This is a genomic window from Sphingomonas sp. TDK1 (assembly GCF_001650735.1).
Classification (GTDB): Bacteria; Pseudomonadota; Alphaproteobacteria; order Sphingomonadales; family Sphingomonadaceae; genus Sphingomonas.
In genome coordinates this window covers 1-230,686 of sequence record NZ_LXVY01000027.1, presented here as the reverse complement: position 1 = coordinate 230,686, position 230,686 = coordinate 1, and the positions used below count along the sequence as shown (strand labels likewise).

Here is a 230,686-nt window from a genome sequence, read left to right as displayed (position 1 = left end):
CGGCTTCGTTGCCGAATACACGTCGGAGCTGGAGGAGGTCGATTTCGACGCGCACCAGCACCAGGTCTACACGCCCGCGCCGCTGGTGATGGACCAGTGGGGCATCGGCACCGGCGGCCCGCAGACGCTGCCGCACCCGGCGCCCAATCCCGGTCTGTTCGTGGCGGTGGAGGCCTGAGCGGTGGCGTTGTTCGAATATTTCCCGAACTATATCTGGAACCTGTCGGTCGCGATCGCGATGGAGAGCGGGGGGCAGATCGGCGAGCTGGTCGACATGTGCCAGCCGATCAAGGATGCGGCGGCGAGCGGCGCGGATGCCGGCACGCCGCAGTTCATGGCGCAGTGGGTCGCGATGGCCGACAAGCTGATCGGGCTCGCCGCAGAGGACGAAGCCAAGGGCCGCGCCTTCTCGGCGTCTACCAAGCTGGAGCGCGCCGCGCTTTATCTGTTCACCGGCGAGCGGATGCAGGGCCATGGCCATCCCGGCCGCAAGGAAACCTATGCCAAGGCGCGCGCGACCTTCGATCGTTCGACCGCGCTGGGCAAGATCAACCGCGAGCGGGTGGAGATCCCGCTGGCGCAGGGCACGATGCCGGCGCTCTACACGCGCGCGGCCGGCGAGGGCCCCAAGCCGGTGGTGGTCTATTGCAACGGCCTCGATAGCTGCAAGGAGCTGCTCTACTGGTCGCGGCTGCCCGAGGCGCTGGCCCGGCGCGGCGTCTCCACCCTGTGCGTCGACCAGCCCGGCTCGGGCGAGGCGCTGCGGCTGCAGGGCCTGCCGGTCGATCCGCATTCGGAGCACTGGGCATCCAAGGCGGTGGACTGGCTGGAGCAGCAGCCGGACGTCGACCCCAAGCGCATCGGCATGACCGGCATTTCGCTGGGCGGCCATTTCGCGCCGCGCGCGGTGGCGTACGAACCCCGCTTCGCCTCGGGCGCCTGCTGGGGCGCCAACCACAACTGGGCCGAGGTCCAGCAGAAGCGCCTCAAGCGCGAGGGCGAGAACCCGGTGCCGCATTACTGGGCGCATGTGATGTGGGCGTTCGGCGCCAAGGACATGGACGACTTCTTCGTCCGCGCCGAGGCGATGAACCTCAACGGCCATATGGACGGGGTGAAGGTGCCGTTCCTCGTCACCCACGGCGCCGAGGATCGCCAGATCAGCGTCCAGTACGCGCACGACTGCTACGACCAGCTGGTCAACAGCCCGAAGCGCGAGCTGAAGATCTTCACCGCGCGCGAGGGCGGGGTCGAGCATGTCGGCGCCGACAACATGTCCTATGGCCGCGACTATATCGCCGACTGGTTCGCCGAAACCCTCAGCGGCCACACGGCCTGATTTCCCGGAGACCGCCCATGGCCCGCCGCTTCATCGACCTGTCCATCACCCTGGAAAATGAGGTGATTACCGACCCGCCGTTCATGCGGCCCAAGATCACCTATCAGAGCCATGCCGAGACGGTGGGCGAACTGGGCCATTTCTTTCCCGGTGTCACCCAGGAGCAGACGCCCGACGGCGCCGGGTTCGCGGCCGCCGAATGGGTGACGCTGACCACTCATAACGGCACGCATCTCGATGCGCCCTGGCATTTTCACCCGACGATGGACGGCGGCAAACGTGCGATCACGATCGACGAGGTGCCGCTCGAATGGTGCTTCCAGCGCGGGGTGAAGCTCGACTTCCGCCATTTCCCCGACGGCTATGTGGTGACCGCCGAGGATGTCGCGGCGGAGCTGGCGCGGATCGGCCATGACCTGCAGCCGCTCGATATCGTGCTGGTCAACACCGCCGCCGGCGGCGCGGTGGGCAACCCGAACTTCGTCAATATCGGCTGCGGCATGGGCTATGCGGCGACCATGTACCTCACCGAGCGCGGCGTACGGGTGACTGGCACCGATGCGTGGAGCTGGGATGCGCCCTTCGCTTACACCGCGGAAAAGGTGAAGGAAACCGGCGATACCTCGCTGATCTGGGAAGGCCACAAGGCCGGCCGCGACATCGGCTATTGCCACCTGGAGAAGCTGCACAACCTTGAGGCGCTGCCGCCGCACGGCTTCACCGTCAGCTGCTTCCCGCACAAGATCAAGGGCGCCTCGGCCGGATGGACCCGTGCCGTCGCGATCCTCGAGGACTGACGTCGATCCGACACGGGGTGCCGAGCCCCGGGTGTCCCGAACGGGTGCCCATCTTCGGCGACGAGGGCCGTAGCGAGTCGCATCAGAACGACCGGCCGGCCGGTGAACCAAACAGCCACCAAGGGTGGGGAGGAGAGATGATGAAAGCACACAAGATCCTGCTGGCGACGACTGCGCTGGCCGGCATGACCCCGATCGCCGCGCTGGCCCAGACCGCTGCGCCGCAGGTCCAGACGCCGGCCGCGCAGGACGACAGCAGCGTCGGCGAGATCATCGTTACCGCGCAGCGCCGCAGCGAAAACGTGCTCAAGGTGCCGCTTAGCGTTACCGTGGTGGGCGCCGACGAGCTGCTCCAGCGCGGCGCCAACGATCTGACCGCGGTGACCAAGCTCGCCCCCAGCCTCCAAGTCGCGCAGGACAACACCTTTGCGGTGCGCGGCGTGGGCACCGGCACCTTCGCGACCACCGTCGAGGCGAGCGTGTCGCAGGTGCTGGACGATGTGGTGATCGGCAACAAGGAGTTTGCCGCCAACGCCTTTTACGACGTGTCGCGCGTCGAGGTGCTGAACGGGCCGCAGGGGCTGCTGTTTGGCAAGAATGCCTCGGCCGGCCTCGTCAACATCACCACCAATCGACCGGTGCTGGGCCAAGCCAGCGTGTCGGGCGACGTGGAAGCGGTGCAGCGCGATCGTCCGGTGAAGAACGGGCAGGGCATCCAGGTTCGCTCGACCCTGAACCTGCCGATCGGCGCCAACAGCGCATTGCGCCTCAACGCTATTTATAGCGGCCAGGATTCGGTCACCTATCCGACGGTCAACAGTGCCGTGCGCAACGATTTCGGCCTGCGCAATCTCGGCCTGCGCGGCAAATATCTGTACGAGCCTACCGATGCGCTCTCCATCTATGTGATCGGCGAATATAATCGCCAGCGCGGCATCTCGGGTCGCTACGATATCACCTTCCGGCAGATCGGCGCGGGGAGCGCCTATACCGGCCTGGGATATGCGTCGGGTATCGATAACCTTCGATACAGCAGCGATGCACCCAATTATCGCGACGCGGATACGGGCGGACTACAGGCCAATATCAACTATGCGCTGTCCAACGGCATGGAGCTTTCCAGCATTACCGCCTGGAAAAATGCGGTCGTGTCGTATCAGTTCGATTCGGATAACACGCCGATCAATTTCTTCAACACGAACAGCAGTCGGCAGGTTTACAACCAGCTGTCCCAGGAGCTGCGGCTCGCGCTGCCCGAGGGCAACAAGGTTTCGGGCCAATTCGGCCTCTATTATTATCGCTCGGTCGGTTCGGTGGTGGGCGCACGCGGTGGCAATAACGGCTTCCCCGGCTTCCTCCTGCCGACCTTCCCCTTCTGCGTGGGGGCTACCCAGCTCGGCGCGCCGCCCGCCGCCTGCCCGGTGAGCAACACCAGCTTTCTCGGCCAGGACTATAAGTACAATCTGAAGCAGAACAGCTATGCCGGCTTCGGCCAGCTCAGCTACCATGTCACCGACACGCTGAAGATCAATGCCGGCGGCCGTGTGACCTATGACAAGGGTTCGATCGATCTGCTGGAGAATGTCGGCAAATACTTCGTCACGCTGGGTGTTCCGAACAATCGTACCGTCGAGTCTACCGACGCGACCAACTTCAGCTTCAAGGTGGGTGCCGATTGGCAGGTGACGCCGTCTACGATGCTCTACGGCTTTTATGGCCAAGGCTATAAGGGGCCGGGCTTTTCCAATACCTCGCCCGCGCCCGGCGCCAAGCTGGCGGTGAAACCCGAAATATCGCGCGGCGGCGAGATCGGCATCAAGGGCAGGGTCGCAGATGGCCGGATCACCTATTCGGTTTCGGCCTTCTACACCCGGTTCAGCGATCTCCAGGTCCAGTCGTGGATCACGTCGCTGCGCACCTTCGTCCTGAGCAATGCGGCAACCGCGACGACCCAAGGCGTCGATGTCTCCTTCCAGGCGCGACCGACCACGCGGCTGACCTTGTCGGGCTCCGCATCCTATGTCGACGCCAAGTTCGATGATTTCCCGGGTGCGCAATGCTATACCGGCCAGACCAGCAATGGCTGCCGTGCCGATCTGCGCTCGGACGCGCCGGGCTATGTCGGTACGTTCAATGCCGCCGGTTACCAGCTGCCGCTTTCGGCCAAATTCACGGCCACGCTGGGCGCGGACTATAGCCAGCCGCTGACCGACACGCTCGATGCGCAGTTCGGCATCGGCTATTATCATCGCTCGCCGCAGTCCTCGGCTATCGGAGCGCCCTTCTTTATTCCGACCTGGGATACGTTCGACCTGCGCGTGGGGCTCAAGTCCAAGCACTGGTCTGCCAGCCTGTTCTGCAAGAACTGCACGAACGAGATCCGGCCGATCTCGATCGGTTCGGACGGCGGCGACGCCAACCCGGTCCAGGGGCCGCCCGTTCTAACGCTCAACCAGCGCTTCAGCTATGACTCGGTCCGGACGATCGGCTTGCGGCTCGGCTTCGACTTCTGACGCACGACAGGAGGGGGCGGCGGTGCCGCTCCCTCTCCATCAAGGGGATCGCCATGCGCCTTTCCACGCTCCTGACAGCGCTGCTTGCAACCGTCACGCTCACGCCGGCTGCCTATGCGCAATCGGAAATCTCGCCCGTCGCCGAAGCCGCGCCCGCGCAGCCCAACGCGATCGCGCTTCCGGCGCCGGATCAGCCCGAGCGGGAGGTGTGGCATCGCAGCGCCGGTGTGCTGGCGGTCCGCAACGTCACGCACCCGACGCTCACCGTTTTCCGCGCGAGCGGCAAGACCAATGGCGCGGCGGTGATCGTGGCACCCGGCGGCGCATTTCTCGGGCTCGAGATGGACAAGGAAGGCTGGGACGTCGCCAAGCGCCTTGCCAGCCACGGCATCACCGCCTTCGTGCTGAAGTATCGCACGCTGCCCACGCCCGCCGACCAGAAGGTGTTCGTGGCCGAGTTAACCAAGATGCTGCAGGGACAGCCAGCGACCTTCGCGCCGCCCGGGGACACGCCGCCCGACGCACTGGCGGACGGCATGGCGGCGCTGCGCTACGTACGCCAGCACGCCGGCACCTATGGCATCGATCCGCACCGCGTGGGGTTCATGGGCTTCTCGGCCGGCGGGTTCCTCGTCCGCAGCCTGGTGGAGAAGGGCGGCGCCGAACGCCCTGATTTCATCGCCCCGATCTATCCCAATATGGGGCCGATGCAGGTGCCGGCCGATGCGCCGCCGATGTTCCTTGCCGTCGCTGCGGACGACTTCCTGCTCAATCGCGAAAAGGGGTTCCCGCTCGTGGATGCCTATCGCGCGGCGAAGCGCCCGGTGGAGTTTCATCTGTTCGGCGACGGCGGACACGGCTTCGGTGCGGGCAAGCCCGGCACCACGACGGCGCATTGGCTCGACCAGTTCCTTCTGTGGCTGGACGTCATGGGCCTGACGAAATCGGCGAAGGGATGATGGGAGATTTCCACATCGCGGTCGCGGGCGATCGGCATGTCGTCTTTAGAACGTTTCAAGGAACAAGCGCATGATCAATCGTCGAAGCCTTATCACGTCTGCGCTTGCCACCGGGGCTGCGGGAGCATTGCTTCCCGGCCATGCACTGGCGGACGCCGTTCAGGAGGCCACCGGTGCCTCATTTCCCGACGGGTTTCTTTGGGGCGCGGCGACGGCGGCGCATCAGGTAGAGGGGAACAACCTGAATGCCGACCTTTGGGTGATCGAGAACGTCCCGAACACGATCTTTGCCGAGCGATCGGGCGACGCGACCAACAGCTTCGACCTTTGGCCAGTCGATCTGGATCTGGTGAAGTCCATGGGTCTGAACACCTATCGCTTTAGCCTCGAATGGGCGCGGATTGAGCCGGACAAGGGACATTTCTCACGCGCAATGCTCGATCATTACAGGGCAATGATCGAGGGGTGCCGGGCGCGGGGGCTGAAGCCCGTCGTAACCTTCAACCACTTCACTACCCCACGCTGGTTCGCGGCGCAGGGGGGGTGGCACAATCCGGAGTCGCCCGCGCTGTTCGCGCGCTTCTGTGATCGGGCGGCGAAACACCTCGCAAGCGGTATCGCGCTGGCACTCACCCTCAACGAGCCGAACCTGGCGGGCCTGATCGGCGAGATCCTGCCGCCGCAACTGCTGGCGGGCGACCGCGCGACGCAAGAGGCGGCGGCGAAGCAACTGGGCGTCCCGAAATATTCGCCTGGCGTCGCACTCTATGTGCCCGAAGCAAAAACCTATCGCGCGAACATGATGGAAGCGCACCGCCGCGGCGTCGCCGCGATCAAGGCGGTGCGCAGCGACCTGGAGGTCGGGGTCAGCCTGGCCCTGCTCGACGATCAGGCGGCCGGCAAGAATTCAATCCGAGATCGCATGCGCGAGCGGTATTATGGTGAATGGCTGCGCCTCGCTGCCGAAACCTGTGATTTTATCGGCGTCCAGAATTACGAACGCAAGATTTGGGACGACAAAGGCCCGCTACCGCCGGCCGCAGGCGCAAGATTGAATACCGCCGGTGACGAAGTTTGGGCAGGATCGCTCGCCGGTGCGGTTCGCTATGCTTGGGAAGCGACCAGATTGCCGGTCTATGTGACGGAACATGGCGTCAATTCAGATGACGACACGCTCCGCCAATGGCTGATCCCGGCCGCGCTTGCCGACCTCAAGCGCGTGATGGACGAAGGCGTGCCGGTGCGCGGCTATATCCATTGGTCGCTGATCGACAACTTCGAGTGGGGCTTTGGCTATCGCTACCGCTTTGGCCTGCATTCATTCGATCGGGAAACCTTCAAGCGAACGGCCAAGCCAAGTGCCCGCGTGCTGGGGGCGATTGCGCGGCGAAACGCGGTTTGAGCGGCTGACCTCCCAACCCCCGTGTCTTATTCCGGAGCCAGGCATGAACAGTCGCCGCGATCTTCTGAAGGCGTCCGCTCTCTCCATGGTCCTGGGGGGCGTGGGAGCCCATGCGCAGGACGCCCCGCGCGCATCGGGCGCCGGGCCGGCGCGGGAGGAAGCGTGCGGACAGCCGGTCGCGCAATGGGCACGGGGCATCGAAGGGCAGCGCAAGGCCGATCTGGGCGATGGGCGCTATCTCAACCCCGTGCTTTCGGGCGACTATCCGGACCCGTCCGTCCTGAAGGACGGCGACGACTATTACCTCACGCACTCGTCGTTCGATTCCGCGCCGGGATTGCTGATCTGGCATTCCCGCGATCTGGTGAACTGGCGCCCGCTCGCCCCGGCGCTCGCCAAGCCCCTCGGCACGGGCTTTGCCGTCGACATCGCCAAGCATGACGGCCGCTATTACATCTACATCCCGTTCATGCGGGCGCCCTGGTCGAAGGATCTCAAGAGCTTCGCCAATATCTTCGTTATCCATGCCGCCTCGATGGCGGGGCCGTGGAGCGCGCCGATCGACATGGGGATCGGCGGGCTGATCGACCCCGGCCATGTGGTCGGTGAGGACGGGCATCGCTACCTGTTCTTCAACGGCGGGAAGCGCGTGCGGCTCTCGCCGGACGGCCTTTCCACGGCCGGGCCGATCGAGGACGCCTACACCGCCTGGCGCTATCCGGACGACTGGATCACCGAGGCCTATTCGCCGGAAGGGCCCAAGCTCTTCCGCCGCGGGGACTATTTCTACCTGGTCAACGCCGTGGGTGGCACCGCCGGCCCCGCCACCGGGCACATGGTGGTCGCGGCGCGCGCCAGATCCATCCACGGGCCGTGGGAGAGTTGCCCGCACAACCCGATCGTCCGCACCCGCTCCGAGGCCGAGCGCTGGTGGTCGCGCGGACACGCCAGCTGTGTCGAGGGACCGGACGGGCGCTGGTTCATGGTCTATCACGGCTTCGAGAAAGGCTATCTGACGCTGGGCCGCCAGACCTTGCTCGAACCGATCGAATGGACCGCGGACGGCTGGTTCCGCGCTACCGGCGGGGACCTGTCGCAGCCGCTGCGCAAACCCGGCGGAACCGCGGTGCCGCATGGCATCGCCCGCTCCTCCGACTTCGCGAAGGCAGACATGGGGCGCCTCTGGAGCCTCTATGCGAGCGCGCCGGGCGCACCCGATCGGCTGCGGTTCGAGCCCGGCGCGCTCATCCTGAAAGCGCAAGGCAAGGGGCCGCAGGACGGATCGGTGCTGACGCAACAGGTGGGTGACCGGGCGTTCGAGGTCAGCGTGGCGCTGGAACTGCGGGGGGCAAGCGAGGGCGGTCTGCTGCTCTTCTTCAACAACCGGCTCTTCCTGGGTATGGGGATCGATGGCAGCCGGATGGTCAGCTACCGAGGGGGCAAGGCATCCTATTGGCAGGAGCCTGCACCGCAGGCACGCAAGATGCATCTGCGGATTGTCAATGATCACCAGATCGTGACCCTCTACTATGGCGTCGACGGCAAGAACTGGACTCGGCACGAGGTACGGAGCCAGGTCGAAGGCTATACGGCCAACACCATCGATGACCTCTTTAGTCTGCGGCCTGCCTTGTTCGCCTCTGGGGACGGTGAGGTTGTCTTCCGGCAGTTTCGCTACAGAGCCTTGTAAGATATTGGGATGACCGTCCGCGAGGATCGGGATCTCCGTTAAAAATTCTTCCGTGAGTAGGGTGGCGGAGAGTCAAGGTCGCTGCCGATGCAGGCAGGCAAGCGACGATGGCATTCGACCCTGGACGGGGGGCGGCGAGGAGATGTCCCGCCGCTGGGGCGCAGCATCCCGATCTCCGCCCTCACAGATGGTGCGGACGGTGGGGTGCAGGTGATCTGATGAGAACCGTCGACGCGCGGGAGCGGGCTGCTGCCGCATGATCGTGATGCGCCGAGGCCCGGAGCCTCGGCGCGCGCCCGAACTCAGGCGATCGGGTCGGCTTTCACGCGCGGCTTGCGAGCAGGCTTGGGGGCGGGGGCTTCGGCGGGTGCGTTGCGCGCTGCCCGACCCTTGGCACCCAGACCAATCTTGTGCGCCATCGCGCGGCGCTGTTCCGAATAGGTCGGTGCCACCATCGGATAATCGGCCTTCAGATTATAGCGCGCGCGATATTCCTCGGGCGTCAGGCCGTGCGTGCTCAGATGCCGGCGCAGCGTCCGGTACGGCTTGCCATCGATCAGCGAGATGATGTGGTCCTTTGAAGCCAGCGATTTGCGTACCGAGACGGCCGGCGTGAACTCTTCCGACGCCGCTTCTTCGCTCGCAACTTCTGCGGTGACGGTGCCACCGGAAAGCTGAATCACATCTGCATGCATCTTCCGCAGAAACGTGGAGACATCGTCCATTGTCGCGCGATTGTTCGGGTTTGATAACCAGGCAATGGTGAGGTCGCTTGCGAGTTCAACGGGATCGGTATTGCTCTGCTCAGACATTTTGCGTCCCTGTTCCTTGTTCTTCGGCACGGTGCCGACAGTATGATTATAGGAGCGCGTGCAATCCGTCTGCTAAAATATTTTAGAAGATGTCGGGGCAATACTCATTTTGCGGATGCACGAACGCCCGAAACCCACTTATTCGATCTAGGTTCCGTGCCCCGATCCCCATGTTTGCATTCCGCATGGTAGCGGTTTGATCGCCACCGTGAACTATACCGCGCGATCATCAGCTGTCGTTCTGACCGGGGCTATTTTCGCGACAGGGCAGGCGCTTCCCCCTGCGGACGAGGCATGGAACAGGTCACAACGCGCAGCGGCGTAGACATGCGGAGGCCTATTCGCCCGCGTCTGTCGCACCGGCGTGGTGCCGGAGTCGTTCGCGCAACCAAATCAGTCCACGATCGCTGGCCCGCGCGCGGCTGAACTGGATCATCTCGTGCATCTTTGGCAGCGGGAATGGCGGGGGGGCCATCGCAAGCGGGAGCTTGTCCATGAACAGGCGTGCGAGCCGGGCATGTACCAGCGCGATGCGCTGCGTGCCCGGCAGCAGCCACGGCACCAGGGTGAACGAGGTCACGGTCACCTCGATCCGCCGGGTGTCGCCGCGGGCGCGAACGAACTGCTCGACAAAGGCCGGGGTATTAGAGAGCTCCACCACCACATGGCCGGCCGCTTGATACTCGGCCTCCGTGATCGGCTTGCCGAACAACGGGTTCTCCGACCAGCCGAGCAGAACATGCTCCTCCTCGAACAGCAGTTCCGTCGGGTGCCCGTGCGCCTGGAACTGCTCCGGCGAGATGATGCAATCTACCTCACCGCGTTCCATCTGCTCGGTCGCGCCGGGATGGGGCGGGATCACCGAACAGCGAATGCCGGGCGCCTGCACCGCCATTTCGGCGAGCAGCGGCTGGACGGCGATCGAGGTTACATAGTCCGAGGCCGCGATCCGGAAGCTCCGCCGCGAGGTGCGCGGATCAAACAATGTGGAACTGGAGATCAGCGCCTGCGCGGTTGCGACAATCTCCGCAACGCGCGGTGCGAGTTCCTGCGCATGGGGGCTTGGCACCATCTGCTTGCCATTTGCGACCAGCAGCGGATCGTTGAACGAGTCGCGTAGCCGCCGCAACGCCGCGCTCATTGCCGGCTGGGTGAGGTGGAGCCGCTCCGCCGCCCGAGTGACGCTGCGTTCCTCCATCAGCGTATGGAAGGCGACGAGGAGGTTGAGGTCGAAGCGATCCAGCCGCATGCATCAATCCTATGATTGGATAAGCATAAAATATTAGAATTTTGATTAATGTCAAAGGCGTCCCATTTTTCCCCGCAGCGGACGCTCAAAGATCCGCACATCAGGAGAATGGATGTGAACCGGGCATGGAGGCGGACCAGTTCGATACTGGCGCTCACGATCGCAGGCTTCGCCACGCAGGCGCGCGCGCAGAGCGAGGCGCAGGCAGTCGGAGAGACGCAGCAGCAAGCGGGCAGCGCCGCAGACCAGCAGGGGCTGCAGGAAATCATCGTCACCGCGCAGCGCAAGGCCGAAAATCTGCAGCGCGCGGGCATTCCGGTCGCTGTGGTCACCGGCGATCAGCTGGTCAGCCGCGGCCTCACCAGCTCGAACGAGCTGGGCACCTCGGTTCCGTCGCTGAGCCCGCAACCGCAGGGCGGCGCCAACACCACCTTCTTCCTGCGCGGCGTCGGCAACTTTACTGTCAACGGCTATAGCGACCCGGCAGTCGCCTTCAATTACGACGGTGTGTACCTTGGCCGTGCGACGTCCACCTCGGGGATCTTCTATGATCTCGAACGGGTGGAAGTACTCAAGGGGCCGCAGGGGACCCTCTACGGCCGCAACGCCACCGCCGGCGCGATCAACGTGCTGCCGACCCGCCCCAGGATCGGGGAGAATAGCGGCTTCGTCACGGCCAGCTACGGCAATTACGACGCCGTTAACGTCCAGGGAGCGGTGAACGTCGCGATGGGCGAGCATGGCGCGCTACGCATCGCCGGGAACGTGGTACGCCGTGACGGCTACCAGGATGACGGCACCAGCGACGAAAAGACCCAGGCACTGCGTGTCCAGCTGCTCAGCGAGCTGACGCCGAACCTCACCGTGCGCGTCGGCGGCGATTTCTCGCATAGCGGCGGCAAGGGTCCGGGCTCGACCTATTCCGGCCGGATCGTGTTCAACGGGACGACCAACCTGTTCGTTCCCTCCGGCTTCCGGCCGGACAGCGGGCTGTTCTCGGCCGATGCCCAGGCCTATCGCCAGACGCTGTTCAGCGGGCTTGTCGGTCGGACGCTCGCGCCGCTCGACGTGCAGCCGTATCTCGACAACAACTATTACGGCGCCAATGCCGAGATCAGCCTGCGTACCGGCGCCGGCACGCTGACCGTGATCCCGTCCTGGCGCTATTCCAAGCTCGACAATCGCTTTGCGGTGCCGGCCTTCTACGGCGATGTGGCGGAGACCGACGAGCAGAAGAGCCTGGAAGTGCGCTTCGCCGGCAATCGCATCGGCATCTTCGACTATATGCTCGGCGCCTATTATTTCGACGAGTCCGTCGCCGCAACCTATCTGTACGCCCAGCAGGCGCTGAATGCCTATCAGCAGTTCACCTCGGGCACCAAGTCCTATGCCGGGTTCGGGCGGCTCACCGCCAATTTGAGCGATCGCCTTCGTCTGATCGGCGGCCTGCGCTACACCAAGGATGACAAGGACTTCAACGGCCGCGCCGACGTCTTCCTCGTCCGTTGCACCGTCGTCGTGCAGGGCCGGCCGAGCTGCCCCGGCGCGCCGCTGCTGCCTTCGGCCGGCCGCTATCAGGACCTGCCCACTTCGATCTATCCGAGCGTGCCGGACAACCAGGCGCGGCCGATCGGCGCGACCGGTGCGCTGCTGATCCACGCGGTGACGCCGGTCAACACCACGCTGTCGAACGATCGCCTCACCTATCACCTGGGTGCCGAGTTCGACCTCGGCCCGCACTCGTTGCTCTATGCCAGTTACGAGACGGGCTATCGCTCGGGCGGCTTTGCGCTGTCGGCTGGATATGAGACGTTCCAGCCAGAATATATCGATGCCTACACTGTCGGCATGAAGAACCGGTTCTTCGACAACCGGCTGCAGCTGAACGTCGAGGCGTTCCTGTGGAAGTATCGCAACCAGCAGGTCAACCACACCGGTATCGACAAGAACGGCAACCAGGGCCAGTTCACCGAGAATGTCGGCAAGTCGACCAACAAGGGTGTCGAGGTAGAGGCCCAGTTGCTCGCCACGCGGACGACGCTGCTCAGTGCGAACGTGCAGTATCTCGACGCAAAATATGACAGCTTCGTCTATCGCGAGCCGATCGGTGCGACGCCGCCGGTGACAGGCTGTCCCTATCGTCCCAGCGCGACGCCGGGAACCTACGACATCAATTGCTCGGGCCGGGCCGCCTATCTTTCGCCCAAATGGACGATGAACCTCGGCGCGCAGCAGACCGTACCGCTGGGAGACTATAAGGCAGTGCTATCGGCCGACACCCAATATCGCTCCAGCCGGGTGGTGGGTTTCGAATATATGCCCAACCAGCTGGTTGGCGCGACCTGGGTTAGCAACGCCCAGATCGCCTTCGGCTCGGCCGACGACCGCTGGTCGATTGCGGCCTTCGTCCGCAATATCGAGGACGAACGCTATCAGGCGAGCGCGCAGATCTACAGCGTGGGCTCGGCCGCCCTCGCCGTCTATTCGCCGCCGCGGACCTATGGCGTGCGGGTTACATCGAAATTCTGAGGAACACCGGCATGCAGTCTCTCAAGATCCTCGTCATTGGCGGCGGCATCGGTGGGCTTACCGCCGCCATTGCGCTCCGCCAGAAGGGCTTCGCGGTCGAGGTGATCGAGCGCGATCCCGACTGGTCGGTGTACGGTGTCGGCATCATCCAGCAGGCCAATGTGCTGCGCGCGATGAAGGCGCTCGACCTGCTCGACGACTATCTTGGCGCGGGTGTCGGGTTCGACGCGGTGGAGATCTTCCATCCGGACGGGGTCAAGCTTGCCCGGGTGCCCGCACCGCGCCTGCTCGAGGGCTATCCCGCCAATGTCGGCATCGGCCGGCCGGCACTCCACAAGGTGCTGGGCGACCGCACGATCGCGTTGGGGGCCGAGGTGCGCTTGGGCATCACCGCCGAGACGATCGTCGACGATGGCGAGCAGGTGGCGGTCACCTTCTCGGACGGCAGCAGCGGGATCTACGATGTCGTGATCGGGGCCGATGGCGTCTATTCGCAGACTCGGGCGGCCCTGTTCCCGGATGCCGAACGCCCGCACTTCACCGGGCAGGCGGTGTGGCGCTACAACTTCCCCCGTTTCCCCGACCTCGATGCGCTACACGTCTATAACGGGCCGACCGGCGTCGGCTTCGTGCCGATCAGCGACACCTTGATGTACATGTATGTAACGACGCCGGAGCCGGACAATCCGCGCTATCCGCGCGTAGGGCTGGCCGCGACGATGCGCGGCAAGCTCGCCGGCTGTGCGCCGGCGATCCGCGACCTGGCGGCGCAGATCGTAGACGATGACGGCGTGGTCTATCGCCCCCTCGAAGGCATGCTGGTTGAGGGAGCATGGCATCGTGGCCGCGTCGTGCTGCTCGGCGATGCCGTGCACGCGACCACCCCCCATCTCGGCCAGGGCGCCGGGATGGCGATCGAGGACAGCATCGTGCTCGCGGAGGAACTCGCCAAGGGCGAGACGGTGGACGACGCCTTCACCGCCTATCGTGCCCGCCGCTTCGATCGCTGCACCTATATCGTCCGCCAGAGCCTGGCGATCTGCCATGGCCAGCTCGGCAAGGGCCCGCCGGTCGATAATGCCAAGGCGACGGCCGAGATGTTTGCCGTCACCGCCCAACCCATCTGACCCCTCCGCAGGAAGACCATCATGACCCGCGTTACCGAGATCCGCTATGTCGGCTATGCCGTCACCGACTTCGACGCCGAAAGACGCTTTTACGAAGAGATATGGGGCCTGGAGCCCGTGCCGAGCGACGATGGCCTCGCCTGGTTCAAGGCCCAGGGGCATGACGAGCATCACGTCGTCCGCCTCCGCCCCGCCGAGGAGAACCGGATCGACGTGATCGCCTTGTCGGCAGACAGCCGCGGCGATGTCGATGCGCTGCACGCGCGGGTGACAGAGGCCGGCTGCACGATTGCACGGGCGCCGGCCGAGCTGACCAGCCCCGGCGGCGGCTATGGCTTCCGGTTCTTCTCGCCCGACGGACTGCTGTTCGAAGTCTCCAGCGATGTCGCGCGCGGCCAGCGCCGCGAGATCGCCCGCTGGGACGGCGTGCCGGTCAAGATCAGCCACATCGTGCTGCACTCGCCGGACCACCAGGCGGCAGTGCGATTCTTCACCGAGGTGCTCGGCTTCAAGGTGTCCGACTGGCTGGGCGACTTCATGTGCTTCCTGCGCTGCAACTCGGCGCACCACCGCATCGCGCTGCTGCCCGGCCCCGCCTGCCTCAACCATGTCGCCTATGACATGGAGGGGATCGACGGGATGATGCGGGGCGCGCACCGGCTGAAGCTCAACGGCATCAATATCGGCTGGGGTCCCGGCCGCCACACCGCCGGCAACAACACCTTCAGCTATTTCGTGACGCCAAGCGGCTTCGTTGCGGAATACACGTCGGAGCTGGAGGAGGTCGATTTCGACGCGCACCAGCACCAGGTCTACACGCCCGCGCCGCTGGTCATGGACCAGTGGGGCATCGGCACCGGCGGCCCGCAGACGCTGCCGCACCCCGCGCCCAATCCCGGTCTGTTCGTGGCGGTGGAGGCCTGAGCGGTGGCGCTGTTCGAATATTTCCCGAACTATATCTGGAACCTGTCGGTCGCGATCGCGATGGAGAGCGGCGGGCAGATCGGCGAGCTGGTCGACATGTGCCAGCCGATCAAGGATGCGGCGGCGAGCGGCGCGGATGCCGGCACGCCGCAGTTCATGGCGCAGTGGGTCGCGATGGCCGACAAGCTGATCGGGCTCGCCGCAGAGGACGAAGCCAAGGGCCGCGCCTTCTCGGCGTCTACCAAGCTGGAGCGCGCCGCGCTCTATCTGTTCACCGGCGAGCGGATGCAGGGCCATGGCCATCCCGGCCGCAAGGAAACCTATGCCAAGGCGCGCGCGACCTTCGATCGTTCGACCGCGCTGGGCAAGATCAACCGCGAGCGGGTGGAGATCCCGCTGGCGCAGGGCACGATGCCGGCGCTCTACACCCGCGCGGCCGGCGAGGGCCCCAAGCCGGTGGTGGTCTATTGCAACGGCCTCGATAGCTGCAAGGAGCTGCTCTACTGGTCGCGCCTGCCCGAGGCGCTGGCCCGGCGCGGCGTCTCCACCCTGTGCGTCGACCAGCCCGGCTCGGGCGAGGCGCTGCGGCTGCAGGGCCTGCCGGTCGATCCGCATTCGGAGCACTGGGCATCCAAGGCGGTGGACTGGCTGGAGCAGCAGCCGGACGTCGACCCCAAGCGCATCGGCATGACCGGCATTTCGCTGGGCGGCCATTTCGCGCCGCGCGCGGTGGCGTACGAACCCCGCTTCGCCTCGGGCGCGTGCTGGGGCGCCAACCACAACTGGGCCGAGGTCCAGCAGAAGCGCCTCAAGCGCGAGGGCGAGAACCCGGTGCCGCATTACTGGGCGCATGTGATGTGGGCGTTCGGCGCCAAGGACATGGACGACTTCTTCGCGCGCGCCGAGGCGATGAACCTCAACGGCCATATGGACGGGGTGAAGGTGCCGTTCCTCGTCACCCACGGCGCCGAGGACCGCCAGATCAGCATCCAGTACGCGCACGACTGCTACGACCAGCTGGTCAACAGCCCGAAGCGCGAACTGAAGATCTTCACCGCGCGCGAGGGCGGGGTCGAGCATGTCGGCGCCGACAACATGTCCTATGGCCGCGACTATATCGCCGACTGGTTCGCCGAAACCCTCAGCGGCCACATCGCATGAGCGCGGCGGCGGCAGCGGCAGCGCCGGTAGCGTCGCGCCGGCACGCGATTCTCCTTATCGTCACGGCGGTCATGCCGACGATGGGTATCGTCGCGCTGGTGCCGGTGCTGCCGCTGCTGCTGCGCGAGTTTGCCGCCGTCCCGTCATCGGCGGTGCTGGTGCGGGTGGCGCTGACCATCCCGGCGCTGTGCATCGCGCTGCCGTTCCTGCTGAAGGACCTGCCGGCGATCATCGTCGCGCGGGCCGTAATGGGGTGTGCCGAAGCCGCGATCCTGACGATCTCGACCGCGGTGCTCGCCTGCATCGGCAGCGGGCTGATGCAGCCCAACATGCTCGCCTGGCTGATGCGCCGCCTGCCCGCCGCCGCGCGCGGATCGGGCACCGGTACCCGGACAGGCGCCTTCTTCCTCGGCCGGTTCGCCGCCCCGCTGATCACCACGCTGCTGATGCCTGCCACGGGCGGGCTCTCGCAGACGCTGCTTCTGTACACCGCGCTCGCGCTGGCCGGGGCGGTTGCCGCGCTGCTTGCCAGCGGTCGAGTGCCGGATCCCATCCCTGCCTGAAGGAAACACGCCCATGGAAAAGCCCGTTCGCCGCATCGTCACCGGCCATGATGTCCAGGGGCGCGCGATCATTCAGGAAGACGGCACCGTGCCGCGCGTCCAGCGGGTCGGCGGCGCGATCGGCCCGCTGTTCCATGAAGTATGGAACACCCCGGCGACGCCGGCGCCGATCGATGCCGCCTCGGGCGAGCCGCACGAAGACGGCATCGTCCTGGCGCCGCCCAGGAACGGCACCCGTATCCGTGTGCTCGACATCCCGCCCGAGGGCGAGGGTATCCGCAACATGACGCCGGAAGAAGCCCGCGCCCACTTTGCCGAGGTCGGCGCCGGCAGCGCCTCGGCGCATGGCGAAGGGGCGCGCCACGCGCTGATGCACCGCACCGAGACGATCGATTACGGCATCGTTCTCGAAGGCGAGCTGGTGCTGATCATGGACGAAGGCGAGACGACGGTGCGTGCCGGCGACATCGTCATCCAGCGCGGGACCAACCATGGCTGGTCGAACCGGTGGGACAAGAACTGCCGCATCGCCTTCATCCTGATCGATGGCGCGTTCGACGCGCAACTGAAGCGCTGACGACGCGGCTGGCGATCATCGGCGTCGACGGCTTCACCGACGAAACCGATGTCGATGCGCCGATCGATGCGGTTCTGGCCGATCTCTTCCCAATAATGATACAAGGATGCCCCCCATGCGCCTAGCCACCCGCGACAATGGCACGCCCGATGGCGAACTGATCCTCGTCTCCGCCGACGGCGCGCGCTGCATGCCTGCCGGGCCCGGTGCTTCGAATCTTCTGTCCGCGATCGAAGGCTGGGACGCCGTCCTTCCGGTATTGCACGCGGTCGCGGCGCGTCTGCTTGCCGGGGAGGGTGAAGCGCTCGATCCCGCGACGCTCCGAGCGCCGTTGCCGCGTACCTGGCAGTGGCTCGACGGATCGGCGTTTCCGACGCATGGCGAACTGATGCAGCAGGCGTTCAACCTGCCGCCGATCGAGACCGACAAGCCGTTGATGTACCAGGGCATGAGCCACCAGTTCCTCGCACCGACCGAGGATGCACCGTTTCCGTCCGCTGCCGATGGCATCGATTTTGAGGGTGAGTTCGGCGTGATCACCGGCGCGGTGCCGATGGGCTGCTCGGCGGAGGCGGCGCTGGCGCATGTGCGGCTAATAGTTCTGATCAACGACTGGTCGCTGCGGACCATCGCGCCGATCGAGATGAAAACCGGCTTTGGCTGGATCCAGGCCAAGCCGGCATGCAGCATCGCCCCGTTCGCCGTGACGCCGGACGCGCTTGGTGACGCCTGGCGGGACGGCCGGGTATGCCTCCCCCTCACCGTAACGCTCAATGGCGCCTGGTTTGGCAGTCCCAACGGCAGCGCCATGGCGTATGGCTTTCACGAGCTGATCGCCCACGCCGCCCGTACGCGGTGCCTTCCGGCGGGCACGATCCTTGGATCGGGAACGGTTTCCAATGCCGATCATGCCGCCGTCGGATCAACCTGCATCTCCGAACGCCGCGCTATCGAGAAGATCGCGCATGGCGAGTTCCGCACGAGCTTTCTCGGGCAGGGGGATCGGGTGGAGATGCAAGTAGGTGCGGACGCGGCCCATTTCGGTCGGATCGATCAGAGGGTGCGGCTGACCGGTTGAGCCCATTGGGCTGAATCGAGATTGAGCGCCCGCAAGGTGTGCGTGATGCTACCGGGCGCTTTACCGTGGCGGCTTCTCGGCGCCAGCACCGTCCGGTCGTGCCTGCGACCCCGGACGTGGCCGGGCTTCGCTCGCCGAGCCGCGCGATCCCATCGGTTCACCCGGCTTCTCCGCGGCAAACCGCGCCGATGTTCATTTTCGCTTTCGGCCGGACGTCATGAGATCGGGTTTGGGCGGCGGCTTCCATCCGGGCGGAGGAACGGGCCGTTGCCGGCTCGTCCCGAGCCCCATCGACCCGGGCTGTTGGCGAACCAAGCCCGACGTGTCGGCGTGCTCGACTTCTGCAGCGCTAGCCCCGCCCCGCATCAGATTGATGCGGTCACGAATGCGCCGTGCTTCCTCGAAGTCGAGTGCGCGCGCCGCAGCTTCCATCTGTTGTTGCAGGTTCTCGATGGTGTCTGTCATCATGCCTCAACGCGCGGTCGGGGCTTTGGGAGCATCGCGGTTCATTTCGGACATGTGAAACGAGCCACGTGCCGCCGGAAACGGCGGTTGCCGGTTCGGGTCCCAGATCAAACTCGACATGCCGCGATTGTTTGTCGAACCTCGCCGCGGCACCAATCGTCGCGCCTGTCGTTACCGCTGTGCAAAGACCTGGCACTGGAGGATCGGGATGTCGCTCGTCGTGAATGGGGCGAAGGTATCGGCACCCGCCGATCCTCGCATGTCGTTACTCGATCTGCTGCGGGAAGAATTGCATCTCACCGGCACCAAGAAGGGCTGCAACCAGGGAGCGTGCGGCGCATGCACGGTGCTGGTGGACGGCGAGCGCATCCTCGCGTGCCTGACGTTGGCGGTCCAGGTACAAGGCCGGGAAGTGACGACGATCGAGGGGCTGGCAGGGGCCGACGCCCTTCACCCGTTGCAGATCGCGTTCATCGAGCATGACGGGTTCCAGTGCGGCTATTGCACGCCGGGCCAGATCTGTTCGGCGATGGGGATGATAGCCGAGGCCGGGCGGGGCGTGCCCAGCCATGTGACGGGCGATCTCGCCGCCGCGGTGACGCTGACCCGCGACGAAATCCAGGAGCGCATGAGCGGCAATCTCTGTCGCTGCGGCGCGCATAACGGGATCATCGACGCGATCCGTGCCACCCTTGCATCGGAGGTTACGCCATGACGCCGTTCCTCTATCTGCGCGCAACCGATGCATCCGAGGCGCTACGCCTGGGCGCAGAGACCGGCAGCGCCTTTCTAGGGGGCGGTACCAATCTGGTCGATCTCCTGCGCGAGACCGTGGTCCAACCCCAACGGCTGGTCGACGTAAGTGCGCTCCCCGCGACGATCGAAGAAACGGAAGACGGCGGTCTGATGATCGGTGCGGCGGTTCGCAACACCGCGCTTGCCGAGCATCGCGTGGTGCGGACACACTACCCGGTGTTGGCGCGGGCGATCCTCGCGGGCGCATCGGCGCAGATCCGCAACATGGCGACGCTGGGCGGCAATTTGCTCCAGCGGACCCGCTGCACCTATTTCTACGACACCGACGGATCCCGCTGCAACAAGCGGCTCCCCGGATCAGGATGCGACGCTCGCGACGGCTTCAACCGGATCCATGCGGTTCTCGGTGCATCGGAAGCGTGCGTGGCCACGCATCCGTCCGATATGTGCGTCGCGTTGGCGGCACTGGATGCGATCGTCCACGTAACAGGCCCCGGGGGGGCGCGCCGCATCGCTTTCGGCGATCTCCATCGTCTTCCCGGCGATGCGCCCGATCGCGATACCAATCTTGCGCATGGCGAATTGATCCAAGCCGTCGAACTGCCGCCGCTCGCTTTCGGGGGCAGCTCGACGTACCGCAAGGTACGGGATCGGGCGAGCTATGCCTTCGCGCTGGTGTCTGTCGCAGCCGCGCTGAAGCTGGATGGGGATCGCGTATCGGACGTACGGATCGCCTTTGGTGGAATCGCCCACAAGCCTTGGCGTGCGAACCGGGCAGAGGCGGCGCTGCGCGGCGCGCCGGCGACGCATCAGGCCTTTATCGATGCTGCAGCGCTGGAATTCGAGGACGCCCAGCTGCTCCGCGACAATGCATTCAAGCCGGCGCTGGCCGGACGATTGCTGGCGGCAGTCCTCCAAGCGCTTGCAACAGGAGAAACGGCGTGAGCATCGTCGAGAACGCCAAGCAGGCGGCGCAGGGCCTGGTGCAGAGCGCGATGGAGCGGCTGGTGCCGCTCGCACCCGACAGCTGGATCCCCGGTGGCGTGCCCGACCCGCTGATCGCCCGCAAACATGGTGCGATCGGCAAGCCCGTATCGCGACTGGACGGGGCGCTCAAGGTGACGGGGACGGCGGCCTTCGCGGCCGAGCATCGCTTCGACGGCATGGTCTATGCCGCGCTCGCCTATGCCACTATCGCGCGGGGCCGCATTGCGGCGATCGACAGCGCCGCGGCGGAGTTGGCCCAGGGCGTCGTGCTGGTGATGACGCATCGCAACGCACCCCGCATGGCGACCCCGCCCGCCTTTGGCGCCTCGCCCACAGGCGTGGGGCCCTCGGATCTGGCGGTTATGCAAGACGATCGCGTCCATTGGAACGGCCAGCCGATCGCCTGCGTGCTCGCGGAAACCCAGGAGCAGGCCGATCACGCGGCAACCTTGTTACAGATCACCTACGAGGTGGAAGAATCGATCACCTCGCTCGCCGACGCCAAGGCGAACGGAATCGAGCAGGGGCTGTTCATGGGCAACCCGCTGCTGAACGCGGTAGGGGATGCGGAGTCGGCCTTTGCGGCGGCGCCGCACAAGGTGGACCAGGTCTATTGCACGGCCAGGCACAATCATAACGCGATCGAGCCGCACGCAGCGACGATGGCGTGGAACGGCGATACGCTGACCATCCACGATGCCAGCCAAATGGTGACGCAGCAGGCGCAGACGCTGGCCGACGTCTTCGGGCTGGAGACGGAGCAGGTGCGGCTCACCTCGCCCTATGTCGGCGGCGGCTTCGGCGGCAAGGGACTATGGGACCACCAGATCATCGGTGCCGCGGCAGCGCGGCTTTCCGGCCGGCCGGTACGCATCGCGCTTTCGCGCGCGGGCGTCTACCGGGTGGTCGGCGGGCGGTCTTTGACCGAGCAGCGGGTGGCGATCGGCGCGCGCGCCGACGGACGCTTCGACGCGCTGATCCATACCGGCTTGTCGGTCATGACGCCGCACAACAACATGCCGGAGCCGTTCATCCTCGGCAGCCAGGCCGCCTATGCCGTGCCCAACCTTCTGTTCAAGGTGGAGGTTACGCGGATGCACATGCTCGCCAACACCTTCATGCGCGCGCCCGGCGAGGCCGTGGGTACCTTCGCGCTCGAATCGGCGGTCGACGAGCTGGCCGTCCAGCTCGGCATCGATCCCGTGGAACTGCGCCTCCGCAACGAGCCGGAAAAGGATCCCGTCAACGGCCGCGCCTTCTCCTCGCGTCATATCGCCGAGGCCTGGCGCAGCGGCGCCGAACGGTTCGGCTGGGCCGATCGTCCGGCGGTCGGTACGCGCCAGGAGGGCGAGTGGCGCATCGGGCTGGGCTGCGCTACCGGAACCTATCCCTATTACCGGATGCCGGGTGCCGAAGCACGGATCACCCTGTCGCGCGATGGGGACGGCGTACGGGCCAAGGTGGAGGTTGCCGCCGCCGAGATGGGCATGGGGACGGCAACGACGACCGCGCTGGTCGCGGCCGAGCGGCTCGGTCTCGCCATCGAGCAGATCGAAGTTGTCTATGGCGATTCCGCCATTCCCGGCGCGATCATGGCGGGCGGGTCGCAGCAGACCGCGGCGATCGGTGCCGCGGTCATCGCCGCGCACGGCGAGCTCGTCGGCGAACTGCTCAAGCTCGCGGGCAATGACTCGCCGCTCGCGGGATTGTCGCCCCAGGAGGTCGGTTGCGAGGGCGGGGGGCTTGCAGCGTTGGCGGATCCCACCCGCCACGAGCGCTATGCTTCGATCCTTGCGCGGTCGCAGCGGGACGGCATCACCGTCACCAAAGCGGGATCGATGCCGCTGGAGACCATGCATTGGTCGATGCACTCGCACAGCGCGCTGTTCTGCGAAGTGGCGGTGAACATTGTCACCGGCGAAACGAGGGTGCGGCGCTTCCTCGGTTCGTTCGACTGCGGCCGCATTCTCAACCCGAAGACCGCAGCCAGCCAGTTCCGCGGCGGCATCATCATGGGTCTGGGCATGGCGCTGATGGAGGAAACCCAGTTCGACGAGCGCAACGGCCGCATCATGAATCCCAGCCTCGCGGAATATCACATGCCGGTGCATCTCGATGTGCCCGACATCGACGTGATCTGGACGGATATCCCCGACCCGCACACACCGATGGGCGCACATGGCGTCGGCGAGATCGGGATCACCGGTGTCGCCGCCGCGGTGGCGAACGCGATTTACAATGCGACGGGAAAACGGATTCGGGATCTGCCGATCACGCTCGACAAGTTGCTCTAACAAGGCCGGTGCCGCGTAGAGCGACGGCGCTTCCTGTCAGGCTGCCCGGGGCCGGGTTGAGGCGATGGGCGGTTTCCCATGGCGTACGGGTCGCTTGATCGGCCAACGAGTGCGTTCCAGGAAGCGCGCCCTGGGCCTCTGTCCGCAAGGGCTCTTGCTCTCCTTTCGCGGGACGGTATGCGGATCGCGGGGCTTTTTCGGGATCAAGTGCATGAAGCGTCGGAATTTGTTGCGAGACTCCGGCGGCCGCTCCGCCTGGATGACGCTCGGGCTGATCGTCGGCCTGGCGTTCTTCCTGGTCAGTGGCGCGCTCGCCTACCGCAACGTCCTGGCGCTGGGGGAGAGTGACGCCGCGATCCGCCACAGCCATACGGTGCTGATCGCGCTCGACGAGCTGCTTTCCACCGTCCAGGATGCCGAAACCGGTCAGCGCGGCTATCTGCTTACCGGTGCCGGCAGCTATCTAGAACCCTATGACCGCGCCACGGAAACGCTGGAACCCCGTCTGGATCATCTCCAGGACCTGGTGAGTGACAATGACGTGCAGCAGGGGAACGTCGCGCAGCTGCGGCGCAGTGTCGCTGCCAAGCGCGCCGAACTGCGCGAGACGATCGAGGCGCGGCGAACCAAAGGGCTGGCGGCAGCGCTGGCGATTGTCGGAACGGATCGTGGCAAGACGAGCATGGACGCGATCCGCGCCCAGCTCGCGCTCATGGCGCGAGAGGAGGGTCGCCTCCGCAAGGAGCGTCTCGACGACATGGCCAATGCATCGCGTGCGGCAATCGCGAGCGGATTGGTTTCCAGCCTGATCGGTGCCGCGCTGTCGGTGTTGATCTTCGTCCTGGTACGCCGCAATCAGCGGGCGCGCGCCAGGGAGAATTGGTTGCAAAACGGCCTGCTCGGCATTTCGGCGGCGGTGCGGGGCGATCGCTCGGTAGAGGAAATTGCCGATGCGGTGCTCGGCTATCTCGCGGACAAGCTCGGCTTCCAGGCGGGTGCGCTGTTCAAGGGCGAGGAAGGCCGGTTCGAGCGTGTCGCCACGCTGGGCGTCCCCGGCGACGCCGATATGCCGGCAACGTTCGGGCTGCGGGAGGGCCTGTTGGGGCGCGTCGCCGCGGAAGGGACGCCGATCCTGCTGGACGACGTGCCGGATCATTATCTGGAGATCGGCTCCGCGTTCGGCAGCGACAAGCCGCGCCATCTGCTGATCGTGCCCGCCAAGGCCGACGATGTCGTCAACGCGGTGATGGAGCTCGGCTTCTTTTACCCTACCGATCCGATCATGGTGGAGCTGCTGGAACGGGCGTCTCCGGTGATCGGCGTGGCGCTGCGCTCCGCCCGGTTCCGCGCCCGGCTGCAGGATGCGCTGGAGGAAACCCAGCGCCAGGCCGCCGAACTGCAGACGCAGAGCGAGGAGCTCCAGGTCAACAACGAGGAGCTGGAGGAACAGGGCCGGGCACTGCGCGAATCCCAGGCGATGCTGGAGCAGCAGCAGGTGGAGTTGGAGCAGACCAACAGCCAGCTGGAGGAACAGGCTCAGGCACTGGAAAACCAACGCGACGAACTGGAGCGCGGCAGTGCGGCGTTGCTCGTCAAGACGCGCGAGCTCGAACAGGCCAGCCAGTACAAGAGCGATTTCCTCGCCAATATGAGCCACGAGCTGCGCACGCCGCTCAATTCGCTGCTGATCCTCGCCAAGCTCCTCGGGGACAACGGGCCCGCCACGCTCACCGCCGAGCAGGTGAAGTTCGCGCGAACCATCGAATCCTCCGGCAATGACCTGCTCACGCTGATCAACGACATTCTTGATCTGTCGAAGATCGAGGCAGGCCATGTCGACATCCGCCCCGAGCCGGTGAGTCTCGTGCGGTTGGGTACCGATCTGCGCCAGGTCTTCCAGCCGGTGGCGGAACAACGGGGGCTCGATCTGGAGATCGTGCTCGACGAAACCATGCCGAAGGGTATCGAGACCGACCGCATGCGGCTGGAGCAGATCCTCAAGAACCTCCTGTCGAACGCGCTCAAGTTCACCGAGAAGGGCTCGGTGCAGTTGCACGTCCGCGCGGTCGGCGAGCGGATCGCCTTTGCCGTGCGTGACACCGGCATCGGCATCTCGGCCGAACAGCAGAAGATGATTTTCGAAGCCTTCCACCAGGCCGATGGCACGATCAACCGCCGCTATGGCGGCACCGGGCTCGGCCTGTCGATCTCGCGCGAGCTGGCGCGGCTGCTCGGCGGCGGCATCACGCTGGAGAGCCGGGCGGGCGAGGGCAGCATCTTCACGCTGACGCTGCCCGCGCGCTACGATGCCACGGCGGTTTCCCCGCGCGCGCGCTCAACTGCCCCGGCCGCTCCGGCCAAGCCGATCGCTATGCCGGCCCCCGTCGCCGTGCCGGTCGCGCCGCGCCGCGCTGCGGCCGACTGGGTGCTGGAAGACGATCGCGATGCGCTGGTCCCGGGCGGCCGGCAGCTGCTGGTGATCGAGGACGATGCGGTCTTCGCCTCGATCGTCTGCGACTTGTCGCGCGAGCTCGGTTTCCAGTGTCTCGTCGCGAGCACGGCGGACGAGGCGCTGCAGCTGGCCCGCACCTATCGGCCGAGCGCCGTCGTGCTCGACCTCGGTCTGCCGGACCAATCGGGGCTGATCGTGCTCGATCGCCTCAAGCAGGAAGACGCCACGCGGCACATCCCGATCCACGTCATCTCGGCCGCCGACCAGAGCCAGACCGCGCTGTCGCTCGGCGCGGTCGGCTATCACATCAAGCCGATCAAGCGCGAGCTGCTGGCGGAAGTGCTGCAGAACCTGCAGGAGCGCACCGCCAGCCGCGTGCGCCGCGTGCTGATCGTCGAGGACGATCCTGTCCAGCGCGATGCGGTCGCCAGGCTGCTGCAGAAGGACGATGTCGAGACGGTGGGCGTCAGCACCGCCGCCGAGTGCCTGGAGATGCTGCGCAGCCAGACCTTCGACTGCATGGTCCTCGACCTGTCGCTGCCCGATGCCTCGGGCTATTCGCTGCTCGAGACGTTGAGCCAGGAAGATGGCGCGCACAGCTTCCCGCCGGTGATCGTCTATACCGGCCACGACCTCAGCGCGGATGACGAGCAGAAGCTGCGACGCTATTCGAGCTCGATCATCATCAAGGGCGCCAAGTCGCCCGAGCGGCTGCTCGACGAGGTTTCGCTGTTCCTCCACCAGATCGTGTCCGAACTGCCGAGCGAGCAGCAGGAAATGATCCAGGCCGCTCGCCGCCGCGACGCGGTGCTGGAAGGGCGGCGGGTGCTGATCGTCGAGGACGATGTCCGCAACGTCTATTCGCTGACCAGCGTGCTGGAGCCGCGCGGCGTTCTCGTCCGCATCGCCCGCAACGGCCAGGAAGCGCTCGACGCGCTGGCCGAGGCGGCGGCCGATCCCGAGAAGGGCGTCGACCTCGCGTTGATGGACGTGATGATGCCGGTGATGGACGGCCTCGCCGCCACCCGCGCAATCCGCCAGGATCCCCGCTGGGCCAAGCTTCCGATCATCATGCTCACCGCCAAGGCGATGCCGGACGATCAGGAACGCTGCATCGAAGCGGGCGCGAGCGATTACATGGCCAAGCCGATCGATGTGGACAAGCTCCTCTCGCTGGTCCGCGTATGGATGCCGCGATGAGCGACGAGGTCCCCGAGCCCGATATCGACGATATCGAGATAGAGCTGCTGCTCGAGGCGCTGTATCGGCGCTATCACTACGACTTCCGGCACTATGCCCGCGCGTCGATCAAGCGACGGTTGATCCAGGCGCGCGCACGGCTGGGGGTGGAGAGCTTCTCGGCCCTGCAGGAGCGGCTGCTGCGTGATCCCGACATGCTGGCCAAGCTGCTCAACTATCTCACCGTCCAGGTGAGCGAGATGTTCCGCGACCCCAGCTATTTCCGCGCGCTGCGCGAGAAGGTCGTGCCGCATCTGCGCACCTATCCCTCGCTCAAGATCTGGATCGCCGGATGCAGCAACGGCGAGGAAGTCTATTCGCTGGCGATCCTGTTCCGGGAAGAGGGGCTGGAGCAGCGCACGATCTTCTACGCCACCGACATCAATCCGAAAGCGTTGCGCGCGGCCGAGGCGGGCGTGTATCCGCTCGACCAGATCCGCAAGTTCACCGAAAACCACCAGAAGTCCGGCGCGCGTACGTCGCTCTCCGATTATTATGTCGCCGATTACGACCGGGCCATTTTCGACAGCAGCCTGCGCGCCAACGTCGTCTTTTCCGATCACAGTCTGGCAACGGATTCGGTCTTTGCCGAAATGCATTTGATTTCATGCCGCAACGTGCTGATCTACTTCGATCGCAATTTGCAGGAGCGCGCCGTGGGGCTGTTCGACGAATCGCTCGTCCGCCGCGGCTTCCTTGGCCTTGGCCGCAAGGAAAGCCTGCGCTTTTCCGACCATGCGGCGGGCTTTGCCGACTTCGTCCGCGAGGAGAAGATCTACCAGCGGCGCGAGCGATGACCGACTTGATCGTCATCGGCGCCTCGGCCGGCGGGGTGCAGGCGCTCCTCACGCTGCTACCCGCGCTTCCGGCTGATTTCCGCCGTGCCGTTCTGATCGTGGTCCATGTCCCGCCCGATCATGACCACGGCCTTGTGACGCTGTTCCAGGCACGGTGCCGGATGCAGGTATGCGAGGCGGAGGACAAGCAGATGCCCGAGCCCGGTACCATCTATTTCGCGCCCGCCAATTATCATCTCCTCGTCGAAGCGGATGGCAGCATGGCGCTCTCGGCCGACGAACCGGTCAACCACAGCCGTCCGGCGATCGACCTGCTGATGGAGAGCGCTGCCGACGCGCTGCGGAGCCGGCTGATCGCGGTGCTGCTCACCGGCGCGAACCAGGACGGTGCCGAGGGACTGCGCGCAGTAGCCCGCGCCGGCGGCATCGCGATCGTCGAGGATCCGGATACGGCGCAGGTGCGCACCATGCCCGCCGCCGGCCTCGCCCTCTGCCCCGATGCTACCCGACTGGCGATCGACGCCATTGCCCCATACCTCCTGCGATTGGCCTGAGCCCCATGTCCCCCCCGGTTCCCGTGAAGTTCCTGCTCGTCGATGATCTCGACGAAAACCTGCTGGCGCTGGAGGCGTTGCTGCGACGCGACGGGCTGGAATGCCTGAAGGCGCGCTCGGGCGATGAGGCGTTGGAACTGCTGCTGGTCCATGACGTCGCGCTGGCGCTGCTCGACGTGCAGATGCCCGGCATGGATGGGTTCGAGCTTGCCGAATTCCTGCGCGCCAATGAGCGGACCCGGCATGTCCCGATCATCTTCCTCACGGCTGGCAGCGCCGATGCGCAGCGTCGTTTCCGCGGCTATGAGGCGGGAGCGGTGGATTTCCTCCAGAAGCCGATCGATGCCGCCATCCTCCGGTCGAAGAGCAACGTCTTCTTCGATCTCTACGAGCAGCGTCGGCAGATTGTGGCGCAACGCGACGAGCTGGAGCGGATGACACGGAGCCTGCAGCTGGCCGACCGGCGCAAGAATGCATTTCTCGGCATGGTCGGGCACGAGCTGCGCAATCCGATCATGGCGCTGGGCGCCGGCCTGCACCTTCTTGCCCGCAGCCGGTCCGTCGAGGCGTCCGAGCAGATACGCAGCCAGATGGACCGTCAGATCGGCCACATGACGCGGCTGATCGAGGATCTGCTGGACGTCGCCCGGATCGACCAGGGCAAGATCGTGCTGCGCGTCGATCGCATGCAGCTTGCCGATGCGGTGACCCTGGCGGTGGAAATCAGCCGGCCGCAGATCGAGGCACGCGGGCATCGCTTCACGATCGACATGCCGGAGGCACCGATCTGGCTGCGTGCCGATCAGGCGCGCATCGCCCAGGTGGTGAGCAACCTGCTGGCCAATGCCGCCAAATATACCCCGCCGGGCGGGACGATCGCCCTTGCCGTACGTCGCGAAGGGACGCGGGTTGCGATCGAGGTCGCCGACACCGGTGTCGGCATTCCGCCGGAGATGCAGGCACAGGTTTTCGAGTTGTTCGCGCAGGTGGACCGCGGCGAGGAGCAGCCCGAAGGTCTCGGCATCGGTCTGGCGCTGGTACGGCAGCTCGTCGTCCTGCACGGAGGCGTCATCGAGCTCGCGAGCAGCGTCGTGGGCGCGGGGTCTACCTTTGTCGTGCTGCTCCCTTGCGACGACACGGGGCCTGCCGGAGGTTCGCGTTCCGCATCAGCCTGATCGCCCCGCTCGAGTGCGGAAAATGATCGCGGGCGCACCGACCGGCATTATTTCAGCGGGGTGGTTCCAGCGGCACGACCTTTCCGCCCTGCATCACGAAGCGCACGGCGCGAACCGCCTGGATGTCTCGCGCGGGGTCGCCCGCCACGGCGACGAGATCGGCGATGAGCCCAGGCTTGATCGCACCCAGCCGTGCCGCCTGTCCGGACCAGCGGGCATTGCCCGACGTGGCTGCCATCAACACGTCGGCGGACCGCATGCCGGCAGCGGCGAGCAGCACCATCTCGCGCGCATTCTCGCCATGTGCGTAGACGCCGACATCGCCGCCCATGCAGATGGGAACGCCGGCGCGGAGCGCGCGCCGGAAGCTTTCGCGATTGGCCAGCACGGCTGCCGGTGCGGGTTCCTGCCCGTTCCAACCGCGATAGCGGGACGTGGCGTCCGAGGCGGCGAGGGTCGGGCAGAGCGCAATCTTCCTGGCGGCCATGGCGGCGAAGATCGCGGGCGTGCCCCCATAGCCATGCTCGATCGTGTCGACGCCTGCTTCGATCGCGCGGCGCATCCCCTCCGCGGTGGCGGCATGTACCGCGACGGGTCGTCCGGCATCATGGGCGGCGGCGACCGCCGCCTTGATCTCCTCCAGGCTTAGCGTCGCGCGGCTCTCCTCGCCGGGGCGCCAGCGATAATCGGCATAGAGCTTGATCCAGTCGGCGCCCGCGGCAATCTGGCGCCGGACCGCCGCGACCATCTGCTCGGCGCCGGAGACTTCCTCGGCACCCTGCGGCACCGCGATGCCGGGTTCGAAGCCCTTGGGACCATAGGCGCCGAGCGCGACGATCGCGCGGGTCGCCACCTGCAGGCGCGGCCCTTCGACGATACCCTGGTCGATCGCCGCCTTCAGCCCGACATCGGCATAGCCGGCGCCTTCGGTGCCGAGATCGCGCAGGCTGGTGAAGCCGGCGTGGAGCGTCGCCCGGGCCTGCGCCACCGCCCGTGCGGTGCGGAGCGCCACCGGCTCATGCAGCACCTGATCGTCCCAGCTGGCTTCGTTATAGGGATGCAGGAAGAGATGGGCATGGCCCTCGATCATGCCCGGCATCAGCGTATCGCCTTCAAGCGGGATCACGATCGTATCGGCGGGCGCGGCGAGGTTCGGTCCGACTGCGACGATCCGTTCGCCCCGCACCAGCACCTGCCAGCCGGGATGAACCTCGCCGTCGACCGCGTCGAACACTCCCGCCGGCTTGAGCAACATGGCCGCAGGCTGCGGCTGCTGCGCCGTTGCAGGACCGCCCAGCGTCAGCGCGCCAAGAACCGCCAACCAACGCTTGGCCATCCGCCTTCCCCCCTCTAGTCTCGAGGCATGGATACGCTGATCCGCCGTGCGCGCAATCCGTTGCTTCTCTTGGCGTTGCTGGGCGCGACCGCCGCCGCGCCGGACCCCGAGCGCGCGCGCTGGCAGGCCGAGGCGGACCGCGTCACGATCACGCGCGACGATTGGGGCATCCCCCACATCCGGGGCAAGAGCGACGCCGATGCGGTGTTCGGCATGACCTACGCCCAGGCCGAGGATGATTTCGGGCGGATCGAGGCGAATTACCTCACCGCCTTGGGGCGTACCGCAGAGGCGGAGGGCGAGGACGCCCTATGGTCCGATCTGCGCCAGCGCCTCTTCGTCGATCCGGAGGAATTGCGACAGGACTATGCGCGCAGTCCTGCCTGGCTCCGCGCGCTGATGGACGCGTGGGCGGACGGGTTGAACTTCTATCTGGCAACGCATCCGGCGGTGAAGCCCAAGGTGCTCACCCGGTTCGAGCCTTGGATGGCGCTGAGCTTCACCGAAGGCAGCATCGGCGGCGACATCGAGCGGATCTCGCTGACCGACCTGAAGACCTTCTACGGCAATCCGACGCCACCGACGCCGGAGGAGCAGGGCAGCGTGCCGCGCGAACCTTCCGGCTCGAACGGGATCGCAATCGCGCCGAAGCGTACCGCGGACGGGCGCGCGTTGCTGCTGATCAACCCGCATACCAGCTTCTACTTTCGCTCCGAAGCGCAGGTGACGAGCGACGAGGGGCTCAACGCCTATGGGGCGAGCACCTGGGGGCAGTTCTTCGTCTATCAGGGCTTCAACGCCAAGGCAGGGTGGATGCACACGTCCGCGACGGTCGATAATGTCGACGCCTTTGCCGAACATATCGTGCGACGGGGCGATGGCTGGGCCTATCGGTACGGCGTAGAGACGCGATCGGTGCAGTCGCGGGTCGTGGCACTGCGCTATCGCAAGGCGGACGGATCCATGGCGGAGCGGCGCTTCACTATCTGGCGAACGCACCATGGGCCCATCGTCGCGGCGAAGGGCGGCCGCTGGATCGCGACGGCCTTGATGTGGCGACCTGTGCCTGCGCTCGAGCAGAGTTTCCTGCGGACCAAGGCAACCGACCTCGCCAGCTATCTGCAGGTGGCTGAGCGCAAGGCCAATTCCTCCAACGACACGCTGTTCGCAGATTCGAAGGGTGAGATCGCGTTCCTGATGCCGCAGTTCATGCCGGTGCGGGACGATCGCTTCGATTATACGCGGCCGGTCGACGGCAGCGACCCCGCGACCGACTGGAAGGGGCTGCACACGCTTCCCAGCCTGCCGAGCGTGCTCAACCCGAATACCGGGTGGGCGCATAATACCAATGACTGGCCGTGGAGTGCCGCCGGGGCGGACAGTCCCAAGGCGAAGGCGTATCCGCGCTACATGGACCAGGTCGGCGGCAATGCCCGCGGCGTTCACGCCGACCTGCTGCTGACCGGCAAAAGCGGCTGGACGCCGGAGCGGCTGCGCGCGGCGGCATTCGACCCGTATCTGCCTGCTTTCGCAAAGCTGCTGCCGGAGCTGGTGGCCGCATGGCGTGCCTTGCCCGCAACCGATCCGCGACGCGCGGCGCTGGCCGCGCCGATCGCGACGCTGGCAGCCTGGAACTATCGCTGGAGCGCGGATTCGGTAGCGACCAGTCTGGCCGTGTACTGGGGAGATCAGCTGTGGCGCGACGTCGGCAGTTTCGCACAGGCCGAGCGGATGAACGTGCCCGACTATATCGCAGCGAAGGTATCGGCGCCGGCGAAGCTGGCAGCCCTCTCTGTCGCGGTCGACCAACTGGCCCGTGATTTCGGCAGCTGGCAGACGCGCTGGGGCGATATCAACCGCTTCCAGCGCCTCGACGACGCGCTCCAGCCCCATTTCGACGATGCCAAACCCTCTGTGCCGGTGCCGTTCACCTCTGCCCAATGGGGCAGCCTCGCGTCGTTCGGCGCGAAGCGGTGGCCCGGCACCAGGCGCTATTACGGGACCAGCGGCAACAGCTTCGTGGCGGTCGTCGCCTTCGGCCCCCGGGTGGCGGCGACGGCGGTGATGGCAGGCGGGCAGAGCGGCAACCCGGCCTCGCCGCACTTTGCCGATCAGATCGATCGCTATGCCACCGGCAATCTGCGCAAGGTCTATTTCTATCCGGACGAACTCGCGGGGCATGTCGAGCGGCGATATCGCCCCGGCCATTGAGACACCGGCCGGGTCCGGCACCCGCGGCGACGGACGGGCTTTGCTATTTCGAAGCTTGTTCGGCACATCGTCCCCAAGCATTTCGCCGGCGGTTCGCGGCCAGGGCAGAAATGCAGGATCGAGCGGCCTTTGTGTCGCTGAACGGGAGAGGACATGACGGACGAAGCGCAAGCGATGGGGCAGGGCGAATCGCCCATGCTCAACCGGCGGATCTTTCTCGCGGGGGCGGCGGCACTCTCCGCGACGCCTGCCGCAGCGCGGGGCCGTGCGGCTGCCCTCGTCAATCCGGTCGTGCGGCAGCGCGCCGACGCGCAGGTCTTCCGGCATAGCGATGGCTGGTACTATCTGACCGGTTCGGTGCCGGAATATGATCGGCTGGTGCTGCGGCGCGCCCGCACCCTTGCCGGCCTTTCCAATGCGCCGGAACGCGTGCTCTGGCGGCATCGCGCGAGCGGGCCGATGTCGGGCTTTCTCTGGGCGCCCGAATTGCACCTCGTCGACGGCAGATGGATCATGTATTTCGCCGCGGGCCCGAGCGGGGGCGGCGAGGATGTGTTCCGCATCCGCACCTACGCCATCGCCTGCGACGGCGCGGACCCGATGACCGGCAACTGGACGGTGCTCGGACAACTCGAGACGCCATGGGACACGTTCAATCTCGATTCCACCAGCTTCGTCCACAAGGGGCGGCGCTATCTGGCCTGGGCGCAGCGCGAGCCGGGGATCGACACCAACTCCAACCTGTATCTTGCGCCGCTCGCCACGCCGCTGACGCTCGCGGCCAAGCCTGCGCGGCTGTCGGTGCCCACGCTGGATTGGGAAGTGCAGGGCTTCAAGGTGAATGAAGCGCCGGCCGTGCTCCTCCGCAACGGCCGGTTGTTCATGACCTATTCGGCGAGCGCCACCGATGCGCGCTATTGCCTGGGCATGCTGACTGCCCGCGCCGATGCCGACCTGATGGATCCGGCAAGCTGGACCAAGTCGCCCCTGCCCGTGTTCAAGACCTCGGCAGCGCACAAGATCTTCGGGCCCGGCCACAACAGCTTCACCGTCGACGAACAGGGGCGCGACGTGCTGGTATACCACGCCCGCGATTATGCGGAGATAAAGGGCGATCCGCTGTTCGATCCTAACCGGCACACGCGCATGCAGTATTTCCGCTACCGCGCCGACGGATCGCCGGATTTCGGTGAGCCCGTGGCCAACGGTCCGCTGCAGCGGTCATGAGCCTTCTGGCGGCCCTCGTGCTGGCGCTGCTCCCCGCGCGCGATAGTGGGGCAGCCGGCGCGCCGCCCGCTGCGTCCATCGCCTCGGAGGGGGCAATAGACGGGGTGCATGATCCCACGATCCGCAAGCTTGGCGACGCCTACTATTTGTTCAGTACCGGCCACGTCGGGAGTCCCCAGGGGCTGTTGCCGTTACGCACCTCTACCGATCTGCGCCGCTGGACGCTGCGAGGCGCAGGCTTTGCGGCCCTGCCGGACTGGGTCCGCACCGCGGTTCCGGGCGCGACCGGCATGTGGGCACCGGACCTTTCGAAAGTCGGCAACCAGTATCGCCTCTATTATGCCGTCTCCACGTTCGGGAAGAACCGGTCCGCCATCGGCCTGGCGACGGCAACGCGCATCGACCCGGCCGCGCCTGCCGTCCATTGGATCGATCGTGGACCGGTCGTGCAATCCGGACCAGCCGACGACTTCAACGCGATCGATCCCATGGCATTCAGCGATGCACAGGGGCGTGCCTGGCTGGTGTTCGGCAGTTTCTGGTCCGGCATCAAACTGGTCCGGATCGATCCTGCGACCGGGCTCCGGTTGATCGGCGATACGGCGCCACGATCGCTGGCGCGCCGGCCGTCGCCGGGCGCGGTCGAAGCGCCGTTCGTCCTCCGTCATGGCGGCCGCTACTATCTCTTCGCGTCCTTCGATTTCTGCTGTCGGGGGGCGGCGAGCAGCTATCGCACCGTGGTCGGCCGCGCGGAGGCGCCGGAAGGACCCTATCGCGATCGCGATGGGCAACCGATGCTGGAGGGCGGCGGCACCACGGTGCTTGCGAACGGTCGCGATACCGGCAGCCGCTTCGTCGGGCGAGGTGGCGCCTCGATCCTGCAGGAGCGCGGCGACGACTATATCGTCTATCACGCCTATGACACGCGGCGGAAGGGGACGCCGACGCTGCAGGTCCAGCGACTGCGCTGGACCCGCGACGGCTGGCCGGTGGCGGGCTAGCCGCGCATCATCGCGGTGCGACGGGGACGACGCCCTTCGGCGCGGCGGAAAGGCGCTGGATCAGGTCCACCTCGGCCTGGCGATAGGGCTTGCCGTTACCGTGGAAGACCTCGTGGAACCAGATCGTCGGCTCCTCATAGGTATAGGGCTTCTTCCAGCTGTCCCAGGGCAGCCGGGTCTGCGACTTGCCGTCGACGAAGCCCCAGTTGAACATGGCGATGTTCAGTCGCTTGCCGATCGGCAGCGTGCCGTCGAAGGTCGATCCATTGCCGCGCGCCATATATTCGGTGCAGAGCACCGGGCGGCCATAGCTGAGCATCTGGTTGGCGCGGCGCTCGAACGTCTCGGGCCAGCTGTAATCGTGGAAGCTCAGCACGTCCGACTGGGCGATCTGGATCTTCTCGACTGCGTCGAGCGTGCTCTGGTCGTCCCAATGGTCGCCGATCCACACGCCCGAGGTGAGCGGCTGGATCGGGTTCGCGGCGCGGGCGGCGGCGAACATGCGCGGTAGCAGCAGGGCCACATATTTGTTCTTGTCCGGGGTCGGCGCATAATTGCCGCCGCCGCCATTATTCGGCTCGTTCCAGATGTCCCAGCCGAGCACGCGCTCGTCCTTGGCGAAGGTGGTGACGATATCCTTCACATAGGCTTCGAGCTTGCCGTATTGCGACGCGTCCTTGAGCCGCGCGGCACCCGGGGACTGGGCCGAGCCGGAGTTGTGGACGCCGGGGATCGGCGGGTGCTGCGGGCCCGCATGGGGATCGGGGTCCCAGCAGCTGTCGAAGAAGATCCACAGCGTCTTGATGTGGTGCTTCGCCGCAATCGTCATGAATGCGTCCATGCGGCGTTTGAGCCCTGCCGCGTCGGTTTCCCACAACAGGTTGTGCAGGTTCACCCGCATCACGTTCATGCCGATTTTCTCGGCCCAGCCGAGTTCCAGATCGATGCGCTTGGGATCCCAGGTCTCCGCCTGGAACATCTCGAGCTGGTTGATCGCCGTCGCCGGCGTGAAGTTGGCGCCGACCATCCAGGGCTGCTCGGCATACCAGGCATTGGCCTGCGCTTTGGTCCATTGGTCACGCGCCTGGGCCGACGGAACGGTGGCGGCGATCGCCAGCGCGGCGCCGGCGAGAAGGCCAGAAGCGAGGAAGGTACGGCGGATCATCATCAGGTCTGCTCCCCAAAGGTTCGTTCAGCGCTTCTTCGGCACTGCGGCCTGGCCGGTGCTCAGGCGATAGGTCATCACGTTGCGATAGGTCTGGCCGGGATCGAGCCGGGCGTTCGGAAAGCCCTTCTGGTTCGGCGAGTCCGGGAAAATCTGCGGCTCCATCACGATCGCGTCGCCCTCGCGGTAGATGCGCTTGGACTTGCCGTGCGTGGTGCCGTCGAGGAAATTGCCCGAATAGAATTGCAGCCCAGGCTGGTTCGACCAGAGCTCGAAGCCGCGACCCGAGGCGGGATCATAGATCTTCGCCATCAGATGCTGGTCGGGCGTCACCTCGCGGCCGATCACCCAGTTATGGTCATAGCCGCGACCGAAGACGATCTGCTGATCGCGCGCGTCACGAACGCGGTCTCCGACCGCATGGGGGATGCGAAAGTCGAACACCGTGCCGGCGACGCTCTTGAACTCGCCCGTGGGGATCGCGCCGGCATCGGTCGGCAGATAGGTCTGTGCCGGGATGGCGACGCGGTGGCCCATCGCGCCGCCCGTCGAACCCTCGCCGGAGAGGTTCCAGTAGCTGTGGTTGGTGATGTTGGCGATCGTCGGCGCATCGGTGGTTGCCGTATAGGTGATCGTCAGCTGATTTTGCTCGTCCAGCGCATAGGTGGCGTCAACGGTCATCGTACCTGGATAGCCCATATCGCCATCGCGGCTGACGGCGCGCAGCGTCACCGAGGCGGTGGGACCGTCCTTCACCGACACCACCTCCCACAGTAGCTTGTCGAACCCGACGGTGCCGCCGTGCAGCGCGTTCTTACCGTCGTTAACTGGTGTCTGGAAGTTGCGGCCGTCGATGCGGAAGCGGCCCTCGGCCAGCCGGTTGGCGAAACGGCCGACAGTCGCGCCGAAATACTGTCCCTTGGCAAGATAGTCCGACATATTATCATAGCCCAGGATGACGTCCGCCTTGTGGCCCGCGCGATCCGGCATCACCAGCGACTGGAGCATCGCCCCATAGGCGACCACGGTTGCCGAGATTCCGCGCGCGTTCGTCAGCGTCACCGAAGCGACGGGCCGACCGTCCGGCATCCTGCCGAAAGTGCCGCGTTTCGCCGTCGTCGCTTCCGCCGTGCTGGCGAGCGCAACCATGGCAGCGATTCCGCCGATCGCCGTCCAAACCTTCATCGCGCCTCTCCTTCCAAGCATGACGTTTGAATCATTGCTGCATAAATATCTGTAAATACGTGTTATTGTTCGCCCTGCGGACCAGCGCGGCCGGATGCAGTCATGTTGGTGTGCATCGAGCGCGCGGTCCCGATGCCGAGCGATCCTCGCGGCCGTATTGGCGCGTGCGCGTTGGTCAAGGCGTCCTCTCCTGTCACCATTTTCGGCGATCTGTAGCTTGACCGGCGTAGCGAACTTCTATCCGGTTGGGAAGCATATCTATCATATAAATATAGCGGGTCACCCTGTCCGGAACGCTTTGACAGGCGGTGCTGTTCAAAAATATGATAATTCGTTTGCGGGCAAAGCTAGTCAGAGTATATATTGCGGCCGCGACAAGCAAACCCGCCCGACGAGGCGGGGAAAAATCAAGGGGAGGTTTGCATGAAAATGAAGCCGTTTTTGCGTGCGTCGGTTTCGGCCGTGATCGGTCTTACGCTCGCGCCCGATGCCTTTGCCCAAACCGCGATGGAAGTGCCGAAGCCGCAATCGTCGAGCGCGGACAGCATCAGCCCGGCTTCGCCGCCGCCCGCCGCTGTCCAGGAAAGCGGGACCGAAGAAGCGATCGTCGTCACGGGCTTGCGCCGCAGCCTTCAATCCGCCCAGTCGATCAAGCGCAACTCGGACGGCATTGTCGACGCGATCGTTGCCGAGGATATCGGCAAGTTGCCGGATACCTTCGCATCCTCTGCGCTCCAGCGTGTTGCGGGCGTCAACGTGACGCGCGGCGGCGGCGAATCCGCGGGGGTGACCGTGCGCGGGCTGCCCGATCTGACCACCACCTATAACGGTCGCCAGATCTTCACCGCGGAGGGGCGCTACGTCCAGATTCAGGATTTCCCTGCCGGCACCGTCGCGGCGCTGGAAGTCTACAAATCCGGCCTGGCCGACCAGATCGAGGGGGGCATCGCCGGCGAGATCAACGTGCGGGGCCGCAAGCCGTTCGACTTCCAGGGCTTCGAACTTTCCGGCTCGCTCAACGGCGTGCTCTCGCAGCAATCCGAAAAGATCGTGCCGAACGGCAATCTGCTGATCAGCGATCGCTGGAACACCGGCATCGGCGAGATGGGGCTGCTGCTCAACGCCTCCTATGTCGGCATCAACTTCATGGACTCCTCGCGCGAGCAGTCGGTGGTGATCGCCACCACCAATGCGGACAATGCGCCCGCCGGCCAGGCGGGGCTCCGCTATCCGGACGCGCAGGGCAACTTCCTAGGCTATGGCGCGCGGTATCGCCCCTCGGCCAACGCCGCCTTCCAGTGGAAGCCCAATGCCGACCTCGAGATCTACGCCGACGGACTATACCAGGGCTTCCGCTCCAAGGACTACAACCGCTGGATGTTCATTCCGAACTTCGGCGCGATCACGCTTTCGAACATCACGACCATCCCCGGCACCAACCAGATCGCCAGCGCCGTCGTCAGCGGCGCGGTGCGCCCCGATGGCTATACCGGCTCGTTCAACGGCAAGACCGACACCTATCAGGGCGGCACCGGCATCAAGTGGCGGAAGGATCGCCTCCAGCTATCGGCGGACGTCGCCTATACCGACAGCACCTACACCGCCGATCTGGTCAACGTCGATTATGCCATGCGCGGCGTGCCAACGCACTTCTCCAACTTCGATGTGTCGAAGAATCAGGATGGCGGGCCGTCCCAGACCTTTCTCAACTATTCGATCGCCGATCCCGCGAACTTCCTCGCGCGCGGTCTCTATCAGGAACTGACGGTCGTCAGCGGCAAGGACTGGCAGGCGCGCGCCGACGCCTCCTATGATCTCGATAGGGGTTTCCTGAAGCGGCTGCAGGTCGGCGTGCGCTACGATGATCGCAAGGCGTCGCGCGACTTCGGAAACATCTACAACAACGTCGCCGTCCCCGGCACCAACGGTGCCGCCGATGTCAGCTACGAGGCGCTGGGCATCCCGCTGACATCGCTTCCCGGCGCGGACGTACGGTACACGCTACCGGGCTTCACCTTCAACAATGCCCAGCCCAACGTTGCCTATGCGGCGATGACGCGCGACAGCATCCGCAACAATCTCGATGCGCTGCGCGCCTTCTTCCGGGAGCCTGCGGGTACGGTCGCGTTCGATCCGCTGCAGCGCTTTCGTGCCAATGAGAAGTCCTATGCCGGCTATGCGCAGCTGAAATATGGCTTCGAGCTTGGCGGCACCACCATCGACGGCCTCGCCGGCCTGCGGGTGGTGAAGACCAAGACACGCGTCGACGCCACCTCGAGCATTGCAGGCGTGGTAGCGCCGAGTACCGCGGAGAACGAATATACGGACTATCTGCCGAATGTCAGCGCACGGATCGCCCTGACCGACAAGCTGCAACTGCGGCTCGCCTACACCAAGACGCGCACACGTCCGAACTTCATCGACCTTCGCCCCAATCTTTCGCTCGGTACGCCGCCGACTTTCCCGGCGGGCAGCCCATGCCTCGATCCTTCCAGCGCCACCTACAACAGCCGGAATTGTGCGCGCGGTGGCTCGCAGGGCAATCCGAACCTGCTGCCGCTGACCTCGAACAATTACGACGCGAGCTTCGAATATTATTTCTCGCGCACGGGTTCGTTCACGGCCGGCATTTTCCGGCATGATGTCCAGGGCTTCCTGGCGACGGTCAACAATGTCTATCGCGACCCTACATACGGGCTGGTCTCGATCGACCAGCCGGTGAACCTCGGCCGTACCCGGCTCCAGGGCGCCGAAGTCCAGTTCACCAGCTTCCTCGATATCGACGGGCTGCCGGAATGGGCGAAGGGCTTCGGCATCCAGGCCAACGGCACGTTCATCGACGCGAAGGGCGATCTCCAGCCGAACTTCGCGGCGACCTATGCCAACCAACGGCAGCGTTTCCCGGGCGTGTCAAAATGGTCGTACAACCTTGTGGCACTGTATGAGCGGCCGCAATTCTCGGCACGCGTCGCGTATAATTATCGGTCCGACTTCGTGTCCTATTACACGCTGGAGACGTTCGACCCGATCGCCCATCCCACGATCGAAAAGGGACGTGGTCAGCTCGACTTCTCGACGACGGTGACGCCGCTGCCCAACATCACGCTCGCTTTCGACATCGTGAACGTGCTCGGCAACCCGATCCAGCGCGACCGTGCGTACGACACCGGCGACACCTATCGCCGCCAGGTCTTCTATATCGAGCGTTCTTATTCGCTCGGCGTGCGGTTCCGTTTCTGAACGCGCGACCTGATATGGGGGCATGGCCGCTGCGCCGTGCCTCCACACGGCCGAGCACTGAGGGCAAGATGGCAAAGGGGCACTTCCGCATGCGCCGGTGGATAGGCGCCGTGAAACCGCGCTGCGTGGCGATGGCGATGGCCTTCACGTTCGGTGGGGCTGCGCTTGCGGACAATCCCCAGTTCGCCGGGGCGGATCCGCATGCGCTGTTTATCGGCAGCGACCTGTGGATCTTTCCGACGGGCGGTCCGGGCGGCAGTTGGTCGGCGGACCGTTTCGGTGCCTTCTCGTCGCGCGACCTGCGGCAGTGGAAGGCGCGCGGCGAACTGATCCGCCGAGACCAGATCCGCTGGATACCCGATGACGGGGCGCCCGCGCATTTCCTCTGGGCGCCGGCGATCGCGATCCGCGGCGGCCGTTACTATCTCTATTTCTCGGTCGGTCCGCAAAATCCGACCCCTAGCCGGATCGGCGTCGCGGTGGCGGATCACCCCCAGGGGCCGTACCGCGATATCGGCCGCCCGCTGGTTCAGGATGGCGGCCATGGCTTCGAAGCCATCGATCCGATGGTATTCGTCGATCCCCGATCGGGGCGCGCCTATCTGTACGCAGGCGGCAGCGCAGGCGCCAGGCTGCGGGTTTGGGAACTGCGGGCGGACATGACCAGCATCGCGCGGGAGGTGTCGGTCGCAACGCCGCCCAACTTCACCGAAGGCGTATTCATGCACGTTCATGGCGGCCTCTATTACCTCTCCTACAGCCATGGCCGCTGGAACGGGCCCGACTATTCGGTCCACTATGCGACGGCGCCGAGTCCGACCGGCCCCTGGACCTATCGCGGCGCGATCCTGACCGGCGACGCACGGCATCAAGGGCCAGGCCACCACAGCTTCGTGCGCACGCCGTCGGGCCGATGGCTGATCGTCTATCATCGTTGGGAGCAGGCGCCCGGACCGGCGCCGTATCGCGGTGAGCGCCAGATCGCGATCGACCGGATCCGCTATGACGCGCATGGGCGGATCCGCCCGGTAGTGATGACCGACGGCGCAGCATCTCCAACCTTGGCGAGCAGATAGGGCGTCGATCCGACGCGACCCGCGTGCCGCGGTTGGTCCGTCCAAGACAGCGCCGCTGCGTCCAATCCTTTTAGGATCGAGGGCGGCAAGGCGAACTGGCAAGGTCTTGGAGGCACTATGAAAATGCGCAACGCAAGCCGATTCTCAAGCAGTGCTGCCCGGCTGCACAAGATGCTGCGCATTGCCGCCGCGATGACGACCGGCGCCGCCGCGCTCCCGGCCGCCGGGCAGGTCGCGCCTTCCACCCCGCCGGCACCGCCGCCCCAGGCCTCACCCGGCGGCATGTGGACGCCGCGCCAGGCGCCGGGCTATTACCGGTTCGAGCTCGGCGATTTCGAAATCATCGCGCTGCTCGACGGGACGCATCCATTTCCCGCGATCGAATTGGCGGTGGGGGCGAAGCCCGGAGAGGTGGCAGACCTGCTGGCGCAGAATTTCCTGACCTCGCCCGTCGAAGGCGGGTTCAGCGCCTTTCTCGTACGGATGCCGGGCAAGCTGGTGCTGATCGACACGGGGGCAGGCGATCTCTACGGCCGCGATGGCGGCTTGCTGGTCGCCAATATGCGGGCGGCGGGCGTCACGCCCGAACAGGTCGACGAGGTTTACCTTACCCATCTCCACCGCGATCATGTCGGCGGACTGCTGATGGGCGGCAAGGCCGTCTTCCCGCGGGCGACCGTCCGCGTCGCGCGCGCCGAGGCGGACTTCTGGCTGAATGATGCCAACCGCAGCACGGTGCCGGCCTTTCTCGGCTCGATGTTCGACGGCGCGGAACAGTGCCTGAAGCCCTATATCGCGGAAGGACGCTTCAAGCCCTATGCGGAGGGCGAGCCGCTCCCCCCCGGTATCACCGCCATTGCCGCGCCGGGGCACACGCCCGGCCATCATCAATATCTGGTCCAGAGCCGAGGCAAGGCACTGCTCCTCTGGGGCGATACTGTCCATGTCGCGCCCGTGCAGCTGCCCGATCCGCACGTCGCGATGAAATACGACACCGATCCGCACGCTGCGGTGCGGTCGCGCGAGACGGCGTTCGCGGCGGCGGCCGACAAGGGCTGGTGGGTCGCCGGCGCCCATATCTCCTTTCCCGGTATCGGCCATGTCCGTCGTACCGGCCCCGGAACCTATGCCTGGATCCCCGCCAACTACGCCCTCAATCGCATGCCGCAATGAGCAGGATGGAAACCCGATGACGCGACTGCCACCCATCGCCCCCGCCGAACTGACCGCCGAGCAGAAGCCGCTGTTCGACGCGATGACCGCGGGTGTTGCTGCCAAATATCAGACCTTCACCACCGTCCGCGAGGACGGGGCGCTGCTCGGCCCCTGGAATGCCTGGCTCCACGATCCGGCGATCGGCGCGGCCTATTGGGGTGTCACCCAGGCGTTGACGGCCGCCAAGCGCATTCCCGACGCAGCCCGCCAAGTGGCGATCCTGGTCGTGGGCGCGCATTTCGGGGCGGCCTATGAGATCTATGCGCACGGTGCGGTCGCGGCGAGCGCGCATGGCATGTCCTCGCGGCGGATCGCGACGTTGGCGGCCGGCCAGCGCCCCGAAGATCTGAGCGACGACGAAGCCGCCGCACACGACGTCGCCAAGGCGTTGCTCCGCGGCGGGGTACTCCCGGAGCCGCTCTACCAGCTGGCGCTCGACCGCTTCGGAGCCGCGGGAACCAGCGAACTCATTTTCCTCGTGGGCCATTATTGCTTCGTGTCGATGACGCTCAACGGCTTCGCCATCCCCGTGCCCTGAGCGACTATGTCGCGTGGGGGAGGCGGATGCGGAAGATGGATCCGCCGCTGGGTCGGGGAATATGCGCGATGGTGCCGCCATGGTCCTCGACGATCTGGCGGCAGATCTTGAGCCCTAGCCCGAGCCCGCTGGCCTTGGTGGTGAAAAAGCCCTCGAACAGCCGATCCCGCTCGGCGTTGGGAATGCCGGGTCCGCTGTCTTCGACGTCGATCTGTACGAGATCGCCCTCGCGGCGCGCGCGAACCTTCAGGGCGCGGTTCCAGCATTGCGCGTCCGCCATGGCCTGGGCGGCGTTGACCAGGAGGTTGATCACGAGCTGGCGAAGCTGCACGCCGTCGCCGCGCACAGGCGGCAGGTCGCCCGCGATGTCCAACACCAGCGACGCTTGCCGGCTGGCGAGCTCCGGACGAAGAAAGTCCGCCGTTTCCTCGATCAGCGGGCGCAGCGCGCAACGTCCGTATTCTCCGGCGCGGCCAGCGGCGAGCTGGCGAAGGCGCGCTACCGTCTCCTCGGCCTTGGCGCCGCCTAGTACGATGCTTTCAAGACGTTGCTCGATCTGCAAAAGGTCCGGCTCCGGTCGCCGCAGCCAGCGCAGCGCGGCTTGGGCGGAGGCGAGGATGACGCTGAGCGGCTGGCGTACCTCATGCGCGATGGTCGCCGTCATCACCCCCAGCGTCGAAAGACGGTCGGCATGCGTCATCTTTGCGCTGTGTTCACGTAGCGCCTGCTGCGCGGCGACCTGGTCGCTGACATCGAGCAGCCCGAAGGTCAGCTGGTCGGGTGCATCCACCGGCTCGTGCCAGCTGGTGTAGCGGACGTGGAGGCTTCCGCCCGGCACCTTTATCGCGATCTGCGCTTGGAAGCGGCTGTCGTGCTCGGCCAAGGCTTGCAGCGACTCCGCCAGAAGATCGGCCTGCGCGAAGGGCCAGACGTCCGATGCGGCGAGCGGCAGTGCCGCCTCGCCGATGCCGAGAAGCTTGCCGGCGCGGCAGTTCAGCGCGACGAGACGCACCTTCGCCAGCAGCCGCCGGAGCAGGTCGTCGCGGCGGGCATCCGCAAGGCCAGGTTCCGCCAAGGCTGCCAGCAAGGGAAGCGCCGCCGCGGCGTCGAACCGCCCCAGCGCCAGGCCCATCGCATCCACCGCTCGCGTCGCACCCTCGAAACCTACCGCCATCCGTCAGCCCGCGATGAACTGCAGCAGGTCCTGGTTCAGCTGGTCCTTGTGTGTGAACAAAATCCCGTGCGGTGCGCCTTCATAGACCTTGAGGGCAACGTCCGGGAACAAGGTCGCCGCCTGCCGTGCAGTGGCAGCGAACGGCACGAAGGCGTCGCGTTCACCGTGGATGACGAGCACCGGCACGTCGAACTTTGCGATATCGTCGCGATAGTCGGTTTCCGCGCAAGCGGTCACGGCGTCGTGCGCGGCCTTGAGCGATCCCTGCAGCGCCATTTGATGGACATGCGCAAGCCGCCCCTCGGACACCGCGTCGTCCTCGTTGCCGGTGGAGAAAAACAATCGCGCAAAGCCGCGCAGGAATTCCGCGCGATCCTCCATCAAGCCGCTGCGGACATTATCGAAGACGATCTGCGGCACGCCGTGCGGATAGTCCTCGCTCTGGCCAAGCTTCGGCGTGGTGGCGCCGATGAGCACCACCCGCGCCACCCGCGCCGAGCCGTGCCGGCCCACATAGCGCGTCACCTCGCCGCCGCCCATCGCATAGCCGACCAGCGTGACGTCGTGCAGGTCGAGCTGGTCCAGCAGCTCGCCCAGATCGTCGGCAAAGCTGTTATGGTCATAGCCCTGCCAGGGCTGGTCCGATCGGCCAAAGCCGCGGCGATCGTGCGCAATCACGCGATAGCCCTGCGAAGCGAGGAACATCATCTGATGTTCCCACATGTCGCTGTTGAGCGGCCAGCCATGGGCGAACACGACCGGCATGCCGGAGCCCCAGTCCTTGTAGTAGAGGCGCGTCCCGTCACGCAGGATCAGCATCGGCATGTTCGGTCCCCTTGCAATGCCCGAACCCTAAGCGGGATCGATGGTAGGCGCCCGCCCCGTTCGAGGGGGGCGGATCCACGCGAAAGAGGCGCCGTCGGGCATGGGCTTTCCTCCCGCGATTCCCGATTGCGCGGGCAGACGCTCTTGCCGGGCTGTGGATGGTCGGGGGCAAACGTGCAAACGCTGGCATCGATGGTCGCGCCTCAGCCCTGCCAGCCCTGAAGAAATTCGAGCAACAACGCGTTCACCGCTTCGGGGCGCTCCTCGTGCGGAAGATGCCCGCAGCGTTCGATCGGCACCGCGCGCAGATCGTCGGCCATCTCGGCCCATACCCTGGGCATGTCGAACATCTTGCCGACCGCGCCAAAGTCCGCACCCCATAGCGCCAACGTGGGGCAGGCGATCTTCACGTCCGCGTCGACCAGGTCCTGCGCCACGTCCTCGGCATTGGCGCGATAGTCGGCCATCGCGCCGCGCACGGCGCCTGGTGCGCGATAGGCGCGGACATAGGTGTCGAATGCCGCGCCGCTGATCGCCGAGGGGTCATAGGCCCAGTCGGAGAAGAACCAGCGCAGCCATTGCTCTTCCCTGCCGGCGATCAGCGTCTCCGGAAGGTCCGGAATGAGGTGGAAGAGGAAGAACCAATAGGCCTTGGCGATCTCCGCATTGAGGTCGCGGGCAACGATGCGGGTGGGGACGTTGTCCATCACGACCAGCCGGTCCACCCGCTCCGGAAAGTCTTTGGCGAAGCGGGTGGCGACGCGGGCGCCGCGATCATGGCCGACCAATGCGATGCGCGTGATGCCCAGCGCATCGAGCAGCGCCGCGAGGTCTTTCGCCATGGTGCGCTTGTCATAGCCGGTCGCGGGTTTTTCGGTCTCGCCATAGCCGCGCAGGTCCGGCGCGATGATCCGATAGAGCTCGCCGAGCACCGGTATCTGGTGCCGCCAGGCGAAATTGGTCTCGGGAAAACCGTGGAGCAGTACCACCGGCGCACCGTCGCCGGCGTCGATATAGTTCTGGCGAATGCCGTTGGCGCGGAGGGTGTGGCGGACGGAGGCAATCATAGAGCGCGAATCCTTCGGCGGGCGACGTCGCCTCTCTGGACGGTCGCGCGGTACGAGGATTGGCACGGCGTCCGGTCTTTTGTCGGATCCGGACGCCATGGCGGCGGCTGATCCCCAGCCTCCTCGGCTTTCGCTGCCTTATCCGTCTTCGAACCGTTGCCAGGTCAGCCCGTCCGCGTAGCGCCAGGCGATGCGGCCGCGCTCGTCGATTACGAGCAGGTGCAGCCAGCGATGGTCGAACAGCGCACGCACATCCTCGTGTCGCGCGAGAACATCGTCGACGGCCTCGGTCGGCGCCTCGACGATGACAGTCAGGCGCAGCGGGTCATGGACCAGCCGCGCGCCGTCATGCACCGATTGCCAGGGCAGCCCGCCGCGCAGCACGCCGCCATTGCCTTCGAGCACGCCGATTCCGCCGACGGCATTGTGCAGCAGCTTGTTGCCCGATCCGAACACGGCCGGCGCGACACTGGAGCCGTAATATTGCAGGCTGATCCAGCTTGCGACAACCACCGGTGCGGTGAGGATCAGCTCCAGCACCGAGCCATCGGCATCTGCCCGCCAGTCATAGTCGTGAAGGAAGGCGCGACCTCCCAGTGCCCGTCCTGCGGTACGGCCCCGCGGCGCGGCGATGAAGCTGCTGCACCCTGCCAAACCCCATTCAGGGCGCACCTCGGCCCAGTCGCGCCCGCGCGCCGCGATCTGCTTCGCGCCGCCGGCGCGGGGCAGCCGCGCGGCACGGGCGATCCCCGCCGCTACCGAGGCGCGGGCAAGTGCATGCTCGATCGTCGCCAGCAGCGCCGCCGGCACCGGGGCGTCCCCGGCGAACAGCTGGATCTGATCGCTGGTCGTGTCGTGCAGCGCCCCGATCGCGATGGTATCTGTGGGCAAGTGGATGCCCCGCGCCGCAAGTCCGCGCCGCACCACCGGATCGTTCAGCAGACCGGCGAGCAGTCGCGCGTTGACGTCGCCGGCATGGCCGCCGCACGCGCCGCACTGGAGCGCGCTCGCATGCAGGTTGTTGGTCACCGCGGCACCGTGTCCCACCAGGATCAGCAAAGGGGCGAAAGCGCCTGTCAACGACATGGCGCGCAGCACCCGCTCGGCCATATCAACGGCGTCCTGCTGCAACAGCGGCGGATGAAAGCGCGGCTTGGACGCGCGCTTCCGCTTCCCGGCGTGCCCCAACGCGCCCTGGAGCAGCTTGGCCGCATAAGTGAGCCCGGCCGCTTCGACGAAGGCGAAGGACGACACCGCCGCCTGCTTGAACCGGCCCCAGGCGCGGTCCCCGCGGGCATTGGCATGGTCGAGCGCTTCCAGATGCGGGTCACCGCCGTCATCGCTGGTCAGGCCGGGGCGCAGCAGCACCGGCAGCCGCGCCTCGCTGTCACGGGCGGCGTGCGGCCGATGCGCTGTCCCCAACCCGAAGAAGCCGGCAAATCCCAGCGTGCGGATACCGGGCGCCTCCCGCTCGATCGCCGCGCGGATCGGTTCCGACCGCACATCGATGCAAAAGGCCATTTGCGCGATCGGGGCGATCTCTGACGATGCGGCGGCCGGTGCGTGCAGCAGCGCCGCCAGGCGACGCTGCTCGGCGCACTCCGCGGCATGCTGGAGGATCGCGTCGATGCATTGGTCCTCGTCCGGCCGCGCCGGCGCCGCGTAGCTTGCGGCCGCCTCTGCCCAGCGCGACTGCAGCATATTGCCCCCCAATTCCCAAAGCGCCGCCTCCCAGACCAGCCGTACCGCGAGCAGATCGATCAGCGTATCGTCGGCCGCGCCCTCCAGTTCGGCCTGCCAGCGGTGGTACCGGGCGAATTGGGCCCAGCCGCCCAGGCTCATCAGCAGTCGTTCGAAATAGCGTCCGGCCGCCTCGGCGCGCAGCCCGAGCCGCGCCGCGCTGACCGCAATGGCGTCGCTTGCGGCAGCCGGTGCGGCAGCGACAAAGGCCCGGAAGCCGGCCAGCCCGAAAATTTCGGGGGTCCGGTCGAGACTGGCCTCTTGCCGCCACCCGGCATAGGCATTTCGTTCCTGCGTCGCGGACCACAATGCCTGGCCCGCGTCGAAATGGCTGCCGGCCCAGCTGCCGATCTGGTCCGCGACGATCGACGGCCAATCCGTACCGCTCGCCGCCGCGGCCGTCTCCGCTACCGTAGGGTGGACGCTCGGCGGACCGCTCTCGTTCTGGAGTTTGAGCAGGAACCGCTCGAAGGGATGCGGCCGCTCGCTTGCCGGCGCCGCTTGCCACGCCGCGTACAGGTCGCTCTCGTAGATGGCGCTGCTGGCGATACGCTCGCGGTACCAGGCGCGCGGCATCGTCCCCCGGGCGCCGCCGCTCCGCGCCAGCCAGGCGGAGGCTTGGGCGAGGCTACGGCGGGTATGACCGAGAAAGGGGTTCACGGCTACGCTGGTCGCGAGCGGCCAGAGCGGCGGGATTCCCTGCGCGGCCTGCTCAGCGGCCTCGAGGAGTAGGCCGATATAGCTGGGCTGCGGGGCATAGGCGTTGGGGTCAGCGCTGCGGTACATGGATCAAGCCTTTCCGATTACCCGGCCGCCGATCAGGCGATCGAGCAGCGCGTTGATGTAGAAACCGTGGGAGAGGTGGGCGCGCAGCCGCTGGGCGGCCGGATGGTTTCCCCAGAGCGGCAGCATCGCCTGCGCCACCGCGATCCCTCCAAAGGCGAGCAGGGCGACGGCGAGCAACGCCCATTGGAACGGTCCTGGCGCAGGCGCGGGCGGGAGCGTCCCGGCCGTGAGCCCCTCGGCGGCGCTATGCAGCAGGAAGTAGGAAGCGGTGGCAAGGATCGCGAACCCCAGCGTCCGCTGGAGCAGCGCGCGTGGCGCGGCGGGGCTCATCCCCTGGACGATCAGATAGGCGACACCGAACACCAGGATCGCGCCGAGCGCCACCGCCTGTGGCGGCTTGTGCCAGGCACCGAAGCCGATCGCGAGCGCACCGTAGAGGATCGCCGCACCAAGCATCGCCAGCCCGATGCCCATGGCGTCCGGCTTTGCCACGGGACCCAGCCGCCGCGCCGACGCGATACGTTCCACTGCGCTGCCGGAAGAGAGGAAGGCATGCGCCTTGTATAGCGCGTGCGCGACGATGTGCAGCAGCGCAAGGGAGAAGAGCCCGAGGCCGCACTGCATGATCATGAACCCCATCTGGGCGACGGTGGACCAGGCGAGCTGGGTCTTGATCGCCGGCTGGGTCGGCAGGACGAGGCTTCCGAACAATGCCGTGAAGCCTCCCAGCACCGCGAGTAATGCGAGTGCGGAAGGGGCGGCCAGCAATATGTCCGCAAAGCGGATCAGCAGAAAGCCGCCCGCATTGATGACCCCGGCATGGAGCAATGCGGAGACCGGGGTCGGCGCTTCCATCACTTCCGTCAGCCAGCCGTGCAGGGGGAATTGTGCGGACTTGAAGATCGCCGCGAGCGCTATTCCCCATGCGGCCAGCGCCATCGCATCCGGCGCTGTGTTCGCTCGCGCGCGCTCCAGCAGCGTGGCGATGTCTGTCGTTCCGGTCACCTGCCACAGCAGCAGCGCCGAGCCGATCAGCAGCATGTCGGCAAGCCCGCCGCTCAGCGCCTTTTTCCGCGCCGCGCGTCGTGCCGCGGCGCGTTCCGGATAGAAGAGCAGCAGCCTTCGCAGACCCTGTCCGACCGCAATCCAGGCGAGGACCAGCTGCGGCAGCGTTCCGGCGCTCACCAGCAGCATGACGCTCGCCAGCGTCACCGCGAGCCAGGCCATGAACCTGCCCTGCCGCGCCTCGCCGTCGAGATAGGTCGCGGCGAAGCGCACCACCACCCAGCCGACAAAGCTGACCAGCACCAGCATCGTCATGCTCACGACGTCGAGGCGTGTTGCCAGCGCTCCTTCCGCGCCCGGCAGCCCCAGCGTCTTCGGCTCTTGGACGACGATCCAGCCCGCCAGCGCCACCGCCGCGGCCAGCGCGACGAGCGCCGCCAGCGCTGCTATCCGCAAGGTCCAGTCCGGGCGATATGCCCGTCCGGCGCCAGTGATAAGCGCTGCTGCGACGAGCGCCGCCGGGCCTGCATTCGCAAACCACCACATGTCCACACCCTATCTCCCGTTAGTCTCGACTGGAGCGTTAGGGCTGCGCAACGATCCTATGAAATTCATTGTATGGCGCGTATCGTTCGCTTTAAGAGAACGATATGCGGGAGCTGAACTACAACCATCTTCGCTATTTCTGGGCAGTGGCGCACGACGGGAACCTCACCCGTACGGCGGACCGCATGGCCGTCTCGCAGTCCGCGCTTTCGACGCAGATCCGGAAGCTCGAAGAGCGGCTGGGCCACGCGCTGTTCGAGCGGGAGGGCCGCCGCCTGGTGCTTACCGAAGCCGGTCGCATCGCGCTCGACCATGCGGATTCGATCTTCGCTACCGGGGACGAATTGCTGGATGTGCTGCGCGAAACCAATCGCACGCGGCAAGCTGTGCGGATCGGCGCGCTCGCGACCCTGTCACGCAATTTCCAGATCAACTTCGTGCAGCCGTTGCTGCACCGTGCCGACGTGGAGTTGGTGCTCCGCTCCGGCAGCGCGGCGGAGCTGATGCAGGCGCTGGCCGGCCTTCAGCTGGATGTCGTGCTCGCCAATCGCCCGCCTGCGCGCGATGCGGTCACGCCCTATCTGTCGCACAAGATCGCCGAGCAGCGCGTCAGCCTGATCGGGCGGCCGGAGATCGCCGGTGACACCAGCCTCGCCGCGCTCCTCGCCACCCAGCCGCTGGTGCTCCCGACGCTGGAGAGCAGCGTGCGCGCCGCCTTCGATGCGCTGGCCGCGGTCCTGGGCGTTCGCCCGCAGATCGCGGCCGAGGTGGATGACATGGCGTTGATGCGCCTGCTCGCCCGCGATGGGGTCGGGCTGGCGGTGCTGCCGCCGATCGTCGTGCGCGACGAACTGGCGGCGGGCACGCTTGTCGAGTTCGATCAACTACCGCAGGTTACCGAGAGCTTCTACGCCGTCACGCTGCAACGGCGCTTTCCCAACCCGCTTGTCGCTGAACTTCTCCGCGCTGCCCGCCCGTGAGAGCCGTGTCAGTGTGCCTTCATCGGCACCTGCGCCAGATCCGCGTCGATCGCCTTCAGCTTGGCATCGGTAAGCAGTGCCGGGAAATAGGCTTGGACGCCCACCAGCGTCTGGCCCCGCGCCATGTCGATGCGGGGATTGCTGACCATCTCCGGCAAATGCCTGGCGAGCACGGCCCGCGCGGCGGGATCGTCGAGCATCGTGCCGATCGGCGTCGTCAGGCTGTTATAGTTGCCGGAAGCGATCGCCGCCTTGGTTCGGGCCTGCAGATCGTCGATCTCGGCTCCCCAGGGATCACGTGCCGCCACCGCCTTGCCGTCCGCGGCAAAGTCGAGGATCTCGTCGCCCGACGCCGTGAATCGCGGCCACGCCGGCAGGCCCGCGCCGTTGGGATCGCCCTTCTTGGCGAAATTGGCGAGATAGGCACTGATCGTCTTGCCGACCTGCTCGTCCTTCGCCGTGGTGGCGGGGCCATATTTGATGCGCGCATTGTCGAAGAAGAAGGGGATGTCGGTCGCATGGCCGGCACCCGGCTGGCCGACCGAATCCGCCACATAGGAGAAGCGATACTCCCATACCGGCACCTTCTGCGCGGCGACCATCGCGCTCGCTTCGCGCGCGCCGGCGATCATGAAGCCGGACTTGCCGCCCATGTCGGCACTGGTCGCACCGATCAGCATCGGCACCTTCGCGAAGTCGCCGCTCGCATAGGCCTTTTCCTGATCGACCAGCAGCTTGCCGTCGAGCATCGGGCCGCCATAGGTGCGCGGGCCCGGCTTGGGCTGGAACAATTCCATCATGCTGAGCCCGTCGGTCACCTGCGCGGCGCTCAGCGCGCTAAGCCTGGCGAGCGCGTCCGGGGCTGCGGGATCGATATTATGGGAACGTGCGAGGTTCTCGCCGATCGCCTCGGCATCCTTCAACGTCGCGTTCTTCGCCGTCTGGGCATTGCCGCCGGACATCACGATGGCCTTGTGGAACAGCCCGCGCGACAGAGGCGAAGTGACCAGCGTGTGGACCGACATGCCGCCGGCGCTCTCGCCGATGATGGTCACGTTCGCCGGATCGCCGCCGAAGGCCGTGATGTTCTGCCGCACCCATTTGAGCGCGGCGATCTGGTCCATGAAGTTGTAGTTGCCGAGCAGCCCGCCGTCGGGATTTTCCTTGCTGAGCTGCGGCAGGGCAAAGCTGCCAAAGCGCCCGACCCGATAGTTGAAGCTGACGAACAGGACGCCCTGCTTGGCCATGTTGGCACCGGCATAGGTGGGTGGCGAAGCGCCCCCGTTCACGAAGCCGCCGCCGTAGATCCACACCATCACCGGCAGCTTGGCGCCCGTGGCTGCCGCGGCCGGCTTCCAGACGTTGAGATACAGGCAGTCCTCCGCAGGCGTGGTACCGAGCGGTGCCGCATCGCTGGGGAAGGGCTTCTGCATGCAGTCATGGCTGTACTCGGTGGCAGGACGCACGCCCTGCCAGCTTGCCGCCGGCTGCGGCGCGCGCCAGCGCAGGGGACCGACCGGCGGCGCGGCGAAGGGGATGCCCTTCCAGCTGGCGATGCCGTCCTCCACCGCGCCCTGTACCTTGCCCGTAGCGGTCGCAACGACCGGGCCGCTCGTCTGCGCCAAAGCGGCGGCGGGGATCGCGCAAGCCGCCACCCCGCAGGCCAGCGCTGTCATCCATGCCTTCATGCTCGCATCTCCCGTTGAAAGTCTCATGTTCAGAAGCTCTTGGTAATCTGGAAATTGAACGTGCGCCCGAGGATATTGGCGTTCGAAGGATCATAGGCACCGAAATTGCTGCCGGCGCGGGTCAACACGATCGGCGGATCCTCGTTGGTGACGTTCTGTACGTTGAGGCCGAGCCGCAACCCGCCCAGCAGCTTGCTGCCCTTGGGCACGGCATAGCTGATGCCGAGATCGGCAGTGGTCCAGGACGGCACTTCCGACTGGGGCTGGCTGGGCAGCGGGATCGTGTTGGTGTAGCTGCCGACATAGTTGACGAACAGGTTCACCCCGAAGCCCGACTTGCTCCAGCCGATCTGCCCGCGCCCACGCAGGCTGACCGGATAATAATAGGTATCCAGCACATCCTGGGTCATCCCGCCGGCGACGGTCTGCAGGGTCTGGTTCAGGATCCGCGTCGCATTCGCGCTGACGAACCAGCGGCCGATCCCGGTCTCGACGGTGTAGCTCAGCTGCACGTCGATGCCGTCCTGGAAGGTGGTCGCGGCATTGGCGGAGCGGCCGTCCACGATGACGTTGACCGAGCAGGGGCCCAGCACGGGAACATTGTACAGCGCCGGATGCGCGGCGATGAAGCTGGCGAGCACCGGATCATAGGTGGAGGGATTGCCGCTGACGCAGCTCGCCGGATTCTTTACCGGGATGATATAGCGGCTGTAGAGCGAGGCGAAGGTCGGGTTCGAGAGGAACAAGCCGGTATTCTGGCCGACGATCTGGTTGCTGTAGTGCGTGTTGTAATAGGTCATCGACGCACGGAAGCCGGACGTCTTCGGCGCGAAGTCGACACCCGCCGACCAGGTGGTGGCGGTTTCCGGCTGGAGGTCGGGATTGGCGCCGATGATCTGGTAGGCGCTGGAATTGCCCGGGAAGACGAAGCCGATGTCCGGCCGGCCCGATCCGTTGACGATCGGCACGCCGATCACCGCCGCCGAGAAGTTGCGCGGATTGGTATCGGTCAGCGCGGGCGCGCGGAACGAGGTGCCCCAGGATCCGCGGATCGAAAGCGCGTCGTTCACGCGCCAGGTCGCGCCGACCTTGGGATTGGTGGTCGAACCGAAGTCGGAATAATTGTCATAGCGGACCGCCGCATCGAGATCGAGCGCGCGAACCAGCGGCACGCCCATTTCCGATCCGATGATCGGCACGAACAGTTCCGCGAAGACCGAGGTGGTGGTGCGGCGCGCGGTGGTGTCATTGGTGACGGCGTAGGTGTTGTTGCTGGGATTGTTCTCGAACGCGTTGTTGCTGCCGTTCACCAGATGCTGGCGGTTATAGGCGAGCTCGCCGCCAAAGGCGGTGCGGACCGACCCGGCAGGCAGCGCGAACAGCGGCCCGTCCAGCTTCAGCACGCTGTCGTAGAAGGTGTTGTACGCCAGCTGGACGTTGGATCCCATGAAGGTGGCATATTGCGCGGCGGTAAGCGGCGTGGTCGTGAAGGGGTCGATCCGCCCGGCGCGGATCTCGGCGGACAGCGCGGCGCCGTTGGCATTGTTGCCATAGTTGCAGATGCCGCAGGTGGAATCGTGCGCGTAGGTGAAATAGCCGTCGATCTTCCAGCTGCCGGGCATCTTGCCGGTGAAGCCGCCGGTTACGCTGATCGTCTCGGCCGGGTTGCTGGTGACCGAAGGACCGTTGAAGAACAGCAGGGGATCGACCGCGATCAGTTGCCCCGGCGCACCGCCGCACAGCGCGCTCGACGATGCGGCATTGGCCGGCGCCCCGCTGATATAAGTGGGGCTGCCCTGGCAGATGGTGATGTTGTTGCCGAGCCGGCTGTTGCCATAGGCGCGGCTCTGCGTGTCGCGCTTGGTGTAGAAGCCCTGCGCGAAGACCGAGATGGCGTCGTTCACGTCCTGGTTCAGGATCAGCGCTGCCTGGTGTCGCTTCTGCTTGCCGAGGAAGTCGGTGTAATCGGCGGAGTCGACCAGATTGGCGCCCGGCGTCAGCTGCCCGAAGGCAATGCCCGGGCCGGCCGCGCGCGGCAGCGTGTAATAGCTGTACGAACTGCCGTTGCCGCCGACGATCAGCGTCGGCACGGTAACCCCGAGGGTCGCGTCCACCGCGCGCGTATCCGGCCCGCCGACGCCGCGCAGGTCGCGGCGGAGGAACTTGGAGCGGCCATTGGCGAAGGGTTCGCGATAGTCATAGTCATAGGTGGCGATGACGTTGCCGCTGCCCCAGTCATAGCCGGCGGTGATCGAGCCGCCCCATTGGTTGTTGTACCGCGTCACCGTGCCACGGCCGGTGACCTCGACGCCGGTGAAGTGCTTGCGCAGCACATAATTGATCACGCCCGAGATCGCGTCCGATCCGTAAATGGCCGAGTTGCCGTCGCTTACCACTTCCACCCGTTCGATCGCGGCGATGGGCAGCTGGATCGCCTCGGTAAAGGTCGTGGCCGCACCGCTCGGCACCACCCGCCGCCCATCGACCAGCGTCAGCGTGGCGGAGGTGCCCAGGCCGCGCAGGTTGATCGCGGTGCCCTGGGTCGAGTTGCCGCCATAGCCCGCAGTGCCGCCCTGCCGGTAGACCGGACCGGAGCCGCCCGAATTGGGGTTGTTCTGCACCTGCGGCAGCGTCTGCAGCACCGATGCGACGTCCGTAAGGCCGGTGGCGAGCATCTGGTCGCGATTGACGGTGACCGTTTCCGATCCGACCGGCTTCACGCCCGAGATATTGGTACCCGTGACGATGATTTCCTGCTCCTGGGCAGGCGACACCGGGTCGGTCCCAGGTGTATCCGGCGCGGCCTGCGCGCCCGTCTCGGGCGTCGTCTCCTGCGCCCAGGCGGGTGCGGCGAGTGCCGTTGCCAGCGCCAGAATGCTCATGCCCGCTGCGGACCGAACCAGTCGTCGCGTCGCTTCCATCGTCATCCTCCCATTTGTCATGCGGGACGATGTCGATCGCTCGCCCCGTAGCGGGTGTCGGTCGGATGGGTGGGCCGAGAACGGGTGTCGAACGGGCGCGTGTCGATGATCGGCGCGGCATGGCGCGCCGGCGTGTGCGCTTCAGAAATCCCCTCTCGCGCCCGGCCTGTCTCGACCGGCTTCGCTCGCGAATAGGTATGACGTATCGCTATTCTGCGAAGAAATAGAATTAGTGGAACGATTGATTACAGGAATGGAAGGATGGCCACCGCGCTTGCTTAAATCGACATCGACGGAATACCATGGCGCGCCGGTCGAACAACAAAATCAGATCGGTTCGTGAGGAGAGGGCAGCATGCGGCGGACGCCGAACCTATCGAGCCTGCGGCTGTTCATGCAGGTCGCCCAGCATGGCAGTTTCAGCGAGACCGGCCGCGCGGCGAATGTGTCGCAGCCCGCGCTCAGCCGCACGATCCGCCTGCTCGAGGAGCAACTGGGCGTGCGGCTGTTCGATCGCAATTCGCGCAACGTCGCGCTGACCAGCGCGGGCGAGGCGCTGCTGCCGATCGTCGAGCGGCTGACTGCCGATTTCGACCATGCCTTTTCGGAACTGGCCCAGAACTTCGCCGGATCGCGCGGTCGCGTGGTGATCGGTGCCTTACCGTCGGTCGCGGCGGGTACCCTGCCGGCTGCCATCGCCAGCTTTCGCGAGCTGCACCCGCAGGTCGAGATCGTGCTGCGCGACCATCTGTCCGGCGCGCTGTTCCAGGCGATGGAGGAACGCCAGCTCGACCTGGCGGTGACCACGCCGCCCGATGCCGACAAGTTCGTGTTCGACCCGCTGATGCAGGACGCGATGGTGCTGGTCGTGCCCGCGGGCGGCGCGCTCGACACCGGCGAACCGGCGCGATGGAGCATCTTTGCCGAGCATCCCTTCATCGCCATGGCCCCGCGCAGCAGCGTCCGCGCGCTGACCGATGCGGCGATGCTCCAGGCGAATGTCGCCGCGCGTGCGCTGTACGACTGCACGCAGCTGGCGACGGTGGGCGCGCTGATCGAAGCGGGACTGGGGATCACGGCGCTTCCGGAATCGACATTGCGAATGCTGCATGGCGGCCGGATCGCAGCACGCCCGCTGGTCGATCCGGTGTTCGAGCGGACGATCGGTGTGGCACGACTGGCGGATCGCACCTTGCCCCCCGCGGCGCAACGCTTCCTCGAGCATTTCCTGAAGGTCGCCCGGTAACAAAAAAGGAGGGCGCGCAATCGCTCGCGCGCCCCTGAGGAAGGGACCGGGTCGGGACGAGCGCTAGAAGCGGGCGCTCGCCCGGATATAGGTCTGGCGGCCATAGGGATCGGCCACCGAGGAGAGATAGCCGGTGTAGATCGCGTGCGGCGGCGCCTTGTCGAACAGGTTGGTCATGCCGACGCCGAGCTCGAAGCGGCGATCCGGGCCGAAGCGGAAATTATACTGCGCGTCGAACACAGACCAGGCGCCGATCCGCGCCACTTCCGGCGCACCCACGACCTGCTGGTAGTCGTCGCGGACGCTGGAGACGTAGCGCCAGTCGATGCTCAGCGCGTGGTCGGCCAGCGAGAAATCGACACCGGCGACGTTGCGGTAGCGCGGCGCGGCGGCGGCGGTGAGCGGCGAGGTCTGGTAGTTGTTGCGCTTGCCGACGCCGTCATAGACGCGCGTGCCGGTATCGACGTCATATTTGACCAGAATGCTGAGGTTGTCGCGGAAGGTGAAGCCGACCGGGCCGATCGTACCTTCATAGCGTCCGGCAACGTCGATGCCCGACGTCGCGGTGCCGCTGGGCGCATTGTAGGACGTGACGATCACCGACTGCGCCACGCCTGCGGCGTCGCGGATCACGTTCGGACCGTTCGGATCGGCGTTGATGACCGCCTGGCCGTTCTGCAACTGGATCTGGCTGCGATAGCGATAATGCCAATAGTCTACCGAGAGGCTGGCCCCGCGCACCGGCAGCAGCGTGGTGCCGATATTGAAGACATCGGCCTTTTGCGGCTGGAGCGACGGGTTGCCATATTGCAGCACCGAGCGGAACACGAGCGAGCCGTCGCGCGGGTCGATGATGTTGGCGACGTTGGTGCCGATCAGCGCATTGCTGGAATTGGCGATGGCCGGCGCCTGGAACGCCTTGCTGGCCGAGGCGCGGATCGCGATTTCCGGGATGATCCGCCAGTTTGCCGACAGCTTGGGCGCGACGGTGTTGAAGTTGCCGTAATCCTCATAGCGGGCGGCGGCGTTCAGCGTCAGCGTGTCGAGCGGCTTGAAGTTGGCCTCCGCGAAGACGCTCTTCACCTCGCGCTTCAGGTCGGTATCGCGGAACGGGCCGTTGAAGGCGCCGAAGCCGTTCTGGAACAGGTCCGAATAGCGGCCGACCTGCCGCTCCTTGCGGAACTGGGTGCCGACCGCGATGTCCAGCGGGCGCCCGGCGATCTCCACCAGCGTGCCGTTCAGCACCGCTTCGCCGATCAGATATTCGCGGATGTTGGTCGAGGTCTCTTCGGTCTGGATGTTGTACAGCAGCGACGGGTCCTGCGTCAGATTGTCCTTGGCGAAGGGACTGAGATACAGGCAGTTGCCCGAGCCGCGCACCGCGCCCGAACCCGCACCATTGAACCGGATGTTGCAGTTCGGCCCGCCAAAGCCGTTCAGCGCGGCCTGGAACAGCCGCATGTCGGTGTCCTTGTCGACCGAATTCACTTCACCGCGCGACCAGGTGACGCTGGCGGCATAGTTCCAGCGGGTGGAAATCGCACCTTCCGCGCCGACGACGAGATGTCGCTGGTCGACCTGGTCGCGCTGAACCTTGTAGCGGGTGCCGGCAAAGCCCTGCGACCCGATCGCGCGGCCGATGAAGCCGACATCGACGCCGAAGGGGTTGAGCGGGTTGGCGGCCGGCACGATCGGCGGGGTTGGGCCGTTGCGGTTCTGCGCGAAGGAGGGGACGCCGTAGCGCTGCGCGTCCTGATGATAGAGCCCGAACTCGACGTACAGTTCATGCCCGGGCGCGAACTTGAACCGCGTGTCGTTGTGGACGAGCACCGATTGCGAGGCGGGGCGGATCGGATTCTGCGCCTGGAAGCTGAACTGGCAGGCGCCGAGGCCGAAGCCGGGGCTGTTCGCGGCGGGCACGTAGCGGCTCTGCGTCGCGGCCGATCCGCAATCCGGATCGACGACGGTCAGCGTGCCTGCGGCGTTCTTGAAGCGGTCGTACAGCGCCGAATAATTATTGCCGTTGAGGACGACGTCGCCGCCGCTCGCTGTGCGCGGGCGGGCATAGAGCACGAAGGCGCCGGGATTTGCGCCGGAGCCCGACGAGGGGTTGAAGAAGTTGGTGACGTCGCGGTCGCCATTCTGCAGCCGCTCGATGTTGCGATAGGCGAAGGAGGTGACGCTGCGGATGCGGTCATCGCCGAGGCCTACCATACCCTGCACGTTGAAGGCGGGGCTGTCCTCGATATGCGTGTACTGGCCGGTGAGCTTCACCCCCTTGAACCGCGTATCGGTGATGACGTTGAGCACGCCGGCCACGGCATCCGCGCCATAGGTGGAGGAGGCGCCGTCCAGCACGGTTTCAAGCCGCGCAATGGCGATTTCGGGCGTCAGGCTGTTGAGGTTGACGAACCCATCGGTCGGCACGACCCGGCGACCGTTGAGCAGCACCAGCGTCGCCCCGGCGCCCAGGCCGCGAAGATTGGCCGAGCGGGTGTCGCGCGAGTCCGCGCCGCCGCCCTTGGCGAGATCCTGGATGCCGCCCGCACTGCCGACATTCTGCGGGATATAGCGGGTGATGTCGGCCAGCGCGTTGACGCCGGTGCGTGCGATGTCCGCCGAGCTGACCGACAGGATCGGCGAGGCGCGATCCTCCTGCCGCACGTTGCGGAGGAACGAGCCGGTGACGACGATCTCCTGCTCGGCGGGCGGCGCGGCTTGCGTGCTGTCGGCCGCTGCCGCCGCGGGCGCGGACGTCGTCTGCGCAGAGGCGGTTCCGGCATGCAGCAGCGCGAGGCTGGCGGCCGCTAGCGAGATGCTGGCGCACAGGCGGTGCGATCGAGCGTTGGTCATGGCAATCCCCTCCATTTTTGGCAGGCGGGGACTGTGCAGCCGGCGACGTGCCGGCTTCGGCGCAGCGGGTGCGCAGAACCTCCCCTGATGTTCGGCTGGTGTCTTCCCGAGCCTGCCCCTCAGCTATGCGATGCAGGGGCGCTTTTAAAAAATAGAAAGTTTGGAAGCATTGATCCGCAAAGTTGATGGATCGCGAGCGGGCTTGAGCCATCAACAATATGCATTGATCAATAGAATGTTTGACATTGCGGTATGGGTTGCACCTCCGCATGATTGCGCTGCCCGGCATCGATCGGGTGGGGAGGATTATGCTGGCCACTATCGGCGCCCTTGCGGTCCTGGCACTGCTTGCGCTCATCTTGTCGAACCGGACATCGCCGCTTGCCGCACTGATCCTGGTGCCGGTGGCCGCGGCGCTGCTGGCGGGCCTGGGCGGGGCGATTCCGGCCTATGTGCTGGCGGGCATCGGCAAGATCGCGCCGGTCGCGGGCATGTTCATCTTCGCCATCCTGTTTTTCGGGATCATGACCGATGCCGGTCTGCTCGCGCCGCTGGTCGGGCTGGTGCTGCGGCTGGTGGGCGAACGGCCCCGCCGTATCGCCATCGGCACCGCGCTGCTCGCGTTGCTGATCCATCTCGACGGTTCGGGGGCGGTCTGCTTCCTCATCACCATCCCGGCGCTTCGTCCGCTCTACGACCGGCTCGGCATGGACCGACGGGTGCTCGCCTGCACCGCCTCGCTCGCCGCCGGCGTCAACTTCCTTCCCTGGACGGGCCCCACGCTGCGCGCTTCGGCGGCGCTGAAGGTGCCGGCGGCGCAGCTGTTCGTGCCGATGATCGGGGTGCAGGCGGCCGGGCTCGGCTTCGTCTTCGCCGCGGCCTGGTGGCTTGGGCTTCGCGAGGAGCGGCGCATTGCCGCCGGCGTGCCCCTGCCCGGAGCGGCGGGCGCCACGATTGCATCCGGCGCCCCCGCCGAACCGATGGTGGACGATCCTGGCCTGCGCCGCCCGCACCTGATGCCGCTCAACATCCTGCTCACCCTCGCCGTCGTGGGCACGATGATCGCGGGACTGGTCGAGCCGGTCGTGGCCTTCATGATCGGCACGGCGCTGGCGTTGATGATCAACTATCCCGATGCCGCCCAGCAGCGTGCCCGGATCGATGCGCATGCGCGCGCGGCGCTGCTGATGGCGGGCGTGCTGTTCGCGGCGGGCGCGTTCACCGGCATCCTCAACGGATCGGGCATGATCCGCGCGATGGCCGAGGCGGTCGCGCAGCACGTGCCCGATGGCGTCGGCGGAAGCCTGCCGGTGCTGCTCGGGGTCGCCTCGATGCCGCTCAGCCTGTTGTTCGATCCCGACTCCTTCTATTTCGGCGTGCTCCCGGTGCTGGCCGAGGTCGGCACCCGGTTCGGCCACGCGCCGGCGACCATGGCGCAGGCCGCGCTGCTCGGGCAGATGACCACCGGCTTCCCGGTCAGCCCGCTCACCCCGGCGACCTTCCTCGTCGCGGGGCTGAGCGGCATCGAGCTCGGCGCGCACCAGCGCTTCGCCATTCCCTGGCTGTTCGCCGCGACGCTGGTGATGGTCGCCGCCGCGCTGCTGATCGGAGTGCTTCCGCTGTGAGACCGGATACCCTCCGCATCGGCGCCGGCGCCGGCTTCGCAGGCGATCGGATCGAACCGGCGCTGGAGCTGGTCGAGCAGGGCGATCTCGATTTCCTCGTCTTCGAATGCCTGGCCGAACGCACCATCGCCGCCGCGCAGCAGCTGCGCCAGAGCGACCGCCAAGGCGGCTTCGATCCGCTGTTGCTGGAACGGATGCGCCGGGTGCTGCCGGCGGCGCGCGCGCGCGGCGTGCGGATCGTCACCAATGCGGGTGCCGCCAACCCGGTCGGTGCCGCCCATGCCGTCGCCGCGCTCGCGCGCGACATGGGCCTGCGGGGCCTGCGCATTGCTGCCGTCACTGGCGACGACGTGCTCGACCGGATCCGCGGCGCCGATCGTCCGCTGATCGACCGTCCGGGTACCAGCGCCGATCTCGTCCGTATCGTCTCCGCCAACGCCTATCTGGGCGCCGGGCCGATCGCCGACGCGCTGGCGCAGGGCGCCGAGGTGGTGATTACCGGGCGGGTGGGGGACCCCGCGCTGTTCGTCGGCCCGATGGTGCATGCGTTCGGCTGGTCGCTGGACGACGCGGCGTTGATGGGCCGCGCCACCGTGATCGGCCATCTGCTCGAATGCGCCGGCCAGCTGACCGGCGGCTATTTCGGCGATAACGGCCGCAAGCAGGTGCCCGGCCTCGCCCGCCTGGGCTTTCCCTTCGCCGAAGTGGCGGCGGATGCGAGCGCCGTGCTCGGCAAGGTCGCCGGATCGGGCGGCGCGCTGACGCTGGCCAGCTGCAAGGAGCAGCTCCTGTACGAGATCCTCGATCCGGGCGCCTATCCCCAGGCTGACGTGATTGCCGATTTCCGGTCGGTGCGCTTTGCCGAGCTCGGCCCCGACCGCATCGCGGTCTCCGGCGGCGACGGTCGACCACGGCCCGAGGCGCTGAAGGTCTCGATCGGCTATGACGACGGCTTTATCGGCGAAGGGCAGATTTCCTACGCGGGGCCCGGCGCCGTCGGGCGCGCCCGGCTCGCCGCCGCCATCGTCGAGGAGCGCCTGGCGATCATCAATGCCCCGGTGACCGAGCTGCAAAGCACGTTGATCGGGCTCGACTCGGTTGATCGGACCGGCCGGCCGCCGGCGGTCGACCCGCGCGAGGTGCGGCTGCGCGTCGTCGGACGCTCGGCCACGGCAGAGGCGGCGGCGCTGATCGGGCGGGAGGTCGAGGCCCTGTACACCAACGGGCCCTTCGGCGGCGGCGGCGCGACGGCGACGGTGCGCCCGGTGCTTGCCGTCGCCTCGACGCTGATCCCGGCGGCGCAGGTGCGGCCCGCCATCACGCTGGTGGAGGCCTGAATGCTGCTCGGCGACCTTGCCCATGTCCGTACCGGCGACAAGGGCGACCTCTCGCAGATCTCGGTGATCGCCTTCGATCCGGCCGACTATCCGCGGCTGTTCGCGGCGGTGACCGTACCGCGCGTGCTGGCGCATCTCGCCGGCCTCCGGGTGCGGCAGGCGACCCGCTATGCCTTGCCGGGGCTGGGCGCGCTCAACTTCGTGCTGGAGGGCGCGCTGAGCGGCGGCGTCACCCGCTCGCTGGCGCTCGATGCGCACGGCAAGTCGCTGGGCGCGCAACTGCTCGACCTGCCGATCGACGCCGACATGCCCGGAAAGGATGCGGAATGATGCGCCATCGCCTGTTGCTGGCGGCTGCCACGGCCACGCTGTTGGGGACAAGCGCTACGCAGGCGCGGGTCACCCGCTTCGTCGTCGAGCAGCGGCGCGAGGTGCCGGCGGTACGGCCCGGCGCGCCCGCCTATGTGATCCTGCGCGGCTATTATGAGGGTGCGATCGACCCGCGCGACCGTCGCAATGCGATCATCACCGATCTCGCCGCCGCGCCCCGGCAGAAGGATGGCCGGGTCGGCTACCGGGCGACCTTCGCCATCGCCTTGCCTGCCGACCCTGCGCGCGCCAGCGGCTTCCTGGTGTACGACGTGCCCAATCGCGGCAATGGCGACGTCGCCGCCGACGCCGAAGACCATGTGCGGGTGGTGAGCGGGTGGCAGGGCGACATCGCGCCGCAGCCGGGCATCCAGACGCTTGCGGTGCCCACCGCATCGGGGTTGACCGGCTGGGTGCTTCAGCGCTTCACCGGCGTCGCCACCACGACGGCCAGCCAGCCCATCGTCGGGGGCATCGGCCGCCCGACGCCGCGCCCGCTGCCGGTGTCGCTGGACACCCGCCGGGCGACGCTGTTCGCGCAGGCAGGCGAAGACGCGCCGCGCGAGGCGATCGCCGCGCGGGACTGGGCCTTCGCCGATTGCCGCACCCAGCCCTTTCCCGGCACGCCCGATCCGCACCAGCTCTGCCTGCGCGGCGGGTTCGATGCCGCCAAGGGCTATACGCTGGTCTATCGCGGCAAGGATCCCAAGGTGCTGGGCATCGGCTTCGCGGCGGTGCGCGATCTCAATGCATTCCTGCGCTTCGCCAAGGCCGACGATGCCGGGACGCCCAATCCGCTGGCGGGCGCGATCCGCTGGGCGATCGTCAGCGGCACGTCGCAGTCGGGCAATTTCGTCCGGAGCCTGATCGCCCTCGGCTTCAACCAGGCCGAGGACGGGCACCAGATATTCGACGGCGCCAACCCGAACATCGCCGCGCGGCAGGTGCCGCTCAACATCCGCTTCGGCGTTCCCGGCGGCGCGGCGGGCATGTTCGAGCCCGGCAGCGAGGGCAGCCTGTGGTGGAGCCGCTACGACGATAAAAGGCGAGGCAGGGGCGTCTCCAGCCTGCTCGACCGCTGCACCGCGACGCGCACCTGCCCGAAGATCGTCGAGACCTTCGGCTCGGCCGAGTTCTGGGGCCTGCGCATGTCGCCGGGGCTGATCGGCACCGATGCCAGGGTGGACGCGCCGCTGCCGGCCAATGTCCGCCGCTACTATTTCCCCAGCGTGACGCATGGCGGCTCCTATATCGGCGGCTTCCCGCTGGACGGCGACAAGGCCTTCCCCGGAGCGCCCGCCTGCACGCTGGCGTTCAATCCCAATCCTTCGACGGATACCCGGCGTGCCCTGCTGAAGGCGCTGGCTGATTGGGTACGGACCGGCAAGGCGCCGCCACCGAGCCGCTACCCGATGCTGGTCACGGGCGATCTGGTGGAAGCGACCGCCTCGGCAATGGGCTGGCCTGCCATCCCCGGCGCGCCGAGCCCCACCGGCATGCTCAACCAGCTGCCCGACTATGATTTCGGTCCCGGCTTTCACGCCGTTGATCTCAGCGGCGTGCTCACCCGCCAGCCGCCGGCGGTGCGGGGGACGATCCCGCAGCTGGTCCCGCGGGTGAATGCCGACGGCAACGAAATGGCGGGCGTGCCCTCCGTCCAGCTGCTGGTGCCGCTCGGCACCTATACCGGCTGGAACCAGCTGGCGCGCGGCTATGGAGCGGGCGGGAATTGCGGCTTTATCGGCGGCTTCATCCCCTTCGCCCGCACCGAGGCCGAACGTCGCGCCAAGGGCGATCCGCGCCCGTCGCTGGAGGCGCGCTACCGCGACCATGCAGGCTTCGTCGCGCGGGTCCGCGCGGTGGTGGCGGAGCAGATCGCGCAAGGCTGGCTGCTGGCGGACGACGGGGCGCGGCTGATCGACCAGGCCGAGAAGAGCGATGTCCTTCGCTAGCCTTGCCCTGGCGTTGGCGACCCCGGCCGCGCCCGAGTCCGCCTGCGCGGCGCTGGCGCGGCAGATCCCCGACATCCGCACCGAAAGGGCGGAGGTGCGGGTAGTATCCGGACGAGCCTTGCCCGCGCATTGCCGGGTGATCGGCACGCTGCATCCGGTACCGGGCTCGCGGATCGGCTATGAACTCTGGTTGCCGCATAGCTGGAGCGGCCGGTTCCAGATGTTCGGCAATGGCGGCTATGCCTCGGCCCTGCCCGAAGCCGCGATGGCGGAGGGGCTGGCGCGCGGCAGCGCGGTGGTCGCGACCGATACCGGGCACGAAGGCGATGATCCCGACTTCGCCCGCGGCCGTCCGCAAGCGATCCCCGACTGGGGGTGGCGCGCGGTCCATGCGACCGCGCTGGCCGCCAAGCAGCTGGTGGCGCGCTTCTACGGTCGCGCCGCGGCGTACAGCTATTTCAACGGCTGCTCGACGGGTGGCCATCAGGCGATGATGGAGGCGCAGCGTTTCCCGCGCGACTTCGACGGCATCGTCGCCGGTGCGCCGGGGTCCAACCGGGTGCGCCTCAACGCTGCGTTCCTGTGGCAATATCTGTCGAACCACCGAGAAGGCGACGATCAGACCCCGATCCTGGATAGGCAAGACCTGAAGCTGCTCGCCGCGCAGAGCTTCGCTTTGTGTCGCGGTGCCAATGGCAAGGCGGCCGGGGGATTGCCCGGCGATCGCTGGCTGAACGACCCGCTAGAGTGTCGCCCCGATCCGGCTGCGCTGCTGTGCCGTCCTGGGCAGACCGGCGACTGCCTCAGCGCCGAAAAGGTGGCGGCGGTGCGCGCGATGCAGGCGGGGGTGCGCGATGCGCGTGGCGCGCAGGTCACCTTCCCCTGGCTGCCCGGCAGCGAGGCGGGATGGAGCGCCTATTGGGCGGATCCGCGCCAGCCCAGCCAGCCGATGCGGGTCAATTTCTGGCGGGTCTGGGCGTTCGACGATCCAGCCTGGAACTGGTGGCGCTTCTCCTATGCGCGCGACCTGCCCGCCGCGATGCGGCGTCTGTCGCCGGTGATCGACGCCACCGACCCGGACCTGCGCGCCTATCGCGCGCGGGGCGGCAGGTTGCTCGTCTATCACGGCCTCGCCGATCCGGTGGTGTCGCCGCTCGATACGCTCGCTTATCGCCGGGCAATGCTCGCGCGGACGGGCGCGGCGGCGGACTGGTACCGGCTGTTTCTCGTGCCGGGCATGGGGCATTGCGGCGGCGGCGACGGGCCGAACCGGTTCGATGCGCAGGCGGCGATCGAGCGCTGGGTGGAGCAGGGGCGCGCACCTGCCCGTCTTACCGGCACGCTCGCCGAGGGTGCGACCCGGCCGATCTGCGCCTATCCGGCACGCGCCGTGCATCGCAGCGGGGACGGCACCAAGGAAAGCGACTTCATCTGCGCGGCACCGCGTCCGGTGCGCATCCGACGATAAAAAGGGGAGAGGGACATGAAGAAGATCAATTTGGGTTGGCTCGTCCTGGGGCTGATGAGCGGCACGGCGATGGCGCAGACGGCACCGAAGGGCGCCGATCCCGCGGATGCGCGCGCCCGCGCGACCGAGGCGAAGATGACCGACGACGAGCGGTTCCAGCTGCTCCACGGCATCATGCCGATCGCCTTTCCCGGTACGCCGCCGCTGCCGCGCGCCGACCTGAAGCCCACCGCGGGCTGGATTCCCGGCGTGCCGCGGCTCGGCATTCCCGATCTGTACGAAACCGATGCCAGCCTGGGCGTCGCCAACCCGCTCCAGCTGCGCAAGGGCGATTACTCGACTGCCTTGCCCTCGGGACTCGCGCTGGCGGCGACTTGGAGCCCGGAGCTCGCCTTCAAGGGCGGCGCGGTGGCCGGCAACGAAACGCGGCAAAAGGGCTTCAACATCCTGCTCGCCGGTGGCGTGAACCTGGCGCGCGATCCGCGCAACGGCCGCAACTTCGAATATCTGGGCGAGGATCCGCTGCTCGCCGGGCGGCTGGCGGGGGCTTCGATCCGGGGCATCCAAAGCCAGAAGGTCGTCTCGACGATCAAGCATTTCGCGCTCAACGATCAGGAGACGCTGCGCAACACGATCGACGCGCAGATCGACGAAAGGCCGTTCCGGGAAAGCGACCTGCTCGCCTTCCAGCTGGCGATTGAAGACGGCAAGCCGGGATCGGTGATGTGCGCCTATAACCGCGTCAACGGCGACTATGCCTGCGGCAACGACTTCCTGCTGAACCAGGTGCTGAAGCGCGACTGGGCCTTTCCCGGCTGGGTGATGTCCGATTGGGGCGCGGTGCACGACGTCAGCTATTTCGCCAAGGGACTCGACCAGCAATCGGGCGCGCAGCTCGACAAGCAGGTGTTCTTCGACAAGCCGCTGCGCGCCGAAGTGGCGGCCGGCCGGGTGCCGATGGAGCGGGTGCGCGAAAGCGTGCGGCGGATCCTGCGCTCGCTCTACGCCGTGGGCGCCGATGCGCCGCTGGCGGAAGGCGCGATCGACGAAGCCGCCCATGCCGCCGATGCGCGGGCGGTGGCCGCGGCGGGCATCGTGCTGCTCAAGAACGAAGGCGATGTGCTGCCGCTGGCGGGTGCCAAGTCGGTCGCGGTGATCGGCGGTCATGCCGATCTCGGCGTGCTCTCGGGCGGCGGGTCGAGCCAGGTCACGCCCAAGGGGCCGGTGACGGTGCTGCCGCTGGGCGGGCGCGGCATGATGGGGCCCTGGGCGCGCCAGCTCTACATGCCCTCCTCGCCGCTGCGTGCGCTGGCCGCGGCCATGCCGGGGGCCAAGGTGGAGTATGACAGCGGCTATGACCTCGCCGCCGCGACCGCCTTCGCCAAGCAGTCGGACGTGGTCATCGTGTTCGCAACGGCGTGGAGCAGCGAAGGCAGCGACTTCAGCATGACGCTGCCGGAAGGGCAGGACGCGCTGATCGCGGCCGTCGCCGCCGCCAATCCCAACACGATCGTGGTGCTGGAGACCGGCAATCCGGTGAAGATGCCCTGGCTGGGCAAGGTGAAGGCCGTGGTCGAGGCATGGTATCCGGGGCAGGAGGGCGGCGCGGCGATCGCCGATGTGCTGACCGGCAAGGTCAATCCCTCGGGCCGGCTGCCGATCAGCTTCCCGGCGGACGAAACCCAGCTCCCCCGCGCCGAGATCCCCGGCTGGGGCCAGCCCGAAGGCGCACCGGGGACGGTCCGCTATCCCGAAGGGGCGGAGGTCGGCTATCGCTGGTATGCCGGCAAGGGACTGAAACCGCTGTTCCCGTTCGGGCATGGCCTGAGCTATACCCGGTTCGAGCAATCGGGCCTGCAGCTACGCGGCGGAAGCCAGCCCTCCGCCACGGTCACCGTGCGCAACACGGGCAAGGTGGCCGGGGCCGAAGTCGTGCAGCTTTATCTGGTCGGCCGGGGGGCGACCGAAGTGCATCGCCTTGCCGGCTTTGCCCGGATCGCGCTCGCGCCGGGCGAACAGCGTACGGTCTCCATCCCGATCGAGCCGAAAATACTGGCGGACTGGACCGCGCAAGGCTGGCGCGTGCCGGCAGCGACCTACCGCTTCGTCAGCGCCCCCTCGGCGATGGCGGCGGGACTGGAGGCAAGCATCGCGCTGCCCGCACGCGCCTTGGGCAAATAGCCCAGGACCACAGCGGGCACGGGAACGATGTCCACCGAGATCGCGTCGCGCGTCGCTGCACGGCGCGATTCTTGGATCAGGCGCCCGCGGGAAGGCAGGAAAGCGCGGAAAGGCTGCCGGCCAGCTCCGCGCTTCGGAACGGCTTGGTCAGGCGCGGCAGGTCGGGATCCATGCCTTCCTCCTCGGCATAGCCCGAGACGATCAGCACGGGCAGCTGGGGGCGATCCGCCTTCAGCGTCCGGGCCAGCTGCACCCCGCTCATGCCCGGCATGAGGTGGTCCGTGACGACCAGATCCGGCGTCAGCCCCTCGCCGATCAGCCGCAGGGCTTCTTCCGCCGAGGCGGCTTCGACCACGTCATAGCCGAGATCGGAGAGCATGTGGGCCGTGCTCATGCGGACGAGCTCTTCGTCCTCCAGCAACAGCGCCAGGCCCATGCCCTTGTCCTTCGCTGCGGGCGGGGTTTGGACGGGATCTTCGAGCACCGCCGTCGCGCTGATCGGCAGCCAGAGCGTGATCGTGGTGCCCCGGCCCGGCGCGCTGTCGATTGCCAGCCGACCACCGAGCTGCGCGGTAAGGCCATGCACCATGGAAAGGCCCAGCCCCGTGCCCCGCCCGACGCCCTTGGTCGAGAAAAACGGCTCCGCCGCGCGCTCCATGGTATCGGCATCCATGCCGATACCGGTGTCGCCCACGCTCAGGCGGATATAATGGCCGCGCGGCAGCCCGCTGGCATGGCCGTCGCGCACGCTTTCGCGATGTGCCTTCAGCAACAGCTCGCCGCCGTCCGGCATCGCATCGCGCGCATTCACCGCCAGATTGAGCACCGCCATTTCCAGCTGGTTGAGATCCGCCTTGGCGGGCGGCATCGCGCGATCCAGGTCGACGCGCACAGCGATCGTCGGGCCCAATGTCGCCTCGATAAGACTGGCCATGCCCTCGACGAGCTGCACCACATCGACGGCGGTCGCCTGCAGCGGTTGCCGGCGCGCGAAGGCAAGCAGGCGCTGGACCAGCGTCTTGGCCCGCTCTGCAGATTGTAGTGCGCCTTCGATCAGCCGTTGCTCGCGGTCGCTGCCCAACTGCTTGCGGACGAGCAGATCGAGCGAGCCGATGATGGGCGTCAGCAGGTTGTTGAAGTCGTGCGCGACGCCGCCGGTCAGGCTGCCCATGGCTTCCATCTTCTGGCTCTGGCGCAGCGCTTCCTGTGCCAGCCGAAGTTCGGCTTCACGTGCCTTGGCTTCGCTGAGATCGCGCCCCACCGCGACGAAGTTGCGCCCATCGGGCTCGGGCGCAACCGTCCATTCGATGGACTTCCATTCGCCGTCCTTGGTGGCGATGCGATTCTCGAAGCGCGTCGGCAGTCGGCTGGCCCGCATGCCCTCGATTGCCACCAGCGTCGCGGCCATGTCGTCGGGATGCATGAAAGTGGCATAGCCGCGGGTGAGGAGCGCGTTCTCGCTCCAGCCGAGGATTGTCGTCCATGCCGGGCTTACCGCCGACATCATCCCGTCGAAGTCGGCGCGGGCCAGCATGTCCTGCGACAGGGTCCATAGCCGGTCCCGCTCGGCACGGGCGCGCTCCACGGCCACCTTCACGCGCTCCGCGGCCTCCTCGACCAGGCTCTGCTCGGAAGCGGTCCAGTCGCGCGGGGTCGCGCTCTGCACCGCGAGCAACCCCACCTGATGATCGTCCTGGAACAGCACCACGTCGATAAAAGCGCCGACCTGCCGCGAACAGAGGCCGGCACGAGCCTCCTCGTTCAGTCGCTGGTCGCCGGGCACGTCGCGCATGACGATCGGCGTACCCATACGGTAGGCGCTCAGCAGATCGGGACCGAATGCCTCCAGCGAATGTTCGCCGACGATCGACGACACACCGTCGCTGAAGTCGCGCTCCACCGTCATCCAGCCGCTGGCGATTTCGGCGTAGAAGACGCGGCTGGCCCGCAGATGGGCGCCCAGCCGATCGGCCGCAACGCGCATGATGTCGGCGGGCGTGGTAAGCGGGCGCAAGGCGTCTGCGAGCGCCAGCAGGAAGTCGGATCGCCGTTCCGCGGCGACGCGTTCGGTGGTCTCGGCCAGAAAGCAAATGACGCCGACCGGATCGCCATTGGCGTCGATCGCCGGCGAGAAGTCCATGTTCATCCAGACCTGTTCGGGCCGGCCATGCCGATCCAGCGTCAGTTCCTGGTCGCGGTAATGCAGCGTGCCGCCGGCGAGCCCGACTTCCATGACATGCGCGTTGAAGTCGACGGCCTCGGGCCAAGCGTCGCGCACCTTGGCGCCGAGCAGCATCGGATGGCGGTGCCCAGCGAAGCCGGAATAGGCGTCGTTGTACAGCAGCACCCCGTCCTCACCCCACAGCATCACGATCGGCACCGCGGAGCGCAGCATGATCGCGATCGTGGTCTTGAAACATTCCGCCCAATCTTCGACCGGGCCCAGCGGGGTATCGGTCCAGTCCTTGGCCGCGATCGCCCGTGCGCAGTCTCCTCCACCGAGAAGAAATGCCGGCATGGATGCGGCCGGAGGAGAAAGCGTGGACACGTCAGTCATGCGGGGTCGGTAATCCCATGTGCGCGGGAAGGAACAGGCGGGCGGGACGCACCAAGCTAACATAGGTGGTTATCCGCCCGATAGACCGAACGCGAGAGCAGGTCTTTGGGTTGCGGGGAGGGCTGCCCCGACCGGCGAGGCTGCCGCGTACGGCGGGCGCGCGTCGGCGCAAGGCCGGGGATCCCCGCCGGGGCATGTGTCCGGCGGCGACCTCAAACCGTGCAGGTTCGCACCGCCTGGGCCAAGGCGGTGAGCGGGTCTCCCTGCGGGACGAATTCATGGGCGAGATAGCCCTGAAAGCCGAGATCCGCGATGGCATGGGCGACGGCGTGCCAGTCGACTTCCTGGCTATCGTCCAGATTGTGGCGGCCGGGTACGCCGCCCGTGTGAAAATGGCCGATCCACGGCATGTTCTGCCGGATCGTTGCGATCAGATCGCCTTCCATGATCTGCATATGGTAGATGTCGTACAGCAGCTTGACGCGCGACGAGTTCACCTCCCGCGCGACGCGGACGCCCCAGGCGGTGTGATCGGCCATATAGTCGGCATGGTCGCGCTTGCTGTTGAGCAACTCCATGCAGATCGTCACGCCGCTGTCCTCGGCGATCCGCTTGACCCGGTTCAGGCCGATCACGGTGTTTTCGGCGCCTTCCTCGTCGGACATGCCCTTGCGATTGCCGGAGAATGCGATGACGTTGGGCACGCCCGCCTTGGCTGCCTGGGGGATGCCGATGCGGAACGCCCGCTCGATCGCGTCGTGATTCTCCCGCCGGTTCAGGCCGTTGGGGATGGTCATGATGTCCGCGGCATAGCCCATGGTGCAGCGCAGGCCATGGCGTGCCGGCGTCGCATAGTCGGCCGGCTGCAGCAGGTCGATGCCGCGCAGGCCCAGCCGGGCCGCCGCGGCACAAAGCCGGTCGAGCGGGATGTCCTGATAACACCACCGGCTGACCGATTGCTTGAGACGACCGGCCGGCGCGGCCGAGGCGGGGAGGGCGGCCGTTGCGCACGCCGCGAGCGAGGTGCGGATGGCCTGGCGGCGTGTGATCATGCCCGTCTGATACTGCAATCCGTCGCTCCGGCATAGCGACGACGGTGCGGTCGTGCACGCTATCCTTCGCCGGCACGACGCATCGGCATCGCGTCGATCACCTGCTCCAGCGTTTCGGCCGACAGCGGCTTTTTCTGTCGCAGCTTCACGCCGCCGTCCTTGCCGATCAGCAGCACCATGAACCCCGTGCGCTGCAAGCGGTAGCGCGCTCTGAGCTGCGCGGCAGCATCGCTTGCCCCCAACACTTGGTCGCCGACCACTTCGACGATCGCGATGTCGCGCTCGTCCGCCCCCTGGCGCCAGTGGTCGAGGATGTCGCGCTGCTTCCGCAGCATGGGATCTTCGGCGTCGGATGCGCTGATGAGCACCACGCGCTTGTGCCATTGCATCGTAGCGATGCTCTGGGTGGTCCCGAGCATCAGCGCCATTGCGCTCAGCAGCTTCAGCGTCGTCATCGCCGTCTAACGCTCCGTGCCTTGTCGGTGTTCACGCCGCGCGTGCGTAGCGCCGACAATGTTCGAGATAGCCGATTTCATGGCGTCCGGCGAGCGAGACGACGCTTTCCCAGAGCCAGGACGGCGTCTCCAGATCGGGCTGGCGATCGTCGCCCAGGATCCGGATCCATGCCGCGCGGGCGTCGCTGTCCATCTGCCGGGCATGGGCCTTGCCGACGACAAAGGCGAGGTAGCGCGCCGATTTCACCGCCTCGGAGCGGGTAAACTGGTCGAGCTCCAGCTTGAGGTCCTGCGGGGCGAGCTCGCGGACGAACAGCGAATGGCCGAGCATGCGGACGGCCGCCATCCGGCGGCCGAGATGCGGCGACAGGGCGCGCGCCGCCGCCACGACGCGGTCGGCATCGTCCGGGGGCAGGATCGCATCGGGCGCAGCCGGGGCGATCGCTTCCACGGCTTCCTTCAGGTCGATCAGCGCATAGTCGGGCTCGCCCTTGTGACCGGGCAGCGCGACGATGGCGGCGTAGCGCAACAGGCCCAGCGAGCTGCAGCCCTTCATCCAATAGGCGGCGTCGACGAGGCGAATCTCGTCCCCCGAAACGGCATCGTCGATCCCGAGCACGGTATTCAGCACGCCGGGGCGCCGCAGGGCGTCGGCAAGCGCGGCCCGTTCCTTGTCCGAGATCGCCCAGAAGCGCTTGCCGAGCGGGATCCGCGGCTCGACGGTATCGAACCGCTCCTTGGCGAGATGCCGCCACCGCCGGCCGAGCGCGCGGCGCTTCACGCTCTGGACCACGTCCGGCTCGACGCCGGGGTCGCCACTGGTCGGATCATGGATGGCGACGCCATAGCCTTCCATCATCTCCTCGAGCATCCGGGCGGTGACCACGCCCGGCAGATCCGCGCCGCGCGCCGCGGTGGCGAGCGAGAGGCCGAGCCGGATGAGATCGTGCGCGGGGTTACCGATCACGGCTTGGTCCATGTCGCGAATCTGCACCTCGATGCGGCCGCCGCCGTTCGACAGCGGCCCCAGATTGCCGACATGGCAGTCCCCGCAGATCCACAACGACGGCCCGGCCGGGACCTTGCCCGCGATCGCCGAACCTTCGAGCCATTGATAGAATTTCGCCGTGTTGCCGCGCACATAGGCATGCGCGGACCGCGCCATCTTGCGGGTGCGATGGGCCTCCAAGATGCTGTCGCGTTCGGCGGGGGTGAGAGGAGTGTCCGTGAATTTCCTGGGCATGCGCGGCTGAACGCACGACATCGTCAAACGTAACGAACTATTGCTCGCGCTGTCTCAATGGCCATGCCGGAGCGCGGACTCCATCTCCTCCAGGCGAATGCCCTTGGTCTCCGGGAAGCAGCGCCACACGATCACCAGCTGGAGCAGCGTCGCCGCCGCGAAGAACCAGAAGGGCAGGCTGCGATCGAAATTCTGCGCCACGACCGGGAAGCCGAAGCTCAGCACCGCGGCCCAGATCCAGTGGGTGGCGCTGCCCAGCGCCTGGCCGCGCGCGCGTACCTTGGTCGGGAAGATCTCGGAGAGATAGACCCAGATCACCGCACCCTGGGACACTGCGAAAAAGGCGATGAACAGCACCAGCAGCGGCAGCAGCAGCGTTTCCCGGCCGCTCCCCGAATACACCAGGGCCACACCCGCAAGTGCCACGCTGGTCCCCGCGGCTCCGGTCAGCAGCAGGGTGCGGCGTCCGATCCGGTCGATCAGCGCCATGCCCAGCACGGTCGCGAGCAGATTGGCGGCGCCGATCGACACGGCCTGCACATCGGCCGAGACCTGGCTGAACCCGGCAGCGGCGAAGATGTCGTTCAGATAGTAGAGGATCGCGTTGATACCGGTCAGCTGATTGAAGCTGGCCACGGCGATCGCCAGCAGGATCGGCTTGCGGTGGCGCGCCCAGGAAAGCCGTCCGTCCAGCGCGGTGCGCGCGTCGGGCGGGGTCAGCGTCCAGTCGGTCAGGCCGATGCGAGCAGCCACGTCCAGCGCTTCGCTTTCACGGCCCTGGGCGGCAAGCCAGCGCGGGCTCTGCGGAATGGTGAACATCGCGATGAGGAACACCAGCCCCGGCAGGACCAGCACGCCCAGTTTCCACCGCCAGCCCTCGCTTTCGGCAAGCAGGGCGGCGACCACGGCGTTGCTGCAATAGGCCGCCAGGATTCCGCTCACGATGCTCAGCTGGAACAGCCCGACCAGTGCCCCGCGCCGCGCCGCGGGGCTGATCTCGGCGATGAAGACCGGGGCCAGCACCGAGGCGCCGCCGATCGCGAGCCCGCCAATGAACCGAAACACCACGAAGCTCGCCAGATTCCACGAAAGCGCGCAGCCCAGCGCAGAGAGGATGAAGGCGATGCCGACCCAGCGCAGCACCGCGCGAGCGCCGTAGCGATCGCCGGGGATGCCAGCGCCCAGCGCCGCGATCAGCGTGCCGATCAGCGCCGCGGACACGGCGATGCCGGTGCCTGTGGGGCTCAGCGAGAAAGCGTGGGTAATCGGTGCGGTCACCCCGGAGACGACGGCGGTATCGAACCCGAACAACAATCCGGCAAGCGCCGCCGCGACGGCGATCCGGCTTTGCGTTGCTGCTGCCATGCCGATATCCTCTCTCAACAATACCGATCCGGCGACAACCGCGCGACCGTGGACGATGGGCGTCCGTTCGTTATACTTGCCCGATAACAATCGATTTGCGGCAGGGGTGCAAGCGCCGCAAAATTTGGACCGGCCAGCACGCGGATCGCCAAGAGCGCGGGATCGAAGCATGCGACCGGGCTATGAGGCGCGGCCGGGATGCCGGGAAACGGAATGGCCACGCATCCGGTCGATACGTCCGAGCTTGGCCTCGTCTTGTTCGCGGCGAGCATCGCGTTGCATTGGGCGGCGGCGCGGCTGCATTTTCTTCCCTCCGCGGCGCTTCTCCTCGGCGCCGTGATGCAGCTGCTGGTTCCCGCCTTGCCCTGGGCTGCCTGCTTCGCGCTGGGTGCAATCGTGTTGCCACCCGATGCCGCCGGGTTCCACCCGACCATGATAGAGATGACCCGAAAGCTACGGTGACGTCTTCTCGGAGGCGCCGCGACGCAGCCTCCGTAAAAACCCTTAATACGATCGTTTGCATCCCTCTGCAGCGCTGCACGTTCAGCTGCCGGAAACCATCTGGCAACATTGCACCGCGCGGGTTCATGAGCATCGACCATCCCTCCATCGACCTTCCCCAGCTTCGTCACATCATCTCCGGCCTTCGCGAGGGCGTGATCCTGGTCGACACCGCACAGCGCATTCGCTGGGCGAACGACGCGGCGTTGCGGATGCACGGCGTCGAGGCCGTCACCGATCTGGGCAAGGACGTCGATGCCTATCGCGAGCGTTTCCAGCTGCGCTACCGCAACAACCACCGGCTAGACCGCGGCGACTATCCGCTCGATCGCGTGTTGGCGGGCGAGGCGTTTGACGAGGTGGTGGTGGAAGTGGTTCCCGCCGGGTCGGAAGACGCGCGCTGGATCCACGAGGTGCGCAGCCTCGTGATCGGAGACGAGCAGGGTCGTCCGGACCTGCTCGTTCTCGTCATCCAGGACGTGTCGCTCCGCTTCGAGGCGGAGCAGCGCTTCGAGCGGACTTTCAACGTGAACCCTGCGCCTGCGGTGATCCTGCGACTGTCCGACCAGCGCTATGTGAAGGTCAACCAGGGCTTTCTCGACCTGACCGGCTACCAACGGGACGAGGTGCTGGGTCGTTCGCTTTACGACATCGATGTGCTGAAGGACGCGGCCGACCTGGACACCGCCAAGGAGCGCATCCGCGAGGGTCGCACCGTGCCGCAGATGCAGGCCGATCTCGACCTGCCCGATGGTGGCCGCAAGCTGGTGATCGTCGCCGGCCAGCCGGTAGAACTGGACGACGAGCCCTGCATGCTCTTCTCCTTCGCCGATCTCGAGCCCCGCCGCCAGGCCGAGAACGAGCTGCGCCACAGCGAGGAGCGTTTCGTCACTACCTTCCGCCTGGCCCCGGTCGCGATGGCGATCACCACCCGCGACGACCTTGCCGTGTGCGATACCAACGACGCCTTTCACCAGCTGAGCGGCTGGTCGAGCGACGAAACCATGGGCCAGCGCATGGCGGCGCTGCGCCTGTTCGAGGATGGCGGCTTTCTCAAGCAGGCGTGCGAAATGCTGGCGGAACGCAGCGACTTTCGCAGCCTCGATGCGCGGGTGCGCACGAAGGAAGGGGCGATCACCGATTGTCTCGTTTCCGCCGCCGCGATCCCGCTGCGCCGCGACACCTGCATCCTGTGGGTGGTGCAGGACATCCATGCGCGTCGCCACAACGAACTCGAACTGATCGGCGCGATCGAGGCGGTGATGCAGGATACCAACTGGTTCAGCCGATCGGTGGTGGAAAAGCTCGCCAATCTGCGCAACCCGCACGGCACCGCCCGCCCGGTCGAGACCAGCGAGCTCACCCGGCGCGAGAAGGAAGTGCTCAGCCTGCTGTGCGAAGGCGGCGACGATGCCACCATCGCCCGCGAGCTGGGCGTCTCGCGCAACACGCTGCGCAACCATGTCGCGCGGGTCTATGCCAAGATCGGCGTCAACCGCCGCGCCCAGGCGATCCTCTGGGCCCGCGAGCGCGGCTATCCGCTGCAGCGGCCGATAAAATGATCGGTTCTGGTCCGGAAGCACCACATGATTTGGTACTTCCGCATCTCTTTTTGCCCCCCGCCCTCTGCCATTTCCTCACCATGGCCGCGGGGCCTTCCCCGCGCCGCAGTCAGGAGGACGAACCAGTGAACGAGAACCGTATCAAGGGTGAAGCCCATGCGCTGAAGGGCTCGATCAAGGAAGCCATCGGCAAGATCACCGGCGACGCCCGCATCCAGGCCGAGGGTGCCGCCGAAAAGCTGGCGGGCAAGGCCCAGGCCGGCACCGGCGCGATGGCCGACACGGTGAAGAAGACGGTGGCGGGCAAGTGACCAACGCGTTCCCCCCAAGAGCAGGAGATGCCGCAATGGCAACCGCTATCTACGATACCCGCCTGGCCGTGCGCCCGGTCCCCCGCGTCAGCTGGTCCGCGATCCTCGCGGGCGCGGTGATCGCCCTCGCCGTCGAGCTGATGCTCGCACTGCTGGGCGCCGCGATCGGCTTTTCGACGATCGATCCCGCACAGAATAGCGGCCCCAGCGCCGGCGGTCTCGGCATCGGCGCGCTCGTCTGGTGGACGGTCAGCAGCGTGATCGCGCTGGGCCTGGGCTCCTATGGCGCCGCCCGCGTCGCCAAGCTCCGCCGCCGGTTCGACGGTGCCGCGCACGGCCTCGCCATCTGGGCGCTGACGCTGCTGCTCACCTTCTATCTGCTTACCTCGGCGATCGGCGGCCTGGTCGGCAGCGCCTTCCGCACCGTCGGGACCGTCGCCTCGACCACCGTCGCCGGCGCCGGTGCGGTGACCCCGACGCTCGCCAAGGCGGCCGGTGTCGATGAGTCCGCGGTGGACGCGCAGGTCTCCGCGCTGCTCGACAAGACGCCGACCAACCCCAAGGACATGACGCCGGAGCAGGCCCGCAAGGCGATGATCGCCGAACTGCCCGCCATGGCCCGCGGCGGTGCCGAGGGGCAGGCCGCCGAGCAGCGGATCGCGCAGATCATCGCGGTGCAGGACAGCGTGAGCGAGCAGGAAGCCATGACTCGGGTCGAAAAGGCCCGCCGCCAGGTGGTCGCGACCAAGAACGACGCGCTGCAGACCGCGAAAAATGCCGGCAGCGCAGGCGCCAGCGTCGCCGCCGGCAGTGCCTTCGCCCTGTTCCTGGTGATGCTGCTGGGTGCGGGCGCCGCGATCGGAGGCGGCATCGTCGCCACCCGCCGCTCCATCGAAGACTGAATTCAACCTCGCAAGGAGAAGAAGCATGGACACCCATCGTATCACCGGCGCCCTCAAGGAAGTCGCAGGCGGCGTCGAAGAAGGGCTCGGCAAGGCAACCGGCGACCGCGAGAGCGCGGCACGCGGTGCGGCCCGCAGGGCAGAGGGCGGGATCGAGCGCCGCTTCGGCGAGACGCTCGACCAGGTTCGCAGCGCGGTGCGCGATCATCCGCTGCTCGCCCTTGCCGCCTCGGGCTCGGTCGCGCTGCTCGTCGGCGCCGCGCTGATCGGTCGCCGCTCGGCCGACGACTGATCGACCCCTTTCCAACACAGGAGATAGACATGATCCGCAAGACCCTTCCCCTCGCCGCCGCATTGGGCCTGCTGGCCCTCGGCGCCTGCAACACAGTCAACGGCGTCGGTAAGGACGTCCGCTCGGCCGGCACCGCCGTCTCGGACGCCTCGGGCCAGAACCACAAAAAGTAATCCCCTCCGGCATCGCGGGCATCCGCCCGTGATGCCGGTCCTTCGGAGTGCCCCCGTGACCGAGATCGATCCCGACTATCTGCTCCGGCGTCTCGCCCAGTCCCGCCGCGCTGCCGAACGGGCGACCGAGAGCAGCGCCCGCGCCGCACATCTGGCGATGGCGGATCATTATGCGGCAGTGCTGCGGTCCCACGCCATCCCGGTGCCGCGATCCGTCGCGGCTGCCAGCGAAAGATGACCCCGCCCGCCGCCAGCGCCCGGAAGGATACGGAATTGAGAGGGCCCTGCCGGCCCCATAGATATCGGATCGCTTCCGCGCGCGGCGGAATGCCGTGCCGCGTGATAGGATGCCATGGACGCCAGCTTTTCGATCGACGTAGACGTACCGCGAAGCTTGGTCACCATCGTGATGACGGGCTTCTTCTCGCCGGAGGATATTGCGCGCTTCGTGGCGGCGCGTGATGCGGCCCACACCCTGCTGCGCTGCGGGCCCAACGAGCACCTCACGCTCGTCGACATCCGCGGCATGCGGATCCAGTCGCAGGAGAGCGTCGAACTCTTCCGGAGCGTGCTGAAAAACCCGCGTGTCCAATCGCGCCGGCTCGCTATTGTCGTCGCCCAGTCACTTGCCCGCATGCAGATCAAGCGCGCGGCCAGCGATCGCGATCCGGCCTATTTCACCGAGCCGGCGGAAGCCGAAGCCTGGCTCGTCGAGGACCTTGCAACCGACGCGGCAACCGACGCATCGGAAGCGCTATGGAGGACCTAGGGAACCTTGGTTCCACTGGGCGTTTCCCACCGCAGCCGGGGCTGATCCCGGTCTGAGTCTGGTTTCCCGAACCAGCATTCGGGAGCACCGCGTGAAACGCCTTATCGCCTTCGACCTGGATGGAACGCTCGCCGAGAGCAAGCAGCCGCTGGAAGCGCGGATGGCATCCAGCCTTTCGTCCCTGCTGGACATCCTCCCCGTCGCGGTGATTTCCGGAGGCGACTGCAAGCAGTTCGACGTACAGGTGATCTCCCGCCTGCCGCCCGGCACCCGGTTGGATCGCCTGTTCATCATGCCGACCACGGGTGCCAAGTTATATCGCTTCCGCGAGGGCGCCTGGCAGCAAATCTATGCCGAGTCCTTTACGCCCGAGGAGCGCGAACGGATACTCACCGCGCTGAATCGCGCGGTCGGCGAGGCCGGCCTCACCCCCGCGCATCTCTGGGGGGAGCAGATCGAGGACCGCGGCACCCAGATCACCTTCTCGGCGCTGGGCCAGGAAGCGCCGGTGGATGCGAAAAAGGCCTGGGACCCGGACCAGGCGAAGCGTGCCGCGCTGCAACGCACGCTTGCGGCCCAGCTGCCGGGCTTCTCGATCCGGATCGGCGGAACCACCTCGCTCGACATCACGCGGCAAGGCGTCGACAAGGCCTATGCGATCGCCCGCCTCGAAACCCATGCCGAGCTCCCGCGCGCGGCAATGCTGTTCCTGGGGGATGCCCTCTATCCCGGCGGCAACGATGACCCGGTCCGCGCCGCGGGCGTCGACAGTATCCGCGTACGCGATCCCGCCGAAACCGGCGCGATCATCGACGCGTTGGTCGCCTGGAACCGGTAGAGTCACGCCGCAGGAGAGCATGGATGGACGGATCGGAAACGCTTGGTCTGGGTATCCGACGATCGGTCGAGATGGCAGCGGTGTTCATGATCGGCGACGGCTTGCTCGGGATGCTGCAACCCCGGCGCCATGTCGCGCTCTGGCGATCGGAGGTGGCCGCGGTCGACGGGCTCGTCCGCCCCTTTGCGGATCGACCGGGACGGCGACGCGCCTATGGTGCGCTGCAGATCGCCGCCGGCATTGCGCTCGCCGCCGCGTTGAAGCGCCGCAATGCGCCCTGACCGTCTACCGCCCCGCGCGCCCTTTTGGCTTGAACGAAGCGGTATCGATCGCGCAGGGTGCTCCCCCGGGCAATGACCTAGGTGGGAGAGAACGGGATGCGTAAGATATTGGCGGTACTGGCGCTTTTCACCATGGCGCAAACCGTGCCGGACCCGCACCTGCCCAAGCCGACCCTGGATTCCGTCGCGCTCGCCCTGCCCGCAGGGCTGCGGCACGCCGTCCTCATCGTGTCCAAGACCAATGGCTGGCGACATATCGAGCACATTCCGCACTCGAACAGCGTGCTGGCAGAGATCGCCAGGAATCTCGGCCGCGCCAGCTTCGTCACCGAGAATGCGGCGGTGTTCAACGATGCGCAGTTGCGACACTTCTCGGTCGTCGTGCTCAACAGCGCGAGCGGCGACTTCCTGACCCCCGATCAGCGCGCGGCCTTTGCGCGGTTCGTGGCACGCGGCGGCGGCGTCGTGGCGCTGCACGCGGCGGGCGACAACAGCCATACCGATTCCTGGTATGTCCAGACCGTGATCGGCACCAGGTTCATCGGCCATCCGGGCGGCGCCGACCATCTCCAGTCCGCGCAGCTGCTGGTCGACACGCCGGACCATCCCGTCATGGCCGGCGTGAAGCTGCCCTGGTCGCTGGTCGACGAATGGTATTCGTTCGATTCCAACCCTGCCGCGAAGGGCATGACCGTGCTCGCGCGGATCGACGAGGCGAGCTATCGGCCGGGCGCCAAGCTGGCAATGGGCGTCCATCCGGTGATCTGGGTCAATCCCTCGGCCAAGGGGCGCGTCTTCTATTCGGCGCTCGGCCATTCGCCCGAAGCCTATGACGATCCCAATTATCGGCGCATCCTCACCAATGCCATCCGCTGGGCCGCGCGCTAGAGCAGGCGATTGACCTCGCGTATCATTCAACTAGTACAGCGACATAATCTTTCAGGAGAGTTTCGCTTCATGCGCCCAGCTTTGTTCGTTACCACCGCCTTGGGCACGCCGTTGCTTCTCGGCGCCGCGATCTACGGCTTGAGCCCGGCCCCCGCGCAAACCGCGGCCGCGGCGTCCGGCAAGCCTGCCTATGGCACCTATGGTTTCGACACCGCGGGCATGGATCGCTCGGTGCGCCCCGGGGACGACTTCTACGCCTATGCGAACGGCACCTGGGCCAAGAACACCGCCATCCCTGCCGACCAGTCCAACTATGGCGCGTTCAACCTGCTCGACGACCTGTCCAAGGAGCGCACCCATGCGATCCTGGAAGCGGCGAAGGGCGATGCCGGATCGAAGATCGGCACGGCCTATGCCACTTATCTCGACACCGCGACCATCGATGCCAAGGGCCTCGCCCCGATCAAGCCATGGCTCGACCAGATCAAGGGCGTGACGAGCAAGGACGCGATGAGCGCGCTCTACGCGCAGGCATCGCGCAACGGCGTGCCCGTGCCCTTCGGTGCCTTTGTCGGCCAGGACGACAAGGAGCCGGAAGTCTATGCACTGAGCATGTTCCAGAGCGGCCTCGGCCTGCCGGATCGCGACTATTATCTGTCGAGCGACGCGAAGCTTGTCGAAACCAGGGCGGCCTATGGCAAGCACCTGACCAACCTGCTGGCGCTCGCCGGTGAGCCCGATGCCGCCGCGCGCGCTGCCGCCATCGTCGCCTTCGAAACCGAGATCGCCAAGGTAAGCTGGACGCGCGCCGACAGTCGCGACGCCAACAAGACCTACAACAAGCTCAGCCTCGCGCAGCTGAAGGAGCAGGCGCCCGGTTTCGATTTCGCGAGCTTCTTCAAGGGGATCGGTGCGCCAGTCGACAGCGTGATCGTGGCTCAGCCAAGCGCGGTGACAGGTATCGCCAAGCTGATCGCGGCGACGCCGGTGGCGGTGCTGCGCGACCAGCTGATCGTCCGTTCGCTGAGCGCCTATTCGGATGTGCTGCCGAGCAACATCGACAAGGAGGTCTTCGCCTTCGAGGGGACGACGCTCTCCGGCACCCCGGAGCAGCAGGTCCGCTGGAAGCGTGCGGTCGATTTCACCACCGGCGCGCTGTCCGACGAGGTCAGCAAGATCTATGTGGCCAAATTCTTCCCGCCGGAAACCAAGGCGGCGGCCGACCGGCTGGTGAAGAACGTGATCGCCGCGATGGACGCGCGGATCGACAAGCTCGACTGGATGGCGCCCGAGACCAAGGTGAAAGCGCATGAGAAGCTCGCCGCCTTCACCCCGAAGATCGGCTATCCGGACCGGTGGCGCGACTATTCGGCGCTGAAGATCACCGCGGGCGACGCGTTCGGCAATTCCTTGCGGGCCAACCAGTGGCAGCATGACGAGAATGTCGGTCATCTCGGCAAGCCGCTGCAGCGCTGGGAATGGGGGATGACCCCGATGACGATCAACGCCTATGCCAATTTCGGCATGGTCGAGATCGTGTTCCCGGCGGCGATCCTGCAGCCGCCCTTCTTCGATCCCAAGGCCGATCCCGCGGTGAACTATGGCGGCATCGGCGCGGTGATCGGGCACGAGCTGAGCCATCACTTCGACGATCAGGGCGCCAAGTACAACAAGGAAGGCCGCCTGACCGACTGGTGGACGCCGGCCGATGTGGCGGCGTTCAAGCAGCGCACCGATGCGCTCGCCGCGCAATATGACGCCTACACGCCGCTGCCCGGCATGCATGTCAATGGCCGCCTGACCCTGGGCGAGAACACCGCCGATCTTGCCGGCCTGTCGGTCGCGCACGACGCCTATCTCAAGTCGCTCGGCGGCAAGCCGGCGCCGGTCATCGCGGGGACGACCGGCGATCAGCGCTTCTACCTTGGCTGGGCCCAGGTCTGGCGCCGCAACTATCGCGAGGCAAATCTGCGCCAGCGGTTGCTGACCGATCCGCATGCGCCGTCCGAGCAGCGCACCTGGGTCGTGCGCAACCTCGATCCCTGGTATGCCGCGTTCAAGCCGGCGCCGGCCGACAAGCTGTATCTCAGCCCGGAAAAGCGCGTGCGCATCTGGTAAACTAGGTTGCCAGGCCGGGGGGGGGGCGATGCCGCGCCTCCCCGGCAGCTTCAGGAGCGCGGCCACCGCGCGGCCGGATCACATCGCCAGTCCTTCGGGTCGGCTTCCATCAGCGTGAACCGGAACCGGCCGCCGGTCACGACGCGCTCGCCGCGCCCGATACCGCGCCAGATGGCGACGCCGTCGTCGATGCGTTTGGCGCCGGCATCCTGCCCCAGGAAGTATTACGCAGCGTTACGCTGGTATTGCGTGCCCCGCCACAACTTGATGCGCCGCTTCCACCCCGCACGATACTTCGTTTCCAGTGGACCTTGGTAGGGTGCGAGCGGCTGCCGACTTCCCGCGTTCCGCGTCGGTGGGGATGGCAAGGGAAAGACAGGCATCCTAAAGGCGGTATATGACCGAACTTCAAATGCACGGGGTCTCACGCTCCTATGGGTCCAAGCAGGTTCTGGCGGACGTAAATGCCGTCTTCGCGCCGGGCCTGACGCTGCTGGTCGGCCCCAGTGGCGCCGGCAAGTCGACGCTGCTGCGCCTTATCGCCACAGCGGAGCGGCCGAACCGGGGCGAAATTCTCTGGGACGGCACGCCGCTCTCCAAGGTGCGCACGGCCTTGCGGCGCAGCCTGGGCTACGCACCCCAGGCGGTGGATCTGCCGGAAGATCTGACCGCGCGCGAGTTCGTGCGGTACATGGCTGCGCTCAAGGGTCTGGATCAGCGCGCGGCCGACCGCCAGTTCGACGGCATCGCCGAAGCGATCGGCCTACGCGACGCAACGGATGCACGTATCGCGACCTTTTCCGGGGGCATGCGGCGCCGCCTGATCTTCGCACAAGCCGTGCTTGGTGCGCCGCGCCTGATCGCGCTGGACGAACCCACGGCCGAACTCGACGCGACGACGGCGCGCCAGGTCGGCGACCTGCTCCTCGAACGAACCCGAGACGCCATCGTCGTGATGACCACGCACCTCGCCGAGGAGCTCGCTCCCGCAGCGCGAGCGGTGCTGCGCGTCGCCGAGGGACGGGTGGCCCCGGCATGATCGCGGTTGCCCGCGCCACTTTCATCGCCAATCTGGTGCGCGCGTCGCGCGGCTGGGGTCTGTGGCTGCTGCTGCTCGCCGGACCGGTAGGCGCACGCTTCATGATCGCGCGCGACGATGGCTCTGGCGTGCAGATCGCGGTGGGCAAGCATCTGCCGGTGATCAGCTCGGCCGTGCTCGGCGTATCGCTCGGCATTGTGGTGTCGACGCTGCTGCTGCCGATCGGCTTCCTCTATCTGCGGGCCAACGCCACCCGTCGGCAGCCCTGGCAGATCGACGAGGTGACTTCGGCATCACGCGTCGCGATCGCGCTGGGGCGCTTCGCCGCCGACGTCGTCGTGCTACTCGCCATGCTGTCGACATTGACGCTGGCGGGCGGCTTCCTGGGCTGGCTGATCGTGACCGGGCCGCTGGACCTGCCACGCATCGCAGCCTTGCTCTGGCTGATCGCAGCGCCGGCGCTGATCGGCCTTGCGGCAGTTCACCGTTTCCTCGACGCGCTGCCGCTTACCCGGCGCGCGGCGGGAGAGTTGGTATTCTTCATCCTCTGGTTTGCTAGCCTCGCCATGCCGGCGGCGGTCGCCAGCCAGCCGTCGAGCTTCCTGGTCAATCTCGCGGATTTTCCGGGCTTCGTCCGCCCGCTGGCGGGGCCGGTGCCGCTGGCCGGACAGGACGTGGTGATCGGCGGCGTGGAAGGTCTGGCACCCGGCCGCGCGCCGCTTGACGTGATGGCGGGGGTGCTCGCGCCAGGCTATATCGCCTCGCGGCTGGCCTGGACTGGCATCGCACTCGTCCTGGCGGTGCTTGGCGGGCTGCTCTACCGGCCACATCGCCATCGCGCGCGGCACAAGTCCGGTGGAGTATTCGACCGCCTGCTGGCGCCGAAGCCGCGGCGAACCGCGTCTTTGGCAGAGTCGCCACCGGCACAGGGGATAGGTCTGCCCTATCTTGGGCTTGTACTGGCGGAATTCCGGCTGATCGGGGCCGGGCGACTGTTCACGCTGCTGGCGATCGCGGCGGCGCTGGCCGGGCTGGCCGCGGACTATCGCCATATCGGCGGGGCCGCCGCCGGGCTGCTGCTGGTGTTCGCGCTGTCCGCCCATGCGGGGCGGAGCGAAGCCAAGGGCCTGCTGGCGCTGACCCGCACCGCGCCGCTGCCCGCGATGATCCGCCGCGTTGCGTTCCTTGTGGCTGGGCTTGGCTGGGGTCTGCTGCTGGCGCTGCCGGCGAGCGCGATCCGGCTCTCGGCCGCACCGCTTTTTCAGGGCGGCGGTGTCGCCCTTGTCGCGGCACTCATTGCAACCATGATCGCGACGATAAGCCATAGCGGCTTCGCGGGGCGACTGGTGCTGATCCTGCTTTGGTATGTCTATATCGCTGCATAGCGCACGTCGGATCCTGCCCGCGCATAGCTGCACGTCGGTATAGCTATGGCGCGGGCCTGAACGCGGTGTAGCCGGATGCTTTGTGCCCCAGCGTAAAGTGCCGATTCATCATGAAAATCCCGCATCTTGCCCTGCTTGCCCTGCTTGCCCTCGGCGCCGCTTCGGCGGCTGCGCCGACTGCCGCCCGAGAGGAAGGCGCCGGATCGAAGCTTGCGCCAGGCAGCCACTTCGCCGACCTGCAGGGCGTGCGGATCCACTATATGATCCGCGGGCATGGCCCGCTCGTGGTCGTTCAGGCTCCGGGCTGGGGCATCGGCACCGAATATCTCGAAAAGGGGCTGGCTCCGCTCGCCAAGCGATTTACCGTCCTGACATATGATCCGCGCGGGACGGGGCTCTCCAGCCCGGTCGCGGCGACCGATCATATCGGCAATGTCGATCTGGCGGAGAACCTCGAACAGCTTCGCGCATATCTCGGCCTGCCGTCGATGAATCTGGTGGGCCATTCGAATGGCAGCGCCATTGCGATCCTCTACGCCGAGCGTCATCCGGAACGGGTGGGCAAGCTGGTGCTGATCGGCTCGCAGCTGCTGGGCTACAAGGGCGCGCCAGGCCCGGTCGAGCTGGCGGAGCGTGCGCGCCGCCGTACCGACCCGGCATTCTCCCGGCTGGACGCGCTGATGGCGGGACCGACTCCGCAAACCGACGCTGCTTTCACCAAGCAGTTCAAGGGCTATGCGGGCTTCTTCTTCTATGATCCGACGCGCGACGCGCGCGTGCTTGTCGCCGCCATGACGAAACCGATGAGCGTGCGCATGTACAAGGCGTTCGAGGAATCCCCGCCGGCCGACCGGGCGCCGCCGCTCGCGGATCTGGCGAAGATCACCGCCAGGACACTGATCGTCGAGGGGCGGCAAGATCCTGCTTGCCCGCTGACCGAATCCGAACGGATCCGGCAGGGCATTGCCAGCTCGGAACTGGTGGCGATCGACCATGCCGGGCATTTCCCCTGGATCGAGCAGCCGTCTGCCTTTTTCGCGCCGGTGATCCGCTTCCTGGCATCCTGACCACCGCGCCCGGCGGCGGGACGGTATTCAACCGCGGGGGTGATGCCCGCTCATCGCGGCGCCGGCATCGGCCGCGAAACGGCGGTTCCAGAACCAGGCCGACGCGGAGATGGCGGCCACGATGACGAAAGCCACCGAGAAGTCGCTCAGCTGGAGCTGCGTCCGGTGCGCGAGTTGCGGCCCCAGCTCCAGCGCCGTCGCCGCGGTGCAGATGCCGAGGGACAGGGTCAGCTGCTGGAAGGTTGCGTAGAAGCTGGTCGCGCTGCTCATCTCTTCCTTGTCGACATCGGCATAGGCGATCGCGTTGAAGCCGGTGAACTGGAACGAGGTGAAGAAGCCCGAGATCGCCAGCACCGCCACCATCGCGGCGATCGGCCAGTCCGGGCGGAACAGCGCGCAGCTGGCATAGCCGAGGCTGCTGATCAGGCCGGATACGAGCAGGCTGTCGCGAAAGCCCCAGCGGCGGAGCACCCGCGGCGCCAGCGCCTTCATCGCCAGCGCCCCGATCGCGCCGACCATGGTGATCGTACCCGTTGTCGCTGCGGAGAAGCCGAAGCCGAGCTGGAACATCAGCGGCAGCAGGAAGGGCTGGGCACCCTGGGTGATACGAGTCAGCGACCCGCCGATCACCGACAGGCGGAAGGTGTCGATGCGCATCAGCCGCGGATCGAGGATGGGATCGCGCGCGTGTCGGGCGTGCCAGACATAGCCGAGCGCGAATAGCGCGCCGGTGACGAGCAGCCCCATCGCTATCCGGGCGACGCCGGGATAGCTCGATAGCTCGAACCCGAACAACAGGCAGCCGAGCGCGCCGCCCGACAGGAAGAAGCCCAGGATATCGAACCGCGTCCGCGCTTCGCCGCGCACCTCCGGGACCAGCAGCAGCGCGCCGATAGCACCGGCAATGCCGATCGGCAGGTTCAGATAGAAGATACAGCGCCAGTCGAGCCAGGTGACGATGAACCCGCCCAGCGGCGGCCCGAGGATGGGGCCGATCAGTGCCGGCATTACCAGCCAGGACAGGGCTTGGACCATGTCTTCCTTGGCGACGCTGCGCAGGAGCACCAGCCGCCCCACCGGCACCATCATCGCGCCGCCGATGCCCTGGACGAACCGCGCGGCGACCAGCATCGGCAGCGTGCCCGCCTGCGCGCAGGCCATCGAGCCGGCAAGGAAGATACCGATCGCGGCGCAGAAGATGGTCCGCGATCCGAAGCGGTCGGCCAGCGTGCCGCTTGCAGGGATGAACAGCGCCAGCGCAAGCAGGTAGCTGGTCAGCGCGACACTCAGGCTGGTCGCAGAGCTGCCGAGGTCAAGCGCCATGGTCGGCAGGGCGACGGTGAGTACCGTGCCGTCCAGCTGTTGCATGAACAGCGCCGCAGCGACCACGAGCGCTATCGCGCGGTAACCGCGGCCGCTGCCCCGCGCCGGCTTGATCGGCGTGGTCACCGCCTCGACGGCAGGCGCCAGGCCGTCGCCGACATCCGCGCTCATCGAAGCCAGGTTACGCCGTCTCCACCGCATGCTGTTCCACGCATCCTTCCGCTGTCCGGCGCATCAAGAAAGCGATCCGCGCGCGACCGACGACGCTCTGGCCGTGAGCGTCAGGGATGACCCCATTGGCGCCCGGACGGACGATCGTCCAGTCGATCGCGTTCAGCCGCCGCCGAACAACATTGTTGAGATACCAATGCACATGTAACGTCGCTGCTGCGCCCCGCCGCGTCGACAACGCGCTCGCCGAGGCGCCGGGCATTGGGCTGTTGCCCGGACGGATCAAGCTTCATCTTGCGGCCGACACGCAGCGGCGCGTCCCGCTTTCGACAAAATGAAAAAGCAAACAGCGCTTGGCAAAGGTACGAGACTTGACCAATCTGGAGCAATGCATCCCCGGAACCTCAGGCTCGAAGCTTGTCGGACTTTCCAATCTCGCGCGTCTAGCTAAGGGAGCGATGGCGTGCCCGATCTTGCGGACATGTTGGCGAAGGCGAAACGTGCGGTGCTTCGTCGCGGTATCGCGGAGCAGGATGCGGACGAGCTGGTGCAGGAAGCATTCCTCAGGATCGAGCGCTATGAGCGCGCGCAACAAGCCCGATCGCGGGAGGCGTTGCTGGTAACGGCGGCGATCAACCTTTCAATCGATCGCCGCCGGCGCGACGCCCGCGCACCGTTCGCCGCCACCAATGACCTGCTCGAGATCGCCGATGCGTCCCCCGATCCCGCGCAGGTATTGGAACAACAGGGCCGGCTCGCGCGTGCCCAGGCGGGTCTTGCCCGGCTGCCGGAACGCACCCGCCGCATCCTGTTGCGCCGCCGTCTCGATGGCGCGACCTATGCCGAAATCGCGGCCGACGAGAGCATGAGCGTCGCCGCTGTCGAAAAGCAGGTTGCCCGCGCGACGCTGCAGCTGATGCAGTGGATGGACGGATGGTGAGCCGGCTTGATACCCGCGCCGCGGCCGAAGCGGCGGTGTGGCTCGCGCGGCTGCAGTCTGATTCGCGTACTCCGGAACGCGAAGCCGCATTCCGAGAATGGCTGCGTGCCGATCCCGCACACCGGGAAGCGTTCGAGCGCGCGACCGATATCTGGGCGGACCTGCCGGAGATCGCGCAATCGAAGCGTGCCCTCGCAACACCGCACCCCCGCTTGCGCGCGCCGCTCTATGCGCTTGCGGCGGTGCTGGTGGCAGCTCTTGCCATCGCGACCTTGCTCTGGATCGCCCGGCCCGCCGCCTATTCCACCGGCATCGGCGAACAGAAGGTCGCCACGCTGGAGGATGGCAGCCGCATCGCGCTCAACACCGACAGCAGCGTTGAAGTGCGCTATGGCGCGAAGGAGCGGCTGGTGCAGCTGGATCGCGGCGAGGCGATGTTCGAAGTGGCGCATAACAGCACCCGCCCGTTCCTCGTCCGCGCAGGCGACAAGCAGATTCGGGCGGTTGGGACCAGCTTCGTCGTCCGGCGAGATGGCGATACGGTGACGGTGACGTTGCTCCACGGCAGGGTTGCGGTCACGGACCTGCGGCGTTCTGGCAGCAGTGGCGCGCCGACCTATCTCAAACCAGGCGACCGCCTTCGCGCTCCGGAGATGGGCGCGGCGCATATCGATGTGCAGCCCGTAGAGGCTGCGACGGCTTGGCGCCGCGGGCAGGCGATGTTTGCCGATACGCCCCTTGCCGATGCGGTGGCCGAGATGAACCGTTATGGCGGCCCGCGCCTCGTGCTGGCCGATCCTGCGTTGGCGTCGCTGCAGGTGTCGGGCGTGTTCGCGACCAACGACACCGGCGAATTTGCCCGCGCGGTAGCGACACTGCATGGGCTTCATGTCGCGGAAGAGGGAGAAACTTTGCGGATCATGCGCTGAATTCGCAAGCCATGACATTTATGTGTCCGAAGCATGTCGGTTTCGCATTGCAGCATCGTCTAGGTGGATAGGGAGACAGCGAAAAGGGTCGCGCTCCGTGGGGGGAATACCATGCCATCCAGACCGATGCTTGCCGTTCTCGCAGCGGGTTGCTGCCTGTCCGTAATTCCCGTTGCCCAAGCCCAGACTCGGTATAGTTTCGACATGGCGGCGCAGTCGCTGGAGGGCGCGCTGCGCTCCGTCGCCGCCCGCACGACGACCAATATTGTCTTCGACGGGGCGACGCTGCGCGGTCGGGATGCACCGGCGTTGCACGGCGAATTCAGCGCGCGCGACGCCTATTATACGCTGCTTCAGGGGTCGGGCCTTACGCTCACCGTTACCAGCGGCGGTTCGTACATCGTCGCGCCTGCCGCCGGGCAAAGCCGCGGCGGAAAGGGTAGCATTTCCGGGCATCTGATGCGGGACCAGGGCGGGCGTTCGCTGGCCGGCGCGCTGGTCCGCATCGTTCAAACCGGCCAGACGACGACCGCTGACGATAACGGCGACTTCCGCTTCGACGATCTCGCGCCGGGGACCTACACGGTGGAGATTTCGTTTCTCGGCTTCGAGACGCGAACGCAAACCGTCCTTGTGGGCAGCGGTGTGAGCGCGTTCGATCTGGCGTTGAACGAAGGCATCACCGAGGAAGGGTCGCGGATCGTCGTCTACGGCACGCGGAGCGCGCGCGCCAACGCGCTCAACCTGCAACGCAGCGCCGAAAATAATTCGGAAGTCGTCTCTGCCGACGATCTCGGCAATTTCACCGGCACCACCTTTGCCGACGCGCTGCGGCGCACCGCCGGCGTGTCGTTCCAGCGCGACGGCGTGACCGGCGACGGTACCAACGTGATTGTCCGCGGGCTGGACCCGGACATGAACAACGTGAAGCTCAACGGGCTGCAGTTGCCGGTGGGTAATGGAACGGGGCGCTCCGCCAATCTTAATAACTTGCTCGCAGACTCCGTGAGCAAGATCACGATCAGCAAGAGCCTGTTGCCGAGTCAGGACAGCGCCGGCACGGGGGGCCTGATCGAGATCGAGACGCTCTCGCCGCTCAACCGCCCGCGCCGCTATGCCAGTTTCCAGCTGGAAGGCGGGCTGGGGGCCAAGGACTTCAGCCATGATCTGCTTGCGTCCGGCACGGTTGCAGGGCGGTTCGGCGCGCAGAACAATCTCGGCCTCAGCGCCTCGGTGCAGTACCGCCGCAATTCGGTGCGCAACATTGCGTACGGGACGGTCACGAACTTCGGCGCGTTCCTGCCGAACGCCGCTAACGGCAAGCCGACGCTCACCACGATCGAGGCCGTCGATCCCCGCGCGACCTTCCCGTTCGTGCCGGGCGACGATGGCGTCTATGTCTCGCAGCTGCAGACCGATTTCAACCATGTCAAGCAGTCGACGGTCGCGGCAACCCTGTCGGCCGAATGGCAGATCGGGCGCCACACCAATCTTCGCTTCGATTTCCAGCACGCCGAATCCGATCGCACCAGCTATTCGATGTCCGACGTTTTCTCAGCCGGCGGGGATTATTCGGATGTACCGGGTGGCGAGGCCATCTCGGCGCTGCATCTGAACCTCAAACCCGGCAACGGTTCGCTCTACCGCGAGCAGGTCTATGGTTATGATCCCGGCGGCAAGAGCCGAACCGACACTTACAGCTTCAACGGCAAGAGCACGCTCGGCAAGCTGACCTTCATTTACCTTGCAGGCTATGCCCATGGCAGCGAGAACCATGGCCGCAACACCGCACTGGACATGCGCACGCCTGGAACCGAGGCGACCCCGGCCCTGTTCCAGCCTGCCGCGACCGACGCCAAGCTGGGCTATATCATCTCCGCCTTCGCCCGGCGAAGCGGCGATGCCATACCGATTCCGCTGCTCAGCGAGGCCGGCTGGGCGGTGATCAACGATCCGTCGCTGTACAAGATCAGCAGCGGGACCGGCCAGATCGACACCACCACCGGCAGCAACGATCGCTATACCGGCGATCTCAGCGTGCGCTGGGACATGGACTGGGGCTTCCTGAAATATGTGCAGGTCGGCGGACGCTTCGAGCGCGCCAAATTCCGGCACGACCTGGTGCGCACCCAGTTCGGCGGCAACGCGTCGATCGCTTCGCTGGGCCTGCCGTTCACGCCGACCGATCTCCGCCGGATCGGCGTGACGGGCGCCAACTTCACCGCCATGTCGGAGAGCACGCTGATCGGGTTTCTCGACCATATCGGCGACTATATCGCCAAGAGCGGACAGCTGACGCTGAACCCGATCAAGCCGGTGGACGGACAGGACCGCCAAGGCACGCGCGAGGATAATTACGCCGCCTATGTGCAGAGCCAGCTGCAGTTCGGCAAGCTCGAGATCATCGGCGGCGTGCGGTACAACCGCACCGATCTCAGCGCATCCAATCTGCTTTTCCCGACCTATGTCGGCCCGATCCTCGCGCAGGACGGCGGCGGCTTCGGGACGGATCTGATCTTCCAGAACCAGTTCAGCAAGCTGGTGACGGAGCGCGCAAGGTCCGAGGATTTCCTGCCACGCGTCCTGTTCAACTATCGCCGGTCAGACAATCTGATCTTCCGCGGCGGCTATTTCCTGTCGGTTGCGCGACCGCAGATCGGAGACCTGTCGCAGCAGACCCGGATCAGCTTCATCAACATCCCGATTCCCGGTCCGGAGGGCGTGAAGCCGGTACTGCAGCTCAATTCGGGCAACCCGAACCTCAAACAGGCGATCACGCACAATTTCGACCTGAGCGCCGAATATTATCACAAGATCGGCATCATCAAGCTCGCCGGCTTCTACAAGCGGATCAACAATCTGCTGCAGTCCACCCAAACCAATGGGCCGGCCAACCTTGCCAATGTCACGCTGCCGAATCACCCCTATTTCCAGGGAGCGCCCTATTTCGACCCGGCGCATCCGGAGAAAGTGTTCATCAACGGCGGGTCTCCGATCAACAGCGCCCATCTGGCGACGATCTGGGGCATCGAGACACGGTTCGAACGGCAGTTCGACTTCCTGCCCGGCGCGCTGGGCGGCCTGGGCATCATCGCCAACTACACCTACACGCACAGCAAACGCTGGCAGCGCTATAGCTGGGCCTATGCCCCAACAGGCCAAAGCAACGTCTACGAATTCGCCGGGTTGCCGTTCAACCAGCAGCCCAAGCACTCCGGCACGGTTGCGCTAACCTACAACAAATATGGCTTCGACGGCACGCTGGCGTACAGCTTCCAGTCCAAGACGCTCAACAACTTCGTCCCGCGCGGCCTGTCGGTATGGGACAAGGGGGTGCATACCCTCGACCTCCACGCGGAATATTATCTTGATCCGCGCACGCGCAAATACCGGCTCTATGTCGAGGGCTCCGACCTGCTGAAGGGCACCACCACGCCCGACCTGCAACAGCTGATGGCCGGCACCTACACACGCGCCACCTATCTGGGCGGGCGCAAGTTCAAGATCGGCGGCGCCGTCATCTTCTGAGGTTCGGCCCAACTCGCGCCGGCGCTTCCAGGATTACGCCGGCGCGCATTTTTCACGAGGATTTTCGATGTTCCGCACCGCGCTGCTTCGCACGGCCGCTTCTCTCGCGCTCGCATGCGCGGCCCCCGCCTATGGCCAGGAAGCCATTCCTTTCCAGCAATTCACTCTGCCCAACGGCCTGCGGGTCGTCGTGCATGAGGACCACAGCACCCCCAAGGTGGCCGTGACCGTGTGGTACCATGTCGGTTCGATGAACGAGCCGACCGGCAAGTCGGGCTTCGCGCATCTGTTCGAACATCTGATGTTCAACGGCTCCGAGCACCACGGCAAGGAATATATGCCGCCGCTGCAGGAGATCGGCGTCTCCGGCGTCAACGGCGCGACCTCGCTCGACCAGACCTATTATTACGAGATCGTGCCCACTGGCGGGCTGGAGCGCGTGCTGTGGCTGGAATCCGATCGCATGGGCTATCTTGCCGGCGCGATCAGCCAGGCGAAGCTCGACGAGCAGCGCAAGGTCGTCCAGAACGAGAAGCGCACCCGCGAGAACACGCCCTATGCGCTGATGGACCCTCGCCAGGCGGCCGCGCTTTTCCCGGAGGGGCACCCCTATCATCATCCCACCATCGGATCGATGGAAGACCTGAACGCCGCGACCCTGGGGGACGTTAAGGCGTGGTTCGCCGATTATTACGGCGCGACCAATGCCGTCGTCTCCCTTACCGGCGACGTCACCGTGGAGCAGGCCAAGACGCTGATGCAGAAGTATTTCGGCAGCGTGCCTGCCGGTGCGCCGGTAAGTCGCACCACGGCCTGGGTGCCGGCGCTGGAGCGCGACAGGCGCGAGACGATGGAAGACAATGTTCCCCAGACGGCGATCGCATGGGCCTGGGCGGTGCCGGGCCGCGGCACCGCTGAAGCACCGGCACTGCAGGCGGCGGCACAGGCGCTGGGCCGCGGCAAAACATCCCGCTTGTTCCAGGTCCTGGTGCAGGACAAGAAGCTCGCGACCTATGCCGCGGCCAGCTATGCAGGTTTCGCGGTGGCGGGCATCTTCTCGATCGACGTCCGCCTCAAGCCCGGTGTCGATCGCGCGGCGGCAGAGACGGCGGTGAAGGCCGTGCTGGACGACTTCGTCGCGCAGGGGCCGTCCGCGCCCGAACTCGCCCGGGTAAAGGCGAGCGCCTTCGCCGACAATGCGCGAGCGATGGAATCCATCTACGTCAAAGCGATGGCGCTGGCGGACAGCACCGTCTTCGCCGGCAATCCCGGACAATATGCGGTTGAGGCGCAGCGGCTGCAGGCAGTAACGGCCCCGCAGGTGCGCAGCGTCGCGGCGGGCTGGCTGGCCCGGCCAAACTACCAGCTCACCGTGTTGCCGTTCGGTAGCCACAAGGTGCTGGCGGACGGTGCCGACCGCACCGCGCTGCCGCCGCTCGCACCCTCGCCGGCGCTGAAGCTGCCCGCCTTGCAGGAGACGCGGCTGTCCAACGGCATCCGCGTGTTGCTGGCCGAAAAACCGGGTGCGCCGACGGTCGACATGACGATGGTGTTCGATGCGGGTCAGGCCGCCGAGCAGCGCGCGAAGCCCGGCCTGGGCGGCTTCACCATGGGGCTGATGGACGAAGGAACCACCAGCCTCAGTGGCCAGCAATTCGCCGAACGCCAGGCGCTGCTCGGCGCGCGCATCTATGCCACGCTCGACGTGGACACCACCAGCTTCACACTGTCCGCGATGCCGCGGGCCCTGTCGGACACGGTCGCGCTCTGGGCCGACGAGATCCGCCATCCAGCCTTCCGTCCCTCCGACATCGAGGCCGATCGCGCACTCAACGTGTCCGGCCTGTCCCAATCCCTTGCGGAGCCGAGCGAGGTGGCGCAACGCACCTTCACCTATCTGCTCTACGGCGCGAACCATGCCTATGGCGTACCGCTCGCCGGTCGGGCCGAGACGTTGCGCGGGATCACGCGCGACGATGTGGTAGGTTTTTACGAAAGCTGGTTCCGGCCCGACAATGCGACGATCTATGCTGCCGGCGGCACCGATCTCGCGACGTTGCGCGCGACGCTGGAGCGCAGCTTCGGCGACTGGAAAGCGCCAATGCAGGCGAAGGGCACGAAACAGGTCGACCCTGTCGCCGCGGCCACGAGCCCGCGCGTGGTGCTGATCGACAAGCCCGGCGCGATCCAGTCGGTCATTCGGGTGGGCCAGATCCTCCCGCCGGGGTCCGATCCCCGGCAGTTCGAGATCGGCGCGATGAACGATGTGCTGGGCGGCAGCTTCACGGCGCGGCTGAACATGAACCTGCGCGAGGACAAGGGCTGGAGCTACGGCGCGAACTCCTTCGTGGCGGAGGCGCGGGGGCCGCAGGCCTTCGGCGTCGCGACCAGCGTACAGACCGATAAGACCGCCGAGGCGCTGCACGAGATCGACCAGGAACTGCGGGACATCCGGGGCAAGCGGCCGGCGAGCGCGCGCGAACTGGAACTGCTGACCAAGGGCGAGGTACTGGGGCTGCCGGGACGCTTCGAAACCAGCCAGGCGATGGTGGGCTATCTGCAATATGTGCAGCGCTTCGCGCGGCCCTATGATTGGATCACCACCCTGCCGGATGCCTATGCGAAGCTGACCCCGGCAACGATCACGAACGCGGCACAACTGCTGAAGCCCGATGCGATGACCTGGGTGGTGGTGGGCGACCTGTCGAAGATTGAGGGCAAGATCCGCGCTCTCGGGATCGGACCGGTGGAAGTCTGGGATGCCGAGGGGCGCAAGCTTGCCGGTGCCGCGCCGGCCGCCAAGTGAAGCGGCTTATCGCGCGGGTTCGCCCAGGTGGACCCGCGCGATAAGACCCGGGCGGGCATCATCGAAGGCGAGGGTGAAGCCGTGCAGGTGCAGGACGGCCGAGACCACCGCCAGCCCCAGGCCGGTGCCTTCGACGCCGGCCGCGCCGCTGGCGCGGTGAAAGCGCCGGAGCACTGCCTCATGCTCCTCGGGCGGAATGCCGGGGCCATCGTCGACCACTTCGATCCGCGGTACCCCGGCATCGTCGCGCAGCCGCAGCGTCACCTTGGTGCGGGCGAACTTGATCGCATTGTCGAGCACGTTGCCGATCGCTTCGAACAGCAATTCCGGATCCGCCAGGATCTCTGGCTGCCCGCTGATGTCGACGGTGAGGGTGATGCCGCGTTCCTCAGCAAGCGGGTCGTACAGCTCGGCAAGGTCGGCGAGCAGCGCGGCGAGCGCCACCGATACCATGCCCGCGCGGCGCCCGCTCGCTTCCAGCTCGGCGATCCGCAACAGCGCCGCGAAGCGATCGACGACGGCGTCGAGATCCTCGATCGCACCTTCGGTGACCGTGCGCGCAGCGTCCGGCAGGGGCACTTCCTGCTGCATGCGATGCAGGGTGGCGCGCACGCGGGTGAGCGGCGTTCGGAGGTCATGGGCGATCGCGTCGGTCGCGCTTTTCACCTGGGCGACGACATGCGCCAGCTCGTCCAGCATCCGGTTCACCGTGGTCGCGAACTGGTCGAGTTCGTCGTGGCGACCGGCGACCGGCATGCGGTTGGTGAGGCCGCCTGCCGCGATGGTCCGGCTGGCGCGCTCCAGATCCCGCACCCGTCGCAGCGGTGCCATGCTGAGCAGGGTCGCCGCGGCCATCACCAGCGCCGTGCCCGCCAGGCCGCTGACCAGCAGGATCTGGAGCAGGCGGATGCGAAGATCCTGGATCGGCGAAACGTCGCGCGCCACCAGGATGGTCTCCCCCTCGGTCGTACGGACGACAAGCGCCCGGAGCGGACCGTGCGCGCCCGGCCGGGCGCTGACGGCATAAGGCTCACCCAGCCTGGGCGGCAGCGGAAGTACGATATTGCCCATCACCTGCTCGCCGTCCTGCCCGAACAGCGCGAAATAGCTGAGGCCGGGCGTGGTGTTGGCGATTTCCGCACGGATGCGGGCGGGCAGGGCTGCGGGCGCGGTCGCAAGCAGCCCCTTGGCGCGGGCGAGCAGGATCTGGTCGCTGCGTACGGTCAGCTCGTGCGCGGTCAAGGCATAGTTGGCCGCCAGCGTCGCCCAGAGTCCGGCGAGGAACACCACGCCCAGCATCACCGTCAGCCGGAAGGCGGTGGTGGCGCGCACCTCGCGCCAGCGCAGCCGGTCAGACGGCATCGAATCGATAGCCTTCGCCCTTTACGGTGACGATCGCGGACGGTTCGCCCGGCATGTCGAGCTTGCGGCGCAGGCGCGCGATATGGACGTTGATCAGGTTGGCGCCGGGATCAAAGTGATAGTTCCAGACCTGCTCGAACAGCATCCGCCGGCTGACCGTCGCGCCCGCATGGCGCATCAGGAATTCCAGCAGCTTGAACTCCATCTGGAGGAGCCGCACCGGCTCGCCTGCCACCTGGGCCTCGCGGCGGATGCGATCGATGCGGACGCGACCGATCTGCAGCACGGTCTCCGCTTCCGGCCTGGTTCTGCGCAGCAGCACCTCGATGCGCACGGCAAGTTCGCTCGGCGCGAAAGGCTTGATGAGATAATCATCGCCGCCGGCACGCAGTCCCGCGATGCGCTGGTCGACATCGCCAAGCGCGCTCACCATCAGAACGGGCGCGTGGATGCCAACCTCGCGAAGCTTGGCAAGCAGCGCCAGCCCGTCGGTGTCCGGCAGCAGGCGGTCCAGTGTCAGGGCATCGGGCGTGGCGGCTTGGGCCAGCGCCAGCGCGTCGGCGCCGGTACCCGCGGTATCGACGGAATAACCGTGCGCGCGGAGCTCGCTCGCGATCGCCTCCGCCGTCGGGCGATCATCCTCCACTACCAGCACATGCGCCATGGTGCTTAGCATAGGGAGGGCGAAACGATCGGCAAGGCCGCCGGTCTCCATTGGCGGTTGCACACGACAGGAACGGCCACCCGAAGGCGGCCGTCGCAAAGACCGGGCGGGACGCGCGGATCAGGCGCGAGCTTCGGCCAGCTGCAGGCGCTCGACCGCAGGCGTACGCCCCAGCCAATAGTCCAGGCTCACATAACGACCGCCGCCATAGAAGAAGAGGACCGCAAGCAGGATTACATAGGTGACCGTGAACTCGATGCCGTTGTTCAGCACCACCGGATCGCCATATTGCGTGATGTAGTTGAACCGGCCGGGAAAGTTTTGCGCCAGCCATTCCATGAAGGCCTGGAGCCGGAGCGTGGACTCGGCGGTCTTTCCCGCGATCGCCGCCCAGCCATGCGACCAGTGGACCGACAGGCCGGCAACCGTCATCGTCACCATAAGGGGGATGGACACAAGACGGGTGAAGAGCCCCAGCGCCAGGCAGATGCAACCCGCGGTTTCGGTCGCGGTGGCGAGCACCGCCATCAGCAGCGGCGCGGGCATGTTCAACCCGCCCTGCGCCACGGGTGCGCCGAACCATTGCACCAGCCCTTCGAAGCCGGTCAGCTTCGCATGCGCGCCCTCGTAGAAGATCGGGAGCAGATAGAGGCGGATGGCGAGTGGCGCGACGAAGTCCAGCGCGCGAGCCTTTTCCAGCGCGGTGTCGACAAAGGCGAACAATCTCATGGCAGGTCTCCGATGGTCTTGGGGGGTGAGCAGAACAGGCCACAGGCGAAGCCGCGCGCCAGGCTGGTCTGGAGTTCGAAGCGCGAAAGATACGGATCCAGCGCTTCGAAAAGCGACGCCGAGGATACGGCCTCGACTTCGCGGACATGTTCGATCACCAGGCAGTCCGGCAGGGTCAGCGCGAGGGTGAGCACCTGATGATCGGCGGTGCGGAAAATGGCATGCGGGCGATCCACCGCGCCGCCGCTAGCCGGTTGCGCAGGATCGAACCGCAACAGGACGAGGCGCGTCGTCGGGTTGAGGGCAATGTCGTCCACGGTCGTGGCCGTGGACGGCACCGTCGCGGGATCGATCTCGGCGGCGAGCAGCGCCCATTCATATTCGAGAAGTGCGGTGAGTTCCGGTGCGGCCACGCCCTGACGCTGGGAGAACAGCACGAACTCCGTCGCGATGTGGTGGAACTGCGGGCGCGTGCCCGAATGCCGCAGGAGAAAGGCGTCGATCTCCGCCTCCAGGGCCGCGCTGCCCACCCGGTCGGTGAACAACGGAAAGCTCGACCGCAGCGCTTCGGCGACGTTCTCGCGCAGCAGCTGCCCGTAGAGGCCCGACCCGTCCGTGCGGGCGGCCATGCAGAAGCTGTTGAACTCGGCGACCATGGCGCGCGGCGCGACGGGATCAGGCAAGGACATGGCGGCCCTCGTCGATAGCAGTCGCGATCCGGCCGAGATCCTGCAGCAGCGCACCCAGTTCGGGCACGAAGTTGTCGCGTTCGAGCAACAGCGGGCGCGGGCCGTGCAGCGCCAGGGTCTCGCGGGCGAGGTCGAGCACCGCATCGGCGACCGGCGTGCCATGGATATCGAGCAGGAAGCCATCGGCAAGTTCGAGATGCCCGGCGATGTGATAATAGACGATCGCGTCGGACGGCAGCGCGCGCAGGAACGCGCCGGCATCGGTGCCGTGGTTGCACGCATTCACATAGGCGTTGTTGATATCGAGGAGGATGCCGCAGCCGGAGCGCGCGACGAGCTCGGCGAAGAACGCGCCCTCGGGCATCTCGCCGGGATAGCGATGATAGGCCGAGATATTCTCCAGGACGAGGCGGCGGCCGGTAATGTCCTGCACCTGCGCGATGCGGTCTGCCAGATAGGGCAGGTTCTCCGCGCGGCGGGGAACCGGGAGCAGATCGTAGAGATAGCCGGTGCCGTCGCGCGCAGCGCTGAGGTGATCGCTGTAGAGGGCGATGCCATAGTCGTCTAGAAACCGGGCGACATCGCGCACGAACGCGGTGTTGAGCGGCTCGGTATCGGCGATCGACAGGCTCAGACCATGCGCGATCAAGGGGTAGCGATCGGCGATGCGATCGAGCTGGTCGCGCTTGCGACCACCGATCTGCATCCAGTTTTCGGGGGCGACCTCCAGAAAGTCCAGGCCTTGTACGGCGGCCGATTCAAGGAGGGTGTCGACGAACTCGGGCCGAAGCCCGAGTCCGCGCGACGCCGCGGTCAGCGTCCGCATACGCCCTCCGCCAGCCGGCTACGGCTGGTGTCGGCGACCTTGTAGCCCTTGCCGGTCAGCCCGCACTTGCCGTCGCGGGCTCGGACGAGCACGCCATTCGGATCGTGCTGGAGCTTGGTCTGGCTGTAGATCTTCTCGGTGCCGCACTTGCCGCTGGCGCACTTGCCGCCGCCCTTGGCAGGCTGCGATGCGGTGGCCGGGGCGGGTGCCTGGGGTGCCGCATAGGCCTGGGCGGCGAGCAGCGAGGTGGCGGCGATGCCCAGGGTCAGTTCATGCTTCATGACGGTATGCTCCTTTGTCTTCAGTGGGAAAGCGGGAAGCAGGAGAGATCGCGGCCGGCATAGACGGGACCGTGATAATAGCGCTGGATGGTCGCGACGTTCTTGTCCTTGTCCTTCAGAGCGCGGCCCATGAAGTGATCAAGGACGAGCATCTTCGGATTGATTGCTGCGGCGATCTTGCCGACGACCGTCGGCGTCGCATGGAGGAAGCGGGACTGGGCGTCGGCATCGTCGTCGATCGCCGCCGGCATCATCAGCAGGTCGGCGCCCTTGGCGAAGTCGACAAATCCCTTGCGGCTGCCATTCTGGTCGGCTGAGAGCACCATCACGCCCTTGGGGGTTTCGATGCGATAGGCGAGCGCGGGCACATCGCCATGCGGAATTCCGAAGGCGGAAATGGTGACGCCGTCGCCCTGCCAGACCTTGGTCGCGACCGGGCTGGCGACGTTGACGTCGGACGGGTGGACCGAAAGCTGCAGGCCGTCGGTACCCCCCGACAGGCCGGCCAGATATTCGAAGGCGCCATGCCCGCGGCCGAACTCGCGGTCGAAGAAGGCGGTCATGCTGGGGAAGTTGGCGTTGCCGCTGGGACCGACCAGCGCCACGTCATGGCGTCCGCTCAGGAAATAGGCGCCCTTCAGGATCGCCGGCAGGTCCGCCACGTGATCGGTGTGGAAGTGCGAGATGCCGATGAAGTCGAGGTCTTCGAGCCGGGCACCGGCCTCGCCGTAGCGGAGATAGGTGCCGCCGCCCGCATCGATCAGCAGCCGCGCCTTGCCGTCGATCCACACGACCGCGCCGGAGGAAGCGCGGGCGTCATCGCTGATCGGGCCGCCGGAGCCGAGCAGCTGGAGCGTGATGCCGCTCTTGCAGGTGGTGGCAGTATCATCCGCGGCGGCGGCGGGCGCAGCGGCGTTGCCTGCGGGCGCGGAAGAAGCGGAACACCCGGCCAGTGCCAGCGCGGCGACCAGAGCAGAGAGGGGCAGGGACGGCTTCATGATGGTCTCCGTTGCGATAGAGTAGGGGCAGGGGGCGGGCCGGTTCAGGCCAGCCCCAGCAGGCGGATCAGGCCAAGGCTGATCGCCCCGAGCACGAGCAGCGAGAGGACTACGGCGGCGGTCACGCGGCCGCCGGCATGCGCCACCGTGCGGACGTCGACCCCCAGGCCCAGCGCTGCCATCGAGACGACGGTGAGCAGCGTCGCGGCCTCGTTCGCCGGGGCAAGAGCCGCATGCGGGATGAGGCCGAAGGACCGCAGGCCGACCAGGCCGAGAAAGCCGAGGATGAACCAGGGCACCAGGTGGTGCAGCGCCGGCCGCCCGGCCGCAGGGCGTTCGCCGGTGGTGACGTGCGGGGGCAGTTCGTCGGCTTCCTCGCGCAGCGTGGGCGCGATCAGCGACAGGATCAGGCAGACCGGGCCGAGCATCAGCACGCGCACCAGCTTGACCAGCGTGCCCATCTGGACGGCGGTGGCACCTCCGGGCGCAGCGGCGGCGATCACCTGCGGCACGGCATAGACGGTGAGGCCGGCAAGCGCGCCGAACTGGTGACCGCTCAGGTGGAGGCCGAAGGCGAGCAGCGGCAGCGACAGCACGACCACCACGCCGAGCACGGCCGTGAAACCGATCGAGGCCGCGACATCGTCGCCGTCCGCGCCGATTACCGGCGCCACCGCCGCGATGGCCGAATTGCCGCAGATCGAGTTGCCGCACGCGACGAGCAGCGCCATGCGTTTCGGCAGCCGCAGCATCCGGCCGATCAGATAACTGCTGGCGATCGCCGCGCAGACCACGCCCGCGATGCCGATCAACAGGCCCGGCCCGGCGGCGAGGATCGTCGCGGCGCTGACCGAGGCGCCGAGCAGGACGACGGCGAGTTCGAGCAGGAACTTTGCGCTGAAGGTGATGCCGGGGAACCACCGCTTGTCCGGTGTCCAGGCGGTGCGCACGGCCGTACCGATCAGGATGGCGAGAACCAGCGCTTCCAGCCAGGCGTGCCCGAATATCGCCTCTTCGATCCGCTGCAGGACGAACGCGCCGCCGGTGACGGTCAGGCAAAGCGCAACGCCGGGCAGCAGGGTGCTGCCGGGAAGCGACGGATGGTGGGCCAGGCTCTGCGTCGTCACATTGTGTCTCCTTGATGAGACACAGATGCGGCTGCCAAACCGATCATTCTAACGATCAATTCATATTGTTTTGATCGTCTTGAGTTATGAATTTGACGACGTACGCGCTCTTCGCGGGCGCCAATGCACAGATTTTAGGCGGTGTTCCGAGAACCGCGTTCAATCTTGATATGGTACGGCGATCGGTTCGGTCACCAACGTGATTAGATCACCCAGTCTGCCTGTGCGTCGAAGCTCGCGATGACCTCGAGCAACGCATCGGCGGCCTTGCTGCGATACCGTTCCTTCTGGCGCAGGCCATGAAACCGGCGCGGCGGCAGCGCAAAGGGCAGGGCGAACAAGGCCCGGGCTTCCAAGAGCGGCAGGACGACCAGCTGGGACAGCATCGCCGCGCCGACCCCCGCGCGGACCGCGGCAAGCACCGATTCATTGGAAGGCAGGGTTAGCACGACATTGAGGTCGCGCGGGTCCAGTCCGCGGTCCCGGATTGCGGTCTCGAAGGTGGAGCGGGTGCCGGAGCCGGGCTCACGCATCACCCAGGGCGCGGCGGATAGCCAGGCATTGGTGATCGCGTCCGCGTGCGTGCTGCTGACCAGCAGCATGCGGTCCTCGCCGACCTTCCAGTGGGCCAGCGCCGGATCGTCGACCATGCCCTCGACGAAACCCAGTTCGGCCTCGCCATCCCGGACGCTGCGCGCGGCGCCTTCGGTATTCGCGATCGCGACGGACAATTCGATATCCGGATAGCGGCGGTGAAACATGGCGAGCCGCTCCGGTAGCCAATAGGCAGCGATGGTCTGGCTGGCGACGAGCCGGAGATGGCCACGCTTCAACCCGGCATATTCGCCCAGCGCCAGCGCCGCTTCGGCCGCCCGTGCGAGGACAGCGCGCGCCTCGTCAAGAAAGAAACGACCGGCATCGGTCAGCTCGATACCGCGGCCGACGCGGTGGAACAGCTTGATGTCGTGCCGTGCCTCCAGCGTGGCGATGGCGGCCGACGCGGCGGACTGGGTAACGCCCACCGCCTCCGCCGCCCGTGTCATATGCTCGCGTTCGGCAACCGCGACGAAGATGCGTAGCTGTTCGAGGGTCATGCCGGGAGCCTAGTGGTTCCCCTGGGTTTGTCATCGTCGGCGGTCGAGGGCGTCAACGGCCGGCAGTGCCCGGTCGTCATGCTCCGCAGCACGCCGTCGCGCCGCACCAGCCCGTGCATCAGCGCCGCGGCGAGGTGGAGCAGGATCAGCGCGAAGAAGGCCAGCGCGATCGCCGTGTGCGCCGCGCGCAGCAGCGCATAGAGCGCGAGGTCGTGCGGCAGGATCGGCGGCAGCACGATGCCGCCGCCCAGTCGCACGGGATAGCCGCCGGCGGACAGCATTCCCCAGCCGATCAGCGGCAGGGCGAACAGCGTGGCGTAGAGCAGCACATGCGATCCCCAGGCGATGCGCTTCTGCAGGGGCGCAAGATCCGCCGGTAGCGCGGGTGCGCCCGTGGCGAGGCGGAGGGGCAGGCGCAGCAGCACGAGGACGAGGATGAGGATGCCGACCGGACGGTGCAGATCGAGCAGCGCCACATAGGCGGGGCCGCTGGTCGACACCATGAACACGCCGATGAACAGCATCGCCAGCACAAGGGCGGCCATCAGCCAGTGCAGCAGGCGGAGGGCGGGATGAAAATCGGGGGAACGGCGAGTCATTGCTGCGCTCCTTTGGTCAGGTCTTCCCCAATGGCGCTCGGATGCGGGCCTTCGGCGGCGCGGCGGGTGAAGGAGGAGGAATAGCCCTTGGAGCGGGCGGCGAGCAGCGGATCGTCGGACAAGGCGATGCCCTCCGGCAGGATGGTGGGGTCGAAATTGAAGTCGCGGCAGCGGCCGGTTTCCTCGGGCTGGGTGGCGCGGATCGTCAGCGTGCCGGCATCGATCGTGCGGTGCGCGCCCTGCCAGGCGACCGTCGCCTTGTCGGTCACGTCGCCCGGATTGGCCTCGACCAGCAGCAGGTGCCAGCGCGAAGGACCCTTGGCGGTGCGGGCGATCATCTCCTGGAACAGCGCGTCGCGGGGGAGCTGGTCGAGATGCTGCTTGTCGAGGCCGGCGAGCGGCGCCTCGGGCACGAACTGCCAGCGCACGAACCTTGTCGTCCCACCGGCATCGGTGAAGCGGAAGGCGTTGATGCTGTAATAGGTCGCGTTGGCGAAGCTGTTCGGCAGCACCGCCTTCGCCATATAGGCCTGGAACGCCTTCACCTCCGGATGGGCCGCCAGGAACGGCTGCAGCACCGCAGGATCGGGCTTGCCGGTCTTGGGATTCGGCGTGGTCGCACGCTGGAGCGCGAGGAAGGAAGGAACATCGGCGACGGGGAAGATCGGCGTATGGTCCAGCGCCATCCGCCACTGCTGGCCGTCCCGCGTCTGCAGCAGCAGCGCCATCGAATGGAACACGTTGCGGCCATCGGTCGCGAAAGGATTGCCGCCGCCGAGCGAGAAGCGACCCAGTACCGGTATCGTCCCGGTACGCAACGCAGCGGCGCTCGTGAGGGCACTTCCAGCACCCGTCGCGGCGAAGTCTCCGGTGAAACACAGGCCCTTGGCATGCGCGCGGCGATAACCCGGCTTCACCCCGCCGTTATTCGCCTCGAGTGCGGTCGTGATATCGCCGCCGCTGGTGCGCCGCCCGCCCAGCCAGCCTGCGGCCCAGCCGAAGCCGGCGAGCAGCGCGAGGACGATAGCGCCGATCAGCGCGAAGGCGCCGATCGCGCGCCGATTGAAGAAAGGCATGACAATTCCGATCCAAGCTGATGTCGCGGGGTTGGACGATGCTGCGCCTGCAATATTCCCTGCGGCGCCGAGAAAAAATTAGACCTTGGCATAATGGCGCGGGCAGCGGGACGTGCTGGCGCAACTGTCACTGCTGCCGGAAGACCAGCGCGCGGTGCTCTTGCACGCGGGCGTGAAGGACCTCAGCGATGCCGAGGCAGCCGCCGTGCTCGAAGTGCCGGCCGGCACGGCGCCGCCACCATCGTACGATCCCAGCGGACGGAGCTGAGCCGGTACGCCGGCGCCAGCAAGGCTTTCGCCAGCCCCTAACTTGTCCAGCAAATGGAAATTTTTCGATCCTTGCCCGCAGCGAGACAGGTTGAGGGTGGTCATCCTCGGTCGCCGCCTTATGGTGCGGCCCGCAATCGCGGCCATGGGCGCGGAACGGAATGCGTGCACACGAGGGGATGCCATGAGAATTTCGACGATTGTCGCGGCGGCGATACTGGCCGGCACGGCGGCCGTACCGGCGCTGGCACAGGCGCCCGCGCGCTTTAGCGACTTCCGCTATTCGGGCCATGCCTTGGAAGCGGCGAAGCCAGGCCCCGGCGAGTATCGCAATCCTATCTTGTCGGGCTATTATCCCGATCCTTCGGTCACGCGCGTTGGTGACGACTATTATCTCGTGCTGTCGTCCTTCGCCCATTATCCGGGGCTGCCGATCTTCCATTCCAAGGATCTGGTGCACTGGACGCAGATCGCGAACGCGATCGATCGGCCCGGCCAGCTCGACTTCACCGGCATGCGCACGTCGCAGGCCGTCTTCGCGCCGGATATCTCCTACCACGCCGGCACCTTCTACATCGTCAACACCTGCGTAAGCTGCAAAGGCAATTTCGTGATCACCGCCAAGGACCCGCGTGGCCCCTGGTCCGATCCGATCTGGCTGCCGTTCGAGGGCATCGACCCCTCGATCACCTGGGAGGGTGACAAGGCCTATATCGTCAACAATCGCGCACCCGACGAGCCCCCTCGCTACGAGGGCCACCGCGCGATCTGGATCCAGGAATATGACTGGCGCGCCGGCAAGATGGTCGGCCCCAGCACCCAGCTGATCAATGGCGGCGTCGACATCGCCAAAAAGCCGGTATGGATCGAGGGGCCGCATGTCTTCAAGAAGGACGGCTGGTATTATCTCACCGCCGCCGAGGGCGGGACGAGCGTCAACCATTCGCAGGTCGTGTTCCGGTCCAAGGAACTGCTTGGGCCCTATGTGCCCTTTGCCGGCAACCCGATCCTGACCCAGCGGGATCTCGACCCGAAGCGGCCGAACCCTGTCACCTCTACCGGCCATGCGACATTGGTACAGACGCAGAAGGGCGACTGGTGGGCGACGTTCTTGGGCGTCCGTCCCTATGCCGACGACTTCTACAATACGGGCCGCGAGACCTTCCTGCTGCCGGTCACCTGGTCGGAAGGCTGGCCGATGATCCTGCCGCACGGCAAGCCGGTGCCGCTGGTCGGCGCGGTACCGAACCTGCCGGCACAAGCCCCACCGGCGCTGCCGACCAGCGGCGACTTCGCCTATGTGGACCGCTTCGCCGGCAACAAGCTGTCGATGCAGTGGGTCGGCATCCGTACGCCCAAATCGCCCTTCTACCGGGTCGAACGCGGGGAGTTGGTGATCACCCGGCCGGCACCGCTCGGCGATCTAAACCAGGTGCCCGGTTTCGTCGGGCGTCGGCAGCAGCACGCCAACGCCACCGTCAGCGTGACGGTGCGCTATACCCCCACCAAGTCCGGCGAGCGCGCCGGGCTCGCGGCGGTGCAGAGCGACCTCAATTACCTCTTCTACGGCCTCACCAACAGCGGTGGCACGCGGACGCTGGCGCTCTACACCCGCGCCAAGGGTGACGAGCAGCTGATCGCCGCGACCCCGCTGCCCGGCACCGCGCCGGTGACGCTGACGCTGCGGATCACCGGCGGCACCATGGCGTTCGACTATGCCAGCGGGGCGGCGAAGGGCACGCTCAAGCGCGATCTCGACGCGCGCTTCCTCAGCACCCACGAGGCGGGCGGGTTCGTCGGCACGATCATCGGGCCGATGGCGCAGTGATGCGGCGCCTCCTCCTCGCGACCGTCGCTGCGGCGCTGCTCCCGGCTATCGCCTCGGCCCAGGTCTGGCGCTCGGACCAGGGCGACGGGACCTATCGCAACCCGCCGCTCAACGCCGACTATCCCGATCCGGACATCATCCGGGTGGGCAAGGACTTCTACTTCGCCAGCACCACCTTCGCCAACGTGCCGGGCCTCACCATCCTCCACTCGCGCGATCTGGTGAACTGGGACATCCTCTCCCACGTCATCCCCCGGCTCGACGGGCGCGCGGAATTCGATCTGAAGGACGGCGGCTCCTACCGCGCGGGCGTCTACGCGCCGAGCCTGCGCTACCATGCGGGCATGTTCTACCTGGCGGTGACGCCGATCCGCCAGAACACCCGCATCTACCGCGCCCGCGATCCGCGCGGTCCCTGGACCTATGTCGCACTCGACCGCGCCGCCTTCGATCCGGCACTGTTCTTCGATGATGACGGCCAGGTCTATCTCGCCACGTCGATCGGCAGCGACGGCACGATTACGCTGCACACGCTCGACAAGAACGTGTCGCGGATCACCGCCAGTCGCGTGATCTATTACAACAAGGGCGCCGAGGGATCGAAGCTGCTCCGGCGCAATGGCTTGTATTACCTGTTCAATTCGATCCCCAACAAGCTGGCGCTGACCGTCTCGCGGGCGCGCACGCTCGACGGGCCGTGGGAGACCCGGCCGCAGATCGACGACAAGACGGGCGGGCACCAGGGCGCGCTGGTCGATCTCGCCAATGGCCAGGATGTCGGCTTCGTCATGCGGGACTCCGGGCCGATCGGCCGGGTGACCAACATCAGCCCGGTGTTCTGGCGCGACGGCTGGCCGGTGTGGGGCACGCCGGCGCAGCCCGGCCAGGTCCCGGAGCGCGCGCCCAAGCCGATTCCGGGCGGCCGCTTCACCGAGCCGCCGACCTCGGACGACTTCGCCACCACGGCGCTCGGCCGGCAATGGCAGTGGAACCATAATCCGCTCGACCCCTATTGGTCGCTTACGGCGCGACGCGGCTGGCTGCGGCTGCGCGCGGTTCCGGCGGACCAGCTATGGTGGGCGCGCAATACCCTGGTGCAGAAGGGCCAGGCACCCCGCTCGCGCGGAGAAGTGGTTGTCGATCCGGCAGGGATACGGCCGGGCGATGTCTGCGGCTTCGGCACGTTCGGCAAGTACAGCGCCGCGATCGCGGTGATCGGCCAGCCGGACGGCAGCCGCGCGCTTTCGATGCGGGTCACCGAGTCCACCACCGCAGGGCCGAAGACGGAGGTGCGTGTCGCGGCAGTGCCGACCAGCGCGCCGCGCCTTTGGCTGCGCACCGACATGGACTTCATCGCCGCCACTGCCTTGCTGTCGTACAGCGAGGATGGCCGGCGCTTCACGCCGCTCGGGGGCACGGTGCCGCTGGTCTATGACTGGCGGACCGGCACCTTCCAGGGCGTCCAGTTCGCGCTTTCCTGTTTCAATCCGGGCCCGGGCGGCGGCGCGCTGGACGTGGACCGCTTCACCCTGTCGCGCTTTTGAATCCGGCACGCGGGACGCCGCGGCCCATGTTACGCCTTTGGAGAGGATCGCCATGGACTGGACCCGTCGGGAGACCATGACCGCGCTTGCCGCCGGCCCGCTCGCGCTTTCGCTGGAAGGCGCGGCGCGGGCGGATATCGCGGCAGCGCGCCCGTTGCTCTGGTATCGCCAGCCGGCGGCGAAATGGACCGAGGCGCTGCCGGTGGGCAACGGCCGGCTCGGCGCGATGGTGTTCGGCGGGACCGAAACCGAGCGGCTGCAGCTCAACGAGGGCACGCTGTGGGCGGGCGGGCCCTATGATCCGGTCAACCCATTGGCGCGGGAGGCGCTGCCAAAGGTCCGCGACCTGGTCTTTGCCGGCAAGATCGCCGAGGCGGAGGCATGGACCAACGAGGCGCTCCTGGGACGGCCGAAGACCCAGATGCCCTATCAGGCGCTCGGCAATCTGCTGCTGCGGTTCCCCGGGCTGGGTCAGGCAAGCGCCTATCGGCGCGAGCTCGATCTGGACTCCGCCGTCGCCACGACCCGGTTCGCCATCAATGGCAGCGAGCATGTTCGGCGCGTCATCGCCTCGGTGCCCGATCAGGTGATCGCGGTGCGACTGGAGGCGAGCAAGGGCAAGCTCGACCTCGACCTCGCGCTCGACAGCCCGCACAATGGGATCGTCGCACGTACGATCGGCAAGGACCAGCTGCTTCTGACCGGCCGCAACGGGGATTCTGCGGGCGTGCACGGCGCGCTCCGGTTCGCGGCGCAGGTGCTGGTTCAGCCCGAGGGCGGGCGGATCGAGGCGACGTCCGGCGGGATCGCGATACGCGGTGCCGATGCCGTCACGCTGCTGCTTGCGATGGCGACGAGCTTCCGGCGGTTCGACGACGTGTCGGGTGATCCGGAGGCACTGGTCGACAAGGCGTTGGCGGCGGCTCGGCGCAAGTCCTTCCCGCAAATCGCGGCCGATGCCAGCGCCGCGCACCGGCGGATGTTCCGGCGCGTCACGCTCGACCTCGGCGCCACCCCGGCCGCCGACGCACCGACCGATCTGCGCATCCAGCAGTCGCAGGAGCACCCGGACCCGGCGCTCGCCGCGCTCTACTTCGCCTATGCCCGCTATCTGCTCATCGCCTGCTCGCAGCCCGGCGGCCAGCCGGCGACCTTGCAGGGCCTATGGAACGACAGCCTCAATCCGCCCTGGGGCTCCAAATACACGGTCAACATCAACACCGAGATGAACTATTGGCCCGCGCATAGTGCCAATCTGAGCGAATGCGCCGCGCCGCTGGTCACGCTGGTGCGGGAGCTGGCGATCACCGGCGCGCGGACCGCGCGTGAGATGTACGGCGCGCGGGGCTGGGTATGCCACCACAACACCGATGGCTGGCGCGCGACTGCGCCCATCGACGGCGCGCCATGGGGCATGTGGCCGACCGGCGGGGCGTGGCTGTGCACGCATCTTTGGGAGCAGTACGACTATCACCGCGACCGGGCGTTCCTCGCCTCCGTGTATCCGCTGATGGCGGGATCGGCGCGCTTCTTCCTCGATACGCTGGTGCAGGATCCGCGTACCGGCAGGCTGGTGACCAACCCGTCGATCAGCCCGGAAAATCAGCATGGCCATGGCGGCGCGCTCTGTGCCGGGCCGACGATGGACATGGCGATCCTGCGCGACCTGTTCGCCCAGACCGCCGAGGCCGCGACGATCCTCGGCATCGGTGCGGGAATGGTGGCGGAGCTGCGCGCGGCGACCGCTCGGCTGGCGCCCTACCGCATCGGTCGGCAGGGCCAGTTGCAGGAATGGCAGGAGGATTGGGACGCCGACGCGCCGGAGCAGCAGCATCGGCACGTTTCGCATCTCTACGGCTTGTATCCGTCTCACCAGATCAGCGTCACGGAGACGCCCGATCTTGCCGCGGCCGCGCGACGCGCGCTCGAAATCCGCGGCGACCGGGCGACCGGCTGGGCTACCGCGTGGCGGATCAACCTCTGGGCGCGGCTGCGCGACGGCGACCGGGCGCACGGCATTCTCAACTTCCTGCTCGGGCCGGAACGCACCTACCCGAACCTGTTCGACGCGCATCCGCCTTTCCAGATCGACGGCAATTTCGGCGGCGCGGCTGGCATCGTCGAGATGCTGCTCTACAGTGCAGGGGACACGCTCGAACTGCTGCCCGCGCTGCCCAGCGCCTGGCCGGGGGGCAGCGTGACGGGCCTGCGGGGGCGCGGCGCCTGCACGATCGATCTCGCGTGGCAGGGGGGCAAGCTCGCCCGCGCCTCGCTATACCCGGAACGGAGCGGTACGCGGGTGATACGGTGCGGCGGGGCCGAGCGGACCGTGCGCCTCACCGCCGGCCGACGCGTCGTTCTGGTCGGGCCGGCGCTTACGATGCAAGCCTAGCGTCCCGGCACGCCTTCCGCGTCTGCCGAGCGTCAGCCGCGGAACAGCGCCAGCGGACCGCGGCCCGCGCTGCTCCAGGTCGACCAATTGGGGAAGACGTAGGATAGGTCCGCATCGGCGACGCCGTGCCAGCGCGCGATCGCGCCCAGATATTCCTCCTGCGCAACGCCGGGCACGAAGCGGCCTTCCTTGGTGACGTCGTCAGCGCCGCCGAGCACCGGATCGGGGTAGCTGCCGAGCACCGCGCCGGGTACGACGTCACCGCCCATCACCAGGTGATTGCTGCCCCAGGCATGGTCGGTGCCGCTCTGGCCGTTGCCGAGATAGGTCCGACCGAAGTCGCTCATCGTGAAGCTGGTGACGTTGGCAGCAAGACCCAGCGAGCCCATCGCCTTGTGAAACGCGGCCATCGCCATGGCGAGATCGCCGAGCAGCCCCGCATGCAGACCGGCGGCGGGGTTGCCGCCCTGGACCTGGCCAGAGTGGGTGTCGAACCCGCCTTGGCTCACCAGGAAGTTCTGCCGGGCATGGCCGAGCGTGCCCCGCGCGGCGATCATCCGCGCCACGACCATCAGCTGCTTGGCGAGATCGCTGGTCAGCGCCGCACCGGTGGTGGGGTTGACGAAGAAGGCATCCGTGGCCGCCGTCCCGGCCAGGATGGTGTTGGCGGTGACGGCCTGATCATAGTTGCGCGTCATTGCCTGGGCGACACCGTCCAGTAGAGCGACGCCGTCGCTGCTGGTGGCCAGCGCCGTGATCGCGGCGTTCTTGGCATTGCTGCCGGTGCTGTATCCGGAGCGACCGGGCAGGCCGCCGGTCGCCAGGATCAAGGGCGAGGTCTGGCGGCCCAGCACCGCCACCGAGGCCCCAGCCAGCGACATGGCCGCGGGCAGCGTGCCGCCCGGCATCTTGTCCGCAATGCGGCCCAGGAAGCCGTCACGGCTGCTTTCGCGGGCCCGCAGCCCCTGCCAGTGATCCTGCTCGTCCGCATGGCTCATCAGGTTGGCGGGACGCAGATCGGCGCGCGACTGGTAGGTCGCCTTGGTCAGCGGCGCGAACAGCGTGCCAGTGTTGAGCACCAATCCCAGCGAACCTTCGTCCCAGACCGGTCGTAGCGCCGCCATTGCCGGGTGCAAGGCGTAGGCGCTGTTGGTGAGCGGCGTCAGCGACGCGCGCGGGATGCCGACGCTGCCGCGCGAAGCGAGATAACCGCTGTGCCGCGCGTCGGTGGGTATCACCATGTTCCAGCCGTCATTCCCGCCGAACAGGAAGATGCCGACCATGGCCCGGTAGCTGCCGGTGGGGGCCGCCATGGCGGCGGTGCGGCCGAACTGGCCGAGCGCGGCGAGCGCGCCGGTGCCGGCGGTGAGTCGAACGAAATCGCGGCGGGAAAGGGGCATCGGAAATTCCTCAGCGATCGACCAGGAACATCGGGCTGGTGCCGGCGATGTAGAGCATCATCTGCGCACGCTTGCGCGCCTGCAGCTTCGGATCGGCATTGGTGACGGCCACGCCCGCGGCCTTCAGCGCATCCCGCTGGGCTTTGGTGAGTCCATTGGCGAACATCAGCAGGTTGACCCGATCGACCATGCCGTCGACATTGTCGGCAAGGGCCTCCCAATCCGCCCACACCGGGGCCGAGCCCGAGCTTCCCGGCACTGTCGCCACCGCAGCATATTCGGACCGGGTCGCATCACCGCTCACCGTCCAGTCATAGACGAGATTGTGCAGCCGCAGCTGGTTGGGAGCCGTCATCAGCTTCGAGGCCGGGCTGCGCAGCGTCGCGCTGCCGGGCAGCGGGAAGTCGTCCGGATAGAAGTTGAATACCGATGGCGCCCGCATCACCGGCTGGGCCAGACCCGTATCGCGCTGCTGAAAGACATAGCCGTCGGTCGTGAAGCCGATCGCACGGGCAAGGCTGGTCATCGCCAGCGCCGGCTCCTTGAGCTTGCCGGCCGTGCTTCCTTGCGGCGCGCGTGCCTCGGCATCGGTGAGAAGGGCGCGGACCACGGCCTTCATGTCGCCCCGCACGCCGCTGCCATTGTTGACGAATACCGCGGCAACCCGGCCGATATAGGCGGGCGACGGGTTGGGCGTGACGAGATGGGTAATCAGGTGCCGCGCCACGAACGGTGGCGTGGAGGGGTGATTGAATGCCGCATCCACCACCGCTGCGACGCTCGCCTGCTGGGAGGTCCCCGCTGCGACGACGGTGCCGAGGAAACGCTTTTCAGCAGAGTCATAGCGACTGGGCACCGCGATCATCGGCTGGGCATAGGCGATCGCCTGGGAATCGCTGATCGCCGCATTGTCGACCCGGGCATAGGTCCACCCCGTGAGCGCACGCGCTACCTCTCGAATCTCGTCCGACGTGTAATTGGGGATGGGACCGCCGCTCGCATCGCGCTGTATGCTGCCGTCCATCTGCAGCTTGTCAGGACCCATGGTGAACAACTGCAGGAACTCGCGGGCGTAATTCTCCGATGGCGTGCCCTTGCGGCTGTCCGCCATGTCGAGATAGTCGCCCATATAGCCGCTCATCGTCACGGCGAGCAGCAGATCGCGATAGCTGCCGAACGCATAGGTGAGGAAGAGCTGATTGAAAGCGGCGATGCCCGCGGTGGCGCGCACGCCTGCCTCCGAGGCGACGATCATCTGCGATAGCGCGAAGGCGACCCGCTGACGCAGCTGGTCCGGCGCGGAGATCGCATCGGCATAGAAGCGCATTGCGACGGGCGTGCGGGAAAAATGGAGCGCGCTGCAGGCATTGTCGCCGGACGCGCAGAAATTGGCACGCACATCGGTGGCGAGATCGGCATAGGTGCTGCCGCTGGCGGCGAACTGCTCGTCGAGCCAGCCGTTCACGCCAAGCGCGCGGATTCGCTCGACGAGCGCCATGTTCGGACCAAAGCTCGCCTGCTGGGCAAGCCGCACCGAATCGTCGAGCGCGGCACCCGCCGGAGTCTGCGTCGGCTGGGGCGGTGCGGAGACCAGACCGCCCGCCGACGTGCCGCTACCGGCACCACCGCCGCCGTCACAGGCAGCGAGTATGGCCAATGCCATGGCGGCGCCCGCCATCCTGGCCCGCTTTGTTACGCTGAACACGCCCCCGGCTCCTTCGCCTCCTTTGGGAATGCGAGGTTATTAAGGGGGTAAGGTTAAGGACGGGCTCGCGGTTATGGTTAGCGAATGGTTACCGGCGGCAATATTGCCGCCGATGCTTCACACCGCACCGGTGCCGCCGTTTGCGCCGAAGACGCTGCCATCGGTATAGCTGAATTCGTTCGAGGCGAGCGCGACGTAGAGCGGCGCCAGCTCGGCCGGCTGGCCCGCACGGCCGAGCGGCGTGTCTTGCCCGAACTTGCCCATTTCGCCGGGCAGCTGGCCGCCTGCAACCTGCAGCGGCGTCCAGATCGGTCCTGGTGCGACGGCGTTCACGCGAATGCCCTTTTTCGCCATCTGTTTGGCCAGCGCCTTGGTAAAGATCGCGATGCCGCCCTTGGTGGTTGCATAGTCGAGCAGCTCCTTCTCCGGCGCGAAGCTGTTGACCGAGGCGGTGTTGATGATCGCCGAACCCGGCTTCATGAGCGGCAGCGCGGTCTTGGTGATCCAGAACATCGCGTAGAGATTGGTCTTCATCGTGCGATCGAACTGCTCGAAGCTGATCTCGTCGATGGACGCCTTGGATTGCTGATAGGCGGCGTTGTTGACGAGAATGTCGAGCCCGCCAAGCTGGCGGTTGGCGCGGCCTGCAAGATCGACGCAGAAGCTCTGATCGGTGAGGTCGCCCGGCAGCAGCACCACCTTGCGGCCTTCCCCACGAAGCAGCTTGGCGACGTCCTGCGCGTCCGGCTCCTCCGTCGGGAAATAATTGATCGCGACGTCCGCACCCTCGCGTGCAAAGGCGATGGCGGCGGCGCGACCGATGCCGGAGTCGCCGCCGGTTACCAGCGCCTTGCGACCGACCAGCTTGCCCGAGCCGCGATAGCTACGCTCGCCGCAATCGGGTACCGGGTGCATCTCGCGCTGAAGCGCCGGCCATTTCTGGCGCTGCTCGGGGAAGGGCTTGTCGGTATATTTGGTCTGCGGATCGGGGGCCGGGCCGCTGGTCGCGGCTTGCGCGAAGGCCGGTCCGGCGGCAGTAGCGGCACCGGCGGCGGCGGCACCTTTCAGAAGATCGCGGCGGCTTGGGTCTTCGGTCATGACGCTGCTCCCTGTTGCATCGGGTTCAGCGCGCAAGACCGGCGAAGGTTCAGCGTTGACGGCAAAGAAACCGAAAGGCTTCAATAGGATATGACTATTCCTGCATTCTCGCTGACGCGCCGCGCGCTGGTCGGCGCCACCGTGGCGCTCGGCGCCTGCCCGACCGCGCTGCTGGCCCGCACAAGCGGCGGCCTGATCGCCGGCACCTATGTGAACGAGGGCGGCCCCGGGCTGGTGCCGCTGACCCATGCAGCGCAGGGCTGGCAGCTCGGCGCCCCCGTGGCGACGATCCGCAACGCCTCGTTCGGCGTCCGCTCGGCGGTGACGGGGATGCGCTACCTGCTGGACGAGCAGACCCAAGGGGCCGTCGGCGTCTACACGGCCGGCCTTGCCAAGCTGGCCACCGCCTCGACGCTGGGGGCGGATCCTTGCCACGCCGCGCTTTCGGCGGATGGCCGCCGTCTCGCGGTCGCCAATTATTCCAGCGGTTCGGTCGCCCTGTTCGATCTGGATCGAAGCGGCCGCCTGGCGGGCGAAGCACGCCGCATCCAGCATGAGGGCAGCGGCCCCAATCGCGAGCGGCAGGCCGGCCCGCACGCGCATTGGGTGGGCTTCTCCACGACCAACCAGCTGCAGTCGGTCGACCTCGGCGCCGACGCGGTGTTCCTCCACCGGCTGGGCGCGGGCGGCGCTGTCGACACCAGCATCGCCTATCGCACCGAAGCGGGCGCAGGGCCGCGGCATCTCGCGCGCCATCCGAAGCTGCCGATCGCCTATCTCGTCACGGAACTCGCCAACACGGTGACGGTGCTGCGCGCGCTGCCCGATGGCCGCTTCACCGCGCTGGCGACGCTGTCGACGCTGCCCAAGGGCTTCACCGGCGCCTCGGCCGCCGCGCATATCGCGGTGAACGCCGCGGGCACGCGGCTCTACGTCTCCAATCGCGGGCATGACAGCATCGCGGTGTTCGCGATCCAGCGCGACGGCGGGCTGACCCTGCTCCAGCACGCCGGCTGCGGCGGGCACTGGCCGCGGCTGTTCCTGCTGCGCGAAGGCGACGGCGAGATGCTCGTCGCCAACGAGCGTTCGGGCAATATCGCCCGGCTGGCGATCGGCGCCGACGGGAAACTCGGCACCGCTGCCAAGGGTGTGGCCTTACCGGGCGTGGTGTTTCTCTCCGCCTGAGCCCGGGCTGGCGAGGCGCACGGTCGCCGTGCCCTCCGCCCAGACCGGCAGATACAGCCCCTGTCCCGAGGCCTGCAGCGTGCCGGTGCGGGTGCGCTCCAGCCGGGCATCGATGCGCAGCACGCCCTCGCGCCGGCTGGAGATCGCGCGGCTGACCTTGCCGAGCAGCTCGCCATAGTCGCGCTCGAAATTCTGGCTGAGCGCGGCGGCGATGAAGCTGCTCATCCCCGGCGCGTTCATCAGCTGGAGGATCAGGTCGCCACCGGTCATGTCGGTGGTGCCGCTGACGCCCAGGTTCTGGAAGTCGACCTTGCGCGAATTGGGCAGGTTGACCGGCGTCGCGGTCAGCCACACGGTGCCGCGCGTCCGGCCGATCTTCCCGCCGACGTCCTCGGCCGCGAACAACAGGCCGACCGCCATCTGCCCGCCCTTGGTGCCGTAGATCGTCGCCTTCTCGAACTGCGCCTGCACCGGGCCGACGCCGGGGACGTCGAACGGCCGCGCCTGGCGCTTGACCAGCGCCTTCATCAGCACCGGCTCCAGCTCGCGATAATCGGCGATCACCGGCAGGAACAGCGAGACCTTGCCGATCGGCCCCTGCAACGGCTGCATCGGCGGCAGCGATGTGGGAGCGGGATCGGCGGGCTTCTGGCCGACAAAGGTTTCGGTGGTCGCCTCCATGCCGAGCCGCAGCTCCAGCCGCCTGCCGGTGATGGCATAGCCGCCATAATGCAGCTGCTTGGGCGTTACCCGCATCCATACCGGGGGGTTCTCGCGATTGAGCGACAACGTGGTGAAGGCCGAGCGCCACGCCTCCTCGATCTTCTGGCGCACGCCGAGCTTCTGCAGCTCGCCCGGCAGCTCGCGCTCCAGCTTGGCGATCATCGGCGCCAGCTTCTGGTCGGCCTTGTCGGTGAACTCGATCCGCTGGCCGAGAATGTCGACATGGGGGACGTTAGCCCAGTCATAGTCGATGTCGATCTTGCCGCGCGGGTTCCAGTCGAGCCCGAGCGACAGCGTGATCACCGCATGCGCCATCGCGTCCGCCGTTGCGGTCTCGCGCTTGAGCACACCGCCGATATCCTCGGCGCGGACCTCGGCGTGGAGCGGCATCGCCAGCCGGATCACCTGGCCCTGGCCGCCGATCGTCATCCGCCCACGCGTCACCTCGCCGACGATGCGGCACTTGATGGTCGGCGTCTTCACCTTGGCGATGCCGAGGTCGAGCTTCTTGGGGCGCACGCAGGGCTGGTCGGGCTTGTCGATCGCCCAGAGCTGGCGCGGCACGGCGCGTTCCAGCGTCGCGGCGAGGTCATCGAGGTTAGCCTCCAGCGGCAGGGTGAGGGTGGAGAGCTCGGGCTTTACCTCGATGCGGTCCTTGGCATGGGGCGGCGCGCCGCCACCGCGGTTGCCGGAACAGGCGGCAAGTGCCAGCAGCAGCACCGCCGAAGTCCACCGCCTGCGCATTCGTTTCCCCTTGTTGCCGATCCGGAACAAGGGAGCAGAACCGCCGGAACCGGCGATCCGTTCCGGGGGCGGCATCCACCGGACTTGCTGCGCGATGGCATGCGGCCGGGGTGACATCTGTCACTGAGACCGGCCCCCCCGGAGCAGTTTGAGGCCGTTCTCGGAAAGGGGTTCGATCGATGGTTGAAGATCTTGCCCGGCGTGCTGTTCGTGGTGATGACCGGCATCGGCACCATGTCGAGCTTCGCCTTTTACAAGCGCAACCAGGCGCTGCTCACCAGCCAGAAAGAGATGCGCCGCCCCGCCGGCACTGTCGTGCGCGAGCGGATCACCCGCGGCCTCCACGACCTGGTCGGCCGCACGCTGACGCTGGTCGCGCTCGAGGCGGGCCTCGCCAGCCGGCTGATCGCGCGCGGCACTGGCGGGCAATATGAATAGGTACCGCCAGTTAGAAAAGGCACAAACGCCGTTGGCAGATAGGTATCAAACCCGTCTGCCGCCGCTGCATAGCTGTTCAGAATGTTGGTAGGAAATTACGCTAGGCTGTGACGCTCCTCGGCGTCGCGCAGCAACTTTGCCGTCTTTCCGGCCCATGGCGGAAGCGCGCTGCCTGCGAAGGCGGCCCATGATATGTATGATCCGCAGTGACGAGCGCCTTTACTACGCCGTCAACTGGCGCGGTTAGCGCATAGCCCTTGGTGAGGTCAACTTGCTGAGCGCACGAGCTGGGCGGGACGCTCGCGACGGAATATAACCAGCCCGTCGAGAGCTTGGCTCCAATCGGTCGTCTGGTATTCGTGCCGGAAAGCAGCGGCGCTGATCGCTCCTGGCCTGGCAAGCGGACGGGGGCCGAGAAAGACGACATCTTCCTCTGGCGCAGCGCCTGCGATCGCCTGTGCTTCGAGGGATCCGGCTGGCGCCCGCGGTAGAATTTGCTGATTGCGCCTGCCCACCCTGTAGGCGCCTTCCAGGGCCGAGAAACCCAGAGAATAAGCTGACTTGCCATACACCGCGTGGATTCGTGAGCCGAGGTTCCCGGACGCTGGAAAGTAGGATGTCGCGCTTGCGTCCTTTGCCAGATGCATAGTCGCGCCCCAGATGATGATTTTCATCGATCGAGGCAGACGCGATTTCAGCCATTGGAAATTCTCGAACATCGAGCGGTCGCGTTCGCGGTACATTTCGGTATCGCCAAGCAGATCGCGGTCGATCCAACGACTTAAGCTACGCGCCATATGCTTGTGCTCGGCGTCGCGACTGGCACTGCTTGCCTCTGCCAGGCACAGCAGCAATGCTTCCTTTTCCTTCTTGGAATAGGGCATTTCCTTAGGATAGTGCTGGTAGATCCTGTGACGGAATGCTTCACGGCAGATGCTGCGTCTGTCCGGTTGCATATGGGCGGTCAGGTCCTCGACCAACTGCACATTCGCGAAGTTCTGACCGACCGCGCCAAGTTGGTCGTCTAGCCCGCCCAAACGCAGCGTACCATCGTTCAGCCCTTCGGTTAGCATGGGCAACAGCGGCTGGAAATCGACATCAAAGCGCCAAAGGCCGCCCACTGCCGTCGCGACCTGCTCCTGCTCCAAGCGCCGACCCGATTTGTGCGCATTCTCAATGTTCAAGAACTCGTAGTGGCTGGCTTCGAACAAGACCATCGTGAACCCACATTGGTGGATCAGCCGATCGACCAAGACGACCTTAAATTGCTCGGTATTGCCGTCGCCATGGGTGGGCCCTTCCCCCAGCAGTGCGACCTTCTTCCCGCACAAGTCCCGAAGCGCTCCGGTCAGCGCCTTTTCGTACCCAGTGAGGGCAGTTCCAGACGGCTGCGCCTGTTCAATACGGTGGACGTCGCGGACATCGTCGATGGTCAGCAAATGACGCCGCTCCGCGCGTGCTGCTGGGAGCACAATACAGAGAATCGCGGCGAATAATGCTGATTTCATTCACTGCTCGCAGCTCGGGGAATTACCTCGTCCATTAGCATTTTGTCGAAAGTCCGCCGAATTTCAATTCAAACCTCGCCGTCTGCGAAGGTAGGGGCCAGCGTCCGCGCGAGTGACGTCGCCTCCAGGATAAACATCGCCTGTTGTAGCTGAGCGCCAAGGCGCCGGTGACGGACGGCTCGGCGCGCCGGGTCAGCTCCGCCGAACCTTCCCTTGCAGGCCAAGCGGGCGATGCGCGTCCTGCACATCCGCCGGCATGCAGGCGAAGCGCGCATTGTGCTGCGCGAGGTAGGAGGGAAGGAAGCGGTTGGCTCCGGCGATGGTGGAGATGCCCTTGAGCCGCATCGCCTTCACCAGCCTGTCCTGCAGCGTGCTGTATCGGACCGCTGGACCCGTCTTGCTCCCAGCGATCACCGACATCGTGCGCACATCCTCCTTGCCAAGGACTGCATGGCACCGAGGCGCTGCAAAACGGAGGCTGTCCCGTTTCTATTTAGCGGAGATGTCCCATTTCCACGTTGCGCTTACACCCCCGCATCAAACAAGAGACCGATAATATTAGTTATGTAAATATCAAAGACAGGACAGCGGCGTGCCCGCGCTCGGCACGCCGCTGACGGCTCACCAGTTCACGCCCAGGCGGGCGTACAAATACCGCCCGTTGAAGCCGAATGGCGAGTAATAGGGAAATCCGAGCGCCCCCGACGGGTTGTTCGCCGTCAGCGTCCGGTCAGGATAGACATCGAACAGGTTGCTGGCACCGAACGCGATCTGCGCGCCGTGGCGCGGCTGGTAGCGTAGTTCGAGGTCGCTGATCAGGTGCTGGCCGGTATGCGAGTCCTTCGATCCGTCGGCCATGTTGTCCGGCTGGTTCACGTCGCCATAATATGTCGCGCGGAGCGTCACGCCGACGGGCCCCTTCGCCCAGTCGATCGTGCCGGTGACCTTTTCGCCCGGCGTTCCCTGTTCGATGGTCAACACGCGGCTGCGGGCGAACAGCACGGGCGCCGGATTCACCGTCGCGGTGTTGGTCGGCACGCTGGTGATGCGGATGTCGTTGACATTGCCCGCCAGCGTAAAGTCGAACGCACCCGCTGGGTCCGCCGCAGTGCCAAGCCGGTAGTGCACGACCGCGTCGATGCCGCGCGTGCGCGAGCGGAGGCCGTTGATGAAGAAGCGGGCCGAGGGCACGTTGAACGGCGCGAGGATCGCCGCCACCTGCGGACTGAAACTCGAGCGGATGATCTCCGAAAGGGCGAGCTGATCGCGCAGGCGGATCTCGTAGGCATCGACGCTCAGGTCGAACCCGCCGGCGCGGATCACGGTGCCGACGGAAAGGTTGGTCGATTTCTCCGGACGAAGCGGGCGGCCGCCCAGTGCTTCCGCGACCGGGGCGATCGACGGGAAGGTTCCGGTCAGCACGGGCACCCCGCCCTGCACGACCTGCGCGACGGACGTATAATATTGCTGCTGCAGGCTCGGCGCACGGAATCCTGTCGAGACCGTACCGCGAAATGCCAGCCACGGCGTCACGTCATACCGTGCCGAGAGCTTGCCGTTCGCAGTGTCGCCGAAATCGGTGAAATGCTCGCCGCGCACGGCGATGTCGACCAGGAACGACCGCGTGACCTGCGTCTCTACATCGACATAGCCGGAGATGCTGCGCCGGGACCGCTCGATTGCGTTGATCGGCGCGAAGCCCCCGAAACCCTCGGCGCCGGTGCCTATATACGAACGCTCCTCGCCCGCCGTGATCTTATAGCTCTCACGACGCCCTTCGACGCCGAAGGCCAGATTCAGCGACTGGAACAGGTCGAATTTGCGACGGATGTCGAGATTTCCGACCCACTGGTCGTAGATCAGCGCCCCGTCATAGAAGGATTTGGGCGTCGCGGCGCCGAGGCTGAAATTGGCGGTATCGCGGGTACGGAAGGCGATCTTGTTGCGGCCGTAGCCGACATGCAGGTCGACGCCCCAATCGCCGATATCGCCCCGCGCACCGACCGCGCCCACGGCGTTGGTGGACGTGGTGTTGATGATTGGCAGAAAGCCATTGGGATAGCCGACCGCGGCCGCGTTGGTCCGTTCCGCGAGGCGCGGGAAGGCCGCGCTGCGCGTATCGCGGTCCTGATAGCTGGCCCAGCCATACAGGCTCCAGCCGCCGCCAATGCCCTTGCCCGCGTTGATCGTGCCCGTGTACTGCTCGACCTGCGGGTCGCCGAAGCGGCCGGTGACGCGGCTCGGCACCACGCGCTGGTCGAAATCGGCGCGATTGGTCGGTTGGCGGTTCACATATTCGCCCGTCACCGTCACGAAGCCGTCCTCGCCAAGCCCAAAGCCCTGCCAGGCGGACGCCGTGAAGTTCGGTTCGCCCGTCGTGGTGCGGTTTCCTGCAGCGGTGTTGATGTCGGTGCGGTAGAACCCGTAGGTGGCCGATGCGGCACCGCCCGACCTCGCTTCGCGCAGTCGCAGGTTGATGACGCCGGCGATCGCATCCGATCCATATTGTGCGGAGGCACCGTCGCGCAACACCTCGATCCGCTCCAGCGCGGCAGTCGGGATCGTGTTGAGGTCGACCGCGGCTGCGCCCCGCCCGACGGCACCCGCGACGTTCAGCAACGCGGAGCTGTTCACTCGCGACCCATTGACCAGCACGAGCACCTGATCGGGCGAAAGCCCCCGCAACGTCGCTGGACGGATCGCGTCGGTGCCGTCCGTGGCGGACGGCCGCGGGAAGTCGATCGAAGGCGCTACGGCCGCCAGGGCGGCACCCAATTCGGTGGTGCCCTGGCGACCCAGCGCTTGGCCGCTCAGCACATCGACCGGCGAGGCCGTGTCGAGCCGCGAACGACCCACGCTGCGAGTACCGGTAACGACGATCTCGGCGCCAGCCTCCGACGTCGTATCCGGCTGGGAGCCCGTCTGTGCGCCGGTCTCCTGCGCCGATGCAGCACCGCATCCCAGCGCGGAAACGGAAGCCGCGACCAGCAGCGCCGTACGAAAGCTACGCATGTTCAACCCCTTACCAATCTTCTTGTGGCCGCCGCATCTCCCACCTTCGCGATAGGAAAGCAGGAAAGAAATGGTTCGGGGGGGGATAGTCGCGATAGCGCGGGGTCAGCCGAACTCGATCACCTCGTCGAACTGGGCGTTGGCGCGTCGCTGAAAGGCCTCCGCGCGCCGCCTAAAACCGGCGGCGACGACAGGATTGCCACAGGAGGCGGCACGGGCACGCTCTTCCTGGGCGCGGCGTTCGAAGAAGGAACGGGAACTGGGCATGGCACGTCTCCAGCCAAGATCGGGGGGCCCGTTCCCGCAAAAGCGGAGGGTTCAGCCTTCAACCGGTGCGGCACCGGATCGTTCCCCGCGTCCGCGCCGGTCCGCGATTGCTGCCAGCTGATCCGCCAGCGCATCGAATACCGTTCGGTAGCGCACGCCGTGCCGCAAATCCTCGTGCATCACCACCCACATGCGCAGCGGCATCGCAAAGGCGTCGGCAAGCACATGCACCAGCGCGGGATCCGGACGGGCGGCAGCGATCTGGCAGATGCCGATACCGAATCCGGCACGGATCGCCGCCAACTGCGCCGCATCGTTATCCACGCGCAGCGCGAAGGACGAGCGGTCCAACCCCGGCAGGTGCCGCATTGCCGCACGGATAAACGGCGTCTCGGTGTCGAAGCCGATCAGATCATGGGTCGCCAGCGCGGCAAGCGTGGCGGGGACACCGCGCTGCGCCAGATAGTCGCGGTGCGCGTGGAAGCCGAGCGTAAGCGTCCCGACCGGCCGCGCCACCAGCGCCTGCTGCACCGGTTCGGTCATGCGCACGGCGATGTCCGCGCGGCGCAGCAGCAGGTCGTCGACCGCATCGGAGAGGGAGAGTTCGAACGCCAGCGCCGGATAGGCCTTCCGCAAACGGGCCAGAATGGCGGGCAAATGCAGCACGCCCACCGCCTGGCTGGCACTTATCCGCACAACGCCCTCGGGCTGGTCCGGCCTTCCCTGCCCCGTGCGGCGCAGGGCCTCGGCGGCTGCGACGAGCGCCTCGGCGTGCGGCTGCAGGGCAAGCGCCCGGTCGGTTGGCGCGAGGCCGCGCTGAGAACGGATGAACAGCGCCCCGCCGACCGTTCGCTCCAGCGCGTCGATATGGCGGGCGATGCTGGGTTGGGTCATGCCGAGCCCCCGCGCCGCAGCAGAAAGCGACCCCGCACGCAGCACGGCTGCGAAGCTTCGATACACGTCCCAACTTGGCTCGCCGTTCATCCAATTCCGTATAGCAACCCGCCGGCTTTGCACAATTTATGTTTCGATACCTGGGGTCTAACCCGCTTTGGCAACGAACGGAGACGACAGCATGAGAACGGCACTGGTCCTGGGGGCCACGGGCGGCATCGGCGGCGCCATGCGGCAACGTCTGCTCGCCGGGGGCTGGCGCGTGAAGGTGTTGAGCCGCCGCCCCTCCCCGTTGCTGGAGGGCTGCATCCAGGTCCTGGGCGACGCGCTTGATCGGGAGGCGGTTCTAGCGGCGGCGCAGGGAGCCGAGGTGATCGTGCATGCGGTGAACCCGCCGGGCTACCGCAACTGGGCAGGTCTCGTGTTGCCGATGATCGACAACACGATCCGCGCCGCCGAAGCGGTCGGCGCGCGCATCCTCCTGCCTGGCACGGTGTACAATTATGGCCCCGACGCATTCCCCGCGATCGAAGAGGACGCGCCGCAGCACCCCGAGACGCGCAAAGGCGCCCTCCGTGTCGTGCTGGAGGATCGACTGCGCGCCGCGGCCGAGCGCGGCACGGCAAAGGTGCTGATCGTCCGCGCAGGGGATTATTTCGGCCCGGGCGCCGCGAACAACTGGTTCGGCCAGGCGATGGTGACGGCAGGAGCCCGCCCGCGCGTGATCCGCACACCCGGCAAGCGCGGCGTCGGCCATCAATGGGCATATCTCCCCGACGTTGCCGAGACGATGGCCCGCCTGCTCGACGCGACCCACCTGTCCGCCTTCGCGCGCTTTCACATGGACGGCCAATGGGACGCGGACGGTCGCCAGATGGCAGAGGCAATCGCACGGGCCTTGGGCGATCCGGCGGTGGCGATCCGCCCCCTACCCTGGTGGCAACTGCGCCTCGCCGCGCTTGCGATGACAACACCACGCGAGTTGATGGAAATGCGCTATCTGTGGCGGCAGCCGATCCGGCTGATCAACACGCGGCTGGTCCAGACGCTGGGTGCGGAGCCGCACACGCCGCTGGCCCAGGCCGTGACGGCGACGCTGACCGGTCTCGGCTGCCGCTGAGCGCGCGGATCAGGCGAGCGTGAGATACAGCTCGGCCTCGATCTGCCAGCTGCCGCCGATCGCACGCCATTTCGCGGTATAGCTGCCGCTGGCCTGCTCGGTGCCGTCCGCCATCGACACGCCCTGCCAACGCCCATGTTCGAAGGCGATCGGCACGACCGGAGAGACCTGCACCGACTCCGGGGTTCGCCTGTAAACCGTCCGGCCCTTCGCGGCGAATTCGCGCTTCCAGGCCTGGAGCTGTGCCTTGCGCCCCACCAGAACGGCGCTGTCGGTCCCCGCGACCAGCACCACATCCGGCGCCAGCACCGCTTCGATGGCGGCGAGATCGGCATGCGCCAGGGCTCGGTTGAACGCGGCGCGGGCCATGCGGATGGCGAGTTCGGGGGAAGCCTGCATGCCGCCGCATTATCGCCATGCGGGTCGGGGGCAAATGCCTACGTTACGACGCGTTGCCATTTTTCCGCGATGGATTGCCAGCCGCCGCGCGCCGTGTAGACTGCCATCATTCCCGGCTAAATGCCTGATATGGAGAGTTTCCTTGGCGCTGAAGCACGTCCTCCTTGCCTCTGCACTCACGATTGCGGCCATCGCTGCCCCTGCGCTCGGTAACAACCGGCAACAAGCCGCTCCGGCGGCCCCGGCCACCGAGGCTACCCGCTATGGCAGCTGGGGCTTCGATCTGTCAGGCATGGATCGCAGCGTGAAGCCGGGGGACGACTGGTACCGCTTCGTAAACGGCGCCTGGACGGACCGCACCAGGATTCCGGACGATCGCTCGTCCTTCGGCGCCTTCATCATCCTGCGCGATCTCTCCGAAATGCGGCTGCGCGGACTGATCGAAGGCTATAGCCCGACAGACACCGCCAATCCGGATCGTCGCAAGGCGGCGCTGCTGTACCAGGGCTATATGGATCAGGCGGCGATCGAGAAGCGCGATTCACAGCCGCTCCTGCAGCGGCTGCAACCCGTCAAGGCGGCGAAGACCAAGGCGCAGCTCGCCCAGTCCATGGGGGCTGCGGTCAGCGGCTTCGGGGCCAGCTTCTTCGGGGTCGGCGTGAACGACGATGCGAAGCAGCCGGACGTCTATGCGCTGTATCTGCGGCAGAGCGGCCTCGGCCTCGGCGATCGCGACCTGTATCTGGATCCGAAATTCGCGCCGCAGGTGGCGCGGTATCGCCAATATGTCGCCCAGTTGCTGGGCATGGCCGGCTGGCCCGACCCCGCCGCGGCGGCCGATAAGGTCGTCGCAATGGAGATGCGCATCGCGCAGGCGCATTGGACGCGCGCCCAGAGCCGGGATCGTGACAAGACCTACAATCCGGTCACCGTCGCCGAGCTGAAGGCGCAGGCGCCGGGCTTCGCCTGGGATCCTTTCTGGCAGGCTGCTGGCCTAACCAAGGCCAGCCGGGTGATCGTGGCGCAGAACAGCGCCGTGCCGAAGATCGCGCAGATCTTCGCCGACACGGATCTGGAGACGCTGAAAGCGTGGCAGGCCTTCCGGATCGCCGACGACATGTCGCCGTTGCTTTCGAAGCGTTTCTCCGACGCCCAGTTCGATTTCCGCTCGCGCTTCCTCAACGGGCAGCCCAAGGAGCGCGAGCGCTGGAAGCGCGCGGTCTCCTTCACCGAGCGGGCGATCGGGGAAGGCGTCGGCCGCGATTATGTCGCTCTCTATTTCCCGCCCGAGAGCAAGGCGAAGATGGACGTGCTGGTCGGCAATCTTCGCGTCGCGCTCGCGGGCCGCATCCGCAATCTCAACTGGATGAGCCCGGCTACCAAGGAGCAGGCACTCGCCAAATTGCAGGGCTTCACCGTGAAGGTCGGCTACCCGACCAAGTGGCGCGACTATTCCAAGCTGGAGGTGCGCCCCGGTGACGTCGTCGGCAATGCGGAGCGTTCGGCCAGGTTCGAATGGGACTATCGTCGCAATCGGCTGGGCGGGCCGGTCGACAAGGCCGAGTGGGGAATGACCCCGCAGACCGTCAACGCCTACTACAACTCGGTCAAGAACGAGATCGTGTTTCCGGCGGCGATCCTGCAGCCGCCCTTCTTCGATCCCAAGGCCGACGACGCGGTCAATTATGGCGGCATCGGCGGCGTGATCGGGCACGAGATCAGCCACGGCTTCGACGATCAGGGCCGAAAGTCCGACGGCAACGGCGTGCTGCGCGACTGGTGGACGGCCGAAGACGCGACCAAGTTCGAGGCGCAGGCAGTGCGGCTGGGCGCGCAGTACGAGGCGTACAGCTTCGACGGTCTGCCGGGCCTCCACATCAACGGTCGCGCCTCGATGGGCGAGAATATCGGGGATCTGGGCGGCGTGATGATCGCGCTCGATGCCTATCACGCCTCGCTCGGCGGCAAGCCTGGGCCGGTGCTCGACGGCTTCACGGGCGACCAGCGCTTCTTCCTCGGCTGGGGCCAGGTGTGGCGCACGCTGTTCCGCAACGAGGCGCTGCGCCAGCAGCTGGTCAGCGATCCGCATTCGCCCGGGCAGATCCGCGCAGTGAACCCGCTGCGCAACGTCGATGCCTGGTATGCGGCGTGGAACATCGATCCCAGCCAGAAGCAATATGTCGCGCCCGCGGATCGCGTGCGGATCTGGTAAGCCCGTAAAATCCTCCCCCGCCAGGGGGAGGTGGCCCGCGCCAGCGGGTCGGAGGGAGAGGAAGCACGCCGCTCGCGACGTTCTGGAATCCTCCCCCTCCGTCACCTTCGGTGACACCTCCCCCTGACGGGGGAGGATCAGGGGGTCAGAAGTCGATCCGTACCGAGGTGCTGATCGTGCGGCCGTTGATCGAGCGCGCCCGGACGATGCCGTTTGCCGGGATCGCGCCTTCCTCCGCTTCGGTGAAGCCGCGGACGTTGAACAGGTTGTTCGCGTTCAGGGACACCAGCAGCTTCGGGATCGGCCGGAACTGGGCGAAGGCGTTGACCTGGGTATAGCCCGGCAGTTTGAGCTGGTTGTTGTCCTGCGCGTAGCTGCTCGTCGTGCCGATCACGTTGGCGCCGATCGAGGCGCGGCCTAGCGCCACCTGCGGCGTCGCCTGGAAGATCAGGCTCGCCTGGCGCCGCGGGGTGTTGCCGACCGAAGCGGGGTTGAGCGCATCCGCGACGATCCGCGAATGCGTCCAGGTGGCGCCCGCGGTCAGGCTGAACGGCCCCTGCCGCACCGCGCCGTCGAACTCGAGGCCATAGGCGCGATAGGTGCGGTCGATGAACACCTGCCGCGTCGCCTCGTAATTCTGTTCCTCGGTGCGTGCCCAGAAGCCGGTGAGGTTGAGCGTCAGCGGACCTTCGCGATATTTCACGCCGAGCTCGGCCTGGTTGACGAAGTCCACCGCCGCCGCCGAGCTCACCAGATGGCCGTCGGTGGTGCTCACCGCCGGACCGAACAGCAGCCGATCGGCATTGGCGCGGCCGCCACGACTGTACCGGGCGAACACCGACATATAATCGACGAAGCGGTAGTTGATGCCCGCCGAATAGCTCCAATAATGGTAGCTGTAGTTGACCGGTGCCGGGCTGGTGAGCGGGATCACTGCGACGCGCGTCTCGGCATCGGAGATCACGCCGTCGCCGTTGATGTCGCGGCTGGTGGTGCCCACCCGGCCGCCGCCGAGATCCGCACCGGCGATCGAGCCGCTCGCATCGCCGAAATCATAGCGCACGCTGCCGCCGATCGACACCTTGCCGACCTGGTAGTTGAGCGAGGCGAAGGGCGCGTTGACGTTGTAGTCGACATTGTAGCTGCGCCGGCAGCATCCGCCGAAATAGGCGGCGCTATAGCCGTAGAACCCGTCCTGGGTGACCGCCGTTCCGTTGGCGCGGCGGACATTGACCAGCGCTGCGTCGCCGTCACCGCGCACATCGGTGAGGATCGAGGTCCACAGCCAGTCGGTATCGATCGTCTGGCGCGACTTGTAGAAGCCGGCGGTGGCGGTGAGCTTGCCGGTGCCGACATCAAATGCGCGGCTGGCGCGCAGGTCGTTGGTGATGTTGTCGAGGCTGTTGAGCTTGGTATCGAACACGACAATCTGTGCGAGCAGCCCATTGCCGTTCAGCCCGGCCGGGTTGGTGATCGCCTGCCCGGCTTTGGGTCCGCTGGCATAGGCCAATGTCGCGCCCGCAGCGCCCATCGAGGTGGCGATTGTTCCGGCAGAATCCACGGTCGCCGGGAAGTTGGCGATGAAGCGGCCCGAAATGTCCGAATAGCGGAAGCGGTCGGTCACCACCCAGCCCGCCAGTGTCGTCTCCGCCTCGAAGCCGAGCGACTTGACCAGCGGGTGCTGGCCGTCGCGGACATCGTCGGTCACGAGATTGTTGTTGCCGTCCAATGTCACGTTGCGGGTGAAGTTGGGCGTCAGCAGCTGGTCGCGGTTCGAGCGGAAGTTCGGCAGGTCCTGATAGGTCGGGTTGCCATTGGTGCCGGTCACCCGCACCGGCATCGGCAGATAGCCGACCGCGCGATCGTCGAGGAACTTGCCGTACAGCCGGATATGACCGCCCTCGAAGTCCTTGGTGACGTTGAACTTGAACTGGCCGCCCTTGTTGCCGTCATAGCCGATGCGACGCGGGCCGGTGCCTTGACGGTAGAAGCCGCCCATGTGGAAGCGCAGCGTATCGCTGAGCTTCGCGCCATAGTCGAAATCGAGGCGATAGTCCTTGTAGTCGAGGCCCGCGCTCGCCTGCACCGCGCCGCCCTCGATGTCGCCGGTCTTCGAGATCATGTTGATCACGCCACCGGGCGAATTGGAGGCGAAGGTGGAGGCCGATCCGCCGCGAATCGACTCCACCTGCGCAAGATTGAGGTCCGCGCGCAGGAAGATGTCGGCATTGCCGAAGGTAATGTCGCCGAACTCGAGCACCGGCAGGCCGTCCTCCTGCAGCTGCAGGAACTTGGCACCGCCCGAGGCGATCGGCAGACCGCGGATCGAGATATTGGCATTGCCCTCGCCGCCCGAACTTTCCGATCGGATGCCTGGCAGGCTGCGAAAGATCTCCGCCACCGATCGCGGTGCCGCCTTCTGAATGTCATCCGCCTTGAGCGAGCTCGTGGAAATGGCGGTATCCAGCCGGTCTCGGCCCCGGGCTACGGCGGTGACGACGATCTCGGTGTAGTTGGATGCCTCCGCCTCCTGCGGCGGCGCTGCTTCCTGCGCGAAGGCGGGGACGCTGGGGACTGCCAGCATGCTGCCGACCAGCAGCAGGCGACGAACACGGTTCGCGCGCACAGAAACGGCCATGAGCCTCTCTCCCTGATCTGGGCCCTCCTTGCCGGGGGCCCTTCACATATCGATGTATCGCGCAATGCAATCGATTGCAACAAGCTGCGTATTTGTCCGTAGCCCCGGCCCGTATTGCGGTTTGCCGCGAAGGCCGCCACACTTCCCGGCCGTGAGCCAAGATGCACCGCCTTCGGATCGGCCTGCCCGTACGCTCGCCGACATCGCTCGCCTCGCCGGTGTTTCCGCCGGTACGGTGTCGCGTGCGCTCGCCGGGAGCAGCCTGGTCAACCCGGAGACGCGGCAGCGCATTCAGGCACTTGCCGCGGCCCACGACTTCCGCGTCAACCAGATGGCACGCCGACTGCGCACGCAGAAAACCGGTGTGATCGGGGTTGTGGTGCCGCTTGGACACGAACGGCGACAGCATCTCTCCGACCCGTTCTTCATGACCATTCTAGGCCACCTCGCCGATGCGCTGACCGAGAACGGCTATGACGTGATGCTCTCGCGCGTGATCCCCGATGCCGAAGACTGGCTGGAAAGGATCGTCGATTCGGGCATGCTCGACGGCGTGCTGCTGATCGGCCAGTCGGACCAGATGGAAGCGATCGAACGGGTCGCCAGGCGCTATCGACCGCTGGTCGCTTGGGGCAGCCGGCAGCCGGGGCAAGTGCATTGCACCGTCGGCACCGAGAATGTCGCGGGCGGACGGATCGCCGCCGAGCATCTGATCGCGCGCGGCGTGCGGCGGATCGCCTTTCTGGGCGAGCTGCGCGCGCCGGAGCTGCGCGAGCGGTTCGACGGCGTCCGCGCCGCCGCCGCCGCCGCCGGGCTGCCCGCGCCGCTCCAGCTCGACACCCATCTTGCATCCGACATGATGGAACAGGAAATCGCAGCCCATCTCACGCGCCATCTCGACCGAATCGACGGAATCGCCGCGGGGTCCGACATGATCGCGATGACGACGCTGCGTGTGCTGGCCGATCAGGGTATGGCGGTGCCCAGCGACGTGCCGGTGATCGGCTATGACGATCTGCCGCTCGGCCTCCAGACCGTTCCGCGTCTCACCACCGTGCGACAGGATATCGCCCGGGGCGCGCGCGCAATGGTCGAGCGGCTGTTCGCCCGCATCGCCGGCCAGGACGCGGCGCCGCTGGTGATGCCTCCCCAGCTTGTCGTGCGCGATTCTGCCTAAGGCGCGATCGTCACGCGGTCGCCGGTGAAGCGCAGGCGAAAGAACGGCGCGGGAACGCCACCGAAGGTCCGCCGACGGTAGGCGGCGTCGCGCAGGGCCACCGCGCCGACAGCGTTGACGCCGGGATAGTCCACAAAGCTCGACACCTCGCCCTCGCCGGTCACCCACCAGCAATAGGCCTGGGTCGGCGCTTCCGCCGGATTGGCCGCGACGAGACCGGTGCCGTTCACCGGCCGCCATGGACCCGCCATCTTCGCCGCAACCATTGCGTAGAGTCCCGTCGGCGCGGCAAGCCCCTCGGCAAAGCGGCGCGCCTGGGTACTCCAGAACAGATAATAGAGTCCGTCGCGGACGACGATGTGCGGCCGCTCCAACTCGCTGTTGACGGCGACGGCAGCGAGCAGCGGTGCAGCAAGCGCCCAGGCGGAACCGTCACGCCGCGCGACCCCGATCACGCCGTTCACACGGTCAGCGCTCCAAGCGGCGTTTGCGGTGAACAACACATAGTCCGTGCCGTCGGCCGGGTCGCGGAAATAGCCAGGGTCGCGGAAGCCCTGGATCCCGTGCGCCGGGGCAACCGTCTCTTTGGCCACCGTGTAAATCACACCATCGGCGGCGACGACCTCGTCAGGCACCGTCCAGCCTTCGAGCCGCGGTGTTTCGCCGTCGATCAGGAAGCGCGCACGACTGAAGAAAAGCCGCTGTTCGAAGGTGGTCGCACTGCCGCGACGGCCGGCGGCGGTGAAATATTGGGTTAGCGTTACGCCGTCGGCCCCAAGCACCGCCGAACCCGACCATTCGCGCGAGCCGGGGGTGAAGTCGTCCGGGAAGACCTTGCCGTGATCGCGCCACCCGTCCTCTCCATGACTGAGCAGACGGATATGCGCGATATCGTGCCGGCTCTCCGGATCCTCGAGGCGCGGGGCGGCGAGGAAAAACCACCAGCTGCGTCCGCACCGTATCACCGTGCGCCCCGCCTCGTCGGCAATCGGCCACATGTCCCAAAGATCCATGCCAGGCGCGGGGGACGCCCCGGCCGACGCGAGCAGCGGGAGCGTTGCACCGGTTTGAGTCGAGATGCTTCCAACGGCTTCCCGCGTCCATGTGGCACAGGCCTTCATGCCGGCTTCCGCTCGCGCACCGTCCACACCGCAAGCGCGGCACCGAACAAGAGGATGCCGCAAAGTCGCAGCACGTTCCGCGCGTCACCGCCCAGCAGCGGACCGTACAGGAACGGCAGGCTGATCGAGAAGAGCAGCATCGGAATGACGATCATCATGTTGAATATGCCCATATAGACCCCGGTCCGAGCAGGCGGGATTGATCCAGCGAGAATGACGTAGGGATTGCCCATCATGCTCGCCCAGCCCAGGCCGAGGCCGATCGCGGGGACGAACAGCAGCGCCTTGTGCTGTACATGCGGCAGCCAGAGCATGCCGATGCCGGCACACACCAGGCAAACGGCATGCACCCGCGCAGCGCCCATTCTGCGCGCGATCGGCACCATCGCGAAGGCAGCGACGAACGCAACGGCATTATAGAAAGCGGCAATCTCGCCATTGGTCAGTACCGCAGCGCGAAAGCCGGGTGCGGTCGAATCCATGGTGTTGTAAACCGATCGGGCGATGGCAAGGATGACGTACGTCCAATATGCCATCATCGCATACCATTGGAACAAGCTCATCAGCGCAAGCTTGCGCATGGCCACCGGCATGTCACGGATCGCTGCGCCGATCTCCGCCAGCGTGGCGGACAGCGACTTCGGCTGTGCGGCAATATGCGCGCGCTCGGACGGCGTGAGCGGCAGCTCCGGCACCCGCAGGACCGACCAGGCGATGGTACCGAGCGCCAGCACCGCGCCCACCATGAACGCGACGCGTGCGGTGTAGGGAATATGGTGGGCGTCGACCCAGTCCTGGTTCATCCCCGCCCAGACGAGCAGCGACGGCGTGAGGAAGGCCAGCATCTGGGCCAGTCCCGTAAAAGCGCTCTGGGTAAGAAAGCCGAGCCCGTGCTGGCTGGAATCCAGCCGATCGGAAACATAGGCGCGATACGGCTCCATGGTGATGTTGTTGCCGGCATCGAGCAGCCAGAGCAGCGACACCGCCATGAGGATGGACGTGCTGAGCGGCATGAAGAAAAGGCCGAGTGCGCACAGAATCGCGCCTGCTAGGAAATACGGCGTGCGCCGCCCCCAGCGACTGTCCGTTCGGTCGCTAAGGGCGCCGATCAGGGGCTGGACCAGGAGACCGGTCATCGGTCCGGCGAGTTGCAGCAGTGGCAGCGACGCTTCGGAGGCACCGAGATAGGAGTAGATCGGGGCCATATTGCCCTGTTGCAGCCCGAAACTGAACTGCAGGCCCAGAAAGCCCAGATTCATCTCCAGGACTCGCCAAAGCGAAAGACGCGGTTTTCCGCCAGCAGGATCCATGTCGCGCCTCTCCACTAGGCCCTTATGTTCTATCCTGCCTTTATGAAGCGTCTAGCATCGCGACACAACAATCGATTGCAAATCACGACGCACGAACGGCCCAGACGCAAAAGGGCGCCCGCGATTGCGAGCGCCCTTCGCTAGGGCCCGCCGCCTGCGTGGGAACGGCGGGTACCCGGACCGGAAATCTTCCGGAATTACATCCCGTTGTGCAGGTTGGTGTCTGCGTCGTGGGTGCGCATGTCCTTCGCCTTGGCATCGCCCTCTGCGCGCACGGCGTCGGCCTGGTTCTGCAGATTGTCCTGCGCCGCATCGGTGGTGGCATTGCTGGCAGCGGCCTCAAGGTTGTCGGCAACGTTCTCGGCGTTCGCTTCGATGTTGTCGGCCGCCTGTTCGCGCGGGGTGTTGTTGCACGCCGAGAGTGCGATCAGGCCGGCAGCGGCGCCGAGCACGAGCATCTTCTTCATCATCATTACCCTTTTACGTTGGTACAGTCGAAAATCGTTGGCAGCGGAAATCAACGACGCGGCGCTTTGTTCCGAAACGGTAACGCGAACGCGACGAGCCGAGTGCGTGGGCGGAACCGCCAAGAAACCGCCGAATACGACAATCCGCCCTACTTCCCGTGACTTAGACCATGCGTCAACATCCTGCACGGAGGCTTTCCGCATGTCGACCAATGCTTCGCCCACCATCCTTCTCGTCCATGGCGCCTGGGCCGACGGATCGAGCTGGCAGCGCGTGATCCCGATCCTGCTGGGCGCCGGCCACAAGGTGGTCGCGGTGCAGAACCCCACCCAGTCGCTCGCCGGCGACGTCGCCGCGACCCGCCAGGCGCTCGACGCGGTCGAGGGCCCGGTGGTGCTGGTCGGCCATAGCTGGGGCGGCGCGGTGATTACCGAGGCCGGCACCGATCCCAAGGTGAAGGCGCTGGTCTATGTCGCCGCCTTCGCACCCGCCGCCGGCGAGGCGCTGGGCCCGCTGGTCGGCAAATATCCGAACCCGCCCGCGCTCGGCAAGATTCAGGACGACGGCAAGGGCAACCTCACCCTCAGCACCGAAGGCTGGGTGGAGGACGTCGCGAACGATCTGCCCGAGGCCGAGGCGCGCGTGCTGGCGGTGCTCCAGCCGCCGCTCCCCGCCAGCACGTTCGGCGACGTCATCAGCCAGGCGGCCTGGGAAAAGGTGCCGAGCTGGTACATCGTCTCCACCGAGGACCGGGTGGTGAGCGTAGAGCTGGAGCGCGAATTCGCCGCGCGGATGAAAGCGACGACGACCGAACTCGCCGCAGGTCACCTTTCGCTGCTCTCGCAGCCGGAGGCGGTGGCGAAGGTCATCCTGGAAGCAGCGGCCTCGGTCGCCTGAGGCGCGGTCAGCGACGGGCCAGCGCGTTTGCGAGCGCGTCTGCCCCGTCGAACCGCTCCTCGCCGAGGAAGATCACCGGGGTGGTGGCGACGCCGAACTCGTCCTTCACCGCCTCCACCTCGTCACGGGTGCCCAGCACCCGATCGTCGATATCATAGCCGCGCTCGAGCAGCAGCTCGCGGGCGCGGACCCCGAAGGGGCAGACATGATCGGGCAGGACCATGCGGTAAAGGGTCGCGTGCTTGTCGTCGGCCATGGCATTTCTCCTTGGCAGACAAATGCTTGGGGGCCGCACCGGTTGCAGCGCGTCAGCTGCGCAGGAACAGATTGCGGAACCAGACCGGGCCGCTGCGCGCGGCGGCGGCGCGCCAGTCGTCCACCGCGTCTTCGGGATCGTAGCGGCGCGGGTCCAACAGCTTGAACCGCACGCCGCGATAGGCGGCGGCGTCATAGGTGACCAGCGTCAGCGCATGTTCGAGCGCGGTGGCGGCGACCAGCGCATGTCGATCGCTCGACAGCGCCACCTGCCCGCGCCGCCGCGCCACCGCGGTATCGACCGGCAGCAGATGCGCGCCGAACGCGGGAACGAGCTGGTCGTCGATCCAGCGTCGCAGCGCATTTGCATCGTCGCCGCGGGGTGCGCGCGCCGCCTGCGCCTCGATCTCGGCCAGCACCAGCACCGATACGAACAGCTGCTCGCGCGGCACGGCGCCCGCCCATGCCGCCAAACGCGGATCGGCGGTGCCGGCGCGCGCGTGGCGGAGGTCAAGCAGTACCGCGGTGTCGAGCAGGTACATTCACCAGCGCCCGGGTTCGACGTCGAACGGCTCGGCCGCCGCCAGCGCGTCGACGATGCTCTCGCGCTCGCCGATAAAGGCGCGAAAGCTGGCGATGCTCATCAGCACATGGGTGGGCTTGCCGCGATCGGTGATGAAGACCGGTTCGGTGCGGGCGAATCGCTTCGCCGCACTGACGTCCTGGTTGAATTCGCGGCTGGTGATCACCTTCATCGCGCACCCTGTCCTTCGCACTGTCTAGGCGCTATTCTGTAGGTACGTACCTACCTTGTGGACCCGCGGCAACAGTCGGCCCCAGGCCGCCGGAAAAATGAAGACCATGGGCAGAACGGCTCTTGCCGAGAACCTTTGCGCGGGGTTCCTAAGGCCTCGCGCCGACGCAGGAGATGTCGGGCGCACGAGGGGATCCAGATGAACGAGCTGCTGACCGGTGCCTGGCACGCGCTGACCGACGTCCTCAACCCGCACGGCCCGGCGGTGCACGCCGCCAAGACCTATGCGCCCGGCGACTTCAGCATTCATTTCTTCCTGCAGCTGGCGATCATCCTGCTCGCCTGCCGCGTGGTGGGCTGGGCGGGGCAGAAATTCCTGAAGCAGCCGCAGGTAGTCGGCGAGATGATCGCGGGCGTGGTGCTCGGGCCGTCGCTGCTCGGGCTGGTCGCGCCCGACCTGCAGCTGGCGATCTTTTCCAAGGAGACGCGCAACGTGCTGTACGCTGGCGCGCAGCTCGGCGTCGGGCTCTACATGTTCATGGTCGGGCTGACGCTGCGGCTGGATCATTTCCAGTCCAAGGCCAAGAGCGCCGCGGGCGTCTCCGCCGCCGGGATCGCCGCCCCCTTCCTGCTCGCCGCGCTGATCACGCCGAGCCTGCTCACCGTGCCGGGGCTGTTCACGCCGGGCATCAGCCAGGCCAATGCGACGCTCTTCATGGGCGCCTGCATCGCGTTGACTGCCTTCCCGATGCTCGCGCGGATCATCAACGAGCGCGGCCTCGCCAATTCGGCGCTCGGCACGCTGTCGCTCACCGCCGGCGCGTTCGACGATGCCGCCTCCTGGTGCGTGCTGGCGCTGGTGCTGGCGACCTTCGGCGCGGGCCCCGGCGTGGCGGTCCTCGCGATCGGCGGCGCGGTGCTCTACGCCGGCTTCATGCTGGTCTTCGGCCGCCGCCTGCTCGCCCCGCTCGGCCGGATCGTCGAGGCGCGCGGCGAAATGACGAGCGGCGTGCTTGCCGTCACCATGATGCTGTTCTGCATGTCTGCCTTCTTCATGGACGCAATCGGCATCCACGCGATCTTCGGCGGCTTCCTGATGGGCGTGTGCATGCCGCGCGGGCTGTTCGTCGCCGAGCTCAAGCGCAAGGTGGAGCCGCTCGCCGTGGTGCTGCTGCTGCCGATGTTCTTCACCTATTCGGGGCTCAACACCCGGATGGACATGGTCAACTCGCCGTCGCTGCTGCTGGTTGCGCTCGGAATCCTTGCGGTGTCGGTGCTCGCCAAGTTCGGCGCCTGCTGGGCGGCGGCGCGGCTCGCCGGCGAGGACAATCGCACCGCGCTCGGCATCGGCGCGCTGATGAACTCGCGCGGGCTGATGGAGCTGATCATCATCAATATCGGCCTGCAGAAAGGCATCATCGGCCCGACGCTGTTCTCGATGCTGGTGCTGATGGCGATTGTCACCACCGTCATGGCCACCCCGCTGTTCGAGGCGGTCTATGGCCGCAAGGCGCGGGCGAGCGGCGAGCTCGACGCGATCGACGGCCAGTTGGCGACGGTCTAGCCGGCTAGCTGGCGGATCAGCTCGCGATGCGCGGGCAGGTCCGCCACCGCCTGTTCGCCGAACCCGCGGATGCGCGCGAACTGGCGCGCGGCAGCTTCGGCATGCGGGAAGCCGTCCCGCGCGCCGGACAGGTCGGTGCGGAAGTCCATCCCGTAGAGGATGTACTGATAGTTGAAGAAGGCGAAGCTCTCGACGTCGAGCAGGAAGTCGAACCGGCTCGGCGGACGGTGGCGCCACTGCTCGAGCAGCGCCTGCAGCGTCTCCGGGATCGACGCCGGATCGCGGTTGTCGCGCCAGAAGGGCTCCTCGCGGCGGCTGAGGCAGTAATGGAGCTTGAGGAAATCGACGATCCGCTCGTAGCGCGCGGTCATCAGCGCGTTGAACCGCGCGGCGGGCGCATCGACGGGCCCCGCATGCGGGAACAGCTCGGCGATCATCGCGGCAGCCGCCTCGATCAGCACCACGCCGGTCGCCTCCAGCGGCTCCAGGAACCCGCCCGATAGCCCTATCGCGACGCAGTTTTTCACCCAGGGCGTGCGACGGTATCCCGGCTCGAACTTGATCAACCGCGCCTCGTGCGGCGCCCCGCCGAGATGCGCGTCGAGGATCTCCGCCGCGCGGTCATCGCACAGATGCGCCGAGGAATAGACGCAGCCGATGCCGCGTGCGTGCTGGAGGCCGATGTCCCAGGTCCAGCCGCCTTCGTGCGCAGCGGCGACGGTGGTCGTCGCGATCGGTGCCTCGGGATCCGCATAGGGCAGCTTGCAGGCGAGCGCGCGATCGGTGAACAGCTGGTGGCGTACCGAGGTGAAGGGAGCGCCCAGCGCCTTGCCGATCAGCGCCGGCTCGAAGCCCGAGCAATCGATATAGAGGTCGGCGGTCAGGCTGACATGCTCGCGCGTCTCGATCCGATCGATCGCGCCCTCGGCATCGGTGTGGGCGGAGAAGACCTCGCCCTCCAGATGCGTCACGCCCAGCTCGATCGCCCGGTCGCGGAGCAGCTGTGCCAGCCGCACCGCATCGAAATGATAAGCATAGGTGAGCGGCCCACCGAACCCCGCCTCCTCCGCGCGCTTGGGCGCCCGGCCATTTGCGGCGACGCGGTTCTGGATCGTCATCGCCTCGGCAAAGGGCGTACGGCGCGCCTCTGGCTGGAGCAGCCAATAGGGCACCAGCCCCGCCCCTTCGGTATGAAAGGGTGCCTCGAACGGATGGAGAAAGCGGTGGCGGGTGCCGTCGGGCAGGGGCGCGTACAGCCAGTCGTCGAAGCGGATGCCTTGCTTGAAGGTGGCACGCGTCTGCCGGACGAAGCGGCGCTCGTCGATGCCGAGGAACTGCAGCGTCTCGCGGATGGTCGGGAAGCCCCCCTCGCCTACGCCGACGATCCCCAGCGCAGGGGATTCGAGCAACGTGATCGCGAAGCGCTGCTGGTGGGCGATGTCGAGATAGCGGGCGAGATAGGCGGCGGTGAGCCAGCCCGCGGTGCCGCCGCCCAGGATCAGGATCCGCCGCATGGGGTTCATCGGCCCACGCTAGGGCGCAGCGGCGGACCGGGCAATGGTCGTAGAGCGGCCAAAAGCATTTGCCTCGCCCCCGAGGCTCCGGTTAGTCGGACAAATAAACGAGGGGAGAAGCGGGATGGCGATCAAGACCTTGGCGGGCATTTCGGCGCTGCTGCTGGCATCGGCGAGCGTGCAGGCCGCGCCGCGCGACCCCCTCGCCCCCACCGGCCGCTGGTCCGCCAATACCGATGGCCGCGCCGCCACCCCGCCGATGGGCTGGAACAGCTGGAACGCCTTCGCCACCGATGTCGACGAGGAGAAGGTGCTCGCCTCGGCGCAGAAGATTGTCGACACCGGACTCGCCGCCAAGGGCTATCGCTACGTCAATCTCGACGAGGGCTGGTGGGACCATCGCCGCACCGATGGGCGGATGCTGGTCCGCGCGGACAAGTTCCCCTCGGCCCGCACGGCCGACGGCGCGACCTCGTTCAAGCCGTTTACCGATCGGCTCCACGCCATGGGGCTGAAGGCCGGCATCTATACCGATCTCGGCCGCAACACCTGCGCCCAGGCCTATGGCCCCAACGAGCCCAATCTGCCGCGCGGCAGCGTGCCCGAACGCGAAGTGGGGCTCTACGGCCATATCGATCAGGACATCGCGCTCTATTTCGGCGCATGGGGCTTCGACTATATCAAGATCGACGGCTGCGGCCTGCGCGCGTACGGCGAGGACAGCCCGCTGGTCCGCGCCGGCCGCTACCGCCCGCTGGCGCCGATCCTCGACCTCGACAGCGTCAACCGCTCGAACATCCCGGCGGTGCGGGCGATGTTCGCGCAGGTGAAGGCGGCGCTGGTCCGTGCCGATCCGGACCAGGACTATCTCCTGTCGCTATGCATCTGGGGATCGGCGGACGTGCGCAGCTGGGCCAAGGATGTCGGCAATATCTCGCGGACCAGCGACGACATCACGCCTCACTGGACGCGGCTGCTCACCAATTTCGATACCGCCGCGCGCCGCCCGCTCTATGCGCATCCGGGCTCGTGGAACGACCCCGACATGCTCTTCATCGGCAAGGGCGAGTTCGATGCCGACCACCTCACCGAGGCGCGCTCGCACTTCGCGCTCTGGGCGATGGTCTCCGCGCCGCTGCTGATCGGCGCCGACCTGCGCACCACCCCGCAAGCGCTGATGGACATCTTCGGCAATGCCGCACTGATCTCGGTCGACCAGGATCCCGCCGGCAACCAGGCGGTGCTCGCCTATGACAGCGACGACTTCCAGATCCTGGTCAAGACGCTGGCGGACGGCGACAAGGCGGTCGCGCTGTTCAACCGCACCGCCGCGCCGATGGAAGCGATCCTCACCGCGCAGCACCTCAAGCTGCGCGACGACGCGGCGATCGCGCTGACCGATCTGTGGAGCGGCGCCAGTTCCAGCTTCCGGAAAGAGGCGAAGTTCAAGCTGGCCCCGCATGAAACCCTGGTGTTCCGGGCCAGGGGCCCGCGGCTGCTTACCGACGGCCTGTATCTTTCCGAAATGCCCGGCAGCGTGAATCCGGCGGCGGACGGCATCACCGCGCCGATGGCCGATCCGACGATCCACCGCGCCGTCGTATCCTGGAGCGGCACCCGCGGCGCCGGGCAGCGGCCGCTCTACGCCGGCTGGGGCGGCGCGCAGGCGGATGCGACGCCCTATGGCCGCGAGCTCGCGGTGGCGGGCAAGCACTTCACCGCAGGCCTTGGCGTGCTCGCCAATTCGCGGCTGGAGGTGCGCAATGCCGGCTATCGCCAGCTCAGCGTCTCGGTCGGCGTCGACGATTCGGCGACCGATGCGGCGCACGCCGTCACCTTCCAGATCTATGGCGACCGGCGGCTGCTCGCCACCGCCGCGCCCGTGCGTCGCGGCGCGCCGGCCAAGCCGCTCTCCGTCAACGTCGCCGGCGTGAAGCTGGTAGAACTGGTAGCGCGGTCCGCAGGCGTGGTGAACGAACAACTGCCGATCGTGTGGGGCGACGCCGCCTTCCATCGGTGATTGGAACGCCTGCGAAATCAAACAGCTAGCGGCGCACCATCGATATAGCCGGGTTGTTTCATGTCTGAATCGTGCCTATCCTGGATCAGTTTCCGGGACAGGTCGTTCTGCTTCCCTACCGAGGCTCGAGCAGACATGACCCCGCACCTCCCCTCCGCGCTCCGCGATTATTTCGAGAGCTCGCCCGTCGCCCTTTCGCTCGGCGAGGCGGTCGGCGATCATCCATTGCTGCTCACCAACCAGCGATTTCGCGACCTTACCGGCTATGCCTCGAACGAAATCGCCGGAAAGAATTGCCGCTTCCTCCAGGGCGACAGCGACAACCGGGAAGCGCGCACCCGCATCCACGCCTTTCTCGACGACGACGCGCAGACCAGCGTTCGCACCGCCATCGTCAATTTTCGCAAGGACGGCACGCCGTTCGTCAACCTGCTCTACATGTCGAAGCTGCGCGCGCTGACCGGCGAGGTGCGCTACATCTTCGCCTCACAGTTCGACGTCAGCCGAACCCAACCCGAGCGGCTCGCGGAATATGACAATGTGCTTGGGCAAACGATTGCGCGACTCGCGCCGGTTGTCGCCGAAAGCGGGATTGCGGTAGAAGGCACGCTGATCACCATCGCCAACACCGCGGCGACGATCGCCCAGGCCAAGATGACGCTCTCTGACCTCGATACGAGCAGCTATCTGTGAACGCGCCGTTCGACGCCAAGGCCACCACGCTACCAGTCGTGGGCATCGGCGCTTCGGCTGGCGGGCTGGAAGCGCTGCGCGAGATGCTCGCGCCCGCCCGCGCGCCAACCGGCATGGCGTTCGTGATCGTCCAGCATCTCGACCCCAACCATGAGAGCATGCTGGCGCAGCTGCTCGACCGGCAGACCAATCTCGAAGTGCTCCAGTGCGAGGGCGGCGAGCGGATCGAGGCGGACAAGGTCTATATCATCCCGCCCGGCCACGGCCTCGCCATTCGCGGTGGCACGCTGGAGCTGACCGATTTCGCCCAGCCGCGCGGGCTTCGCCGCCCGATCGACGACTTCTTCCTCTCGCTCGCTGCCGACCAGCAGGGCAACGCCGCCTGCGTGATCCTCTCGGGTACCGGCGCCGACGGCACGATCGGACTGCGCGCGGTGAAGGAACATGGCGGCGTCTGCCTGGTGCAGGCGCCGGAGAGCGCGCGCTATGACGGCATGCCGCTCTCGGCGGTGGGCACGGGGCTGGTCGATTTCGTCAAGGCGCCCGGCCAGATGCTGGACTGCCTCCACGCCTTCTTCCACCGCAGCGGCGACGAGGAACAGAAGGAAGAGGCCTCGCTGGTCGCCGATCATGTCGACGAGTTGTGCAAGGTGCTGCGTACCGCCGTCGGCCACGACTTCTCGGGCTACAAGCGCACCACGCTGGTCCGACGGATCGAACGGCGGATGCACGTGCTCGGCATGACGAGCGGCCGCGCCTATCTCGCCCGCGCCAAGTCCGACGCGGACGAATGCGAGGCGCTGTTCCGCGACCTGCTGATCAACGTCACCCGCTTCTTCCGCGACGCCGACCTGTTCGATCGGCTGCGCACCCAGGTAATCGAGCCGCTGATGCGCAGCTGGACCGGCGAGGAGGATATCCGCGTCTGGATCCCCGGCTGCTCGTCTGGGGAGGAGTCCTACAGCATCGCGATGCTGTTCGCCGAGGCGGCACGCAAGCTCGCGCTGCCCTCTACCGGCGTGCAGATCTTCGCGACCGACATCGACGAGCAGATGCTCCAGATCGCCCGCAACGGCATCTATCCTGCGTCCGCGCTGGTCGACCTGCCGCCTGCGATGCGCGAGCGGTACACGCTGCCGCATAGCGACCGGTTCCAGATCGTGCCGCAGATCCGCGACATGATCCGCTTCTCCAACCACAGCCTGGTCAAGGACCCGCCCTTCTCGCGGATCGACCTGGTCTCGTGCCGCAACCTGCTGATCTATTTCGACGATCGCCTGCAGCAATCGGTGATGCCGTTGCTCCATTACGCGATCCGGCCCGAGGGCTATCTGTTCCTCGGCCCCTCGGAGACGATCGGCCGCTTCGAGCATCTGTTCCCGGCGATCGACGGCCAGGCACGCATCTTTCAACGCTCGCCGGGCGCGCCCAATTACCCGATCGACCTGCCGGGGAGCTCGCGCGCCCGCAGCCCGCGCGAAGACCGGCACGAGCGCCAGTCCGGCCGGGTCGGCGCCGAGGAGACCGCGGCGGTCCGCCGGCTGATCGATCGCTATGCGCCCGCCAGCCTGGTGCTCGACCAGGAAGGCGTGATTATTGCCGCCTATGGCCGGCTCGGCCGCTATTTCGACTTTCCCGTAACCCGCACCGGCGGATCGAGCGCGATCGGCCTTGCCCGCCCAGGCCTGCGCAACGTGCTGGGCCCGCTGCTCCGCGCCGGTCGCGATCGCCGCAAGCGGGTGGTGGCGCGCGACGTCACCGTCGAGTCCGAATATGGCAGCCAGACGATCGACGTGGTCTGCGATCCGATGCCCGATGGCACGCTGCTGTTCGTATTCCGCGAGACCGCACCGTTCCGCCCCGCGCTCGACGAGGATGTCGCCGAGCTCGATGCCGGCGACGACCATCTCGATGCGCTCGAAGACGAACTGCGCGTCACCCGCCACCGCCTGCGCACCACCGTCGAGGAACTGGAGACCGCGAACGAGGAGCTGAAGAGCTCCAACGAAGAAATGATGTCGATGAACGAGGAGCTTCAGTCAACCAACGAGGAGCTTTCCACGGTCAATGACGAGCTGAAGGGCAAGGTCGATCAGCTGACCGTCGCCAATTCGGATTTGCGCAACTTCTTCGAATCGACCGATCTCGCGGTGGTGGTGCTCGATGCCGACATGCGCATTCGCAGCTTCACCGAAGCGGCCACCGCGCTGTTCCCGCTCCAGCCGAGCGACCGCGGGCGGCCACTGGCGGACGTCGCCAGCCGACTGGCGAGCAACGACTATCTGACGGATGCCCGCGCGGTCATCGCCGGCGAAGGCCCGCTGCAACGCCGGGTGACCACCCAGGACGGTAGCCGCACGCTGTCGATGCGCACCCTGCCCTATCGCGCGCAGAACGGCACCACCGACGGCGCGACTCTGGTGCTGACCGACATCACCGATGCGCTCTCGCTCGAACGTGCGCTGGCCGCCGAGCGCGAGCGGCTCGACATGGCGATCCGCGCCGGCGGCATCGCAGTATGGGAATATCGCGTCGACACCGGTGAGACAGTCGTCGACGATTATGCCCGTGACGTGCTCGGCATCCCGGCCGGCATCGCGCTCAACGATCCGGGGGCACGGCTCGACCGGATACACCCGGAGGACCGGCCTTCCTTTGAAGCCCAGCTGGCCCGCGTGATCGCCGAAGGCGGCGACCTCGAGATCAGCTACCGTATTGTTGATGGCGACAACGTGCGCCGGATCAAGACGTTCGGGCGGCGGGTGGACGATGCGGGTCCGCGCCGGCTGGTTGGCGTATCGATCGACATTACGCCGGAATACAAGCTCGCCGAGACGCGCGAGCTGATGCTGCGCGAGATGAACCACCGGGTAAAGAACCTGTTCGCGATCGTCAGCGGCATGATCTCAGCCGGTGCCCGCAGCCATGACGACGTGATCCGCTTCGCCAACGACATGCGCGAGCGGATCGCCGCGCTGGGCCGTGCCCATTCGCTTGCCGCCCCCGCCGGCGCCTTGCAGTCGATTGACCTTGCCGAGCTGGTCGAGACGACGCTGGCGCCCTATCGCGACCATGCAACCGTCAGCATCCAGGGCCCCGCTGTCAAAATTCATCGGACCTGCTTGTCGCCGCTCGCGTTGATGCTCCACGAATGGGCGACGAATTCGGTGAAATACGGCGCGCTTGGACCGAACGACGGGGAACTTTCCGTCGCTTGGGAATTTGTCGCTGATGGTCTCCGCCTCGATTGGCGCGAGTCCGGGGATCGGCCCGTATCAGCGGCGTCGGGAACCGGTTTCGGCACGATCCTGGTGCAGACCTCGTCCCGCCAGCTCGGCGTTACGGTAACCCGGTCGGTGGAGGATCATGTCTTCGCCATCCGTATGCAACTGCCGGCGAAAGTGCTTGCGAATGACGAAGACGGTGATGCTCATCGAGGATGAGCTGTTCGTGGCACTGGACGTTCAGGACGTGGTGGAAGAAGCCGGTTTCGCGGTCGATGGGCCTTATGTCTCGGTGGCCGAAGCGCTGGAGGCAGTCGCTCAGCATCTGCCCGGTTGCGCGATCCTCGACGTGCGGCTGACGGACGGTGAAGTGTTCCCGGCCGCAGACGTGCTGCGCGACGCCGGCGTGCCAATCATCTTTCATTCCGGCCATGCCGACGCGACGTCGCTTCGTGGGCGCTATCCGCAGGCAGTCGTTTGCTCGAAGCCTTGTTCGCCGAGCGCCCTCCGTGCGGCGGTGGAGACTGTCCTGGGCGACTGACCCGTAAGGCGGGAGGCCGGCCCCTGCGCTTCAGGTGCCGCCGCGGCAGGACCCGACGCCCCTGGAATGTGCCCGCCACGCTCGCCGCGCAGGACCGACATTACGCGCACACATCCTTCTCGACCTTCCGAACGCGCCATCGAATCAGCAGCGTGGCCAAAAACCACGCGACCAACGCCACGCCGGCGCCGAGGATGAGGTCGATAAGGTAATGCGTGCCCTCTACCGGCGTGGAAAGCAGCATTGCGGATGCGATGGCGGTCAGCCACCAGCGCAGCGGGCCGCAACGCTGGGCCGCGGCAATGTAGAGCGTCGCGGAGGCGGCGTGGAAGCTCGGCGCCGAGACCAGCCCGCGCAACTGTCCGACATCGACGACCGTGAGACTATGGTCCCGCAGTGCAGGAATGATGTCCGGCTGCCACAATTCACTGACCGGCATATAGGGGATCGGCCCATGCCAGAGATAGGAAAAGGGCCCTACCGCCGGCATCTGGCTATAGATGGACAGCGTTATCACCGCAGCGATCGCGAAGGCGGCCAGGAAACGATGGGCCTCGCGGCGCTGCCCGGTCACGGCGAACCAGCCCAGCAACAATGCCGGCGTGAGAAAGATGCTCTGATAGGCGGCGATGCCGAGCAGCTGGAGCGAACGATGCGCGGCGACGGTCCGGTACCAGGCGAGCCAATCGAACTGTAGCAGCTCGTCCACCCGCTGCAGGCCTGCATCGGCGAATCCCTCGCTCATCGCCGCCACCGGGTAGGAACTCACCGCGCCGATAAGGGCCATGCCCATGAACAGCGTATAATATTCCACCACCTGGGCAAGTATGACTCCCCATCGCCGACCATCCCGCAGGCACCAGAGTCGCAGCAGGGGGGCAGTTGCGAGGATCGCATAATAGGGGATGTTGCTATGCGCGAGTGGATCGATTGTCAGTCCGGCCGTCCATAGCAGCAAGGCGCAGGCGGCGACTGCACAAAGCACCGCACCCCGAACCTGTCCACCCGAAAACCCGATCGCTGCTCGCGTGTCGGACGGCATGGCGGTGAAGGCTCTGGTAGGCGCGGTCAATGTAGCGGAGGCAGGGTTGCGGTCGGTCAAGGGCGTGGCTCGTCGAAATTGCGGGGCGACCCGCCTGCCATTGCTGTCTGCGTGCCGTGCCCGACCCTAACGCTTCGAGGCCCCCCCGCCTAGCCCGCCGCTGCCTGCCGTTCGTGGCACTTTACCACCGGGTAAAGTGCCACCAGCGGTGGTCCTCCCTGGCGCGGCAAAGTGCCATGGCTGGTCCAACTGGCCATCGCGAAAAACAAGGGATTCACAGGCGAGTCGCGACGTGCTTAGATTCCTGCTATGTTCCAGCCAGATCTCTTCGCCGCCGCCGCCCGCGTCGTGCCGGAAGCTGCTCCCCCCGCCCCTCAGCTGGATTTGCCGGCAGTGCTGAATCGGCTCAGCGAAACATGCGAGCGCCCCCGCTACAGCTTCATGGTCCTGCAGCTGATCGCCCAGGCGAGCGACCGCACCGGCTGGGCAGGCCCCTGGATCGAGCGCAACGGCCATCGCGTTTCGGTGCGGGATTGGCTGAGCGATGCACTGACGCCTGTCGCTAGGCGCGATCCCCGGCGCAAGAGTCTCGCGGCGCGCGCCCGTGCGGATCTGGAAAAGGCGGGGGCACTGCCCGTGGACCCGGAAGCAGCGGAGCGCGCGATCGAGGCCGAAGTCCAGCACCGCATCCGCCTGTCCGGCCGCACCAATGTCAGCCGGGCGGTGTCGGAGCTGGTACGCGCCGGTCTGGTTCGGCGGCATTATCAGGGGTTCCGGGTCGACCATCACAATCGTGGTGCCCAGCGCCACGCTGTCTACGCCGTCACCGAGGAAGCTAGGCTGGCGCTGCAAACCGGCGCCTGAAGGCTGTCAGGTCATGCGAGCAGCTCGGCCACCTTGCGCCCCAGTTCCGCGGGTCTGAAAGGCTTGAGCAGGATAGTGAGATTCTTCGTCTCGGAGCTGGCGAGATTGGCATAGCCGGTCACGAGCAGAACCGGCAGATCCGGCTGATGCTCCCGCATCTTAAGGGCAAGCTGCTCGCCGGTCATTCCCGGCATCATGTGATCGGTGACGAGCAGGTCGATCGCAGCGGACCCACGGATGGTTTCCAAGGCGGCGGGGCCACTATTGGCTTCGATGATCTGGTGACCGAGCTCGCGGAGCGACTCCGCAGCGGTCGATCGCACAAGGTCTTCGTCGTCGACCAGCAGGATGCGGGCGGGACGCATCTCGGCATTCTGGCCGGGGCCTTGCGGAACGGCAGCCGACGCACGGGCTTCGGTCGCCGGCAGCATCAGTTCGGCACGCGTACCGACGCCCGGCGTACTTGTGAGCAGAAAGCGTCCACCCGACTGTTCGGCAAGACCGTGGACGAGGGAAAGGCCCAGCCCCGTACCATGGCCGACGGCCTTGGTGGTGAAGAAGGGTTCGCTCGCGCGCGCAAGCGTCGCGGCATCCATGCCGAGCCCGGTATCCGTCACGCTCAGGCGGAGATATTGCCCGGGAGCCAGCTCCCCGCCGGCCTCCGCGTCGACGTGCACCAGTGCGACATCGATCGTCAGCGTACCGCCCTCCGGCATCGCATCGCGCGCGTTCACGCTGAGGTTGAGCAAGGCAAGTTCGAGCTGATTAGGGTCTACCAGGGCCGGGGGCAGACCGGATGGAATCTCTCGCAGCACCTGCACCTGCGGTCCTACCGATCGAGACAGCAGCTCAAGCATGCTGTCGATCAAGTTCCCGACGTCCACTGGCTGTGGCTGGAGATGCTGACGACGAGCGAAGCCCAGCATGCGCTGCACCAGCATCTGCACACGCTGCGCTGACGCCAAAGCACCGTCGATCAGCCGCAAGCCGCGGTCATCCGATATGCGCCTTCGCAACAGATCCAGCCCTCCGACGATCGGGGTGAGCAGATTGTTGACGTCGTGCGCGACACCCCCGGTCAGCTGCCCCAACGCTTCCATCTTCTGGGCATGGCGCAACCGGTCCTGCGCCAGCCGTTGATCGGTGATGTCACGCCCCGATCCGACGATGCGGAACACGCGGCCTTCGGCGCCCTCGGTCGGGCGATCGAACACCGGCACCAACACCGTGTCCCAGATGCGCATCCCGCCATCGACAACAAGCGCTTCCTCCAGCCGATAGGGCCTCCCGGTATCGCAGCAATGCTGAAGATTGGCGCGAACAGCGTTGAGGATAGTCGGTGGCAACCATGCCTGTAGGGGTTGGCCCACAAATTCACGCATTCTGCGGCCGGTCGTAGCCTCATAGACTGGATTGGCGCCCAAGATGCGAAACTCGCCGTCAGGATCCACGCCCACGACGAACAATGCCTCGGCGGTATTCTCAAAATAGGCTTGGTAGACGGCGTCCGCATGATGGAGCGAATCCAGAAGCGCCTGGCGGTCCGCGTCGCGTTGCGCTGCCGCGGCAATGAGATTGCCGATGGCGAGCACGAATGGCATGTCGTTCTGCGAGAAGGGCTTCCCGCTGCCATGCGGTAGGGCAATCACGCCGAAGCGCCCTTCGGCGCCGGCGATGGGGACGAGCAGGACAGGCTTGCCCGATCGATCCTCCATATGGACGGAATCGTTTGCCAGGGGCAGGTCAGCGAGCTGCAGTGACAGATCCTCCGCCTCTGCGTCGTCCAGACCGACCGCGATCATGCCCGAGCGGCCAGCGTCCTGGCGAACAAGCAGCGCCGCGTGCGCACCCAGGTTCTCCGTCAAGGCGGCCATGGCGCTCTTGGCGAACCGCTGAAAATCCGTGGCGGACAGAGCCTCGCGACCGAGGGCGGCCACCCGCTCCTGTTGTCGGCCGCGCTCGCGAAGCCCCACGGCGCTTGCCGCCTGCGCGGCCGTACGCACGCTGGTCACGGCCAGAAGCCCGGACACCAGGATCAGCAACACACCCAGCCCCAACGCCCCCCACAGCATGTGCTGCGCTCGTGCATGCATTCGCTCGGCCATATCCGCACGCTGGGAAAGCAGGCGCTCCTCTTCGCCGGCCATCCGCGCGATTACCGTTTGAACCGCGGTCATCCGGTCCCGGCCGACGCCCGTCCGCAGCAACATGACGGCCTCGTCTCGATGACCCCTTTCGGCAAGCGCGACCAGCTTTGCCATGATGGCCAACTTCGCCTCGGCGGCCTGCCGCAGAACGAGGATGTTGCTCCGCTGTGAGGCATTATCGGAGGTTAGTGCCGCCAGCCTTTCAATAAGCAGCGGCACGCGCTGGACGGCGAGGCGATACTGCTCGGCATCCTCCCGTTGCCCGGTCAACAGCAGCGCACGTTGCGCGGATTCAGCCCGCTCCATCGCGGAGGCCAGGAGTCGCGTTTGCCGGACGGTAGAAATGGTATGGCTTTGCCACTGCTCCGCTACGGCACGTTGATAGTCATCCCGCCAGGCACCGATGTACAATGCAGCAAGAACGAGCAGCAATCCCGCAAGCGCTACCACGCATGCTCGCACAAGAGCGCTCACCGTGAGGACTTCACGATCACCGCTCAATCTTCTGATCGGCTACCATCCGATTTCGCCGAGACAGTGGCAGCGCTAAAGCAGCTCGTACCATAACCCCTCCCCTATTAATATTCATTCTTGCATATGAGAGCATTTGAACTGGATAATACTACGAAACTTGTTTTCCGTTCCACTGCTTTGGTACGCACCGATCGTGAGAACGTTTCTACAAAGCTTTCTGGTTATGATTACGAAGCGTTGATTGCGGACCTGCATCAATACCGATGAACCATTCGGCAAAACGACGGCGTGAATTATCCATCTCCGACGATAGGCTCCCAAGATAGGATTAAAGGAAGTAGACTATTACCCCCGCCGCCAGCCCCAGCAGCACGGCGATCAGGAACTCAAAAAGATTCCGCGCGATGCCGCCGCCCTTTTGCCGCCGCTGGAAGGTCGAGCGCGGCGCCGGCTGCGCGTGCGCGACTTCAAGATACCCTACCGCGCCGCCTGCACCCGCCGTGAACAATATGGTGACCAGCGCGCCAGGCACCGTTTCCAGGGCGATGGCGATTGGCAGCAGCAGCCCCAGGGGCGCCGCCAGCGCCATCGCCGCCAGCAACTTCGCGAGGTCCAGCTCTTCCCTGTCAACGGGGGCGACCTTCAGCAGATCGGGCGCATCCTCGGCGGACGCCGCGAGCCATGCCAGGCTCGCAACGAGCTGCCCGGCGATCACCACACTGGTAAATGCGAGCGTCGGGGCCATCGGCAGGCCGCGATGGTCCCGGAAAGCAAGCAGCAGAATCGGCGCGAGATAGATGATTCGCAGAAGCACCTGGAAGATCAGCGCGGGATCCCGAAGCAGCAGGTGCAGTTCCTTGGCGAAGATCGCACCGAACAGGTGCGTATGAAAATGGCGGCGAATGCCACCCCGGGCCGCTTTGTTTCGCGTCGGGCGCATGCCTCCGGCACGATATCCGGCAAGAAAGCCATGCTGCATCGCCCAGACCGCGAGCGTGAACAACGACATCGCCCCCCCGAGCAGGAGCAGAATGGCGAGCGGCTCGCCGAATGCCGCGCGGCCGGGAAGGCTGCCGATCGGGCCGCTGCCGATGCCCCGCTCACGCACTGCGCGCATGAGAAACTCGACGCCGGACTCTCGCGCGCCATCGCGCTGGTTCAGAATCTGCGTCGTGAGAAAAAAGCCTGCCCCAGCCAACGCGGCGAGGATCTGCCCCACCGTGCGACCGGCTCGCGGTCCGATGACACGCGCCAGCAGCACGGTCACGCCGAGTCCCAGGCAGGCTGCAGCGAGCGCGAGCGCAACCACGAGGGCCACGGCGCCGAGAAGCTCGGGATGCCCAAGCAACGCTACCGGCAACAGCACAGGAAGCAGGAAGAGCGAAAATGTGAGAACAACACCCCCGGCGATGCCGAGCAACTTCGCCGAGACTACCGTGCGCGGATCGAGGGGGGCGGAGAAAAGCAGATCGAGGTCGCCGGCCTCGTACAAGGTCCGCTGGCTCGCCAGCAGCGCCTGAGTTGTCATGAAAGTGAAGAGCAGGCCCGAGGCGATCAAAACGGTCAGCCAGGCCAAGGGTCCGGCGCGCCAATGCACATCCGCGAGCAATATCCCGAAGAAAACGCCGAACCCCGCATAACCGAGCAGGACCAGCGCACCAAGGATCAAGCCGACGCGTCCGCGGCTCGCCGCACGAAGGCTGCCGCGAAGTTCATGCAGCGTCAGCCAAGGCAGGCTGCCCGGCGAGAGCCGCCGCATCGCCCAACCGATCACAACCGGCTCGTCAGACGGATAAAGGCATCTTCCAGCGTCATGTCGTCCGGCCCGGCCAGTGCGCGCAGATCCTCAAGTGAGCCCTCGGCGAGCAGCCTTCCCCCGGCGATAATGCCGATACGATCGGCAAGACGCTCGGCGACCTCAAGGATATGGGTGGTGACGATAACCGTCTTGCCCTGGTCCACGGCCGAGCGCAGCGCATCCTTGACCGATCGCGCCATCGTCGCATCGAGGCCGGTAAGCGGTTCGTCCAGGATCAGCAGCTGCGGATCGTGAATCAATGCGCCGGCCAGCGCCACCTTCTGCTTCATGCCGCGCGAAAAACCCTCGCATCGGGTGTCTCGCACGTCCCAAAGCTCCAACCAGCGCAGCAGTCGCTCAGCCTCGGGTGCCGCGGCATCAGGGCCGATCCGCCACAGGCCCGCGACGAAGCCCAGATACTCTGCAGGCGTCAACTTGTCGTAGAGCATCGGCTCGTCCGGCAGCCAGGCGGTGATCGCCTTGGCCGCCTGCGGATCGGTCCGCGCGTCGATTCCGAAAATCTCGATACTACCGGCATCGGGTTCCGTGAGCCCGACCGCCATGCGCAAGGTCGTGGTTTTGCCGGCGCCGTTCGGCCCGAGCAGGGCGTAGAGCTGACCCGCGCCGACGATGAGGTCGAGGCCGGCAATGACGGGCTTGCCAAATGCCTTGTGCAGGCCGGCGATACGAAGCGCGGGAGCGGACATCGACAGCGATCCTAGCGACCGCGCAGTTCGTCGCAAGCGCTCCGCTATGGACCTTTTTTCGCTCTCGTTCGTCCCCAGCTTCCGGCAGTACCGGGAGGGGTAAGGATGTTTGCAATGCCAATCACGATCGCGCCCGAAGTGATCGCCTGCATCGCCGAAGGTCGGCCGCCCACCGCGGTCGAGCTAGAACGGGTGGCGGAACGCGTGCGCGCGGATCTGGGCGGCGACCGCTCTGCCTTTGCTTGGGGCAAGTCCGGTATCGCCAATGCTGACGAGATCAGCCTGCGGGTCGCCGAGATCGCCCTCCTCGGCAGCCGCCGCTGATCGGTTTGCGAGGCCCTAGTTGCGCGGCGCAACGCCGAACAGATGCACCATATGGGATCGCTCACGCGGCGGCAGGCACCTTCGCTGCGGCATAGCGGCAGATGAACTCGGCATGGCCGGGCAGTTGTGCCAGCTGCGCCGCGATGCCCGCGCGAAGGTCAGCAAAGGCCCGCTGGAGATCCGCGTCCGGAATTTGTGAGGGCATGGGGTGGTGGTCCCGCGGTGTCACGCCCTGCCCAAGCAGTACCGCGTTCCAGCTGTCGGTGCGGAACAGGTCTGTGCCTTCCTGATAGGCTACCGCACCCTCACGGAACAGCGCGATTCGTGCCGACAGGCTGTCCGGTACCGCGCGGGCGGCATGTTCCCGCCAGAAGGGCTCCGGCCTATCGTTGAGCTTGTAGTGAAGGATGATGAAGTCACGAATATGCTCCGATTCCGCGCGAGACTGGGCGTTGAAGCGCGCGGCGAGTGCCGCCATGTCATGGCGGGTGGGGAAATTCTGCAGCAGCCGCGTGACCGCGATCATCACGAGATGGATGCTCGTCGATTCGAGCGGCTCGATAAATCCGCTCGCCAGACCCAGCGCCACGCAGTTGCGGCTCCAGGCCTTCTTGCGCATGCCGGTGGTGAAGCGGATCAGGCGCGGATCGAACAATGCCCGGCCGGGAACGGCCGCCAGCAGCTGCTCGCGCGCTTCGTCATCGGACAAATGGTCGCTGGCATAGACAAAGCCGTTGCCCATCCGATGCTGGAGCGGAATCCGCCAGCGCCAGCCCGCGCCATGCGCGATCGCGCGGGTGTAGGGTACGGGTGCTTCGGTCGTCTCGGACTGGACGGCAAATGCCCGGTTGGTCGGCAACCAGTGGCTCCAATCATCGAAGCCGGTCTTCAGCGTCTCCTCGATCAGCAGCGCGCGGAAACCGGTGCAGTCGATGAAGAGGTCACCCTCGATCCGCAGGCCACCTTCCAGCACCAGCGCGGCGATGTCACCATTATCGGCCTGCTCCACCTCGGTGATGCGGCCCTCGACGCGCCGCACCCCGGCAGGCTCGGCCAGGCTGCGAAGAAAGGCGGCATAGGCGGTGGCGTCGAGATGATAGGCGTAGGCGAGCGGCATCGGATCGCCGGTGGCGAACTTCTGCGCCAGCGCGGCTTGCGTCTCTAGCGAATAGTCGCCCAGCGCGCCGCCGAACCCTCGCCGCCGCGCCTCCAGCCAGAAATGCTGGAAGTCGCACAGCGGAAGCCCCCGGCCGATCGAGCCGAACGGGTGGAAATAGCGATCGCCCTCGCGCCGCCAGTTCTCGAACGAGATGCCGAGCTTGAACGTGGCATTCGTCTCGCGGAGGAAGACCTGCTCGTTGATGCCGAGCAGCTTGTGGAAGGTCCAGGCCGTGGGAATGGTGGACTCACCTACCCCAACCGTCCCGATCGCATCGGATTCGACCAGTGTGATGTCGAGGCTCGGCCCCAGATGGCGCACCAGCGCCGCCGCGGCCACCCAGCCCGCCGTACCACCGCCGGCGATCACCACCCGAAACTTCTGTACGTCCATTGCCCTCTCCCCTGTGAACTCTGTCCTGCCCTGCCTTCAGACCTCGCGGCGTTCCTTGCGCGCGATCAGTCGCGGCAGGTTGCCCAGCGAGGAAAGTTGCCAAACCGCGCAGCGCAGGAAATCCTGCGCATGCAGTGCTGCCAGCGCGGCTGCGCCCAGCGCGGCGAAGCGGCTGGACTCGATCACCCAGCAATCGGGAATCTTGTACCGCCGCCCGCTGGTAAGCTCGATATCGAAGGTGACGGGCTCGAGCAGCCCGGCGGCCTCGAACGCGGCGAACATCGGCTGCGAGAGCTGGTCACCGACATAGATTGCCTGCAGGACGCCCGCGACACGATCGAGATAGGGTGCATTGCCGCCCTGTTCGAGGAAGAGCGGGGCACCTTCGCCGGTCGTGACGCGGGGATGATCCGTGTCGATGTGGATCATCGGCTCGCCGGATTCGCCGGGCCGGGGCAGGCCGATCGAGAAGGGGCCGATCTCCATCAGCGCGGGTAGCTGATCGGCATCCCAGCGATCGCCGTCGAGGTAGAGATTTTCGTCGGCATCGAGCCCGAGCAGCACCGTCGAGCGCCAGCTGCCATCGTCGTCGCGGCGGAAGAGCAGGACGTATTCGCGCTGGAGCGCTTCGAATTCGGTGGGGAACACCGTCATCTGGTTCACCGCATCGCCGAACGCGGCGCCACGGTTCAGCCGGATCCGCAGATCGGCATGGTCGATATTGTTGAGCACGGCGCGGGGCATGATGTGCGGACCTTAAACGAGAAAGGCCGCCCGAAGCGAGCGGCCTTTCCCTTGTGTACAGGCGGGCTTCAGAAGCGGAAGCGCGCGCCGACCAGATACCGGGCCGAGCCCTCGGACTCGTACCAGGTGTTGATGTAATCGCGGCTGTAGCTGCGAACGCCTTCCTCGAGGAGGTTGATGCCTTCGAAACTGAGCGCGATATTCTTGGTCAGGTCATAGTTGATGCTGAGATCGACCTGGCCGTACGGATCGTTGAACACCGGGTTATGCGCCGCGCCGCGGTTGACGTCGCTCAGGAACTTGCCGCGCCAGTTGTACGAAAGGCGCGCCGAGATGCCGTGCTTGTCATAGATCAGCGTGGCGTTGGCGGTATCGCTCAGGCCGACCAGCGCGAACTGGTTGGCCGTCGGATCGGCGGTGATGTCGAAGCCGATATTGCCGCGTACCAACGTGTAGCTCGCGGCGAGACCGAAACCGGTGTTTCCGAGGAAGTACTGACCGGCGAGCTCGACGCCGTAGATCTCCGCGTCCTTGTTGTTGATCGGCGTGTTGACCGAGAAGTTCAGCAGCGGATCCGCCGCGGTCGGATTCACATTGAGCGCGGCAAGCGTGTTGCTGACATAGGCGGAGTCAAACGTGCGCGTCGTCGGAACATAGTGGCTCGCCAGCTCCGCCGTCGCCTGCGCGACATTGCCGTTGTACTTTTGCACGACCGCAGCACTGGTGAACAGGTTAACGTTGCTGATGTCGCCACCGAGCCCGGTAACGATGTTGCGACCGGCCTGGGCGATCGGGCCAGCGGTTGGGTCGCGCAGGCCAAACAGGTTCCGCTGCACCACCGTGTTGCCGATGAAGTTATGCACCCGCTTGTCGAAGAAGCCGACCGACAGATAGACGTCACGGCGCGGATACCATTCGAGCGAGATGTCGAAGTTATCCGAGTCGAGCGGCTTGAGTGCCGGATTGTTCTGGTTGCCGGTGGCGACGCCGCCGAGCGAGGTCGGGTTGTTGAGCGCACCCGCACCCGTGGACGCGAACAGGTTGCCGAACGGCGCGCGCGAGATCGTCTTGCTGTACGAAACGCGACCGATCAGGTTCTTCGCCGCCTCGATCTGGAAGTCGATCTGCGGCAGCAGATTATCGTAGCTGCCGCGGCCGGTTACCGCCTGCTGGTTCACCGAGTTGAGCACGGAGAAGTCGTTGTCGGCTTCCCACACGACCGCCAGCGGGATCGTCTGGTACGACGTCGCCTTCACCTTGGTGTGCTCGTAGCGGATGCCGGCGACGAGGGTGGCATTGCGGCCGCCCAACTCGCCCTTCCAGGTCAGCTGGCCATAGGCTGCCCAGATGTCTTCCTTCACGCGATTGTCGTTGTTGGCGTCGATGATGTTCTGATGGTTGATGCCATCATTGGTGATGCCGACATAATGATTGTACAGCGCGTTGTAGAGCTTGGTCGGGTCCTCGGCACGCCAGGCGACCTTGCCCGCTGCATCGGCGGTCGCGTTGTTGTGGTGGAACTGACAGACCAGGCAATATTGCTGGACGGTGCCGGGCGCGAACGCGGCGACGTCCGGCGGCAGGGCGTTGTTCCAGTCGCCCAGCACCTGACGCGTGTTGTACTGGGTCTGGCGGGTGTCGGTGCTGCGATAGTCGCCGCCGAAATCGAAACGGCTGCCGCCGCCCAGATCCCAGCCCGCGTCGATGCGGCCTTCCTTGATCTTCTGCGACTGGGTCGAGGCGAACTGGCGCTGCACGGCCGCCGACAGATCACCCGCATCGAACACGCCGTTGCAGTTGCCGTTCTTGAACGGAGTCCCGGTGGGCGTCGTGTTCGAGAAACAGTCGTTGATCGTCAGCGTCTGGGTCGGGAAGCCGTCATTATCCCAGTTCAAGCCATGCGACGTCACGATATTGCCGTTGAACGCCACCGTGGTCGAGGTCTGGCCATTGGGATTGTCGGGCAGGCTCTCCGCCTTGCCGAAATGGCCGTCGATATTGACGGTGAAATTGTCGGCCAGCTCCCATTTCAGGTTGCCGCCGATGTCCCACAGCCGGTTCTTCTGCGCGCGATAGGCCTGCTCGAAGCCTTCGTCCTTCACGCCCGGCAGGGTCTCGTGGAGATATTTGGTGGTCGCGATGCCGTTGCTCGAATCGTCGAAGGTGACTTCATCGAACGGCTTGGAGAACCAGTTGGACTGGGACGAGCGGCGCTCGGACGAGCGCAGCTGGGCGAACAGACCGTCGACCGTGAAGGTCATGCTGTCCGACGGACGATACTGGACCACCGCCTGGCCGTTGATGCGCTCACGGCTCGCTTCCGAGAAGTGGTGGCGATAGTCGTCGGGCACGGCGACCAGCGTGTTCGGATCGGTGGGACGGTTGTTGATCTTGGTGCCCGCGGTGACATAGCCCTTCGACGGATCCAGGAAGTCCGACAGGCGCGGCATGTTCCAATAGTTGTTCGCCTGGCTCGGGAAGCTGAAATTGCGCTTCTGATAGCTGCCGAACAGGGTGACACCGAAGCGCTGTTCCTGATCGCTCCAGCTCGCCACGCCCGAGAATTCCGGCGTCACATGGCTGCCGCAGCTGATGCAATCGTCGGCCGAGGTGTCGTAGCTGGCCTTGGCCCCGATCGAACCGGAGAAGCCGGCCGGGCGATCGAGCGGACGCACGCCGACGATGTTGATGGTGGCGCCGATGCCGCCCGAGGGAATCGCGGCGCGGCCGGTCTTGTAGACCTCCAGCGTCTTCACGCCCTCCGAGGCGAGGTTGGCGAAGTCGAACGAACGGCCGAAGCCGCCCGCGCCGTCACCGCCCTGGTCGCCGCCCACCGCGACGATGTTCGACGCCGCGAGCTGGCGCCCGTTGAGCGTCACCAGATTGTACTGCGCGCCGAAGCCGCGGACCGTCACGGTCGAGCCTTCGCCGTTGACGCGGTCGATCGACACGCCGGTGATGCGCTGCAGCGATTCCGCCAGGTTGGTGTTGGCGAACTTGCCGATGTCTTCGGCCGAGATCGCGTCGACGATGCCCGTCGAGTCACGCTTGATCGCGATCGAGCGCTCCAGCGATGCGCGAATGCCGGTAACGACGATGTCGGCGCCCTCCTGTGGGGCGCTGGTGTCGGCTGCGGGCGAGTCGGTCGCGCCGCTGGTCTGCGCCGCGGCGATGCCGGGCATGGCGAGCGCCGTCGCAACGGCGAGCATGGATACCGCGCGCAGGCGCGGCGCTTGAATCATTCGCATGGGTTTCTTCCCCTCCTGAACCGGCCGTTAGGCCACTATTATCCGCTGAATGCCGGCGAAGCCCGGCTACAGCGTTGTTTCGCTCTTCTTCAAATTCACCCCTTTCATTTTGTTTTCATTGACGAATCACCATCGACGCGACCTCTACTTCCTGCGCGATGGTCGCGGAAGCGGAATCCTGTCCGACAGCAAGTCGATAGCGCCCCGGTGCGATCGACCACTTGCCCGCTTTCCACCGGGCAAGGGCGTGTGCGTCCGCCGCAAGCGTTACTTGCGCGGCTTCGCCTGGCTTCAGCCATTGGCGCTTCCAAGCGGCCAAGCGCGGTGCGCCGCCCTCCGGCCCCGTCACGTAGAGCTGCGGCACCACCGCACCGGCGCGGCGCCCCTGGTTGCGGACGGTGAAGGTCACCGCCGGCGCCGCGCCCCCGGTGAATCGGGCCGCGCCGAAGCCGAAGCGGGTGTAGCTCAGGCCAAATCCGAACGGGAACCGTGGCCGGGTGCCTTGCGCCGCATACCAGCGATAGCCGACATTCGCGCCTTCCTGATAGGTGACGTCCCAACTCGGCAGCGCGCTCCCGTCCCCGGCGCCCGCGTCGCTCGCCGCATTGGAATTGAGCCCGGCCGGCACCACCGGCTTGGGGCGCGGCAACTGGTCGGCGCTTGTCGGGAAGCTGATCGGCAGGCGACCGGACGGGTTGACCTCCCCGAACAGGATGGCAGCGATTGCCTCGCCACCGCGCTGACCGGGATACCAGGCCTGCAGCACGGCGGGCACCTGCTCCAGCCAGGGCATCAATACCGGACCACCGGTTTCAAGGACGACCACCGTCCTGCCACTGGCCTTGGCGACCGCGGCGATCAGCGCATCCTGCTGATCCGGCAACGCCAGCGATTCCAGATCCTGCGCCTCGGTGGCCCATTGGGTGGCGAACACGATGGCGATATCCGCGTTGCGGGCCGCGGCCGCGGCGGCAGCCGGATCGCGACCGTCGACATAGGTTATCTGCGCTTGCGGCACCTTGGCGCGGATCGCACGGAGCGGCGACGAGGCATGCCAGGTCACGCGCGCAAAGGAAGCCGCCGCACCGCTGGTCAACGGAATTTCGACGGGCGCGCCGCCGACCGAGCGCACCTGGCTCGATCCTCCGCCCGACAATACGCCGACATCGGCATGGCCGCCGATCAGCACGATCTTCTTCGCCGTCCTGGCGAGCGGCAACAGATTGCCCTGGTTGCGCAGCAATACCATCCCGGCCTCGGCGACGCGCTGGGCAACCGCCGCGTGCGCGGCATAGTCGATCGGCTGCGCGACAGCCGGTGACGGATGATCGTAGAGACCGCTGGCGATCACGCCGGTGAGAATGCGCCGGACCATCTCGTCCAGCCTCGCCTCGCTGATCTGGCCCGCCTGGATGGCGGCATCGATCTTGTCCGGCGCGAAATAGATGGCGTGGTCCAGCTCCTGGCCGGATTCCTGATCGAGCCCGGAAACGGCCGCCTTGACGGTCGAATGCACGGCACCCCAGTCGCTCATCACCCAGCCGGCATAGCGCCAGTCGCCGCGCAACACATCGGTGAGCATATGGTGGCTTTCGCACGCATAGTCGCCCTCGATGCGGTTATAGGCGCACATCACCGACCCGGGCTTGCCGGTCCGGATCGCCAATTCGAAGGCGAGCAGGTCGCTTTCGCGCAGCGCCGCTTCGTCGATCCGCGCGTTCAGGACCGTGCGGCCCGTCTCCTGACTATTCAGGATGAAGTGCTTGACGGTCGAGACGATATGGTTCGACTGAACGCCCTCGATCGCCGCTCCCGCCATATAGCCGGCGAGCAGCGGATCCTCGCCCAGATACTCGAAGTTGCGGCCGTTCCACGCATCCCGGGTGAGATTCACGCCGCCCGCGAGCAGGACGTTGAAGGTTTTCGCACGCGCTTCCGCCCCGATCATTGCTCCGCCGGCTCGGGCCATCGCGACGTCGAAGGTGGCGGCGGTGGCGAGCCCAGACGGCAGCGCCGTGGCGACATCACCCTTGCGCTGCTCGACCTGGTTGGCAACGCCGAGACTGGCGTCGCTTTCGCGCAGCGTGGGAATGCCCAGGCGCGGAATGCCGGGAACGTAGCCGGCCGAAGGAATCATGTCGGTCGGTGCCGGATTGACGCGGGGCGGGAAAAAACCGTGAATGAGCTGCAGCTTCTCAGCATGGGTCATCGCCCGCACCAGCGCATCCGCCCGTATGTCTGGCGAGCGCGTCGTATCCCGCCAGGACTGCACGGCACCCGGCACTGCATCTTGCGCCAGCAACGCGCCCGGGGCGCTCACCGTCAAGAGGACGAGAGCAAAGGCACGGATTGCGATCATCGGCGCGAGACATCCTGCAGGGGCGTGGCAGTGCGTGCGGACGCAATACCGACGCCATAGACTAAAAATGCGGCCGCCGCCGTGATTCGGGACGACGACGGCCGCAGGTGATCCGCCCTTGAGGAGGGGGCCGGAACCGAAAAACAAGGATCAAAAGGGAAAGACGTCGGCGCGACAGCGCAACGAACGGCAGCAATGCCCGACATGTCCTCTCCCCCTATATGGCCCGCATCAAGGCGGGTTCCGTTCTGACAGCGATGTCTGGGAGAATCTGACATCGATGTCAAGCACAAAGCCGCAATGGCATTGCCTTGGTTCCTGCGCGCGCTAAGCTTCCGCCGTGCACGCGCAATCTCAGGAAACCGCCTCGGCAGACATGGTCGGCCGGTTGTTCCGCCGCTCCATCGGCATCTTTTTCATGGGCGGGTTCGTCACTGCCTTGGTGGGTCTCCTCGTGCCCCGCCTCACGCTGATCGACCGTCTCGACTATACCCGCGGCGCGCTGGTTCAGTTCGCGTTCCATTCGAGCTACTTGGTGTTCGCGCTGCCCATCACCGCGCTTCTGGTCCGTACCGGCTATATGCGCGCGATCGCTGCCGGGCTCGGCGTGATGACCATCGCCTGCCTCGGCTTGTGCATCGCCGCGACGATCGGCAGCTTCCCGCTGTTGCTGCTGGCGCTGCTCGGGCTCTCTACCGGCATCACCTTCCTTCAGATCGCGGCCAATGTCGTGCAGCCCTTGGTTGCGGCCGATGGACGCGGCGCGGCGCGACTCACCCTGCTGCAGGGGTTCAATTCGGTCGGCACGGTCCTCGCGCCGCTGATCGGCGCGAGTTTCCTGCTGCAGGCAAACCCGCTCGGACGATGGAGCATGGGGCTCCCCTTCCTCGCCTGCGCGGTCGCGCTCGCGATGCTGGGTCTGGTCTTCTGGCGCGCACGCGGCCTGCTTGCGGCGCATCCGGCGCCACGGCGGCTGCCGCTCGCCGATTTCGGTCGCGTATTGCGGGAACGCCGCCTCGCCTGGGGCGGTCTCGCCATGTTCGGCTATGTCGGAGCGGAAGTAACGATCGGCAGTCTGCTCGCCAATTATCTCGCTCGGCCCGATATCCTGGGCACGGATCCCGCCACCGCGGGGCGCCTGGTCAGCCTGTACTGGGGCGGGGCCATGCTGGGCCGGTTCGCAGGCGCGGTGGGTCTCGCCCGGATTGCGCCGGCACGGCTGCTCGCCATCATGGCGTCGGGAGCGGTGTTGCTCGTCGCAGGCGCGATGCACACGCACGGCGTCGCCGGTGCCGCTGCCCTGATCGCCGTCGGGCTTTGCAACGCGATCATGTACCCCACCGTCTTTGCACTGGCACTTCCGGAAGATCGCGGCCTTGCGCCCTATGCATCGATGATGCTGTGCATGGCGGTGGTCGGCGGCGCCGCGGTACCGCTCGCGACCGGCGCGCTGGCAGACCGCGTCGGTCTGGCAGCCGCGCTGGTGCTGCCGCTGCTGTGCTATCTCGGTATTGCCGCGTTCGCAGGACTGGTAGCGTTACCGGCAGCGAAACGATAGGACTGCGCTACCATGAAGCCCCTAACGCTCAAGGACGTCGCGCAACGCGCGGGCGTATCGCCGAAAACGGTATCGCGTGTGATCAACGGCGAAGCCTATGTCCGGCCGGAGCTTCGCGAGGCGGTGCAGCGCGTCGTGGACGAGCTGGGCTACCGTCCCAATGCCTTCGCCCGGGAGCTTTCCAGCTCCCGCTCGTTCCTGCTCGGGCTGTATTTCGACGACCCCGCCTCGGCCTATGCAGCCGACCTGCAGCGGGGCGCGCTCGCGCGGTGTCGCGCGCTCGGCTATCATCTCGTCGTCGAGCAAGTCACCCGCGACCGGCCCGGCTGGCTGACGCAGTGCGAGGCATCGTTGCGGTCCATGCGGCTGGGGGGCGCGATCCTCACGCCGCCGCTGTGCGACTGGCCCGAGCTTCTCGAGCTGTTCGCGCGCATCGACGTGCCCGTCGTCCGGATCTCGCCCGGCGACTTCCCTGACAGAACCGCCGCGGTGGAGATGGACGAGGTCGGTGCCGCACGGGAGCTGACGGAGGTGCTGATCGCGCTCGGCCACCGCGACATCGGCTTCATCCAGGGCAATCCCGAGCATCATGCCGCGGCCCGGCGGCTCGAAGGGTTCCGGGCCGCGATGATCGCTGCCGGACTGCACGTCCCCGAACGACGCACGCTGCAGGGCGACTTTACCTTCCGCTCGGGCCTGGCCGCCGGCGAAAAGCTGCTTACCGGGGCGGATCGGCCGAGCGCAGTCTTTGCGGCGAACGACGAGATGGCGCTTGGCGTGCTGGTCGCGGCAATGCGCAACGGAATCGCTGTCCCAGATCAGCTCTCGATCGCCGGGTTCGACGATGCCGCCATCGCCCGCATGGCTTGGCCGCCGCTCAGCACCGTGTGCCAGCCCCATATCGATATGGCGACCGCCGCCGTCGACCTGCTCACCCGGCCAACGGCCTGCGAATCGCGGAAATCGACGACGACACGCCGGCTACCCTATACACTGGCGTTGCGCGGCAGCACCGGCCCGGCAGGCTGAGCGGCCGGAGCAGGACGCCTCAGAACCCGACCGAGACCGCCAAGGTGAGGGCCTGGCGAGAGCGCTCCCGGCCGCGGTAGAAATCCTTGCCCGGCAGGCCGCCGGTCCATAACAGCTGCGCATCAAGGCGGCCGAGGCGGCGCGCCACCCCGAGGCTGTAGTCGAACTGTCCGCGGTCGCTGCTATAAGGGCCGGGCGCGCCGAGGAAGCGCATCATCCCACCATGGGCGAGCAGCCGCCAGGCGGGCAGCGGCCGGGCGACGCCGTCCAGCGTGGCGTATAGCGTCGTCGTGCCGGGCCGCAGATAGTCGGGCGAAAGATGCAGCCGCGCCGAAAGGCTACGGCCGGAGAGTCCGGCGTAGAGCTCGGTATAGCCGGATCCGCCCCAGACGGTGGCGGAGGACCGAAACTCGCGGCGGGTCACGCCCAGATCGAGCACCCGCTCGCCCGACAGGCGCAGGGCATAACCGAGATCTACACCTGCCGAGAGCAGCGCCATGCCGGTCGGCAAAGCGGCGGCCGTCGCGCTGACATCGCCGTAGAGCCCGGACCGGTCGTCATAGCCGAGGGAGGCGGTGGTGGCCGGACGCCCTTCGCTGATGCTGCGCCCGCGCCAGCGCGCGTCGTTGGTGACCGTCAGCTGCCCGCTCCATTGCGCCGCCGCGCCGGGCGCGAGCAGGCACGCGGCACAGACGAGCAGCGCATCAGGGGCGGCCAGCCGCCTGGCATCTCGCCTTCCCCACCACGCTCGCACAGGCATCGACCTCTCCGCCCCCCGGCCTAGCAGAAACCAGCGGAACACGCCTGCCGGACTTCGCTTCGCGCTGCCGTACCAATGCGACCAGCCCGCTGACCTCCGCCGCAGCATAGGAAGAACCGCTTGCCAGATACCAGCGCCCCCCGGGCTGGGTAGTGGGGATATCACGACCGGGCGCGACATAGGGCCCGCCCGCCTGCCCCACCGTGGATTCGGCGACGGCGATGACGCCCGGCACCGTGGCGGGGAAGCCACCGCCCGGCAGCCGCGGATCATAGGCGGCAACCACCGTCGCACCCCGCGCCACGCCGATCCGCAGCAGCGATTCGAGCAGACGGCTCGGCGGGCCGCTCAAGCTGAGATTGATCACATCGGCACGCTGCTCCACCGCGAAGCTGAGCGCGCGGGCGAGGCTCAGGCTGTCGCACAACGTCGCCGCACCGGCCCCTTCGCCCTGTTCGCGGCAAGCCCGCAGCGCCAGCAGCCGCGCGGCGGGCGCGATACCGACAATGCCCATGCCATTGCCCGCCCGCGCCACGATCACCCCGGCGATGCCGGTGCCATGCCGCTCGGCCGTGACGGATGCGCCCTCCACGAAATTCCGGTCCACGGCAACCTGTCCGGCAAGATCGGGATGGCGAAGATCGACCTGGCTGTCGATCACGGCGATCCGCTCGCCCCGTCCCGTCGCGGTCCGATGCAGCACCGCCAGGTGCCAGGCGCGCGCCACCGGCTGCGCGGGATAGAGCGGATCGTTCGGCAGGGGATCGCCCTCCGCCTGGAACGTCTCGATCGGTTCCGACCATTCGACCGCGGCATCGCGGGCGACTTGCGCGGCCAGGGCGGCGGGAGATTGGCCCCTGGGAACTTCCATGATGAAACAGTCGATCCCGATCATCGGCATCGGCCAGTTGCCGGCGAGACGCAGTCCGTTCCGACGCGCGACCGCCGCAGCGATACGCCGCCGCCCGGCCGCCGACTGATCCTCGCCATAGCCGCCGCCATAGCCGCTGCCGGCACGGAAGTGCGCCGGCGCCAATCGCAGCATCACCAGGATGCGCGGCGGCTGGACGTCGGCCGCGGCGACGCGCGGCGGCGACGCCATCAGCACCGTCATGGCCCCCAGCAACGCGGCACGCCACCACGTCATGGCGCGGCGTCGACGGGTTGCGCCATCGTCACACCCGCCGCCGCCCGCAACCGGGCAAGCGCGGCTTCGCGCTGCTCCGGCGCGATGGCGAGCAGATAAGCGCCGGCAGCAGTCGGTCCGTCGACCAGCCGTGCGCCAGAGGATTCGATCGCCTTGCGCAGCGCAGGTTCGCGCGTTTCGGGGGCGAACATCACCAGGATATTGCCGGACTGGCTGGGCGGCGGGGATCCGAGTGCATGGTAGGGCGCGGACGACACGGACGTCGTCGCCTGCTGCTGCAGCTGCAGTATGACGCCGAGGCCCAGCACGACGACCGCGGCCTGGGCGGCGATGATCCACCCGACCCGGCGCGAAAAACGGCGCGGCAAGCGCGGCGTGCGATCGGCACGCGACAGATCTTCAGCCATGCGATCCCATCCGCCCGCATGCGGCGGCGGCAGATCGGCGACCGCATCGCGCAGCCGTCGTTCGGCGGCGAGTTCCATGCTGCATTCCTCGCAGACGGCCAGGTGGGCGTCCACGAGCAGACGGTCGCCCAGCTCGATCTCCCCGGTCACATACCAGGGCAGCAGCAGCATCGTCGCCTCGTGCGGATCGCCACGCAGATGTAGAAGTTCGCCCATCGTCTAGATCCAGTCCGCCAATTCGCCCGCCATGGCTCGCCGCAACTGGCGGCGGGCATGGAACATCCGCGTCTTCACCGTGTCCACCGGACACCCCAGAATCTCGGCGATCTCCCGATAGCCGATCTCGTGAAAATAGGTGAGGTCCACCACCGCCCGATGGTCGGCGGACAAGGTCTGCATCGCCCGCTGCAGCCCTTCGCGCGTCCGATGCTGGGCCAGCGGGGCATCCGCCCGGCTGTCGTGCGGCAAGGCTTCCAATACCGCCGCGTCCTCGCTCGCCACCGGCTCCCGATTGCGGGCCCGGATCGCCTTGCGATAGGCGATGGCGAACAACCAAGTGGACAGTCGACTGGCACCGGTGAAGTCGCCGGCCTTTTGCCACAGCACCATCAGCGTGTCGTTCACGACTTCCTCGACCAGCGCAGGCGATCGCACCAGCGTACCCACGAAGCGGGCCAACCGGGGCTGGTAGCGGCGATAAAGCTGCTCGAAAGCACGGAGGTCACGCGCGCGAACGGCCGCGACGAGGCCCATTTCCTCGTCGTCACGGTCCCGGGCCGGTCGCCCATCCTGATGTTCGCGTTGCGCCACGCCGATCCCTTCGCTCCCACCTTAGAGACAAGGATGGAAGCGAAGGTTCAACCGGTGCGACCCGAGGTGAAAATTTTCCGGCCGGGCGGTTTTTCCGTTCCCGGCCGGGCCTGCATCAGGCGACGGCCGGGGTAACTGCGCGACGGCGGCGATAGCGGAGCATGCCGCCCGCCGCGCCCGCGCCGAGCATCAGCATCGCCCAGCTTGCCGGCTCCGGCACGGCAGCGGCAAGCGTCGCATTTTCCGGCGCGAAGTCGCTGATCTGGGCATTGCCGCCGAAGCCGGTGCGCGGCCAAAGGTTGAAACCATAGTGGGTCGGCGAGAAGCCGGTGCTCGGCAGCAGCGACAGCGGCACCTTCACGGTGAGGATGTTGCCGGCGATGGCGACCCAGTTCGAATCGAGCGCCGTGCCGCCGATCGACCCCGTGCCGTCCTTCTGGACGATGATCGCCTGGTCGAAGATGACATTGCCCTGGCCGATGCCGCCGAACGGACGGATCGCGCCCTTGCCGGTGTTGACGCCGTAGACGTAGAAACCGGGCGTGCCCGGGGTGATGCCCCCGGCGAAAGTGGTGCCGAGCGTGAACATCTTGGCGGCGGAATCATAGCTGACCGAGAAGCTGGTGACATCCAGATCGGCAAGCTTCGGCCCGGTATAGCCGGAGAGGAAATCGCCGGTCGCATCGGTGACGGTCCGGCTCTGCGCCAGTGCCGGGGCGGCGATGACGAGCGAAGCGAGCGCGGTCGCGCCCAACAGAATACGCATTGCTTTGGTTCTCCCTTGATGGCCCGACCCGGCGCACAGGGGAGCCGCCGGGCCGGACACGCACGACAGGTCCCGGCACAAGGGGGCCTGTAGCCGAAAGCCTGTCGCGCTCCGTCAGTGGCCGTGCCGGAACAATGGGTTCAAAGCGGATTAACTTTTTTCTTGGCCCTGGATCAGAGCGCCTTGATGATCGCGGAGAAGTCGAGCCCGCCCTGCCCATCGGCCGCGAAGGCTTCGTAGAGCGCCCGCGCCCGCTCGCCCATCGGCACCTTCGCGCCGACGGCGGTGGCCGCTTCCATCGCGAGACGCAGGTCCTTGAGCATCAGCGCAGCGGCGAACCCGCCCTGATAGTCGCGATCGGCCGGCGTCTCCGGGCCGACGCCGGGCACCGGGCAATAGCTCGTCATCGACCAGCTCTGGCCCGAAGAGACCGAGGCGATGTCGAAGAAGCGCTGCTGGTCGAGGCCGAGCTTTTCCGCGAGCGCAAAGGCTTCGCAGGTGGCGACCATGGTCGCGCCGAGGATCATGTTGTTGCAGATCTTCGCCGCCTGCCCCGCACCGCTGGCGCCGGCATGAATCACTGCCTTGCCCATGTCTTCCAGGAAGGGTTCGGCGCGTTCGAACGCCGCCACCGCGCCGCCGACCATGAAGGTAAGCGTGCCGGCATTGGCCGCGGCGATCCCGCCCGAGACCGGGGCATCGACCGCGAGCAGCCCGCGCTGGGTGGCGGCCTCGGCCACCCGCCGGGCGGTGGCGACGTCGATCGTGGAGCAGTCGATCAGGATCGCGCCGGCGTCCGCGCCGTCCAGCAGCGTCTCGGTGTAGAGCGTCTCCACATGGCTGCCGGCGGGCAGCATGGTGACGACCGCCTCGGCCCCGGCGATCGCCTCGGCCGCGCTGGCGGCGGGCAGGCAGCCCGCCTTCCTGGCGCGCTCCAGTGCTTCCGCCGACAAATCGAAGGCGCGGACGTCGTGGCCGGCCTTGGCGAGGTTCGCCGCCATCCCGCCGCCCATATTCCCGAGGCCGATAAATGCTACGCGTGCCATGTCTTAGCTCCCCTCCCGCTTGCCGGAGGGGTCGGGGGTGGGCCCTCCCATCCACAAGCGATGGTGTCGCAGATGCCGGGGGCCCACCCCCCAGCCCCCTCCCGCAAGCGGGAGGGGAGTAATCAACGTCCTATCCAATTCCCGGGACGCTTCTCGACGAAGGCCGCCATGCCTTCCTTCTGGTCCTCGGTGCCGAACAGCGCGTGGAACAGGCGGCGCTCGAATTGCACGCCCTGGGCCAAGCTCGTCTCGAAGGCGGCGTTGACCATTTCCTTGTTCGCCTTCACCGCCAGCGGCGGCATCGCGGCGATGGCCGCAGCGGTCTGCACCGCTTCCTCGACCAGTTCGGCAGCGGGCAGGATGCGGCTGACCAGCCCGGCGCGCTCGGCCTCGGCAGCGTCCATCATCCGGCCGGTGAGGCACATCTCCATCGCCTTGGCCTTGCCCACGGCACGGGTGAGCCGCTGCGAGCCGCCCATGCCGGGCGAGACGCCCAGCTTGATCTCGGGCTGGCCGAACTTGGCCGTGTCCGCCGCGAGGATGAAGTCGCACATCATCGCCACTTCGCAGCCGCCGCCCAGCGCATAGCCCGATACGGCCGCGATGATCGGCTTGCGGGTGCGGGTGAAGGCGTCCCAGCCGGCGAAGAAGTCGTGGCCGTACATGTCGGCAAAGCCCTGCGCCTGCATTTCCTTGATGTCGGCACCGGCGGCGAACGCCTTTTCGCTGCCGGTCAGCACCGCGCAGCCCTGGGAGGGATCGGCATCGAAGGCGCGCATGACGTCCAGCAATTCGCTCAGCACCTGGCTGTTCAACGCGTTGAGCGCCTTGGGCCGGTTGAGCGTGACGAGCGTGACGGCGCCGCTCTGCTCGACGAGGAGGGTTTCATAGGCGGACATGTTCTTCTCCGTTCAGGGCTTCCACGCCGACTCAGGCGGCAACGGCGCGAAGATGGCGTCGATCGCGGCACTGTCCACCGCTTCCGGCGTGGCAGGCGACCAGCGCGGCGCATTGTCCTTGTCGACAATCACCGCGCGCACCCCCTCCGCGAAATCGGGCAAGCGGCAGACGCGGGTGGCGACGGCATATTCCTGCGCCATCTCGGCCGCGAAATCGGGCATCTCGCGGCCCTCGCGAACGATCCGGAGGGAAACCTTGCAGGCCTGGGGCGACTTGGTGCGCAGCGTGGCGAGAGTGGCCATCGCCCAGTCGCTGCCCTCGGCCTCGAGCGCAGCGAAGATGTCTTCTACGCTGTCTCCGGCAAACAGCCGGTCGATATCTGCATAGTGGGCGAGGATCGTCGCGATCGGCGGCTCGATCGAAAGGTCGCCGAGGATCGCCAGCACCTTATCCGGCGCGGTGGCGATCTGCGCCTTGGCCGACTCCAGCGCCTCGGCCGGGAGGTAGTGGGTCGCAAGGCCGAGTGCGAGGCATTCGGCACCATCAAGCCGGTGGCCCGTCAGCGCCAGATACTCGCCCATCCGCCCGGGAACGCGCGAGAGATACCAGCCGCCGCCCACGTCCGGGAACAGGCCGATGCCCGTCTCGGGCATGGCGAACTTCGTGTTCTCGGTCGTCACCCGGTAGCGCGCCGGCTGCGAGATGCCGACGCCGCCGCCCATCACGATGCCGTCCGCAAAGGCGATGATCGGCTTGGGATAGGTGAACAGCCGATGGTTGAGCCGATATTCGGCACGGAAGAAGTCGGCCGCTTCGGCGCCGTCGCTCGCGCCGCTCGCCGCGATCATGCGGATGTCGCCGCCCGCGCAGAAGCCGCGGCCCTCGGCATGATCCAGCAGCACGATATGGACGGCGTCGTCCTGCTCCCAGGCGTCCAGCGCGTCGAGCATCGCCTGGCACATCGCGGTGTTGAGCGCATGCAGCGCCTTCGGCCGGTTCAGCCGCAGGCGGGCGACAGGGCTGTCGATCGAAGTGAGGATTTCGGTCATGCCGCTCCACCGCGAAAGTTCCGGCAAAGCGGCACTAACCCGGCGCCTTCTCCGGCCCGCGCACGGGACTGTTCAGAACAACGCATAAACCCTCGTGTGTAGAAAAGCATTTTCCGGCTCAATCGCGCAGCAGCTCGCGGCCAACAATCATCCGCATGACCTGGTTGGTGCCTTCGAGGATCGAATGCACGCGCAGGTCGCGCCAGAAACGCTCGATCGGATAGTCCATCAGATAGCCATAGCCGCCGTGCAGCTGCAGCGCACGATCGACCACCGACGAGCCGGTGTCGGTAGCGAGCCGCTTGGCCATCGCAGCGAAGCGGGTCTTGTCCCCGGTGCCCGCCGTCACCTTTGCGGCGGCGAGGTAGAGCAGCGCGCGCGCTGCCTCAAGCTCGGTCGCCATGTCGGCGAGCATGAACTGGCTATTCTGGAAATCGGCGATGGCCTTGCCGAACTGCCTGCGCTCCTGCGTGTAGCGGATCGTCTCGTCGAGGCAGCGCTGCGCGCCGCCCAGCGAGCAGGCCCCGATGTTGAGCCGGCCGCCGTCCAGCCCCATCATCGCGATGCGGAAGCCCTCGCCCTCGGCGCCGACCAGATTTTCCACCGGCACGCGGACATTGTCGAGCATCACCTGCGCCGTCGGCTGCGAGTGCCAGCCGAGCTTGCGCTCCTGCGCACCGAAGCTGACGCCCGGCATGTCTTTCTCGATCGCGAGGCAGGAAATGCCCTTGGGGCCATCCTCGCCGGTGCGGACCATGGTGAGGTAGAGGTCGTTCTCGCCGCCGCCCGAGATGAACTGCTTGGTGCCGGTGACGATATAGTGATCGCCGTCCCGCACCGCGCGCGTCTTCAGCGCCGCCGCGTCGGAGCCCGAGCCCGGTTCGGTGAGGCAGTAACTGGCCAGCCGGTCCATGGTGACCAGGCTGGGGAGATACTTGTCCTTCACGGCCTGCGCGCCGAAGCGGTCGATCATCCACGCGGCCATGTTGTGGATCGAGATGAACGCCGAGGTGGAGGGGCAGCCATAGGCCATCGCCTCGAAGATCAGCGCCGATTCGAGCCGGCCGAGCCCGATGCCGCCCGATTCCTCCGAAACATAGATCGCCGCGAAGCCGAGCTCGGCGGCGGCCTTGATCGTATCGCGGGGGAAGACGTGCTTCTCGTCCCATTCGGCCGCATGCGGGGTGATCGCATCGGCGGTGAACTTCTGCGCCATCTCCTGAATCTGGCGCTGGTCGTCGGTGAGGTCGAACTGGTGGGTCATGGGTTCACTTGTCTAGCATCGTCATCCCGACGAAAGTCGGGATCCATTGGGGTCGCCGCTACGGTTCTTGCTGCTGCCGGGTGGCGAATGGATCCCGGCTTTCGCCGGGATGACGGTGGAGGGGTAAGGTGGGCAAACTGCCCTGCGTCTACATGCTGGCGAGCGGGCGCCACGGTACGCTCTACACCGGCGTCACGTCGGACCTGATGGGGCGGATCCATCAGCACCGCAGCGGTACGGTGCCGGGCTTCACCAAACGCAACAACGTCAAGCGCCTTGTCTGGTACGAGGTCGGCGGCGACATGGCGGCGGCGATCCGGCGCGAGAAGCAGCTCAAGGAATGGAAGCGCGACTGGAAGGTGGTGCTGATCGAGCGGGAGAACCCCTTCTGGGAGGACCTCGCCATCAGCCTCGGCTTCCCGCCGTTGGACACGCCCGAGCCCTAAATCGTTATCCCCTCTTCTGTCATCCCGACGAAAGTCGGGATCTATTCGCCACTCCGTCGGGGCTGGAGCCGCGACGGTGACCCCAATGGATCCCGGCTTTCGCCGGGATGACGGAAGAGCGAGGTGCCGCGCCGCCACCACCATCACCCCATCGTCGGGATGACGAACGCGTTGGCCGCGTCGCCCACACCGCCGTCGGGCCAGCGCTGGGTGACCGTCTTCACCTTGGTCCAGAACCGGACGCCTTCCATGCCGTGCTGGTTGACGTCGCCGAAGGCCGAGCGCTTCCAGCCGCCGAAGCTGTGATACGCCACCGGCACCGGGATCGGCACGTTGATGCCGACCATGCCGACATTCACCCGCGCGGCGAACTCGCGCGCGGCGTGGCCGTTGCGGGTGAAGATCGCGACGCCGTTGCCATATTGGTGCTCGCTCGGGAGGCGCAGCGCGGTCTCGAAATCAGGGGCGCGGACGATCTGGAGGACCGGGCCGAAGATCTCCTCCTGATAGCTCTTCATGGCTGGCGTCACGCGGTCGAACAGCGAGGGGCCGATGAAGAAGCCCTGCTCATGGCCCTGCAGCTGGAAGCCGCGACCGTCGATCACCAGTTCCGCGCCTTCGTCGACGCCGGTCTGGATCCAGTTCTCGACCCGGGCCTTGTGCGCGGCGTTGACCACCGGGCCATATTGCGCCTCGGCATCGGTGGAGACGCCCACCCGCAGCGCCTCGATCGCGGGGATCAGCTTTTCGCGCAAGGCATCGGCGGTCTTGTCGCCGACCGGCACCACGACGGGCAGCGCCATGCAGCGCTCACCGGCCGAGCCGAACGCGGCGCCGGAGAGGTCGGCGACCACCTGGTCGAGATCCGCGTCGGGCATGACGATGCCGTGGTTCTTGGCGCCGCCCATCGCCTGGACGCGCTTTCCTGCTGCTACGCCGCGCTGGTAGACATAGTGCGCGATGTCGGACGAGCCGACGAAGCTGACCGCACCGATCGCCGGATGGTCGAGGATCGCGTCGACCATCTCCTTGTCGCCCTGCACCACTTGCAGGATGCCCTCGGGCGCGCCGGCCTCCAGCATCAGCTCGGCGAGGCGGACGGGAACGCTGGGATCGCGCTCGGAAGGCTTGAGGAGAAAAGCGTTGCCGCAGGCGATCGCGACCCCGAACATCCACATCGGGATCATCGCCGGGAAGTTGAACGGGGTGATGCCCGCACCGATGCCGAGCGGCATCCGCATCGAATAAACGTCGATTCCGGGGCCGGCGCCCTGCGTGTACTCGCCCTTCAGCGCATGCGGGATGCCGCAGGCGAACTCGATCACTTCCAGCCCGCGCTGGATATCGCCCTTCGAATCGGCGATCACCTTGCCATGCTCGGAGGAGAGCGTGTGCGCGAGCGCGTCCATGTTCGCCTCGACCAGTTCCTTGAAGCGGAACATCACGCGGGCGCGGCGCTGGGGGTTGGTCGCCGCCCAGCCCGGCTGCGCCGCCATCGCCGCGGCCACCGCGCGATCGAGATCCGCGGCGGTGCCGAGCGCAACCTCGGCCTGCACGGCACCGCTATTGGGGTCGAAAACCTGCGACCGACGGCCCGCGCCGCCCCCGGCGTGTCCGGGAATCACGTGCTCGATCAACCGCATTGCCTGGCTCCATCCTATCCTTGCGCCAAGCGTTGAAGTGTTTCAGCCATGCAGGCAAGAGGTAGAAAGTGCAGGTTCACCCTGCAAAACTGCAGGCCGTGGGGAGCATGGGATGGACTGGGACGATCTGCGCGTGTTCCTGGCGGTGGCGCGGGCGCAGCGCCTCAGCCGCGCCGCGGCGGCGCTGGACATGGACGCGACGACGATCGGCCGGCGGATCCGGCGGCTGGAGGGCGCGTTGGGCCGCCGGCTGTTCGAACACGCTCCCGCCGGGCATCTGCTCACCGAGGAAGGACAGCAGCTGTTCGACCAGGCGGAGCGGATCGAGGCGCATGCGCTGACCATCGCCGGCACCCCGTCCCAGGAAAGCGCGCTTGCCGGCACGCTGCGGGTCAGTGCCTCGGAGGGGTTCGGCACGCGGATCATCGCCCCGCGCCTGCACCGCTTCACCGCGCGCTTCCCCAATATCCGCATCGACCTGATCGCCTCGAGCGGGTTCCTAAGCCCTTCGCGCCGCGAAGTGGACGTGGCGGTGATGCTCGCGCGGCCGCGCACCGGCGATCTCGTCGCCCGCAAGCTGACCGACTATACGCTCGGCCTCTATGCGACCCCCGGCTATCTCGCGGCGGCGCCGCCGCTGGAGCGCAGCGAGGATCTCCAGCCCCAGACGATCACCGGCTATGTAACCGACCAGATCTATGCCCCCGAGCTGCGCTACCTCTCCGACATCGACCGGCGACTGGTGCCGCATGTCCGCAGCACCAGCATCAACGCCCAGGCGGAAATCATCGCCAGCGGCCAGGCCTGCGGCATCCTCCCCTGCTTCCTCGGCGACGCGATCCCCGGGCTGCGCCGGGTGCTGCCCGACAGCATCGCCATCCAGCGCAGCTTCTGGCTGGTGGTGCCGCGCGACCTGCGCGGGCTGCCCCGGATCGACCGCTTCCTCGCCTGGCTGACCGAAGAGATGCGCGATCTGGCCCCGCTGATGCGCGGCGACGGCAGTCCAGAAGCCTAGCGCCCGCGCGCCGCCTGATCGCGCCAGATCCAGCGGAGCGCCTCGGGCAGCAGCGCGCCGCCATCGGCGTCCGAATGGCTGCCATCGGTCCAGCGCCAACTGATGTCGTAGCGCGGGCCGGCGGCGTGCGCCGCATCGGCATGGGCGTTCGCCCATTGCAGGCTCTTCACCATCTGCTGGTTGGCCAGGAACCAGTTGCCATGTTCATTATCGAGATCGTTGCGCCCGTCCTGCAGGAAGATGCGAAGCGGGCGGATGGCGCTTTTGCGGATCAGGCCTGGATAGGTGTCGCCGCCATAGACGCGCGGCGTGCCGTCTGGCCCGAGCTGCAACCCGATCGACGTATAGCTACCGATGAAGCTCAGGACGTTGCCGAATGCGTCCGGGTGCCGCCACGCCACGGTGAAGGCGGCGATCGCGCCGCTGGAGGTGCCGGCGATCGCGCGGCGCTTCGGATCGCTGGTGAAGGGCCAGCGCTGCGCCACGGCGGGCAGCAGCTCGTCGAGCGTCATCCGGGAATAGGCGTCGGACAGCGCATCATATTCCTCGACGCGGTGGTCGGGATTATCCATGCCGAGCGTCGTGGGATAGTGCGCCGACCGATTGCCGGGGGTGACGAAGATCGCCAGCGTCGACGGGATCGCATGTGCCTGGAGCAGCCCATCGAGCACGGCGGGCACCTTGAGCGATCCCCTGGGGTTAGTCGCGCGCTGCCCATCCTGGAACAGCAGCAGGTTGGGCGGCCGCACCGGATCATAGTCGGCGGGGACATAGACCCAGTAGCGGCGAACCGTGCCAGGATAGGCGCGCGCGCGGAGCTCGAACGGTCCTTCCAGCCGGCCCTGCGCCTCGGCGGGACGGACTGACGCAGCGGGCCTGGGCGCGGGTGCAGGCGCGGCGGACAGCGTTCCTCCCGCTCCGGCCAGCACCAGCATCGCCCCAAGGATCGCCTTCCGCATCGCCCCGCCTCTCCTAACCATTTCCACAGCCTAGCAAATCGCAGCGGCGGCGAAAGCCCGCCTCGGCTTGACGGGCGTCGCTCCGGTCAACGCCCCCGCGCGCGCCGCAGATCGACCCCGAGGCGCTTGACCCGATAGTAGAAGGTCTTGCGCGGCAGGCCGAGCGCGACGATCGCGGCGTTGATCTCCCCCTTGGCGGCAGCGATGGCGTCAAGGATCGCCGTGCGTTCGAAAGCCTCCATGCGCTCGGGCAGCGAGCGGGTATCTTCCGGCGCGGACGGCGGCACGGCATCGAGCCCCAGTACGAAACGCTCGGCGGCCCGCTCGATCTCGCGGACATTGCCGGGCCAGTCGCTGCCGGCGGCCGCATGCGCCGCCTCGGTCAGCACCGGCACCGCGCGGCGATTGCGCCGCGCCGCCTGCGCGGCAAAATGGGCGAACAGCAGGGGCACGTCCTCGCGCCGCTCGGCAAGGGGCGGCAGCCGGAGCGGCACCCCGGCGAGCCGGTGGTAGAGGCCCGGCGGCAGCGCCGCGGCCCGTCCCTCCCCGATCGCGGCGATGATGCGCACGTCGACCGGATCGGGATCGCGCTGGTCGACGGCCACGGTGCGGGTTTCGGCGAAACGCACCAGCCGATGATGGAGTTCGGGCGTGGCCAGGTCGAGATGATCGAGGAACAGGGTACCCCGGTCGGCGCGGGCGATCGGACCGTCCCGGCCGAACAGTTCGCGCTCGACAAGCGCCGGCGGGACCGTCGCGCAGTCCAGCGCCTGGAACCGGTGCCGCCCCCGCCGCCCGGCGCGATGGACGAGCCGAGCATAGAGTTCCTTGCCCGTGCCGGTCGCGCCCTCCAGCACCAGGTCGAGCGCGGTGTCGGCGAGTACCGGGATCATCTCTCGCAGACGGCGGATCGGCGCGCTTTCGCCGATCAGCGCGGTATCCGCCTCGGTACCGGCGGCACGGAGGCGCCGGTTCTCCAGCACCAGCGTGCGGGCCTTGCCGGCACGTTGCAATGCCGCGGCCAGCGCGTCGCCGGGGAAGGGCTTGGTAAGGAAGTCCCAGGCGCCGGCCTTGATCGCCTCCACCGCCATGGCGACGTCGCCGTGCCCGGTCATCAGGATCACCGGCAGTTCGGGATCGATGCCGCGCAGCCGGTGAAACATGTCCACGCCCGACATACCGGGCATCCGGACATCAGTGACCACGACGCCGGGGAAATCGCGGTCGATCGCGGCAAGCGCGCCGGCGGCATCGACGAACGGCCGCACCGCATGGCCTGCAAGCGTGAGCAGCTGGGTGAGCGCCGCGCGAAAGTCGGCATCATCCTCCACCAGCGCGACGGGGACGGTCATGGCCGGCGCAGCTCCAGTTCGAAACAGGCGCCCTGCGCCTCGGGCAGCCAGCGCAACGCCCCGCCGAGATCGGTCATGATGTCGCTGGCGATCACCAGGCCGAGCCCCAGGCCGTTGCTGCGGCTGGTAGCGAAGGGGGTGAACAGCCGCGCGGCGATCTCGGGCGGGATGCCGGGGCCATTGTCGTGGATCCGTACACGCACCATCCCCGCCTCGGGCGCGATGTCGATCGCGATCCGGGGATCGGCATGCCCGGCCAGCGCCTCCGCGGCATTTTGCAGGAGATTGACGAACACCTGCTCCAGCCGCACCCGCCCCCCCAGGACCAGCAGCTGCGGATCCAGCGCCGGGCGCTCCAGCCGTAGCGGGCGCAACTGCTCCTTCAGGATCAGCAATGCGCCGTCGAGCGCGTCGGCGAGCGGCAGCGGGCGCAGCTCGCCGGGCTGGCGGCGCGAAAAACCGCGCAGCTGCGCGGTCACGGCGCCGATCCGGTCGCTGAGCCCGCGGATCGTCTCGAGATTGGTGCGCACCATGTCGGTCGCGCCGAGATCGAGCAGCTGCAGGCTGGTTTCGGCATAGGTGCGAATCGCCGCCACGGGCTGGGCGGTCTCGTGCGCAACGCTGGCGGTGACCTGGCCCAGGGTAGCGAGGCGGTTGGCCTGGCGCAGCCCCTCGCGCAGATCGGCCGCACGCGCCTCGATCGCCGCGCGCTCCTCGATCTCGCGGCGGAGCGCGGCGGTACGTTCGGCGACCGCGGCCTCCAACTCAGAGGTCCGCCGGCGGCTGAGCGTCGCGCGCTGGCGCAGTCCCCAGAGCAGCGCCGCCAGCACCAGCACGGCGAGCAGCGCGCCAAGCCCCGCGGCGCGCTGCGCGGTGGCGACGGCGGGGCCGATGCTGCGGCGGAGCGACAGGCGCCAGCCCGGCTGGCTGGTCGGCACGCTCGCCTCCACCTGATCGCCCGCCAGTGGCGGCAACAGCGCCGGCACCGATCCTTCCGGCAGCGCCGCCTCGCGTCGCAAGGCGGCAAGCACCGCCGGCAGGATGGGCCTTGCAGCAGCGAAGCGCAGCGAGGGGTCGTTCGAAACCAGCACCAACCCGGCCGGTCCCTCAACGAAGGTCTCGCCCCCGGCGCGCTGCCAGGCGGCCTCGATCGCGTCGAATTCCAGCTTCACGACGATGACCCCGTTGGTCGGCGTGCGCCGGGCGAGATACAGGCCCGAATGACGGCTGACCGTACCGAGCGCGAACTGGCTGGCCTCCCCCAGCGCGCGCGCTTCGCGAAAATAGCGGCGGAAACGATAGTCGGAACCGACAAAGCTCTGCGGGCTGCGCCAGTTGCTCGCGGCGAGCGTGCGGCCGCTGGGGGCGATGACGTAGATGGCGGCGGCATGGGTGGTACGGGCCAGCGCCTCCAGCTTCGCGTTCAGCGGAGCGGCCGGGGCGCCGGCAAGCGCCGCCGCGACATCGCGATCCTCGCCCAGCGCGAGCGGGAGCAGGCGGAAGCGGGCGATCTCGCTGTCGAGCAGGGCGGCACGCAGCTGCGCGCTGGTCCGCGCACCAGCCGCCAGCGTCTCACGGGTGCGGTTGCCCGCGAACCACCCCGCGGTCAGCGCGACCGCCGCGCCCAGAAGCGCGGCGAACACCCAATAGCGCCAACCGGAAAGCGAGTCGCGATACGTCACCGCGCCAGCTATCCGCCACCGATCAAAAATGTGCAAGTTTTGACACTTCGCATCGGCCGCGCGTGCCGATTTCTGCGCACGCGCGGACCCAAACTAGTTCCATGCAATTGATAATGCGTCGTTTTCTTTGGAAAACGATTTCGCTTTTCCCGCAGCAGGCACCGGCCGAGCATGGCGCGATCCAGGCTACCGACCAAGCAACGGAGCCGAAGGAGAGGAAGTGATGGCCCATTTTACCGCCGACCCCGCCCCGGCTGCCCTGCCAGACGCGCCGGCCAAGCCCAAACCCTGGTATGCGCACCTGTATGCGCAGGTGCTCGTCGCGATTCTCGCTGGCGTGCTGATCGGCCATTATGCGCCGGCCACGGGCGAGGCACTGAAGCCGATCGGCGACGGTTTCATCAAGCTGGTGAAGATGATCATCGCGCCGGTGATCTTCCTCACCATCGTCACCGGCATCGCCGGCATGCGCGACCTCAAGGCAGTGGGCCGGGTCGCCGCCAAGGCCTTCGGCTATTTCCTGTTCTTCTCGACGCTGGCGCTAGTCGTCGGCATGGTCGTAGCCAATGTCGTGCAGCCGGGTGCGGGGCTCAACATCGATCCCGCGACGCTCGATGCCGGCAAGGTCGCGGACTATGCCGCGAAGGCGCATGAGAGCACGCTGACCGGCTTCCTGCTCGGCATCATCCCGGACACCTTCCTCTCCGCCATCACGGGCGGCAACATCCTGCAGACGCTGTTCGTCGCCATCCTGTTCGGCATCGGCCTCGCGCTGACCGGCGATCGCGGGCAGCGCGTCGTCGATGCGCTGGAGGACATCTCGCTGGCGATGTTCAAGGTCGTCGCGATCCTGATGAAGGCGGCGCCCGTCGGCGCGTTCGGCGCGATGGCGTTCACCGTCGGCAAATATGGCGTCGGCACGCTCGCCAATCTCGCGATGCTGGTCGGCACCTTCTACTTCACCTCGGCGCTGTTCGTGATCGTCGTGCTGGGCATCGTCTCCGCGCTGGCCGGCTTCTCGATCTTCCGGCTGATTGCCTATCTCAAGGCCGAGTTGCTGCTGGTGCTCGGCACCTCCTCCTCGGAAAGCGCCCTGCCCTCGCTGATCGAGAAGATGGAGCGGGCGGGCTGCCCGAAGACGATCGTCGGCCTGGTCGTCCCGACCGGCTATTCGTTCAACCTCGACGGCACCAACATCTACATGACGCTGGCGGCGCTGTTCATCGCCCAGGCGACCAACGTCCATCTCTCCATCGAGCAGCAGCTGCTGCTGCTCGGCGTCGCGATGCTGTCGTCGAAGGGCGCGGCGGGGGTGACCGGTGCGGGCTTCATCACGCTGGCCGCGACGCTGTCGATCGTGCCCAGCGTGCCGGTGGCCGGCATGGCGCTGATTCTCGGCGTCGACCGGTTCATGTCCGAGTGCCGCAGCCTCACCAACTTCATCGGCAATGCGGTGGCGACCGTGGTCGTCTCGCGCTGGGAAGGCAGGCTCGACCACGAGGCGCTCTCGGCGGCGCTGCACGGCCAGGCGCCGCGCATCGACCAGCGCCCCGCCGACGCTGTCCCCGCCGAGTAAAGGGAAGCTCCCATGCGTAGCGTAACCCGCGTCCTGGGCGCCACCCCGGCGCTCGCCCTGAGCATGCCTGCCGCCGCGCAGGTCGTCGAAACCGCCGGCTACCCGGCCGCCGCCGCCGGCGACGGCGCGACCACCGCCGGCTACAACCTCTCCCGCTGGGCCGAAGACTGGCGCAAGCTATGCGATCCCGCCAAGCGCGACGATCCGATCGACGCCCTCAAATGCGTGAAGCTGACGCCGAACGGCGACGTATATGTCACCCTGTCCGGCGAAGCCCGGCTGCGCGTGAACCACACCACCAATCCCAATCTACGCGACAGTCGCGCGCACCGGCACGATATCGTCCGGCTGGTCGGCGGTGCGGACCTCCACATCGGCGAGCATCTGCGCGTGTACGGCGAACTGGCGCATGGCGGCATCAGCGGGGTCGAGCTCGGCGCTCCCGCGGCGACGCTGCGCAACGACGTCGCGGTGCAGCAGCTCTTCGTCGAGGCGAAGGGCGAGATCGGCGGCGTGGACATCGGCGCGCGCTACGGCCGGCAGGAGTTCACCGACGGCCCGAACCTGCTGGTATCGCAGCGCGACAACAACACGATCCGCTTCACGCTGAACGGGGTGCGCGCCTGGGCACGCGGCAAGACGATGCGGATCGACGCGTTCGATCTCAAGCCTACCCAATATGGCGATCTCGGCACCGATGACGACGTGATCGATCCCGCCCGCCGCTTCTCGGGCGTGAGCCTGGGGTTCGTGGTGCCCAAGACCTGGGTCGGCGGCGCAAAGCTCTATTTCGATCCGTTTTTCTGGCGCCGCCGTAACAAAGTGGGCACCTGGGGCGGCAGGATCGGACCGGCGACGCGCTATTATCTCGGCACGCATCTGTGGGGCGAGGCCGGGCGGATGACGCTGGACTGGTCGGTGAACCATCAATGGGGCCATTTCCGCGACCAGCGGATCGATGCCTGGCAGGGCTTCTTCGCACAGACTCTGCGGCTGGGCGCCGGGAAGTCCGCGCCGCGCATCGGCTTCCATGCGGACTATGCCAGCGGCGGCGGGGGCTATGGCAACGGCAAGCTGCGCAACGCCTATGCCCCGTTCGGCAACAACATCTATTACAGCTACGGTCTGTTCCTCACTCCCAGCAACCTGGTGGCAGTGGCGCCGACGCTGAGCCTCTCACCGACCCCGAAACTGCGGCTGAGCACGGAATATCAGCGCGCCTGGCGGGCGAATGTGCGGGACGCGGTCTATCGCGCCAATGGCCAGCCCTTCGCCGGCACGCAGAATGTCCGCGATGCGCGCATCGCCGACGTGGCGCGGATGCAGGCCGTGTGGACGATCACGCCGCGGCTCTCGGTGACCGGTCGCTACGAGCATCTGATCGCCGGCCCGTCGCTGACCAAGGCCGGCTACCGGAGTTCGGACTTCCTTGCCGGCTGGATCAGTTTCCGCTTCTAGCCCGCATCACAGGCAGCGCGGGTCCCGCACCGGCGCGTCGCTGCCGCGGGTCAGCCAGCGGCCGTCGGGCGCCCGATATTTCTCGCCCGGCGCTGTGCGCAGGATGAGGTTGCAGCCGGTGACGAACGCCATCTGCTCCACGGTCGAGCTGGCCGCCGCCTGCTGGGTATATTGGCGCTTGCGCTGGATGTTGATGTTATTGACGATCGCCTGCAGCGCGGGCGTTGCCGAACCGACGATGCCGAGATAGCCGTCCGGCTGTTCGCCGACCTGGCCCTGCTGGCGCGCGGCCTGATAGGCGGGATCGCGCTGCGCGAAGGCCGGCGCGATCACCCCCGCCGTGATCGCAGCCGCCATGCCGATAGTGGAAAGCAGGGTACGCATCAGAAAATCCCCGGATTGTCCTGGATGATGGCCTTCGCCTTGTTGTCGAGGCGATATACCACTTCCTGGGTGATCGAAATATTGAGGTTGATGACGATCGGCTTGTCCGGCGCGTTCACCGTGACGCAGCCACCGAGAAACACCAGCGGGGCCACCCCGCAGGCACCGAGCCGGGCCGACAAACGCTGTTTCATGCTTCCAAGCTCATAGCAGGGCCTTTCATGGACGGGGCGCGCTTTCGCGCGGCTGAACGGTGGGTTTGCCCGCTTCCTCTGCACGTTTCTGCTCCTCGATCAACGCGGGCAGGTTGCGCTCGATCAGGCGGCGCGGATCGTACCAGGACTGCACCGAATCCAGCAGCTGGCGGAAAGGTGCGTTGATCCGGACGTTGAAGAGCAGCGGTAGCCGGGCGAGGCGGCGGATCAGGAAATTGGACTTGGTGCCCGCGCCCTGGCTGAGGCCCGAAAAGCTGATGTCGGTGATCATCTCGCCCGCGAGCGGTCCGTTCATGCGGACGGCCAGGTTCTTGTAGTCGAGCGACTTGAGCGCCTGGAACGCCATATTGCCCCAGGTACCGAGATTCTCGCGCGAGACTTCGCCGACATAGGCGATGTGGCCGCCCGCGCGGGCGCGAAGCTCGCCGCCTTCGATCCGGCCGCCCGTCTCGTCAAAGACCATCGGCAGCGTACCGTCGAAGGTGCCGGTGGCGTCGAGATTGTCGAACGCCATTTCCTTCAGGAACAGGGCAGCGTCCACCCCCTTCACATGGAAGGTCATCCGGCGCTGGCCGGCCTCGTTGAAGTCGAGCGTCGTTGCGTCGAGGACAAGCTCGCCGCCCGCGAACGGCCAGCGCGCGCCTTCCACCCGCACGCGGCGGCTATCGAGCAGCTGGTAGCGGAACACCCCGTTGCGCACCGGCACGCCGGGATTGATGTCGGCGACCTCGGCCCGCTGCCCCGGGGCGGTGCGCACGTTGAGCAGGTCGGTGAAGTCGAGCGTGGTGGTCAGCCCCTGTACCGGGCCGAACGCCGCGGCCAGCGCCATATTGGTCGCGGAGAACCGGCCGGTACTCGTCACGGTCTCGCCCGACCAGGCGATTCGGCCGGATCCGGCGACCAGCCCGTCGACATCGGCGATGACGCCGAAGGTGAGCGGCGTCAGATCGGTGGGCTGGAGGCCGTTCACCTGGAAGCGGACCCCCGGCACGTCAAGCAGCGCCTGCCCCTCGCCCTTGCCCAGATCATGGGTGATCGTCACCCTCGCGACCGACACCGGTCGCTTGGTGCCGACCAGATCCGCCTGCGCCTCGATCCGGCCGTCGTGCAGACGCACGCGGCCTTCGGGTGCGGCGAGCGGTTCGAAACGGGGCGTCGGCTCGGCATCGGCGAGGCGGAAGCTGCCTAGCAGCGACAGGTCGCCCTCCGCCACCTGCCAACGGCCCTTGCCTTGGGAGAGGATGAGCGGCACCGCGCCGATCTGTCCGCCGAGCCCCTCGAAGCCGCCGGCCATGCCGGTGCCGAAGCCACCGTGCAGCTGCGCGATGTCGAGCCGGGTCGGGCGTTCGGCGCCCAAGCGGAGCGCGATGCCGGCAAGGTCGAAGGCGCGCGCACGCCAGTCGAGACGAAGGCCGGTCGCGGCAACGCTGAGCGGGTTGCCGCCCATCGCTCCTGCCAGCGCCACGGCGGGCGCGCGGATGCCGCCGTCGAGCGTCCGGCCCCGCAGCCGGAGCATCGCCGGCCCGAGCGGGCAGACCGGGAGCCGCTGGCGGCTCAGCACCATGCCGGCGATGGCGAGGCGCGCGAAGGCGAGCGTCTCGCAACTCGGATTGACCGCGATGGCGCTGCCGTCCCAGCGCGCCGCGATGGGGAGGGAAAGCCCATCGATCCGCCCGTTGCCCAACGGGCCCGACAGCGCGGTGACCGTCTGCACCGCGCCACTCTTCCCGCGAATGCGGACGTCGAGCCGGGCGAGGCCGAGGCTTGCACCGCCGGCAGCATAGGGCCGCACTTCGCCGGTGCCGCGGAACACATCGTCACCGGCGGCCTGCGACAGCCGCAGCGCTGCGTCGGGAAGGCCGCCGCCCTGCATCGTCAGCTGGCCGGCCAGCGCGATTGCGCCGGTGGGGAGGCCGAGCACCGCACCCTGGCCGCCATCGAAGCGCAGCCTGGCGCCGGAACGGGCGGCAATCGCCGCACGCTGCAGGCGGAGGGTCGTCCCCTTGGGCCCGGTGAGGATGTCGAGCGCGGCGTCGGCGTCGAAGCGTCGTCCCGCCTGCTCGAGCGCGGCGGTCAGCCGCGGGACCAACGGCGCGAGCGGCGTGCCGGCGCCCGTGTCGCGGTAGCGCGTGACCCGGGCGAGAAGCGGCGCCGCCAGCGCTGCGTCGCGCAACGTCAGCGTGCCGGCAAACCCGCTCGACTGGCCGAGAACGTAGCTGCCCGAGACCGAAGCCGCAGCGGCCCGGAGCGGCGCAGCAACGACCGACCCGGCCCGCAGCGCCATCTTGCCGGCGGTGCGCAGGCGGTCGCCGGCGAAGTCGAGGACGCCGATCCCGCCCGTCAGGCGCCCCCAGGGGGACGCGAGCTCGTGCAGCGCGACGCGCGCATCGCCCTTCCACCGCGCGAAAGACGGGTCGAGATCCACCCGCAGCGCAGCGCGGACCTGCGCGACACGCGCCGGTCCGCAGGCAACCTGCCCCGCTGCGATCGGGCCGGCAAGGCTCGGCGCGCCGCGACGGATGCGGAGCTGCAAGGTGGCGGTGACCCCGTCCAGCGCGCAATCGGCGGCGTGCAGCCGGGGCGCATCGACGCGCAGCGTGCCGAAGAACCCGTCGGTCAGCAGACCGCCTCCGCGCAGCGCGAGCGTCAGCGGCCCCATGTCGCTCTCCAGCCGGAGCCGGGCATCGTCGACCGCGACGCTGAGGCGCGGCAAGGCAAAGGGCTTGCCCGAGGGCGGCGGCATCAGCCGGTCGAGCGATCCGAGCGACAGCGTACCGTGGGCGAGCCGCCCCTTGATCCGCACCGTGCCCGCCTTTGCGACGAGCAGATCCGCGCGCCACGGCGTGAGGGCGGTGCGCAGCTCGATCCAGTCCGCAACCAGATCGGGATCGCGCGGATCACCGAGGACGATGTTGGTCAGGCGCTGCCGCCATGGGGAGAGTTGCTCGATCGTGTAGCGTGCCGGCACGCCGCGCCGCGCCAGCTCGCGATCGACGAAGCCGCGGGCGATCGTGCGCCGCTGCAACCAGGCGGTAGCGAGCGCAACGGCGAGCAGGACGAACAGCGCCAGCGCGAGACGACGCCAACGCCGCGCCCGCCCTGCCCGTCTGCCAGCCCTTGCCTTGTCGTCTTCGTCCACGCCCGCTCCAGCCAGCTACCGCGCATCTCGCGGCGCCGCCCTTAGCTAGAGCTTCCACATCGCGCAAAAGTTCCGGCAAGGGGCCCCGACCGACCGTGCGCCGGCCGGGGCAGGCGGGAGGCATCAGAAGACGAAATTGACCGCCAGTGCATAGGTCCGCCCGAAATAGGCAGTGTAGAGCGGGTCCTTGCGCACCGTGTCGACGGTGAGGCGATTGGTTTCGTTGGTGATGTTCTGCACCTCGGCGATCAGCTTGATATGATCGGTAAGGTTGTACGAGGCCGAGGCGTCGACGAAGATCGACCGGGCATTGGCGGTCGAATCCGCGTCGACCGATCCGCTCGGCACCGCGGTCAGGAACGACGAGCGGTAGTTGACCGTCGAGCGAATGCTGAACTTGCTGTCCTCATAATAGAGCGTACCGCTCGCCGTTTCGGGGGACAGACCGACCAGCGGCGCGGTGCGCGAAAGCGTCGGCGAGATGATGTAGCGGATGTTCGAGCGCACCCGCGTGAAGTTGCCCAGCGCACCGAAATTCCGGAGGAACCCCGGCAGGAAGGTGAAGGGCAGCTGCACGTTCACCTCGACGCCGCTCAGCGGACCGCCCGGCGTGTTGTTGCTGCGCTGAACGGTGAACTGGTCCGTCGGGCGCAGCTGGGTGCCGTTGAGCAGCGACAGCGGCAGACCGATGTCCTGGAAGGCGAGGCTCGTGCTCGTCGTCTGGATATAGGTCTCGATATTCTTGTGGAAATAGGCGACCGAGAGCAGCGAACCGGGCCGGAAATACCATTCCAGTCCCGCGTCCAGGGTATTGGCGCGGATCGGATCGAGGAACGGGTTGCTGAACGAGGCGGTCTGGATCACCAGGTTCGCCGACCCCGCCGGGATCAGCTGGCCATAGGAAGGCCGCGACATCACCCGCGCCGCCGAGAAGCGGGCGATGAGGCTCGGCGTGATGTCGAGCGCGAGGTTCATCGACGGCAGCCAATCCTCATAGGACCGGTTGACGTTGGAGATCACGAAGCGCGACGGATAGAGCGATCCGGCCGGCGCCGCGGTGGTGATCGGGCCATAGGTGTCGAGGCTGGTGCGGACATAGCGGACCCCGGCATCGCCGCGCAGCTTGAACGGCAGGATGTTCTCGGTGTCGAACTTGGCCATCACATAGCCGGACGAATATTTCTCGTAGACGCCGCCATAGGTGCCCTTGGCGCATTCGATGCTGCAATAGACATAGTTGTCGAGCCCGGTGACCCGGCGGAACTTGTCCGGATCGATCGAGACGAAGTCCTGCAGCTGGCCGCCGAGATTCTTGCCGATCCCGCTGGTGACGAAGCTGAAATCGGCGATCGACGCGCCGGCCGGCAATGCCAGCGGCGTGTTGGTGGCGAGCTGGCGTTCGCGCGCCGTATATTTGTTCGTCCGGTACTGGCCGCCGGCCTGGATCGTGAAGCCGGGCGTCACCTTCCAGTCGGCGTTCAGCTCGAAGGTCTTGCTGGTGATCGTGTTGCGGCGGATGAAGTTGGACAGCTGCCCGCGCTGGTCGCCATTGGCGAGCGGCGGCCCGTACTGGAACAGCGCGGCATTGGTGGTGTCGATACCGTAGCCGATCTTGGGGATATTGGGATTGTCGCGGAAATCGATCGACCAGTTGCGCGTGTCGTTGGAGTCGATCGCCACCTGCAGACGGTTCACGTCGAGCTGCGCTTGGTTGACGCCGGCCAGTCCGAACAGCCGGAAATTGTCCGAGAAGCGATGGTCGAAGTTGAAATTTGCCTGCTTGTATTCGGAAGTGAATCGCTCGTCCTGCATCTCGGACCGCAGGTCGACGCCGTCGAACAGGCCGTGGATCAGCGAGCCGTTGCCGTCGACCTCGATCTCGCGCACGGAGGTGAGCGGCTGGCCGTTGTTCGAGATGGCACGGCCGAACGAACGGGCGTCGAACATCGTGTCGATCCGCTTGACCTTGAAGCGCGAATAGAGGCCGTCGAGCGAGATGTCGGTATTGTCGTCGGGCTTCCACTGGAAGGTCAGCGAGCCGGCGAGACGTTCCTGGTTCTGGCTGCTCTTCACCGGGCGCGGCAGGCGCGGCAGGTACACGCCGCCGCCGGGCTTTCCGTTCACCCCGGTACGCTGCATGATATAGTCATACGTCGCCTGGTTGCCGGTCCGCGGGTTGTTGGTGCTGCAGTTGTTGGCGTCCGCACCGATCGCGGCGCCGCTCGGCTGGGTATAGCCGGGCACCGGGCTGTTCACCGGCGCGCCCTTGTAGATGTATCCGGCGGGGGTGCAGAAGGGGAAGATCACGCCGGCATTGGCCGTGCCCGCCGGCTGGGCGAGGCCGTAGACCGTCGTCGGCACGACATCGACTGCCGAATAGGCATATTCGTCGATATGGCGCTTGGAATAGGCGATGCTGCCGAGAATGCCGAAACTGTCGCCGAACTTCTTCGAGACGAGCGCGGACAGGCGCGGATCCGCGTCCTTGCGGATGTCGTTGTAGATGCCGCGCGCGGTGGCGGAGAAGACGAAGTCCTTCTTCTGGTCGAACGGCTTGGGCGCGCGCAGATCGACCGTCGCGCCGAGCGAGCCCTCCTCGACATCGGCCGAGGTCGTCTTGCGGACGGAAAGCGACGAGAAGATTTCGGTCGGGAAGGTCACGAAGTCGAACGAGCGGCCGGTCGCGACGCCGCCGCGAATGTCGCTGCCGCTGACCTGCGACACGCCTTCCATGCCGTTGATGCGCACGCGGGTGAACTGGGCGCCGAGACCGCGGACCGAGATGTTGCGCCCTTCACCGCCATCGCCGCGCGACAGCGCGACGCCCGGGATACGCTGCATCGACTCGGCGAGGTTCGAATCCGGAAACTTGCCGATGTCTTCTGCAACGATGCTGTCGATCGCGGCCGTTTCGGAGCGCTTCTGGTTGAGCGCGCTGTTGAGCGACGCGCGGAAGCCGGTGACGATGATCTCGGTAGCCTGCTGCCCGTCGCCCTCCTGCGCGGGAGCCGGTTGCTCCTGCGCGGTCTGTGCCGCGGCGGAAGTAGCGATCAATGCAGCGAGCGCGCTCGATGATACGAACAAAGCGCATTTGTGGCGACGATAGGTGCCCACATCCCCTCTCCCATTTCGCGCGCGCCCGTGTTTACGGTTTACAGTGCGCGGGTGTTGTCGCCCCGTCTTTCGGTGTACGACTGCAACAATGCGTAACAGGGTCGCTGCTGTCTGGCAACTGTGCCTTACCAATTACCCAGATAGCGTTGTCAGACCCTCAACCTGCCAGACAATGCGCTTGCAAGTGGCCCGACCACGTTTTACGCCAAGCAAATAAGGAGCTGTTCGCCGCAAGCCTTTGGTAGCGGACGATGCCCGGCAATAGGATGAGGGAAGTGATTGTGGCTCGCACGCTCGCGTTACTGGCTTTGACTGCGCTGTCTTCGGCCGCGCTTGCCCTTCCCTCCGCCCCGCCGCGGCAGGCGCGCACTGCCCCCGCGCCCTGGCGGGACCTGATGCCGAAGCCCGGCCTTGCCGGCTGGCACCGCACCGGCGGCAACGCCACCTACGAGATGGTGGGCGATGAACTGGTCGGCCGCGCCGTGATCGGCAAGGGCAATAGCTGGCTCGTCTCCGACCAGCTTTACGGCGATTTCATCGTCGAGTTCGATGCCAAGACCGACCCATCGCTCAACTCAGGCATGATGATCCGTGGTCAGAGCCGGCCCGACTACAGGAACGGCGTGGTGTTCGGCTATCAGGCGGAGATCGATCCGTCGCCGCGCGCGTGGAGCGCGGGCATCTATGACGAGCAACGTCGCCAGTGGCTGTACACGCTCGGCCGCAACGAGGCGGCGCGGAAGGCCTTCAGGCCCGGCGACTGGAACCATTACCGCGTCGAGGCGATCGGCCATCGCATCCGCACCTTCCTCAACGGCGTGCCCGCAGCCGACATCATCGACGACACAGATGCCCGCGGTTTCCTCGCCTTCCAGGTTCATGCGCTGCCCGATGCGGTCGCGGCGAAAGGCCCCGAGGTACGGTTCAAGGGCCTGCGTATCCTCACCGAGTCGCCCGCGCGCTATGCCCTGCCCGAGACGAAGCTCGAGCAACAGGGTTGGCAGCCCAACCAGTTGACCGCCGCCGAGCGCCGCGCCGGTTGGACGCTCTTGTGGGACGGCCACACGGCCAAGGGCTGGCGTTCGGCCAAGGGCGGCCCCTTCCCGGCCAAGGGTTGGAGCATCGCCGACGGCGTGCTGACGGTCGACAAGAATGGCGGGGGCGGCGATATCGCTACCGCAGCCATCTATCGCAACTTCGAGCTTTCGGTGGACTTCCGGTTGAGCGAGGGCGCCAATAGCGGCATCAAATATCTGCTGCCGCCGCTGCAGAATGGCGGCGTATCGAACGTCGGCTTCGAATATCAGCTGCTCGACGATGCGCGCCATCCCGACGCCAAGATGGGCCGCGACGGCAACCGTACCCTCGCCTCGCTCTACGACCTGATCCCGGCGCGCAACCTCTCCGACCCGTCGAGCCCCGGCAAGCGCGGCAACCCGCCGGGCGAGTGGAACCGCGCGACGATCCTGGTGCGCGGCACCCATGTCGAGCATTGGCTGAACGGCTTCAAGGTGGTCGAATATGAGCGCGGCTCGGACGCGCTCAAGGCGGCGATCGCCGAGAGCAAGTTCGCCAAGGTCACCGGATTCGGCACCACGGCCGACGGCGCGATTCTGCTGCAGGATCACGGCGACCGCGTCGACTTCCGCTCGATCAAGCTGCGCCGTTTCTGAGGAGCGCGCGCCGCGCCATTGAAATCACGACTATAAAGAACAGAGGGGAAGGCCTGCCATGTTCGACCGTCGAACGATGATGAAGGGCGCCGTCGCGACCGGCGCGATGGCGATCAGCGCGCGTAGCTATGCGCGCATCCTGGGGGCGAACGATCGGATCCGCGTCGGCATCGTCGGCGTCAACGGGCGCGGGCAGGCGCATATGAGCGCCTTCGCCAAACAGCCCAATGTCCAGGTCACCCATTTCGCCGATGTCGACTCCGCCGTGCTCGCCAAGCGCGCGGGCGAATTCGCGCAGCGCCACGGCAGCAAGGTCGAGACCACCGGCGACTATCGCCGGCTGCTCGATACCAAGGCGGTCGACGTCATCACCGTCGCCACCCCCGATCATTGGCACGCCAAGGTCGCGATCGACGCGATGAATGCGGGCCGCAACGTTTATATCGAAAAGCCGATCGGCATCGCCCCGGCCGAAGGCGAGGCGCTGATCGCCGCGCAGAAGCGCACCGGTCGCGTGCTCCAGGTCGGCAACCAGCAGCGCTCCAGCATCGAGACGCGTCAGCTGCTCGACCTGATCCGCGCCGGGGAATTGGGCGACGTCTACGAGGCACAGACCTGGTATGCGAACAACCGCAAGTCGATCGGCAAGGGCCAGATCGTGCCGCCGCCCGCCAATCTCGACTGGAATATGTGGCAGGGTCCGCGGCCGCGCGGACCGTATCGCTCGAACCTCGTCCACTACAACTGGCACTGGTTCTGGAAATACGGCACCGGCGAGATCTGCAACAACGCGATGCACGAGCTCGACATCGCCCGCTGGCTGATGGGCGTGACCTACCCGACCACCGTCACCGCGCGCGGCGCCCGCCGCTTCTACCAGGGCGACGACTGGGAGATGTACGATTCGCTCGCGCTGAACCTCGGCTTCGACGGCGGCCGAACGATCCGCTGGGACGGCGAGAGCTGCAACGGCATGCTCCGCTATGGCCGGGGCCGGGGCACGCTGCTGCTCGGTACCAAGGGGTCTGCGGTGGTCGATCGCAACGGCTTCGAGCTGTACGACCTCGCCGGCAAGCGGATCCGCGAAGTGAAGGCGCCAGCGGAATCGGAGACGACCGGCACCGTCGGCGAAGGTGCCCTGGACGTGTATCACGCCGCCAACTTCCTCGGCGTGGTCCGCGGCACCGAGACGGCGCTGCACTCGCCGATCCAGGAGGGGCATATCAGCACCACGCTCTGCCACCTCGGCAACATGGCCTATCGTACCGGCGGCGCGATCACCGTCGACCCCGCCACCGGCAAGCCCAGGGAGGCCGCCGCGCGCAAGCTCTGGGCGGTCGACTACGAACCCGGCTGGGAGGTGCGCGGCTGAGATGACCGACATGGAGGCGAGCGTGGCGCGGTTCGCCGCCATGGGCACGCGGGTCGAACTGCACCTGTTCGGCTGCGACGACCCCGCCGCACTCGCCGCCGCCAAGGCCGCGATCCTCTCGGTGGAGGACGCGCTGACGATCCACCGGCCGTCACCTGCCACGGCGTTGAACCGCGTGCTGTCGCTGGGGGCGGGTGCCGTGGTGGAGGATGCGCTGTTGTTCGAGGCGCTGCTGGCGGTGGATACGCTCTGGCGCGCGACCGGCGGTCTGTTCGATCCGAGCCTGGGCGCCTGGGCCACGCTCTCCCTTGATCGCAAAACCCGACAGGTAGCCGCCGGACGCCCGTTGACGCTCGACTTTGGCGGCTTCGGCAAGGGCTTCGCACTCGATCGAGCAACCCGCGCATTGCGGGCGATGGGGGTGCCATCGGCGTTGCTGTCGGCGGGCGAAAGTTCGATCGCGGTGATCGGGCAGCATCCGCTGGGCGGCGGCTGGCCGCTCGCGATCCCCCATCCAAACGATGCGGCGGCCTGGCTCGTCGAGATGGAGGTAGCGGATGCGTCGCTCTCCATTTCGTCGACGGCCGGTGCCGGCGTCGCCAAGCCTGGGCGCGCGGCGATGGTCCGACCGACCGACGGCGCCCTTGTCTCCGCGCCCGCCACGGCCATCGCCGTTGCCGCCACCGGCGCGGATGCCGAGGCGTGGAGCACCGCGCTGCTCGTCGCCGAGGACATCACGGCTGAGCGGCTCTGCGCCGCAGCGCCCGAGCACCGCTTCCGCTTTTCCCATGCCGCGCCCGTCGGCGCCGCGCGATCAATGGAACCTACCGCATGACCGACAACGATTTCGCGCTGTCCCGCCGCACCTTCCTCGATCGCGTACTGCTCGCCTCCGCCGGCGTGGGGATGAGCGCCGCCGCCCCCTGGGCCGCCCGTGCCGCCGAGGATATCGCCAAGGGCGCGCGCGTGCGCATCGGCGTGATCGGCACCGGCGATCGCGGCCGCACGCTGATCCAGAACCTCAACAAGACGCGCAACTGCACCGTCGCCGCGCTGTGCGACAATTTCGAGCCGCACATGGCAAAGGCGCGCGCCTATGTGCCGGCGAACACGCCGATCTATACCGATCACCGCAAGATGCTCGAGGCCCGCCAGGTCGACGCAGTGGTGATCGCCACCCCGCTCGACCTCCATGCCCGCCACACGATGGACGCGCTCGACGCCGGCTATCCGGTGTTCTGCGAAAAGGCGATGGCACGGACGATCGCCGATTGCGGCGCGATGGTCACCCGCGCCCGTGCACGCGGCAAGATCCTCCAGATCGGCCATCAGCGGCTGTTCAACCCGACCTATCTCAACGCGCTCAAGCGCGCCCAGGCCGGCGAGATCGGCCCGATCACCCAGATCCGCGCCAGCTGGCACCGCAACCGCAGCTGGCGCCGCCAGATCCCGCCCGGCGGCACCGAGCGCGAGATCAACTGGCGGCTCTATCGCGATCGCTCGGCCGGGCTGATGACCGAGCTGGCGACGCACCAGCTCCAGGTCGCCAACTGGTTCATGGGCGGGCTGCCGACCCGGGTGATGGGATCGGGCAGCATCTGTTTCTGGAAGGACGGCCGCGACGTCTACGACCAGGTCGCGCTGATCTACGATTATTCGGATGGGCGAAAGGTGATCTACACCTCGATGCTCAACAATGCCCGCTATGGCTGCGAGGAGCAGATCCAGGGCAGCAAGGGCACGATCGAGCCCGAGCTCGGTCGCATCTACCAGGAGGTCCAGCCCGGCGCGGTGCCCGCCCTCGCCCGCATGCGCGCCGATGTGCAGGCCGGCCGCAAGAACACCGTGCCGATCGGCGGCGCCACCTGGTTCCCCGAACTCCCCGTCACCACCCCCGGCGATTCGCTCGGCTGGGGCGAATATGACGAGACGATGCTCCAGTTCGAGGGCTTCGGCGAAGCGGTGCGCAGCGGCAAGGAAGTGCCGGGCCTGCTCGCCCAGGCCTATCATGCGAGCGTCGCCTCGCTGCTCGGCGAGCAGGCGATCGATCAGGGCAAGGCGCTCGCCTGGCCGACCGACCTCGTCACCTTCTGACCTTCTCCCCAAGGGACACCATCATGGACATGATCGACCGCCGCCTGCTCCTCGCCAGCGCCGGCCTTATCGGCGCCGGGCTCGCCCGCACGGCCCGCGCCCAATCGACCGCGCAGGGCAACGGCGTCTCCGCCAATGCCGCGCCGACCGGGCCGGACCCGAGCGCCAAGGACCGCATCCGCTTCGCCGTGATCGGGCTCGACCATTCGCACATCTACGCGATGACCGACGCGCTGATCCGCGGCGGCGGCACACTGGTGGCGGTGCATGCGGGCGATCCCAAGCAGTTGGTCCCCTTCCGCGCCCGCTATGGCGACGTGAAGGTGGCGCGCAGCGAGGCCGAGATCCTCGACGACAAGAGCGTGCAGGTGGTCGCCAGCGCCTCGATCCCCAATCTCCGTGCGCCGCTCGGCGTCCGCGTGATGCGCTCGGGCAAGGACTTCCTCTCGGACAAGCCGGGCATCACCAGCCTCGCCCAGCTCGCCGAGGTGCGCCGGACGATCGCCGAAACCAGGCGCAAGTTCGCAATCATGTATTCGGAACGGCTTGAGGTGCGCGCGGCGGTGAAGGCGGGCGAGCTGGTCCATGCCGGCGCGATCGGCCGCGTGGTGCAGACGATCAACATCGCCCCGCACCGGGTGAGCGCGCCCAGCCGCCCCGCATGGTTCTGGGACGTCGCCAATTATGGCGGCATCCTCACCGATATCGGCAGCCATCAGGCCGACCAGTTCGTCTTCTACACCGGCTCCACCGAAGCCCATGTCGTCGCGTCGCAGGTCGGCAATTACGCTACGCCGAACCATCCCAAGTTCCAGGATTTCGGCGACATGATGCTGACCGGCAATGGCGGCACCGGCTATGTCCGCGTCGACTGGTACACCCCCGACGGCCTGCCGACCTGGGGCGATGGCCGCGTCTTCATCCTCGGCACCGAGGGCTATATCGAGCTGCGAAAATATGTCGACATTCAGGGGCGGCCGGGTGGCAACCACCTCTTCCTCGCCGACGCCAAGGGCACCCGCTATATCGATTGCAGCACCGTGCCGCTGCCCTTCGGTCCGCAATTCGTGACTGACATAGTCCAGCGCACCGAGGTCGCGCAGAACCAGGCACAGGCACTGCTCGCCGCCGAGCTGGTGCTGACCGCGCAGGACAAGGCGCGGACACTCGCGGGCGGGCAGCGGCCCCCGGTGCAGGGAGGATGATGTTCCGACCGTCGCCAAAATGACACCAAGCCTTTCTACCGCCAAGACGGTGGAGACCGGGCGCGATGCCGCCGCCCGGCCGATCGTTCGGGACGCGCCCTATCGCTGACATCGCCTCAGAAGGCCGGATGCTCGCCTATGCGTCCGGCAATTTCGGCAAGGCCCTCGTCTTCAGCGGCGCGGACCTGACGATCCTGTTCCTGCTGACCGACGTGCTGAAGTTACCCGGCACGCTGGCGGCGGGGCTGATGCTGTTCGCCGTCGGCGGAGACCTGGTGTTCGATCTGCTGGCCGCCCGGCTGGTGATCCGCTGGCGCGCGGCGGGCCGCGGCTATCGCTGGGCGGTCACCTTCGCCGCCATTCCCTCCGCCGCCGCCTTCGCGCTCATCTATGCGATGCCCGCGCTGGGGCTCCATCGGGCCTGGATGCTAGCGGCGGCGATCCTCATTTTTCGCGGGGCCTATGCGCTGGTTGACGTGCCACACAATGCGATGATGGCGCAGGTGACCAGCGACAGCCGCGCGCGGGGCCGCGTCTCGGGCTATCGCCTGCTGTTCAGCACCGCGAGCGCGCTGACGATCGCCGCCGTGCTGACCCCGCTGGTCCAGCAGGCCGGGCGTGCCCATCATTTCGGCGCGCTGGCGCTGACCGGCATCGGCGCGGGACTGGCCTTTGCGCTGACGATGTTGCTGTGCGCCTGGGCCTCGGCCGGCCGGCGTACGGATGCGGCGCCGCGTCCGTGCACCGGAGACGGAATTGCCGTGCCCCTCCGCGATCCGATGGTGCTGGGCATGGGCGCGCTCGCGCTGCTCACCGGGTTCGCGATGCCGTGTTTCGGGCGCATGCTGATCTATCTCGGCAGCTATGTGGTGGATCGGCCCGGGGCCGTGACGATGCTGCTCGGTGCGATGACCTGCGGCCAGTTTGCCGGGGTGCTCGGCTGGACCGCGCTGACCCACCGCCACAGCAAGAGCCGGCTGCTTGCCGCGGGACATGCGGTAAGCGCGTTCGGCATGCTGCTTTTCGCCATGACGATCGCGTGGCCGCCGGGCCAGCTGGCCGCCGCGGCGCTGATCGGCTTCGGCTTTGCGAGCGTGTTCATGCTGCCCTGGGGCCTGCTCGCCGATGCGGTGGACGTGGTCCAGTGGCGGCACGACCGCCGTTTCGAAACCGGGCTGTTCGCCTTCTACCTGGTGCTGGTGAAGGCGAGCGGCGCCGCCGCCACCGCGACGATCGGCTGGGCGCTGGCGGCGCTCGGCTATGTGCCCGGGGCCGTCCAGCCGCTGGCGGTGCGGCTGGGCATGCTGGGGCTGGGTCTGGGTGTGCCCCTGGCCGGCGCGCTGCTGGCGATGCTGCTGCTCCGCCGCTTCACCCTCGATCATGATCGCCACGCGCGGCTGCTGCGCGCGCTCGACTGGCGGGCGTGCCGTCAGGCAGGGGCCGAGCCGGTTTCCGGGTCGAAGCGGGGATTGGAGAAATCCAGCGGCGACGGCGTAACCTTGGCGGGGGGTACTGCGCTTTCCGCCCAGGCGCGGCAGAGCATGTCGCGCAGCATCGCCGCACCCGCCGCCGTCCGCTCATAGATCAGCGCGCGCACGTCCTTATCGGCCGGGTTGGCGAAGCCGTCGCGCTTTTCCAGCTGGTAGACCCGCTCCATCCGGTCGCCCGACTGGTCGAGAAAGCCGAGCACGGCCGTGAACATGTCGCCCTGCTGGTGGCCCACCGCGCCGATCTGCCCGACGATGTCCCCCGGCTGCAATCCGATGGCGTCGACGAAACGGCTCTCGAACCGCCCATGGATGCTGCGATCGCGGGTATAGTTGTTGGGGTTGGGGCCGAGCCAGCCGTCCGAGTTGACGGAGTCGTGCAGCGGCTGCGCGCCGTCGCCGATATAATGGCCGAGCCGGATCACCTGGAAGGCGCAGTTCTGCTCTGGCGCCGAGGCATCGCTGCCGCTCGCCTGCGCCGCGCGGATCGCCCGCATGCACACGATCAGCCGCTCATAGGCTTCCATCGCGGCATAGGGCAGCGTGCCCGTCCAGCGGATATTGGTGCGCGCGGCGGTGGCGGGATCGCTGTCCTTGATCGTCTCGTACCGCTTGTACAGCGCGATGATGAACGCGTAGCGCGAGCGCGGAATGGGCTTCAGGAAGGTGAACTGCTCGCGGAACCAGCCATGGTTGGGATCCTCCTCGATCTTGGAGAAGCCTTCGGAGTCGCCGCGCCAGCTGTCCGGGACCGTTGCCGAGGCGGCGATATAATCGGCATAGCGCCGCAGGAAGGTGGGGCCGTTGTCCGGGATCGCCTGGATCGCGGCGCGATCGATCACGGCATGCGCCGTATGGCCCCAGGCATGGGCGACGGCGGGGCAGAGCATGAGAGCGGCAGCCAGGGCGAAGCGGCGCATCGCGGTTCCTTTCAGGGATCGAGGGGGTCGCGCGGGTCTACGCGCTCGGACAGGCGCGACGGGCGGAACACCAGTTCGGTCGGCGAGACCCGGCGGACGACCTTGCCGGGCTGGTAGCCGAGTTCGGCGGCGTTGCGCGCGGTGAACTTCGCGCTTTCGATATAGGCGCTCTGGAGCGGGTTGCAGACGATTATCGTCTCCGCGTCCAGCGGCGCGCCCATGGTTGCGAGCAGCCGGCTGGCGTTGCGCAAATTCGTGGTGGTGTGGCGGGCATAGGGTTCGCTGACGATGGCGTCGGCCGGAATGCCGTAGCGCTCGATCAGCGCCTGGCGCATTTCATCCGCCTCGGTGAACGGCGTCCCGCGGGGGTGCGCCCGGCCGCCGGTGACGAGGATGAAGGCGATGTCGCCCTGCGCGAACCGGCGCGCGGCCAGGCGGAGATGGACTTTCCCGAAGGGGCTCAGCGGCTCGCCCTCGATCTCCGGGCCGACACCGGTGACGATCATCGCGCTGTAGCGATAGCGCTTCCACTCGAGCGTCTTGGCGCGGGCCATCGGGGCAGCATTGGCACGGCCAGTCAGCGGCTCGTGGCCGATTGCGTCGGTGCGGTCGCTCACGTCGAGCAGCGCAAGCGCGTAATCGACGCTCGGGTCGAACTGCTGCGCCGATCCCGCACGCGGCGTCTCGGCGAGCCAGTCGGCCGCCTGGAGCCGTGCCTGGTGGTCTTGGGGCGACACCGTGCCGGGGCCGTCGATCGCCGTGGTGGGGATCGCACCCAGCGCATAGGTGCGAAGGATCAGGTTGATACCCGCGATCTCACGATCCACCTGCCCGGCAAGGCCGTCATCGGCCCCCGGCAGCTTTTCCGCCGCCACCGCCCGGCGCAGCGTATCCGCCTCGCGATCGCTCCACAGCAACGCCTGCGCGCGACACGCTAGATCCGCGCCACACGCCGCTCGCCGCTCGCGCCGCGCGCGCAAAAGGGCCTCCATGCCCGGCGCACGCGCGATCCGCGCGAGTGCGGCGGGGTCGTGCCCCGCCGCGTCGAGCATCGGGAACAGCCGCGCGGCCAGCGCCGCCATCACCGCGTCCCCTGCCGCCTCGGCCGAAGCCGAGGCGGCGATCACGCTCAGCGCGAGCGCCATTGCCGAGAACAGCGGACGCATCACCAGCTGCGGCTGACGATGAAGCGGAAGTTACGGCCGAACAGCGGACGGCCATAGATCGCCTGGCTCGAACCCTGGCCGGCGAACTGGTCGGTGCGGGTGTTGCCCTCGGTCAGGCCATGGGCGTTGAACAGATTGTCGCCCACCACCTGGAAGTGCCATGCGTTCCAATCGAGCGAGGCGCCCGCGCCGGTCGTCTGGTAGCCCGGCATGGCGGTGCGGTTGAACAGGTCGACATAACGCCGGCCCACCCATTCATAGCGGCCGAAGATCGAGACCTTCTTGTCGCCCAGCTCGAAGTCGAAGCTGGGGCGCAGATTGCCGAAGAACTTCGCCTCGCGGATGATCTGCTTGCCGTTGACCGCGCTGGGGTCCGCGCCAGAGTTATTCTGGAGATTGGCATATTCGGGGTTCTGCCAGGTCACCGAGCCATCGAGCGAGAACCAACGGATCGGAGACACGCGACCATCGACCTCGACGCCCTTGACCGAGGCCTCGCCGATGAACGGCAGCGTCTGGTCGTTGCGGCCGGTGACCGGGTTAAACGCCGCGAACGAGGCATTGAACGGGTTGAACTTCGTGTAGAAGCCGGTGGCATAGAGATAGTTGGAACCGAAGCTCGCCTTGAGGCCGACTTCATACTGGCGCGCCTTGGTCTTGACGATCGTGGCGTTGATGCCGGTCACCACGCCGAGCTGCGGCGGCACTTCGAGGTTGGAGATGCGACCATAGGCGCCGAAATGGCCGTTCAGGTCGTAGTTGGCGCCAACGGTCCAGTTGGTCGCGCTGGGCTTCAGACGCTGGTCGAGCACCTGGCCGGTAAAGGCGCGGGTAGTGTCGTCGGCAAGCGTCGTCGAGTCGCCCAGATTGACCTGGGTGGTCGGCAACGCGATGCCCTTGTAGCTGTATTTCTCGGTGCGGATGCCGGCGTCGACGCGCAGGCCGCGGGCGATCTCCCAGGTGTCGTTGGCATAGAAGGCGATCATCTGCGCGTCGCCCTCGCCCTGGTTGAGCGTGGTGGTGTAGCGCAACACACCGTTCTGGGTGACCGAACCCAGCACCTGCCCGGTCGCCGAATAGGCGAGCAGATCGAGCGTGCGCGGCTGGCTGCGCACTTCGATCAGCATGTCCTGATAGGCCTGGAGCAGCGTGTTGCCGTAGAAGGCGCCGTACAGCCCGACGCGGACATCGTGGCTGCCGATCGCGGTGTCGAACTTGCGGGTGACGCTGAGGTCACCCTGCACCGAATAGAAGTCCGATTCCGACGCGCGATACTGGCCGGACATGATCAGCCCCGACGCGGTCGAGGGATCGTAGACCGAGGCGCCGTTGGTGCCGGCAAAGGCATAGCCGAGCCGCGTCACATTCGCCCCGAACGCGGTACGCGCCGCGTTCAGATAGCTGGAGGCAAAGGTCGTCGCATCGGCGGGGTTGGTCGTGGAATAAAAGGCGTCGAAGCTCGACTTGCCCTTGGTGCCCCCGACCTTCGCGGATACCTGCCAGCCGCTGAAATCGGCCTGATAGTCCAGCGCCGCGTTGAAGAATCGCATGTGACGGCCGTTGGAAAGGTCACGCGTCATGCTCTGCAACGCGCCCGAGCCGTCGCGATATTTAATGTTGACGTTGCGCAGCGACGGGGAGTTCAGCGTACCCTCGAAGTAATCGATATAGTTGTTCAGCGAGACCGAGGGGTTGCGCGGATCATTGGTCGGGATCGGCAGGTAGAAGAGATTGTGGTCGTTCACATATTCGGCCGAGACCTTGACATAGCCGTTGCTCAGCTGGTGCTTGATATTGGCGCGGATCTGGCCGCCCTTGTCGCTGGGGAAGCCGCCATAGCGATAGCCGTCATGCTGGCGGATAAAGCCGCCGATCGCATAATAGGTGTTCTCGCTGAGCGGCCCGGACTGCATCGCATCGAGCCGGTAGAGGCCGGTATCGCCCAGCGTGACCTGCGCCTTGCCGCGCGCCTGCGGGCCACCCGAGACGGTGATGTTGTTGGCGATCGCCGCCGCGCTGCTCGCATAGATCGGCGCCGGGCCGCCGCGTACAATCTCGACCCGCTCGGTCATCAGGTCGTAGCGGTTCATGCCTTCGCCGGAGTTGAAGAAGACGCCGTCGATCTCGTGATAGAGCGGCAGCCCGTCCTGCTGGAAGATCAGATAGCCGCGATCGGTCGGGATGCCGCGAATGCGGGTGATGTTCTGCACCTCGCCGCCCGTCGCCTCGACCTGGATGCCGGGAACGGTGCCGAGCAGGTCGGCGAAGCTCTTCGGCGCGATCTTCTGGACATCCGCCTGGCTCAGCGAATTGATCGCGTAGGAGACGTCGAAGCGGCGCTGCGCGCGGGCCGATCCGGTGACGATGATGTCGTTGGCGCCGTCTTCCGCCGTCTGGGCCGGATCGGCGGCGGGCGTGGTGGTGGCCGTGGTCGTGGTCTGGGCGAGGGCCGGCAGTGCCAGGACGTTCAGCGCAAGCACCGCGCAGCTGACGGTCAGATCATGCTTCGTCATCGGAGGTTCCCCTTTGTTTTTGGCAGGTTTGGTCGCCCGATGCGGAGAGTCCATGACAGATTTATTTATTCCTTAGAAAATAAATGGAATGCCGGCCGCACAGGGGGTACGAGCTACCGGAGATGAGACACCAGCCCCTGCCCCTGCTGGACGAAGAGAAGCGGCTGCTGTGGCAATTGCGTCTCCAGGGCGCGCAATCGCGTTCTGCGCTCGCCGACTCGCTCCAGATCAGCAACAGCGCGATTTCCAAGCTGACGCGAACGCTGATCGGCCAAGGGCTGGTCGAGGAGCTGCCGTCCGACGCGCCGACGGGGCGCGGCCGCCCGATGGTGCCGCTCCGCATCTCCCCGGCGGGCGGCTATGCGGTGGGGCTGGCGCTCTATGCCGGCATTCTGGAAATCGCGATCGTCGATTATGCCGGTGGGGTGATCGCGCTGACCTCCGAGAAGATAGCGGCGATTGATCCTGAAGAATTCGCCCGCCATGTCGACCGGCGCATCCATGAGCTGGCTCTCGAGCATCGGCTGCTGGGACGCCGGCTCTATGGCGTGGGCTTCAGCGCACCGGGGCCCGCGCTGTCACGCGACGGCAACCGCTGGCACATCGTCCGCAACCTGCCCGGTTGGAAGGATGCGCCGCTGCGCACCATTCTGGAGGAGACGCTGCGGCTGCCGATCTGGATCGAGAACGACGCGACCGCCGCCGCGCTTGCCGAATATTATCTGGGCGGGCTGATCCGCCGCTGCACGACCGCGGTCGTCCTGCTGCTTGGCCACGGCGTGGGCGCCGGGATCATCCATGAGGGACGATTGATGCGCGGCGAAGGCGGCGGTGCGGGTGAGATCGGCATGTTCTATCCCGGCGACCGGCCACGCCCTACCACGCTGGACCTGATCGCTACGCTGCAGGCGGCCGGCTGCGCGGTCCATTCGCTCGCGGACTTTTGTGACGCGATCCGCGGCTATGAGGATGTGATCGCCCGCTGGCAGGATCGTGCGGCGGACCAGTTGCTTCACACGATCAACTCCGCACTCGCCTGGCTGGATCCGGGCGCTATCCGGCTGATGAGCCCGCTCCCGGCGCCGATCATGCGCGGCCTTGCCGAGCGGCTGAACCGCGGGGCGGTGATCTGGGGCGACCATGTCGCCGCGCGCGAGGGTGGCACTTTCCCGATCGAGATTTCCGAACTCGGCGGCGGCGGCTCGGCGCTGGGGGCGGCACTGCTGCCGATCCACGCGTCGATCGCGCGCAGCTAGCGCGATCGACGCGTGGGGGTCACGCCGTCCGCTGCCAGCCGCCACCCAGCGCGCGGAACAGGTTGACCTGCGCCTCCGCGATCGCGGCATCCGCCGTCGCAAGCGCGGCCTGCGCATCGGCAAAGGTGCGCTCGGCATCGAGCAGGTCGAGCGAGTTGATATCGCCCTCGGTCTGGCGGGCGCGGGCGATACGCACCGCCGCTTCGGCTTCGTCGAGCGCGGCCTGCAACGCGGTGCGGCGTTCGAGCGCGCGGCCATAGGCGGAGAGCGCCGTCTCGGTCTCCTGCAGCGCAGTCAGCACCGTGCCGTCGAAGGTGGCGAGTGCGGCGCGGCTATCCGCCTCGGCCGCCGCGATCCGGGCACGCGCCGGTGCCGGGTTCACCGTCCAGTTGATCAGCCCGCCGACCAGCCAGCGCAGCGGCCCCGCACCGAAGATGTTGCCGAAATCATTGCCCGTCGATCCGCCGGACGCCCCCAGCGAAATACGCGGATAGAGATCCGCCGTCGCCACACCGATCCGGGCGGTGGAGGCGGCAAGCCGGCGCTCGGCGGCGCGCACATCCGGCCTGCGGGCGAGCAACGCAGCGCCATCGCCCACCGGGATCGGCTGGTCGAGTCGAAGCGTAGTGTGCCGCTCGCGCGCCTCGGCAGGCAGTTCTGCGGGCGTCTTGCCGATCAGCGTCGCGAGGCGGAACAGCGCCGCATCCCGCTGGGCGGCGAGCGCCGGCACGTCCGCCTGGCGCTGGTTGCGGAGCGCCGCGATACGCGCAACATCGAGCCGGGTGGCAAGGCCGACATTGCGGCGGCGCTGGGTCAGGTCGATCGACCGGTCCAGCAGCGCGACGATGCGCTCGGCGACCGCGAGGCGCTCCGCCGAGGAGACCGCATCGGCATAGGCACGTGCCGTATCCGCGGCGACGATGACGCGTACCGCCTCGGCATCGCCTTCGGCCGCGGCGACATCGCCCCGCGCGGCCTCGACATTGCGCGAAAGCCGTCCGAACAGGTCGACCTCATAGGAGACGTTGAGACCGGCATCGATCTGCCAGTCCTCCTGCGCCGTGCCGATCGGGCGCTGCCCTTGCGACAGCCTTCCATAATTGGCGCCGGCGCTCGCCGTGCCCTGGGGCAAGCGATTGGCAGTTGCGCCGCGCAACGTTGCGCGGGCGCGCTCGATGCGGGCGACCGCGACGCGAATGTCGGTATTGGCGGCGAGCGCTTCCGTCACCAGCCGGTCGAGCACCGGATCATTGTAGAGCCGCCACCAGCCTTCCTGCACCGGTGCGGTCGAAACCGCCGGGCTGGTGGAGAGAAACGCCCCCGCGGCGCTCTGCGGCCGGGCAGGTGCCGTGTAATTCGGCCCGGCGGCGCAGGCGGAAAGCGCCAGCGCCGAGACTGCGGCCATGATCGAAGCCATGCGTTGCATGCGAAATCTCCTGCGACGGGCGCATGGGGCGCCCGTCGGTTGGTTCAGTTTACTCGGCCGGCTGGAGCTGGGAGTGATCGCCACCCTGCCCGCGCCGCCGGGCGAGCCGGGCACCCAGCGCGCGGCACACCACGTAGAAGGTCGGCGTGAACAGCAGGCCGAAGCCGGTGACGCCCATCATCCCGAAGAACACGGCAGTCCCCAGCGCCTGGCGGAGCTCCGCACCCGCACCGCTCGCGATCAGCAGCGGCACCGCGCCGAGGATGAAGGCGAAGCTGGTCATCAGGATCGGCCGCAACCGGTCCTGCGCCGCCCGCACCGCGGCTTCCACCGGCGACAAACCGTCGCGGACTTCCGCCTGGTGGGCGAACTCGACCACGAGGATCGCGTTCTTGGCGGCCAGCGCGATCAGCACGACCAGCCCGATCTGCGTCAGCACATTATTGTCCATGCCGCGCAGATTCACGCCCGCCATCGCCGCCAGCAGACACATCGGCACGATCAGGATGATCGCCAGCGGCAGCGTCAGGCTCTCATATTGCGCCGCCAGCACCAGGAAGACGAACAGCACCGCCAGTGCGAACACCAGGCCCGCGGTGCTTCCCGCCATCTTCTGCTGATAGGCGATGCCGGTCCACTCGCCCGCATAGCCCGCCGGCAGCTCGGCCGAGAGCTTCTCCATCGCGTCGAGCGAGGCGCCCGAGCTGTAGCCCGGCGCGGTATCGCCATCGACTTCCACCGCCGGGAACAGGTTGTAGCGCGTCACGCGATACGGGCCCGTCTTGTTCTCAAAGGTCGCGACCGACCCGATCGGCACCATGCCGCCGGCATCCGAGCGCGTCTTGAGGTTGGCGATGTCGGCTTCGGTCGCCCGGAAGGGCGCGTCGGCCTGCGCGGTCACGCGATAGGTGCGGCCGAGCATGTTGAAGTCGTTGACGAAGGCCGAGCCGAGATAGACGTTGAGCGCTTCGAACACCCGCTCCGGCGGCACGCCCAGCATTTCGGCCTTGCGGCGGTCGATATCGGCGAAGACGCGCGGCGTCGCGGTGTTGAAGAAGGTGTAGACCTGGGCGAGCCCCGGCGTCTTGTTGGCCTGGCCGATCAGTCCGAAGGCGGTATTGCCCAGCGCCTGATAGCCGTGCTCGCCGCGGTCCTCGACCATCAGGCGATAGCCGCCGGCCGAACCGATGCCCTGGATGAGCGGCGGCGGGACCACGAGCAGCATCGCCTCGTTGATGTCGGCGGTGCGCTTGCGTGCCTCGGCCATGATGCCGGCGATGTTGACGCCGAGCTTCTTGCGCTCCTCGAAGCTCTGCAGCGGCACATACGCCGCGGCGCTGTTCGGGGCGAGCGTCTGCGACGGGCCGTCGAAGCCGGCGAGCATCACCGAGCCCTTCACGCCCGGGATCGGCAGGATACGCGCGACGACCTTGCGCATCACTTCATCGGTGCGTTCGAGTGACGAGCCCGGCGGCAGCTGGATGACCGTGAGGAAGTAACCCTGGTCCTGCGCCGGGATGAAGCCGACCGGCGTCACCCAGAAGGTCGCCACCGTCGCGGCGATCAGGCCGGCATAGACGACCATCATCCGCTTCGGCCGGGTGACCAGCTTGTGGGTCAGCCGGGCATAGCCGTTGCTCATCCGCTCGAAACCGCGGTTGAACGCGTCGGCGGCGCGGCCGAAGAAGCGACCGATGCCGCCGCGGCGCTCGCCATGCTCCTCATGCTTCAGCAGCAGCGCGGCGAGTGCCGGCGACAGCGTCAGCGACACGAGCAGCGAAATCGCGGTGGCGACCGAGATCGTCACGGCGAATTGCTTGTAGAAGGCGCCCGACAGGCCGTTCAGGAACAGCGTCGGCAGGAACACCGCGAACAGCACCAGCACGATCGCGACCAGCGCGCCCGACACTTCGTCCATCGAGGTGCGCGCCGCCTGGAGCGGGGTCATGCCCTGCGCCAGGTTGCGCTCGACATTCTCGACCACGACGATCGCGTCGTCGACGACGATGCCGATGGCGAGCACCAGCCCGAACAGCGACAGGTTGTTGAGCGAATAGCCCAGCGGCAGCAGCACCGCCATGGTGCCGATCAGCGAGACGGGGATCGCCACCACCGGGATGATCGCCGCCCGCCACTTCTGGAGGAACACGATCACGACGAGGACGACGAGGATCACCGCCTCGCCGAGGGTATGGTACACCGCGTCGATCGACTGGGCGATGAACTCGGTGGGGTTGTAGATCACGCGATATTCGAGACCCTTGGGGAAGGTCTTCGAAATCGACTGCATCTCCGCCTCGATGCGCTGCGCGGCGGCAAGCGCGTTCGAGCCCGGGCGCTGGAAGGCGGCCAGGATCACGGTCGGCTTGTTCGAGAGATAGGTGTTGGACGAATAGTCGGCGGCACCTAGCTCGACGCGGGCGACGTCGCTGACGCGGACCTGGCGGCCCTCGGTATCCGTACGGATGACGACACGGCCGAATTCGGCCGGGGTCTTCAGGCGGCCCTGCGTCTCGACGTTGAGCTGGAAGGCATTGCCGCTGCGCTGCGAGCCGGGCTGGCCGAGCGAGCCCGCCGCGACCTGGATGTTCTGCCCGCGCAACGCCTGGACGATGTCGCCGGCGGTGAGGTTCAGCGCGGCGGCACGGCCGGGATCGATCCACACGCGCATCGCATAGTCGCGCGCACCGAACATCCGCACGTCGCCCACGCCTTCGAGCCGCGCGAGGCGGTCCTTCACCTGGGTCAGCGCATAGTTGGAAATGTAGCTGCGATCGATCGAGTTGTCGGGCGAGATCAGGTTGACCACCATCAGGAAGTCGGGGCTGGTCTTGCGCGTGACGACGCCGAGGCGCTGCACTTCCTCGGGCAGACGCGGGATCGCGACCGCGACGCGGTTCTGCACCAGCACCTGCGCGGCATCGAGATTGGTGCCGGTCTTGAATGTCACCGTGATAGTCACCGCACCGTCACCGGTCGACTGCGACGACTGGTAGAGCATGTCGTCGACGCCGTTGATTTCCTGCTCGATCGGCGCGGCGACGGTTTCCGCCACGGTTTCGGCCGAGGCGCCGGGATAGCTGGCCGTCACCGTGACCGTCGGCGGCACGATGTCGGGATATTGCGAGATCGGCAACGCGAAATAGGCGATGCCGCCCAGGATCGTGATGATGATCGCGATCACCGCCGCGAAGATCGGGCGGGTGATGAAGAAGCGTGAGAGGCGCATGGCCTTCTCCTTTTGCGAGCGGACGCGCGTGCCCGCGCCCGCATGGGATCACGCGGACGGGACACACGGGAAACTACCTGCCGCCGGGTATCGGGGTGGGGCCCGGCGGCAGTTCAATCAGCGGGCGAAGGTAGCCTGGCCCGTGATCGGAGCGGAGACGGTCGGCGCGTCGGTCGCGGCGGCCGGCGTAATGGTGCCGGCCTTGGGCTGCACCTTGCCACCGGGCTGCGCCATCTGGGTACCGGCGATCACCACCTTGTCCTGGGGCGCGAGGCCCGAGCGGACGATACGGAGGCCGTCGACCACCGGACCGAGCACCACCGGCTTGGGCACCACGGTACCATCAGCGTTGACGGTCAGCACCAGCTTGCGGGCCTGATCGGTCTGGATCGCCGCGTCGGGCACCAGCAGCGCCTGCGCCGTGCCGCCCGCGGCGAGCCGCATATTGCCGAACATGCCCGGCGTCAGGAACATGTCCTTGTTCGACAGTACCGCGCGACCGCGGATCGTGCCCGATTTGGGATCGAGCCCGTTGTCGGTGAAGTCGATCTGGCCCTTCCAGCGATACTCGCCTTCGTCCTGCAGCCGGATCTCGACCGGGCTGGCGGACGACCCCGCCGCGCGCTTGGCCTTGAGGAACAAAGCTTCCGAACCGTCGAAGGTGAAGTAGATCGGGTCGAGCGCGTTGATCGTAGTGAGCAGCGTCCCCCCCTGCCCTTCTCCGGCGGCGACCAGATTGCCCGGATCGACTCGGCGATCGGAAATCCGGCCCGAAATCGGCGCACGCACCTGGGTGAATTCGACATCGAGCGCACGGGCGCGGACCCGGGCCTCCGCCGCGGCGACAGCGGCAGTGGCCGCGCGGACGCGGGCCTGAAGGCGTTCGACATCGCTTTTCGACACGGCTTCCACGCTCACCAGCCGCTGGGCGCGGTCGAGGTCGGAACGGGCGAGCGCCAGATCGCTCTGCGCGCTCGCTACGCCCGCCCTGGCCTCGGCCAGCGCGGCGGTGAACGGACGCGGATCGATGGTGAAGAGAAGCTGCCCCTGCTTCACCACCATGCCGTCCTTGAAGTGGATCGCGGTGACTGCCCCCGACACGCGCGGCCGCACCTCGACGGTACGGCTCGCTTCGAAGCGACCGACATATTCGTCCCACTCGTTAACCTCGCGTGCGAGCGGCGTGGCGACGGTGACGACGGGGGCGGCCGGCGCGGCAACGGCGGGCGCGTTCCGCCCGCTCAAGCCAAAGCCGGCGGCGACCACGCCCACCGGCACGACGACCAGCGCCGCCTTTTGCCAGGTGCGCAGACGCTTGGGGCGGCGCTCGGCCACCGCTTCGCCCTCAATGGGCGTATGCATGTTCATGACGATTCCCCTGATTCAGGGCCGCGCGACCGCGGCTGATGCTGGTAAGCAGCGTCTCCAACTGGCCCGGCGTGTAACCGGCCGCGTGGAAGCGCTGGATTTCGGACTGGGGCACGCGGAACCCGCGATGCCAGGAGATCACGGCGATGCGGCGCAGCGCCTCGAGCTTGGGATCCGCCAGCCGCGGATTGCCACGCTCGCCGCCGAAGATCACGCCGAACGCGATCGAGAGGCGGCTCGGCGCCTCCAGCGAGGACATGCGATCACGCTGGGCGATGGCAACCACCTGCCATTCGAGCGCGGTCAGCCTGGTTTCCTCACGCGGGGTGGCGAGAAAGGCGGGCAGCACCGCAGCGTTGCCAGCCATGTCGGTGAGATCGAGATATGCCATGTCATTCTCCCTCGGTTGCACCGGCGGGGAGCAAGGCTCCGCCCTCCCGGAAAGCGCCTCTTGCGGTTCCGGGTGCCGGGATAAATTCAGTTGGTTGCGGGCCATGGATCGCAGCGATGTCTCGCCACGTCCATCTGCCGTACGGCAGCGCTGCTTCTACGTTGGTATGAAAGTTTGAGCCCTAGGGCTCACCCCGTTTCTTGCGTGCAAGCTGGCGCATGTCCGCGTCTCCGTCTGCCCCGCGACCCCGTGGGGGCGGCGGATCACCTTCTATACCAGTCGGTATATAAGTCGCGCTGCGGTGCGTCAACAGGCTTTTTATACCGGCCGGTATTTTTCCTCGCAAGTGCGTTTTGCGAAGGTGAAACGTTTTATTTTCAACCCGCTGCCGCCGCGGCTACCGCTCGGTTTGCCATCCCCCCGGTCGCCGGCTACACGACCATTGCCCAGGCGTTCCAAACGTCTGCATCGTCGTCGTACGAAGGAGACTTGCCCGATGCGCCGTGCCGTCCTCGTTGCCGCCGTTCTGCTCGCCGCTTGTGGATCCAAGGAAAAGTCCACGACGATCGCCGGCACCACCTACAAGACCGACGAGAGCGCCGGCACGTCCTCGATCACCACGGCGAACGGCAGCATCAAGACGACCCAGGGTGCCGCCGCCGCTGCGGTGGTGATGCCCGCCTATGCGCCGGTCTATCCTGGCGCGACCGTCGACGGGGTGATTGAAACCGAATCGGGCGGCCGCAAGACCAAGATGGTGACGCTCGCATCCAAGGATCCGGTCGCCAAGGTCGGCGATTTCTACAAAACCGCGCTCGCCAAGGAGGGATGGAAGCTGCCCCAGTCCATGCTGATGGCCGACGCGGCGATGATCACCGGCGAGAAGGACGGCAAGCAGGTTTCGGTGATGGTCTCGAAGCAGGAAGACAAGACCGGGATCGTGCTGACCATTCCCAATGACTGAGCGCAGGCCGGTCTAGCGAATGGCCAGGCTCAGCGCGCCGGCCACATCGACAGGCTGGTCTGGACGAGACGCTCGAGATCGGCGCAGCTGGTGCCCGCCCCGCCCTGCAGCGCGATGCCCTGGATCAGGGCGATGATATAGGAGGTCAGGCCCTCCGGATCGGCGTGCGGCGGAAGATCGTCTTCGGCCTTGGCGCGCTCGAACCGCTCGACGATCGCCCGCTTGGCCGCCTCGCCGCGCTTGAGCACTTCCTCGCGAATCGACTCGGCCTCGGCACCGCACGCCACCGAATTGATCACGCCCATGCAGCCCTTGGGATCGCTGGTGTCACGCTGCCGCTCCAGTGCGCCCCGCAGCAGCGCTTCCGCCACGCCCCGCGCGGTCGGGGCTTCCAGCGCGCGGCCGATATAGCACATCTTCTCGCGCTCGTAGAGATCCAGCGCTTTGCAGAACAAGGATTCCTTGTTGCCGAACGCGGCATAGAGACTGGGTCGCGTAATGCCCATCGCCTCCGTGAGGTCGGTTAGCGAGGCACCTTCATAGCCCTTGGTCCAGAAGATACGGAGCGCCGCCGTCAACGCCTCGTCGACGTCGAACTCACGGGGGCGACCCTTGGCCACGGTACAAGCAGCGGTTTTCATAACGAGCGGTATATAACCCCTGCCGCGCTGGATTGCCAGTCCGCGGTTTCCCCAGGCGCCGAAGCGCGGTGGGGGCTAGAAACGCCCCCACCGCGCAAGGACTTACGGACGGACGCCGCGCACACCGTTCAGCACCGCGAGCGCGGCGATGCCGAGAAAGGCAGCACTGGTCCAGGGGCGCGCCTTGGCGAAGCTCTTCGCCTTTTCGGTGATCGGGGCGTCACCAGAGAAATGCGCGCGGATATCGTCCGTCAGCGCGGTCTTGCCGTTCGAGGCGGTCTTGGTGGCATCCTGGATGGTGTCGGTCATGCTCGTCTCCGTTGATCGGGGCGCAGCGTTTGCGCACCCGCCCTCAACGCCCGCGACCGCTCGGGTTTCCGTACAAAACAAAGGTCCCGGCCTTGCGACCGGGACCAGGAGATCGTCGGGGGGACGAAAGGATCAGAAGTTCAGGCGCATACCGATGCGATAGGTGCGACCGATCGTGTCGTAGAGCGCCGGGTTCACGTCGAGGCCGGTATTGGTCTGTGGCGCCGGCGCGGGATCGACGTTGAACAGATTGTCGACCTTGAAATAGCCCTCCAGCCCGCGCGTCACCTTGTACGACCCGCCGACGTCCACATAGAAGGCGCCGGGCATGAAGTTGCGGCTGATCGTCGGGTTGTTGCCGGTCGAGGCCGGGCAGCCAGTCTGGCACACGACATATTGGTTGCCGAAATTGCCGTCGGAGAACCAGCGCTCCTGCACCAACAGGCTGAACTTGTCGGTGTCGTAGGTCTGGATCGCCAGCCACTTCCAGTTCGGCGTCGAACCGTTGTTGGCGCCGGCATTGTCCTGCGTCGCCACCCCGGCGATGCCGGCGCGGACGAGGAACTCCTGCACGTGCGTGCCGAGCGCGCGGACGGTGAAGTTGCCCGGCAGCCCGAGCGGGCGCTGCCAGCGATAGCTCGCCTCGATATCGAAGCCGCTGGTCTTCCAGCTCGCCAGGTTGAACGGCTGGACGTTGACGAAATTCCCGCCCTGGATCGGGCTGTTGAGCACGAAGCCGCCGCAGAAGGCCTGGTTGCCCTCGGCGCAGAAGCGGACGATCTGGTCCGCCGACAACGTCGAGATCACGCCGCTCAGCTTGATCGTGTAATAGTCGACCGACAGGCTCAGGCCCGGCAGCCAGTGCGGATTGGCGAGCGTGATGCCGACTTCGGTGTTGCGGGCGATTTCCGGCTTGAGGTTGGGGTTGCCCACCGTGTTCTGGAACGCCTGCACCGCGCCGCCGCCCGGGAAGGGATTGTTGAAGTTCGGCAGCGTCGTCACCGTCGGCGCGGCGAACAGTTCGGAGAGGTTCGGCGCACGGACGTCGCGCGAGGTGACCGCGCGCAGGCGGATGCCGTCGATCGGGGTCGCCCAGGTGCCGCCGATCTTCCACGCCCAGACCGAGCCCGAGGTGCTGTAATGGGTGTAGCGCGCGGCGGCGTTCAGATTGGCGCGGCCCAGGCTCTCGCTGTCGAGCAGCGGCAGATTGGCTTCGGCCGAGAACTCGTAGACATTGTACTTGCCGCCGCCATTCTTGTAGTTGCCCGCGGCCCAGTTGCTGCCCTGCGCCTGGTTGAGCAGCGGATCGACCGGATAGGCGGCGCTGTTCGGGCTCGTCGCGCCCGCGCCGTAGGGATCGGCGTTCACCCGGTAGAATTCGCGGCGATACTCGCCGCCGATCGCCAGGCTGAGCGGGCCCGCCCACAGGTCGATCAGATTGCCCGAGATATTGGCGCTCGCCACGTCCTGGGTCAGCTTGGTGTGCTGGAACGGGCCGTTGGCCGGCGTGACATAGGCCAGCGCCGACGCCGAGGGGACAAAGCCGCCGAACACGTTGATCGGCTGGCAGCCCGCGGCGCGCGCCACCGGATCGGCGCAGACGATCGCGCCGTTGAGCGTGATCGCGTTGGTCGCGGCGACATAGCGGTTCTGCAGCACGATATCATGGACGTTGATGTCCGCGATCGTTTCGCCATGCTCGTAATAGGCGTCGTAGTTCCATTCGCCGCCGGCGGCCGAGAACTTGCCCTTGGCGCCGAGCACGCCGCGATACTGGCGACGATCGGTATAGACCTGCGGATCGGGGAAGGCGCCGTTGCTGGTGCCGAAGTTGAACGAGGTGATCCCCGCCGTCGCGCAGCGGTCGCGCACCAGCTGCGGCAGATAGGGGTTGGCGCACTGCACGGTCAGGTTCGGACGGTTATAGCCCGGGCTCGGCTGGTTGTTGGTCTTGACCTGGCCGATGCTGAGCGTGCCGTAGAATTCGTTGCCCGGCGCGAAATCATAGCCGATCCGCGTATAGCCGACGACGCGCTGCAGCTTCGAGACGAGCGACGCGCCCGAACCCGGCGCCCCGGTGAGGTCGCCGCCGACGCAGAAGCCATTGCCCGGATAGCAGTTGCTCACCCGGCCATTGCCGAGCGGCTGGCCGTTCGAGCCATATTGGAAATTATACGGGTTGCCGTTGACGTCGAAGGCGATGCCCTGGAGCGGGCCGTTGTTGATCAGGCCGTAGCGCGCATATTGATAGGGCTGGGCATAGTCGCTGTAGACGAACTGCGGCGAACCATTGTTGGTCTGGTTGGTGTTGAGCAGCGTCGTCGCCTTGTACCAGTTGCGGCTGCGGGCGAGGTCGGTGCCGAAGTCGCCGGGGCCGACGCCGCCGTCATGGGCATATTCGCCGCTGACGATCAGGTGCAGCTTGTCGCCCGCAAACGATCCGCCCCAGGCGCCCTGGGCGAGGATCTGCTTGTTGTCGCCATAGGTGGTGATGCCGCCCATCACATTGGCCTTGAAGCCGGTGAAGCGGGTATCGGTGATGAAGTTCACCACGCCGCCGACCGCGTCCGAGCCATAGGTGGCGGAGGCGCCGCCATTGACCACGTCGACGCGCTTGACCAGCAGCTGCGGGAACAGGCTGATGTCCGGCACGCCGCTGACATTGGCGGCGGCGACGCGCTGGCCGTCGAGCAGCGTCAGCGTGCGGATCGGCTGCAGGCCGCGCAGCGAGAAGGAACTAAGGCCCTGGGTGCCGCTCGAGGTGCTGAACGTGCCGGTCGCCGAACCCGTCGAGCCCTGGAGCGACGGCAGCTGGGCGATGGTGTTGAACAGGTTGGGCTGCGCGTTCGCGGCGATCTGCTCGGCGCCGATCACCGTGGTCGGCGTCGGTGCGGTGAAGCCGCTGGCGACGATGCGCGAGCCGGTGACGACGATCTGGTCGGTCTGGTCGGTCTGCGTGGCGGGATCGGCCTGGGGAACGGCGGCGGGCGCGGGCTCCGCTGCGGTCTGGGCGTTCGCGGCGCTCGCCATTGCCATGGCCGCGAGCGCAATCAAACTCGCGCCCCCAAGACGCAGCTGCGACGTGAAAAGTGCCTTCATGCGACGAACCCCTCCAATGTTTTCCGGCCGTTATCCGACCCGTGGCGATGATGGTGCGACGCTTAGACCTGCCGCACGTCGCAGGCATCTACGACATAGGTGGTAGACGCCCCCGCCCCTCAGGGGCGGGTGGCGTAGAGCGCATGGTGGGTGAGGATGAAGAGCATGCGCTTGCCCTCTCCGCCGAACAGGATCTGGAGCGGCCGCTCGGGCACGTCGATCCGGCCGACCTCCTTGCCGTCGGCGCCGTAGACGAACACCTGGCCGTTCGCGACATAGACGCGGCCGTCCGGCGCCACCGCGACGCTCTCGCCACCGCGATTGGCGAAGGGCTTGAGGTTGGTGAGCGTACCCGCCGGGCCCACGGTGCCGGCATAAGTGATGTTCTCCGACCCGTTGGTGACGAACAGCCGCTCGCCCTGCTTGCCGCCGATCAGGCCGTTGGCGTTGAGCGCGTGCGACCAGCGCCAGCCGACATGATCGATCGGCCCCTGCTGCCACACCCGGAAGGCCGGCAGCGCGACGCTGCCGTCGGGCGAGACATAGGCCTGGGTCTTGGGCTCCATCGCTTCCTTGGCGAACAGCTCGGCCATGGTGGTGAACTGATAGGTCTGCTGGTTCAGCTGGTCGCGGAATTCGCCGTTCGCCCACCAGTTGACCGGAAGGAGCGTGGTGGCCCCCGTCGCCGCGGCGATCGGCGTCGGCGCGATGCGGGTCAACTGGTCACGCGGCCCATCGGGGTCGATCGAATAGACCGCGCCCTTCGGCCCCAGCGACGACAGCACCAGCAGATGGCCCAAGGCGTCGACCGCCAGGTTCACCGGGTCCAACGCATGATCGCGGATGATTTCCAGCCCCTTCGCCTCGGTCCAGCGCTGGATCCGCTGGAATCGGCGATCGATGAAGTAAAGCCGCCCTTGCGCATCCACCGTCGCGCCGGAGATCGAGTAGAAGCCGTCCTCCAGCTTCGCGACCTTGCCGGTAAGCGGCTTTTCCTCGACCTGCCGCTCCACCGCGCCGATATCGAGCCGGGCGAACTCCCGCTCGCGCACCAGCTGCTTGCCGGTCACGTCCTGAATTGCATTGTCGAAGGGATATTTGCTGGCGCGCAGGAAGGTACCACAGCCCTCGTCGTCACAGGCGGCATAGCCGCTCTCGGCGTTGGTGTGGAGATTGCGGAACCGGATGTCGGACGAATTGAACAGCCGTACCGCGCTGAGCGCCGGGTGGTAGCTGCGGGTTACGCGGTAGGTATGGTAATTGGCGAACAGCAGGTTGCGCGAGTTGCGGATCTCGAGCGACACCGCATCAGGTCCGTCGCCCACTTCCTGCTCCGTCTGCGGCGCGAGGAACTCCCAGTTCTGCACATTGTCGAGCACGATCTCGTTGCGGACATGATGCTCCACCGACATCTCGTAGACATGGCCCGGCGTGCTGGTGTTGGTGACGTAGAAGCCGGCCTGGGCGAAGGTGTTGGGGCTCCACACATCGGTGAAGGTGCCGCCGCCGTTGTCGGTTACCCAGATGCTCGGATATTGCGCATCCCAGCGGCCGTCCGCCACCGGGTCACCGCTCCGCGCCTGCTGCGTGCCGAGCGGTTTGCCGTCCGCCGTCGGCGTCCCGCCGCCACCCATGATCTTCACATCGTGCAACAGGCTGTTCGCGCCCGAGCGCCACAATATCGCGGAAGCTCGCGGGTTCACCCGCCCGGTAAACAGGCCAAGACCGGAGACGATATTATCGCCGCCCTGCGGTGTCTCGAGGATCGGGATCACGCTGCCCAGCCCGGCATGGGCGAGGTTGTTGTCGGGAATGGTAAGCTGGGTAGTCGCCGGGTGCAGCCCGATCAGCACGCTGTCGGGCCGCAGCTTCAGCCGGTCGGTCACCTTGTAGAAGCCGATCGGCAGGTACAGCACGCGATTGCCATCGATCGCCTTTTGCAGCGCCGCCGTGTCGTCGCTCGTACCGTCGCCCTTCACGCCGAGCGTGCGGACGTTCACCCACTCGGACATCGGCGGCAGCGCGCGTACGGCGGGATCGCGTGGCGCCGGCATCGCGGTCAGCGACTGGACCTCGGCCTGCAGGTCATATTTGCCCATCTCGCCGAGCTTCGGCACCTTCAGGCCATAGGAGAAGGCGCCGACGCGGTACGCCCGCCCCTTCCCCGCCACGGTCTTGCCGCTCTCGCGGAAGCGGGCGAAGACGGGGCTGTCGATCGCCACCGCATTGTCGAACCCCACCTGGGTGAAGACGTTGTTTTCGTTGGAGATTACGACGGCGGCCTTGGACACGCGCTCGAACCGAACATCCTTGCCGTACAGCGAGTCCGAATAGCCGCGGTCGACCTCGATCCCCACCGGCGTGTCGCGAATCGCGACGTTGACCAGCGTCAGGTCCACCTCATGCTCGCGGATCGCCGCCTCGCGCTGGCCGTCGAAGGTCGAATCGATCAGCGTGAACTGCCAAGCGGGCGAGGTCTTTTCGGTGACGATGCCGTAGCGACCGCCCTTGAACGCGACCTTCTCCATCACGTTGCCGGCCTGATAGACGCCGGCGAAGCCGGAGCCGATCCGGAACTCCATGTGGCTGAGGAACGCATGCTGGGCCATGCGAAAGCGCACGCCCGCCGCGCCCGGATTGCCGTTGCCGATCTCGATGTCGACATTGCTCATCGAGGAATAGAAGGTCCCCGAATTGGCGTCGCGGACCACCTTGTCGCGCGGCACCACATTGGGCACCGGCACCGGTACCTTGCCGACGGCATATTGGTCGTCGCCGGCGAACACGACCATTGTCGAGACGCCCTGCTGGAAGCCGGGCGTGTTCGCACCCAGGAGGATCACCGGCCGTGTCGCGCCAACGCCGTAGACGCGCACGCCCGCCGGGACCACCAGGGTACGGCTGATGCGATAGCGTCCCGAGGGCAGGAAGACGATGCCGTGTCGCGTCGTGTCGCGCGCATCATCGAGCGCCTTCTGGATCGCGCCACTGTCGTCGGCCTTTCCGTCCCCGACCGCCTTTACCGTCACGGCACGCGGCTCGTCCGGCGCGCTGGGAAAAACGGATGCCTGCTGGGCGAGGGCGGGTGCAGTGAGCGACGTCGCGACGAGCAGACCGGCCAGGAAGCAGCGCATATCCATCCCCATTCTAAGCTTAGTTCTTGATTGCGCTGGCTAACCTGTTGAAGGCGAGTGGGCATCTGCGACCAAGGTCGTAGTTTCCAGCATCGCTGCAGCCTTTCAGAAGCGGATCTGTCTTGTCTCCGGAGCCTTTTGCCATGCCGAACCTGCCTGCCCGATCGCCTGCCGCAGCAGCCGTGATCGTGATGGGCGTCAGCGGTTGCGGCAAGTCGACGCTGGGCGCGCTGCTCGCGGAGGGACTGGGCTGCACCTTCCTGGAGGGCGATGCATTTCACTCCGTCGAAGCGGTGACCAAGATGCGCGACGGCACGCCGCTCACCGATGCCGATCGCTGGCCCTGGCTCGACCGTATTGCAGCTGCCGCAACGGCATCGATCGAAACCTGCGGCAATGCCATCGCCGCCTGCTCTGCCTTACGCCGCGTATACCGCGATCGACTGCGTGCCGGCATTCCCGGCGGTGTACAATTCGTACTCCTGGAGGCGGACCGGGCCCAGCTGCTTGCCCGCATGTCGGCGCGGCCTGGCCATTTCATGCCGACGAGCCTCCTCGACAGCCAGCTCGCCACACTGGAGCGTCCGCTTCCTGACGAAGGCGTGCTCACCCTCCCGGCGCAGCAGCCACCACCGGTCTTGCGGGACGCGGTTCTCGCCTATCTGGAGCGGTCCGCCCTCAGGGCATGAGGCGACGCCGCCCCTCCCCCAAATGCCAGCGCATCGCCAGCGCGGCGCGTTCGGCATCTTGTGCGCGGATCGACTCTACAATCACCTCATGCTCCTGCAGCATCACCGCGACGACTGCCGGCGAGCGGGAGCGCGAGATATCAACCCCGGCCTGCATGATCTTTTCGACGTCAGGCCAGAGCGCGTCGAACGCGTGCTGGAATGCGAAATTGCCGGTTGCATCGGCGATCGCGCGGTGTAGCTCCCGGTCCTCGACATGCGCGGGCGCACTGGACAGCAGCGCGGTGCGCAACTGCTCCAGCGCGCTTTCCAGCACGTCCATCTGTTCGGCCGTGCGCCGGACTGCGGCGAGCCGCGCCGCCTCCGTCTCCAGGACGAAGCGCACTTCGTAGCTGCCCAAGGTCGCAGGAAGCTCGGCAAGCGGCATGAACGCCGCCAATCGTTCCGAGGGGCGCCCCTTCACGAAGGAACCGGCGCCGCGCCGTACTTCGGTGATGCCGTCCGATCCCAGCCGCACCAGCGCCTCGCGCACGATCGCGCGCGAGACCCCGCACATCTCTGCCAGGCGCGCCTCGGAAGGAAGGCGCGCGCCAACCTCCAGATCCTCCGCCTTGATGAGTTCGACGATCGCCGCATAGGCGTGATCGGAAAGCCTAGGCTGCGTCATTGCCACGCCCGCTGGGCCTCTCCTGCACCGGCCATGCCCCTCCCCTGTCCGTGCCGCGGCTCCGCGACAACTTATTAGACAGGTTCTATGCGGGAGCGGCTGAAATTGCCAGCCGAAACGATCTTTGGCGGCAATTCACGCAGATTTAGGCTTGAACCTGTCCTACAAGTTCGGCTACGTTAACGTTAACGAATCTGGAGGTCACAGCCTCGGAAAACGGATCGTCAGGGAGGATGGCATGCAAGCCGCGATTCAAACACAGCAGGTGGAGCGCCCGACCGTCGACATGTCGTCGCCGCCCCGATTGACGCCGACGCAGATGCAGGTGTTGCGCTGCGTCCATTCGGGCCTGCTGAACAAGCAGATCGCCTATGAACTCGGCATGGCCGAGGCCACGGTGAAGGTCCACATGACGGCGGTGATGCGCAAGCTCAACGTCCGCAACCGCACCCAGGCGGCGATTGCGGCGGGACAGTTCGGCTGGCTGCACAGCTAAGAAGGGTCAGGCGGAAAGTAGCCGGCGCTCCAGTAGTGCCTGGAAGTCGCGCCGGCCGTCTGCGATCAGCAGAATGATCACATGATCTACGATCACGCGGTAGATCAGCCGATAGGGCGGCGCGACCAGCTGGCGGAATTCACTGATACCGAGCGCATCCAGTTCGAACGGCACGCTGCCGCGATCGGGAAACGCCTCCAAGCTATCCACTTTTGCCAACATGCTGTCGAGGAACTTGTCGGCCTGCTCGGGCGACCGATTCGCCGCGATCCAGCCATGGATCTCGGCAAGATCATTCTCGGCGCCGGCGGTGAGGTAGACGGTATAGCGTGCGCTCATGCCGCGCCGTCTTCCCCGCCCTTCCGCAACCGCGCGATTGCCTCGCGCGCAGGCGCCACCCGCCCGGCTTCCACGTCCCGTGTGCCGAGCGCGAGCAGCTTGAGCAGCGCCAGAGTCTCCTGTGTCGCCTGATAGCTTGCCACGTCCTGCAGCACCGCGCGCGCCTCGCCATTCTGTGTGATGACCAGCGGCGCGCCGCCTTCCGACAGCCCCCGCAGCACGTCCGCCGCATTGGCCTTGAGATAGCTTACCGGCTTGACCTGTTCGGTGTAGCGCATAGACACTCCGGACTTATAACGGACTGAATATAGTCCTAAGATATGTTCTGAGCAACCGCCCGCAAGCTGGATGCGCGTTCCGCCCCGGCACCTTGCCGATTTGAACGAAATCGTGCATATGTCCCGTAACTCTCATTCAATCGCGCGGGGCGGGACAAGAATGCATTCAGACATAGAACGGATCGGCGAACTGGCGGACGCCGGTGAGCGAATGATCGAGCGGTTGCGCCGCAAGGCATTTTTGCCGGAAAGTCGCAAGGGGCTCCATGTCCGCTTCGGTATCGCCGAGGCCGCGCAACTGCTTGGCTGCTCGACGAATCGCATTCGCATGGCCGAAGAGGATGGTCGCCTGCCGCCGCCCCCGCCCAGCGAAAACGGACGCCGTCCGGGATACACGGTCGAGGAACTGCTCAATATGCGGCAGGTGCTGGGCGCCTCCCCAGCCCGCGCCCCGCTCGACGTCCCCGCGATCATCGCGGTACAGAACTTTAAGGGCGGTGTCGGCAAGTCCACGGTCACCACGCACCTGGCCCATTACTTCGCCGTGCAGGGCTATCGCGTGCTGGTGGTCGACTGCGACAGCCAGGCCACGACCACGACGCTGTTCGGCTTCAATCCCCATTTCAACATCACCCGCGAAGAGACGCTATACCCCTATCTCTCGATCGACCCGACCCAGGCCGACCTGCTCTATGCGGTAAAGAAGACCCCTTGGCCGAATGTTGACCTGATCCCCTCGAACCTGGAGCTGTTCGACGTCGAATATGAGCTGGCGGCCGCCGGTGCCGATGGCGGCTCGGTCCTCGCCACGCGTTTCCGCAAGCTGAAGGCCGGGTTGAACGACCTCGCCCGCGACTATGATGTCGTGATCCTGGATCCCCCCCCCGCCCTCGGCACGATCAGCCTCGCGGTGATGCAGGCGGCCAACGCGCTGCTGGTGCCGTTGGCTGCGACCACGCCGGACTTCTGCTCGACCGTCCAGTTCCTGTCGATGATGGACCAGGTGCTGCACCAGCTGACCGAGGCCGGGATCGATGTGCGCTATGACTTCGTGCGGCTGATCTGCTCCAAGTTCGACGGCAACGATCCCAGCCATGCCATGGTCCGCCAGATCATGGAGCAGGCCTTCGGCCCCGCCTTGCTACCGGTTCCGATCCTCGAATCGGCGGAGATCAGCCACGCCGCGATGCGGATGATGTCGATCTACGAGCTCGATCGCCCGATCGGCACGGCACGCACGCACAAGCGGTGCAAGGCCAATCTCGATGAAGCACTGGGCCAGGTGGAAGCGCTGGTTCGTCGCAACTGGGGTCGCGTGACGCCCGCGAGCGAAGAGGATGTCGTGAATGAAGCGGCCTGATCGATCCGCGCAGAGGCAGAGGGACTGAATCATGGCACGTACCCAAAAAGACTATCTCGCAGATCTGCTAGCGGAGGAAATTGCTACCGAGGCGCAGAGCGCGCCGGTGGCGGCCGCAAGCCCAGCACCCGCACCCGCGGCGGAACCTGAACTGCCGCATCGGCTCGCGCGCACGCGCGGCACTACCCTGCTCGGGCGCGAGTCCGCACTTGCGCGGGTGGCCTCGGGGGAAGTGCGGCAGGTTACCCAGCTGCTGCTCGATCCGGCGCGTGTTCGCATCTGGCCAGGCAACGCACGGGTTTATGGCCATCTCACCGAAGAGAATGTCCGCGAGCTGATCGACTCCATCATCGCCGAGAATGGCCAGAAGGTGCCGGCGGTCATTCGCCGTATCGAGGGCGATCCTGACCATGATTTCGAAGTCATCGCCGGCACCCGGCGGCATTTCGCAATCTCCTGGCTGCGCGCGAACAGCTATCCCGAAATGCAGTTCGTGGCCCAGGTCGTCCAGATGGACGACGAGGCCGCCTTCCGCCTAGCCGACCTGGAGAACCGCGCCCGTAAGGACGTCTCCGACCTCGAACGCGCACGCAACTATGCCGAAGCGCTCAAGGCGCATTATGGCAATCATCTCACCCGCATGGCCGAGCGGCTCAAGCTGTCCAAGGGCTGGCTGTCGAAGATGATCAAGGTCGCCGGTCTTCCGGATGCGGTGATCGGCGCCTTCGCCTCGCCGGCGGATGTGCAGCTCAAACCCGCCTACCCGCTTGCCCAGGCACTGGACGACAAGGGGGCGGCCAAGGCCATTCTAGCGGAGGCACGCACGATAGCCCGCGAGCAGGGCGAGCGGCGCCTGCGGGGCCAAGCATCGATCACCGCTACCGATGTGATCCGCCGCCTTCTCGCCGCCCCCGCAGGCCCGGGCATCGCCGACGAACTCTTCAGCTGGACCGCGCCGAGCGGCCGCACTGGATTGAGCGTCCTGTCTGCCAACCGGCAGGGGGTGACGGTCCGTCTCCATGCCGGGTCCGGTGCCGATCAGGACGATCTCGTCAACGCCTTCCGCGAAGCACTCGACCAGCTCGAGCGCGACGGCCGCGGGCTGCAACGCTGATGCGGTTTCCCCGGGGAAACGATCTGTCTCCACGGCGGTCGTGTTTCCCCGGGGAAACCGCTAGCCGATTACGCCGTCCTCCTCCGGTTTCCCCGGGGAAACATCTTCCCCCTGCCCTGCTCCTCGAGGCTTCATGACCCAGGCCGATCGCCAGTCGATCCCCGAACAGTTCGACCTGTTCCTTCCCTATCTCGCCGACATGCCGCTGCGCGATCAGCGCGAGATGATGGAACGCCCCTTCTTCAGCCTGGCGAAAACCAAGCGGGTCAAGCCGATCGACTATAAAAGCCCGGATGGGAAACTTTGGGTCCATGTCTCTGCCAATCCCGACTACGGCATGGCGACGATTTGGGATGCGGATATCCTGATCTATTGCGCCAGCGTGCTCGCAGACATGGCGCGCCGTGGCCGCAACGACATTCCACGCAAGCTCCACCTAATGCCCTACGACCTTCTGCGAGCGATCGGCCGCCCGACGACGGGGCGCGCCTATGAACTGCTAGGCCAGGCGCTGGACCGGCTGGTTGCCACCACGATAAAAACCAATATCCGTGCCGAGAACCGTCGCGAGGCAACCTTCAGTTGGCTCGACGGCTGGACCCAGCTGGTCGACGAGAAGACCGAACGCTCGCGCGGCATGACGATCGAGCTGTCCAACTGGTTCTACGAAGGCGTGCTGATGACCGGCGGTGTCCTGTCCATCGATCGCGCCTATTTCAACCTGACCGGCGGACGCGAGCGCTGGCTGTACAAGGTCGCGCGCAAGCATGCCGGCGGGGCAGGGGAGGGCGGTTTCGCGATCTCCATGCCGACGCTGTTCGAAAAGTCCGGCGCCGAAGGGCAGTATCGACGCTTCAAGTTCGAGATCGCGAAGATCGTCGAGCGGGACGAGCTGCCCGGCTATACGCTCGCACTTGAAACCCCCAACGGCAAGCGCGAGCCCAGCCTTCGAATGCGCCGCCGCGCCGAAGGGGAGGGCGCACCCCGCCCCGACAAGACACCGCATAAAAAGGCGCCCCCGCCGCAGCCGTCCGTACCGCCCGACGACGCTGCCTCGGCTGAAGACACGCCCCCGCTCGGCGCGGAGGCGCGTGCCCAGATCAGGCGGTCACTCGCCAGCCTCGCAAGCAGGGCGACCAACGGGATGGTCACCGACGCGACATTGGCACAGCTCCGCGGCGAATGCCCCGGCTGGGACTATCAGGAGCTACACCGGCAGTTCCGGGACTGGGTAGAATCCGACCCAGCCCGCACGCCCGCCAATTATCAGAACGCCTTCATCGGCTTCGTCCGCCAGTGGCATGCTCGGAACAAGCACCAGCTCCGCTGACCGATCCGGGTGATCCGAACCCCGCCGAAGTGGCGGGCATCAGCGTTCCCGAAGTGTCGGGCATGAAAATCCAAACGCCAGGGTTGAGGGCAAGGTGGAAGAAATTTGAACCTCTTCCCCGGGTAGTGGCGCAAATTTGATTCAAGCGATCCGCCCCAACCGACCTTCAGGCATCAAAATCGGTCGTTCGATCGCATCCATCGACACTTCAGGTACGATAATCGACCCAACAGGAACGATCCGTCGATCCTTCGGGAACGCCCCTCTCGACCTTTCAGGAACGGAAGATCGAAACTTCGGGAACAGGCCGAACGCATAAATGCCAGCATTCTCCGCACCTTATGCCAATCGACGGGACGTTTAACTCTAAAACTATCTTCCAAACCCTCTTAAGCAGGCGAGATATTTTCTCTTCCTTTGGAGAGAGCGAAGAAAGCTGCGATGCGGTAGCCTGCGCGCAGGACATCACAATTCGTAAAAATGTCGGATCCTTCGCAGCCCGAATCCACACGACAGCTCGCAACCAGTTGAACCGCCGCGCATTATGCCATTATGCCCGCCTATTGCTTTCAGCTGCGTACCCCCGATCACCACCCCCATGCAGCCGAGCGTCGGGAACTCCCCGATCTACGACACGCGTTGATCGCCGGGCACCATTTCGCTCGGAACCTGCTGCGTGGCCATGCGGGCCCGAAGCAGATCCGGGGCAGCCTCGACATCGAGGACGAAAGCAACCAGCCCGTCGCACGGATCCTACTCGCCGATCTTGTCCGTCAGCTGTCGTAATTCGCTGCGACCAGGGGAGCGGAAAAGCGCGCCGGGTCATCCTCCGCGTGCTATGCGTCGCGCGGCCAATACGGCATTGATCCGATCCGTAGATCGGTCCTCCACGCATGCTTTCAGTGCCCGCCGCGACGGCATACCTTCTTCCGCGCAGCGCTGCGCGACGTCACAGGGGATAATGTCGAGATCTCCTTGGCCGGAACCGCGTAGGACGCGGCATTGCCGGAGGGTTACCCCGCCGGCTGCCTTGTCAGTCTTCAGGTCGACCTTGATCATGCGCAATTGGCGCGCGACGACGATGATCTCCTGCTCGGCATTGAGCCCGGTGCCGGTCTGGATCATCAGCAGGATTGGCAGGATCACGATGCCTTAGCTCCCCTCCGCTATGTTTATGCGTGCTAGCCTATGGCCAGCTGGCCCCACACACAACGTCATCCATCCTGCGTCATCGCGTCCAATATCGTCTCGACCCGGGCGAGGCGTTCGAGCGGGTCCTCGATGCGTTCCGCCAGCAGCAACCGCTCGCCCTTTTGTATCAGCCCCGCGGCGGCGGCATTGCCCTCGAAGGTGGGACGCGGCGTCAGCGCAATCCCCGCGGGGCCCGCGTCGATCCGCGCAACGTCAAGCATTCGAGCCCGAGCGCGTATCCGCGTAACCGCGAGCAGCGTAGTCGTTGCCGCAGGCAGGGTTCCGAACCGGTCTTCCAGTTCCGCCTCGATTGCGTCGATGGCCACGCCGTCCGCAGCGCGGCCAATTCGGACATAGAGTCCGACGCGTGTCTCCTCGTCCGGAATCCAACACTCAGGAAGCGCACCTTCTACGCCCAGATGCAGTTCGGGCGCCCAGCGCTCCACCGCCTCGCCTCGCGCCGTCCGCAGGGCTGCTTCCAGCAAATGCTGGTAGAGATCGATTCCAATCAGCTTCATATGTCCCGCCTGGGCTTCGCCGAGCAAGTCGCCCGCTCCACGCATGTCGAGATCCTGCGCGCTGATCGCAAAGCCCGCGCCGAGCCTGTCAAACGCTTCCAGCGTGCGGAGCCGCTTGAGCGTGCGCGCGGCGATCGGCTTCTCCGGATCGGTCAGGAGCAATACCTGTCCTCGCCTGCTCCCGCGGCCGACACGTCCTCGCAGCTGATGCAGCTGGCTGAGCCCGAAGCGGTCGGCGCGGTAGAGCACCATGGTATTGGCCCGGGGCACGTCCAGCCCTGCCTCGATGATGCTGGTTGCCAGCAGAATGTCGCCTTCGCCCCGTCCGAAGCGCACCATCGCATCGTCAATCTCGGCTGCCGGCATCTTGCCGTGAGCCTGCAACAGGGTCAGCTCCGGTACCAGCCGCGCGATCTTTGCCGTGAGGAACGCCATGTCTTCGATTCTGGGCACGACGATAAAGCTCTGTCCGCCGCGGCTGCGCTCGCGCAGGAGCGCCGCACGAACCAAGACCTCGTCGAAATGCCCCAGCGCGGTGCGGATCGGTTGCCGCCGGGCAGGGGGCGTGGCGAGGACGGAAAGATGCTGCACGCCGACCAGTGCCGCCTGCAGCGTACGCGGGATCGGCGTGGCGCTCAGCGTGAGCACATGGCCGGCGCCCAGGTCGCGCAGTTTTGCCTTGTCGGCGGTGCCGAAGCGCTGCTCCTCGTCGATGATGACGAGCCCAAGCTGCGCATAGGTGACTCCCTTTCCGGCAACTGCGCCGGTGCCGATCACGATCTGGATCGAACCGTCGGCGAGGCCGGCCTTCACCTGCTTGCGCTCTGCCGGGGTAGAAAGGCGCGAAAGCCCGGCGACGGTAATCCCCATCGCTTCGAACCGCTCGGTGAAGGTCTCCAGATGCTGACGGGCCAGAACCGTGGTGGGTGCGGCAACTGCAACCTGGTGGCCGGCAAGCGCCGCGATGGCCGCCGCGCGCAGTGCCACCTCGGTCTTGCCGAAGCCGACATCGCCGATCACCAGCCGGTCCATCGGCAGCCCGGCGCCGAGATCGGTACGCACCGCTTCGATAGCGCGTGCCTGGTCGCGCGTTTCGCTGAAGGGGAAGCCGGCGGCGAAGCGCTCATAGGCGGCCGGCTCGGGCGCCAGTATCGGTGCGGCCTGCGTCAACCGCGCTTCGGCCAGTGCGATCATGCCGCGTGCTGTTTCGGCGATCGCCCGGTCGATGGCGGTGCGCCGCCGCTGCCAGCTCGAGCCGTCCAGCTTGTCCAGTGCGACGGCGTCGGCGTCGCCGCCATAGCGCCAGAGGCGGTCCGCCTCCGCCACGGGCACAAGCCGCACGCCAGCATCTGCATAGGTGAGCGCAATGGCATCACCGCCCGTACTGCCGTCGCCTGGCATAGGTGCCAAGCCAGCTACGCTGGCGATGCCGTGGTCCTCATGGACCACCAGGTCGCCGATGCGGAGCTCAACCTGTCCGAATATCGCCGCATCCGCCGAAATCGCCGACGCGCTCTCACGCTCCGCACGGCTTCCCAACAGGTCGGCCGCCGCAACGGCAAGGACACGGCCATGGCGGAAGCCCCGCTCGATTGGAGCCGCGAGCAGACACAAAGATCCCGGATCCTGGGTGCGCAGATCAGCCCAACGTTCGAGATCGATGGGCTGAGTCGACAACACGCGCGCAACCCGGGGCCGAAGAAAGCGCAGATCCCGTGCGCTGCCGATCAGCACTACCTGGTCGCCGGCTTCCATCGCCGCCCGCGCCGCGCGGGCAAAGGCGCGAAGCGGTGCGCGACGCTCGACGAACCTGGCCGGCGGACTGTCCTCGGCCGACAGGTCCAGCATCGCACGGGCCTGCATGGCCGCGCGCCATTGGCGTTCCTCCACGACATCCTTGATCGCACGTCCGGGCCTGCGCCGCTGCGAATCTGCAGCGAGCGCAAGAAACCGCTCGCGCCGTTCCGCCGCAGCTGGTTCGATCGCCAGCACAGCGTCGGGCACATGGGCAATAAGGGGGACACCGTCTCCTTCGACCGGCGGTTCGGCGACACGACCGAGTTCCTGCGCGTCACAATCGTCGATGGTTCTCTGCGTAGCGGGGTCGTAACTGCGCAGTGCAATGACCCGACCATCGGCTACCTCAATGCGTCGCGGGGCCTCGGCGTCGGCGGGGTATACATCAAGCACCTGCCCGCGCAGCGCGACCTCGCCGGGTTCGTCGACTCGCTCATCCTCGATATAGCCCGCGTCGATCAGGGCTTCGAACAAGGTGGGGAGGGCGATCGCCTCGCCTACCGCCACTCGCGGTGGTGCGGCGTCGAAAGCCTCGGGCGGAGGATAGCGGCGTCCCAGCGCCTCGCCTGTGGTGATGCAGGCGATCCAGGGTCGGTCCCGCCGGGCCTGTTCGATCAGCAGTCGGCGAAGCGTCGCCACCCGCGCGCCGACATTCGCGGGCGAAGCGGGGGCTGCGTCGCCGGGAAGGGCATCGCTCCCTGGGCAAAACAGGACAGTGGCTTCCGGCACCAGCGCCGCAAGAGCGTGCGTAACGGCGAGCGCCCTTGCCTCGTCGCCCGCCGCATAGAGAAGGTCTTGGTTCGCGAGCGTGTCCGCCAGCAGCGCGGCGATAGTGCCTACCGAGATGCGGGGAGGGGGCGCCTGACGCGCGGTCTCGGCCGGAACGGGGTTGCTGGCGGAACGCATGGGCGGGGTACCTCAGGATGGGGAGGCATTGCCAACGGACCGGCGCCGCCCCCGTTCCACGACTCTCCGGTTGCTACCCCCCGAGGAGTCGCCGCACGCGCCGCATTCTGACGCTTTGAGAAGGCGCGATTCGACCGCCACTCACGCGATTCGGGGGCGATTCGCAGGGGATTCGAATAGAATTGGTCATCAAATGGTCATTCACAGCGGGGCGAGGGCACCATCAAAGCCACGCTTTTCCGCCATTTTCGCCCGACCTCCAGGGTAAAGCGACACAAAATTGCAAAACGGTGTTGACGGGTGGGAAGCTCCCGCATAGAAGCCACTCCACCGACGCGGTGCTCTTCAACGGAACGCAGCGACGGTCACCGAAATTCAGGCGCAGCGTCGATTTTTGTCGCTCTTTGACATTGTTGGTTTAGATGAAGGGACATGTGGGCGGCGGCTCCGGGTCTTGCAGCTTCTAGGTGCAGGGTGCTCGGTAAAAGCCAAGCCGTTTCATACATGTCCTTACACGTTTCCATACGT

Annotated in this window: 180 protein-coding genes and 2 pseudogenes (1 of these 182 cut by a window edge); 92 read left to right on the top strand and 90 right to left on the bottom strand. The window is 66.8% G+C overall.

Annotated elements, in window-relative coordinates; genetic code table 11:
* From A7X12_RS15225 to A7X12_RS15195, 7 genes are all read left to right on the top strand, one after another.
* Positions 1-178 carry the 3' portion of a VOC family protein gene (locus tag A7X12_RS15225; RefSeq protein ID WP_064312426.1) on the top strand. The gene continues 725 nt to the left of window position 1, outside the view, so only the last 178 of its 903 coding nucleotides appear in the window; its start codon lies off the left edge, out of view; the stop codon is at positions 176-178.
* A 3-nt stretch (positions 179-181) separates the two neighbouring features.
* Complete coding sequence (locus A7X12_RS15220; protein WP_064312425.1) at positions 182-1,339, top strand: alpha/beta hydrolase family protein; 1,158 nt, start codon at positions 182-184, stop codon at positions 1,337-1,339.
* A gap of 17 nt (positions 1,340-1,356) precedes the next feature.
* The gene (locus A7X12_RS15215; protein ID WP_064312424.1) at positions 1,357-2,136 is read left to right on the top strand and encodes a cyclase family protein; all 780 of its coding nucleotides are present in this window, start codon (positions 1,357-1,359) and stop codon (positions 2,134-2,136) included.
* A 137-nt stretch (positions 2,137-2,273) separates the two neighbouring features.
* Positions 2,274-4,649, top strand: coding sequence for a TonB-dependent receptor (locus A7X12_RS15210; RefSeq protein WP_232318532.1), 2,376 nt, complete (start codon positions 2,274-2,276; stop codon positions 4,647-4,649).
* A gap of 53 nt (positions 4,650-4,702) precedes the next feature.
* The gene (locus A7X12_RS15205) at positions 4,703-5,608 is read left to right on the top strand and encodes an alpha/beta hydrolase (protein WP_064312423.1); all 906 of its coding nucleotides are present in this window, start codon (positions 4,703-4,705) and stop codon (positions 5,606-5,608) included.
* Between the two features lie 70 nt (positions 5,609-5,678).
* Positions 5,679-7,010: a family 1 glycosylhydrolase gene (locus A7X12_RS15200; protein WP_064312422.1), complete on the top strand. Its 1,332-nt coding sequence runs from the start codon at positions 5,679-5,681 to the stop codon at positions 7,008-7,010.
* Positions 7,011-7,053: 43 nt separating this feature from the next.
* Positions 7,054-8,700: a family 43 glycosylhydrolase gene (locus A7X12_RS15195; protein ID WP_084445514.1), complete on the top strand. Its 1,647-nt coding sequence runs from the start codon at positions 7,054-7,056 to the stop codon at positions 8,698-8,700.
* 302 nt (positions 8,701-9,002) lie between these two features.
* Here the strand turns inward: A7X12_RS15195 and A7X12_RS15190 are convergent, their stop codons facing one another.
* Complete coding sequence (locus tag A7X12_RS15190) at positions 9,003-9,512, bottom strand: MucR family transcriptional regulator (protein ID WP_064312464.1); 510 nt, start codon at positions 9,510-9,512, stop codon at positions 9,003-9,005.
* 337 nt (positions 9,513-9,849) lie between these two features.
* A complete protein-coding gene (locus A7X12_RS15185; RefSeq protein WP_064312421.1) occupies positions 9,850-10,761 on the bottom strand; it encodes a LysR family transcriptional regulator in 912 nt (303 codons plus the stop codon).
* A gap of 114 nt (positions 10,762-10,875) precedes the next feature.
* On the opposite strand from A7X12_RS15185, the gene A7X12_RS15180 reads away from it, so the two are divergent.
* From A7X12_RS15180 to A7X12_RS15150, 7 genes are all read left to right on the top strand, one after another.
* Positions 10,876-13,290, top strand: coding sequence for a TonB-dependent receptor (locus A7X12_RS15180; RefSeq protein ID WP_064312463.1), 2,415 nt, complete (start codon positions 10,876-10,878; stop codon positions 13,288-13,290).
* Between the two features lie 11 nt (positions 13,291-13,301).
* A complete protein-coding gene (locus A7X12_RS15175) occupies positions 13,302-14,417 on the top strand; it encodes an FAD-dependent oxidoreductase (RefSeq protein WP_064312420.1) in 1,116 nt (371 codons plus the stop codon).
* Positions 14,418-14,438: 21 nt separating this feature from the next.
* A complete protein-coding gene (locus A7X12_RS15170; protein WP_064312419.1) occupies positions 14,439-15,341 on the top strand; it encodes a VOC family protein in 903 nt (300 codons plus the stop codon).
* A gap of 3 nt (positions 15,342-15,344) precedes the next feature.
* Positions 15,345-16,502 (top strand): alpha/beta hydrolase family protein, encoded by a 1,158-nt coding sequence (locus A7X12_RS15165; protein ID WP_064312418.1) that lies wholly within the window; start codon positions 15,345-15,347, stop codon positions 16,500-16,502.
* Positions 16,499-17,065, top strand: a complete 567-nt coding sequence (locus A7X12_RS15160) for a hypothetical protein (RefSeq protein ID WP_064312417.1) — start codon at positions 16,499-16,501, stop codon at positions 17,063-17,065. Before A7X12_RS15165 ends, A7X12_RS15160 begins: the two co-directional genes overlap by 4 nt.
* A gap of 13 nt (positions 17,066-17,078) precedes the next feature.
* Positions 17,079-17,642 carry a cupin domain-containing protein gene (locus A7X12_RS15155; RefSeq protein ID WP_064312416.1) on the top strand — a complete coding sequence of 188 codons (564 nt, stop codon included), beginning with the start codon at positions 17,079-17,081 and terminating at the stop codon, positions 17,640-17,642.
* 115 nt (positions 17,643-17,757) lie between these two features.
* Positions 17,758-18,720 (top strand): fumarylacetoacetate hydrolase family protein, encoded by a 963-nt coding sequence (locus tag A7X12_RS15150; protein ID WP_064312415.1) that lies wholly within the window; start codon positions 17,758-17,760, stop codon positions 18,718-18,720.
* Positions 18,721-18,912: 192 nt separating this feature from the next.
* Here the strand turns inward: A7X12_RS15150 and A7X12_RS15145 are convergent, their stop codons facing one another.
* A complete protein-coding gene (locus A7X12_RS15145) occupies positions 18,913-19,185 on the bottom strand; it encodes a UvrB/UvrC motif-containing protein (protein ID WP_064312462.1) in 273 nt (90 codons plus the stop codon).
* 208 nt (positions 19,186-19,393) lie between these two features.
* On the opposite strand from A7X12_RS15145, the gene A7X12_RS15140 reads away from it, so the two are divergent.
* The 7 genes from A7X12_RS15140 (at position 19,394) to A7X12_RS15110 (ending at position 29,439) form a co-directional block, all read left to right on the top strand.
* Positions 19,394-19,900 carry a 2Fe-2S iron-sulfur cluster-binding protein gene (locus A7X12_RS15140; protein WP_064312414.1) on the top strand — a complete coding sequence of 169 codons (507 nt, stop codon included), beginning with the start codon at positions 19,394-19,396 and terminating at the stop codon, positions 19,898-19,900.
* Positions 19,897-20,886 (top strand): FAD binding domain-containing protein, encoded by a 990-nt coding sequence (locus A7X12_RS15135; protein ID WP_064312413.1) that lies wholly within the window; start codon positions 19,897-19,899, stop codon positions 20,884-20,886. The genes A7X12_RS15140 and A7X12_RS15135 overlap by 4 nt, the downstream gene beginning before the upstream one ends.
* Positions 20,883-23,222, top strand: coding sequence for a xanthine dehydrogenase family protein molybdopterin-binding subunit (locus tag A7X12_RS15130; protein WP_064312412.1), 2,340 nt, complete (start codon positions 20,883-20,885; stop codon positions 23,220-23,222). Before A7X12_RS15135 ends, A7X12_RS15130 begins: the two co-directional genes overlap by 4 nt.
* 211 nt (positions 23,223-23,433) lie before the next feature.
* Positions 23,434-26,874, top strand: a complete 3,441-nt coding sequence (locus A7X12_RS15125) for a response regulator (RefSeq protein WP_084445508.1) — start codon at positions 23,434-23,436, stop codon at positions 26,872-26,874.
* Positions 26,859-27,710, top strand: a complete 852-nt coding sequence (locus A7X12_RS15120; RefSeq protein WP_064312410.1) for a CheR family methyltransferase — start codon at positions 26,859-26,861, stop codon at positions 27,708-27,710. The genes A7X12_RS15125 and A7X12_RS15120 overlap by 16 nt, the downstream gene beginning before the upstream one ends.
* Entirely contained in the window at positions 27,707-28,264 is a 558-nt protein-coding gene (locus A7X12_RS15115; protein WP_064312409.1) for a chemotaxis protein CheB, read from the top strand. Before A7X12_RS15120 ends, A7X12_RS15115 begins: the two co-directional genes overlap by 4 nt.
* Positions 28,265-28,269: 5 nt before the next feature.
* Positions 28,270-29,439 carry a hybrid sensor histidine kinase/response regulator gene (locus tag A7X12_RS15110; protein ID WP_064312408.1) on the top strand — a complete coding sequence of 390 codons (1,170 nt, stop codon included), beginning with the start codon at positions 28,270-28,272 and terminating at the stop codon, positions 29,437-29,439.
* A gap of 52 nt (positions 29,440-29,491) precedes the next feature.
* Here the strand turns inward: A7X12_RS15110 and A7X12_RS15105 are convergent, their stop codons facing one another.
* Positions 29,492-30,775, bottom strand: coding sequence for a metal-dependent hydrolase family protein (locus A7X12_RS15105; RefSeq protein WP_064312407.1), 1,284 nt, complete (start codon positions 30,773-30,775; stop codon positions 29,492-29,494).
* Positions 30,776-30,802: 27 nt separating this feature from the next.
* On the opposite strand from A7X12_RS15105, the gene A7X12_RS15100 reads away from it, so the two are divergent.
* From A7X12_RS15100 to A7X12_RS15090, 3 genes and pseudogenes are all read left to right on the top strand, one after another.
* Entirely contained in the window at positions 30,803-32,986 is a 2,184-nt protein-coding gene (locus tag A7X12_RS15100; RefSeq protein ID WP_064312406.1) for a penicillin acylase family protein, read from the top strand.
* 195 nt (positions 32,987-33,181) lie between these two features.
* A pseudogene (locus tag A7X12_RS15095) lies at positions 33,182-34,201 on the top strand (glycoside hydrolase family 43 protein); the annotation flags it as partial.
* An 8-nt stretch (positions 34,202-34,209) separates the two neighbouring features.
* The gene (locus tag A7X12_RS15090) at positions 34,210-35,214 is read left to right on the top strand and encodes an arabinan endo-1,5-alpha-L-arabinosidase (RefSeq protein ID WP_064312405.1); all 1,005 of its coding nucleotides are present in this window, start codon (positions 34,210-34,212) and stop codon (positions 35,212-35,214) included.
* Positions 35,215-35,221: 7 nt separating this feature from the next.
* Here the strand turns inward: A7X12_RS15090 and A7X12_RS15085 are convergent, their stop codons facing one another.
* Together A7X12_RS15085 and A7X12_RS15080 are read right to left on the bottom strand one after the other, a co-directional pair.
* The gene (locus A7X12_RS15085; RefSeq protein WP_064312460.1) at positions 35,222-36,379 is read right to left on the bottom strand and encodes a cellulase family glycosylhydrolase; all 1,158 of its coding nucleotides are present in this window, start codon (positions 36,377-36,379) and stop codon (positions 35,222-35,224) included.
* Positions 36,380-36,406: 27 nt separating this feature from the next.
* Positions 36,407-37,564: an aldose epimerase family protein gene (locus tag A7X12_RS15080; RefSeq protein ID WP_157105613.1), complete on the bottom strand. Its 1,158-nt coding sequence runs from the start codon at positions 37,562-37,564 to the stop codon at positions 36,407-36,409.
* 429 nt (positions 37,565-37,993) lie between these two features.
* On the opposite strand from A7X12_RS15080, the gene A7X12_RS15075 reads away from it, so the two are divergent.
* From A7X12_RS15075 to A7X12_RS15060, 4 genes are all read left to right on the top strand, one after another.
* Positions 37,994-40,804, top strand: a complete 2,811-nt coding sequence (locus A7X12_RS15075) for a TonB-dependent receptor (protein WP_198162041.1) — start codon at positions 37,994-37,996, stop codon at positions 40,802-40,804.
* Between the two features lie 110 nt (positions 40,805-40,914).
* Complete coding sequence (locus A7X12_RS15070) at positions 40,915-41,880, top strand: family 43 glycosylhydrolase (protein ID WP_232318530.1); 966 nt, start codon at positions 40,915-40,917, stop codon at positions 41,878-41,880.
* A gap of 117 nt (positions 41,881-41,997) precedes the next feature.
* A complete protein-coding gene (locus tag A7X12_RS15065; protein ID WP_157105612.1) occupies positions 41,998-43,053 on the top strand; it encodes an MBL fold metallo-hydrolase in 1,056 nt (351 codons plus the stop codon).
* A gap of 16 nt (positions 43,054-43,069) precedes the next feature.
* Positions 43,070-43,633, top strand: coding sequence for a carboxymuconolactone decarboxylase family protein (locus tag A7X12_RS15060; protein WP_064312401.1), 564 nt, complete (start codon positions 43,070-43,072; stop codon positions 43,631-43,633).
* Positions 43,634-43,637: 4 nt separating this feature from the next.
* On the opposite strand, the gene A7X12_RS15055 is transcribed toward A7X12_RS15060, so the two are convergent.
* From A7X12_RS15055 to A7X12_RS15035, 5 genes are all read right to left on the bottom strand, one after another.
* On the bottom strand, positions 43,638-44,807 hold the full coding sequence (locus tag A7X12_RS15055) for a sensor histidine kinase (RefSeq protein ID WP_064312400.1): 1,170 nt from the start codon (positions 44,805-44,807) through the stop codon (positions 43,638-43,640).
* Between the two features lie 3 nt (positions 44,808-44,810).
* Positions 44,811-45,632, bottom strand: coding sequence for an alpha/beta fold hydrolase (locus A7X12_RS15050; RefSeq protein ID WP_064312399.1), 822 nt, complete (start codon positions 45,630-45,632; stop codon positions 44,811-44,813).
* 203 nt (positions 45,633-45,835) lie between these two features.
* Complete coding sequence (locus tag A7X12_RS15045; protein ID WP_064312398.1) at positions 45,836-46,699, bottom strand: alpha/beta fold hydrolase; 864 nt, start codon at positions 46,697-46,699, stop codon at positions 45,836-45,838.
* Between the two features lie 138 nt (positions 46,700-46,837).
* Positions 46,838-49,225: a YbcC family protein gene (locus A7X12_RS15040; RefSeq protein ID WP_064312397.1), complete on the bottom strand. Its 2,388-nt coding sequence runs from the start codon at positions 49,223-49,225 to the stop codon at positions 46,838-46,840.
* A gap of 3 nt (positions 49,226-49,228) precedes the next feature.
* A complete protein-coding gene (locus A7X12_RS15035) occupies positions 49,229-50,776 on the bottom strand; it encodes an NADH-quinone oxidoreductase subunit L (protein WP_064312396.1) in 1,548 nt (515 codons plus the stop codon).
* 104 nt (positions 50,777-50,880) lie between these two features.
* On the opposite strand from A7X12_RS15035, the gene A7X12_RS15030 reads away from it, so the two are divergent.
* Positions 50,881-51,756: a LysR family transcriptional regulator gene (locus tag A7X12_RS15030; RefSeq protein WP_064312395.1), complete on the top strand. Its 876-nt coding sequence runs from the start codon at positions 50,881-50,883 to the stop codon at positions 51,754-51,756.
* A gap of 8 nt (positions 51,757-51,764) precedes the next feature.
* Here the strand turns inward: A7X12_RS15030 and A7X12_RS15025 are convergent, their stop codons facing one another.
* Entirely contained in the window at positions 51,765-53,444 is a 1,680-nt protein-coding gene (locus tag A7X12_RS15025; protein WP_064312394.1) for a carboxylesterase/lipase family protein, read from the bottom strand.
* A gap of 29 nt (positions 53,445-53,473) precedes the next feature.
* A complete protein-coding gene (locus A7X12_RS15020; RefSeq protein WP_157105611.1) occupies positions 53,474-56,365 on the bottom strand; it encodes a TonB-dependent receptor domain-containing protein in 2,892 nt (963 codons plus the stop codon).
* Between the two features lie 355 nt (positions 56,366-56,720).
* Between A7X12_RS15020 and A7X12_RS15015 the strand changes: the two genes are divergently transcribed.
* Positions 56,721-57,611 carry a LysR family transcriptional regulator gene (locus A7X12_RS15015; RefSeq protein WP_084445504.1) on the top strand — a complete coding sequence of 297 codons (891 nt, stop codon included), beginning with the start codon at positions 56,721-56,723 and terminating at the stop codon, positions 57,609-57,611.
* Positions 57,612-57,674: 63 nt separating this feature from the next.
* Here the strand turns inward: A7X12_RS15015 and A7X12_RS15010 are convergent, their stop codons facing one another.
* Entirely contained in the window at positions 57,675-60,464 is a 2,790-nt protein-coding gene (locus A7X12_RS15010; RefSeq protein ID WP_064312392.1) for a TonB-dependent receptor domain-containing protein, read from the bottom strand.
* A gap of 308 nt (positions 60,465-60,772) precedes the next feature.
* On the opposite strand from A7X12_RS15010, the gene A7X12_RS15005 reads away from it, so the two are divergent.
* From A7X12_RS15005 to A7X12_RS14980, 6 genes are read left to right on the top strand one after another with little or no spacing between them, the layout of a single operon-like run.
* Positions 60,773-62,089, top strand: a complete 1,317-nt coding sequence (locus A7X12_RS15005; RefSeq protein WP_064312457.1) for a CitMHS family transporter — start codon at positions 60,773-60,775, stop codon at positions 62,087-62,089.
* Entirely contained in the window at positions 62,086-63,426 is a 1,341-nt protein-coding gene (locus tag A7X12_RS15000; protein WP_064312391.1) for an acyclic terpene utilization AtuA family protein, read from the top strand. The genes A7X12_RS15005 and A7X12_RS15000 overlap by 4 nt, the downstream gene beginning before the upstream one ends.
* Positions 63,427-63,756, top strand: coding sequence for an AtuA-related protein (locus A7X12_RS14995; protein WP_064312390.1), 330 nt, complete (start codon positions 63,427-63,429; stop codon positions 63,754-63,756).
* Positions 63,753-65,747, top strand: a complete 1,995-nt coding sequence (locus A7X12_RS14990) for an alpha/beta hydrolase domain-containing protein (protein ID WP_064312389.1) — start codon at positions 63,753-63,755, stop codon at positions 65,745-65,747. Before A7X12_RS14995 ends, A7X12_RS14990 begins: the two co-directional genes overlap by 4 nt.
* On the top strand, positions 65,734-67,215 hold the full coding sequence (locus A7X12_RS14985; RefSeq protein WP_064312388.1) for a tannase/feruloyl esterase family alpha/beta hydrolase: 1,482 nt from the start codon (positions 65,734-65,736) through the stop codon (positions 67,213-67,215). The genes A7X12_RS14990 and A7X12_RS14985 overlap by 14 nt, the downstream gene beginning before the upstream one ends.
* Positions 67,216-67,230: 15 nt before the next feature.
* Positions 67,231-69,396 carry a beta-glucosidase family protein gene (locus A7X12_RS14980; RefSeq protein ID WP_064312387.1) on the top strand — a complete coding sequence of 722 codons (2,166 nt, stop codon included), beginning with the start codon at positions 67,231-67,233 and terminating at the stop codon, positions 69,394-69,396.
* 76 nt (positions 69,397-69,472) lie between these two features.
* Here the strand turns inward: A7X12_RS14980 and A7X12_RS14975 are convergent, their stop codons facing one another.
* The 5 genes from A7X12_RS14975 to A7X12_RS14955 form a co-directional block, all read right to left on the bottom strand.
* A complete protein-coding gene (locus A7X12_RS14975; RefSeq protein ID WP_064312386.1) occupies positions 69,473-71,953 on the bottom strand; it encodes a PAS domain S-box protein in 2,481 nt (826 codons plus the stop codon).
* 212 nt (positions 71,954-72,165) lie between these two features.
* Positions 72,166-73,005, bottom strand: a complete 840-nt coding sequence (locus tag A7X12_RS14970) for a hydroxypyruvate isomerase family protein (protein ID WP_064312385.1) — start codon at positions 73,003-73,005, stop codon at positions 72,166-72,168.
* A gap of 59 nt (positions 73,006-73,064) precedes the next feature.
* A complete protein-coding gene (locus A7X12_RS14965) occupies positions 73,065-73,460 on the bottom strand; it encodes a DUF4174 domain-containing protein (protein ID WP_064312384.1) in 396 nt (131 codons plus the stop codon).
* Positions 73,461-73,491: 31 nt separating this feature from the next.
* Positions 73,492-74,703 (bottom strand): DUF2252 family protein, encoded by a 1,212-nt coding sequence (locus tag A7X12_RS14960; protein WP_064312383.1) that lies wholly within the window; start codon positions 74,701-74,703, stop codon positions 73,492-73,494.
* A 54-nt stretch (positions 74,704-74,757) separates the two neighbouring features.
* The gene (locus A7X12_RS14955) at positions 74,758-76,068 is read right to left on the bottom strand and encodes a sugar porter family MFS transporter (RefSeq protein ID WP_064312382.1); all 1,311 of its coding nucleotides are present in this window, start codon (positions 76,066-76,068) and stop codon (positions 74,758-74,760) included.
* A gap of 213 nt (positions 76,069-76,281) precedes the next feature.
* On the opposite strand from A7X12_RS14955, the gene A7X12_RS14950 reads away from it, so the two are divergent.
* The 15 genes from A7X12_RS14950 (at position 76,282) to A7X12_RS14885 (ending at position 88,194) form a co-directional block, all read left to right on the top strand.
* On the top strand, positions 76,282-76,530 hold the full coding sequence (locus tag A7X12_RS14950; protein ID WP_064312381.1) for a hypothetical protein: 249 nt from the start codon (positions 76,282-76,284) through the stop codon (positions 76,528-76,530).
* A gap of 125 nt (positions 76,531-76,655) precedes the next feature.
* Positions 76,656-78,131 carry a PAS domain S-box protein gene (locus A7X12_RS14945; RefSeq protein WP_064312380.1) on the top strand — a complete coding sequence of 492 codons (1,476 nt, stop codon included), beginning with the start codon at positions 76,656-76,658 and terminating at the stop codon, positions 78,129-78,131.
* 125 nt (positions 78,132-78,256) lie between these two features.
* Positions 78,257-78,442, top strand: coding sequence for a CsbD family protein (locus A7X12_RS14940; protein ID WP_064312456.1), 186 nt, complete (start codon positions 78,257-78,259; stop codon positions 78,440-78,442).
* A gap of 35 nt (positions 78,443-78,477) precedes the next feature.
* On the top strand, positions 78,478-79,344 hold the full coding sequence (locus A7X12_RS14935; RefSeq protein ID WP_064312379.1) for a hypothetical protein: 867 nt from the start codon (positions 78,478-78,480) through the stop codon (positions 79,342-79,344).
* 25 nt (positions 79,345-79,369) lie between these two features.
* On the top strand, positions 79,370-79,636 hold the full coding sequence (locus A7X12_RS14930; RefSeq protein WP_064312378.1) for a CsbD family protein: 267 nt from the start codon (positions 79,370-79,372) through the stop codon (positions 79,634-79,636).
* A 29-nt stretch (positions 79,637-79,665) separates the two neighbouring features.
* Entirely contained in the window at positions 79,666-79,809 is a 144-nt protein-coding gene (locus tag A7X12_RS25165; protein ID WP_084445498.1) for an entericidin A/B family lipoprotein, read from the top strand.
* A gap of 55 nt (positions 79,810-79,864) precedes the next feature.
* Entirely contained in the window at positions 79,865-80,047 is a 183-nt protein-coding gene (locus A7X12_RS14925) for a hypothetical protein (protein WP_064312377.1), read from the top strand.
* Between the two features lie 156 nt (positions 80,048-80,203).
* Positions 80,204-80,578: a hypothetical protein gene (locus tag A7X12_RS14920; RefSeq protein ID WP_157105610.1), complete on the top strand. Its 375-nt coding sequence runs from the start codon at positions 80,204-80,206 to the stop codon at positions 80,576-80,578.
* Positions 80,579-80,669: 91 nt separating this feature from the next.
* Entirely contained in the window at positions 80,670-81,416 is a 747-nt protein-coding gene (locus A7X12_RS14915) for an HAD-IIB family hydrolase (RefSeq protein WP_064312375.1), read from the top strand.
* Positions 81,417-81,439: 23 nt separating this feature from the next.
* Complete coding sequence (locus A7X12_RS14910; protein WP_064312374.1) at positions 81,440-81,697, top strand: hypothetical protein; 258 nt, start codon at positions 81,440-81,442, stop codon at positions 81,695-81,697.
* A 96-nt stretch (positions 81,698-81,793) separates the two neighbouring features.
* A complete protein-coding gene (locus tag A7X12_RS14905) occupies positions 81,794-82,585 on the top strand; it encodes a ThuA domain-containing protein (protein WP_064312373.1) in 792 nt (263 codons plus the stop codon).
* Positions 82,586-82,654: 69 nt separating this feature from the next.
* Positions 82,655-84,703, top strand: a complete 2,049-nt coding sequence (locus A7X12_RS14900) for a M13 family metallopeptidase (RefSeq protein ID WP_084445496.1) — start codon at positions 82,655-82,657, stop codon at positions 84,701-84,703.
* Between the two features lie 397 nt (positions 84,704-85,100).
* The gene (locus A7X12_RS14895) at positions 85,101-85,742 is read left to right on the top strand and encodes an ABC transporter ATP-binding protein (RefSeq protein WP_064312372.1); all 642 of its coding nucleotides are present in this window, start codon (positions 85,101-85,103) and stop codon (positions 85,740-85,742) included.
* Positions 85,739-87,127 carry a hypothetical protein gene (locus A7X12_RS14890; RefSeq protein ID WP_064312371.1) on the top strand — a complete coding sequence of 463 codons (1,389 nt, stop codon included), beginning with the start codon at positions 85,739-85,741 and terminating at the stop codon, positions 87,125-87,127. The genes A7X12_RS14895 and A7X12_RS14890 overlap by 4 nt, the downstream gene beginning before the upstream one ends.
* A gap of 110 nt (positions 87,128-87,237) precedes the next feature.
* A complete protein-coding gene (locus tag A7X12_RS14885) occupies positions 87,238-88,194 on the top strand; it encodes an alpha/beta fold hydrolase (protein WP_064312370.1) in 957 nt (318 codons plus the stop codon).
* Positions 88,195-88,221: 27 nt separating this feature from the next.
* On the opposite strand, the gene A7X12_RS14880 is transcribed toward A7X12_RS14885, so the two are convergent.
* Both A7X12_RS14880 and A7X12_RS14875 read right to left on the bottom strand, forming a co-directional pair.
* Entirely contained in the window at positions 88,222-89,688 is a 1,467-nt protein-coding gene (locus A7X12_RS14880; protein WP_064312369.1) for an MFS transporter, read from the bottom strand.
* A gap of 10 nt (positions 89,689-89,698) precedes the next feature.
* Positions 89,699-89,974 (bottom strand): hypothetical protein, encoded by a 276-nt coding sequence (locus A7X12_RS14875; protein WP_157105609.1) that lies wholly within the window; start codon positions 89,972-89,974, stop codon positions 89,699-89,701.
* A 177-nt stretch (positions 89,975-90,151) separates the two neighbouring features.
* Here A7X12_RS14875 and A7X12_RS14870 point away from each other — a divergent pair, with 177 nt between their 5' ends.
* The 4 genes from A7X12_RS14870 to A7X12_RS14855 all read left to right on the top strand — a co-directional run bounded on the left by A7X12_RS14870 (position 90,152) and on the right by A7X12_RS14855 (position 97,891).
* Positions 90,152-90,628 (top strand): RNA polymerase sigma factor, encoded by a 477-nt coding sequence (locus tag A7X12_RS14870; RefSeq protein WP_232318529.1) that lies wholly within the window; start codon positions 90,152-90,154, stop codon positions 90,626-90,628.
* Positions 90,622-91,557: a FecR family protein gene (locus tag A7X12_RS14865; RefSeq protein ID WP_064312367.1), complete on the top strand. Its 936-nt coding sequence runs from the start codon at positions 90,622-90,624 to the stop codon at positions 91,555-91,557. Before A7X12_RS14870 ends, A7X12_RS14865 begins: the two co-directional genes overlap by 7 nt.
* 204 nt (positions 91,558-91,761) lie before the next feature.
* A complete protein-coding gene (locus tag A7X12_RS14860; RefSeq protein ID WP_064312366.1) occupies positions 91,762-95,085 on the top strand; it encodes a TonB-dependent receptor in 3,324 nt (1,107 codons plus the stop codon).
* Positions 95,086-95,152: 67 nt separating this feature from the next.
* Positions 95,153-97,891 carry a M16 family metallopeptidase gene (locus tag A7X12_RS14855; RefSeq protein ID WP_064312365.1) on the top strand — a complete coding sequence of 913 codons (2,739 nt, stop codon included), beginning with the start codon at positions 95,153-95,155 and terminating at the stop codon, positions 97,889-97,891.
* A gap of 6 nt (positions 97,892-97,897) precedes the next feature.
* On the opposite strand, the gene A7X12_RS14850 is transcribed toward A7X12_RS14855, so the two are convergent.
* The 11 genes from A7X12_RS14850 to A7X12_RS14800 all read right to left on the bottom strand — a co-directional run bounded on the left by A7X12_RS14850 (position 97,898) and on the right by A7X12_RS14800 (position 107,336).
* Positions 97,898-99,253 (bottom strand): sensor histidine kinase, encoded by a 1,356-nt coding sequence (locus tag A7X12_RS14850; RefSeq protein WP_064312364.1) that lies wholly within the window; start codon positions 99,251-99,253, stop codon positions 97,898-97,900.
* Positions 99,243-99,917, bottom strand: coding sequence for a response regulator transcription factor (locus A7X12_RS14845; protein ID WP_064312453.1), 675 nt, complete (start codon positions 99,915-99,917; stop codon positions 99,243-99,245). Before A7X12_RS14845 ends, A7X12_RS14850 begins: the two co-directional genes overlap by 11 nt.
* 120 nt (positions 99,918-100,037) lie before the next feature.
* The gene (locus A7X12_RS14840) at positions 100,038-100,646 is read right to left on the bottom strand and encodes an HvfX family Cu-binding RiPP maturation protein (RefSeq protein ID WP_064312363.1); all 609 of its coding nucleotides are present in this window, start codon (positions 100,644-100,646) and stop codon (positions 100,038-100,040) included.
* Positions 100,643-101,335, bottom strand: coding sequence for an HvfC/BufC family peptide modification chaperone (locus A7X12_RS14835; protein WP_064312362.1), 693 nt, complete (start codon positions 101,333-101,335; stop codon positions 100,643-100,645). The genes A7X12_RS14840 and A7X12_RS14835 overlap by 4 nt, the downstream gene beginning before the upstream one ends.
* Entirely contained in the window at positions 101,322-102,161 is an 840-nt protein-coding gene (locus A7X12_RS14830; protein ID WP_064312361.1) for a DUF692 domain-containing protein, read from the bottom strand. Before A7X12_RS14830 ends, A7X12_RS14835 begins: the two co-directional genes overlap by 14 nt.
* The gene (locus A7X12_RS14825) at positions 102,149-102,442 is read right to left on the bottom strand and encodes a hypothetical protein (protein ID WP_064312360.1); all 294 of its coding nucleotides are present in this window, start codon (positions 102,440-102,442) and stop codon (positions 102,149-102,151) included. Before A7X12_RS14825 ends, A7X12_RS14830 begins: the two co-directional genes overlap by 13 nt.
* Before the next feature lie 20 nt (positions 102,443-102,462).
* A complete protein-coding gene (locus tag A7X12_RS14820; protein ID WP_064312359.1) occupies positions 102,463-103,440 on the bottom strand; it encodes an MBL fold metallo-hydrolase in 978 nt (325 codons plus the stop codon).
* Positions 103,441-103,484: 44 nt separating this feature from the next.
* A complete protein-coding gene (locus tag A7X12_RS14815) occupies positions 103,485-104,567 on the bottom strand; it encodes a YeiH family protein (RefSeq protein WP_064312358.1) in 1,083 nt (360 codons plus the stop codon).
* A gap of 203 nt (positions 104,568-104,770) precedes the next feature.
* Positions 104,771-105,661, bottom strand: a complete 891-nt coding sequence (locus A7X12_RS14810; protein WP_064312357.1) for a LysR family transcriptional regulator — start codon at positions 105,659-105,661, stop codon at positions 104,771-104,773.
* Entirely contained in the window at positions 105,658-106,260 is a 603-nt protein-coding gene (locus tag A7X12_RS14805) for a cytochrome b (protein WP_064312356.1), read from the bottom strand. The genes A7X12_RS14810 and A7X12_RS14805 overlap by 4 nt, the downstream gene beginning before the upstream one ends.
* Positions 106,257-107,336, bottom strand: a complete 1,080-nt coding sequence (locus tag A7X12_RS14800; protein WP_084445490.1) for a catalase family peroxidase — start codon at positions 107,334-107,336, stop codon at positions 106,257-106,259. The genes A7X12_RS14805 and A7X12_RS14800 overlap by 4 nt, the downstream gene beginning before the upstream one ends.
* Positions 107,337-107,448: 112 nt before the next feature.
* Between A7X12_RS14800 and A7X12_RS25605 the strand changes: the two genes are divergently transcribed.
* From A7X12_RS25605 to A7X12_RS14785, 4 genes are all read left to right on the top strand, one after another.
* A complete protein-coding gene (locus A7X12_RS25605) occupies positions 107,449-107,604 on the top strand; it encodes a sigma factor-like helix-turn-helix DNA-binding protein (protein ID WP_157105607.1) in 156 nt (51 codons plus the stop codon).
* Positions 107,605-107,787: 183 nt separating this feature from the next.
* Positions 107,788-109,431, top strand: a complete 1,644-nt coding sequence (locus A7X12_RS14795) for a glycoside hydrolase family 43 protein (protein ID WP_064312354.1) — start codon at positions 107,788-107,790, stop codon at positions 109,429-109,431.
* Complete coding sequence (locus tag A7X12_RS14790) at positions 109,431-110,975, top strand: glycoside hydrolase family 43 protein (RefSeq protein ID WP_064312353.1); 1,545 nt, start codon at positions 109,431-109,433, stop codon at positions 110,973-110,975. Before A7X12_RS14795 ends, A7X12_RS14790 begins: the two co-directional genes overlap by 1 nt.
* 52 nt (positions 110,976-111,027) lie before the next feature.
* Positions 111,028-113,367 carry a glycoside hydrolase family 95 protein gene (locus tag A7X12_RS14785; protein WP_064312352.1) on the top strand — a complete coding sequence of 780 codons (2,340 nt, stop codon included), beginning with the start codon at positions 111,028-111,030 and terminating at the stop codon, positions 113,365-113,367.
* Between the two features lie 32 nt (positions 113,368-113,399).
* Here the strand turns inward: A7X12_RS14785 and A7X12_RS14780 are convergent, their stop codons facing one another.
* The 3 genes from A7X12_RS14780 to A7X12_RS14770 form a co-directional block, all read right to left on the bottom strand.
* The gene (locus A7X12_RS14780) at positions 113,400-114,767 is read right to left on the bottom strand and encodes a DUF1501 domain-containing protein (protein ID WP_064312351.1); all 1,368 of its coding nucleotides are present in this window, start codon (positions 114,765-114,767) and stop codon (positions 113,400-113,402) included.
* A 10-nt stretch (positions 114,768-114,777) separates the two neighbouring features.
* Positions 114,778-116,430 carry a DUF1800 domain-containing protein gene (locus A7X12_RS14775; RefSeq protein WP_064312350.1) on the bottom strand — a complete coding sequence of 551 codons (1,653 nt, stop codon included), beginning with the start codon at positions 116,428-116,430 and terminating at the stop codon, positions 114,778-114,780.
* Between the two features lie 159 nt (positions 116,431-116,589).
* On the bottom strand, positions 116,590-117,570 hold the full coding sequence (locus A7X12_RS14770) for an SDR family oxidoreductase (RefSeq protein WP_064312349.1): 981 nt from the start codon (positions 117,568-117,570) through the stop codon (positions 116,590-116,592).
* Positions 117,571-117,660: 90 nt separating this feature from the next.
* On the opposite strand from A7X12_RS14770, the gene A7X12_RS14765 reads away from it, so the two are divergent.
* On the top strand, positions 117,661-118,755 hold the full coding sequence (locus A7X12_RS14765) for a lactonase family protein (protein WP_064312348.1): 1,095 nt from the start codon (positions 117,661-117,663) through the stop codon (positions 118,753-118,755).
* Here the strand turns inward: A7X12_RS14765 and A7X12_RS14760 are convergent.
* Positions 118,726-120,222 (bottom strand): DUF4403 family protein, encoded by a 1,497-nt coding sequence (locus tag A7X12_RS14760; RefSeq protein WP_064312347.1) that lies wholly within the window; start codon positions 120,220-120,222, stop codon positions 118,726-118,728. The two genes, A7X12_RS14765 and A7X12_RS14760, sit on opposite strands and share 30 nt — an antisense overlap.
* Positions 120,223-120,405: 183 nt before the next feature.
* Here A7X12_RS14760 and A7X12_RS14755 point away from each other — a divergent pair, with 183 nt between their 5' ends.
* Positions 120,406-120,660, top strand: a complete 255-nt coding sequence (locus A7X12_RS14755) for a histidine kinase (RefSeq protein ID WP_064312346.1) — start codon at positions 120,406-120,408, stop codon at positions 120,658-120,660.
* Between the two features lie 266 nt (positions 120,661-120,926).
* Here A7X12_RS14755 and A7X12_RS14750 read toward each other — a convergent pair whose 3' ends face one another.
* From A7X12_RS14750 to A7X12_RS14735, 5 genes and pseudogenes are all read right to left on the bottom strand, one after another.
* Positions 120,927-122,099: an erythromycin esterase family protein gene (locus tag A7X12_RS14750; protein WP_064312345.1), complete on the bottom strand. Its 1,173-nt coding sequence runs from the start codon at positions 122,097-122,099 to the stop codon at positions 120,927-120,929.
* 297 nt (positions 122,100-122,396) lie between these two features.
* Positions 122,397-122,540, bottom strand: a pseudogene (locus tag A7X12_RS26335) (ISNCY family transposase); the annotation flags it as partial.
* 249 nt (positions 122,541-122,789) lie between these two features.
* Positions 122,790-125,180, bottom strand: a complete 2,391-nt coding sequence (locus tag A7X12_RS14740) for a TonB-dependent receptor plug domain-containing protein (RefSeq protein ID WP_064312343.1) — start codon at positions 125,178-125,180, stop codon at positions 122,790-122,792.
* 105 nt (positions 125,181-125,285) lie between these two features.
* Positions 125,286-125,447 carry a hypothetical protein gene (locus tag A7X12_RS25600; protein WP_157105605.1) on the bottom strand — a complete coding sequence of 54 codons (162 nt, stop codon included), beginning with the start codon at positions 125,445-125,447 and terminating at the stop codon, positions 125,286-125,288.
* Positions 125,448-125,498: 51 nt separating this feature from the next.
* Positions 125,499-126,431 (bottom strand): LysR family transcriptional regulator, encoded by a 933-nt coding sequence (locus tag A7X12_RS14735; RefSeq protein WP_064312342.1) that lies wholly within the window; start codon positions 126,429-126,431, stop codon positions 125,499-125,501.
* A 91-nt stretch (positions 126,432-126,522) separates the two neighbouring features.
* Between A7X12_RS14735 and A7X12_RS14730 the strand changes: the two genes are divergently transcribed.
* Positions 126,523-127,461, top strand: a complete 939-nt coding sequence (locus tag A7X12_RS14730) for an NAD-dependent epimerase/dehydratase family protein (protein WP_064312341.1) — start codon at positions 126,523-126,525, stop codon at positions 127,459-127,461.
* Between the two features lie 9 nt (positions 127,462-127,470).
* Here the strand turns inward: A7X12_RS14730 and A7X12_RS14725 are convergent, their stop codons facing one another.
* A complete protein-coding gene (locus tag A7X12_RS14725; protein WP_064312340.1) occupies positions 127,471-127,860 on the bottom strand; it encodes a nuclear transport factor 2 family protein in 390 nt (129 codons plus the stop codon).
* 142 nt (positions 127,861-128,002) lie between these two features.
* Between A7X12_RS14725 and A7X12_RS14720 the strand changes: the two genes are divergently transcribed.
* Complete coding sequence (locus A7X12_RS14720; protein ID WP_084445483.1) at positions 128,003-130,072, top strand: M13 family metallopeptidase; 2,070 nt, start codon at positions 128,003-128,005, stop codon at positions 130,070-130,072.
* Positions 130,073-130,217: 145 nt separating this feature from the next.
* On the opposite strand, the gene A7X12_RS14715 is transcribed toward A7X12_RS14720, so the two are convergent.
* A complete protein-coding gene (locus tag A7X12_RS14715; protein ID WP_064312339.1) occupies positions 130,218-132,710 on the bottom strand; it encodes a TonB-dependent receptor domain-containing protein in 2,493 nt (830 codons plus the stop codon).
* A 151-nt stretch (positions 132,711-132,861) separates the two neighbouring features.
* Here A7X12_RS14715 and A7X12_RS14710 point away from each other — a divergent pair, with 151 nt between their 5' ends.
* On the top strand, positions 132,862-133,887 hold the full coding sequence (locus A7X12_RS14710) for a LacI family DNA-binding transcriptional regulator (protein WP_232318528.1): 1,026 nt from the start codon (positions 132,862-132,864) through the stop codon (positions 133,885-133,887).
* Here A7X12_RS14710 and A7X12_RS14705 read toward each other — a convergent pair.
* The 3 genes from A7X12_RS14705 to A7X12_RS26330 form a co-directional block, all read right to left on the bottom strand.
* On the bottom strand, positions 133,884-135,008 hold the full coding sequence (locus A7X12_RS14705; RefSeq protein ID WP_064312451.1) for a glycoside hydrolase family 68 protein: 1,125 nt from the start codon (positions 135,006-135,008) through the stop codon (positions 133,884-133,886). The genes A7X12_RS14710 and A7X12_RS14705 overlap by 4 nt on opposite strands.
* Positions 135,005-136,267, bottom strand: a complete 1,263-nt coding sequence (locus A7X12_RS14700) for an MFS transporter (protein WP_232318527.1) — start codon at positions 136,265-136,267, stop codon at positions 135,005-135,007. The genes A7X12_RS14705 and A7X12_RS14700 overlap by 4 nt, the downstream gene beginning before the upstream one ends.
* A 248-nt stretch (positions 136,268-136,515) precedes the next feature.
* Complete coding sequence (locus tag A7X12_RS26330; RefSeq protein ID WP_232318526.1) at positions 136,516-136,989, bottom strand: hypothetical protein; 474 nt, start codon at positions 136,987-136,989, stop codon at positions 136,516-136,518.
* Between A7X12_RS26330 and A7X12_RS14690 the strand changes: the two genes are divergently transcribed.
* On the top strand, positions 136,988-137,683 hold the full coding sequence (locus tag A7X12_RS14690; protein ID WP_064312336.1) for an alpha/beta fold hydrolase: 696 nt from the start codon (positions 136,988-136,990) through the stop codon (positions 137,681-137,683). The two genes, A7X12_RS26330 and A7X12_RS14690, sit on opposite strands and share 2 nt — an antisense overlap.
* 7 nt (positions 137,684-137,690) lie before the next feature.
* On the opposite strand, the gene A7X12_RS14685 is transcribed toward A7X12_RS14690, so the two are convergent.
* From A7X12_RS14685 to A7X12_RS14675, 3 genes are read right to left on the bottom strand one after another with little or no spacing between them, the layout of a single operon-like run.
* Positions 137,691-137,939 carry a glutaredoxin domain-containing protein gene (locus A7X12_RS14685; protein ID WP_064312335.1) on the bottom strand — a complete coding sequence of 83 codons (249 nt, stop codon included), beginning with the start codon at positions 137,937-137,939 and terminating at the stop codon, positions 137,691-137,693.
* 52 nt (positions 137,940-137,991) lie between these two features.
* Positions 137,992-138,480 carry a PIN domain-containing protein gene (locus A7X12_RS14680; protein WP_064312334.1) on the bottom strand — a complete coding sequence of 163 codons (489 nt, stop codon included), beginning with the start codon at positions 138,478-138,480 and terminating at the stop codon, positions 137,992-137,994.
* Complete coding sequence (locus tag A7X12_RS14675; RefSeq protein WP_064312333.1) at positions 138,481-138,693, bottom strand: type II toxin-antitoxin system Phd/YefM family antitoxin; 213 nt, start codon at positions 138,691-138,693, stop codon at positions 138,481-138,483.
* Between the two features lie 198 nt (positions 138,694-138,891).
* Here A7X12_RS14675 and A7X12_RS14670 point away from each other — a divergent pair, with 198 nt between their 5' ends.
* Entirely contained in the window at positions 138,892-140,256 is a 1,365-nt protein-coding gene (locus A7X12_RS14670) for a cation:proton antiporter (protein WP_064312332.1), read from the top strand.
* Here A7X12_RS14670 and A7X12_RS14665 read toward each other — a convergent pair.
* Complete coding sequence (locus A7X12_RS14665) at positions 140,253-141,779, bottom strand: tryptophan halogenase family protein (RefSeq protein ID WP_064312331.1); 1,527 nt, start codon at positions 141,777-141,779, stop codon at positions 140,253-140,255. The genes A7X12_RS14670 and A7X12_RS14665 overlap by 4 nt on opposite strands.
* A gap of 115 nt (positions 141,780-141,894) precedes the next feature.
* Between A7X12_RS14665 and A7X12_RS14660 the strand changes: the two genes are divergently transcribed.
* The 4 genes from A7X12_RS14660 to A7X12_RS14645 all read left to right on the top strand — a co-directional run bounded on the left by A7X12_RS14660 (position 141,895) and on the right by A7X12_RS14645 (position 148,248).
* A complete protein-coding gene (locus tag A7X12_RS14660) occupies positions 141,895-143,790 on the top strand; it encodes an NPCBM/NEW2 domain-containing protein (protein WP_064312330.1) in 1,896 nt (631 codons plus the stop codon).
* Positions 143,791-143,925: 135 nt separating this feature from the next.
* Entirely contained in the window at positions 143,926-144,483 is a 558-nt protein-coding gene (locus A7X12_RS14655; RefSeq protein WP_064312329.1) for a PAS domain-containing protein, read from the top strand.
* Positions 144,480-147,926 (top strand): CheR family methyltransferase, encoded by a 3,447-nt coding sequence (locus tag A7X12_RS14650; protein WP_064312328.1) that lies wholly within the window; start codon positions 144,480-144,482, stop codon positions 147,924-147,926. Before A7X12_RS14655 ends, A7X12_RS14650 begins: the two co-directional genes overlap by 4 nt.
* Complete coding sequence (locus A7X12_RS14645) at positions 147,895-148,248, top strand: response regulator (protein WP_064312327.1); 354 nt, start codon at positions 147,895-147,897, stop codon at positions 148,246-148,248. Before A7X12_RS14650 ends, A7X12_RS14645 begins: the two co-directional genes overlap by 32 nt.
* 100 nt (positions 148,249-148,348) lie before the next feature.
* Here A7X12_RS14645 and A7X12_RS14640 read toward each other — a convergent pair whose 3' ends face one another.
* A complete protein-coding gene (locus tag A7X12_RS14640; protein ID WP_064312326.1) occupies positions 148,349-149,350 on the bottom strand; it encodes a phosphatase PAP2 family protein in 1,002 nt (333 codons plus the stop codon).
* 249 nt (positions 149,351-149,599) lie between these two features.
* On the opposite strand from A7X12_RS14640, the gene A7X12_RS14635 reads away from it, so the two are divergent.
* Entirely contained in the window at positions 149,600-150,154 is a 555-nt protein-coding gene (locus A7X12_RS14635) for a hypothetical protein (protein WP_064312325.1), read from the top strand.
* Between the two features lie 11 nt (positions 150,155-150,165).
* On the opposite strand, the gene A7X12_RS14630 is transcribed toward A7X12_RS14635, so the two are convergent.
* The 3 genes from A7X12_RS14630 to A7X12_RS14620 all read right to left on the bottom strand — a co-directional run bounded on the left by A7X12_RS14630 (position 150,166) and on the right by A7X12_RS14620 (position 155,280).
* The gene (locus A7X12_RS14630; RefSeq protein WP_157105603.1) at positions 150,166-152,733 is read right to left on the bottom strand and encodes a CHASE3 domain-containing protein; all 2,568 of its coding nucleotides are present in this window, start codon (positions 152,731-152,733) and stop codon (positions 150,166-150,168) included.
* 370 nt (positions 152,734-153,103) lie between these two features.
* A complete protein-coding gene (locus A7X12_RS14625) occupies positions 153,104-154,549 on the bottom strand; it encodes a hypothetical protein (protein WP_232318525.1) in 1,446 nt (481 codons plus the stop codon).
* Complete coding sequence (locus A7X12_RS14620) at positions 154,546-155,280, bottom strand: ABC transporter ATP-binding protein (RefSeq protein WP_064312323.1); 735 nt, start codon at positions 155,278-155,280, stop codon at positions 154,546-154,548. The genes A7X12_RS14625 and A7X12_RS14620 overlap by 4 nt, the downstream gene beginning before the upstream one ends.
* Positions 155,281-155,394: 114 nt before the next feature.
* Here A7X12_RS14620 and A7X12_RS14615 point away from each other — a divergent pair, with 114 nt between their 5' ends.
* The gene (locus A7X12_RS14615) at positions 155,395-155,604 is read left to right on the top strand and encodes a hypothetical protein (RefSeq protein ID WP_232318524.1); all 210 of its coding nucleotides are present in this window, start codon (positions 155,395-155,397) and stop codon (positions 155,602-155,604) included.
* Positions 155,605-155,665: 61 nt separating this feature from the next.
* Here the strand turns inward: A7X12_RS14615 and A7X12_RS14610 are convergent, their stop codons facing one another.
* The 4 genes from A7X12_RS14610 to A7X12_RS14595 form a co-directional block, all read right to left on the bottom strand.
* Positions 155,666-157,156 carry a tryptophan halogenase family protein gene (locus A7X12_RS14610; protein ID WP_064312321.1) on the bottom strand — a complete coding sequence of 497 codons (1,491 nt, stop codon included), beginning with the start codon at positions 157,154-157,156 and terminating at the stop codon, positions 155,666-155,668.
* 36 nt (positions 157,157-157,192) lie between these two features.
* A complete protein-coding gene (locus A7X12_RS14605; protein WP_064312320.1) occupies positions 157,193-157,900 on the bottom strand; it encodes a SapC family protein in 708 nt (235 codons plus the stop codon).
* Positions 157,901-157,968: 68 nt separating this feature from the next.
* Entirely contained in the window at positions 157,969-161,148 is a 3,180-nt protein-coding gene (locus tag A7X12_RS14600; RefSeq protein ID WP_064312319.1) for a TonB-dependent receptor, read from the bottom strand.
* 115 nt (positions 161,149-161,263) lie between these two features.
* Positions 161,264-163,507 carry a beta-glucosidase gene (locus A7X12_RS14595; RefSeq protein WP_064312318.1) on the bottom strand — a complete coding sequence of 748 codons (2,244 nt, stop codon included), beginning with the start codon at positions 163,505-163,507 and terminating at the stop codon, positions 161,264-161,266.
* Positions 163,508-163,847: 340 nt separating this feature from the next.
* Between A7X12_RS14595 and A7X12_RS14590 the strand changes: the two genes are divergently transcribed.
* Together A7X12_RS14590 and A7X12_RS14585 are read left to right on the top strand one after the other, a co-directional pair.
* Complete coding sequence (locus tag A7X12_RS14590; protein ID WP_232318523.1) at positions 163,848-165,065, top strand: MFS transporter; 1,218 nt, start codon at positions 163,848-163,850, stop codon at positions 165,063-165,065.
* Between the two features lie 12 nt (positions 165,066-165,077).
* A complete protein-coding gene (locus A7X12_RS14585; RefSeq protein ID WP_064312316.1) occupies positions 165,078-166,094 on the top strand; it encodes a LacI family DNA-binding transcriptional regulator in 1,017 nt (338 codons plus the stop codon).
* Between the two features lie 19 nt (positions 166,095-166,113).
* Here the strand turns inward: A7X12_RS14585 and A7X12_RS14580 are convergent, their stop codons facing one another.
* The 9 genes from A7X12_RS14580 to A7X12_RS14540 all read right to left on the bottom strand — a co-directional run bounded on the left by A7X12_RS14580 (position 166,114) and on the right by A7X12_RS14540 (position 174,243).
* Positions 166,114-166,854, bottom strand: coding sequence for a TorF family putative porin (locus A7X12_RS14580; RefSeq protein WP_084445469.1), 741 nt, complete (start codon positions 166,852-166,854; stop codon positions 166,114-166,116).
* On the bottom strand, positions 166,799-168,001 hold the full coding sequence (locus tag A7X12_RS14575) for a S8 family peptidase (protein WP_064312314.1): 1,203 nt from the start codon (positions 167,999-168,001) through the stop codon (positions 166,799-166,801). Before A7X12_RS14575 ends, A7X12_RS14580 begins: the two co-directional genes overlap by 56 nt.
* Positions 167,998-168,624 carry an anti-sigma factor family protein gene (locus A7X12_RS14570; RefSeq protein WP_064312313.1) on the bottom strand — a complete coding sequence of 209 codons (627 nt, stop codon included), beginning with the start codon at positions 168,622-168,624 and terminating at the stop codon, positions 167,998-168,000. The genes A7X12_RS14575 and A7X12_RS14570 overlap by 4 nt, the downstream gene beginning before the upstream one ends.
* Positions 168,625-168,627: 3 nt before the next feature.
* Positions 168,628-169,218, bottom strand: a complete 591-nt coding sequence (locus A7X12_RS14565; protein ID WP_084445467.1) for an RNA polymerase sigma factor — start codon at positions 169,216-169,218, stop codon at positions 168,628-168,630.
* A gap of 115 nt (positions 169,219-169,333) precedes the next feature.
* The gene (locus A7X12_RS14560) at positions 169,334-169,984 is read right to left on the bottom strand and encodes a PEPxxWA-CTERM sorting domain-containing protein (protein ID WP_064312311.1); all 651 of its coding nucleotides are present in this window, start codon (positions 169,982-169,984) and stop codon (positions 169,334-169,336) included.
* A 173-nt stretch (positions 169,985-170,157) separates the two neighbouring features.
* Positions 170,158-171,030: a 3-hydroxyisobutyrate dehydrogenase gene (mmsB, locus tag A7X12_RS14555; protein WP_064312310.1), complete on the bottom strand. Its 873-nt coding sequence runs from the start codon at positions 171,028-171,030 to the stop codon at positions 170,158-170,160.
* Between the two features lie 122 nt (positions 171,031-171,152).
* Positions 171,153-171,929 (bottom strand): enoyl-CoA hydratase, encoded by a 777-nt coding sequence (locus A7X12_RS14550; RefSeq protein ID WP_064312309.1) that lies wholly within the window; start codon positions 171,927-171,929, stop codon positions 171,153-171,155.
* Positions 171,930-171,941: 12 nt separating this feature from the next.
* Positions 171,942-172,979, bottom strand: coding sequence for an enoyl-CoA hydratase/isomerase family protein (locus A7X12_RS14545; RefSeq protein ID WP_064312308.1), 1,038 nt, complete (start codon positions 172,977-172,979; stop codon positions 171,942-171,944).
* A 118-nt stretch (positions 172,980-173,097) separates the two neighbouring features.
* A complete protein-coding gene (locus A7X12_RS14540; RefSeq protein WP_064312307.1) occupies positions 173,098-174,243 on the bottom strand; it encodes an acyl-CoA dehydrogenase family protein in 1,146 nt (381 codons plus the stop codon).
* A gap of 152 nt (positions 174,244-174,395) precedes the next feature.
* On the opposite strand from A7X12_RS14540, the gene A7X12_RS14535 reads away from it, so the two are divergent.
* The gene (locus A7X12_RS14535; RefSeq protein ID WP_084445526.1) at positions 174,396-174,689 is read left to right on the top strand and encodes a GIY-YIG nuclease family protein; all 294 of its coding nucleotides are present in this window, start codon (positions 174,396-174,398) and stop codon (positions 174,687-174,689) included.
* Positions 174,690-174,832: 143 nt separating this feature from the next.
* On the opposite strand, the gene A7X12_RS14530 is transcribed toward A7X12_RS14535, so the two are convergent.
* Positions 174,833-176,332, bottom strand: coding sequence for a CoA-acylating methylmalonate-semialdehyde dehydrogenase (locus tag A7X12_RS14530; RefSeq protein ID WP_064312305.1), 1,500 nt, complete (start codon positions 176,330-176,332; stop codon positions 174,833-174,835).
* Positions 176,333-176,444: 112 nt separating this feature from the next.
* Between A7X12_RS14530 and A7X12_RS14525 the strand changes: the two genes are divergently transcribed.
* The gene (locus tag A7X12_RS14525) at positions 176,445-177,347 is read left to right on the top strand and encodes a LysR family transcriptional regulator (RefSeq protein WP_064312304.1); all 903 of its coding nucleotides are present in this window, start codon (positions 176,445-176,447) and stop codon (positions 177,345-177,347) included.
* Here A7X12_RS14525 and A7X12_RS14520 read toward each other — a convergent pair.
* The 3 genes from A7X12_RS14520 to A7X12_RS14510 all read right to left on the bottom strand — a co-directional run bounded on the left by A7X12_RS14520 (position 177,344) and on the right by A7X12_RS14510 (position 181,340).
* A complete protein-coding gene (locus A7X12_RS14520; protein WP_232318522.1) occupies positions 177,344-178,306 on the bottom strand; it encodes an alpha/beta hydrolase in 963 nt (320 codons plus the stop codon). The genes A7X12_RS14525 and A7X12_RS14520 overlap by 4 nt on opposite strands.
* Positions 178,307-178,392: 86 nt before the next feature.
* The gene (locus A7X12_RS14515) at positions 178,393-179,658 is read right to left on the bottom strand and encodes a sigma-54-dependent transcriptional regulator (RefSeq protein WP_064312303.1); all 1,266 of its coding nucleotides are present in this window, start codon (positions 179,656-179,658) and stop codon (positions 178,393-178,395) included.
* Positions 179,655-181,340 (bottom strand): sensor histidine kinase, encoded by a 1,686-nt coding sequence (locus tag A7X12_RS14510; RefSeq protein ID WP_064312302.1) that lies wholly within the window; start codon positions 181,338-181,340, stop codon positions 179,655-179,657. The genes A7X12_RS14515 and A7X12_RS14510 overlap by 4 nt, the downstream gene beginning before the upstream one ends.
* 223 nt (positions 181,341-181,563) lie before the next feature.
* Between A7X12_RS14510 and A7X12_RS14505 the strand changes: the two genes are divergently transcribed.
* Together A7X12_RS14505 and A7X12_RS14500 are read left to right on the top strand one after the other, a co-directional pair.
* Entirely contained in the window at positions 181,564-182,916 is a 1,353-nt protein-coding gene (locus tag A7X12_RS14505; RefSeq protein WP_064312301.1) for a dicarboxylate/amino acid:cation symporter, read from the top strand.
* Between the two features lie 12 nt (positions 182,917-182,928).
* The gene (locus tag A7X12_RS14500) at positions 182,929-184,374 is read left to right on the top strand and encodes an alginate export family protein (RefSeq protein ID WP_064312300.1); all 1,446 of its coding nucleotides are present in this window, start codon (positions 182,929-182,931) and stop codon (positions 184,372-184,374) included.
* 6 nt (positions 184,375-184,380) lie between these two features.
* Here A7X12_RS14500 and A7X12_RS14495 read toward each other — a convergent pair whose 3' ends face one another.
* The 4 genes from A7X12_RS14495 to A7X12_RS14480 all read right to left on the bottom strand — a co-directional run bounded on the left by A7X12_RS14495 (position 184,381) and on the right by A7X12_RS14480 (position 191,226).
* Positions 184,381-184,758 carry a YdbL family protein gene (locus tag A7X12_RS14495; protein WP_064312299.1) on the bottom strand — a complete coding sequence of 126 codons (378 nt, stop codon included), beginning with the start codon at positions 184,756-184,758 and terminating at the stop codon, positions 184,381-184,383.
* Positions 184,758-184,952 (bottom strand): YnbE family lipoprotein, encoded by a 195-nt coding sequence (locus A7X12_RS14490; RefSeq protein WP_064312298.1) that lies wholly within the window; start codon positions 184,950-184,952, stop codon positions 184,758-184,760. Before A7X12_RS14490 ends, A7X12_RS14495 begins: the two co-directional genes overlap by 1 nt.
* Positions 184,953-184,977: 25 nt before the next feature.
* Positions 184,978-188,112, bottom strand: coding sequence for an intermembrane phospholipid transport protein YdbH family protein (locus A7X12_RS14485; RefSeq protein WP_064312297.1), 3,135 nt, complete (start codon positions 188,110-188,112; stop codon positions 184,978-184,980).
* Between the two features lie 123 nt (positions 188,113-188,235).
* Entirely contained in the window at positions 188,236-191,226 is a 2,991-nt protein-coding gene (locus A7X12_RS14480) for a TonB-dependent receptor (RefSeq protein ID WP_084445463.1), read from the bottom strand.
* 395 nt (positions 191,227-191,621) lie between these two features.
* On the opposite strand from A7X12_RS14480, the gene A7X12_RS14475 reads away from it, so the two are divergent.
* From A7X12_RS14475 to A7X12_RS14450, 6 genes are all read left to right on the top strand, one after another.
* The gene (locus tag A7X12_RS14475) at positions 191,622-192,899 is read left to right on the top strand and encodes a 3-keto-disaccharide hydrolase (RefSeq protein ID WP_064312447.1); all 1,278 of its coding nucleotides are present in this window, start codon (positions 191,622-191,624) and stop codon (positions 192,897-192,899) included.
* A 58-nt stretch (positions 192,900-192,957) separates the two neighbouring features.
* Entirely contained in the window at positions 192,958-194,271 is a 1,314-nt protein-coding gene (locus A7X12_RS14470; protein WP_064312295.1) for a Gfo/Idh/MocA family protein, read from the top strand.
* 1 nt (position 194,272) lies between these two features.
* Positions 194,273-195,106, top strand: a complete 834-nt coding sequence (locus A7X12_RS14465) for an FAD:protein FMN transferase (protein WP_064312294.1) — start codon at positions 194,273-194,275, stop codon at positions 195,104-195,106.
* Entirely contained in the window at positions 195,103-196,365 is a 1,263-nt protein-coding gene (locus A7X12_RS14460) for a Gfo/Idh/MocA family protein (RefSeq protein WP_064312293.1), read from the top strand. The genes A7X12_RS14465 and A7X12_RS14460 overlap by 4 nt, the downstream gene beginning before the upstream one ends.
* A gap of 23 nt (positions 196,366-196,388) precedes the next feature.
* Positions 196,389-197,570 (top strand): Gfo/Idh/MocA family protein, encoded by a 1,182-nt coding sequence (locus A7X12_RS14455; protein WP_064312292.1) that lies wholly within the window; start codon positions 196,389-196,391, stop codon positions 197,568-197,570.
* Between the two features lie 128 nt (positions 197,571-197,698).
* Positions 197,699-199,153, top strand: a complete 1,455-nt coding sequence (locus A7X12_RS14450; RefSeq protein ID WP_064312291.1) for an MFS transporter — start codon at positions 197,699-197,701, stop codon at positions 199,151-199,153.
* An 835-nt stretch (positions 199,154-199,988) separates the two neighbouring features.
* On the opposite strand, the gene A7X12_RS14445 is transcribed toward A7X12_RS14450, so the two are convergent.
* Positions 199,989-201,143 (bottom strand): YdcF family protein, encoded by a 1,155-nt coding sequence (locus tag A7X12_RS14445; protein WP_064312290.1) that lies wholly within the window; start codon positions 201,141-201,143, stop codon positions 199,989-199,991.
* Entirely contained in the window at positions 201,143-203,656 is a 2,514-nt protein-coding gene (locus tag A7X12_RS14440) for a TonB-dependent receptor (RefSeq protein WP_064312289.1), read from the bottom strand. Before A7X12_RS14440 ends, A7X12_RS14445 begins: the two co-directional genes overlap by 1 nt.
* Before the next feature lie 122 nt (positions 203,657-203,778).
* On the opposite strand from A7X12_RS14440, the gene A7X12_RS14435 reads away from it, so the two are divergent.
* Positions 203,779-204,912, top strand: coding sequence for an ROK family transcriptional regulator (locus tag A7X12_RS14435; RefSeq protein ID WP_064312288.1), 1,134 nt, complete (start codon positions 203,779-203,781; stop codon positions 204,910-204,912).
* A 19-nt stretch (positions 204,913-204,931) separates the two neighbouring features.
* Here the strand turns inward: A7X12_RS14435 and A7X12_RS14430 are convergent, their stop codons facing one another.
* The 4 genes from A7X12_RS14430 to A7X12_RS14415 form a co-directional block, all read right to left on the bottom strand.
* A complete protein-coding gene (locus A7X12_RS14430) occupies positions 204,932-206,338 on the bottom strand; it encodes an efflux transporter outer membrane subunit (RefSeq protein ID WP_064312287.1) in 1,407 nt (468 codons plus the stop codon).
* A 49-nt stretch (positions 206,339-206,387) separates the two neighbouring features.
* Positions 206,388-209,567 carry an efflux RND transporter permease subunit gene (locus A7X12_RS14425; protein WP_064312286.1) on the bottom strand — a complete coding sequence of 1,060 codons (3,180 nt, stop codon included), beginning with the start codon at positions 209,565-209,567 and terminating at the stop codon, positions 206,388-206,390.
* A gap of 117 nt (positions 209,568-209,684) precedes the next feature.
* Positions 209,685-210,935: an efflux RND transporter periplasmic adaptor subunit gene (locus A7X12_RS14420; RefSeq protein ID WP_064312285.1), complete on the bottom strand. Its 1,251-nt coding sequence runs from the start codon at positions 210,933-210,935 to the stop codon at positions 209,685-209,687.
* A complete protein-coding gene (locus A7X12_RS14415) occupies positions 210,913-211,326 on the bottom strand; it encodes a hypothetical protein (protein ID WP_064312284.1) in 414 nt (137 codons plus the stop codon). Before A7X12_RS14415 ends, A7X12_RS14420 begins: the two co-directional genes overlap by 23 nt.
* A gap of 496 nt (positions 211,327-211,822) precedes the next feature.
* Between A7X12_RS14415 and A7X12_RS14410 the strand changes: the two genes are divergently transcribed.
* Positions 211,823-212,290: a hypothetical protein gene (locus tag A7X12_RS14410; protein ID WP_064312283.1), complete on the top strand. Its 468-nt coding sequence runs from the start codon at positions 211,823-211,825 to the stop codon at positions 212,288-212,290.
* Positions 212,291-212,319: 29 nt separating this feature from the next.
* Here A7X12_RS14410 and A7X12_RS14405 read toward each other — a convergent pair whose 3' ends face one another.
* The 4 genes from A7X12_RS14405 to A7X12_RS14390 all read right to left on the bottom strand — a co-directional run bounded on the left by A7X12_RS14405 (position 212,320) and on the right by A7X12_RS14390 (position 219,479).
* Positions 212,320-212,931: a TetR/AcrR family transcriptional regulator gene (locus tag A7X12_RS14405; RefSeq protein WP_064312282.1), complete on the bottom strand. Its 612-nt coding sequence runs from the start codon at positions 212,929-212,931 to the stop codon at positions 212,320-212,322.
* Positions 212,932-213,033: 102 nt separating this feature from the next.
* Entirely contained in the window at positions 213,034-213,240 is a 207-nt protein-coding gene (locus A7X12_RS14400) for a hypothetical protein (RefSeq protein ID WP_232318520.1), read from the bottom strand.
* A 132-nt stretch (positions 213,241-213,372) separates the two neighbouring features.
* Positions 213,373-216,339, bottom strand: coding sequence for a TonB-dependent receptor plug domain-containing protein (locus A7X12_RS14395; protein ID WP_064312281.1), 2,967 nt, complete (start codon positions 216,337-216,339; stop codon positions 213,373-213,375).
* A 119-nt stretch (positions 216,340-216,458) separates the two neighbouring features.
* Complete coding sequence (locus A7X12_RS14390; RefSeq protein WP_064312280.1) at positions 216,459-219,479, bottom strand: glycosyl hydrolase family 28-related protein; 3,021 nt, start codon at positions 219,477-219,479, stop codon at positions 216,459-216,461.
* Positions 219,480-219,616: 137 nt separating this feature from the next.
* Between A7X12_RS14390 and A7X12_RS14385 the strand changes: the two genes are divergently transcribed.
* Positions 219,617-220,162, top strand: coding sequence for a gluconokinase (locus A7X12_RS14385; protein WP_064312279.1), 546 nt, complete (start codon positions 219,617-219,619; stop codon positions 220,160-220,162).
* On the opposite strand, the gene A7X12_RS14380 is transcribed toward A7X12_RS14385, so the two are convergent.
* Positions 220,152-220,829, bottom strand: coding sequence for a FadR/GntR family transcriptional regulator (locus tag A7X12_RS14380; RefSeq protein WP_064312278.1), 678 nt, complete (start codon positions 220,827-220,829; stop codon positions 220,152-220,154). The genes A7X12_RS14385 and A7X12_RS14380 overlap by 11 nt on opposite strands.
* Before the next feature lie 238 nt (positions 220,830-221,067).
* Between A7X12_RS14380 and A7X12_RS14375 the strand changes: the two genes are divergently transcribed.
* Entirely contained in the window at positions 221,068-221,325 is a 258-nt protein-coding gene (locus A7X12_RS14375; protein ID WP_443029306.1) for a response regulator transcription factor, read from the top strand.
* Positions 221,326-221,331: 6 nt separating this feature from the next.
* Here the strand turns inward: A7X12_RS14375 and A7X12_RS14370 are convergent, their stop codons facing one another.
* Complete coding sequence (locus A7X12_RS14370) at positions 221,332-221,664, bottom strand: type II toxin-antitoxin system RelE/ParE family toxin (protein ID WP_064312277.1); 333 nt, start codon at positions 221,662-221,664, stop codon at positions 221,332-221,334.
* On the bottom strand, positions 221,661-221,942 hold the full coding sequence (locus tag A7X12_RS14365) for a type II toxin-antitoxin system Phd/YefM family antitoxin (RefSeq protein ID WP_064312276.1): 282 nt from the start codon (positions 221,940-221,942) through the stop codon (positions 221,661-221,663). Before A7X12_RS14365 ends, A7X12_RS14370 begins: the two co-directional genes overlap by 4 nt.
* Before the next feature lie 160 nt (positions 221,943-222,102).
* On the opposite strand from A7X12_RS14365, the gene A7X12_RS14360 reads away from it, so the two are divergent.
* From A7X12_RS14360 to A7X12_RS26800, 4 genes are all read left to right on the top strand, one after another.
* Entirely contained in the window at positions 222,103-223,302 is a 1,200-nt protein-coding gene (locus A7X12_RS14360) for an AAA family ATPase (protein ID WP_064312275.1), read from the top strand.
* A 31-nt stretch (positions 223,303-223,333) separates the two neighbouring features.
* A complete protein-coding gene (locus tag A7X12_RS14355; RefSeq protein WP_064312274.1) occupies positions 223,334-224,416 on the top strand; it encodes a ParB/RepB/Spo0J family partition protein in 1,083 nt (360 codons plus the stop codon).
* 133 nt (positions 224,417-224,549) lie between these two features.
* Positions 224,550-225,746: a replication initiator protein A gene (locus tag A7X12_RS14350; protein WP_064312273.1), complete on the top strand. Its 1,197-nt coding sequence runs from the start codon at positions 224,550-224,552 to the stop codon at positions 225,744-225,746.
* Positions 225,747-226,298: 552 nt separating this feature from the next.
* On the top strand, positions 226,299-226,532 hold the full coding sequence (locus A7X12_RS26800; protein ID WP_064312272.1) for a DUF6894 family protein: 234 nt from the start codon (positions 226,299-226,301) through the stop codon (positions 226,530-226,532).
* A 36-nt stretch (positions 226,533-226,568) separates the two neighbouring features.
* On the opposite strand, the gene A7X12_RS14340 is transcribed toward A7X12_RS26800, so the two are convergent.
* Complete coding sequence (locus A7X12_RS14340) at positions 226,569-226,892, bottom strand: hypothetical protein (protein ID WP_157105602.1); 324 nt, start codon at positions 226,890-226,892, stop codon at positions 226,569-226,571.
* Between the two features lie 68 nt (positions 226,893-226,960).
* Positions 226,961-230,158: a helicase-related protein gene (locus tag A7X12_RS14335; protein WP_064312270.1), complete on the bottom strand. Its 3,198-nt coding sequence runs from the start codon at positions 230,156-230,158 to the stop codon at positions 226,961-226,963.
* Between the last annotated feature and the right edge of the window lie 528 nt (positions 230,159-230,686).

What these genes read in the sequence shown, in the direction of transcription:
- A7X12_RS15215 (WP_064312424.1), top strand. Translation starts at nt 1,357, where the DNA reads ATGGCCCGCCGCTTCATCGACCTGTCCATCACCCTGGAAAATGAGGTG.
- A7X12_RS15210 (WP_232318532.1), top strand. Translation starts at nt 2,274, where the DNA reads ATGATGAAAGCACACAAGATCCTGCTGGCGACGACTGCGCTGGCCGGC.
- A7X12_RS15205 (WP_064312423.1), top strand. Translation starts at nt 4,703, where the DNA reads ATGCGCCTTTCCACGCTCCTGACAGCGCTGCTTGCAACCGTCACGCTC.
- A7X12_RS15200 (WP_064312422.1), top strand. Translation starts at nt 5,679, where the DNA reads ATGATCAATCGTCGAAGCCTTATCACGTCTGCGCTTGCCACCGGGGCT.
- A7X12_RS15195 (WP_084445514.1), top strand. Translation starts at nt 7,054, where the DNA reads ATGAACAGTCGCCGCGATCTTCTGAAGGCGTCCGCTCTCTCCATGGTC.
- A7X12_RS15190 (WP_064312464.1), bottom strand. Translation starts at nt 9,512, where the DNA reads ATGTCTGAGCAGAGCAATACCGATCCCGTTGAACTCGCAAGCGACCTC.
- A7X12_RS15185 (WP_064312421.1), bottom strand. Translation starts at nt 10,761, where the DNA reads ATGCGGCTGGATCGCTTCGACCTCAACCTCCTCGTCGCCTTCCATACG.
- A7X12_RS15175 (WP_064312420.1), top strand. Translation starts at nt 13,302, where the DNA reads ATGCAGTCTCTCAAGATCCTCGTCATTGGCGGCGGCATCGGTGGGCTT.
- A7X12_RS15170 (WP_064312419.1), top strand. Translation starts at nt 14,439, where the DNA reads ATGACCCGCGTTACCGAGATCCGCTATGTCGGCTATGCCGTCACCGAC.
- A7X12_RS15160 (WP_064312417.1), top strand. Translation starts at nt 16,499, where the DNA reads ATGAGCGCGGCGGCGGCAGCGGCAGCGCCGGTAGCGTCGCGCCGGCAC.
- A7X12_RS15155 (WP_064312416.1), top strand. Translation starts at nt 17,079, where the DNA reads ATGGAAAAGCCCGTTCGCCGCATCGTCACCGGCCATGATGTCCAGGGG.
- A7X12_RS15150 (WP_064312415.1), top strand. Translation starts at nt 17,758, where the DNA reads ATGCGCCTAGCCACCCGCGACAATGGCACGCCCGATGGCGAACTGATC.
- A7X12_RS15145 (WP_064312462.1), bottom strand. Translation starts at nt 19,185, where the DNA reads ATGACAGACACCATCGAGAACCTGCAACAACAGATGGAAGCTGCGGCG.
- A7X12_RS15140 (WP_064312414.1), top strand. Translation starts at nt 19,394, where the DNA reads ATGTCGCTCGTCGTGAATGGGGCGAAGGTATCGGCACCCGCCGATCCT.
- A7X12_RS15135 (WP_064312413.1), top strand. Translation starts at nt 19,897, where the DNA reads ATGACGCCGTTCCTCTATCTGCGCGCAACCGATGCATCCGAGGCGCTA.
- A7X12_RS15125 (WP_084445508.1), top strand. Translation starts at nt 23,434, where the DNA reads ATGAAGCGTCGGAATTTGTTGCGAGACTCCGGCGGCCGCTCCGCCTGG.
- A7X12_RS15120 (WP_064312410.1), top strand. Translation starts at nt 26,859, where the DNA reads ATGGATGCCGCGATGAGCGACGAGGTCCCCGAGCCCGATATCGACGAT.
- A7X12_RS15115 (WP_064312409.1), top strand. Translation starts at nt 27,707, where the DNA reads ATGACCGACTTGATCGTCATCGGCGCCTCGGCCGGCGGGGTGCAGGCG.
- A7X12_RS15110 (WP_064312408.1), top strand. Translation starts at nt 28,270, where the DNA reads ATGTCCCCCCCGGTTCCCGTGAAGTTCCTGCTCGTCGATGATCTCGAC.
- A7X12_RS15105 (WP_064312407.1), bottom strand. Translation starts at nt 30,775, where the DNA reads ATGGCCAAGCGTTGGTTGGCGGTTCTTGGCGCGCTGACGCTGGGCGGT.
- A7X12_RS15100 (WP_064312406.1), top strand. Translation starts at nt 30,803, where the DNA reads ATGGATACGCTGATCCGCCGTGCGCGCAATCCGTTGCTTCTCTTGGCG.
- A7X12_RS15090 (WP_064312405.1), top strand. Translation starts at nt 34,210, where the DNA reads ATGAGCCTTCTGGCGGCCCTCGTGCTGGCGCTGCTCCCCGCGCGCGAT.
- A7X12_RS15085 (WP_064312460.1), bottom strand. Translation starts at nt 36,379, where the DNA reads ATGATCCGCCGTACCTTCCTCGCTTCTGGCCTTCTCGCCGGCGCCGCG.
- A7X12_RS15080 (WP_157105613.1), bottom strand. Translation starts at nt 37,564, where the DNA reads ATGAAGGTTTGGACGGCGATCGGCGGAATCGCTGCCATGGTTGCGCTC.
- A7X12_RS15075 (WP_198162041.1), top strand. Translation starts at nt 37,994, where the DNA reads ATGAAGCCGTTTTTGCGTGCGTCGGTTTCGGCCGTGATCGGTCTTACG.
- A7X12_RS15065 (WP_157105612.1), top strand. Translation starts at nt 41,998, where the DNA reads ATGAAAATGCGCAACGCAAGCCGATTCTCAAGCAGTGCTGCCCGGCTG.
- A7X12_RS15060 (WP_064312401.1), top strand. Translation starts at nt 43,070, where the DNA reads ATGACGCGACTGCCACCCATCGCCCCCGCCGAACTGACCGCCGAGCAG.
- A7X12_RS15055 (WP_064312400.1), bottom strand. Translation starts at nt 44,807, where the DNA reads ATGGCGGTAGGTTTCGAGGGTGCGACGCGAGCGGTGGATGCGATGGGC.
- A7X12_RS15050 (WP_064312399.1), bottom strand. Translation starts at nt 45,632, where the DNA reads ATGCCGATGCTGATCCTGCGTGACGGGACGCGCCTCTACTACAAGGAC.
- A7X12_RS15045 (WP_064312398.1), bottom strand. Translation starts at nt 46,699, where the DNA reads ATGATTGCCTCCGTCCGCCACACCCTCCGCGCCAACGGCATTCGCCAG.
- A7X12_RS15040 (WP_064312397.1), bottom strand. Translation starts at nt 49,225, where the DNA reads ATGTACCGCAGCGCTGACCCCAACGCCTATGCCCCGCAGCCCAGCTAT.
- A7X12_RS15035 (WP_064312396.1), bottom strand. Translation starts at nt 50,776, where the DNA reads ATGTGGTGGTTTGCGAATGCAGGCCCGGCGGCGCTCGTCGCAGCAGCG.
- A7X12_RS15030 (WP_064312395.1), top strand. Translation starts at nt 50,881, where the DNA reads ATGCGGGAGCTGAACTACAACCATCTTCGCTATTTCTGGGCAGTGGCG.
- A7X12_RS15025 (WP_064312394.1), bottom strand. Translation starts at nt 53,444, where the DNA reads ATGAAGGCATGGATGACAGCGCTGGCCTGCGGGGTGGCGGCTTGCGCG.
- A7X12_RS15020 (WP_157105611.1), bottom strand. Translation starts at nt 56,365, where the DNA reads ATGGAAGCGACGCGACGACTGGTTCGGTCCGCAGCGGGCATGAGCATT.
- A7X12_RS15015 (WP_084445504.1), top strand. Translation starts at nt 56,721, where the DNA reads ATGCGGCGGACGCCGAACCTATCGAGCCTGCGGCTGTTCATGCAGGTC.
- A7X12_RS15010 (WP_064312392.1), bottom strand. Translation starts at nt 60,464, where the DNA reads ATGACCAACGCTCGATCGCACCGCCTGTGCGCCAGCATCTCGCTAGCG.
- A7X12_RS15005 (WP_064312457.1), top strand. Translation starts at nt 60,773, where the DNA reads ATGCTGGCCACTATCGGCGCCCTTGCGGTCCTGGCACTGCTTGCGCTC.
- A7X12_RS14995 (WP_064312390.1), top strand. Translation starts at nt 63,427, where the DNA reads ATGCTGCTCGGCGACCTTGCCCATGTCCGTACCGGCGACAAGGGCGAC.
- A7X12_RS14990 (WP_064312389.1), top strand. Translation starts at nt 63,753, where the DNA reads ATGATGCGCCATCGCCTGTTGCTGGCGGCTGCCACGGCCACGCTGTTG.
- A7X12_RS14985 (WP_064312388.1), top strand. Translation starts at nt 65,734, where the DNA reads ATGTCCTTCGCTAGCCTTGCCCTGGCGTTGGCGACCCCGGCCGCGCCC.
- A7X12_RS14980 (WP_064312387.1), top strand. Translation starts at nt 67,231, where the DNA reads ATGAAGAAGATCAATTTGGGTTGGCTCGTCCTGGGGCTGATGAGCGGC.
- A7X12_RS14975 (WP_064312386.1), bottom strand. Translation starts at nt 71,953, where the DNA reads ATGACTGACGTGTCCACGCTTTCTCCTCCGGCCGCATCCATGCCGGCA.
- A7X12_RS14970 (WP_064312385.1), bottom strand. Translation starts at nt 73,005, where the DNA reads ATGATCACACGCCGCCAGGCCATCCGCACCTCGCTCGCGGCGTGCGCA.
- A7X12_RS14965 (WP_064312384.1), bottom strand. Translation starts at nt 73,460, where the DNA reads ATGACGACGCTGAAGCTGCTGAGCGCAATGGCGCTGATGCTCGGGACC.
- A7X12_RS14960 (WP_064312383.1), bottom strand. Translation starts at nt 74,703, where the DNA reads ATGCCCAGGAAATTCACGGACACTCCTCTCACCCCCGCCGAACGCGAC.
- A7X12_RS14955 (WP_064312382.1), bottom strand. Translation starts at nt 76,068, where the DNA reads ATGGCAGCAGCAACGCAAAGCCGGATCGCCGTCGCGGCGGCGCTTGCC.
- A7X12_RS14950 (WP_064312381.1), top strand. Translation starts at nt 76,282, where the DNA reads ATGGCCACGCATCCGGTCGATACGTCCGAGCTTGGCCTCGTCTTGTTC.
- A7X12_RS14945 (WP_064312380.1), top strand. Translation starts at nt 76,656, where the DNA reads ATGAGCATCGACCATCCCTCCATCGACCTTCCCCAGCTTCGTCACATC.
- A7X12_RS14935 (WP_064312379.1), top strand. Translation starts at nt 78,478, where the DNA reads ATGGCAACCGCTATCTACGATACCCGCCTGGCCGTGCGCCCGGTCCCC.
- A7X12_RS14930 (WP_064312378.1), top strand. Translation starts at nt 79,370, where the DNA reads ATGGACACCCATCGTATCACCGGCGCCCTCAAGGAAGTCGCAGGCGGC.
- A7X12_RS25165 (WP_084445498.1), top strand. Translation starts at nt 79,666, where the DNA reads ATGATCCGCAAGACCCTTCCCCTCGCCGCCGCATTGGGCCTGCTGGCC.
- A7X12_RS14910 (WP_064312374.1), top strand. Translation starts at nt 81,440, where the DNA reads ATGGACGGATCGGAAACGCTTGGTCTGGGTATCCGACGATCGGTCGAG.
- A7X12_RS14905 (WP_064312373.1), top strand. Translation starts at nt 81,794, where the DNA reads ATGCGTAAGATATTGGCGGTACTGGCGCTTTTCACCATGGCGCAAACC.
- A7X12_RS14900 (WP_084445496.1), top strand. Translation starts at nt 82,655, where the DNA reads ATGCGCCCAGCTTTGTTCGTTACCACCGCCTTGGGCACGCCGTTGCTT.
- A7X12_RS14895 (WP_064312372.1), top strand. Translation starts at nt 85,101, where the DNA reads ATGACCGAACTTCAAATGCACGGGGTCTCACGCTCCTATGGGTCCAAG.
- A7X12_RS14890 (WP_064312371.1), top strand. Translation starts at nt 85,739, where the DNA reads ATGATCGCGGTTGCCCGCGCCACTTTCATCGCCAATCTGGTGCGCGCG.
- A7X12_RS14885 (WP_064312370.1), top strand. Translation starts at nt 87,238, where the DNA reads ATGAAAATCCCGCATCTTGCCCTGCTTGCCCTGCTTGCCCTCGGCGCC.
- A7X12_RS14880 (WP_064312369.1), bottom strand. Translation starts at nt 89,688, where the DNA reads ATGAGCGCGGATGTCGGCGACGGCCTGGCGCCTGCCGTCGAGGCGGTG.
- A7X12_RS14865 (WP_064312367.1), top strand. Translation starts at nt 90,622, where the DNA reads ATGGTGAGCCGGCTTGATACCCGCGCCGCGGCCGAAGCGGCGGTGTGG.
- A7X12_RS14860 (WP_064312366.1), top strand. Translation starts at nt 91,762, where the DNA reads ATGGCGGCGCAGTCGCTGGAGGGCGCGCTGCGCTCCGTCGCCGCCCGC.
- A7X12_RS14855 (WP_064312365.1), top strand. Translation starts at nt 95,153, where the DNA reads ATGTTCCGCACCGCGCTGCTTCGCACGGCCGCTTCTCTCGCGCTCGCA.
- A7X12_RS14850 (WP_064312364.1), bottom strand. Translation starts at nt 99,253, where the DNA reads ATGCCGTCTGACCGGCTGCGCTGGCGCGAGGTGCGCGCCACCACCGCC.
- A7X12_RS14845 (WP_064312453.1), bottom strand. Translation starts at nt 99,917, where the DNA reads ATGGCGCATGTGCTGGTAGTGGAGGATGATCGCCCGACGGCGGAGGCG.
- A7X12_RS14840 (WP_064312363.1), bottom strand. Translation starts at nt 100,646, where the DNA reads ATGAGATTGTTCGCCTTTGTCGACACCGCGCTGGAAAAGGCTCGCGCG.
- A7X12_RS14835 (WP_064312362.1), bottom strand. Translation starts at nt 101,335, where the DNA reads ATGTCCTTGCCTGATCCCGTCGCGCCGCGCGCCATGGTCGCCGAGTTC.
- A7X12_RS14830 (WP_064312361.1), bottom strand. Translation starts at nt 102,161, where the DNA reads ATGCGGACGCTGACCGCGGCGTCGCGCGGACTCGGGCTTCGGCCCGAG.
- A7X12_RS14825 (WP_064312360.1), bottom strand. Translation starts at nt 102,442, where the DNA reads ATGAAGCATGAACTGACCCTGGGCATCGCCGCCACCTCGCTGCTCGCC.
- A7X12_RS14820 (WP_064312359.1), bottom strand. Translation starts at nt 103,440, where the DNA reads ATGAAGCCGTCCCTGCCCCTCTCTGCTCTGGTCGCCGCGCTGGCACTG.
- A7X12_RS14810 (WP_064312357.1), bottom strand. Translation starts at nt 105,661, where the DNA reads ATGACCCTCGAACAGCTACGCATCTTCGTCGCGGTTGCCGAACGCGAG.
- A7X12_RS14805 (WP_064312356.1), bottom strand. Translation starts at nt 106,260, where the DNA reads ATGACTCGCCGTTCCCCCGATTTTCATCCCGCCCTCCGCCTGCTGCAC.
- A7X12_RS14800 (WP_084445490.1), bottom strand. Translation starts at nt 107,336, where the DNA reads ATGCCTTTCTTCAATCGGCGCGCGATCGGCGCCTTCGCGCTGATCGGC.
- A7X12_RS14795 (WP_064312354.1), top strand. Translation starts at nt 107,788, where the DNA reads ATGAGAATTTCGACGATTGTCGCGGCGGCGATACTGGCCGGCACGGCG.
- A7X12_RS14790 (WP_064312353.1), top strand. Translation starts at nt 109,431, where the DNA reads ATGCGGCGCCTCCTCCTCGCGACCGTCGCTGCGGCGCTGCTCCCGGCT.
- A7X12_RS14785 (WP_064312352.1), top strand. Translation starts at nt 111,028, where the DNA reads ATGGACTGGACCCGTCGGGAGACCATGACCGCGCTTGCCGCCGGCCCG.
- A7X12_RS14780 (WP_064312351.1), bottom strand. Translation starts at nt 114,767, where the DNA reads ATGCCCCTTTCCCGCCGCGATTTCGTTCGACTCACCGCCGGCACCGGC.
- A7X12_RS14775 (WP_064312350.1), bottom strand. Translation starts at nt 116,430, where the DNA reads ATGGCATTGGCCATACTCGCTGCCTGTGACGGCGGCGGTGGTGCCGGT.
- A7X12_RS14770 (WP_064312349.1), bottom strand. Translation starts at nt 117,570, where the DNA reads ATGACCGAAGACCCAAGCCGCCGCGATCTTCTGAAAGGTGCCGCCGCC.
- A7X12_RS14765 (WP_064312348.1), top strand. Translation starts at nt 117,661, where the DNA reads ATGACTATTCCTGCATTCTCGCTGACGCGCCGCGCGCTGGTCGGCGCC.
- A7X12_RS14760 (WP_064312347.1), bottom strand. Translation starts at nt 120,222, where the DNA reads ATGCGCAGGCGGTGGACTTCGGCGGTGCTGCTGCTGGCACTTGCCGCC.
- A7X12_RS14740 (WP_064312343.1), bottom strand. Translation starts at nt 125,180, where the DNA reads ATGCGTAGCTTTCGTACGGCGCTGCTGGTCGCGGCTTCCGTTTCCGCG.
- A7X12_RS25600 (WP_157105605.1), bottom strand. Translation starts at nt 125,447, where the DNA reads ATGCCCAGTTCCCGTTCCTTCTTCGAACGCCGCGCCCAGGAAGAGCGT.
- A7X12_RS14735 (WP_064312342.1), bottom strand. Translation starts at nt 126,431, where the DNA reads ATGAACGGCGAGCCAAGTTGGGACGTGTATCGAAGCTTCGCAGCCGTG.
- A7X12_RS14730 (WP_064312341.1), top strand. Translation starts at nt 126,523, where the DNA reads ATGAGAACGGCACTGGTCCTGGGGGCCACGGGCGGCATCGGCGGCGCC.
- A7X12_RS14725 (WP_064312340.1), bottom strand. Translation starts at nt 127,860, where the DNA reads ATGCAGGCTTCCCCCGAACTCGCCATCCGCATGGCCCGCGCCGCGTTC.
- A7X12_RS14715 (WP_064312339.1), bottom strand. Translation starts at nt 132,710, where the DNA reads ATGGCCGTTTCTGTGCGCGCGAACCGTGTTCGTCGCCTGCTGCTGGTC.
- A7X12_RS14705 (WP_064312451.1), bottom strand. Translation starts at nt 135,008, where the DNA reads ATGAAGGCCTGTGCCACATGGACGCGGGAAGCCGTTGGAAGCATCTCG.
- A7X12_RS14700 (WP_232318527.1), bottom strand. Translation starts at nt 136,267, where the DNA reads ATGAATCTGGGCTTTCTGGGCCTGCAGTTCAGTTTCGGGCTGCAACAG.
- A7X12_RS14690 (WP_064312336.1), top strand. Translation starts at nt 136,988, where the DNA reads ATGTCGACCAATGCTTCGCCCACCATCCTTCTCGTCCATGGCGCCTGG.
- A7X12_RS26330 (WP_232318526.1), bottom strand. Translation starts at nt 136,989, where the DNA reads ATGCGGAAAGCCTCCGTGCAGGATGTTGACGCATGGTCTAAGTCACGG.
- A7X12_RS14685 (WP_064312335.1), bottom strand. Translation starts at nt 137,939, where the DNA reads ATGGCCGACGACAAGCACGCGACCCTTTACCGCATGGTCCTGCCCGAT.
- A7X12_RS14680 (WP_064312334.1), bottom strand. Translation starts at nt 138,480, where the DNA reads ATGTACCTGCTCGACACCGCGGTACTGCTTGACCTCCGCCACGCGCGC.
- A7X12_RS14675 (WP_064312333.1), bottom strand. Translation starts at nt 138,693, where the DNA reads ATGAAGGTGATCACCAGCCGCGAATTCAACCAGGACGTCAGTGCGGCG.
- A7X12_RS14670 (WP_064312332.1), top strand. Translation starts at nt 138,892, where the DNA reads ATGAACGAGCTGCTGACCGGTGCCTGGCACGCGCTGACCGACGTCCTC.
- A7X12_RS14665 (WP_064312331.1), bottom strand. Translation starts at nt 141,779, where the DNA reads ATGAACCCCATGCGGCGGATCCTGATCCTGGGCGGCGGCACCGCGGGC.
- A7X12_RS14660 (WP_064312330.1), top strand. Translation starts at nt 141,895, where the DNA reads ATGGCGATCAAGACCTTGGCGGGCATTTCGGCGCTGCTGCTGGCATCG.
- A7X12_RS14655 (WP_064312329.1), top strand. Translation starts at nt 143,926, where the DNA reads ATGACCCCGCACCTCCCCTCCGCGCTCCGCGATTATTTCGAGAGCTCG.
- A7X12_RS14645 (WP_064312327.1), top strand. Translation starts at nt 147,895, where the DNA reads ATGACGAAGACGGTGATGCTCATCGAGGATGAGCTGTTCGTGGCACTG.
- A7X12_RS14635 (WP_064312325.1), top strand. Translation starts at nt 149,600, where the DNA reads ATGTTCCAGCCAGATCTCTTCGCCGCCGCCGCCCGCGTCGTGCCGGAA.
- A7X12_RS14620 (WP_064312323.1), bottom strand. Translation starts at nt 155,280, where the DNA reads ATGTCCGCTCCCGCGCTTCGTATCGCCGGCCTGCACAAGGCATTTGGC.
- A7X12_RS14615 (WP_232318524.1), top strand. Translation starts at nt 155,395, where the DNA reads ATGCCAATCACGATCGCGCCCGAAGTGATCGCCTGCATCGCCGAAGGT.
- A7X12_RS14610 (WP_064312321.1), bottom strand. Translation starts at nt 157,156, where the DNA reads ATGGACGTACAGAAGTTTCGGGTGGTGATCGCCGGCGGTGGTACGGCG.
- A7X12_RS14605 (WP_064312320.1), bottom strand. Translation starts at nt 157,900, where the DNA reads ATGCCCCGCGCCGTGCTCAACAATATCGACCATGCCGATCTGCGGATC.
- A7X12_RS14600 (WP_064312319.1), bottom strand. Translation starts at nt 161,148, where the DNA reads ATGCGAATGATTCAAGCGCCGCGCCTGCGCGCGGTATCCATGCTCGCC.
- A7X12_RS14595 (WP_064312318.1), bottom strand. Translation starts at nt 163,507, where the DNA reads ATGATCGCAATCCGTGCCTTTGCTCTCGTCCTCTTGACGGTGAGCGCC.
- A7X12_RS14585 (WP_064312316.1), top strand. Translation starts at nt 165,078, where the DNA reads ATGAAGCCCCTAACGCTCAAGGACGTCGCGCAACGCGCGGGCGTATCG.
- A7X12_RS14580 (WP_084445469.1), bottom strand. Translation starts at nt 166,854, where the DNA reads ATGCCTGTGCGAGCGTGGTGGGGAAGGCGAGATGCCAGGCGGCTGGCC.
- A7X12_RS14575 (WP_064312314.1), bottom strand. Translation starts at nt 168,001, where the DNA reads ATGACGTGGTGGCGTGCCGCGTTGCTGGGGGCCATGACGGTGCTGATG.
- A7X12_RS14570 (WP_064312313.1), bottom strand. Translation starts at nt 168,624, where the DNA reads ATGGGCGAACTTCTACATCTGCGTGGCGATCCGCACGAGGCGACGATG.
- A7X12_RS14560 (WP_064312311.1), bottom strand. Translation starts at nt 169,984, where the DNA reads ATGCGTATTCTGTTGGGCGCGACCGCGCTCGCTTCGCTCGTCATCGCC.
- mmsB (WP_064312310.1), bottom strand. Translation starts at nt 171,030, where the DNA reads ATGGCACGCGTAGCATTTATCGGCCTCGGGAATATGGGCGGCGGGATG.
- A7X12_RS14550 (WP_064312309.1), bottom strand. Translation starts at nt 171,929, where the DNA reads ATGTCCGCCTATGAAACCCTCCTCGTCGAGCAGAGCGGCGCCGTCACG.
- A7X12_RS14545 (WP_064312308.1), bottom strand. Translation starts at nt 172,979, where the DNA reads ATGACCGAAATCCTCACTTCGATCGACAGCCCTGTCGCCCGCCTGCGG.
- A7X12_RS14540 (WP_064312307.1), bottom strand. Translation starts at nt 174,243, where the DNA reads ATGACCCACCAGTTCGACCTCACCGACGACCAGCGCCAGATTCAGGAG.
- A7X12_RS14535 (WP_084445526.1), top strand. Translation starts at nt 174,396, where the DNA reads ATGCTGGCGAGCGGGCGCCACGGTACGCTCTACACCGGCGTCACGTCG.
- A7X12_RS14530 (WP_064312305.1), bottom strand. Translation starts at nt 176,332, where the DNA reads ATGCGGTTGATCGAGCACGTGATTCCCGGACACGCCGGGGGCGGCGCG.
- A7X12_RS14525 (WP_064312304.1), top strand. Translation starts at nt 176,445, where the DNA reads ATGGACTGGGACGATCTGCGCGTGTTCCTGGCGGTGGCGCGGGCGCAG.
- A7X12_RS14520 (WP_232318522.1), bottom strand. Translation starts at nt 178,306, where the DNA reads ATGCGGAAGGCGATCCTTGGGGCGATGCTGGTGCTGGCCGGAGCGGGA.
- A7X12_RS14515 (WP_064312303.1), bottom strand. Translation starts at nt 179,658, where the DNA reads ATGACCGTCCCCGTCGCGCTGGTGGAGGATGATGCCGACTTTCGCGCG.
- A7X12_RS14505 (WP_064312301.1), top strand. Translation starts at nt 181,564, where the DNA reads ATGGCCCATTTTACCGCCGACCCCGCCCCGGCTGCCCTGCCAGACGCG.
- A7X12_RS14500 (WP_064312300.1), top strand. Translation starts at nt 182,929, where the DNA reads ATGCGTAGCGTAACCCGCGTCCTGGGCGCCACCCCGGCGCTCGCCCTG.
- A7X12_RS14495 (WP_064312299.1), bottom strand. Translation starts at nt 184,758, where the DNA reads ATGCGTACCCTGCTTTCCACTATCGGCATGGCGGCTGCGATCACGGCG.
- A7X12_RS14490 (WP_064312298.1), bottom strand. Translation starts at nt 184,952, where the DNA reads ATGAAACAGCGTTTGTCGGCCCGGCTCGGTGCCTGCGGGGTGGCCCCG.
- A7X12_RS14475 (WP_064312447.1), top strand. Translation starts at nt 191,622, where the DNA reads ATGCCGAAGCCCGGCCTTGCCGGCTGGCACCGCACCGGCGGCAACGCC.
- A7X12_RS14470 (WP_064312295.1), top strand. Translation starts at nt 192,958, where the DNA reads ATGTTCGACCGTCGAACGATGATGAAGGGCGCCGTCGCGACCGGCGCG.
- A7X12_RS14465 (WP_064312294.1), top strand. Translation starts at nt 194,273, where the DNA reads ATGACCGACATGGAGGCGAGCGTGGCGCGGTTCGCCGCCATGGGCACG.
- A7X12_RS14460 (WP_064312293.1), top strand. Translation starts at nt 195,103, where the DNA reads ATGACCGACAACGATTTCGCGCTGTCCCGCCGCACCTTCCTCGATCGC.
- A7X12_RS14455 (WP_064312292.1), top strand. Translation starts at nt 196,389, where the DNA reads ATGGACATGATCGACCGCCGCCTGCTCCTCGCCAGCGCCGGCCTTATC.
- A7X12_RS14450 (WP_064312291.1), top strand. Translation starts at nt 197,699, where the DNA reads ATGCTCGCCTATGCGTCCGGCAATTTCGGCAAGGCCCTCGTCTTCAGC.
- A7X12_RS14445 (WP_064312290.1), bottom strand. Translation starts at nt 201,143, where the DNA reads ATGCGTCCGCTGTTCTCGGCAATGGCGCTCGCGCTGAGCGTGATCGCC.
- A7X12_RS14440 (WP_064312289.1), bottom strand. Translation starts at nt 203,656, where the DNA reads ATGACGAAGCATGATCTGACCGTCAGCTGCGCGGTGCTTGCGCTGAAC.
- A7X12_RS14435 (WP_064312288.1), top strand. Translation starts at nt 203,779, where the DNA reads ATGAGACACCAGCCCCTGCCCCTGCTGGACGAAGAGAAGCGGCTGCTG.
- A7X12_RS14430 (WP_064312287.1), bottom strand. Translation starts at nt 206,338, where the DNA reads ATGCAACGCATGGCTTCGATCATGGCCGCAGTCTCGGCGCTGGCGCTT.
- A7X12_RS14425 (WP_064312286.1), bottom strand. Translation starts at nt 209,567, where the DNA reads ATGCGCCTCTCACGCTTCTTCATCACCCGCCCGATCTTCGCGGCGGTG.
- A7X12_RS14420 (WP_064312285.1), bottom strand. Translation starts at nt 210,935, where the DNA reads ATGAACATGCATACGCCCATTGAGGGCGAAGCGGTGGCCGAGCGCCGC.
- A7X12_RS14415 (WP_064312284.1), bottom strand. Translation starts at nt 211,326, where the DNA reads ATGGCATATCTCGATCTCACCGACATGGCTGGCAACGCTGCGGTGCTG.
- A7X12_RS14410 (WP_064312283.1), top strand. Translation starts at nt 211,823, where the DNA reads ATGCGCCGTGCCGTCCTCGTTGCCGCCGTTCTGCTCGCCGCTTGTGGA.
- A7X12_RS14405 (WP_064312282.1), bottom strand. Translation starts at nt 212,931, where the DNA reads ATGAAAACCGCTGCTTGTACCGTGGCCAAGGGTCGCCCCCGTGAGTTC.
- A7X12_RS14400 (WP_232318520.1), bottom strand. Translation starts at nt 213,240, where the DNA reads ATGACCGACACCATCCAGGATGCCACCAAGACCGCCTCGAACGGCAAG.
- A7X12_RS14395 (WP_064312281.1), bottom strand. Translation starts at nt 216,339, where the DNA reads ATGAAGGCACTTTTCACGTCGCAGCTGCGTCTTGGGGGCGCGAGTTTG.
- A7X12_RS14390 (WP_064312280.1), bottom strand. Translation starts at nt 219,479, where the DNA reads ATGGATATGCGCTGCTTCCTGGCCGGTCTGCTCGTCGCGACGTCGCTC.
- A7X12_RS14385 (WP_064312279.1), top strand. Translation starts at nt 219,617, where the DNA reads ATGCCGAACCTGCCTGCCCGATCGCCTGCCGCAGCAGCCGTGATCGTG.
- A7X12_RS14380 (WP_064312278.1), bottom strand. Translation starts at nt 220,829, where the DNA reads ATGACGCAGCCTAGGCTTTCCGATCACGCCTATGCGGCGATCGTCGAA.
- A7X12_RS14375 (WP_443029306.1), top strand. Translation starts at nt 221,068, where the DNA reads ATGCAAGCCGCGATTCAAACACAGCAGGTGGAGCGCCCGACCGTCGAC.
- A7X12_RS14370 (WP_064312277.1), bottom strand. Translation starts at nt 221,664, where the DNA reads ATGAGCGCACGCTATACCGTCTACCTCACCGCCGGCGCCGAGAATGAT.
- A7X12_RS14365 (WP_064312276.1), bottom strand. Translation starts at nt 221,942, where the DNA reads ATGCGCTACACCGAACAGGTCAAGCCGGTAAGCTATCTCAAGGCCAAT.
- A7X12_RS14360 (WP_064312275.1), top strand. Translation starts at nt 222,103, where the DNA reads ATGCATTCAGACATAGAACGGATCGGCGAACTGGCGGACGCCGGTGAG.
- A7X12_RS14355 (WP_064312274.1), top strand. Translation starts at nt 223,334, where the DNA reads ATGGCACGTACCCAAAAAGACTATCTCGCAGATCTGCTAGCGGAGGAA.
- A7X12_RS14350 (WP_064312273.1), top strand. Translation starts at nt 224,550, where the DNA reads ATGACCCAGGCCGATCGCCAGTCGATCCCCGAACAGTTCGACCTGTTC.
- A7X12_RS26800 (WP_064312272.1), top strand. Translation starts at nt 226,299, where the DNA reads ATGCCCGCCTATTGCTTTCAGCTGCGTACCCCCGATCACCACCCCCAT.
- A7X12_RS14335 (WP_064312270.1), bottom strand. Translation starts at nt 230,158, where the DNA reads ATGCGTTCCGCCAGCAACCCCGTTCCGGCCGAGACCGCGCGTCAGGCG.